The organism is Pseudomonas sp. LW8, from assembly GCF_041956865.1.
Taxonomy (GTDB): Bacteria; Pseudomonadota; Gammaproteobacteria; order Pseudomonadales; family Pseudomonadaceae; genus Aquipseudomonas; species Aquipseudomonas siliginis.
The window spans coordinates 3,190,447-3,419,520 of the sequence record NZ_CP168138.1; the positions used below are offsets into that span (position 1 = coordinate 3,190,447).

At 59.8% G+C, this 229,074-nt stretch carries 205 protein-coding genes, 6 pseudogenes and 1 riboswitch (2 of these 212 cut by a window edge); of the genes and pseudogenes, 107 read left to right on the top strand and 104 right to left on the bottom strand.

The features are described from left to right. The 4 genes in view from AB9L16_RS14395 to AB9L16_RS14410 are tightly spaced (each overlapping or abutting the next) and all read left to right on the top strand, a layout consistent with a single transcriptional unit that may run on beyond the window. Positions 1-459, top strand: partial view of a DUF4381 domain-containing protein gene (locus AB9L16_RS14395; RefSeq protein ID WP_065616204.1) — the 3' portion only. The gene continues 39 nt to the left of window position 1, outside the view; the window shows 459 of its 498 coding nt (coding positions 40-498); its start codon lies off the left edge, out of view; its stop codon occupies positions 457-459. Next, positions 452-1,531, top strand: a complete 1,080-nt coding sequence (locus AB9L16_RS14400; RefSeq protein ID WP_150635092.1) for a VWA domain-containing protein — start codon at positions 452-454, stop codon at positions 1,529-1,531. Before AB9L16_RS14395 ends, AB9L16_RS14400 begins: the two co-directional genes overlap by 8 nt. Next, a complete protein-coding gene (locus AB9L16_RS14405; protein WP_071172681.1) occupies positions 1,528-3,264 on the top strand; it encodes a tetratricopeptide repeat protein in 1,737 nt (578 codons plus the stop codon). Before AB9L16_RS14400 ends, AB9L16_RS14405 begins: the two co-directional genes overlap by 4 nt. Next, the gene (locus AB9L16_RS14410; protein WP_122610884.1) at positions 3,261-4,892 is read left to right on the top strand and encodes a BatD family protein; all 1,632 of its coding nucleotides are present in this window, start codon (positions 3,261-3,263) and stop codon (positions 4,890-4,892) included. Before AB9L16_RS14405 ends, AB9L16_RS14410 begins: the two co-directional genes overlap by 4 nt. A gap of 89 nt (positions 4,893-4,981) precedes the next feature. On the opposite strand, the gene AB9L16_RS14415 is transcribed toward AB9L16_RS14410, so the two are convergent. The 7 genes from AB9L16_RS14415 to AB9L16_RS14445 all read right to left on the bottom strand — a co-directional run bounded on the left by AB9L16_RS14415 (position 4,982) and on the right by AB9L16_RS14445 (position 8,281). Further along, positions 4,982-5,284 carry a hypothetical protein gene (locus tag AB9L16_RS14415; RefSeq protein WP_122087874.1) on the bottom strand — a complete coding sequence of 101 codons (303 nt, stop codon included), beginning with the start codon at positions 5,282-5,284 and terminating at the stop codon, positions 4,982-4,984. A gap of 81 nt (positions 5,285-5,365) precedes the next feature. Next, the gene (locus AB9L16_RS14420) at positions 5,366-5,785 is read right to left on the bottom strand and encodes a hypothetical protein (protein ID WP_163025627.1); all 420 of its coding nucleotides are present in this window, start codon (positions 5,783-5,785) and stop codon (positions 5,366-5,368) included. A gap of 119 nt (positions 5,786-5,904) precedes the next feature. Then, on the bottom strand, positions 5,905-6,246 hold the full coding sequence (locus AB9L16_RS14425) for a hypothetical protein (protein WP_236169866.1): 342 nt from the start codon (positions 6,244-6,246) through the stop codon (positions 5,905-5,907). A gap of 65 nt (positions 6,247-6,311) precedes the next feature. Next, positions 6,312-6,674 carry a ribonuclease toxin immunity protein CdiI gene (gene cdiI / locus AB9L16_RS14430; RefSeq protein ID WP_236169865.1) on the bottom strand — a complete coding sequence of 121 codons (363 nt, stop codon included), beginning with the start codon at positions 6,672-6,674 and terminating at the stop codon, positions 6,312-6,314. Between the two features lie 23 nt (positions 6,675-6,697). Next, entirely contained in the window at positions 6,698-6,934 is a 237-nt protein-coding gene (locus AB9L16_RS14435; RefSeq protein WP_375122292.1) for a hypothetical protein, read from the bottom strand. Positions 6,935-6,946: 12 nt separating this feature from the next. Next, positions 6,947-7,375: a hypothetical protein gene (locus AB9L16_RS14440; RefSeq protein ID WP_236169864.1), complete on the bottom strand. Its 429-nt coding sequence runs from the start codon at positions 7,373-7,375 to the stop codon at positions 6,947-6,949. 429 nt (positions 7,376-7,804) lie between these two features. Further along, complete coding sequence (locus AB9L16_RS14445) at positions 7,805-8,281, bottom strand: hypothetical protein (RefSeq protein ID WP_252886332.1); 477 nt, start codon at positions 8,279-8,281, stop codon at positions 7,805-7,807. Between the two features lie 724 nt (positions 8,282-9,005). Between AB9L16_RS14445 and AB9L16_RS14450 the strand changes: the two are divergent. The 7 genes and pseudogenes from AB9L16_RS14450 to AB9L16_RS14480 all read left to right on the top strand — a co-directional run. Then, positions 9,006-9,413 (top strand): annotated as a pseudogene (locus AB9L16_RS14450) (toxin VasX); the annotation flags it as partial. Between the two features lie 183 nt (positions 9,414-9,596). After that, positions 9,597-12,587 carry a hypothetical protein gene (locus AB9L16_RS14455; protein WP_375123786.1) on the top strand — a complete coding sequence of 997 codons (2,991 nt, stop codon included), beginning with the start codon at positions 9,597-9,599 and terminating at the stop codon, positions 12,585-12,587. Further along, entirely contained in the window at positions 12,577-13,692 is a 1,116-nt protein-coding gene (locus tag AB9L16_RS14460; protein ID WP_252886334.1) for a SoxR reducing system RseC family protein, read from the top strand. Before AB9L16_RS14455 ends, AB9L16_RS14460 begins: the two co-directional genes overlap by 11 nt. Before the next feature lie 201 nt (positions 13,693-13,893). Further along, complete coding sequence (locus AB9L16_RS14465) at positions 13,894-15,054, top strand: hypothetical protein (protein ID WP_315434762.1); 1,161 nt, start codon at positions 13,894-13,896, stop codon at positions 15,052-15,054. A 77-nt stretch (positions 15,055-15,131) separates the two neighbouring features. Then, entirely contained in the window at positions 15,132-16,376 is a 1,245-nt protein-coding gene (locus AB9L16_RS14470; RefSeq protein ID WP_056789434.1) for an exonuclease SbcCD subunit D C-terminal domain-containing protein, read from the top strand. Next, the gene (locus AB9L16_RS14475) at positions 16,373-20,014 is read left to right on the top strand and encodes an AAA family ATPase (RefSeq protein ID WP_375122293.1); all 3,642 of its coding nucleotides are present in this window, start codon (positions 16,373-16,375) and stop codon (positions 20,012-20,014) included. The genes AB9L16_RS14470 and AB9L16_RS14475 overlap by 4 nt, the downstream gene beginning before the upstream one ends. Continuing rightward, positions 20,011-20,607: a glutathione S-transferase gene (locus AB9L16_RS14480; RefSeq protein WP_252886338.1), complete on the top strand. Its 597-nt coding sequence runs from the start codon at positions 20,011-20,013 to the stop codon at positions 20,605-20,607. Before AB9L16_RS14475 ends, AB9L16_RS14480 begins: the two co-directional genes overlap by 4 nt. A gap of 119 nt (positions 20,608-20,726) precedes the next feature. Here AB9L16_RS14480 and AB9L16_RS14485 read toward each other — a convergent pair whose 3' ends face one another. From AB9L16_RS14485 to AB9L16_RS14520, 8 genes are all read right to left on the bottom strand, one after another. Continuing rightward, complete coding sequence (locus tag AB9L16_RS14485; protein ID WP_016775000.1) at positions 20,727-20,984, bottom strand: hypothetical protein; 258 nt, start codon at positions 20,982-20,984, stop codon at positions 20,727-20,729. Beyond that, a complete protein-coding gene (locus AB9L16_RS14490) occupies positions 20,981-21,193 on the bottom strand; it encodes a hypothetical protein (RefSeq protein WP_039763920.1) in 213 nt (70 codons plus the stop codon). Before AB9L16_RS14490 ends, AB9L16_RS14485 begins: the two co-directional genes overlap by 4 nt. A gap of 265 nt (positions 21,194-21,458) precedes the next feature. Beyond that, entirely contained in the window at positions 21,459-21,638 is a 180-nt protein-coding gene (locus AB9L16_RS14495) for a hypothetical protein (RefSeq protein WP_016775003.1), read from the bottom strand. A gap of 156 nt (positions 21,639-21,794) precedes the next feature. Continuing rightward, positions 21,795-22,970 (bottom strand): lactonase family protein, encoded by a 1,176-nt coding sequence (locus tag AB9L16_RS14500; protein WP_236169619.1) that lies wholly within the window; start codon positions 22,968-22,970, stop codon positions 21,795-21,797. Then, positions 22,957-23,268: a DUF5629 family protein gene (locus AB9L16_RS14505; protein ID WP_252884354.1), complete on the bottom strand. Its 312-nt coding sequence runs from the start codon at positions 23,266-23,268 to the stop codon at positions 22,957-22,959. Before AB9L16_RS14505 ends, AB9L16_RS14500 begins: the two co-directional genes overlap by 14 nt. A 180-nt stretch (positions 23,269-23,448) precedes the next feature. Then, positions 23,449-25,029 (bottom strand): aldehyde dehydrogenase (NADP(+)), encoded by a 1,581-nt coding sequence (locus tag AB9L16_RS14510; RefSeq protein ID WP_375122294.1) that lies wholly within the window; start codon positions 25,027-25,029, stop codon positions 23,449-23,451. A 9-nt stretch (positions 25,030-25,038) separates the two neighbouring features. Beyond that, positions 25,039-26,031 (bottom strand): AraD1 family protein, encoded by a 993-nt coding sequence (gene araD1 / locus AB9L16_RS14515; RefSeq protein WP_252886340.1) that lies wholly within the window; start codon positions 26,029-26,031, stop codon positions 25,039-25,041. A gap of 144 nt (positions 26,032-26,175) precedes the next feature. Further along, complete coding sequence (locus tag AB9L16_RS14520) at positions 26,176-27,498, bottom strand: MFS transporter (protein WP_056789414.1); 1,323 nt, start codon at positions 27,496-27,498, stop codon at positions 26,176-26,178. A gap of 192 nt (positions 27,499-27,690) precedes the next feature. Here AB9L16_RS14520 and AB9L16_RS14525 point away from each other — a divergent pair, with 192 nt between their 5' ends. Next, positions 27,691-29,427 carry an IlvD/Edd family dehydratase gene (locus AB9L16_RS14525; protein ID WP_041480068.1) on the top strand — a complete coding sequence of 579 codons (1,737 nt, stop codon included), beginning with the start codon at positions 27,691-27,693 and terminating at the stop codon, positions 29,425-29,427. 187 nt (positions 29,428-29,614) lie between these two features. Next, entirely contained in the window at positions 29,615-30,334 is a 720-nt protein-coding gene (locus AB9L16_RS14530) for a FadR/GntR family transcriptional regulator (RefSeq protein WP_024013185.1), read from the top strand. A 264-nt stretch (positions 30,335-30,598) separates the two neighbouring features. On the opposite strand, the gene AB9L16_RS14535 is transcribed toward AB9L16_RS14530, so the two are convergent. Both AB9L16_RS14535 and AB9L16_RS14540 read right to left on the bottom strand, forming a co-directional pair. Beyond that, positions 30,599-32,983, bottom strand: a complete 2,385-nt coding sequence (locus AB9L16_RS14535) for an RND family transporter (protein WP_042606775.1) — start codon at positions 32,981-32,983, stop codon at positions 30,599-30,601. Continuing rightward, positions 32,980-34,023: a YCF48-related protein gene (locus AB9L16_RS14540; protein WP_056789409.1), complete on the bottom strand. Its 1,044-nt coding sequence runs from the start codon at positions 34,021-34,023 to the stop codon at positions 32,980-32,982. Before AB9L16_RS14540 ends, AB9L16_RS14535 begins: the two co-directional genes overlap by 4 nt. A 462-nt stretch (positions 34,024-34,485) precedes the next feature. Here AB9L16_RS14540 and AB9L16_RS14545 point away from each other — a divergent pair, with 462 nt between their 5' ends. From AB9L16_RS14545 to AB9L16_RS14575, 7 genes are all read left to right on the top strand, one after another. Continuing rightward, the gene (locus AB9L16_RS14545; protein WP_056789406.1) at positions 34,486-35,076 is read left to right on the top strand and encodes an amino acid synthesis family protein; all 591 of its coding nucleotides are present in this window, start codon (positions 34,486-34,488) and stop codon (positions 35,074-35,076) included. A 32-nt stretch (positions 35,077-35,108) separates the two neighbouring features. After that, the gene (locus AB9L16_RS14550) at positions 35,109-35,942 is read left to right on the top strand and encodes an alpha/beta fold hydrolase (RefSeq protein ID WP_375122295.1); all 834 of its coding nucleotides are present in this window, start codon (positions 35,109-35,111) and stop codon (positions 35,940-35,942) included. After that, positions 35,939-37,420 carry an aldehyde dehydrogenase gene (locus AB9L16_RS14555; RefSeq protein WP_056789392.1) on the top strand — a complete coding sequence of 494 codons (1,482 nt, stop codon included), beginning with the start codon at positions 35,939-35,941 and terminating at the stop codon, positions 37,418-37,420. Before AB9L16_RS14550 ends, AB9L16_RS14555 begins: the two co-directional genes overlap by 4 nt. A gap of 12 nt (positions 37,421-37,432) precedes the next feature. Further along, complete coding sequence (locus tag AB9L16_RS14560) at positions 37,433-37,918, top strand: flavin reductase family protein (RefSeq protein ID WP_071172702.1); 486 nt, start codon at positions 37,433-37,435, stop codon at positions 37,916-37,918. A 136-nt stretch (positions 37,919-38,054) separates the two neighbouring features. Further along, complete coding sequence (locus tag AB9L16_RS14565) at positions 38,055-38,444, top strand: carboxymuconolactone decarboxylase family protein (protein ID WP_003225716.1); 390 nt, start codon at positions 38,055-38,057, stop codon at positions 38,442-38,444. 57 nt (positions 38,445-38,501) lie between these two features. After that, positions 38,502-39,266, top strand: a complete 765-nt coding sequence (locus tag AB9L16_RS14570; protein ID WP_016775014.1) for a GntR family transcriptional regulator — start codon at positions 38,502-38,504, stop codon at positions 39,264-39,266. A 1-nt stretch (position 39,267) separates the two neighbouring features. Beyond that, on the top strand, positions 39,268-39,831 hold the full coding sequence (locus AB9L16_RS14575) for an NUDIX hydrolase (RefSeq protein ID WP_375122296.1): 564 nt from the start codon (positions 39,268-39,270) through the stop codon (positions 39,829-39,831). A 123-nt stretch (positions 39,832-39,954) separates the two neighbouring features. Here the strand turns inward: AB9L16_RS14575 and AB9L16_RS14580 are convergent, their stop codons facing one another. After that, positions 39,955-40,251: a DUF1330 domain-containing protein gene (locus AB9L16_RS14580; protein WP_236169613.1), complete on the bottom strand. Its 297-nt coding sequence runs from the start codon at positions 40,249-40,251 to the stop codon at positions 39,955-39,957. A gap of 68 nt (positions 40,252-40,319) precedes the next feature. On the opposite strand from AB9L16_RS14580, the gene ribBA reads away from it, so the two are divergent. From ribBA to AB9L16_RS14605, 5 genes are all read left to right on the top strand, one after another. Continuing rightward, positions 40,320-41,429, top strand: a complete 1,110-nt coding sequence (gene ribBA / locus AB9L16_RS14585; RefSeq protein WP_375122297.1) for a bifunctional 3,4-dihydroxy-2-butanone-4-phosphate synthase/GTP cyclohydrolase II — start codon at positions 40,320-40,322, stop codon at positions 41,427-41,429. A 321-nt stretch (positions 41,430-41,750) separates the two neighbouring features. After that, entirely contained in the window at positions 41,751-42,776 is a 1,026-nt protein-coding gene (locus AB9L16_RS14590; protein ID WP_016775018.1) for an ABC transporter substrate-binding protein, read from the top strand. Continuing rightward, entirely contained in the window at positions 42,773-43,681 is a 909-nt protein-coding gene (locus AB9L16_RS14595; protein WP_056789380.1) for an ABC transporter permease, read from the top strand. Before AB9L16_RS14590 ends, AB9L16_RS14595 begins: the two co-directional genes overlap by 4 nt. A 6-nt stretch (positions 43,682-43,687) precedes the next feature. Continuing rightward, the gene (locus AB9L16_RS14600) at positions 43,688-44,497 is read left to right on the top strand and encodes an ABC transporter permease (RefSeq protein WP_007918021.1); all 810 of its coding nucleotides are present in this window, start codon (positions 43,688-43,690) and stop codon (positions 44,495-44,497) included. Between the two features lie 17 nt (positions 44,498-44,514). Beyond that, entirely contained in the window at positions 44,515-45,669 is a 1,155-nt protein-coding gene (locus AB9L16_RS14605) for an ABC transporter ATP-binding protein (protein ID WP_016775021.1), read from the top strand. Positions 45,670-45,872: 203 nt separating this feature from the next. Here AB9L16_RS14605 and map read toward each other — a convergent pair whose 3' ends face one another. Together map and AB9L16_RS14615 are read right to left on the bottom strand one after the other, a co-directional pair. After that, positions 45,873-46,664 (bottom strand): type I methionyl aminopeptidase, encoded by a 792-nt coding sequence (gene map / locus AB9L16_RS14610; RefSeq protein WP_375122298.1) that lies wholly within the window; start codon positions 46,662-46,664, stop codon positions 45,873-45,875. Then, positions 46,661-46,888, bottom strand: a complete 228-nt coding sequence (locus AB9L16_RS14615; protein WP_007918027.1) for a ParD-like family protein — start codon at positions 46,886-46,888, stop codon at positions 46,661-46,663. Before AB9L16_RS14615 ends, map begins: the two co-directional genes overlap by 4 nt. 120 nt (positions 46,889-47,008) lie before the next feature. Then, positions 47,009-47,203: riboswitch (cobalamin riboswitch) on the top strand. 138 nt (positions 47,204-47,341) lie between these two features. Between AB9L16_RS14615 and AB9L16_RS14620 the strand changes: the two genes are divergently transcribed. From AB9L16_RS14620 to AB9L16_RS14630, 3 genes are read left to right on the top strand one after another with little or no spacing between them, the layout of a single operon-like run. Beyond that, positions 47,342-48,355, top strand: a complete 1,014-nt coding sequence (locus AB9L16_RS14620) for an ABC transporter substrate-binding protein (RefSeq protein ID WP_095180205.1) — start codon at positions 47,342-47,344, stop codon at positions 48,353-48,355. Next, a complete protein-coding gene (locus AB9L16_RS14625; protein WP_375122299.1) occupies positions 48,352-49,368 on the top strand; it encodes a FecCD family ABC transporter permease in 1,017 nt (338 codons plus the stop codon). The genes AB9L16_RS14620 and AB9L16_RS14625 overlap by 4 nt, the downstream gene beginning before the upstream one ends. Continuing rightward, positions 49,365-50,129 (top strand): ABC transporter ATP-binding protein, encoded by a 765-nt coding sequence (locus tag AB9L16_RS14630; protein ID WP_375122300.1) that lies wholly within the window; start codon positions 49,365-49,367, stop codon positions 50,127-50,129. The genes AB9L16_RS14625 and AB9L16_RS14630 overlap by 4 nt, the downstream gene beginning before the upstream one ends. 209 nt (positions 50,130-50,338) lie before the next feature. Here the strand turns inward: AB9L16_RS14630 and metE are convergent, their stop codons facing one another. Further along, positions 50,339-52,627: a 5-methyltetrahydropteroyltriglutamate--homocysteine S-methyltransferase gene (gene metE, locus AB9L16_RS14635; RefSeq protein ID WP_375122301.1), complete on the bottom strand. Its 2,289-nt coding sequence runs from the start codon at positions 52,625-52,627 to the stop codon at positions 50,339-50,341. A gap of 364 nt (positions 52,628-52,991) precedes the next feature. On the opposite strand from metE, the gene AB9L16_RS14640 reads away from it, so the two are divergent. From AB9L16_RS14640 to AB9L16_RS14650, 3 genes are all read left to right on the top strand, one after another. Continuing rightward, positions 52,992-54,368, top strand: a complete 1,377-nt coding sequence (locus AB9L16_RS14640) for a pyridoxal-phosphate dependent enzyme (protein WP_236169607.1) — start codon at positions 52,992-52,994, stop codon at positions 54,366-54,368. Continuing rightward, a complete protein-coding gene (locus tag AB9L16_RS14645; protein WP_375122302.1) occupies positions 54,365-55,537 on the top strand; it encodes a cystathionine gamma-synthase in 1,173 nt (390 codons plus the stop codon). The genes AB9L16_RS14640 and AB9L16_RS14645 overlap by 4 nt, the downstream gene beginning before the upstream one ends. Before the next feature lie 250 nt (positions 55,538-55,787). Continuing rightward, the gene (locus tag AB9L16_RS14650) at positions 55,788-56,513 is read left to right on the top strand and encodes a hypothetical protein (RefSeq protein ID WP_375122303.1); all 726 of its coding nucleotides are present in this window, start codon (positions 55,788-55,790) and stop codon (positions 56,511-56,513) included. A 50-nt stretch (positions 56,514-56,563) separates the two neighbouring features. On the opposite strand, the gene AB9L16_RS14655 is transcribed toward AB9L16_RS14650, so the two are convergent. Next, positions 56,564-58,192: a hybrid sensor histidine kinase/response regulator gene (locus AB9L16_RS14655; RefSeq protein WP_375122304.1), complete on the bottom strand. Its 1,629-nt coding sequence runs from the start codon at positions 58,190-58,192 to the stop codon at positions 56,564-56,566. Positions 58,193-58,306: 114 nt separating this feature from the next. Here AB9L16_RS14655 and AB9L16_RS14660 point away from each other — a divergent pair, with 114 nt between their 5' ends. Next, positions 58,307-58,909, top strand: coding sequence for a response regulator transcription factor (locus AB9L16_RS14660; RefSeq protein WP_056789353.1), 603 nt, complete (start codon positions 58,307-58,309; stop codon positions 58,907-58,909). A 6-nt stretch (positions 58,910-58,915) separates the two neighbouring features. Here AB9L16_RS14660 and AB9L16_RS14665 read toward each other — a convergent pair whose 3' ends face one another. After that, on the bottom strand, positions 58,916-59,914 hold the full coding sequence (locus AB9L16_RS14665; protein ID WP_041480047.1) for a bile acid:sodium symporter family protein: 999 nt from the start codon (positions 59,912-59,914) through the stop codon (positions 58,916-58,918). An 82-nt stretch (positions 59,915-59,996) separates the two neighbouring features. On the opposite strand from AB9L16_RS14665, the gene AB9L16_RS14670 reads away from it, so the two are divergent. After that, on the top strand, positions 59,997-60,785 hold the full coding sequence (locus AB9L16_RS14670; protein WP_375123774.1) for a helix-turn-helix transcriptional regulator: 789 nt from the start codon (positions 59,997-59,999) through the stop codon (positions 60,783-60,785). 239 nt (positions 60,786-61,024) lie between these two features. Next, the gene (locus AB9L16_RS14675; RefSeq protein WP_375122305.1) at positions 61,025-61,999 is read left to right on the top strand and encodes a TerC family protein; all 975 of its coding nucleotides are present in this window, start codon (positions 61,025-61,027) and stop codon (positions 61,997-61,999) included. A 122-nt stretch (positions 62,000-62,121) separates the two neighbouring features. Here AB9L16_RS14675 and AB9L16_RS14680 read toward each other — a convergent pair whose 3' ends face one another. Continuing rightward, complete coding sequence (locus AB9L16_RS14680) at positions 62,122-63,222, bottom strand: polyamine ABC transporter substrate-binding protein (protein WP_016775035.1); 1,101 nt, start codon at positions 63,220-63,222, stop codon at positions 62,122-62,124. A 249-nt stretch (positions 63,223-63,471) separates the two neighbouring features. Continuing rightward, positions 63,472-64,878 (bottom strand): cytosine permease, encoded by a 1,407-nt coding sequence (locus AB9L16_RS14685; RefSeq protein WP_016775036.1) that lies wholly within the window; start codon positions 64,876-64,878, stop codon positions 63,472-63,474. Between the two features lie 323 nt (positions 64,879-65,201). Between AB9L16_RS14685 and AB9L16_RS14690 the strand changes: the two genes are divergently transcribed. Then, a complete protein-coding gene (locus tag AB9L16_RS14690) occupies positions 65,202-65,687 on the top strand; it encodes a flavin reductase family protein (RefSeq protein ID WP_016775037.1) in 486 nt (161 codons plus the stop codon). A 140-nt stretch (positions 65,688-65,827) separates the two neighbouring features. On the opposite strand, the gene AB9L16_RS14695 is transcribed toward AB9L16_RS14690, so the two are convergent. After that, complete coding sequence (locus tag AB9L16_RS14695; RefSeq protein ID WP_370593578.1) at positions 65,828-66,595, bottom strand: methyl-accepting chemotaxis protein; 768 nt, start codon at positions 66,593-66,595, stop codon at positions 65,828-65,830. Positions 66,596-66,733: 138 nt separating this feature from the next. Then, a pseudogene (locus AB9L16_RS14700) lies at positions 66,734-67,774 on the bottom strand (cache domain-containing protein); the annotation flags it as partial. Between the two features lie 203 nt (positions 67,775-67,977). On the opposite strand from AB9L16_RS14700, the gene AB9L16_RS14705 reads away from it, so the two are divergent. Beyond that, positions 67,978-69,021 (top strand): LLM class flavin-dependent oxidoreductase, encoded by a 1,044-nt coding sequence (locus AB9L16_RS14705; RefSeq protein WP_101155121.1) that lies wholly within the window; start codon positions 67,978-67,980, stop codon positions 69,019-69,021. 54 nt (positions 69,022-69,075) lie between these two features. On the opposite strand, the gene AB9L16_RS14710 is transcribed toward AB9L16_RS14705, so the two are convergent. Then, entirely contained in the window at positions 69,076-69,588 is a 513-nt protein-coding gene (locus AB9L16_RS14710; protein ID WP_371857529.1) for a hypothetical protein, read from the bottom strand. Positions 69,589-69,708: 120 nt separating this feature from the next. After that, positions 69,709-70,164, bottom strand: coding sequence for an Imm42 family immunity protein (locus AB9L16_RS14715; RefSeq protein WP_159894627.1), 456 nt, complete (start codon positions 70,162-70,164; stop codon positions 69,709-69,711). Positions 70,165-70,515: 351 nt separating this feature from the next. Here AB9L16_RS14715 and AB9L16_RS14720 point away from each other — a divergent pair, with 351 nt between their 5' ends. Then, the gene (locus AB9L16_RS14720; protein WP_095180219.1) at positions 70,516-70,935 is read left to right on the top strand and encodes a hypothetical protein; all 420 of its coding nucleotides are present in this window, start codon (positions 70,516-70,518) and stop codon (positions 70,933-70,935) included. Positions 70,936-71,516: 581 nt separating this feature from the next. On the opposite strand, the pseudogene AB9L16_RS14725 reads toward AB9L16_RS14720, so the two are convergent. From AB9L16_RS14725 to AB9L16_RS14750, 6 genes and pseudogenes are all read right to left on the bottom strand, one after another. Beyond that, positions 71,517-73,787: pseudogene (locus AB9L16_RS14725) on the bottom strand (DUF637 domain-containing protein); the annotation flags it as partial. Positions 73,788-73,902: 115 nt separating this feature from the next. After that, positions 73,903-74,385, bottom strand: a complete 483-nt coding sequence (locus AB9L16_RS14730) for a hypothetical protein (protein WP_237143779.1) — start codon at positions 74,383-74,385, stop codon at positions 73,903-73,905. Between the two features lie 104 nt (positions 74,386-74,489). After that, positions 74,490-77,060 (bottom strand): DUF637 domain-containing protein, encoded by a 2,571-nt coding sequence (locus AB9L16_RS14735; RefSeq protein WP_375122306.1) that lies wholly within the window; start codon positions 77,058-77,060, stop codon positions 74,490-74,492. A gap of 139 nt (positions 77,061-77,199) precedes the next feature. Next, positions 77,200-77,775 carry a hypothetical protein gene (locus AB9L16_RS14740; protein ID WP_375122307.1) on the bottom strand — a complete coding sequence of 192 codons (576 nt, stop codon included), beginning with the start codon at positions 77,773-77,775 and terminating at the stop codon, positions 77,200-77,202. Between the two features lie 40 nt (positions 77,776-77,815). Continuing rightward, complete coding sequence (locus AB9L16_RS14745) at positions 77,816-78,433, bottom strand: SMI1/KNR4 family protein (protein WP_224787207.1); 618 nt, start codon at positions 78,431-78,433, stop codon at positions 77,816-77,818. A 237-nt stretch (positions 78,434-78,670) separates the two neighbouring features. Beyond that, a complete protein-coding gene (locus tag AB9L16_RS14750) occupies positions 78,671-78,940 on the bottom strand; it encodes a hypothetical protein (RefSeq protein WP_016775048.1) in 270 nt (89 codons plus the stop codon). A gap of 218 nt (positions 78,941-79,158) precedes the next feature. On the opposite strand from AB9L16_RS14750, the gene AB9L16_RS14755 reads away from it, so the two are divergent. Further along, positions 79,159-79,458: a hypothetical protein gene (locus tag AB9L16_RS14755; RefSeq protein ID WP_130927882.1), complete on the top strand. Its 300-nt coding sequence runs from the start codon at positions 79,159-79,161 to the stop codon at positions 79,456-79,458. On the opposite strand, the gene AB9L16_RS14760 is transcribed toward AB9L16_RS14755, so the two are convergent. From AB9L16_RS14760 to AB9L16_RS14780, 5 genes and pseudogenes are all read right to left on the bottom strand, one after another. Further along, positions 79,439-79,873, bottom strand: coding sequence for a hypothetical protein (locus AB9L16_RS14760; RefSeq protein ID WP_016775049.1), 435 nt, complete (start codon positions 79,871-79,873; stop codon positions 79,439-79,441). The two genes, AB9L16_RS14755 and AB9L16_RS14760, sit on opposite strands and share 20 nt — an antisense overlap. Beyond that, positions 79,873-82,656, bottom strand: a pseudogene (locus AB9L16_RS14765) (DUF637 domain-containing protein); the annotation flags it as partial. The gene AB9L16_RS14760 and the pseudogene AB9L16_RS14765, both read right to left, overlap by 1 nt. A 301-nt stretch (positions 82,657-82,957) precedes the next feature. Continuing rightward, complete coding sequence (locus AB9L16_RS14770) at positions 82,958-83,542, bottom strand: hypothetical protein (RefSeq protein ID WP_150635066.1); 585 nt, start codon at positions 83,540-83,542, stop codon at positions 82,958-82,960. After that, on the bottom strand, positions 83,539-91,995 hold the full coding sequence (locus tag AB9L16_RS14775) for a DUF637 domain-containing protein (protein WP_375122308.1): 8,457 nt from the start codon (positions 91,993-91,995) through the stop codon (positions 83,539-83,541). The genes AB9L16_RS14770 and AB9L16_RS14775 overlap by 4 nt, the downstream gene beginning before the upstream one ends. Before the next feature lie 25 nt (positions 91,996-92,020). After that, complete coding sequence (locus AB9L16_RS14780; RefSeq protein ID WP_150635063.1) at positions 92,021-93,727, bottom strand: ShlB/FhaC/HecB family hemolysin secretion/activation protein; 1,707 nt, start codon at positions 93,725-93,727, stop codon at positions 92,021-92,023. A gap of 223 nt (positions 93,728-93,950) precedes the next feature. Between AB9L16_RS14780 and AB9L16_RS14785 the strand changes: the two genes are divergently transcribed. Both AB9L16_RS14785 and AB9L16_RS14790 read left to right on the top strand, forming a co-directional pair. Beyond that, positions 93,951-94,769 carry an alpha/beta fold hydrolase gene (locus AB9L16_RS14785; protein WP_375122309.1) on the top strand — a complete coding sequence of 273 codons (819 nt, stop codon included), beginning with the start codon at positions 93,951-93,953 and terminating at the stop codon, positions 94,767-94,769. Positions 94,770-94,884: 115 nt separating this feature from the next. Further along, positions 94,885-95,508: a glutathione S-transferase family protein gene (locus tag AB9L16_RS14790; RefSeq protein ID WP_375122310.1), complete on the top strand. Its 624-nt coding sequence runs from the start codon at positions 94,885-94,887 to the stop codon at positions 95,506-95,508. Positions 95,509-95,520: 12 nt separating this feature from the next. On the opposite strand, the gene AB9L16_RS14795 is transcribed toward AB9L16_RS14790, so the two are convergent. Then, positions 95,521-96,399 (bottom strand): LysR family transcriptional regulator, encoded by an 879-nt coding sequence (locus AB9L16_RS14795; protein WP_038862196.1) that lies wholly within the window; start codon positions 96,397-96,399, stop codon positions 95,521-95,523. Positions 96,400-96,502: 103 nt separating this feature from the next. Between AB9L16_RS14795 and AB9L16_RS14800 the strand changes: the two genes are divergently transcribed. Then, entirely contained in the window at positions 96,503-97,894 is a 1,392-nt protein-coding gene (locus tag AB9L16_RS14800; RefSeq protein WP_375122311.1) for an aldehyde dehydrogenase family protein, read from the top strand. Positions 97,895-98,146: 252 nt separating this feature from the next. On the opposite strand, the gene AB9L16_RS14805 is transcribed toward AB9L16_RS14800, so the two are convergent. After that, positions 98,147-99,316, bottom strand: coding sequence for a DUF1624 domain-containing protein (locus tag AB9L16_RS14805; protein WP_252867767.1), 1,170 nt, complete (start codon positions 99,314-99,316; stop codon positions 98,147-98,149). A gap of 182 nt (positions 99,317-99,498) precedes the next feature. Here AB9L16_RS14805 and AB9L16_RS14810 point away from each other — a divergent pair, with 182 nt between their 5' ends. Both AB9L16_RS14810 and AB9L16_RS14815 read left to right on the top strand, forming a co-directional pair. After that, positions 99,499-100,095, top strand: a complete 597-nt coding sequence (locus AB9L16_RS14810) for a paraquat-inducible protein A (RefSeq protein ID WP_041480769.1) — start codon at positions 99,499-99,501, stop codon at positions 100,093-100,095. Beyond that, positions 100,092-100,778: a paraquat-inducible protein A gene (locus AB9L16_RS14815; protein WP_256810071.1), complete on the top strand. Its 687-nt coding sequence runs from the start codon at positions 100,092-100,094 to the stop codon at positions 100,776-100,778. Before AB9L16_RS14810 ends, AB9L16_RS14815 begins: the two co-directional genes overlap by 4 nt. Here the strand turns inward: AB9L16_RS14815 and AB9L16_RS14820 are convergent. Beyond that, positions 100,711-103,737, bottom strand: a complete 3,027-nt coding sequence (locus AB9L16_RS14820) for an FAD-binding and (Fe-S)-binding domain-containing protein (protein ID WP_375123775.1) — start codon at positions 103,735-103,737, stop codon at positions 100,711-100,713. The two genes, AB9L16_RS14815 and AB9L16_RS14820, sit on opposite strands and share 68 nt — an antisense overlap. A 157-nt stretch (positions 103,738-103,894) precedes the next feature. Here AB9L16_RS14820 and AB9L16_RS14825 point away from each other — a divergent pair, with 157 nt between their 5' ends. Then, on the top strand, positions 103,895-104,779 hold the full coding sequence (locus AB9L16_RS14825) for a LysR substrate-binding domain-containing protein (protein ID WP_236168672.1): 885 nt from the start codon (positions 103,895-103,897) through the stop codon (positions 104,777-104,779). A 102-nt stretch (positions 104,780-104,881) separates the two neighbouring features. On the opposite strand, the gene AB9L16_RS14830 is transcribed toward AB9L16_RS14825, so the two are convergent. Both AB9L16_RS14830 and AB9L16_RS14835 read right to left on the bottom strand, forming a co-directional pair. Then, the gene (locus AB9L16_RS14830) at positions 104,882-106,156 is read right to left on the bottom strand and encodes a glucarate dehydratase family protein (RefSeq protein ID WP_056789296.1); all 1,275 of its coding nucleotides are present in this window, start codon (positions 106,154-106,156) and stop codon (positions 104,882-104,884) included. Between the two features lie 30 nt (positions 106,157-106,186). Continuing rightward, positions 106,187-107,554, bottom strand: a complete 1,368-nt coding sequence (locus AB9L16_RS14835; RefSeq protein ID WP_375122312.1) for an MFS transporter — start codon at positions 107,552-107,554, stop codon at positions 106,187-106,189. A 119-nt stretch (positions 107,555-107,673) separates the two neighbouring features. On the opposite strand from AB9L16_RS14835, the gene AB9L16_RS14840 reads away from it, so the two are divergent. Then, positions 107,674-108,573 (top strand): LysR family transcriptional regulator, encoded by a 900-nt coding sequence (locus AB9L16_RS14840; protein WP_056789291.1) that lies wholly within the window; start codon positions 107,674-107,676, stop codon positions 108,571-108,573. 104 nt (positions 108,574-108,677) lie between these two features. Here AB9L16_RS14840 and AB9L16_RS14845 read toward each other — a convergent pair whose 3' ends face one another. After that, on the bottom strand, positions 108,678-109,322 hold the full coding sequence (locus AB9L16_RS14845; protein ID WP_252878428.1) for a DUF6338 family protein: 645 nt from the start codon (positions 109,320-109,322) through the stop codon (positions 108,678-108,680). Positions 109,323-109,511: 189 nt separating this feature from the next. Next, complete coding sequence (locus AB9L16_RS14850; RefSeq protein ID WP_150635055.1) at positions 109,512-109,847, bottom strand: hypothetical protein; 336 nt, start codon at positions 109,845-109,847, stop codon at positions 109,512-109,514. Between the two features lie 184 nt (positions 109,848-110,031). Here AB9L16_RS14850 and AB9L16_RS14855 point away from each other — a divergent pair, with 184 nt between their 5' ends. Further along, complete coding sequence (locus AB9L16_RS14855; protein ID WP_041480783.1) at positions 110,032-110,271, top strand: hypothetical protein; 240 nt, start codon at positions 110,032-110,034, stop codon at positions 110,269-110,271. A 64-nt stretch (positions 110,272-110,335) separates the two neighbouring features. On the opposite strand, the gene AB9L16_RS14860 is transcribed toward AB9L16_RS14855, so the two are convergent. After that, positions 110,336-110,533, bottom strand: a complete 198-nt coding sequence (locus AB9L16_RS14860) for a DUF2188 domain-containing protein (RefSeq protein WP_252867771.1) — start codon at positions 110,531-110,533, stop codon at positions 110,336-110,338. A gap of 218 nt (positions 110,534-110,751) precedes the next feature. On the opposite strand from AB9L16_RS14860, the gene AB9L16_RS14865 reads away from it, so the two are divergent. Beyond that, positions 110,752-111,114, top strand: a complete 363-nt coding sequence (locus tag AB9L16_RS14865) for an NUDIX hydrolase (protein WP_256810114.1) — start codon at positions 110,752-110,754, stop codon at positions 111,112-111,114. A gap of 3 nt (positions 111,115-111,117) precedes the next feature. On the opposite strand, the gene AB9L16_RS14870 is transcribed toward AB9L16_RS14865, so the two are convergent. Both AB9L16_RS14870 and AB9L16_RS14875 read right to left on the bottom strand, forming a co-directional pair. Beyond that, positions 111,118-111,360: a DUF1652 domain-containing protein gene (locus AB9L16_RS14870; protein WP_016775073.1), complete on the bottom strand. Its 243-nt coding sequence runs from the start codon at positions 111,358-111,360 to the stop codon at positions 111,118-111,120. A gap of 105 nt (positions 111,361-111,465) precedes the next feature. Continuing rightward, positions 111,466-112,365 carry a polysaccharide deacetylase family protein gene (locus AB9L16_RS14875; RefSeq protein ID WP_375122313.1) on the bottom strand — a complete coding sequence of 300 codons (900 nt, stop codon included), beginning with the start codon at positions 112,363-112,365 and terminating at the stop codon, positions 111,466-111,468. A 198-nt stretch (positions 112,366-112,563) separates the two neighbouring features. On the opposite strand from AB9L16_RS14875, the gene AB9L16_RS14880 reads away from it, so the two are divergent. Beyond that, positions 112,564-113,244, top strand: a complete 681-nt coding sequence (locus tag AB9L16_RS14880) for an SOS response-associated peptidase (protein ID WP_252876474.1) — start codon at positions 112,564-112,566, stop codon at positions 113,242-113,244. A gap of 263 nt (positions 113,245-113,507) precedes the next feature. Further along, the gene (locus tag AB9L16_RS14885; protein ID WP_041480791.1) at positions 113,508-113,780 is read left to right on the top strand and encodes a hypothetical protein; all 273 of its coding nucleotides are present in this window, start codon (positions 113,508-113,510) and stop codon (positions 113,778-113,780) included. A 44-nt stretch (positions 113,781-113,824) separates the two neighbouring features. Here the strand turns inward: AB9L16_RS14885 and AB9L16_RS14890 are convergent, their stop codons facing one another. Beyond that, complete coding sequence (locus tag AB9L16_RS14890) at positions 113,825-113,968, bottom strand: hypothetical protein (RefSeq protein WP_164488351.1); 144 nt, start codon at positions 113,966-113,968, stop codon at positions 113,825-113,827. A gap of 129 nt (positions 113,969-114,097) precedes the next feature. Here AB9L16_RS14890 and AB9L16_RS14895 point away from each other — a divergent pair, with 129 nt between their 5' ends. Then, positions 114,098-114,484, top strand: a complete 387-nt coding sequence (locus AB9L16_RS14895; RefSeq protein WP_041480792.1) for a DUF2784 domain-containing protein — start codon at positions 114,098-114,100, stop codon at positions 114,482-114,484. Here AB9L16_RS14895 and AB9L16_RS14900 read toward each other — a convergent pair. After that, positions 114,481-115,008 (bottom strand): DUF3087 domain-containing protein, encoded by a 528-nt coding sequence (locus AB9L16_RS14900; RefSeq protein WP_095180232.1) that lies wholly within the window; start codon positions 115,006-115,008, stop codon positions 114,481-114,483. The genes AB9L16_RS14895 and AB9L16_RS14900 overlap by 4 nt on opposite strands. 222 nt (positions 115,009-115,230) lie before the next feature. Between AB9L16_RS14900 and ppnN the strand changes: the two genes are divergently transcribed. After that, positions 115,231-116,604, top strand: a complete 1,374-nt coding sequence (gene ppnN / locus AB9L16_RS14905; protein ID WP_056789275.1) for a nucleotide 5'-monophosphate nucleosidase PpnN — start codon at positions 115,231-115,233, stop codon at positions 116,602-116,604. 26 nt (positions 116,605-116,630) lie between these two features. Here ppnN and AB9L16_RS14910 read toward each other — a convergent pair. The 3 genes and pseudogenes from AB9L16_RS14910 to AB9L16_RS14920 form a co-directional block, all read right to left on the bottom strand. Continuing rightward, a pseudogene (locus AB9L16_RS14910) lies at positions 116,631-116,738 on the bottom strand (DUF4381 domain-containing protein); the annotation flags it as partial. A gap of 68 nt (positions 116,739-116,806) precedes the next feature. Further along, entirely contained in the window at positions 116,807-118,210 is a 1,404-nt protein-coding gene (locus AB9L16_RS14915) for an FAD/NAD(P)-binding protein (RefSeq protein WP_375122314.1), read from the bottom strand. After that, a complete protein-coding gene (locus AB9L16_RS14920) occupies positions 118,211-118,774 on the bottom strand; it encodes a helix-turn-helix domain-containing protein (RefSeq protein ID WP_041480799.1) in 564 nt (187 codons plus the stop codon). Between the two features lie 85 nt (positions 118,775-118,859). Here AB9L16_RS14920 and AB9L16_RS14925 point away from each other — a divergent pair, with 85 nt between their 5' ends. The 7 genes from AB9L16_RS14925 to AB9L16_RS14955 all read left to right on the top strand — a co-directional run bounded on the left by AB9L16_RS14925 (position 118,860) and on the right by AB9L16_RS14955 (position 126,024). Beyond that, the gene (locus tag AB9L16_RS14925; RefSeq protein ID WP_375122315.1) at positions 118,860-119,795 is read left to right on the top strand and encodes a DMT family transporter; all 936 of its coding nucleotides are present in this window, start codon (positions 118,860-118,862) and stop codon (positions 119,793-119,795) included. Positions 119,796-119,966: 171 nt separating this feature from the next. Further along, positions 119,967-122,885: a monovalent cation/H+ antiporter subunit A gene (locus AB9L16_RS14930; protein WP_305380967.1), complete on the top strand. Its 2,919-nt coding sequence runs from the start codon at positions 119,967-119,969 to the stop codon at positions 122,883-122,885. Next, on the top strand, positions 122,885-123,229 hold the full coding sequence (locus tag AB9L16_RS14935) for a Na+/H+ antiporter subunit C (protein WP_016775082.1): 345 nt from the start codon (positions 122,885-122,887) through the stop codon (positions 123,227-123,229). Before AB9L16_RS14930 ends, AB9L16_RS14935 begins: the two co-directional genes overlap by 1 nt. Continuing rightward, a complete protein-coding gene (locus AB9L16_RS14940; protein WP_095180236.1) occupies positions 123,226-124,905 on the top strand; it encodes a monovalent cation/H+ antiporter subunit D in 1,680 nt (559 codons plus the stop codon). Before AB9L16_RS14935 ends, AB9L16_RS14940 begins: the two co-directional genes overlap by 4 nt. Further along, the gene (locus AB9L16_RS14945; RefSeq protein WP_252867778.1) at positions 124,902-125,390 is read left to right on the top strand and encodes a Na+/H+ antiporter subunit E; all 489 of its coding nucleotides are present in this window, start codon (positions 124,902-124,904) and stop codon (positions 125,388-125,390) included. Before AB9L16_RS14940 ends, AB9L16_RS14945 begins: the two co-directional genes overlap by 4 nt. After that, positions 125,387-125,665, top strand: coding sequence for a K+/H+ antiporter subunit F (locus AB9L16_RS14950; protein ID WP_041480807.1), 279 nt, complete (start codon positions 125,387-125,389; stop codon positions 125,663-125,665). Before AB9L16_RS14945 ends, AB9L16_RS14950 begins: the two co-directional genes overlap by 4 nt. Beyond that, a complete protein-coding gene (locus tag AB9L16_RS14955) occupies positions 125,662-126,024 on the top strand; it encodes a Na+/H+ antiporter subunit G (protein ID WP_041480808.1) in 363 nt (120 codons plus the stop codon). Before AB9L16_RS14950 ends, AB9L16_RS14955 begins: the two co-directional genes overlap by 4 nt. 116 nt (positions 126,025-126,140) lie before the next feature. Here AB9L16_RS14955 and AB9L16_RS14960 read toward each other — a convergent pair whose 3' ends face one another. From AB9L16_RS14960 to AB9L16_RS14975, 4 genes are all read right to left on the bottom strand, one after another. Next, on the bottom strand, positions 126,141-126,581 hold the full coding sequence (locus AB9L16_RS14960; RefSeq protein WP_041480810.1) for a DUF3995 domain-containing protein: 441 nt from the start codon (positions 126,579-126,581) through the stop codon (positions 126,141-126,143). Between the two features lie 92 nt (positions 126,582-126,673). Further along, positions 126,674-127,690 (bottom strand): ABC transporter substrate-binding protein, encoded by a 1,017-nt coding sequence (locus tag AB9L16_RS14965; protein ID WP_375122316.1) that lies wholly within the window; start codon positions 127,688-127,690, stop codon positions 126,674-126,676. 125 nt (positions 127,691-127,815) lie between these two features. Beyond that, entirely contained in the window at positions 127,816-128,013 is a 198-nt protein-coding gene (locus tag AB9L16_RS14970) for a hypothetical protein (protein WP_076562405.1), read from the bottom strand. Continuing rightward, positions 128,010-128,480 carry a hypothetical protein gene (locus tag AB9L16_RS14975; protein WP_039763128.1) on the bottom strand — a complete coding sequence of 157 codons (471 nt, stop codon included), beginning with the start codon at positions 128,478-128,480 and terminating at the stop codon, positions 128,010-128,012. Before AB9L16_RS14975 ends, AB9L16_RS14970 begins: the two co-directional genes overlap by 4 nt. A 459-nt stretch (positions 128,481-128,939) precedes the next feature. Here AB9L16_RS14975 and AB9L16_RS14980 point away from each other — a divergent pair, with 459 nt between their 5' ends. Continuing rightward, positions 128,940-129,152 (top strand): hypothetical protein, encoded by a 213-nt coding sequence (locus AB9L16_RS14980; RefSeq protein ID WP_224787248.1) that lies wholly within the window; start codon positions 128,940-128,942, stop codon positions 129,150-129,152. A 49-nt stretch (positions 129,153-129,201) separates the two neighbouring features. Further along, positions 129,202-129,441, top strand: coding sequence for a DUF2789 family protein (locus AB9L16_RS14985; protein WP_056789253.1), 240 nt, complete (start codon positions 129,202-129,204; stop codon positions 129,439-129,441). A gap of 6 nt (positions 129,442-129,447) precedes the next feature. On the opposite strand, the gene AB9L16_RS14990 is transcribed toward AB9L16_RS14985, so the two are convergent. From AB9L16_RS14990 to AB9L16_RS15000, 3 genes are all read right to left on the bottom strand, one after another. Beyond that, complete coding sequence (locus AB9L16_RS14990) at positions 129,448-129,651, bottom strand: hypothetical protein (RefSeq protein WP_016775093.1); 204 nt, start codon at positions 129,649-129,651, stop codon at positions 129,448-129,450. Between the two features lie 109 nt (positions 129,652-129,760). Next, complete coding sequence (locus AB9L16_RS14995) at positions 129,761-131,365, bottom strand: methyl-accepting chemotaxis protein (RefSeq protein ID WP_375122317.1); 1,605 nt, start codon at positions 131,363-131,365, stop codon at positions 129,761-129,763. A gap of 227 nt (positions 131,366-131,592) precedes the next feature. Further along, on the bottom strand, positions 131,593-131,997 hold the full coding sequence (locus AB9L16_RS15000) for a TraR/DksA family transcriptional regulator (RefSeq protein WP_016775095.1): 405 nt from the start codon (positions 131,995-131,997) through the stop codon (positions 131,593-131,595). Between the two features lie 403 nt (positions 131,998-132,400). On the opposite strand from AB9L16_RS15000, the gene AB9L16_RS15005 reads away from it, so the two are divergent. From AB9L16_RS15005 to AB9L16_RS15015, 3 genes are all read left to right on the top strand, one after another. Continuing rightward, a complete protein-coding gene (locus AB9L16_RS15005; RefSeq protein WP_375122318.1) occupies positions 132,401-133,309 on the top strand; it encodes a MurR/RpiR family transcriptional regulator in 909 nt (302 codons plus the stop codon). A gap of 61 nt (positions 133,310-133,370) precedes the next feature. Beyond that, positions 133,371-133,976, top strand: a complete 606-nt coding sequence (locus tag AB9L16_RS15010; RefSeq protein WP_150635039.1) for a glutathione S-transferase — start codon at positions 133,371-133,373, stop codon at positions 133,974-133,976. Between the two features lie 2 nt (positions 133,977-133,978). After that, on the top strand, positions 133,979-135,082 hold the full coding sequence (locus AB9L16_RS15015) for a DNA alkylation repair protein (RefSeq protein ID WP_375122319.1): 1,104 nt from the start codon (positions 133,979-133,981) through the stop codon (positions 135,080-135,082). A gap of 102 nt (positions 135,083-135,184) precedes the next feature. Here AB9L16_RS15015 and AB9L16_RS15020 read toward each other — a convergent pair whose 3' ends face one another. Then, positions 135,185-135,664 (bottom strand): GNAT family N-acetyltransferase, encoded by a 480-nt coding sequence (locus AB9L16_RS15020; protein WP_056789243.1) that lies wholly within the window; start codon positions 135,662-135,664, stop codon positions 135,185-135,187. A gap of 34 nt (positions 135,665-135,698) precedes the next feature. Beyond that, positions 135,699-136,610 (bottom strand): LysR family transcriptional regulator, encoded by a 912-nt coding sequence (locus tag AB9L16_RS15025; protein WP_252867784.1) that lies wholly within the window; start codon positions 136,608-136,610, stop codon positions 135,699-135,701. A gap of 133 nt (positions 136,611-136,743) precedes the next feature. Here AB9L16_RS15025 and AB9L16_RS15030 point away from each other — a divergent pair, with 133 nt between their 5' ends. Together AB9L16_RS15030 and AB9L16_RS15035 are read left to right on the top strand one after the other, a co-directional pair. Beyond that, the gene (locus tag AB9L16_RS15030) at positions 136,744-138,405 is read left to right on the top strand and encodes a GMC family oxidoreductase (protein ID WP_236168655.1); all 1,662 of its coding nucleotides are present in this window, start codon (positions 136,744-136,746) and stop codon (positions 138,403-138,405) included. A 132-nt stretch (positions 138,406-138,537) separates the two neighbouring features. Further along, positions 138,538-140,160 carry an MFS transporter gene (locus AB9L16_RS15035; protein ID WP_024013261.1) on the top strand — a complete coding sequence of 541 codons (1,623 nt, stop codon included), beginning with the start codon at positions 138,538-138,540 and terminating at the stop codon, positions 140,158-140,160. A gap of 53 nt (positions 140,161-140,213) precedes the next feature. Here AB9L16_RS15035 and AB9L16_RS15040 read toward each other — a convergent pair whose 3' ends face one another. Then, positions 140,214-140,576 (bottom strand): DUF427 domain-containing protein, encoded by a 363-nt coding sequence (locus AB9L16_RS15040; RefSeq protein WP_056789235.1) that lies wholly within the window; start codon positions 140,574-140,576, stop codon positions 140,214-140,216. Between the two features lie 192 nt (positions 140,577-140,768). Between AB9L16_RS15040 and AB9L16_RS15045 the strand changes: the two genes are divergently transcribed. Both AB9L16_RS15045 and AB9L16_RS15050 read left to right on the top strand, forming a co-directional pair. After that, positions 140,769-142,712 carry a DNA topoisomerase III gene (locus tag AB9L16_RS15045; protein ID WP_375122320.1) on the top strand — a complete coding sequence of 648 codons (1,944 nt, stop codon included), beginning with the start codon at positions 140,769-140,771 and terminating at the stop codon, positions 142,710-142,712. 542 nt (positions 142,713-143,254) lie between these two features. Then, positions 143,255-143,584, top strand: coding sequence for a hypothetical protein (locus AB9L16_RS15050; RefSeq protein ID WP_056789230.1), 330 nt, complete (start codon positions 143,255-143,257; stop codon positions 143,582-143,584). A gap of 253 nt (positions 143,585-143,837) precedes the next feature. Here AB9L16_RS15050 and cynR read toward each other — a convergent pair whose 3' ends face one another. Continuing rightward, a complete protein-coding gene (gene cynR, locus AB9L16_RS15055) occupies positions 143,838-144,725 on the bottom strand; it encodes a transcriptional regulator CynR (protein ID WP_375122321.1) in 888 nt (295 codons plus the stop codon). 122 nt (positions 144,726-144,847) lie between these two features. Between cynR and cynS the strand changes: the two genes are divergently transcribed. Next, positions 144,848-145,315 carry a cyanase gene (gene cynS / locus AB9L16_RS15060; protein WP_041480833.1) on the top strand — a complete coding sequence of 156 codons (468 nt, stop codon included), beginning with the start codon at positions 144,848-144,850 and terminating at the stop codon, positions 145,313-145,315. A 57-nt stretch (positions 145,316-145,372) separates the two neighbouring features. Then, positions 145,373-146,032, top strand: coding sequence for a carbonic anhydrase (locus AB9L16_RS15065; RefSeq protein WP_073471183.1), 660 nt, complete (start codon positions 145,373-145,375; stop codon positions 146,030-146,032). Positions 146,033-146,080: 48 nt separating this feature from the next. Here the strand turns inward: AB9L16_RS15065 and AB9L16_RS15070 are convergent, their stop codons facing one another. Continuing rightward, positions 146,081-147,583, bottom strand: a complete 1,503-nt coding sequence (locus AB9L16_RS15070; RefSeq protein ID WP_375122322.1) for an aldehyde dehydrogenase family protein — start codon at positions 147,581-147,583, stop codon at positions 146,081-146,083. A gap of 196 nt (positions 147,584-147,779) precedes the next feature. Next, positions 147,780-148,688, bottom strand: coding sequence for a glutaminase B (gene glsB / locus AB9L16_RS15075; RefSeq protein WP_375122323.1), 909 nt, complete (start codon positions 148,686-148,688; stop codon positions 147,780-147,782). A 139-nt stretch (positions 148,689-148,827) separates the two neighbouring features. Here glsB and AB9L16_RS15080 point away from each other — a divergent pair, with 139 nt between their 5' ends. Continuing rightward, positions 148,828-149,316 (top strand): GFA family protein, encoded by a 489-nt coding sequence (locus AB9L16_RS15080; protein WP_137214906.1) that lies wholly within the window; start codon positions 148,828-148,830, stop codon positions 149,314-149,316. A 99-nt stretch (positions 149,317-149,415) separates the two neighbouring features. Here AB9L16_RS15080 and AB9L16_RS15085 read toward each other — a convergent pair whose 3' ends face one another. The 3 genes from AB9L16_RS15085 to AB9L16_RS15095 all read right to left on the bottom strand — a co-directional run bounded on the left by AB9L16_RS15085 (position 149,416) and on the right by AB9L16_RS15095 (position 152,281). Then, on the bottom strand, positions 149,416-150,702 hold the full coding sequence (locus AB9L16_RS15085; protein WP_375122324.1) for an ATP-binding protein: 1,287 nt from the start codon (positions 150,700-150,702) through the stop codon (positions 149,416-149,418). Further along, positions 150,703-151,410: a winged helix-turn-helix domain-containing protein gene (locus AB9L16_RS15090; protein WP_375122325.1), complete on the bottom strand. Its 708-nt coding sequence runs from the start codon at positions 151,408-151,410 to the stop codon at positions 150,703-150,705. It abuts the gene before it with no gap. A gap of 262 nt (positions 151,411-151,672) precedes the next feature. Then, on the bottom strand, positions 151,673-152,281 hold the full coding sequence (locus tag AB9L16_RS15095; protein ID WP_041480839.1) for a tRNA-(ms[2]io[6]A)-hydroxylase: 609 nt from the start codon (positions 152,279-152,281) through the stop codon (positions 151,673-151,675). A 159-nt stretch (positions 152,282-152,440) separates the two neighbouring features. Between AB9L16_RS15095 and AB9L16_RS15100 the strand changes: the two genes are divergently transcribed. Then, positions 152,441-153,304, top strand: a complete 864-nt coding sequence (locus AB9L16_RS15100) for a universal stress protein (protein WP_076562374.1) — start codon at positions 152,441-152,443, stop codon at positions 153,302-153,304. Positions 153,305-153,397: 93 nt separating this feature from the next. On the opposite strand, the gene AB9L16_RS15105 is transcribed toward AB9L16_RS15100, so the two are convergent. Continuing rightward, positions 153,398-153,868 (bottom strand): DUF1289 domain-containing protein, encoded by a 471-nt coding sequence (locus AB9L16_RS15105; RefSeq protein WP_375122326.1) that lies wholly within the window; start codon positions 153,866-153,868, stop codon positions 153,398-153,400. 467 nt (positions 153,869-154,335) lie between these two features. On the opposite strand from AB9L16_RS15105, the gene acnB reads away from it, so the two are divergent. Next, entirely contained in the window at positions 154,336-156,945 is a 2,610-nt protein-coding gene (acnB, locus tag AB9L16_RS15110; RefSeq protein ID WP_039763151.1) for a bifunctional aconitate hydratase 2/2-methylisocitrate dehydratase, read from the top strand. A 191-nt stretch (positions 156,946-157,136) separates the two neighbouring features. On the opposite strand, the gene AB9L16_RS15115 is transcribed toward acnB, so the two are convergent. From AB9L16_RS15115 to AB9L16_RS15125, 3 genes are all read right to left on the bottom strand, one after another. Continuing rightward, positions 157,137-158,417, bottom strand: coding sequence for an HAAAP family serine/threonine permease (locus AB9L16_RS15115; protein ID WP_095180251.1), 1,281 nt, complete (start codon positions 158,415-158,417; stop codon positions 157,137-157,139). 254 nt (positions 158,418-158,671) lie between these two features. Continuing rightward, complete coding sequence (locus AB9L16_RS15120; protein ID WP_163032915.1) at positions 158,672-158,842, bottom strand: hypothetical protein; 171 nt, start codon at positions 158,840-158,842, stop codon at positions 158,672-158,674. A 49-nt stretch (positions 158,843-158,891) separates the two neighbouring features. Continuing rightward, positions 158,892-159,086, bottom strand: coding sequence for a hypothetical protein (locus AB9L16_RS15125; protein ID WP_150635027.1), 195 nt, complete (start codon positions 159,084-159,086; stop codon positions 158,892-158,894). Positions 159,087-159,334: 248 nt separating this feature from the next. Here AB9L16_RS15125 and AB9L16_RS15130 point away from each other — a divergent pair, with 248 nt between their 5' ends. The 4 genes from AB9L16_RS15130 to AB9L16_RS15145 all read left to right on the top strand — a co-directional run bounded on the left by AB9L16_RS15130 (position 159,335) and on the right by AB9L16_RS15145 (position 162,878). Then, the gene (locus AB9L16_RS15130) at positions 159,335-159,718 is read left to right on the top strand and encodes a tautomerase family protein (protein WP_375122327.1); all 384 of its coding nucleotides are present in this window, start codon (positions 159,335-159,337) and stop codon (positions 159,716-159,718) included. A 155-nt stretch (positions 159,719-159,873) separates the two neighbouring features. Then, positions 159,874-160,842: a 2-hydroxyacid dehydrogenase gene (locus AB9L16_RS15135; protein ID WP_095180254.1), complete on the top strand. Its 969-nt coding sequence runs from the start codon at positions 159,874-159,876 to the stop codon at positions 160,840-160,842. Positions 160,843-161,005: 163 nt separating this feature from the next. Continuing rightward, entirely contained in the window at positions 161,006-162,073 is a 1,068-nt protein-coding gene (locus AB9L16_RS15140; RefSeq protein ID WP_095180255.1) for a phosphotransferase family protein, read from the top strand. A gap of 37 nt (positions 162,074-162,110) precedes the next feature. Next, positions 162,111-162,878 (top strand): SDR family oxidoreductase, encoded by a 768-nt coding sequence (locus AB9L16_RS15145; RefSeq protein WP_041480848.1) that lies wholly within the window; start codon positions 162,111-162,113, stop codon positions 162,876-162,878. A 1,081-nt stretch (positions 162,879-163,959) separates the two neighbouring features. Here AB9L16_RS15145 and AB9L16_RS15150 read toward each other — a convergent pair. The 4 genes from AB9L16_RS15150 to AB9L16_RS15165 all read right to left on the bottom strand — a co-directional run bounded on the left by AB9L16_RS15150 (position 163,960) and on the right by AB9L16_RS15165 (position 169,059). Next, entirely contained in the window at positions 163,960-164,217 is a 258-nt protein-coding gene (locus AB9L16_RS15150; RefSeq protein ID WP_024013284.1) for a DUF1652 domain-containing protein, read from the bottom strand. A gap of 140 nt (positions 164,218-164,357) precedes the next feature. Beyond that, positions 164,358-165,854 carry a helix-turn-helix transcriptional regulator gene (locus AB9L16_RS15155; protein WP_095180256.1) on the bottom strand — a complete coding sequence of 499 codons (1,497 nt, stop codon included), beginning with the start codon at positions 165,852-165,854 and terminating at the stop codon, positions 164,358-164,360. 201 nt (positions 165,855-166,055) lie between these two features. Further along, complete coding sequence (locus tag AB9L16_RS15160) at positions 166,056-167,339, bottom strand: Zn-dependent hydrolase (RefSeq protein WP_095180318.1); 1,284 nt, start codon at positions 167,337-167,339, stop codon at positions 166,056-166,058. Positions 167,340-167,574: 235 nt separating this feature from the next. Then, complete coding sequence (locus AB9L16_RS15165; RefSeq protein WP_305380982.1) at positions 167,575-169,059, bottom strand: NCS1 family nucleobase:cation symporter-1; 1,485 nt, start codon at positions 169,057-169,059, stop codon at positions 167,575-167,577. Positions 169,060-169,683: 624 nt separating this feature from the next. On the opposite strand from AB9L16_RS15165, the gene hydA reads away from it, so the two are divergent. The 3 genes from hydA (at position 169,684) to preA (ending at position 173,921) form a co-directional block, all read left to right on the top strand. Further along, positions 169,684-171,123, top strand: coding sequence for a dihydropyrimidinase (hydA, locus tag AB9L16_RS15170; protein ID WP_150635021.1), 1,440 nt, complete (start codon positions 169,684-169,686; stop codon positions 171,121-171,123). A 155-nt stretch (positions 171,124-171,278) separates the two neighbouring features. Continuing rightward, positions 171,279-172,646 (top strand): NAD(P)-dependent oxidoreductase, encoded by a 1,368-nt coding sequence (locus AB9L16_RS15175; protein WP_375122328.1) that lies wholly within the window; start codon positions 171,279-171,281, stop codon positions 172,644-172,646. Beyond that, complete coding sequence (gene preA, locus AB9L16_RS15180; protein WP_375122329.1) at positions 172,647-173,921, top strand: NAD-dependent dihydropyrimidine dehydrogenase subunit PreA; 1,275 nt, start codon at positions 172,647-172,649, stop codon at positions 173,919-173,921. A 202-nt stretch (positions 173,922-174,123) separates the two neighbouring features. Here the strand turns inward: preA and AB9L16_RS15185 are convergent, their stop codons facing one another. Both AB9L16_RS15185 and AB9L16_RS15190 read right to left on the bottom strand, forming a co-directional pair. Next, positions 174,124-174,744, bottom strand: a complete 621-nt coding sequence (locus tag AB9L16_RS15185) for a TetR/AcrR family transcriptional regulator (protein ID WP_024013291.1) — start codon at positions 174,742-174,744, stop codon at positions 174,124-174,126. 90 nt (positions 174,745-174,834) lie between these two features. Next, a complete protein-coding gene (locus AB9L16_RS15190) occupies positions 174,835-175,857 on the bottom strand; it encodes a hypothetical protein (RefSeq protein WP_375122330.1) in 1,023 nt (340 codons plus the stop codon). A gap of 280 nt (positions 175,858-176,137) precedes the next feature. Here AB9L16_RS15190 and AB9L16_RS15195 point away from each other — a divergent pair, with 280 nt between their 5' ends. Next, positions 176,138-176,419 (top strand): hypothetical protein, encoded by a 282-nt coding sequence (locus AB9L16_RS15195; RefSeq protein ID WP_236168640.1) that lies wholly within the window; start codon positions 176,138-176,140, stop codon positions 176,417-176,419. Positions 176,420-176,470: 51 nt separating this feature from the next. Here AB9L16_RS15195 and AB9L16_RS15200 read toward each other — a convergent pair whose 3' ends face one another. Further along, complete coding sequence (locus AB9L16_RS15200) at positions 176,471-176,677, bottom strand: hypothetical protein (protein WP_016775135.1); 207 nt, start codon at positions 176,675-176,677, stop codon at positions 176,471-176,473. A gap of 244 nt (positions 176,678-176,921) precedes the next feature. Between AB9L16_RS15200 and AB9L16_RS15205 the strand changes: the two genes are divergently transcribed. The 4 genes from AB9L16_RS15205 (at position 176,922) to paoC (ending at position 182,718) form a co-directional block, all read left to right on the top strand. After that, positions 176,922-178,676: an L-lactate permease gene (locus AB9L16_RS15205; RefSeq protein WP_056789178.1), complete on the top strand. Its 1,755-nt coding sequence runs from the start codon at positions 176,922-176,924 to the stop codon at positions 178,674-178,676. A 270-nt stretch (positions 178,677-178,946) separates the two neighbouring features. Beyond that, a complete protein-coding gene (paoA, locus tag AB9L16_RS15210; RefSeq protein ID WP_041480864.1) occupies positions 178,947-179,570 on the top strand; it encodes an aldehyde dehydrogenase iron-sulfur subunit PaoA in 624 nt (207 codons plus the stop codon). Next, positions 179,567-180,523: an FAD binding domain-containing protein gene (locus tag AB9L16_RS15215; protein WP_375122331.1), complete on the top strand. Its 957-nt coding sequence runs from the start codon at positions 179,567-179,569 to the stop codon at positions 180,521-180,523. The genes paoA and AB9L16_RS15215 overlap by 4 nt, the downstream gene beginning before the upstream one ends. After that, positions 180,520-182,718: an aldehyde oxidoreductase molybdenum-binding subunit PaoC gene (paoC, locus tag AB9L16_RS15220; protein WP_375122332.1), complete on the top strand. Its 2,199-nt coding sequence runs from the start codon at positions 180,520-180,522 to the stop codon at positions 182,716-182,718. Before AB9L16_RS15215 ends, paoC begins: the two co-directional genes overlap by 4 nt. Before the next feature lie 322 nt (positions 182,719-183,040). On the opposite strand, the gene AB9L16_RS15225 is transcribed toward paoC, so the two are convergent. Next, entirely contained in the window at positions 183,041-183,517 is a 477-nt protein-coding gene (locus AB9L16_RS15225) for a cupin domain-containing protein (RefSeq protein WP_375122333.1), read from the bottom strand. Between the two features lie 96 nt (positions 183,518-183,613). Between AB9L16_RS15225 and AB9L16_RS15230 the strand changes: the two genes are divergently transcribed. Then, positions 183,614-184,507: a LysR family transcriptional regulator gene (locus tag AB9L16_RS15230; RefSeq protein ID WP_375122334.1), complete on the top strand. Its 894-nt coding sequence runs from the start codon at positions 183,614-183,616 to the stop codon at positions 184,505-184,507. A 6-nt stretch (positions 184,508-184,513) separates the two neighbouring features. Here AB9L16_RS15230 and AB9L16_RS15235 read toward each other — a convergent pair whose 3' ends face one another. After that, positions 184,514-185,473, bottom strand: a complete 960-nt coding sequence (locus AB9L16_RS15235) for an aldo/keto reductase (protein WP_258706856.1) — start codon at positions 185,471-185,473, stop codon at positions 184,514-184,516. A gap of 111 nt (positions 185,474-185,584) precedes the next feature. Here AB9L16_RS15235 and AB9L16_RS15240 point away from each other — a divergent pair, with 111 nt between their 5' ends. Continuing rightward, complete coding sequence (locus AB9L16_RS15240) at positions 185,585-186,355, top strand: alpha/beta hydrolase (RefSeq protein ID WP_056789165.1); 771 nt, start codon at positions 185,585-185,587, stop codon at positions 186,353-186,355. A gap of 133 nt (positions 186,356-186,488) precedes the next feature. Here the strand turns inward: AB9L16_RS15240 and AB9L16_RS15245 are convergent, their stop codons facing one another. Further along, positions 186,489-187,298: an OBAP family protein gene (locus tag AB9L16_RS15245; protein WP_056789164.1), complete on the bottom strand. Its 810-nt coding sequence runs from the start codon at positions 187,296-187,298 to the stop codon at positions 186,489-186,491. Between the two features lie 439 nt (positions 187,299-187,737). On the opposite strand from AB9L16_RS15245, the gene AB9L16_RS15250 reads away from it, so the two are divergent. After that, positions 187,738-188,166, top strand: a complete 429-nt coding sequence (locus tag AB9L16_RS15250) for a nuclear transport factor 2 family protein (protein WP_095180270.1) — start codon at positions 187,738-187,740, stop codon at positions 188,164-188,166. Between the two features lie 97 nt (positions 188,167-188,263). Here AB9L16_RS15250 and mqo read toward each other — a convergent pair whose 3' ends face one another. Then, positions 188,264-189,910 carry a malate dehydrogenase (quinone) gene (gene mqo / locus AB9L16_RS15255; protein WP_252884404.1) on the bottom strand — a complete coding sequence of 549 codons (1,647 nt, stop codon included), beginning with the start codon at positions 189,908-189,910 and terminating at the stop codon, positions 188,264-188,266. A 529-nt stretch (positions 189,911-190,439) separates the two neighbouring features. Here mqo and AB9L16_RS15260 point away from each other — a divergent pair. After that, on the top strand, positions 190,440-190,871 hold the full coding sequence (locus tag AB9L16_RS15260; protein ID WP_236168635.1) for a nuclear transport factor 2 family protein: 432 nt from the start codon (positions 190,440-190,442) through the stop codon (positions 190,869-190,871). Positions 190,872-191,050: 179 nt separating this feature from the next. On the opposite strand, the gene AB9L16_RS15265 is transcribed toward AB9L16_RS15260, so the two are convergent. Next, the gene (locus AB9L16_RS15265; RefSeq protein ID WP_374046354.1) at positions 191,051-191,914 is read right to left on the bottom strand and encodes a methyl-accepting chemotaxis protein; all 864 of its coding nucleotides are present in this window, start codon (positions 191,912-191,914) and stop codon (positions 191,051-191,053) included. Further along, a pseudogene (locus AB9L16_RS15270) lies at positions 191,909-192,685 on the bottom strand (MCP four helix bundle domain-containing protein); the annotation flags it as partial. The gene AB9L16_RS15265 and the pseudogene AB9L16_RS15270, both read right to left, overlap by 6 nt. A gap of 222 nt (positions 192,686-192,907) precedes the next feature. On the opposite strand from AB9L16_RS15270, the gene sodC reads away from it, so the two are divergent. The 3 genes from sodC (at position 192,908) to AB9L16_RS15285 (ending at position 194,351) form a co-directional block, all read left to right on the top strand. Then, on the top strand, positions 192,908-193,429 hold the full coding sequence (gene sodC, locus AB9L16_RS15275) for a superoxide dismutase [Cu-Zn] SodC (protein ID WP_375122335.1): 522 nt from the start codon (positions 192,908-192,910) through the stop codon (positions 193,427-193,429). Between the two features lie 125 nt (positions 193,430-193,554). Next, a complete protein-coding gene (locus tag AB9L16_RS15280) occupies positions 193,555-193,869 on the top strand; it encodes a DUF2388 domain-containing protein (RefSeq protein WP_016775151.1) in 315 nt (104 codons plus the stop codon). A gap of 80 nt (positions 193,870-193,949) precedes the next feature. Continuing rightward, complete coding sequence (locus tag AB9L16_RS15285) at positions 193,950-194,351, top strand: hypothetical protein (protein WP_071172813.1); 402 nt, start codon at positions 193,950-193,952, stop codon at positions 194,349-194,351. Here the strand turns inward: AB9L16_RS15285 and ligD are convergent, their stop codons facing one another. Together ligD and AB9L16_RS15295 are read right to left on the bottom strand one after the other, a co-directional pair. Further along, complete coding sequence (gene ligD, locus AB9L16_RS15290) at positions 194,352-196,976, bottom strand: DNA ligase D (RefSeq protein ID WP_375122336.1); 2,625 nt, start codon at positions 196,974-196,976, stop codon at positions 194,352-194,354. A gap of 132 nt (positions 196,977-197,108) precedes the next feature. Continuing rightward, positions 197,109-197,846 carry a tellurite resistance TerB family protein gene (locus tag AB9L16_RS15295; protein WP_375122337.1) on the bottom strand — a complete coding sequence of 246 codons (738 nt, stop codon included), beginning with the start codon at positions 197,844-197,846 and terminating at the stop codon, positions 197,109-197,111. 260 nt (positions 197,847-198,106) lie between these two features. Here AB9L16_RS15295 and pcsA point away from each other — a divergent pair, with 260 nt between their 5' ends. Beyond that, a complete protein-coding gene (gene pcsA, locus AB9L16_RS15300) occupies positions 198,107-198,829 on the top strand; it encodes a phosphatidylcholine synthase (RefSeq protein ID WP_039762346.1) in 723 nt (240 codons plus the stop codon). A gap of 134 nt (positions 198,830-198,963) precedes the next feature. On the opposite strand, the gene AB9L16_RS15305 is transcribed toward pcsA, so the two are convergent. Further along, positions 198,964-199,776: a class I SAM-dependent methyltransferase gene (locus AB9L16_RS15305; protein ID WP_150635010.1), complete on the bottom strand. Its 813-nt coding sequence runs from the start codon at positions 199,774-199,776 to the stop codon at positions 198,964-198,966. Between the two features lie 230 nt (positions 199,777-200,006). Here AB9L16_RS15305 and AB9L16_RS15310 point away from each other — a divergent pair, with 230 nt between their 5' ends. After that, entirely contained in the window at positions 200,007-200,468 is a 462-nt protein-coding gene (locus AB9L16_RS15310) for a GNAT family N-acetyltransferase (RefSeq protein WP_375122338.1), read from the top strand. Positions 200,469-200,486: 18 nt separating this feature from the next. On the opposite strand, the gene AB9L16_RS15315 is transcribed toward AB9L16_RS15310, so the two are convergent. The 3 genes from AB9L16_RS15315 to AB9L16_RS15325 form a co-directional block, all read right to left on the bottom strand. After that, positions 200,487-201,698: a cytochrome c biogenesis protein DipZ gene (locus AB9L16_RS15315; protein WP_280038852.1), complete on the bottom strand. Its 1,212-nt coding sequence runs from the start codon at positions 201,696-201,698 to the stop codon at positions 200,487-200,489. Positions 201,699-201,786: 88 nt separating this feature from the next. Further along, positions 201,787-202,293 carry a hypothetical protein gene (locus AB9L16_RS15320; RefSeq protein WP_122700635.1) on the bottom strand — a complete coding sequence of 169 codons (507 nt, stop codon included), beginning with the start codon at positions 202,291-202,293 and terminating at the stop codon, positions 201,787-201,789. 33 nt (positions 202,294-202,326) lie between these two features. Continuing rightward, a complete protein-coding gene (locus AB9L16_RS15325) occupies positions 202,327-202,590 on the bottom strand; it encodes a DUF2790 domain-containing protein (RefSeq protein ID WP_016775158.1) in 264 nt (87 codons plus the stop codon). Between the two features lie 297 nt (positions 202,591-202,887). On the opposite strand from AB9L16_RS15325, the gene AB9L16_RS15330 reads away from it, so the two are divergent. From AB9L16_RS15330 to AB9L16_RS15345, 4 genes are all read left to right on the top strand, one after another. Further along, positions 202,888-203,628 (top strand): response regulator, encoded by a 741-nt coding sequence (locus AB9L16_RS15330; protein WP_024013314.1) that lies wholly within the window; start codon positions 202,888-202,890, stop codon positions 203,626-203,628. After that, positions 203,625-204,935, top strand: coding sequence for an ATP-binding protein (locus AB9L16_RS15335; protein ID WP_110645568.1), 1,311 nt, complete (start codon positions 203,625-203,627; stop codon positions 204,933-204,935). Before AB9L16_RS15330 ends, AB9L16_RS15335 begins: the two co-directional genes overlap by 4 nt. A gap of 150 nt (positions 204,936-205,085) precedes the next feature. Continuing rightward, positions 205,086-206,132 (top strand): class I SAM-dependent methyltransferase, encoded by a 1,047-nt coding sequence (locus AB9L16_RS15340; protein ID WP_056789123.1) that lies wholly within the window; start codon positions 205,086-205,088, stop codon positions 206,130-206,132. Positions 206,133-206,186: 54 nt separating this feature from the next. Continuing rightward, complete coding sequence (locus tag AB9L16_RS15345) at positions 206,187-207,029, top strand: NAD-dependent protein deacetylase (RefSeq protein WP_375122340.1); 843 nt, start codon at positions 206,187-206,189, stop codon at positions 207,027-207,029. 150 nt (positions 207,030-207,179) lie between these two features. Here the strand turns inward: AB9L16_RS15345 and AB9L16_RS15350 are convergent, their stop codons facing one another. After that, positions 207,180-208,796 (bottom strand): murein L,D-transpeptidase, encoded by a 1,617-nt coding sequence (locus AB9L16_RS15350; RefSeq protein WP_375122341.1) that lies wholly within the window; start codon positions 208,794-208,796, stop codon positions 207,180-207,182. A gap of 152 nt (positions 208,797-208,948) precedes the next feature. Here AB9L16_RS15350 and AB9L16_RS15355 point away from each other — a divergent pair, with 152 nt between their 5' ends. Continuing rightward, positions 208,949-209,662, top strand: a complete 714-nt coding sequence (locus AB9L16_RS15355; RefSeq protein ID WP_016775166.1) for a murein L,D-transpeptidase catalytic domain family protein — start codon at positions 208,949-208,951, stop codon at positions 209,660-209,662. Here the strand turns inward: AB9L16_RS15355 and AB9L16_RS15360 are convergent. Next, on the bottom strand, positions 209,659-210,279 hold the full coding sequence (locus AB9L16_RS15360) for a cell wall hydrolase (RefSeq protein ID WP_110600966.1): 621 nt from the start codon (positions 210,277-210,279) through the stop codon (positions 209,659-209,661). The two genes, AB9L16_RS15355 and AB9L16_RS15360, sit on opposite strands and share 4 nt — an antisense overlap. A 198-nt stretch (positions 210,280-210,477) precedes the next feature. Between AB9L16_RS15360 and AB9L16_RS15365 the strand changes: the two genes are divergently transcribed. The 5 genes from AB9L16_RS15365 to AB9L16_RS15385 all read left to right on the top strand — a co-directional run bounded on the left by AB9L16_RS15365 (position 210,478) and on the right by AB9L16_RS15385 (position 216,742). Continuing rightward, positions 210,478-211,329 carry a CAP domain-containing protein gene (locus AB9L16_RS15365; RefSeq protein ID WP_056789114.1) on the top strand — a complete coding sequence of 284 codons (852 nt, stop codon included), beginning with the start codon at positions 210,478-210,480 and terminating at the stop codon, positions 211,327-211,329. Positions 211,330-211,448: 119 nt separating this feature from the next. Further along, a complete protein-coding gene (gene moaA / locus AB9L16_RS15370; RefSeq protein WP_197891928.1) occupies positions 211,449-212,447 on the top strand; it encodes a GTP 3',8-cyclase MoaA in 999 nt (332 codons plus the stop codon). Positions 212,448-212,472: 25 nt separating this feature from the next. Then, positions 212,473-213,372, top strand: coding sequence for a bestrophin family protein (locus AB9L16_RS15375; RefSeq protein ID WP_375122342.1), 900 nt, complete (start codon positions 212,473-212,475; stop codon positions 213,370-213,372). 574 nt (positions 213,373-213,946) lie between these two features. Further along, entirely contained in the window at positions 213,947-215,311 is a 1,365-nt protein-coding gene (locus tag AB9L16_RS15380) for a glutamine synthetase family protein (RefSeq protein WP_375122343.1), read from the top strand. A gap of 147 nt (positions 215,312-215,458) precedes the next feature. Next, positions 215,459-216,742, top strand: coding sequence for an FAD-binding oxidoreductase (locus AB9L16_RS15385; RefSeq protein WP_056789876.1), 1,284 nt, complete (start codon positions 215,459-215,461; stop codon positions 216,740-216,742). Positions 216,743-216,854: 112 nt separating this feature from the next. Here the strand turns inward: AB9L16_RS15385 and AB9L16_RS15390 are convergent, their stop codons facing one another. The 3 genes from AB9L16_RS15390 to AB9L16_RS15400 form a co-directional block, all read right to left on the bottom strand. Then, complete coding sequence (locus AB9L16_RS15390) at positions 216,855-217,640, bottom strand: DeoR/GlpR family DNA-binding transcription regulator (RefSeq protein ID WP_252867820.1); 786 nt, start codon at positions 217,638-217,640, stop codon at positions 216,855-216,857. Between the two features lie 186 nt (positions 217,641-217,826). Beyond that, positions 217,827-218,882 (bottom strand): AbrB family transcriptional regulator, encoded by a 1,056-nt coding sequence (locus AB9L16_RS15395; RefSeq protein ID WP_252867821.1) that lies wholly within the window; start codon positions 218,880-218,882, stop codon positions 217,827-217,829. A gap of 147 nt (positions 218,883-219,029) precedes the next feature. Beyond that, positions 219,030-219,452, bottom strand: coding sequence for an HD domain-containing protein (locus tag AB9L16_RS15400; protein ID WP_258706870.1), 423 nt, complete (start codon positions 219,450-219,452; stop codon positions 219,030-219,032). Positions 219,453-219,611: 159 nt separating this feature from the next. Here AB9L16_RS15400 and AB9L16_RS15405 point away from each other — a divergent pair, with 159 nt between their 5' ends. Beyond that, positions 219,612-220,043 carry a hypothetical protein gene (locus tag AB9L16_RS15405; RefSeq protein WP_375122344.1) on the top strand — a complete coding sequence of 144 codons (432 nt, stop codon included), beginning with the start codon at positions 219,612-219,614 and terminating at the stop codon, positions 220,041-220,043. Positions 220,044-220,113: 70 nt separating this feature from the next. Here the strand turns inward: AB9L16_RS15405 and AB9L16_RS15410 are convergent, their stop codons facing one another. From AB9L16_RS15410 to AB9L16_RS15430, 5 genes are all read right to left on the bottom strand, one after another. Next, positions 220,114-220,398 (bottom strand): hypothetical protein, encoded by a 285-nt coding sequence (locus AB9L16_RS15410; protein WP_217849279.1) that lies wholly within the window; start codon positions 220,396-220,398, stop codon positions 220,114-220,116. A 142-nt stretch (positions 220,399-220,540) separates the two neighbouring features. After that, positions 220,541-221,089, bottom strand: a complete 549-nt coding sequence (locus AB9L16_RS15415; protein ID WP_011333561.1) for a cupin domain-containing protein — start codon at positions 221,087-221,089, stop codon at positions 220,541-220,543. A gap of 340 nt (positions 221,090-221,429) precedes the next feature. After that, the gene (locus tag AB9L16_RS15420; protein WP_122700620.1) at positions 221,430-222,713 is read right to left on the bottom strand and encodes an FAD-binding oxidoreductase; all 1,284 of its coding nucleotides are present in this window, start codon (positions 222,711-222,713) and stop codon (positions 221,430-221,432) included. Between the two features lie 49 nt (positions 222,714-222,762). Beyond that, positions 222,763-224,253 carry an aldehyde dehydrogenase gene (locus tag AB9L16_RS15425; protein ID WP_375122345.1) on the bottom strand — a complete coding sequence of 497 codons (1,491 nt, stop codon included), beginning with the start codon at positions 224,251-224,253 and terminating at the stop codon, positions 222,763-222,765. A 186-nt stretch (positions 224,254-224,439) separates the two neighbouring features. Beyond that, positions 224,440-225,816, bottom strand: coding sequence for a glutamine synthetase family protein (locus AB9L16_RS15430; RefSeq protein WP_007918694.1), 1,377 nt, complete (start codon positions 225,814-225,816; stop codon positions 224,440-224,442). A 282-nt stretch (positions 225,817-226,098) separates the two neighbouring features. Here AB9L16_RS15430 and AB9L16_RS15435 point away from each other — a divergent pair, with 282 nt between their 5' ends. The 3 genes from AB9L16_RS15435 to AB9L16_RS15445 all read left to right on the top strand — a co-directional run. Further along, positions 226,099-226,860, top strand: a complete 762-nt coding sequence (locus tag AB9L16_RS15435; protein ID WP_375122346.1) for a gamma-glutamyl-gamma-aminobutyrate hydrolase family protein — start codon at positions 226,099-226,101, stop codon at positions 226,858-226,860. A 369-nt stretch (positions 226,861-227,229) separates the two neighbouring features. Then, positions 227,230-228,372 (top strand): polyamine ABC transporter ATP-binding protein, encoded by a 1,143-nt coding sequence (gene potA, locus AB9L16_RS15440; protein WP_024013333.1) that lies wholly within the window; start codon positions 227,230-227,232, stop codon positions 228,370-228,372. Then, positions 228,369-229,074, top strand: the 5' portion of a protein-coding gene (locus AB9L16_RS15445) for an ABC transporter permease subunit (protein ID WP_024013334.1). Its footprint extends 209 nt past the window's final position; the window shows 706 of its 915 coding nt (coding positions 1-706); the start codon lies at positions 228,369-228,371; its stop codon lies off the right edge, out of view. Before potA ends, AB9L16_RS15445 begins: the two co-directional genes overlap by 4 nt.

The window sequence follows — 229,074 nt, forward strand, 5'->3', positions numbered from 1 at the left end:
CCGCCGATCGCCTTCTGGCCGCCGGCGCCCGGCTGGTGGCTGCTGCTTCTGCTGTTGCCGCTGCTGGGTTTTGCCGTGTGGAAGCTGCGCCGTTTCATTCCGATCAAGAAACGCCCGGTGGTGCGCGCCGAGCAGCCGCTGGACCCGGTACGCATCGCCGCGCTCGCCGAACTGGCGCAAATGCCCAAACCCTACGACGGTGCACCAGCCGGCGCTTGGCTGCAACAACTCAACGGCCTGCTCAAACGCCTGTGCCGCAACCACTATCCGTACAGCCAGAGCCACACCCTCAACGGCCGCAAATGGCTGGCCTTCCTCGATAACCGCTGCCCCGCTGCCGGCCTGACGCGCTGGATGGTGCTGGTTGAAGGCGCGTACAAACCGGAATGCAAACTCGACGACAAAGCCATCGCCGGCCTGACCCAAGCGGTCGACACGTGGATTCGCAAACATGTTTGAGTTCGCCTGGCCTTGGATCTTTGTGCTGTTGCCGCTGCCGTGGCTGATGCGCCTGATCCTGCCGGTGGCCGACAGCGGCGAGCCGGCATTGAAAGTCAGTTTCCTCGCCGACCTCGAAGGCCTCGCCCGCCGCCGCGCCCGCGCCAACTTGCCGGCGTGGCGGCAGCAGGCGCCGTTTATCTTGCTGTGGCTGATTCTGTTGACCGCCGCCGCCCGCCCGCAATGGCTCGGCGAGCCGCTGCCAATTGCCGCCAGTGGCCGTGATCTGCTGGTGGCGGTGGACGTGTCCGGTTCGATGGATTTTCCCGACATGCAGTGGCAGGACGAAGAAGTCAGTCGTCTGTCGCTGGTGCAGCACTTGCTCGGCGATTTCCTCGAAAGCCGCGACGGCGATCGCGTCGGTCTGATCCTGTTCGGCAGCCAGGCCTACCTGCAAGCGCCGCTGACCTTCGATCGGCGCACCGTTCGCATCTGGCTCGACGAAGCGCGGATCGGTATCGCCGGCAAGAACACCGCGATCGGCGATGCCATCGGTCTGGCCCTGAAACGCTTGCGCCTGCGCCCGGCGCAAAGTCGCGTGCTGATTCTGGTCACCGACGGCGCCAACAACGGCGGCGAAATCAATCCGCTGACCGCCGCAAAACTGGCCGCCAGCGAAGGCGTCAGAATCTATCCGATCGGCATCGGCGCCAATCCCGAGGACAGCGGCTCGACCGGCCTGCTCGGGGTCAATCCGAGCCTCGATCTGGATGAGCCGGCACTCAAGGCCATCGCCGAAATCACCGGCGGCCAGTATTTCCGCGCCCATGACGGCCTGGAGCTGCAAGCGATCAAGGACACCCTCGATCAGCTCGAACCGGTGACTCAGCAACCGACTCAGGCACGCCCGGCACAAGCCTTGTATCACTGGCCGCTGGCGTTGGCGCTGTGGTTGAGCCTGTTGCTGGTCGTCCGCGAACTGTGGCCGGACAATCCGCTGCAACGCCTGTTTACCAAACAACTGTATTTACAAAGTCCGCTGCCGGACTGGCGTGAGCGCTTGCAACGTTTGCGCCTGCGGAGGCGCCGATGATCGCGCTCTGGCCGCACTGGTTCCGCCCTTGGTGGCTGCTGCTGTTGCCGCTGCTCGGCTGGCTGCTCTGGCAACTCTGGCACCGACAGAAACGCGCCGGTCGCTGGCAGATGATTCTGCCGCCGGCATTTCACGCTGCGCTGCTCAGTGGCGGCAGCGGTCGCCAGAGCAAACTGCCGTGGATCGCCCTTGGTGTGGCGTGGTTGCTGACCATTCTGGCCTTGCTCGGGCCGAGCTGGGAGCGCGTCGAACAGACCAGCCAGAAACCCGCCGACCCACTGGTAGTCGTGCTCGAACTGACCCCGGAGATGCTCGCCACCGACTCTCCACCGACGCGTCTGGAACAGGCGCGGCGCAAGCTGTTCGACCTGTTGCAGGCGCGCAGCGATGCGCAGACCGCCATCGTCGTTTATGCCGGCAGCGCGCACACGCTGGTGCCGCTGTCGGATGATCTGGCGACCAGCCGCAATCTGCTCGACGCGCTGAAGCCGTCGCTGATGCCGGAAGCCGGCCACCGCGCCGATCTGGCCGTGGGCAAAGCATTGGCCTTGCTCAAGCAAGGTGCGCTGGGACAGGGACGGATTCTGTTGATCGGTTCGTCGCTCAATGAAGAGGAACGGCGCGGCATTCGCCGTGCGCTCAATGGCGAGTCGACGCAACTGCTGATGCTCGGCATTGGCACCGCTGAAGGTGCGCCGATTGCCCAGGAAGACGGCAGTTTCCTCAAGGACGAGCAAGGCGCGATCCGCGTGCCGCAACTCGACAGTCCTGGTCTGGCGACATTCCTCAACAGCGTCGGCGGCGAGTATCACCCGGCGCGACTCGACGAAGCCGATCTCGGTGCCCTTGGCCTGCTCAACGGCCCGCGCAGCCTGCGCGACGACGGCCAGACCGTGCGCCTCGATACGTGGGCCGATCAGGGCTATTGGCTGCTGTTGCCGCTGTTGTTGCTGGCTGCGTGTGCCGGGCGCCGTGGCTGGCTGTTCTGCCTGCCGCTGCTGTGGTGCCTGCCGCAACCGAGCTACGCTTTCGACTTCGAAGACTTGTGGCTGCGCCCCGACCAGCAAGGTTTGCACCTGCTCAAGCAGAAGCGCCCGGCCGAAGCCGCGCAGCATTTTGAAGATCATCAGTGGCAAGGGGTGGCGTTGTACGAGGCCGGCGACTACAGTGGCGCCGCTCAGCGTTTCGCCGAGGGCAGCGATGCCCGCGCCCACTACAATCGTGGCAACGCCCTGGCCAAAAGCGGTGAGCTGGAAGCAGCAATCGACGCCTATGAACAGGCGCTGGAACTGCAACCGGATCTGCGTCCGGCGCAGACCAACAAGGCGCTGGTGGAAAACCTGCTGAAGCAGAAAAACGCCCCGCCGCCGCCCGAACCGGACAACCAGCCCAACGAACAAAGTCTGCCCGGCGATGAGCCATCGCCCACTACCGCGCCCCCTCCGGCGGTGAGCAGTGAAACCCAGAGCGAGGCGCAACCGGCCGAGTCGGCCAGCGAACCGCCGCCGACCGCCCCGCCGCTGCCCGGCCCCAATGAAATCCCCGGCAGCAACGAGGAAGAGGAAACCGACACGGTGCCGACCCTGCGCCCGAGCGAGAACAACCTCGAAGGCGAGCAGCGTCAGGCGCTCGAACAATGGCTGGGCAAGATCCCGGACGACCCGGGCGAACTGCTCAGGCGCAAATTCTGGTACGAACAGCAACAACATCAGGATCAGGAAAACAATCGATGACCCGCTTCACCGCTCTCTTGCTGCCCCTGCTGATCTGCACGGCCACCGCTCAGGCGGCCGAGCTGACCGCCAGCGTGGATCGCAGTCGCCTGAACTCCGGCGAGACGGTCGAGCTCACCCTCGAAACTGACGACGTCACCCAGTTCGGCAAGCCCGATCTGTCGGCGCTGGAAGCGTTGTTCGAAGTGCGCGGCACGCGCCAGGTCAACCAGCTCAACACCCTCAACGGCGACAACCGCGCGACCACACGCTGGATCATCACCCTGCTGCCGAAAGAAAATGGCAGCGTAGTGATTCCGCCGCTGCAACTGGGCGAAGCGCAGAGCCAGCCGATCACCGTGCAGGTGATCGCCAGCGACAACCGCGAAGACAACAACAGCCTCGATCCGGTGTTCATCGAAGCCAGCCTCGACCAGACCAGCGTCTACGTGCAGGCCCAGGCCATCCTGACCCTGCGCATTTATCACTCGGTTTCGCTGTACGACGACAGCAGCCTGAGCCCGCTGCAAATCGCCGATGCGCGCATCGAGCAGCTCGGCGACACGCGCACCTATGAAAAAGACATCAATGGCCTGCGCCACGGCGTGATCGAGATGCGCTACGCGATCTATCCGCAACACAGCGGTCTGCTGACGATCGCCCCGCAGACGTTCAGCGCCACGCTGGTCGATACCGCACCATCAGCAGACGCCTCGGGGCCGAAGCCCGGCAAACTGATGCGCGTGAGCTCGGCGTCGATTCCGCTGACGGTCAAACCGAAACCGCTGACCTACCCGGTCGATGCACCATGGCTGCCGGCGCGCAACCTCAGCCTCAGCGAAAGCTGGAGCCCGGAACCGGACCACACCCAGGTCGGCGATTCCCTGACCCGCAGCCTGACGCTAAAAGTCGAAGGCCTCGCCAGTTCGCAACTGCCAGCCCTTCCCGCCACCGACGTCAACGGCCTGCGCCGCTACCCCGACCAACCGGTGCTGAGCAACCAGAGCAGCGATCGTGGCATCATCGGCAGCCGCGAAGAGCGCGAAGCCCTGGTGCCAAGCCGCAGCGGCGCGATCGACCTGCCAACCGTCGACGTGGTCTGGTGGAACACCTTCGAAGACCACCTCGAACACAGCAGCCTGCCCGCGCGCACCCTGCAAGTGGCGAACAACCCCAGCCTGCAAATCGACACCCCGGCCGGCACCCTGCAACCGAGCACGCCCGACAACGACACCCTGTGGTGGTGGAAACTCAGCACCCTGATCCTCGCCTGCACCACCCTGCTCGGCTTCGGCCTCTGGTGGCGCGCCCGCTGGCAACCGGCAATCCACCGCGCCGCCCAGACCGGCCCTAGCCCACGCACCCTGCTCGACGACATCAAACGCGCCAGCCAAGCCAACGACCCCCACGCCACCCGCCAGGCACTGGACGCCTGGGCGCGGCAGCAGCCGGAGACACTGGCAGACATGGCCGCGCGGTTTGTGCCGTTGTCGGACGCGTTGGATGGGCTGAACGGCGCGCTGTACAGCGAGACCGGGCAGCATTGGCAGGGTGAGGATTTGTGGCGGGCGATTCGAACGATTCCCGCCGCCGAGCGTGTGCAGGATCCGGTGGGTGAGAGTGGGTTGCCGCCGCTTTATCCGAAGTGAACAGCAAAAGATCGCAGCCTTTGGTAGCGCCTACGGATTGTGTTTAGGAGCTGCCGAAGGCTGCGATCTTTTGATCGGAAAGTCCGGAATCAATACTCGAATTTCGTTTTGACTTGTTCGCCTTCTCGATAGGAGAGGACGAATGACTTCCATGGCTCGCCACGCTTGACTGCGTTTTCCTGAAGCTGGTCGACCAAACGAAGGATAATCGCCCCGTTAATATCAGTTTCAGCGTTCCAGTCCTCGACGCCATCTTTCTCAACGCACAGCTCCGTCTCGATGTAGCCCTCCCCCAACTCCACGCCATAACGGAACGCGTCATAGCCATGGACGATGCCGGCTTCGACCACCTGGAAGATCTCTTGGACGATCTTTATGTCTTCGGTAATCACTGTAAAACCTCCAGATTGCGACTGAAGCTGAGTTCCTCTGAGATGTCCAATCCATAAGCTATTTGTTTCCCGCGCCTCTCCTCATGCGCCACCAACTTCTACATAGACAGCCTCAACGATGGCGTCGTTTTCCCCGAAATCAGGCACATAAAACCTTAAACCCACGCCAGTGACACTGAAGCCTGAATTATTGAAAACCAGAACCTCTCCTCGCTTGGCCAAAAACTGTCGAACCACAAGCGCATTCTCACCGACCAGTTTCTGGTTGTCCCAAACAAGCTCACTCCATTTCAAAAACTCAACGCCAAAGACCCGGTAGCGCTCATCAAAGTAAACGTGCACGCCTAAATCATCGTAAGCGTCGGTCGGTACTGTCGAATCTTCGGCTTTGTAAAACGCCTCAAACCGACCACCAAGCGCCTTCCTTGATTCCTCTCGGGACATGCCAGCGTGAATCAACCCGAGATCACCGCGACTTAAAAAACTAAATACCATTGTCATTTTTTCCGGGGATCTCCTGAACCAAGAAAGATGCGCGAGTCCTTCCAAGATGGTCAGGCTTGACGCCCGCGCCCCTTACTAAAGACCCGATGTCGTCGCATTCTGCACCTATGGATAACTCACTGGTGGTAGCCCTGATAATCAAATCCTTCTGGAATATCCGGCCAGACTGGCTTGCGCAGCAGTGCATCCAAATCGTCGAAAATATCCCTGAAAAAATTGGCGAGATCCATGAAGTCCGTTCGTGAATTCAGCAACGCGGCTTTCAACATGACATCATCTGTATTTTCTTTGGCGGATGCCGCTCTGGACATATTGTAGAAAGCGTTTGCTAGCCTTTCCGCTAACTCGTCTTCCCAGTTCAGCTTGTAATCAGCTTCCCAACTGCCACCATCAAAATCACCGGCTTTATCTTTCACCAATTGGATAATCAGTTTCTTTACTGACTCGAAATCTTTCATCTTTCAACTTTCTCTTGATCGGATAACTTTTGGCTGCGCTGAACAAATGGCACACTTTTTACTTATCAGACATGGCTCTCACTCAAGAGAACATCGACTTTCGCCTTATATTCAGGATGACGCTGTAGGTACTTATCACAAGCTAGCCGAAGGTATTCCATGCAGACCTCTTCACTGATAATAATTGTGTCTGCATCGCTAGAGGGATACCCATAAGAAAACTCCACTCCTTCGAAATGGCCCTCTTCAAATGAGCTATTTACATCAGGAAAGTTACAGTATGCTCCATCAACACTGAACCCCCAACGCCTCACAATATAGCCCGCAGCCTCGATGAAACGGCCATCATCATACATCCGGTCAAAATACCCTTTGACAATCCAATAAGGGTCTGACTGGCGGTATGGCTGACCGAACAACTCCTTCATAACAACCTCACTTCATTGCCGGATCATACACTGTCATTTCTTGAGTCTTCTGAACCGGAAACAATGTCCAACTCGTCCCACAGCATCGACAAGCCTATGCTTTCCATATAAGTCCCAAAGTCCAGAAAAGGCGCAACGCCGATCGCCTCAACTGAAAACCAGGTAGCGTCGCACTCTGGGCACATGAATAACTCTTTCCCAGTGGCCTTGACATGGGCACAGACAATGTAATTCTGCTGACATCTTGGGCAGATGATCATCTCTGGCTCCTGTTAGAGCACGATGCCGTTGAATGAATTTTCGCGGCGCAGATTGATATATAAAGTGGTGATCAAGTCGTCGTCATCGTCAACGTAAAACCCCATCCCCAACTCACCGACTTCAAATCCGTCATCGTCAATGACGGGGTCAATACCATGGCGACGAAACAAAGCCAACACGTCCGTGGATGTTTCGCCTACCAGCTTGTGCCCGCTCCAGGACACCGTGCTTCTTTCGAAAAACTCTACCCCTTTAACTATATCTCGCTCGTCGTAGTAGACATGAAGATCGAGCTGAATATAAGCATCGGTAGTATTCAAGGAGTCAGGTGTTTTCCAGAACACTTCGAAACCGGCTCCCAGAATTTCGCGCACTTGAGCTCTGGACAGTTTTCCATTCAGGGGGCCGACCAATCCGTATTCCGCAATTGAAAAGTCCATTTGAAGCCTCTTGCTGGCGAACAATCCAGTTTCTACTCTTTCCCCGCAACGCATGTGGGCGCGCCCTAACGTACTTCCTTGGTATAGGAAGAAAATTTACCGCCACCTTGATCAATATGTAGTCGTTCGCATTTATTGCATCGATAAACAGTAGTAGCACCCGCTCCTATCTGCTGATAGAACTCTTCCTCTGACAACCAACGATCTGCCAAGGCAGCACCTAGCTCATCTATCTTTCGCTCGGCAACCATCGAATATTCTGACTCGGACGTACCATGAGACAAATTGATTATCTGACCGCACACACAGGAAAATTTAGGCATTGTATTGGTGGCTCAACTCAAGAAAAGTAACTGCTCGCACACGGTCTTGAGACGGGCACATCAAGACAAAAAATCTTTTATCAGCGAGCGTTGGGAATGGGATCAATCATTGTTTCACCTGATAAAACGTAACCACCGGGCCGTAATCCTCATCCGAGTTCGACACCTCGACAGTGAATAATGTGTCCGGGAATTTCTCCTTCAGCACCATTCGCCAGGCAAACCCGATCATCTCGCACAGCTGAAGAAATATTCTGGGCGATACACCATTTCCGTATTGGCCAAAAAAATCATAAATCTTCACACAATTCATAAGCCGCTCAACCTCCGCCATGTCGCCAGCGGCCAGGTTCACGCAGCGCGCGAACGCTTCGTGTGAAAAATTTCGCTCGAGGAAGACGCCTCCCTCAGACACGATGAACGTCGGGAACAGCAACGTGGAAAACATCAATATCTGTTCCGGGTGGCATTGGTCGTTGATATACGAATGAATATCCAGGCCTTCCTGATTTGCCCATTGCTGCTTCCACGCGTCATAGGGTTCAGTGTCGATGACGAAGGGTAAAGAGTTGATCAGATGCATTGCATGGGCTCCAGACACGATTTTCCGCCGTAGGGGACCTGGGGGACAGATCTCTGTTTATCAGAACTTGGTTTGTCTCTGGTTCTGCTCCATTACCCGCACGATCCAGCGAGATACTGGGATTGGCAACGACGAGGCCATCGGCCTGCGCTCATAGTGGCTGCAAGACCATGATGTTTGCCAGCAGGAACGTTTGTCCGCGCTTGGGCATGCCAATGAACTGATGAGTTCGCCCACAGGGGCAGGAGACTGGTGCGCGAGGAATACGTACGACGAACGTCCATGTAGAAGATCCTGTAACGGGCAATAATCGATCTGATCAGGTGCCATGCTCGGCCGGACAGCGGCGCGGATGAGCGCAAAGAGTCGCTGGCGTCTCTACAATGGCGCATCATCCGGCATGATATTAAGTGGCCACTATTTTGGCGTCAATCAATGGATGGGTTGAACAATCGGTTTCGATGAGCGGTACAGCCCGTATCCTCGGGCAATGCGCCTGTTAAAGGCTCTGTTTGCCCTGCGTCGGTTGGCGACCGCGGGTACGCATTTCGAGCTACTCACGATTCATCCGAAGTAACCTCTGTAAGATTTCAGTCGATCCCTCGTAGGTTTCATCCCGAGTGTTCGATTCCTACGCAAAACACAGAAAGATCTGACTGCTGTCGTTTTTCAGATACACGCACATTTCTCCGTCACAAACAGACACAGGAAAATGTGCTCAATGATGCACCCCGCCAACCTCGCGGCAGCTGCCGCCTCGAAAGCGCCCATTGGTGCGCCAGCCGCCTGCCCCTTGCGCAACACCCACGTGCAACTGTTGCCCCTCGCGTACGGCCTGGTGGAAAAACCCTTCGACCCCAGCACCGAAATCACGCTGCCGTACACTCTGACCACGCGCCCCATGGGCATCCGCCGCCTGCGCGACGGCTGGCTGTACATCGCCGACAGTCTCAGCGGTGAGCTCTACGAATACCGCGTGCTGGAAGGTGTCATCAGCGCATTGCTGCATCGCGGCAAAAGCGTCAGTGAGGATCAGCGCAGCGCCATCGAAGAACGTCCGGCGTTGATCTTTTCGCGCAAAAGCACCCTTTACGTGACCTTCGCCGACGTGCAGTTGAGCGCGGCGAAGTGCCGACAGGTGCTGGACAGTGCGGAGGAACGCGAGCACTTCATGCAGGCGGTCGATCTCGGCCCGGTGCATTGTCTGATCGGCGGCGAGCATTTGCTCACCGTGGCTCAGGCGAAACAGTGGCTGGCGGAAGTGGCCTGCACAGCGAAACCGCTGGCCGAGGCCGACGCCACGCGGATGCCGGCGGTGCAGGTCAGCGACGCGCCGGAGCACGAGCGTGAACCCTATCTGTGGGAAAACCCGCGACGTTTTCGCGAGGCGCATATCGGCGAATTTCTCGGGCGGGTGCGCGGACCTTATCAGGACGACACGCTGTTTCTGCTGGTCAACGACGACCTCGGGGTGATGCGTGATCTGGCTGATTATCAGGACCTGGTGGTCGGCTGGATCGAGCAGTGGAGCAACACCGACAACAACGAGCGCGACTACCTGCTGGCCAGTTACATCGAGTCGCTGAGCCAGCTCGGATCTCAGGACTTCGACACTTTGGCCAAGGCCAGCGACGATCCGCGCGCCCAGGCATTGTTCGCTGAACTGGAGCAATTGCCCGAGCCTAATCGGGAAAATACCCGGCAGGCGCTGCTCGACTATCTGAACAAAGGTGGTGAGGTCGAGCCAGTTGCAGTCGAAGCCACGCCTGAGTTGCAACAGCTTCGCGAAAAGGCACTGGACGAGTCATTGGCGCTGAACCGCTTCGACGGCATTGCCCCGGATTTCACCGCGCACGCTCGCGTCACCGCCGAGGCAGATCGGCGCTTTTACACCCGCGAATATTTTGCTGAAGTGGCCCCGGCCGATTTCGTCGAGCGTCATCTGAACACACTGGTCGACCTCGGCAAGGATCAGAACCGACGCATGAGAGACGTGCTCGACGGCCCGTTGCTCAGCGGCAAACGCGGCATCAACGACCTGATCGACCGCCCGGCCATGGACGAGGTGCTGAACAATCATCGCGACAACCTCGGACGCTGGAATCGCCTGCTCGAACGCATCACCGCCGACCGCGCGCAATTGCTGTGCGCCGGGCGTTTCCATCGCTCGGCGTGGTATTTCGACGGGCAAGTGCAGATCGATCAGGCGCTCGCCAGCGAATACGCCTGCCTCAAGGACATCGGCCGCAGCGACGCGGCCAATGAGCAAATGCTCGGTTACCTCGAGCAACACCCGCAACTGACCCGCCCGCTGTTCTACACCTTGCCGCTGCGCTTGCAGACCGAACAGGCCGGGCAATATTCAACGCTGTTCAACGCCGGCATGGCGATGTTCAACAACCTGCCGGACTGGCTGGCCAAATTGCAGAGCATCGAGCATCCGCAGTTGCCGGCCCTCGACGATCTGCCGGCACACAGCCGCGTCCTCGCCGATGCGGTGCAGGACACCTACAGCCCGGCGCTGAACCTCGGCCTGAGCCGGGCGCTGGAAGGCTTTGATCTCGCCGGCGAGAAAATCCCCGACCTCGACGAACTGTTCCAGCGCCTGCCCAAAGCCCTGCGCCTGCGCGTCTTCGACGCCGCGCGAACCAGCGGCGTGACCTTCACCGTATCCACCCCGGCGGAACAAGCGGCGCTGCAAGCCACGATCAAGGAAGTGCTGCGCGAACGCGACTACCTGAAAACCCTCAACCGCGAACGCAACCAGCTCACCCACAATAAAAACCGCCAAGGCCACAAAACCGCCCGGGCGATGGAATTGCAGGAAGAAATCGTCCGCGTGCGCACGCAACTGGCCTTGTTCGAAGGCCGCCTTGCGGCAGCGCTAAGCCCGATTGACGAACTGCCGGATCGCTCGGCACGGCTGTATGGCGCCACCCCGGCGAAAGCGGGCGTGACGGTGGTGTTTCCGCCGGCGCAGCACGGGGAATTGCGAGGGTTGCTGGAGAACATTCGCGCGGGAGTGGCGGGGGTTTCGAAGGCGAGTCTGGTGCGGACGGAGGGGATGGGGTTGTTGGTGGTGATGGTGCAGGTGGTGAATTTGGTGGGGGTTTATCGGGAGCTGCGCAGGCAGGCTGTAAATGAAAGAGTGTGGACCTCGTTGATGAATTCAGTCGCTGCAACGGGAGCGGCGGGATTTAGTGCCGCACAAAGTCTTGCTGATACGGCGTTAAAAGTTCGCTGCGCTTCTCTAGTGGCAAGCGTTCAGCTCCATGCCTTGCAGACCGTGCACGTGCAGATGGGGAAATTGCATGTGGGATTGGGTTTTTTTACATATTTGTCAGGGTTGGCTTCTTCTACGAACAGTTTTGTCACGCAGCGCAAAAACTGGGAACAGGCGGTTCGCAGTGGAAATCATTCGGCGCAAAGCGCAGCTGCATTGGCGACGATGGGAGCTGGTGGCATGACATCAACTACTAGCTATGGTTTGACCAACACTGTCCACTCCACATTCAAGGTATTGAAGGCGTCAAGTAATGCCGCTCGAAGAGCTGCTTGGGCCGCTGCTGGCACACGTTTATCCACCGTCTTTTTCCGCTTCAATCTCGCTGGAGCACTTTTTACCGTTCTAGAGCTGGGCGGCAGCTGGCTGTACAGCCGCTACAACATCAGTGCTCACGATAAATGGTTGAAAATCACACCGTGGAGTAGGGATAGCGAGATGCGTGGCGACCACTCACTTGATGACTATCAAAGTTATCTGGCTTTTTTAATTCACGCACCTTACGCGCAGCTTGGCCCAAATCTGTACGACTCTTGGCTGAAGGATCTGTTATTCAAAGCCAAACCCAGCGATATTCACTTAGCATTGCCGACCCTAACGCTGAATGATCTGCTGCCTCCGTTTGGCGGCAACCCAACCTCCCGTTTAGGTATCGGCGCGCACCGCATTTCAATTCCGCTGCACAGTCGAGGAGCACCACGAGAGCAGCGAGATGTCATTAGTGACGAGATTTTAAGCAGCCTGCGCATCGTGAAGTCCAGCCCAGAAGGACTGATACTTTGTCTCCAGTATCCAGCGGGCCTCGGGTCGGAATTTGTTCCCGCGAAAGAAACGCTGGAATTGGCTGTGTGCGTTCAGACATTGAATGAAAAAGGTGAATGGGCATCTCGAACTCGCGTCATTCACCTAGATCCGCGTGGTGAGGGTCATTTTGGGGTTGTTACTCCTCAACAGGTCAAAGAAAAACCTCCAGTTTTGCTGGTTGAGGCTCACCTGTTAGAAAGAGCTGACCATGCTGAATAATCACGATGATCCATTAACAATTCGCCCGCTTCAACAGCCTAGAAAGGCCGGTGACATTGAGGCGTTTCCGAGCGGAAAAATTACCTATCTCGCGCCCTTGCCATTACCAACATCAATGCCAGCTTACGGTCGGCATATTGGTGAACTGAATGACGTTTATATGGATTTCGGTTTAGGGACACTGGAGGTTTTTTCTTGGCAAGTCATTTTAGGCGGACCATTCAGCGGCACATTAATGATCGCGTTCCTATATCCACTGATGGGAGGGTTTATAGGACTTCTGTTAGGTGATAGCTGGGAGTTCATTAAAGAAGTCATTGAGGGTATTTTTTTTGCCATTTACAAATTGGCTTTCTCAACGGGTTTAATTGCCTTGTTTATTGGCCTAGGCGTCTGGCACCACGTCCACAAAACCCGCGCCACCCTCATCCCAACCCGCTTCAACCGTCAACGCCGCGAAGTCTGCTTCATGCGCGAAGGCGCCACCGAACCTGTCTTCGTCCCATGGGAATCGCTGTCCGCCTGGATCATCGAAGCCAAGGGTGCCACCCAGTTCGGCATCCATCGCCAATACGGCATGGGCATCGGTTTCTACCAAGGTGAAACCCTCATAAGCCAGGAATTCCAATGCGCCGGCCTGGAGCTCGCGATCAGCCATTGGGAGGCGATTCGCGGTTACATGGAGTACGAAGTCAACGACCTCAAATCGATTCAGGACCTGCAAGACCTGCAAGGCCCGGACGACCCGCCCCACGAAGGCCTGCACACTTTTCGTAACGCCCGGGCGCGGATGCATCAGCAGATCCGTGAAGGCCGCCGCTCGCGGTTGTCGGGATTTTTTTGGTACCTGTATCACGTCATGACTTTATGGACGGTTCCCAACCGTTTGGTCGAATGGGAAGTGCGCCGACTCGAAAGAATCGGCAAGCAGGCGCTGCCGGAAGTCATGCGCGCCTGGTCCGAGCCGCTGCCTAAAGAGCAATGGGCCAAGCCCAGTGAAGAGCTGTTGCGACTAAGCGAACAAGTGCGGCAGATGCACAAGCGCCAGCCGCATCGGCCGATTACGCAGATTTTCGCTGAGGTTTGCAGGCGGGCTGTGGACTGATGCAGAGCAGTTTTGTGACCAGAGGGAGGGAGGTTTTTTGCCTGTTTGCGCGCCTTCGCGAGCAGGCTCGCTCCCACAGAGGACCGCGTTGGATGCGGATGTTTCGGTTGATGTTGGCCGAGGCGAGAGACCCTCGGGGTGACGGCCATTTCGCAGTTGTTGCTCCCGGCTCGTTCAAGGAAAACCCGATGGTTCTGCTGGTTGAAAATCAATACCTCGAAAGGGCTGACCATGCTGAATAATCACAATGAGCCTCTTGTTGATGCGCAATGTGAGGTGATCAGAAAAGCGGGCGATGTAGAGCCGTTTCCGAGTGGAAAAATTACCTATCTCGCGCCCTTGCCATTACCAACACAAACGCCACCCTACGGGCCTCATATAGGGGTACTAAACAGTGTTTACATGGACTTCGGGTTGGGAAACCCGCAGGTATTTATGTGGCAGATGACTTTAGGAGGACCGTTCAGTGGCACATTCATGATCGCGTTTCTATATCCACTGGTGGGAGGCTTTATTGGGCTCATGTTTGGAGATAACTGGGAGTTTATTCAGGAAATTATTGAGGGTGTTTTTCTTGCCCTTTACAAATTGGCGTTATTAACGGGTTTTATGGCCTTGGGTATCGGCCTGGGCGTCTGGCACCACGTCCACAAAAAACGCCTCTCCCTCATCCCAACCCGCTTCAACCGCCAACGCCGCGAAGTCTGCTTCATGCCCGAAGGCGCCACCGAGCCGGTTTTTGTCCCGTGGGAGTCGCTCAGCGCGTGGATCATCGAAGCCAAGGGCGCCACCCAGTTCGGGATCCATCGCCAATACGGTATGGGCATCGGTTTCTACCAAGGTGAAACCCTCATAAGCCAGGAATTCCAATGCGCCGGCCTGGAGCTCGCGATCAGCCATTGGGAAGCGATTCGCGGTTACATGGAGTACGAGGTCAACGACCTCAAATCGATTCAGGATTTGCAGGATCTGCAAGGCCCGGACGACCCACCCCACGAAGGCCTGCATACATTCCACAATGCCCGCGCGCGGATGCATCAGGAGATCCATGAAGGCCGCCGCTCGCGGTTGTCGGGGTTCTTCTGGTACCTGTATCACGTCATGACCCTATGGACGATTCCCAACCGTCTGCTCGAATGGGAAATTCGTCGGCTGGAAAGAATCGGCAAGCAGGCGGTGCCGGAAGTCATGCGCGAATGGTCCGAGCCATTGCCGAAAGAGCAATGGGCCAAGCCGAGCGAAGAGTTGTTGCGGATGAGCGAGCTGGTGCGGCAGATGCACAGACGCCACCCGCATCGGCCGATTACCGAAATATTCGCCGCTGCCGGTGCAAGCAGACACGCGACAAGGCAAGGGGCGTGATTTGCCAGTAAACTCCCCTCCTTTCGCCGCCCGTTCTTCTTCGCGGCCACCCTCTTGATCAAAATGCGGAGTCCACCTTGCGTCTGTTCCACACCTCCGACTGGCACCTTGGGCAAAACCTGCACGGCCAGGAGCGCGATTTCGAGCACGCGTGTTTTCTCGAATGGCTGCTGCGCCAGTTGCACTTGGCGCAGCCGGATGTGCTGCTGATTGCCGGCGATATCTTCGATACGGTCAATCCGCCGGTCAAAGCTCAGGAACGCCTTTACGACTTCATCGTCAGCGCTCACGAACAGCAGCCGTTGCTGACCATCGTGATGATCGCCGGCAACCATGATTCCGGCTCGCGGATCGAGCTGCCGGCGCCGTTGATGCGGCGTTTGCGCACTCACGCATTGGGTCGGGTGCTGTGGCTGGATGACGGGCAGCTCGACGCCGAACGTTTGTTGCTGCCGTTGCCGAATGCGCAGGGAGAAATCGCCGCGTGGTGTCTGGCGCTGCCGTTTTTGCGCCCGGCGGAAGTCACTGGCGCGCATCTGGGTGACAACTATCTGCGCGGCATCGGTCAGGTGCATGAATGGCTGATCGCGGCGGCGAATGCCAAGCGTCAGCCCGGGCAGGCGTTGATCGCTATCAGCCACGCGCACATGGCCGGGGGCTCGGTATCGGAGGATTCCGAGCGCAGCCTGATCATCGGCAATGCCGAAGCGCTGCCCGCCAGCCTGTTCGGCGAAAGCATCAGTTACGTCGCCCTCGGCCATTTGCACAAGCCGCAGAAGGTCAACGGCGAGGAACGCATCCGCTACAGCGGCTCGCCGATTCCGCTGTCGTTCTCCGAAATCGGTTATCAGCATCAGATTCTCGATGTGGTCCTGGACGGTGAAACTCTGGTCAGCGTCGAGCCGAAACTGATCCCGCGCTCGGTCAATCTGCAGCGCATCGGCCCGGCGCCGCTGGCCGAGATTCTGCTGCAACTGGCCGACCTGCCGAACATCGATCTGCTCGCCGAAACCCAGCGCCAGCCCTGGCTCGAAGTGCGCGTGCGCCTGGATGAGCCGCAGCCGGATCTGCGCCATCAAGTGGAAACCGCACTGCAAGGCAAAGCCGTGCGACTGGTGCGCATCGCCGCTGAATACGCCGGCAATCGTGGCGCCGATGGCAGCGATGACGGCAGCACGTTGATCGAACTCGACCAGCTCACCCCGCAGGAATTGTTCAGCCGCGCCTGGCTCGACAATTACGGCAGCGAGGTCGACGAGCAGACGCTCAAGGACTTCGCCGAACTGCTGCAGGACGTGCAACTGGAGGGCGAGCAGCCATGAAGATTCTCGCCATTCGTTTGAAGAACCTCGCCTCGCTGGCCGGTCCGTTCGAGATCGATTTCACCGCCGAACCGCTGGCCAGCGCTGGTCTTTTTGCGATCACCGGCCCCACAGGCGCTGGCAAGAGCACGTTGCTTGATGCGTTGTGTCTGGCGCTGTTCGGCGCCGTACCGCGCCTGAACAACACCGGTCGCGATGCCAAAGTCCCCGACGCTGACGGTGAAATCGCCACTGGTGACCCGCGCACCTTGCTGCGGCGTGGCACGGGTGAAGGCTATGCCGAAGTGGATTTTGTCGGCGTCGATGGCCGCCGCTATCGCGCGCGCTGGGAAGCCAATCGTGCTCGCGAGAAGGCTGGTGGCAAACTCCAGGCCAGTCGGCAGAGCCTGCGCGACATCGATCAGGATCAACTGCTCGCCAGCCAGAAAGGCGAATACAAAACCCAGCTGGAAGCCGCGCTGGGCCTGAACTTTGAACAGTTCACTCGCGCTGTGCTGCTGGCGCAGAGTGAGTTCAGCGCGTTCCTCAAGGCTGACGACAACGACCGCAGTGAACTGCTGGAAAAACTCACAGACACCGCGCTCTACACCCGCCTCGGCCGCCGCGCTTTCGACAAGACCAAAGAAGCCCGCGAAGCGCACAAGCTGTTGCAGGATCAGGCTACCGGGGTAACGCCTTTGGCGCCGGAAGCGCGCGCCGAACTCGACGAGCGTTTCAACACCGCGCAGCAACAGATGAAGGCGCAACAGGCGCAGCTCAAACAGCTTGAGCAACAACACGGTTGGCTGAAGGATTTGCGTCAGTTGCAGGACGCGCAAAAAGCCGCTAGCGAACAACTGCAAACCGCGCAACAGCAATGGCAGGCACTGGCCGGCGAGCGGGTGAAGCTGACGCGTCTGGAACAGCTTGGCCCGCAACGCCACCAGTTCGCGCGCAAGGCCGAGCTTGATGCGCTGCTGATGCCACTGACGACGCAGATTGCCGCGCACACCCAACAACACGCCGCGTTGGGCGAACGCCAGACGCAACTGGCGCAAAACCTCGATACAGCAAAAGTCGCCCTCAGCGAAGCACAACAACGCCAGAGCGAAAACGCGCCGTTGCTGCGTCAGGCATTCGAAGAGCAAAGCACCCTCGCCCGTCTGATCAAGGACACTGCCAGCAGCGCCGAAGCCCGACAAACCGCCGAGCAAGCGTTCAAGGATGGCCAGAGCGCGATTCAGACCTTGCAGGAAAAACAGGCTGAGGTCGCCGAGCGTTTGCAACGCATCGCCACCGAGCTTGAGCAGAGTGCGCATCTGGCGCCGTTGAGCGATGCCTGGAGCGCCTATCGCGACCGTCTGCAACAGCTGATGCTGATCGGCAACCGCATGATCAAGGGCCAGACCGAACTGTCGTCCCTCGAACAGAACGCCGCGCGCAGTGCTGAGCAACTAGCCTCGCACAAGCAGCAACTGGAAGTGCTGTTCAAAGAGGCTGGCGCAGAGCCGGACGCAGTCGCCGAACAGATCGGCCTGCTTGGCACCTTGCTGCAGGACAACCGCAAACAGCTGCGCGCAATCGAAGACCTGTCGCGCCTGTGGGCGTCTCAGCAGGATCTCGACAAGCGCAGCGCCGAGTTGCAACAACGTCAGCTCGACGCGCAGCAGCAACGTGAACGTCTGACCCAGGACGGTGTGAAAACCAAGGCCGAACTGACCGTCGCCGAGCAGACCCTCAATGTCACTCGCGAACTGCTCGAGCGTCAGCGGCTGGCGCGCAGTGCCAGTGTCGAAGAGTTGCGCGCGCAGTTGCAGGACGATCAGCCCTGCCCGGTCTGCGGCAGCAACGAGCATCCCTATCATCAGCCCGAAGCTCTGTTGCAAAGCCTTGGCCGTCACGATGAAAGCGAACAGGCCAACGCCCAGCAAGTGGTCGATCAGCTCAAGGAAAAACTGATTGAGCTGCGCGGCGAAGTCGGTGGCGTGATCGCGCAACAGAAAGAATTGCTCCAGCAACAGGAACAACTGGCGGCGCAACAACAAGCCCTGGCGCCGAGCCTCGACGCGCATCCGCTGGCCGCGCAACTGTTCAATCAGGACGCCGACAAACGCGACGCCTGGCTCAGCCGCCAGACCGAGCAGTTGAACCAGAGCATCACTCAAGACGAACAACGGCAAAGTGCCCTGCTCACCTTGCAACAGGACGCGGCGCGCTTGTCGCAACAATTGCGTCAGGCCGAAGTGGCGCATCAGCAAGCGACGCAACAGCTGAGCCATCAGCAGCATGAACTCAACAGCGACCGTCAGCGTCTTGAAGAAGAACTCAGCGCGTTCGGTCCGCTGCTGCCGGCTGACACCCTCGAAGCACTGCGCCTGGAGCCGGCGGCAACATTCATGCAGTTGGATCGGCAGATCGCCGAGCGTCTGGCCCAGCTTGAGCAGCAAAAGGAAGAGCTGAGCGAACAGCAGCAACGCCAGCAGACGTTGGAGAAAGAACAGGATCGCCAACAGCTGCGCACTCAGCAACTGCACAGCGCCGAGCAACAATTCACCGCGCTGACCGAGCAGCAGCAAAGCTGTCAGGAAAAGCTCGCGCAGTTACTTGGCGAGCACAGCAGCGCCGAGCATTGGCAGCAGCAGCTGGAACACGCGGTGGAACAGGCGCGCGTCGCCGAAACCAGCACCGCTGAGGAGCTGCAAAGCGTGCGCACGCAGCTGGTGCAGATCGCAGCCGAACTCAAGTCTCAGCAGGATCGCCTGCAAGCATTGGAGGCTGAAGAACAGGCACTCGCCGGCAAGATCGCCGATTGGCGCGCCAGCCACCCGGAACTGGATGACAGCGGCCTGGAAGACTTGCTGCGCTTCGACGACGCGCAAGTCGCCGACCTGCGTCAGACCCTTCAGCACAACGAAAAAGCCATCGAACAGGCCCAGGTCTTGTTGCAAGAGCGCGATCAGCGCCTGCTCGATCACCAGGCCCGGCAGGACGGCAATCTTGACGCCGAACAGCTGGACAGCGCCCTCGCCGAGCTGCAAAACCAGTTCGCCGTCAGCGAACAGCAGTGCGCCGAACTGCGCGCCGAACAGGCGGAAGACCAGCGCCGACAGAACGCCAATCAGACGTTGGCCCTGCAGATCGCTGACGCCTACGCCGAGTATCAACGCTGGGCGCGACTCAGTGCCTTGATCGGCTCGGCCACCGGTGACACCTTCCGCAAGATCGCCCAGGCGTACAACCTCGACCTGCTGGTGCATCACGCCAACGCGCAGCTGCGCCAACTGGTCAAACGCTATCGCCTCAAACGTGGCGGCAGCATGCTCGGCCTGCTGGTGATGGACACGGAAATGGGCGACGAACTGCGCTCGGTGCATTCGCTTTCCGGCGGCGAGACGTTCCTCGTATCACTGGCGTTGGCGCTGGGTCTGGCTTCGATGGCGTCGAGCACGCTGAAAATCGAATCGCTGTTTATCGATGAAGGCTTTGGCAGCCTTGATCCGGAATCCTTGCAACTGGCCATGGACGCGCTCGATGGCTTGCAGGCGCAGGGACGCAAGGTGGCGGTGATTTCCCACGTGCAGGAAATGCACGAACGGATTCCTGTGCAGATTCAGGTGCGGCGCCAGGGCAATGGTTTGAGCACGCTGGAGGTGAAATGAACACGCTGTATTCCTTCCGCCGCTGCCCTTACGCGATGCGTGCGCGAATGGCGCTGCGTTATGCGGGCGTGCCGGTGGAGATTGTCGAAGTCAGTCTCAAGGACAAACCGGCGCAGATGCTGGCGCTCTCGCCCAAGGGCACGGTGCCGGTGCTGAATGCCGATGGCGTGGTGATCGATGAGAGTCTGCAGATCATGCGCTGGGCGTTGGCGCAGAATGATCCGGATGATTGGTTGCTGGCCGGTGATTCGTTCGCGGCGCTGTGGATGGAGAAACTGATTGAAGGCAATGATCAGATTTTCAAATCGGCTTTGAATCGCTACAAGTACGCCGAGCGTTACCCTGAGCAGCCGATGGAAGCTTATCGAGCTGAAGGTGCGTTATTTCTGCAGAAACTGGATGAGCTGCTTGAAGGACGTGACTACTTGCTGGCCGATCATCCGAGCCTCGCCGACATCGCCCTGCTGCCCTTCGTCCGGCAGTTCGCTCACGTTGATCGAGAGTGGTTCGCGCAGACGCCTTATGTTCGCTTGCAGGCCTGGTTGCAGCGCTTGCTCGAATCCGAACTGTTCACCTCGATCATGAAGAAGTAACTCTCTCTCTCTTGATCGTTCCCACGCTCCGCGTGGGAACGCAGCCGGGGACGCTCCGCGTCCCATTGGAATGCGGAGCGTCCCTTGAGGCATTCCCACGCAGAGCGTGGGAACGATCATTAGGCCAGTGCTTGGCACATGCCCAGCGCCATGCAATCCACTTCAAACGGCCCGAGAAAATCCACCGCAACCTTGACCGGTGGATTGCCGGCCATCAGGCCCAGCGTGTTGGCTCGTTCAATGTTGTGCGCGATGTTGTGGTTGGCCTCTATGGCCCGGGCCAAACCGCCCACCGAGCCTTGGCCAAACCCCAAGAGTGAGGCGCCGTTGGTCATCAGCGCGAGGCTGGCGATGACCCAGAGTCTGTAGCCTTTCATGCGCCGCCGACTCCTGCGAGTTCGGCCCTGTCGACCATCGCGCTTTGCGAGCGCAGTTCGAACTGGATGCCGGGGTGGGCGACGTCGATCGGGGCGTCGAAGCTGTGTTCCATTTGCGCGCCGATGCTGACAAATAGCACCACGGCCAGGTACAGACCGATGGCCAGGTAGGCGCCGCGTTTGGCGGAAGTGAGGATTGCGCTGGCCATGGTGTTCTCCGTGGGCAAAGGTTTCGATGGCCACAGAATCAATCAAAAAAGCCGAAGCAACCACTCAGGGTTTGCAATGGTGAATATCAGCTTCGTTGATTATTTAGCGGCTCTATTTGCCGGCGAGAGAAAACCTATGAGTGGAGAACGCGTACGCGCGTAGGAGCTGCCGAAGGCTGCGATCTCTTGTTTGATCATTCCCACGCAGAGCATGGGAACGATCAAGATCGCAGCCTTCGGCAGCTCCTACAGGAGAACGGTGCGCTCAGGCTTGGGTTTTGTGATCCAGCGCGGCGTAGAAGTTGGCGCTTTGTTGCAGGTATTTCTGGGTGTAGCTCTGGGTGTGGGATTTTTTGCTGGCGATTTCGACGTTGGCACCGGCTGGCAATACCACGGTGGCAGAAATGGCGGAAGCGGCGATGACGGAGAAGAGATTGAAATTCATGGCGGTAACCCTCGTGTTCGTTTGCTTGGTTTGCCCGGTCGGGCTGTGAAACAAACGTAACGCTCGAGGGTTGCTCGCTTGAAATCTTTTGTAGCATTAGCCGATATCAGTGCAATTAATACAACGATGCAGGCCCCGCAGAACGGGGCCTGTGGCTTATTGTCGCACTACAAACTTCAGATCGCTTGGCGCGTCCATCGGCAGTTTTTGCACGGTTTTGCCGAGCAGACCGGTCTTGGTATCGCGTTCGACGACGACAATCTGGTTGCTCTTCTGGTTGGCGATCAAGACGAATTTACCGCTCGGATCGAGAGCAAACTCGCGCGGGTGATCACCCTCGACCGAGCGCTTTTGCAGCTCTTTGAGCTGACCGGTCGCAGGATCAATGCCGAACACTACGAGTTGATTGGCCGTGCCGCGATTGCTCACGTAGAGAAACTTGCCGTCAGCCGAAGCATGCAGCGCCGCGCCGGCTTTGTCCGAGGTTGGCTGGCCCGCTGCAAGATCGACCAGTTGCGTCTGGGTCAGCACGCCGTCGTTGTAGTCGAACACCGCAACCTGCGCGCTCATCTCCATGGTCAGCCAAGCGTGTTTGCCATCAGCGCTGAACAGCAGATGACGCGGGCCACTGCCGGCCGGCAAGGCTACCGAGGCGGTTTTTGCCGGGGTCAGCGGCAGGTGTGGATTGGCCTTCGGGTCGTACTGATAGATGAAAACCTTGTCCGCTCCCAAATCATTGGAGAACACATAGCGCCCGTCCGGCGACGACACCGTCGAGTGCACATGATTGGAAGCCTGACGCTCAGGGTTGACCCGACTGGCCGGGTGGCCGCTCATCTGCACCACCGGTTTCAGCTGGCCGTCGGCATCGACCGGCAATACCGCCAGGGTGCCGCCCGGATCTTCCATCACTGAGTAGTTGCTGACGAACAGGTGTCTGGCATCAGCGCTGAGGCTGGAATGGGTCGGCTCGTTGCCCAGGCTCTGCACTTGATTGATCAGGCTCAGCGCATGGGTCTTCGGGTCAATGGCGAAGCTGCTGACGCGGCCGACCGGATCGGTCTGGCCCGGGCCGTTTTCGTTGACCACGAACAGGCGTTTCTGGTCTTTCGAGAGGGTCAGCCAGGACGGGTTTTCGGTCTTGACCACTTGCAGCGGCTTGGCGTCGATCTGGCCGGTGGCGCTGTCGAACTGCATGCGGTAGATGCCCTGGCTGGAACCGGCGGTGTACGAGCCGACCAGCAACTGCAAGGTGTCGGCGCTGGCGCTGGAAAGCCCCATCGCGCCGACGCTGCCGGCCATCAGCAAAGGCCAGAAATTACGCATCTTCATTATTGTCATCCTCATCGTCGCTGCTGCTGACTACGTCGGCGAGGCACACCAGACGATGCTCGCCCGTGGTCTTGGTGTCGCTGGCGTAACCGACGATCAGCCAGCTCTGCAGCGTCTCATCGAACGTCGCTTGCGCGACCTGCGCCGGGGTGAATTCCCAGTGCTTGGCTGCACGGCCATCAATGCATTCGATGTGCAGGTTATCGTCCTCGTCGAGGGCGAATTCGAAGGCGTGCAGGCCATCGATTTCGACCATACCGCAGTGTTCGAGGGCGTTGAGAAGGGTTTGGGCAGTCATGGCAAACAGTCTTTCTAGGGGGGAAAGGGCCAATGATAGCCCAATGTGATCCAGAGGCCCCTGCTGGAACCTCTGTGGGAGCGAGCCTGCTCGCGAAGACGGTGTGCCAGCTAACAAATAACTGGCTGATATTCCGCGTTCGCGAGCAGGCTCGCTCCCACAGGGGACATCGGCTTGGCGTTAGATCGCCTCACGCGATGGCTTGCCATCCACCAAACGCTGAATCCTCAGCGGGTTGGCGTTTTTCAGTGGTTCGGGCAGCAAGCTGTCCGGGTAGTTCTGGAAGCACACCGGGCGCAGGAAGCGATCGATCGCCAGCGTGCCCACTGACGTGCCGCGCGCATCGGACGTCGCCGGGTACGGGCCGCCATGCACCATCGAATCGCACACTTCGACACCGGTTGGATAACCATTGAGCAGGATGCGCCCGACTTTCTGTTCCAGCAGCGGCGTCAGTTCGGCGAATTGCTCGAAGTCAGACGGCTCACCAATGATCGTCGCGGTCAGTTGACCGTGCAGGCCGTGCAGCGCTGCGCTCAGTTGTGCCTGATCGGCCACTTCGACGATTACTGTGGTCGGACCGAACACTTCTTCCTGTAGCACTTCGTCACCGTTGATCAACAGGCTGACATCGGCCTTGAACAACTGCGGCTGCGCTTGGTTGCCCTGCTGCGGATTGCCGGCCAGATGCTCGATGCCGCTGTGCGCCAGGAGCTTTTCCAGGCCTTTGCTATAGCTGCCGAGGGTGCCGGCGTTGAGCATGGTTTGCGCCGGTTGATCGCCGATTGCAGCGGCGACTTGCTCTACAAACGCGCTGAACTGCGGTGAGCGAATACCGATCACCAGACCTGGATTGGTGCAGAACTGACCGCAACCCTGCACCACCGAAGCGGTGAGGTCGCGCGCGACGGTTTCCGAACGCGTGGCCAGGGCCTGCGGCAAGACGATCACCGGGTTGATGCTCGACATCTCGGCGAACACCGGGATCGGTTGCGGACGTGCAGCGGCCATGTCGCACAAAGCGCGACCGCCCTTCAGCGAGCCAGTGAAACCTACTGCCTGAATTGCCGGATGCTTGACCAGCCATTCGCCGACGCCGCCACCGTAAATCATGTTGAACACGCCAGCGGGCATACCGGTTTTTTCTGCGGCACGAATGATCGCGTCGGCGACCAGTTCAGCGGTGGCCATGTGGCCGCTGTGGGCCTTGAATACCACCGGGCAACCGGCTGCCAGTGCTGCTGCGGTATCGCCACCGGCAGTGGAGAATGCCAGCGGGAAGTTGCTGGCACCAAACACCGCAACCGGGCCGAGGCCGATGCGGTACTGGCGCAGATCCGGACGTGGCAGCGGCTGACGATCCGGCAGTGCCAGATCGATGCGCGCGCCGTAGAAATCACCGCGACGCAGGACTTTGGCGAACAGACGCATCTGCCCGCTGGTGCGACCGCGCTCGCCCTGAATGCGTCCGGCGGGCAGCGCGGTTTCGCGGCAGACCACGGCGACGAAATCGTCGCCAAGCGCATCCAGTTCATCCGCGACCGCATCGAGGAACTGCGCGCGACGTTCGGCGCTGAGGCTGCGATAGGTCGGGTAAGCCGCAGCGGCAGCCTTGGCGGCGGCATCGACCTCTTCGGCCGTGGCCTGGATGAAATCATGCGGCAGGGCATCGCCAGTGCTGGCGTCGACCGAGTGCAGTTTGACGCTGCCGGCGGCGCTGCGCTGACCGCCGATGTAGTTGTGACCGAGAATCTGAGTCATGGGATCTCCTTAAAGGGTGCCGATGCTGTCCGGTTCAAAAGCCGCCTGAACCGGTGCGATACCGTTGACCAGCGCAGCGCCGAAGTCGGCCTGGCTGATCTCGAACGTGTCGCCCGGCTGGGTACGGATGCCGTCGGCAAACGACAGGGTCGCAGTGCCGAAAAAGTGAATATGCACGTCGCCCGGACGCAGGAACTGACTGTATTTGAAGTGGTGGTACTCGAGGTTCGCCAGGCTGTGGCACATGTTGGCCTCGCCACTGAGGAACTCGTTCTGCCAGAGCACTTCGCCGTCACGCAGGATTCGGCTGGTGCCGGCAAGGTGTTGAGGCAATTCACCGGTACGAAGTTCCGGGCCATAACTGCAACTGCGCAATTTCGAGTGCGCCAGGTACAGGTAATTCTTGCGTTCCATGACGTGATCGGAGAACTCGTTACCGACGGCGAAACCGAGGCGATACGGCTTGCCGTCGTTGCCGATGACGTACAGGCCGGCCATCTCTGGCTCTTCACCGGCGTCTTCGGCGAACGGCGGCAGCGGGAACGCCTGCCCCGGACGCACGACAATGCTGCCGTCGCCCTTGTAGAACCACTCCGGTTGCACACCGGCCTGCCCCGCCGCCGGTTTGCCACCCTCCACGCCCCATTTGAAAATGCGCATGGTGTCGGTCATTGCCGCTTCATCGCCGGCCTGCTGGTGCATCTTGTCGCGGGCCGAAGCACTGCCGAGATGGGTCAGACCAGTACCGCTGACCAGCATGTGTGCCGGGTCCGGGTGATCCAGTGGCGGCAGGATGCGCAAGTCTTTGAGCAACTGCCCATAGTCGTGACTGGCGCCGAGGCCGAGGCTTTGTACTTGCTGCTCAAGCGAGTTGCCGGCCTCGATTGCCGCCAGGGCCAGATCACGGACACTGCGGGCGTCCTCGACTTCGCGGACCTGACCGTTGTCGACCACGCCGACCCGGCGCTCGCCGTTGGGTAATTCGAATTGAACCAGATGCATGATTTTCTCCTGTTCCATCAAAAACGCCGCTATCCCCTGTGGGAGCGAGCCTGCTCGCGAAAGCGGTGTACCGGTCACCAGCAGTGTTGAATGTGATGGCCTCTTCGCGAGCAGGCTCGCTCCCACAGGGGCCAGTGTTGTCAGTCAGATGCGGGTCGCGCCACGGGCGCTGGCTGCGAACTGGTCGACGGGCAGCACGTGCTTGCGCTCCAGCACGCGATAAACAATGCCGGTCAGAATCAGCCCGAACACCATCACGCCCGAGAGGAAGTACAGTCCGGACGCCAGATTGCCGGTGTATTCCTTCAAAGCGCCGATCACGAACGGCCCGATATACCCGCCCAGATTGCCCACCGAGTTGATCAAGGCAATCCCCGCCGCGGCACTCGCGCCAGCAAAGAAACGCCCCGGCAAGGTCCAGAACACCGCGGTGCATGAGAACAGCGCGAACGCCACCAGACACAGCGCCGCCAGTTGCGCCACCGGTAGCGACAGCCAGGCACTGAGGAACAGGCCCAGCGCACCGAGCACATAGAGCACCGCCAAGTGGCCGTAGCGATCATTCAAGCGGTCGGAACTGCGCGGAATGATCAGCAGGCCGATGATCCCGAAAATGTATGGCACCGAAGAGACGAAACCGGTGACCAGATCGCTGCCGCCGAACTGTTTGATCAACGTCGGCAGCCACAGGCCCAGACCATAAATGCTCAGGGTCACCGGCAGATAGAACAGCGCCAGCAACAACACGCGTTTGTCTTTCAACGCATGCAGCGGATTGCCGTGACGGGTCTGGCCGTACTCCTGCAAATCCTTTTTCAGTTCGCCGGTCAGCCAGTCTTTTTCCGCCTGATCCATCCACTTCACTTGCTGCGGGCCGTCCGGCAGCCAGCGCAGCACCGGCCAGGTCAGCAGGATCGCCGGGGTGCCGATGACGATGAACAGCCACTGCCAGCCGTGCAGGCCGAGGATGCCGTCCATGCCCAGCAAACCACCGGACACGGGACCGGTGATCATCATCGCGATGGGTTGCGAGAGGATGAACAGGCCGAGGATCTTGCCGCGATGGCGCACCGGGAACCATTGGGTGATGTAGTACAGCACACCGGGGAAGAAGCCCGCCTCGGCCGCGCCGAGCAGAAAGCGCATCACGTAGAAGCTGTGCGGCCCTTGCACGAAGGCCATGCCGATGGTGATCGCGCCCCAGGTGATCATGATCCGCGCGAACCAGCGCCGCGCGCCGAAGCGTTCGAGCATCAGGTTGCTGGGAATCTCGAGAAGAAAATAGCCGATGAAGAACAGCCCGGCACCGAGGCCATAGGCGGCGTCGCCGATACCGATGTCCGCGCCCATGTGCAGCTTGGCGAAGCCGACGGCGGAGCGATCCACATAGGCGATCAGGTACAGCAGGATCAGGAAGGGAATCAGTTTCAGTGTGATGCGCCGGACAAGCCGCAATTCCTGGCTCATGAGATCGGTCTCCGATTGTTGTTTTTATAGAACCTCGGGGGACGCCTCTCGCCAAAACAGCCAGGGCCATCCCTCCGTCGAAAACGACTATATAGTAATACTAATTACCCAACAACACTTCCAAAGCGCGGATTTTGAGCTTAGATTAAGCGTCAGCTCGCAAACAATAGTCTTACAATAAGAGAATCGATCATGTCTGATAAGAAACCCACCCTGCGCTCCGCCCAATGGTTTGGCACGGCCGACAAGAACGGCTTCATGTACCGCAGCTGGATGAAGAATCAGGGCATCGCCGACCATCAGTTCCACGGCAAGCCGATCATCGGCATCTGCAACACCTGGTCGGAACTGACCCCGTGCAACGCGCACTTCCGCCAGATCGCGGAGCACGTCAAACGCGGGGTGATCGAGGCCGGTGGTTTTCCGGTGGAGTTTCCGGTGTTCTCCAACGGCGAATCGAACCTGCGCCCGACCGCCATGCTCACCCGCAACCTGGCGAGCATGGACGTTGAAGAAGCGATTCGCGGCAACCCGATCGACGGCGTCGTGCTGCTCACCGGTTGCGACAAAACCACTCCAGCACTGTTGATGGGCGCGGCCAGTTGCGACGTGCCGGCCATCGTCGTCACCGGCGGGCCGATGCTCAACGGCAAGCACAAAGGCAAGGACATCGGTTCCGGCACCGTGGTCTGGCAGCTCAGCGAACAGGTCAAGGCCGGCACCATCACCATCGATGACTTCCTCGCAGCCGAGGGCGGCATGTCGCGTTCGGCGGGCACCTGCAACACCATGGGCACCGCGTCGACCATGGCCTGCATGGCCGAAGCGCTGGGCACTTCGCTGCCGCACAACGCCGCGATTCCGGCCGTAGATGCGCGCCGTTATGTGCTGGCGCACATGTCCGGCATGCGTGCGGTGGAGATGGTGCGTGAAGACCTGAAGCTGTCGAAGATCCTCACCAAGGAAGCCTTTGAAAACGCCATTCGCGTCAACGCCGCCATCGGTGGTTCGACCAACGCCGTGATCCACTTGAAAGCTATCGCCGGGCGCATCGGCGTCGAGCTGGACCTGGACGACTGGACGCGCATCGGTCGCGGCATGCCGACCATCGTCGACCTGCAACCGTCCGGGCGTTTCCTGATGGAAGAGTTCTACTACGCCGGTGGTTTGCCAGCGGTGCTGCGTCGCCTCGGCGAAGCCAATCTGATCCCCAACCCGAACGCACTGACCGTCAATGGCAAGTCCATCGGCGAGAACACCAAGGACGCGCCGATCTACGGCGAAGACCAAGTGATCCGCACCCTCGACAATCCGATTCGCGCTGACGGTGGCATCTGCGTGTTGCGCGGCAATCTGGCGCCGCTGGGCGCGGTACTCAAGCCGTCCGCCGCTAGCGCTGAACTGATGCAGCATCGCGGTCGCGCGGTGGTGTTCGAGAACTTCGACATGTACAAGGCGCGGATCAACGATCCGGAGCTGGACGTCGATAAGGATTCGATTCTGGTGATGAAGAACTGCGGGCCGAAGGGTTATCCGGGCATGGCTGAAGTCGGCAACATGGGCCTGCCGGCCAAGCTGTTGGCGCAAGGCGTGACGGACATGGTGCGCATTTCCGATGCACGGATGAGCGGCACCGCTTACGGCACGGTGGTTCTGCACGTTGCCCCGGAAGCGGCAGCGGGCGGGCCTTTGGCGGCAGTAAAGGAAGGCGACTGGATCGAACTCGATTGCGCCAGCGGCCGTCTGCATCTGGACATTCCGGATGCTGAACTGGCCGCACGCATGGCCGATCTGCAAGCGCCGCAACAGTTGTTGGTGGGCGGTTATCGTCAGCTGTACATCGATCACGTGCTGCAGGCGGATCAGGGTTGCGACTTTGACTTCCTGGTTGGTTGCCGAGGTGCCGAGGTTCCGCGCCACTCTCACTAACAGCGCAATTCCCCTGTGGGAGCGAGCCTGCTCGCGAAGAGGGAGTGTCAGTCGACATCTATTTGACTGATATGCCGCCTTCGCGAGCAGGCTCGCTCCCACAGTTGCTTTTGCGTATCGCCTCAAATCTGTGCCGTGCCTGCTATGATGCGCGGCATCTCCATCGCTCAGGATCGCGCCACTCCCCATGGATTACCGCAAACCTTCCGACCGTAAAAGCATGCACTCGCGCATCGTCCAGGAACTGGGCATGCAGATCGTCTCCGGACGCTTTTTGCCCGACGACAAACTGCCCGCCGAAGCCCTGCTTTGCGAGGAGTACGCGGTCAGTCGCCCGGTATTGCGCGAAGCCACGCGGGTGCTGGTGGCCAAGGGTCTGGTGTATTCCAAACCGCGCGTCGGCACCGTGGTCAAGGCTCGCCGCGAATGGCACATGCTCGACCCGGACGTGCTGCACTGGCTGATGCAGAGCAGCCCGCAGAATGAATTCTTCAACGTGCTGACCAGCGTGCGCAGCATCATCGAGCCGGCAGCGGCCGCCCTCGCCGCTCAGCATGCAACCGATGCCGACATCGCCGCGATCAACGAAGCCTACCAACGCATGGAAGCCGCGCCGACTCCGGAAGCGCTGTTGCAGCCGGACCTGGACTTCCACAGCCGCATCGCCGATGCCACGCACAACGACCTGCTGGCGAACCTGTGCAACATGTTGGCGGTAGCGATTGCCGAGGCGTTGAAGCATTCCAATCAACGGCCGAATCTGCATGAACTGGCGTTGCCGCGGCACAAGGCGATCCTGACCGCCATCGAGAATCGTGATGCGCTGGGTGCCCGACATGCGACGCTGGTGCAGCTGGATGATGCGCGCAGTGCGTTGAGTGTGGTGCTTGGCGCTGAGCTTTCTTAGGGCTTGAGACCGCTTGCCCTCACCCTAGCCCTCTCCCAGAGGTAGAGGGGACCGATTGGGGAATATTTGAGATTTACGCCGACTTGAACGTTCTGCTGTGAATCCATAACCGACTCGGTATTTCAGGTCGATATATCTAGCCGCACCCCTCGGTCAGTCCCCTCTCCCTCCGGGAGAGGGCTAGGGTGAGGGGCTCTTGATGTTGATTCACAAAAAAAGCCGCAACCCCTCAAGGTTGCGGCTTTGTCGTTTCAGCCTGTCAGATCAGTGGGCAAACAGCGAATTGCCCTTCTGCCCCGCCAGCTTCTCAGGCTTGATCAGGAACTTGGCCAGCGCCGGCAGCAGCCACAGCGCGCCGAACATGTTCCACAGCAGCATGAAGGTCAGCATCAGGCCCATGTCAGCCTGGAACTTGATCGCCGAGAAGATCCAGGTGCACACGCCGATCGCCAGGCACAGGCCGGTGAACAGCACCGCTTTACCGGTGGACTTCAGGGTCTGGTAATAGGCTTCCTGCAACGGCAGCCCGGCACGCAGGAAACTTTCCAGGCGGCTGTAGATGTAGATGCCGTAATCCACGCCAATCCCCACGCCCAACGCCACCACCGGCAGCGTCGCAACTTTCACGCCGATGCCCATGAACGCCATCAGCGCGTTGCCGAGTACCGAGGTCAGCACCAGCGGCAGGACGATGCACAGGGTTGCCGCCCAAGAGCGGAAGGTGATCATGCACATCACCGCCACGCAGATGTACACCAGAATCAGAATGGTCAGCTCAGCCTGTTTGATGACTTCGTTGGTGGCCGCTTCGATCCCGGCGTTACCGGCAGCAAGGATGAATTCCAGACCGTCCTTATTGTTTTCCTTGGCGAACTCCTGCACCGCTTGCACCGCACGGTCGAGGGTTTCGGCCTTGTGGTCGTTGAGGAACACCAGTACCGGTGCCAGCGAGCAGCTGTTGTTGTACAGGCCATCGGCGCGGGCGATCGAGTTGTTCAGTACGTCCGGGTTGCGCGACAGGGTTTCCCATTTCAGGTTGCCCTCGTTCATGCCCTTGATCATCTGCTTGGACACGGTCACCAGCGAGATCGCCGACTGCACGCCCTCGGTGTTCTGCATCTTCCACATCAGCTGATCGATCGGCGCCATGGCTTCGTAGCGCGAGCAGCCTTCAGCTTTGGTCTTGACCATCACCACCAGCACGTCGGAGCTGGTCGAGTAGTTGCTGATGATGAAGTTGTTGTCCTTGTTATAGCGCGAGTCCGGACGCAGTTCCGGCGCGCCCTGGTCGAGGTCGCCGATCTTCAGGTTCTGGCTGTACCAGAGGCCGCCACCGAAGGCGATCAGCGCCAGCGCTACCGAAATCGGCGCGACTTTCGGGCTGGCGAAGTTCGACAGCAGACGCCAGAACGGGTGCTCGCGGTTGGCGTCCTTCTTGCTCTTGGCAATCGCGCGCTTGCTGATGCCGACATAGGAAATCGCCACCGGCAGCAGGATCAGGTTGGTGAACACGATCACCGCAACGCCGATGGAGGCGCCGATAGCCAGTTCACGGATCACGCCGATGTCGATGATCAGCAGAGTGATGAAGCCCACCGCATCGGCGAGAATCGCGATCATCCCCGGCAGGAACAACTGGCGGAAGGTGCGCCGCGCAGCGGTCAGGGCGTTATCGGCCTCGCTGGATTGCAGGGCGATACCGTTGATTTTCTGCACGCCGTGGGAAATGCCGATGGCGAAAATCAGGAACGGCACCAGCATCGAATACGGGTCGAGGCCGAAGCCGAAGAAGTGCATCAACCCGAGTTGCCAGACCACCGCCACCAGCGTCGTACTCAACACAGCGATGGTGCTGCGCAGGCAGTTGGTGAACCACAGCAGCAGAATCAGGGTGATGACGAAGGCGACACCGAAGAACAGCACCACCATCACCAGACCGTCGATCAGGTCACCGACCTTCTTGGCGAAACCGACGATGTGGATCTTGATGTTGGGGTTCTGCGCTTCGAACTTGTTGCGGATCTTGTCTTCGAGTTCATGGGAGAACTGGCGATAGTCCAGCGCCAGCAGCTTGCCCTGATCCTGGGGGTCCGGATAGGCCTCCAGCAGAGGGATGTCGACGATGCTCGACTTGAAATCGTTGGCCACCAGACGCCCGACCTGGCCGGACTTGAGCACGTTGTTGCGCAGCAGATCGAGGCTGTCCTGGGAACCGTTGTAGCTCTGCGGAATCACTTCACCGCCGGCGAAACCCTCTTCGGTCACTTCGGTCCAGCGTACGCTCGGGCTCCATAGCGATTTGAGGCCGGAACGATCGACGCCGGAAATGTAGAACACTTCGTCGTTGATCTGACGCAGGGTCTCCATGTACTCCTTGGAGAAAATGTCGCCGTCGGTGGCTTCCACCGAAATACGCACGGTGTTGCCGAGGTTCGCGAGATCGTTGCGGTGCTCCATCATCTTTTCGATGAAGGGATGCTGCAGCGGGATCATTTTTTCAAAACTGGTCGACGGCCGGATCAGCGTGGCCTGCCAGAACAGGAAAATGCTCACCACCAGGCAGATCAGGATCACGGCCGGACGGTTGTTGAAGATCAGGCGCTCGAGAACCGTCGCCTTTTCCTGCTGAGGAGTGATCAAGGAAGTCATAGCCCCGCCTTCTTGTTATTGGTCTCGGCACCGTTTGGCTGGGTGATGTGCAAACCACCCTGCCCGGTCAGAATCAGGTTGCCGTTGCCAGCGGCGGTAACCGACGACAGCGAAATGCGATCCGGACGGTTGAACACGCTGAAGGTTTCGCCGTTGTCGCTGCTGCTGATCACCGAACCGCCGTTACCGACGATCACGATCGAGCCGTCTTCGAGCAGCGTGCCGCCAGACAGACCGAACTCCAGCGCACCGCGTGCAGCTTTGAGTTCGACCTGCTCCCAGGTGCTGCCGAAATCAGTGGAGCGATAAAGATTGCCGCGCAAGCCGTACGCCAGCAGGGTCTGCGGCTGCGCCGTGCCGATCACGCCGAACAGCGAACCTTCGTACGGGCCTTCGAGCTTTTCCCAGGTCTGGCCGTCATCGGCGGAGCGGAACATGCTGCCGGACTCGCCGACGATGAACAGCCCGGCGTCTTTCACGGCGGCGATGGCGTTGAGGTGGAACTGGTCTTCGTTGTCGAGGCGATCGCTGACGTCTTCCCAGTGCTTGCCGCCGTCGGAGGTTTCCAGCAGCGTGCCGTAGGCGCCCACGGCAAAGCCGCTGCTGGCGTCCTTGAACCAGACGTCGAGCAGCGGCGATTCGCGTGCGAGGTCTTCGAATTGTTTGGTCCAGGTCAGACCGCCGTCTGCGCTGGCGAGAATCTGTGCGTCGTGGCCCACGGCCCAGCCGTTTTTGTCATCGACGAAATACACGGCAGTGAGCAGTTGCCGGGTCGGCACCTTGGCCTGGGTCCAGGTTTTGCCCTGGTCATCGGAATAGACGATGTGCCCGCGATCGCCGACCGCGACAAGACGCGCGCCAGCGTGGACGACATCAAGAATCAGGCTTTTTGCGGCCTTGGCCGATTCGGTGGCATAGACCACGTCAGCCGGGGCCTCGGCGGCAATCACAGGTGCCGATAACGTGGCAAAGCCCAGCAGCGAGAGTGCTGTGGCCAGCAACGCGGTGTTGCGTAACGCCGGCGGGCGGCAACGACTCATAGACCTTCCCCTATTTATTATTGTTGGGCCATCGGGCCTTCAAGGGCGCCGCAAGGGTGCTCGGCTACTGGCGTTTCAGAAGCATAGTCCTGAAACCCGCAATCCAGAGCCCCTTCGGAAGCTGGCTCATCCTATCGGGCTTTGCAAATGTCTGACAATCGGCGCCGCGTTATCTTTTGTTAACCGAAAGCGGCTCTCTGTAACCCATCATTTTCCCTGTGGGAGCGAGCCTGCTCGCGAATGCGGTGTATCAGTCACCCTGTTTATTGGCTGACCCACCGCTTTCGCGAGCAGGCTCGCTCCCACAGGGTTTGTAGTGATGGTTGGTTTTGCGACAAAGGGTGAATGCGCAGCCATTCGTAGGATGGATGACGCAATTGTTGCGGAGGGGACTTGCAGGATCGGTATTATGGTATACCATCAGACGCACAGACACTCTCAATCCCCCAAACGGAGCAGCTCATGAGTTTCGAAATTCGCAAGATCGTCAGCTATGTCGAAGAAACCTTCATCGAAGGCGGCAAGTCCACTGACAAGCCGGTGACCATGGTCGGCCTCGCCGTGGTGATGAAGAACCCGTGGGTGGGCCACGGTTTTGTCGAAGACCTCAAGCCGCAGATCCGCGCCAACTGCTCCGACCTCGGCGCCATGATGGTCGAGCGCCTGGTGGGCATCATTGGTGGCGCCGAGAAGATCGAGGCTTACGGCAAAGCCGCCGTGGTCGGCGCTGACGGCGAGATCGAACACGCCTCCGCCGTGATCCATACGCTGCGCTTCGGCAACCACTATCGCGAAGCGGTGAAAGCCAAGAGCTACCTGAGCTTTACCAACAAGCGCGGCGGTCCGGGCACGTCGATTCAGATCCCGATGATGCACAAGGACGACGAAGGCCTGCGTTCGCACTACATCACCCTGGAAATGCAGATCGAAGACGCGCCGCGTGCCGACGAAATCGTCGTCGTGCTGGGTTGCGCCGACGGTGGCCGCCTGCACCCGCGTATCGGCAACCGCTACATCGATCTGGAAGAACTGGCCGCCGAAAAAGCCCAGTAATCACAACAAGAAAGGCATTGCAGGAGCGCTCCATGATTCGGCTCACCGCTGAACTCACCCCGGCTGGCACCAGTTACCTGGCGACCGGCCAAGGCCAGCCCGTGGTCTTGATCCACGGCGTGGGCCTGAACAAAGAAATGTGGGGCGGGCAGATTGTCGGCCTCGCCAGCCAATATCAGGTGATCGCCTACGACATGCTCGGCCACGGCGCCAGCCCGCGCCCGGCCAGCGGCACCGACCTGCTCGGTTACGCCGATCAGTTGCTCGAGCTGCTCGATCACCTGAATCTGCCCCAGGCAGCGGTGATCGGTTTCTCCATGGGCGGCCTGGTCGCGCGGGCCTTCGCCCTGCATTACCCGGAGCGCCTGCAAAGCCTGGTGGTGTTGAACAGCGTGTTCAACCGCAGCGAAGAACAGCGTGCCGGCGTGATTGCCCGCACTGCCCAGGCTGCCGAACACGGCCCGGACGCCAATGCCGAAGCGGCGTTGTCGCGCTGGTTCAGCCGTGAATATCAGGCGGCCAACCCGGCGCAGATCGCCGCGTTGCGCCAGACTCTGGCCAACAACGATCCGCAGGGCTATCTGACCACCTACGAATTGTTCGCCACCCAGGACATGTACCGCGCCGACGACCTGAACAGCATTCAGGCGCCGACGCTGATCGCCACCGGCGAACTCGACCCCGGCTCGACGCCGGAAATGGCCGAGCAACTGGCCCGACGCATCCCCGCTGCGAAGGTTGCCGTGCTGCCCGAGCAACGGCATATGATGCCGGTAGAGTCGCCACGTCTGGTTAATCAGATGCTGCTGGAATTTCTTCAATTCGCACACGCCCGACAAAACCATATAAAGGGGATCGTTGCATGACACTCGCACGCTTCCAGATGTGCATCGGCGGAGACTGGGTCGACGCCCTCTCCGGCAAGACCTTCGAAAGCCTCAACCCGGCCTCCGCGCAAGCCTGGGCGCAATTGCCCGACGCCGATGAAGCGGACGTCGAACGCGCCGTGCAAGCGGCGCAAACGGCCTTCGACAGCCCGGCGTGGCGTGGTCTGACCGCCACTGCGCGCGGCAAACTGCTGCGCCGCCTCGGTGATCTGATCGCAGAAAACAAGGAACACCTGGCGCAGCTGGAAAGCCGCGACAACGGTAAGCTGATCCGCGAAACCCGTGGCCAGGTCAGCTATCTGCCGGAGTTCTTCCACTACACCGCAGGCCTCGCCGACAAGCTTGAAGGCGGCACCCTGCCGTTGGACAAGCCCGACCTGTTTGCCTACACCGTGCACGAAGCCATGGGTGTGGTCGCCGCGATCATTCCATGGAACAGCCCGCTGTACCTGACGGCGATCAAACTGGCCCCGGCCCTCGCCGCCGGCAACACGATTGTGATCAAGCCGTCCGAGCACGCCTCGGCGACCATTCTTGAGCTGGCACGCTTGGCCCTCGAAGCCGGGATTCCGCCGGGCGTGGTCAACGTCGTCACCGGTTACGGCCCGAGCACCGGCGCCGCCCTCACCCGCCATCCACTGATCCGCAAGATCGCCTTCACCGGCGGCGCGGCGACGGCACGGCATGTGGTGCGCAGCAGCGCCGAGAATTTCGCCAAGCTGTCGCTGGAACTGGGCGGCAAGTCGCCGAATATCATCTTCGCCGACGCCGACCTGGACAGCGCGATCAACGGCGCGATTGCCGGGATCTACGCAGCGTCCGGGCAGAGTTGCGTGTCTGGTTCGCGCTTGCTGGTGCAGGATGAAATCTACGACGAATTCGTCAATCGTCTGGTCGAGCGCGCCCAGCGCATCCGCATCGGCAACCCACAGGAAGACAACAGTGAAATGGGGCCGATGGCCACCGCGCAGCAACTGGCGGTGGTCGAAGGTCTGGTCGCCGATGCGATCGCCGAAGGCGCGCGTTTGCGCACCGGTGGCAAGCGTCCGGCGGATCTCGGTGAAGGCTGGTTCTACGAGCCGACGCTATTCGAGTGCGACCGCAATTCGATGAAGATCATGCAGGAAGAAGTCTTCGGCCCGGTGGCTTCGGTGATTCGTTTCAAAGACGAAGCCGAAGCGCTGGCGATCGCCAACGACTCGCAGTTCGGCCTCGCCGCCGGCATCTGGACTCGCGATCTCGGTCGCGCCCATCGTCTGGCCCGCGATGTGCGCTCGGGGATTATCTGGGTCAACACTTACCGCGCAGTGTCGGCGATGGCGCCGATCGGCGGCTTCAAGAACAGTGGCTATGGACGCGAAAGCGGCATCGACTCGGTGCTGGCCTACACCGAACTGAAAACGGTGTGGATCAACCTCTCCCAGGCGCCGATGCCTGATCCGTTTGTGATGCGCTAGGAGTCCTGCGAAATGATCGAACCCGGCATTTACAAAGACGTCATGAGCTCGTTCCCGTCCGGCGTCACGGTGGTCACCACCCTCGACCCGGACGGCGGCATCGTCGGTATCACCGCCAGCGCGTTCAGCGCGCTGTCGATCGACCCGGCGCTGGTGCTGTTCTGCCCCAACTACGCCTCCGACACCTACCCGGTACTGCGCGACAGCAAGAAATTCGCCATCCATTTGCTCTCCGCCGAGCAGACCGCCGAAGCCTACGCGTTCGCCGGCAAGGGCAAGGAAAAGGCCAAGGGCATCGAGTGGCATTTGAGCGATTTGGGCAACCCGATTCTGGCCAAGGCCACGGCGATCATCGAGTGCGAGTTGTGGCGTGAATACGACGGCGGTGATCACGCGATCATTGTCGGCGCAGTGAAGAACCTGATCCTGCCCGAGCAACCGGTGACGCCGATGATTTATCACAAAGGCAAGCTCGGCCCGTTGCCGACTCTGGCCTGACAGCCAGACACGATTGCCAATGTGGGAGCGAGCCTGCTCGCGAAAGCGGTCGATCATTCAACATTTGCATCGACTGACACGACGCCTTCGCGAGCAGGCTCGCTCCCACAGGAAACACCTGTGGATTGGAGGAATGATGAGTAACGATAAGTATGAAAAAGGCCTGAAAATCCGCACCCAGGTATTGGGCGAAGCCTATGTTCAGCGCTCGATCGAGAACGCCGACGACTTCACCCGCCCGCTGCAGGAAATGGTCACCGAATACTGCTGGGGCCATGTCTGGGGGCGTGAGGGTCTGTCGCTCAAGGAGCGCAGCATGATCAACCTGGCGATGATCTCGGCGCTCAACCGCCCGCATGAACTCAAGCTGCATGTGCGTGGCGCCTTGCGTAACGGCCTGAGTCGTGAGCAAATACGCGAAATTCTGCTTCAGGTCGGCATTTATTGCGGCGTTCCGGCGGCCGTGGACAGTTTCCGGCTGGCCCGTGAAGCCTTTGCCGAAGCCGACGCCGAGGCCTCCAGTTAACCCTCGGCTGTTTTGATGCCCGTCTGGCATGGACAGCCAAGCTCAAGAGCGGACCCCATGAAACGCCAGCCACTCGACGACAGCTTCAAGGTCAATCGCAACCCCGTTACCCTGCGCGAAATCGTGCTGGACAAACTGCGTAGCGCGATCATGAATTTCCAGCTCATGCCAGGCGATCGTCTGGTCGAACGCGACCTCTGTGATCGCCTCGGCGTCAGCCGCACTTCGGTGCGCGAAGCCTTGCGTCACCTTGAATCAGAAGGTCTCGTCGAATTCGCCGACGCCAAAGGCCCGCGCGTAGCCATCATCACCCTCGACGACGCCGTCGATATCTACGAATTGCGTTGCGTGCTCGAAGGCTTGATCGTGCAGTTGTTCACCCTGCGTGCCAAAGCCAAGGACATCAAGGCCCTGGAAAAAGCCCTCGATGACAACCGCAAGGCGTTGAAGGACGGCGAGCTGCAACAGGTGATCGACTCGGTGCAGGGTTTCTACGACGTGCTGCTCGAAGGCTCGGGCAACCATGTCGCCGCCACGCAATTGCGTCAGTTGCAGGCGCGCATCAGCTATCTGCGCGCGACCTCGGTCTCCCAGGAAAACCGACGCGGCGCGAGTAATCACGAGATGGAAAAAATGGTCGAGGCGATCAAGAGCGGCGATCCGCTGGCGGCGCATCAGGCGTGTGTCGATCACGTCCGCGCGGCCGCCGCCGTGGCCCTCGATTACCTCAAGCGCAAGCAGGAAGAAACCGGCGTCGCCGTCAAAGGCACCCCGGCGATCACCCTGCCGATCGCGCTGAAAGAACCCCGCATAGGTCAATGACATGTTCAGCCCGAGCTTTTGCCCGAAATGCGGTGGCCCTGACCTCGGTCAGCAGACGCCGCCGGGCGATACGCACGAGCGCCTGATGTGTCGCGGCTGCGGCTATATCCACTACGTCAATCCGAAGATCATTGCCGGCTGCATCATCGAGCAGGACGGCAAATACCTCTTGTGCCAACGGGCGATTCCCCCGCGCCCCGGCACCTGGACGCTGCCGGCCGGTTTCATGGAAAGCGGTGAAACCACCGAGCAGGCGGCGCTGCGCGAAGTCTGGGAAGAAAGCGGCGTGCGCGCGGAAATCGTCTCGCCGTATTCGATTTTCAGCGTGCCGAAGATCAGCGAGGTGTACATCATCTTCCGCGCCATCGCCCTGGAAATCACCGGGCAGTACGGGCCGGAGACCATGGATTACAAGTTCTTCGCCCCTGAAGAGATTCCGTGGGAGCAGATTTATTACCCGGCGATCCGGCAGATTCTCGAGCGCTATATCGAAGAGCGCCAGGCTGGGATTTACGGGATTTACATGGGTAATGATGACAGCGGCAAGATCCATTTCATGCGCTGATCACCACCTATACCCCTGTGGGAGCGAGCCTGCTCGCGAAGGCGTCGTGTCAGTCGATACAAATGTTGAATGATCGAACGCATTCGCGAGCAGGCTCGCTCCCACATAGTTTGGTGGTGTGGCTCAGTTCGGGGCGATGCCTTCTACGATGATGATCTCCGCCCTCGCCCATTCTTCGCGGTAACTTTTCGCCTCCTGATACGCCGCCGAGCGATAGCACGCCACGGCCTGTTCGTAGCTGTCGAACTCGATGATCACCGTGCGCTGTGGCGTCTGCCGCCCTTCCAGCGCTTCACTGCGCCCGCCTCTGGCGAGAAACTTGCCGCCGAATGCGGCAATCGCCTGCGGGGTGCGCTGGGTGTATTGGCTGTAGTGCTCGGCATCGGCTATATCCACATGTGCAATCCAGTACGCCTTCATAGTGACCTCTTTGTTGATTTTGTATTATGGTATACCAATATATTTCCAACGAACCCTGAGAGTCCAGCATGGCCTTCAACAGCATCGAAGAAATCATCGAAGATTATCGCCTCGGCAAAATGGTCCTGCTGGTCGATGACGAAGACCGCGAGAACGAAGGCGACCTGCTGCTGGCCGCCGACCGTTGCACGCCGGAGGCTATCAGCTTCATGGCCCGCGAAGCACGCGGGCTGATCTGCCTGACCCTCACCGACGAACATTGCCAGCGTCTGGGCCTGGAGCAAATGGTACCCGCCAACGGCAGTGTGTTCAGCACTGCATTTACCGTGTCGATCGAAGCGGCGGTCGGCGTGACCACCGGCATCTCCGCGGCGGATCGTGCCTGCACCGTGGCCGCCGCCGTCGCGCCGAATGCCCGTGCCGAAGACCTGGTGCAGCCCGGTCACATCTTCCCGTTGCGCGCCAAGGAAGGTGGCGTGCTGACCCGCGCCGGGCACACCGAAGCCGGCTGCGACCTGGCGCGTCTGGCCGGTTTCACCCCCGCCTCGGTGATTGTCGAAGTGATGAACGACGACGGCACCATGGCCCGCCGCCCGGATCTGGAGCAGTTCGCGCGCAAGCACGGGATCAAGATCGGCACCATTGCCGACCTGATCCACTACCGCCTGAGCACCGAGCACACCATTGAACGCATCGGCGAACGTGAGCTGCCGACGGTGCATGGCACGTTCCGTTTGATCACCTTCGAAGATCGCATCGAAGGTGGCGTGCACATGGCGATGGTCATGGGCGACCTGCGCCGCGATGAGCCGACGCTGGTGCGCGTGCATGTGATCGATCCGCTGCGCGATCTGGTCGGCGCCGAGTACAGCGGGCCGGCGAACTGGACCCTCTGGGCAGCGTTGCAACGGGTCGCGGCGGAAGGTCATGGAGTTGTGATGGTGCTGGCCAACCATGAATCGTCGCAGGCGTTGCTCGAGCGCGTGCCGCAGTTGACCCAGCCGCCACGGCAGTTCAGCCGTTCGCAATCGCGGATTTATTCCGAGGTCGGGACGGGGGCGCAGATTCTGCAGAATCTCGGGGTTGGCAAGCTGCGGCACCTCGGGCCACCGCTGAAGTATGCGGGGTTGACCGGGTATGACCTTGAGGTGGTTGAGAGCATTCCGTTCACCGAATAACCCGAGCCCAGCACAAACCCCATGTGGGAGCGAGCCTGCTCGCGAAAGCGATGTGTCAGTCGACTTGAATGTTGAATGATCCACCGCTTCGCGAGCAGGCTCGCTCCCACAAGGGTTTTGCATTTCAAATCCATTGTCCTGAACTCATCAAAAAACAGATCCGCCAGATAACCGGTAAGGCAAAGTGCTTGCACAAAGTTTGGAATACCATAATATGATATTCCATAGACCGGACGACGTGAAAAAGCGTCCAGCTACTGCTCCCGACAGGCGGGCAACAACGCAAGGCCCGCTCAAAAACACAACAATGAGGGCGTGAACATGGTGTTGAACAAAGCTGCAACCGCGATCTTTTTCGCGGGACTGCTCAGCGTTACCGGCCAGGCTGCAATGGCTGCCGAAAGCGTGAATTTTGTCAGCTGGGGCGGTAGCACCCAGGATGCGCAGAAACAGGCCTGGGCCGATCCGTTCAGCAAGGCCAGCGGCATCACCGTCGTCCAGGACGGCCCCACCGACTACGGCAAACTCAAAGCCATGGTCGAAAGCGGCAACGTGCAGTGGGACGTGGTCGATGTCGAAGCCGACTTCGCTCTGCGCGCCGCTGCCGAAGGCCTGCTCGAACCCCTCGATTTCAAAGTGATCCAGCGCGACAGGATCGACCCGCGCTTTGTCAGCGATCACGGCGTCGGTTCATTCTTCTTCTCCTTTGTCCTCGGCTACAACGAAGGCAAGCTCGGCGCCAACAAGCCGCAGGACTGGAGCGCGCTGTTCGACACCAAGACCTACCCGGGCAAGCGCGCCCTGTACAAATGGCCAAGCCCCGGCGTGCTCGAACTGGCGCTACTGGCCGACGGCGTTGCGGCTGACAAGCTCTACCCGCTGGATCTGGATCGCGCCTTCAAGAAACTCGACACCATCAAGAAAGACATCGTCTGGTGGGGCGGCGGCGCGCAGTCGCAGCAACTGCTGGCGTCCGGCGAAGCGAGCATGGGCCAGTTCTGGAACGGTCGGGTGCACGCCCTGCAGGAAGACGGCGCACCGGTCGGCGTGAGCTGGAAGCAGAACCTGGTCATGGCCGACATTCTGGTCATCCCCAAAGGCTCGAAAAACAAAGATGCGGCGATGAAGTTCCTCGCCAATGCCAGCAGCGCCAAAGGCCAGGCCGACTTCTCCAACCTGACCGCCTACGCGCCGGTCAACCTCGACAGTGTGGAGCGTCTGGATTCGACGCTGGCCCCCAACCTGCCGACGGCTTACGCCAAGGATCAGATCACCCTTGATTTCGCTTACTGGGCCAAGAACGGTCCGGCTATCGCGACACGGTGGAACGAATGGCTGGTCAAATGAAAATCGCGGCCACTGCGCCTCGTCCTTCCACTGCCACCGGGAGCGCCGCCGGCGCTGCCGGTTCGGCCTTCAAGCAACGCTGGCGCGGCGCCGGCAACCTCGTCCCGGCGCTGCTGTTCCTCGGCCTGTTCTTTCTCGCGCCGTTGATTGGCCTGCTGTTGCGCGGTGTGCTGGAACCTGTGCCGGGTCTCGGCAACTACGAACAGTTGTTCGCCAACTCGGCCTATGCGCGAGTGCTGCTCAACACCTTTTCGGTGGCCGGGCTGGTGACGCTGTTCAGCCTGCTCTTGGGCTTTCCGCTGGCCTGGGCGATCACCCTGGTGCCGCGCGGCTGGGGGCGCTGGATCCTCAACATCGTGCTGCTGTCGATGTGGACCAGCCTGCTCGCCCGCACCTATTCTTGGCTGGTTTTGCTGCAAGCCTCGGGCGTGATCAACAAGACCTTGATGGCCATGGGCATCATCGATCAACCGCTGGAGATGGTGCACAACCTCACCGGCGTGGTGATCGGCATGAGCTACATCATGATCCCGTTCATCGTGCTGCCGTTGCAGGCAACCATGCAGGCCATCGACCCGATGATCCTGCAGGCCGGCTCGATCTGCGGCGCCAGTCCGTGGACCAACTTCTTCCGGGTGTTCCTGCCGCTGTGCCGGCCGGGTCTGGCCTCCGGCGGTTTGATGGTGTTCGTGATGTCGCTCGGTTACTACGTCACCCCGGCACTGCTCGGCGGGGCGCAGAACATGATGCTGCCGGAGTTCATCATTCAGCAGGTGCAATCGTTCCTCAACTGGGGCCTGGCCAGTGCCGGCGCCGCGTTGCTGATCGCAATCACCCTGGTGCTGTTCTACTTCTACCTGAAGCTTCAACCGGAATCCCCGGTTGGCGCCAGTAACGCGAGGTAAGCCGACATGCTCCTGACCCCCAATGCCATGAGCCGGCGCATGCGTTTCGGCCTCTACGCCACTACCGGGCTGATCGGTCTGTTCTTGCTGTTGCCGATCGTGTTCATCGTGCTGCTGTCGTTCGGCTCCTCGCAGTGGCTGGTGTTCCCGCCACCGGGCTGGACGCTGAAATGGTACGGCCAGTTCTTCTCCAATCCCGACTGGATGAACGCCGCTGCCGCCAGCCTCAAGGTCGCCGTGCTGACCACCATCTGCGCTGTGGCGCTCGGTTTGCCGACCGCGTTTGCGCTGGTGCGCGGACGCTTTCCCGGCCGCGAGATGCTCTACGGCCTGTTCACCCTGCCGATGATCGTGCCGCTGGTGATCATTGCCGTGGCGGTGTACGCGCTGTTTCTCAAGCTCGGCTACACCGGAACGATGTTCGCCTTCGTCGTCAGCCATGTGATCGTCGCGCTGCCGTTCACCATCATCTCGATCATCAACTCGCTGAAGCTGTTCGATCAGTCGATTGAAGACGCGGCGGTGATCTGCGGTGCCTCGCGCTTGCAAGCGGTGTTCAAAGTGACGTTCCCGGCGATTCGTCCGGGCATGGTCGCCGGCGCCCTCTTCGCCTTCCTCGTTTCGTGGGACGAAGTGGTGCTCAGCGTGATGATGGCAAGCCCGACTCTGCAAACCCTTCCCGTGAAAATGTGGACCACCCTGCGCCAGGACCTGACCCCGGTGATCGCCGTCGCTTCGACGCTGCTGATCGGCCTGTCAGTGTTGGTCATGGTGATCGCCGCCGCCCTGCGCCGGCGCAACGAAATCAGCGCCTGAGCGCCCAGGAGTACGACATGAGTGCCGTGATCAAAGACGCATCCCAGCAGAGCGACAAACCCCTGGTCAGCCTGCGCAACCTGAACAAGCACTACGGCGATTTTGCTGCCGTCGACAATATCTCGCTGGACATCAAGGACGGTGAATTCCTCACGTTCCTGGGCTCCAGCGGCTCGGGCAAAAGCACCACGCTGTCGATGCTCGCCGGTTTTGAAACACCGAGCAGCGGCGAGATCCTCGTCAATGGCCAGTCGCTGGTCAACGTGCCGCCGCACAAGCGCGACATCGGCATGGTCTTTCAGCGTTACTCGCTGTTCCCGCATCTGTCGGTGCGCGACAACATCGCCTTCCCTTTGGCGATTCGCAAACTGGCTGCCGCCGAGCGTGAAAAACGCGTCGATGCGATGTTGAAGCTGGTGCAGCTCGAACAGTTCGCCCATCGCCGCCCTTCGCAGTTGTCTGGCGGCCAGCAACAACGTGTCGCCATCGCCCGGGCGCTGGTTTACGAGCCGCGCATCCTGCTGATGGACGAACCGCTGGGCGCGCTGGACAAGAAGCTGCGCGAGGACTTGCAGGATGAACTGCGCCAGCTGCACCGGCGCCTGGGCATCACCATCGTGTACGTGACCCACGACCAGGAAGAAGCCATGCGTCTGTCGCAACGCATCGCGATTTTCAGCCACGGCAAAATCGTTGGTCTGGGCAGTGGTTATGACCTTTACCAGAATCCGCCGAATGCATTTGTCGCGTCGTTCCTGGGCAATTCGAACTTCCTCAAGCTCAAGGCGCAAGGCAATGCGGCAGCGAGTTTCGAGGGCCAGTCGTTGTCGATTCGGCTGACGTCCGGGTTGCACACTGATCAGGACGTGCTGCTGATGGTGCGTCCGGAAAAGGCCTTGGCGCTGAGCACGCAGCAGGCGCTGGATGAGCCGCTGGCGGCGGGCTGGAATGAGGTGTCGGCGAACGTTGTAGAGGTGCTGTTTCTGGGCGAGAGCCAGACGTGCAGCGTGGTGACTGCGGGCGGGACGTCGATGACGGTGAAAGCGCTATCGGCAGCGGGCATGCCGCTCAAGGCCGGCGATCCGGTCCGGGTGCGCTGGGCGACGGCGGATGCTTGTGTTTATACCGAGTGGACCGAGAGCGATTTGAACAAGGCAGCAGGTGCTCACTGATTGCGCTGAGTCAGTTGGATCTACCCCCTCACCCCAGCCCTCTCCCCCACGGGGGGCGAGGGGGAAAGGGAGCCGATCTTCATGCTGTTCAAAATGTAAGTTCGACTCGGTATCGCACGTCGGCGTATCTCGCAACAACACCTCGGTCAGTCCCCTCTCCCATTGGGAGAGGGCTAGGGTGAGGGCAAGCAGGCGACACGGTATTAGCCAATGGCCCGGTACCCGTCAATCTCATCCGGCCACGCCGTCAGCACTTCAAACCCGCTCTCCGTCACCGCGACCATATGCTCCCACTGCGCCGACAACGAGCCATCCTTGGTCAATACGGTCCAGCCATCAGGCATGTTCTTCACATGGCGTTTGCCGGCATTGAGCATCGGTTCTACGGTGAAAATCATCCCGGCCTTGAGCTTCAGCCCTTGATTGGGAAAGCCGTAATGCAGGATTTGCGGTTCGTCGTGATAGACCTTGCCGATGCCATGGCCGCAGTACTCGCGCACCACGCTGAAGCCCTCCGCCTCCGCCAGGCTTTGGATCGCGTAACCGATATCGCCCAGCGTTGCGCCCGGTTTCACTGCGCGAATACCTGCGCACATGGCTTCGTAGGTGGTCTTGATCAGGTGCTGCGCTTCGGGAGTCGCCTCGCCCACCACATACATGCGACTGGTATCGCCGAACCAGCCGTCCTTGATCACCGCGATGTCGAGGTTGACGATGTCGCCGTCTTTCAATGGAGTACCCGATGGAATGCCGTGGCACACCACATCGTTGACCGACGCGCAGACGGTTTTCGGAAAGCCGTGATAACCGACATTGGCTGGCACCGCCTTCTGCACATTGACGATGTAATCGTTGCACAGTCGATCCAGCTCATCGGTGGTCACACCGGCCTTCACATGCGGCACCAGCATTGCCAGCACTTCGGCGGCGAGTTTGCCGGCGGCGCGGGATTTTTCGATGTCGGCCGGGGTGTTGATCTTGATCTGGTTTCTCATGCGCTGACGGCTTCCTGAGTCAGTTGTTGCAGATCCAGCCCACCATTCTGTTCGGCGCGGATCAGCAGGCGGCAAATGGCGCTGTGGTCGAGATTGGGATGCAGCTCGGCGAGCATGCCGATGCGCATCCAGTGCTCGGCCTGCGCGTTGATCGAGCGGCTGAGGGCGTTGCTGGAGATGCGCAGATTCTCGTGCATGTCCTCTGAAATCTTTACGATGCCCATATATGAATCCTATACGATGTGTATATGGATCGTATATTAGCCAGGACATATGACAGATTGCAATGCCAACGGCAAAATCGACGCTGTGGCAGATTCGCCTCCCCCTCCACCGTGCAAATCGACTACCATGCCGCCGCCGGTTTCCACACGGAATTAATAGGGAATCCGAAATGCTTGCACAGCATCAATCGGAACTGCCCCCGCAACTGTAGGTGCCGAGCCTGCTCCTTGACTGCCACTGGGTGAATCCCGGGAAGGCCGGAGCATGGCAATGACGCATCAGTCAGGAGACCTGCCGGCACAGTGACTGACCAACCGGCGGGGTGTCCGGGAAGGACATCGTGCCATGCGCATTTTCCCCGTGCCGGCCTTGCGCAGTTTCCACGACCGCGCCCGAGGTGTGTTTCCAACCGTACCCGCCCGCTCCCGTACGGTTCCCTTGGAGACTGCCCCATGCTGCTGCCCCGCGTTGCCACCCTGCTCACCACTCTGAGTCTTTGCCCCCTGGCGCAAGCGGCGCCGACTGCGTATCCGCTGACCGTCGAAAACTGTGGCAGCAGCCTGACCTTTCAACACGCACCTGCGCGCACGGTGACCATCGGCCAGGCCGGCACCGAAATGCTCTACGCCTTGGGTCTGGGCGACAAAGTCGTCGGCACTTCGCTGTGGTTCAACGATGTGCTGGGCACATACAAAGCGCAGAACGACAGGATCGAGCGCCTCGCCGATAACGAGCCGAGTTTCGAAGCGGTGATCGCTAAACGCCCGGAGCTGGTTGCCGTCGAGCTGGAATGGATGGTCGGCCCGCAAGGCGCGGTCGGCACCCGCGAGCAGTTTCATGAACTGAAGATTCCTACCTATCTGCTGCCCTCCGATTGCGAAGCCAAGGACAACCTCGTCGGTTCGGACGGGACGCGGCTGGCACCGTTTCGCATCGACAGCATCTACAAAAGCGTGAGCCAACTGGCGGCGATTTTCGATGTGCAGGCGCGTGGCGAGCAGCTCAATGAGCAGCTCAAAGCCAGCCTCGCGCAGTCGATCGCCACGGCGAAAAACCAGCAGCGCAAAGACGTCAGCGCCCTGGTGTGGTTCTCCAGCGCCGAGATGGACATCGAGCCTTTCGTGGCCGGGCACAAAGGCGTTCCCGATTTCATGCTCAGCACCCTCGGCGTGCGCAACGTCGTCGAGTCGGATGAAGAATGGCCAACCGTCGGCTGGGAAACCATCGCCAAGGCCAACCCGACGTTTCTGGTGATCGCGCGCATGGATCGTCGACGTTTCCCGGCGGACGACTATCAGAAGAAACTCGCCTTCCTGCGCAGTGATCCGGTGACGCGCAACATGGACGCGGTCAAGCACAACCGCATCATCATCCTAGACGCCATGGCCATGCAGGCCAGCCTGCGCACCTTCGACGGCCTCGAACAACTGGCCAGCGCCATCAACGGCTACGACCTGTCGCAATGAGCAGACGCCTGATCCGTTTGCTGCTGGTGCTATTAACGCTGTCGGTCGCGCTGATTGGCGGCGTGGCCATTGGCGAGACTTCGATCGAGCCGAGCGTGGTGTTGCAGGTGCTGGCCAACAAGCTGTGGGGCGCCGGTTATGCGCTCGACCCGATCGACGAAGGTATCGTCTGGAACTATCGCCTGACCCGCGCGCTGGTCGCGGCGGCCTGCGGCGCCGGTCTGGCGACCTGTGGCGTAATCCTGCAGTCGCTGCTGCGCAATCCGTTGGCCGATCCGTATCTGCTGGGGATTTCCGCGGGTGCCTCGACTGGCGCGGTGATGGTCGCCCTGCTTGGCGTCGGCGCCGGGGCGATTTCACTGTCGGTCGGTGCTTTTGCCGGCGCGGTGACCGCTTTCGTACTGGTGATCCTGTTGGCGCGAGTCAGCGGCTCGGCCAGCGGCACCGGGCAGATCATTCTGGCCGGGATTGCCGGCTCGCAGCTGTTCAACGCCCTCACCGCTTTTCTGATCACCCGCTCGGCCAGCTCGGAACAGGCGCGCGGGATCATGTTCTGGCTGTTGGGCAATCTCGGCGGCGTGCGCTGGCCGTCGGTGGGGCTGGCGGTGCCGGTGGCCTTGCTCGGGCTGGTCGTTTGCCTGTGGCACCGGCGGGCGCTGGATGCCTTCACCTTTGGCGCGGACTCGGCGGCGTCTCTCGGCATTCCAGTGCGACGTGTGCAGATTCTGTTGATTGGCTGCGCCGCGCTGGTGACGGCGGTGATGGTGTCGATTGTCGGCTCGATCGGCTTTGTCGGTCTGGTGATTCCCCATGCCGCGCGGTTGTTGCTCGGCACCGGCCATGCCCGTCTGCTGCCGGCCAGTGCGTTGGGCGGCGCAGTGTTTCTGATCGCCGCCGATGTGCTGTCACGCACCCTGATCAAGGGTCAGGTGATCCCGGTCGGCGTGATCACTGCGCTGGTCGGCGCGCCGGTGTTCGCGCTGATTCTGGTGGGCCGGAGATCGGCGCGATGAACACGGTTTTGAGTTGTGCTGATGTGGGCTTCAAAGTGCGCGGTGCCGAATTGCTCAACGGTGTCAGCCTCGATGTTCAGCGCGGCGAGACCCTGGGCATTGTCGGGCCGAACGGATCGGGGAAATCCACTCTGCTGAAACTGCTCGCTGGCCTGCGCGAACCGAGCGCAGGTCAGGTGCAGCTCGACGGTCGGACGCTGGGCAAGATGTCGCGGCGCACTATCGCGCAGACGCTCGCGGTGGTTGAGCAACAGGCCGATACCGACGATGGCATTCGCGTGTTCGACGCGGTGGCGCTGGGGCGGACGCCGTGGTTGTCGGCGCTGCAACCGTGGTCGCCGGCCGATGACGCCATCGTCGAGCAAGCGCTGGTCGACGTCGACGCCGTGCACCTGCGCAACCGCCTCTGGCGCAGCCTCTCCGGCGGGGAACGCCAACGCGTGCACATCGCCCGCGCACTGGCGCAGCGCCCGCAGATCCTGCTGCTCGACGAGCCGGCCAACCACCTCGACATCCAGCATCAGATGAGCATTCTGCAAGTGGTGCGCGCACTGCCGGTGACTACGCTGATCGCCCTGCACGATCTCAATCAGGCGCTCAAGTGCGATCGCCTGGCGGTGCTGGAGCGCGGGCGTCTGGTGGCACTGGGCGAGCCGCTGCAAGTGCTGACGCCGGAGCGGTTACAGACGACTTTCGGGGTCAGGGCGCACTATCTGACAGACCCGTTCGATGGTGCGCCGATATTGCGCTTCCTTGCCTGATGCATGGGTGGCTGACACACCGCTTTCGCGAGCAGGCTCGCTCCCACAAAGGATTTGTGTGTTGCCGTGAATGACGGGGAGAACGCGAGTTCTGTGGGAGCGAGCCTGCTCGCGAAGGCGTCAGGTCATCCAACATGGTGTCGATTGACACACCGCTTTCGCGAGCAGGCTCGCTCCCACAGGGTTATGTATTCCAGGGCGGTAAAGGGTCAGGCCCACTCTTTGCGCAGTTGCCGCGCGGCGCTGACCATGTGCACCAACGCCGCCTCGGTCTCTGGCCAGCCTCGGGTTTTCAACCCGCAATCCGGATTGACCCACAGCCGCTCCACCGGAATACGCTGCGCCGCCTTGCGCAGCAAGCCGACCATTTGCGTCACATCGGGAATCCGTGGCGAGTGAATGTCGTACACGCCGGGGCCGATGTCGTTCGGGTAGGCAAACGCTTCAAACGCTTCGAGCAGTTCCATGTCCGAACGCGAGGTTTCGATGGTGATGACATCGGCGTCCATCGCCGCGATCGACTCGATCACATCGTTGAACTCGCTGTAGCACATGTGCGTGTGGATCTGCGTTTCGTCGCGCACGCCGGAGGCGCACAGGCGGAATGCTTCGCTCGCCCAGTGCAGATACGCCGGCCACTGCGCCCGGCGTAACGGCAAGCCTTCACGGAACGCCGCTTCGTCGATCTGCACGATTTTGATTCCCGCCGCTTCCAGGTCATTCACCTCGTCACGAATGGCCAGCGCCAGTTGTTGAGCCTGCACCTCGCGGCTGACGTCTTCGCGCGGGAACGACCACATCAGCATGGTCACCGGGCCGGTCAGCATGCCTTTCAAGACCTTGACGGTGAGGCCTTGGGCGTAACGGATCCACTCGACCGTCATCGCTTGCGGGCGGCTGAGGTCGCCGAAAATCACCGCCGGTTTGACGCAGCGCGAACCGTAGCTCTGCACCCAGCCAAAGCGGGTGAAGGCATAGCCGTCGAGCTGTTCGGCGAAGTATTCGACCATGTCGTTGCGCTCGGCCTCACCGTGCACCAGCACATCCAGGCCGAGGCGCTCTTGAATTTCCACCGCGTGGCGAATCTCCGTGTGCATCGCATCGGTGTAATCGGCCGCGCTGAGCTTGCCTTGCTTGTAGGCCTGACGCGCCAGACGGATCGCCGCCGTTTGCGGAAACGAGCCAATGGTGGTGGTCGGGAATAACGGCAGGTCGAGCTTGCCGCGCTGTTTGGCAATACGCTGGGCAAACGGCGATTGGCGTTGCGCATCCTTGGCAGTGATCGCCGCGACCCGCGCTTGTACCGCCGGTTTGTGAATACGCGGCGAGGCAGCGCGGCTGGTCTGCACCGAACGGCTTTGCGCGAGGGCACGCAGTACCTTCGGCGCTTCCGGTTCGCTGACCGCTTGAGCGAGCACGGCGACCTCTTCGCACTTCTGCACGGCGAACGCCAGCCAGCTTTTCAGTTCGGCATCGAGCTGGTCTTCGCGGCCCAGATCAACCGGGCTGTGCAGCAACGAGCAGGACGGCGCTACCCACAAACGATCACCCAGACGCTCATGAGCATGGCGCAGCGTCGCCAGCGCGTTTTGCAAATCGCAGCGCCAGACGTTCCGACCGTTGACCACACCCAACGACAGCACCTTATAAGCCGGCAGACGATCCAGAATGGTCGGGTATTGATCCGGTGCGCGCACCAGATCGATGTGCAAGCCATCGACCGGCAGGTTCGCCGCCAGACCGAGGTTTTCTTCCAGGCCACCGAAGTACGTGGCGAGCAGTTTTTTCAGCGGATCGCGCTGGATCTGGTTGTAGGCGCGCTCGAAGGCATTCTTCCAGTCCTGCGGCAGATCGAGCACCAGAATCGGCTCGTCGATCTGCACCCACTCCACACCCAACGCCGCCAGCCGCGCGAAGATCTGGCCGTACAGCGGTAGCAGGCGATCAAGCAAATCGAGCTTGTCGAAATCGGTGCCTTTGGTTTTGCCCAGCCACAGATAGGTCAGCGGACCGATGATCACCGGTTTGACGTTGTGCCCCAGCACACGGGCCTCTTCGGCTTCCTCAAACAACTGCTCCCAACCCAGCTGAAATTGTTGATCGACGCTGAATTCCGGTACGAGGTAGTGATAGTTGGTGTCGAACCACTTGGTCATTTCCTGAGCGTGGCCTTCGCCGCAGCAAGTATTGCTGACGCCTCGGGCCATGCTGAACAAGGTTTGCAGCGTAGCTTTGCCGTCATGCGGGCGGAAGCGCTCGGGGATCACGCCGAACATCAGCGAGTGGGTCAGCACTTGGTCGTACCAGGCGAAATCGCCAACCGGCAGCAAGTCGATGCCGGCGTTTTTCTGCAAGCCCCAATGGACCTTGCGCAGCTCACGCCCGACGTCACGCAGGCCCGCCTCGTTCAGTTCTCCTTTCCAGAACGCCTCTTGCGCTTTCTTCAGTTCGCGGTCGCGACCGATGCGCGGAAATCCAAGGGAATGGGCCAGTGCCATGACAAACAACTCCAGATGCTTATTCGATGGCGGGTATTGTCGGGAACCGGACTTGATGAAACAAACTCAATAAATTCTAGATCATCACAAGTTCTACTCATGCACAGGCGCCCCGTGGGAGCTGCCGAAGGCTGGGATCTTCTGGCCGTAGGGACGCAGAGCGTCCAAGGCTGCATTCCCACGCGGAGCGTGGGAACGATCAGAACACGTCAGGGCAACATGCAGGTTTTCGTTCTATCGTTAGATCCAAATGGCTGGATTTTCCAAGGATTAGAGGTTGCGAGAGAGGATGTCTGCGCCTAAGTTGCACGCGAGTCTTTTCCCCGCGATTGGAACGCGATCAACACCATAAAGAGGTGAAGAAATGTCAAAGGAATCACGCCCTGCCGTGCTTGGGCTGATAGGCAATACTCCGCTGGTGCAGGTCACCCGCTTCGATACCGGACCGTGCACGCTGTTTCTCAAACTCGAATCGCAGAACCCTGGCGGCTCAATCAAGGACCGTATCGGTCTGGCGATGATCGACGCTGCGGAACGTGACGGTCGCCTGCAACCGGGCGGCACGATTGTCGAGGCCACTGCCGGCAATACCGGTCTGGGTCTGGCGCTGGTCGGTCGCGCCAAAGGCTATCGCGTAGTGCTGGTGGTACCGGACAAGATGTCCACCGAGAAAGTCCTGCACTTGAAGGCCATGGGCGCCGAAGTGCACATCACTCGTTCTGACGTCGGCAAGGGCCATCCCGAGTATTACCAGGACGTCGCCGCCCGCTTGGCCAAGGACATTCCCGGCGCGTTTTTCGCCGACCAATTCAACAATCCCGCCAACCCGCTGGCCCATGAATGCAGCACCGCGCCGGAAATCTGGGCGCAGACCGAACATGATCTGGACGCCATCGTCGTCGGCGTCGGATCGGCCGGCACGCTGACCGGGCTGAGTCGTTTCTTCAAGCGCGTGCAGCCGGATCTGGAAATGGTCCTCGCCGATCCGATCGGCTCGGTGATGGCGCAATACAGCCGCGACGGCACCTTGCCGACGCCCGGTTCGTGGGCGGTCGAGGGTATCGGCGAAGACTTCATTCCGTCGATCACCGACCTCTCCAGCGTGCGTCACGCCTACTCGATCAGCGACGCGGAAAGCTTCGATCACGCGCGCCAGTTGCTCAAGGCCGAGGGCATTCTCGGTGGTTCATCGACCGGCACCCTGTTCGCCGCCGCGCTGCGTTATTGCCGCGAGCAGACCGAGCCGAAACGCGTGGTCAGTTTCGTCTGCGACACCGGCACGCGCTACCTGTCGAAGGTCTACAACGACCAGTGGATGACCGATCAAGGCCTGTTGCAGCGCAAGGGCTACGGCGATCTGCGCGATTTGATCGCACGGCGTTTCGAGGACGGCCGGGTGATCAGCGTCGGCCCGGACGACACCCTGCTCACTGCGTTTCAGCGCATGCGTCTGGCGGATGTTTCGCAACTGCCGGTGCTGGTCGAAGGCAAGCAACTGGTGGGTGTGATCGACGAGTCCGACATCCTCCTCGGCGTCCACGAAGATGCCGCGCGCTTCAGCCAGTCGGTGTCCAGCGTGATGACCGACAAACTGCAAACCCTCGCCCCGGCTGCGAGCCTGGCCGAGCTGGAAGCGGTGCTCAGCCGTGGCCTCGTCGCGATCATCGCTGACGGTTCCAGCTTCCATGGCCTGATTACCCGCACCGACATGCTCAACCAATTACGGAGATCCCTTGCATGAGTCAGCACGACGATAAATCCCAAGGCTTCGCCACCCGGGTGATCCACGCCGGGCAGGAGCCGGACCCGACCACCGGCGCGCTGATGCCGCCGATCTATGCCAACTCGACTTATCTGCAAGACAGCCCCGGCGTGCACAAGGGGTTCGACTACGGCCGCTCGCACAACCCGACGCGTTTCGCCCTGGAGCGCTGCATTGCGGACCTTGAAGGCGGCACCCGAGCGTTCGCCTTCGCCTCAGGGCTGGCGGCGATTTCCACGGTGTTGGAACTGCTCGACGCAGGCTCGCACATCGTTTCCGGCAATGACTTGTACGGCGGCACCTTCCGCCTGTTCGACAAGGTTCGCCAGCGCAGCGCCGGGCACCGTTTCAGCTTCGTCGACCTGACCGATCTGTCGGCGTTCGAAGCCTCGCTGCAGGACGACACGCGCATGGTCATGGTCGAAACTCCGACCAACCCGCTGCTGAGCCTGTCGGATCTGGCCGCCATTGCGCGCATCTGCCGCGCGCGCGGGATCATCTGCGTCGCCGACAACACCTTCGCCAGCCCGTACATCCAGCGCCCGCTGGAGCTGGGCTTCGACATCGTCCTGCACTCGACCACCAAATACCTCAACGGCCACTCCGACGTGATCGGCGGCATTGCCGTGGTCGGGCAGAACGCCGAGCTGGCGGAAAAACTCGGTTTCCTGCAAAACGCCGTCGGCGCGATTTCCGGGCCGTTCGATGCATTCCTCACCCTGCGCGGGGTGAAGACTTTGGCGCTGCGCATGGAACGTCATTGCAGCAACGCCCTGGATCTGGCGCAGTGGCTGGAACAGCAACCGCAGGTCAAGCGCGTCTACTATCCGGGCCTTGAGTCGCACCCGCAGCACGAACTGGCCAAGCGGCAGATGCGCGGTTTTGGCGGGATGATTTCCGTGGATCTGAACAGCGACCTGGCCGGCGCACGGCGGTTTTTGGAGAATGTGAAGATCTTTGCGTTGGCGGAAAGTCTGGGCGGTGTGGAGAGCCTGATCGAACATCCGGCGATCATGACCCACGCGACCATCCCGCCGGAAACTCGCGCGAAGCTGGGGATTGGCGATGGGCTGGTGCGGTTGTCGGTGGGGGTCGAAGACATTGAAGACCTGCGCGCCGATCTGGCTCAGGCACTGGCAAGAATGTAAACAGCTCCACACAAAGAAGCCCGCGCAATGCGGGCTTCGTCTTTTTTTGTCCGTCGATCTCCCCGCCGTGGCAGTTCCCGAGGCCGATCCTATACTCAATCGGTTCGATCAAAATTATCTCGACACCCGCACGCCGTTCGGTGTGCCCGTGCCTTTCGCCAACCAGGTAAAACCCAAGCCAGTGAGTCGTGGCGTCTGTATGCATCGCGCGCGATTGATCGCTGTTTGGCAACGGGTCGTGGAGAAAACCATGAAATACAAGTTGTTGTCAGGCGTGCTTCTTGCGGTAGCGGCCAGCGTTGTGGTGCCGAATGTCTTGGCGGCGCAACCGCAGGCGTTGGCTTCGGATGGGGCTGATCATGTTGGCGCCGGCGCGGTGGCTGCCGATGGTGCTGATCGCGTCGGTGCAGGCGCGGTGGCTGCCGATGGCGCTGATCGCGTCGGCGCCGGCGCGGTGGCCGCCGATGGCGCTGATCGTGTCGGCGCCGGCGCGGTGGCCGCCGATGGCGCTGATCGTGTCGGTGCCGGCGCGGTGGCTGCCGATGGCGCCGATCGTGTCGGCGCAGGCGCGGTGGCTGCCGATGGCGCTGATCGTGTCGGCGCCGGCGCGGTGGCTGCCGATGGCGCTGATCGTGTCGGTGCCGGCGCGGTGGCTGCCGATGGCGCTGATCGCGTCGGCGCGGGCGCGGTGGCTGCCGATGGCGCTGATCGCGTCGGCGCGGGCGCGGTGGCTGCCGATGGCGCTGATCGCGTCGGCGCGGGCGCGGTGGCTGCCGATGGCGCTGATCGCGTCGGCGCGGGCGCGGTGGCTGCCGATGGCGCTGATCGCGTCGGTGCCGGAGCATTGGCAGCGGATGGGGCCGACCGCACCGGCGTCAACCGAGTGGCCTACTCCCGGGTCGGAGTCGGTTCTGATCGCGTGGCATCGGCGCTGATGACCGGCAGCTATTCCGACCAGTTCAACAGCCCACAATAATCGCCGCGAAATAACGGGCGAGCTCCTGAGCCGCCCGTTTACATCGGCCTTTACAGCATCTGTTCAACCGCTGCGCCTTGTCGATCACGCAGGGCGCGCAACGTCGCGCGTAACTCGGCCGGGCGCACAGGTTTCGACAGAATCGCAATCTGCCGGTCATGCAAGGCAGCCTGAATCTTCTCGACGTCATGCCCGGTGATGATCATCGCCGGCACTGCCCAACCGCTCCGCCTGCGCACTTCGTCAATGCATTCGATGCCAGTGGCGTGAGTGCCCAGGTCATAGTCGGCGACGATGATGTCGCAGTCGGTGACCAGGCCTTCAGCCGACCACTCGGCCTGCACCACGCAGCCCCAGCGTTCGAGCAACGCCGAAGTCGCGAGCAACACGTTGCGGTCATCCTCGACCAGACACACCTTCAGCCCGGTCAACAAACCTGCCTGCCGCGCTTCACTGCGAACCACCGGTGACTGCGGCGCCGCCACGATCGGCAACCCCGCAAGCGTCACAGCGGTGCCGCGCCCCAACTGTGAACGCAGAGCAACGTGCACATCGATCAGTTCACCAAGACGCTTGATGATCGACAGGCCCAGCCCGACGCCCTCGACATCTTTGTCGCGCACTTGCCGTACCCGATAAAACTCCTCGAAGACCTTGTGCAGATGTTCTTCGGCAATGCCGTTGCCACGGTCATGGATGACGATGGCCAGCCCTGCCCCACGTTTACGCACGCCGATCAGCACGGGTCGTTGCGCGCCGTATTTGAAACAGTTGGAGAGCACGTTCTGCACCATGGTCGCGAGCAGCGCCGGGTCGGTTCTGACCCAGTGGTTGCACGGCCGCAGCCGCAGCTCGACGCCCGCCCAACGTGCCGCTTCCTGGTGTTGGCGTATCAGATCCGCAAGCCATTCACCAAGATTCAGCGTTTGCATTTTCGCTTCGATCCGACCGTTATCGAGGGTGTAGAGGTCGAGAATCGAGCGGAACAATTGCGAAACGTTAAGCAGCGAGCGGTCGATGTTGTCGACCAGCCGCCGCTCGTCATCGCCCAGGCGCGACTCTCGCAGACACGCGGTAAACAGACCGATGGAATGAATCGGCTGACGCAAGTCATGACTGGCCTGCGCCAGAAACCGCGACTTTTCCAGATTAGCCGCCAGCGCTTCTTCCGACGCCTTGCGCGTACGCTCAAGCAGCAAGTGCGCATAAAACGGAATCACCGTGCTGGTGATCAGCAGCATCAGCACCATGAACGGCTGCGCCTGCCAATACGGCGTCAGGCGATAGACCACCAGCAGCGCCACCAATGCAAGGCCGGTGGCGATTGCCAGATAGCGCGAGCCGTAGCGCATGCCGTTGCCGAGATTGACCCAGACCATCACCGCATACAACGGCAGCGCCGCTTCGCCGCCGATCACCAGTCCAAAACAGGTGCCGGTGTAATCGTGGACCATGGCAAAAATCCGCCGCGCCGGATAATGCCCGGGCCAACGCGCAATGGCTTGGCGGAGCGCGATCGAAGCCAGCAGAAACAAGACAATGTAAGTGATGACCGGCAGGTAGGTATCGAAGCGCTGGCCCGGCAGAAAACCCAGCACGACCATGTAAACCACCGCAATGGCAGCGATGATGATGCGTAGGTTGGCCTGGTCGAGTTCGATATTTTTTTCGAACTTCATGGTAAACGTCCTTGTGCAGCAATCGTTAGTTTCGGAAGCAGCCTACAGGCAACCTTCGCGTCCAGTGCTAAGGTGCAGGCCTTGAATCACGCCTGACCCAGGGAGGGTCGCGTCATGACGTGCCGGATCATCATAGCCGACGATCACCCGCTGTTTCGCGAGGCGATGCTGCGCACCGTGCAGCGCTTGCTGCCCGATGCCGATACCTGCGAGGCTGGCGACTTCGACGCGGTGCTCAAGCTGCTGCCACAGGGCGACGAGCCGGACACGCTGATGCTCGATCTGCGTTTTCCCGGACTGACCTGCATCACTCAACTCGCCGACTTGCGCCAACGATTGCCGCGCACCACGCTGATCGTGGTGTCGATGGTTGACGATCAGACGCTGATCAGTGAAGTCATGGCGGCGGGCATTGACGGTTTTATCGGCAAGAACATTGCGCCGGATGAAATCGGCCAGGCAATTCTGGCGATCCGTGAAGGTGAGGTGCTGGTGAAGTCGGCGCCGTCCGGCTTGTTGCCGCTGGAAACTACGACGGCGCTGACGCCGCGTCAGCAGGACGTGCTGCGGTTGATTGCGCAAGGCAAGACCAACAAGGAAATTGCCCGTGAACTGGATATTTCGCCGTTCACGGTACGCATCCATGTGTCTTCGTTGCTGCGCACGCTGGACGTGCCGACGCGGGCGGCAGCGGCGGTCAAGTATTCGGGTCTGTGAACCCTTTTATGGATCAACCTGCGCCATCAGATCCGGCACCGACTCCGGCCGTTTCGCATAGCGCTGCGCCAGCACCGCGCAGACCATCAGCTGAATCTGGTGGAACAGCATCAGCGGCAGAATCAGCACGCCGATGGTGCTGCCGGCGAACAACACCTGCGCCATCGGCACGCCGGTGGCCAGGCTCTTTTTCGAGCCGCAGAACAGGATGGTGATGCGGTCTTCCTGATTGAAGCCGAAGGCTTTGCTCAACAGAATTGATGCCACCAGAACCAACGTCAGCAGGATGCAGCAGACCACCACCAGGCCGAGCAACTCGAACAACGGAATCTGCTGCCAGATGCCTTCGTTGACGGCTTCGCTGAATGCGCCGTACACCACCAGCAGAATCGAACCCTGATCAACGAATTTCAGCCAGTTCTTGTTGCGCCCTACCCACGCGCCGATCCAGCGGCGGGCGATCTGCCCGGCAATGAACGGCAGCAGCAATTGCACGCTGATCTTCACTATCGCATCGAGGGTCGAGCCGCCGTCGCCGTGGACGTTGAGCAGCAACGTCACCAGCAGCGGCGTCAGAAAAATCCCGAACAGGCTGGACGCCGCCGCACTGCAGATCGCCGCCGGAATATTGCCTCGCGCCAGCGAAGTGAACGCGATCGCCGACTGCACGGTGGCCGGTAATGCGCACAGATAGAGCATGCCCATGTACAGCTGATCACCGATCAGCGGTGACAACAGCGGTTTCAGCGCCAGACCGAGAATCGGGAAGAGCACGAAGGTCAGGCCGAACACCAGCAGATGCAGACGCCAGTGGCCAGCGCCGGCGATGATCGATTCGCGCGACAGCTTGGCGCCATGCAGGAAAAACAGCAGGGCGATGGCGATGTTGGTCAGCCAGCCGAAGCCGACCGCGACTTGACCGCTGGCGGGCAGGAAGCTGGCCAGCAGAACCACGCCGATCAAAGTCAGGGTGAAGTTATCGGGCAGAAAACGTGGGCGCGTCATGAGATTCATCCGGGGGTTGCCAGTGCGTGCCGACGACTCTAACGTGACTGGCAATTACCGACTAACGCCGAAGAGCCGCAAGATGCCGCCTAAAGGACATGCCAACAGCGTTCGCCGCAGCGTTCCCGGGCTACCCAGCCTGCCGCGCCCGGTGTATGGACGCACCGAATCGCTGCCCAACCGCGCCCTCACCCGCCGTCACAGTCATCCGTGGGTGCAGTTGTCCTACGCGATTCAGGGCGTGCTCGAAGTGCAGACCAGCGTCGGCCGTTTCGTCGCGCCGCCGGAGCGTGCGGTGTGGATTCCGGCCGGCGAGCCGCACCGGGTGTTCAGCGCACCGCATACGGAAATGCGCAGCCTGTACATCGATAGCAGCGTCACCGGTTGGGCGGCTGAGCATTGCCATGTGCTCGGCGTCAGCGCGCTGCTCAGGGAATTGATTCGCGCCTTCAGTCAGGTCCCGGTGGAATACGACGAGAGTGGCCCTGACGGACGCTTGGCCGAGGTGATCCTCGATCAACTCGCCGACGCACCGACCATCGACCTGATGCTGCCGCTGCCGCAAGACCCGCGCCTGAAGCAGATCTATCAGAGCCTGGAGCAACACCCGGAGCAGCAGACCACGCTGAGCCACTGGAGCGAAAAATTCGGTGTCACCGAAAAGACTCTGACGCGCCTGTTTTTGCGCGACACCGGCCTGACCTTCCGCGCCTGGCGCCAGCGCCTGCGCTTGCTTGGTGCCCTGACCCCGCTGGAAAAAGGCGAGCGTGTGACCGATGTTGCGCTGGCTTGTGGATACGACTCGACCTCGGCGTTTATCGCCGCGTTTCGTCAGCAGTTCGGCGAAACGCCGGGAGAGTTTTTCCGCTGATACTTCGTTTTTGCCGAACTGTCAGTCAGAAATAAACGATTTTTCTTTGCTCCAGATCCGTCGCTAGCATGGCCCCGTCTGACTTTGATCGAGAAGAGAAGATGATCCCTGTGGGAGCGAGCCTGCTCGCGAACGCGGTGGGTCAGCAACCTCAACTTCGCTGTTCCATCGCATTCGCGAGCAGGCTCGCTCCCACAGGAGATGTGCTTGCTGCAAATAAAAAGACAGGGGAGCGTGCCATGCCTGCCACGAACATCAACATCGGCGAACCCTGGATGTGGGGTGCCTTCATCATCTTCGTTCTGGCCATGCTGGCCCTGGACCTGTTTGTCTTCGGTGGGCGCAAGGCGCACCGGGTGTCGGTGCGGGAAGCGTCGGCCTGGGTGGTTGCCTGGTGCCTGTTGGCGCTGAGTTTTGCCGGGTTGCTCTGGTGGTATCTGCACGGTGAATTCGGCGGTGAAATCGCCCGGCAGAAAACCTTGGAATTCCTCACCGGCTATCTGATCGAGCAGTCGCTGTCGATCGACAACATGTTCATCTTCGTGATGATCTTCAGCTACTTCGCCGTGCCACCGGAATTGCAACGACGAGTGCTGCTGTACGGCGTGCTCGGCGCGATTGTCATGCGCGCGATCATGATTTTCGCCGGTGTGTGGCTGGTGTCGCAGTTCGAATGGCTGCTGTATGCCTTCGGTGTGTTCCTGATCATCACCGGGATCAAGATGCTGGTGTTCGCTGATCATCAACCGGATCTGGAAAAGAATCCGTTATTGCGCTGGGTGCGCGGGCATATGCGCATCACCAGCGGCTTTCATGGCGAGAAGTTTTTCATCCTGCAGAACGGCGTGCGCTGGGCGACGCCGATGTTTCTGGTGCTGGTGCTGATCGAGGCCAGCGACCTGATGTTCGCGGTCGACAGCATTCCGGCGATCTTCGCCGTGACCACTGACCCGTTCATTGTTTTCACCTCGAACATCTTCGCGATCATGGGCCTGCGCGCGCTGTACTTCCTGCTGGCGGACATGGCTGACCGTTTTCACCTGCTCAAGTATGGCTTGGCGATCGTGCTGGTGTTCATCGGCGGCAAGATGGTGCTGATGCCGTGGTTCCACATGCCGGTGGAATGGTCGCTGGCAATCGTCGGATCGGTGATTCTGGGGTCGGTGTTGTTGAGCCTGGTGACCAGCCGCGAGGCAGAACGCCGCACCGAATGACACAACACAACCCACCTGTGGGAGCAGCCTGCTCGCGAATACGCCGGTTCATTCAACATAGGAGTTGAATGACACACCGCTTTCGCGAGCAGGCTCGCTCCCACATTTGAAGTGCGATGCTCTTATTTATCGGATTTGATACTGGTCCACACCCGAGTGCGCACCCGCTCCATTTTCTGCGGCAACGGTTGCACCACATACAGGGTTTTCAGCGCTTCGCTGGTGGGGGTCAGGTTGGGGTTGTCGGTGATGTCCTTGTTGACCAGCGGCATCGAGTCCTTGTTGGCATTCGGGTAACCGAGGAAATCGCTGATCGGTGCGATCACTTTCGGGTCGAGCAAGTGGTTGAGGAATTCGTGGGCCTCGGCGACGTTCTTCGCGCTCTTCGGAATGGCGAACGTGTCGAACCAGATCGGCGCGCCCTCCTTCGGCAAACGCCAGTCGACCACCACGCCATTGCCCGCCTCTTTGGCGCGATTGCCGAATTGGTAGAAGCTGCCGGAATAACCGATCGCCACGCAGATGTCGCCGTTGGCGATGTCGGTCATGTACTTGGCCGAGTTGAAGTAGGTCACGTACGGGCGAATCTTCATCATCAAGGCCTTGGCCTTTTCATAGTCCGCCGGGTTCTGGCTGTTCGGATCGAGGCCGAGGTAATGCAGGGCCAGCGGCAGGATCTCCGACGGCGAATCGAGCATCGCCACGCCACAGGCCTTGAGCTTTTCCATGTTCTCGGGCTTGAACACCAGATCCCAACTGTCCACCGGCGCGTTGTCGCCCAGGGCGGCCTTGACCTTCGCCGGGTTGAAGCCGATCAGCACGGTGCCGTACATGTATGGCACGCCGTACTGGTTGCCGGGGTCGTTGGCGTCGAGCAATTTGAGCAGGGCCGGATCCTGGTGCTGCCAGTTCGGCAGTTTCGACTTGTCGAGTTTCTGGAACACGCCGGCCTTGATCTGGGTTTCGATGAACTGATTGGACGGCACCACCAGGTCGTAACCGGAGTTGCCGGTGAGCAGTTTCGCTTCCAGGGATTCGTTGGTGTCGAAGGTGTCCCAGGTCACTTTGATCTTGCTTTGCTCGGCGAAGTCCTTGGGCACTGACGGCAGGATGTAATCCGCCCAGTTGTACACCCGCAGTTCGCGCTGCTCGGCCTGGACGGCGCTGGCCAGCAGCGTCAAGCCACACACGGTGGCGCCCAGAATGCGTTTGATCGTGACCATGGTTGTTTCCCCGAATGCGACGTGAGATCGATGGTTTTTATGTTCTGTACACGGCAGTGGCTGTAACGATAGCCAAGGGCAAAAAAGGTCGAGCCTGTTGTTATGGTTTCGATTCTTGCTGACAGCGTAGCGCGATGACAGTAGGCGGCAGGCCAAAAGGGGATCGATATGGCCAATTTGCTTGACCGCCGAGATACGCACACAAAAATGCCCGGCACTGGGCCGGGCATTGCTGTGTTGCCGTTGGGATCAGTCGGTATAGCCGAGCCTGGCCGCCCTGCTCTGCTGCGCCTGACCACGGGTTGCGAGGCAGTAATACAGCGGCACCGTTACCACCAGACCGACCAGCCAGGACAGGTCGGCACCTTCCACCAGATTGGCGTACGGCCCCACGTACAGCGAGGTGTTGGCAAACGGCAGCTGCACGATGATGCCGATGAAATAGGCAATGATCGCGTGCAGGTTGAAGCGCCCGTAAATCCCGCCGTCAGCGCGGAAGATCGAGGCGATGTCGTAGTTACCGCGCTTGATCAGATAGAAATCGATCAGGTTGATCGACGCCCACGGCACCAGCACCAGCAACAACGCGAGAATCAGTCCGATGAATTCGGAAATGAAATCCGCCGAGGCACCGAGGGCGACCACGCAGCATCCGGCCAGGATCACGCTCGAGAGCACCACGCGCACCTTGATGCTCGGCGTCCACTGGCTGGCGAAGGTCTGAATCGAGGTGATGATCGACAACACCGCGCCATACAGATTCAGCGCGTTGTGGCTGATGATGTTGAGCAGAAACAGCACCATCAGAATCGGCCCCAGCCAGCCGGTGGACTGCTTGACCGCTGCCATCGCTTCAGTGCCTTCCGGCGTCGCCAGTACCGCCACCGCGCCAAAACTGAACGACAGAATCGTGCCCAGCGTCGCGCCCAAGTAAGTCGCCCAAAACGGTTTGGCGATACCGATGTCTGCTGGCAGATATCGCGAATAGTCGGAGACGTACGGCGAGAAGCTGATCTGCCAGATGATCCCTAGCGACACCGTCGCCAGCCAGCCTGAGAGATTGAAACTGCCGCGCGTCAGGAAGTCTGCCGGCAAGTCATGGGCGAAGATGTAGATGAACCCCGCGAGCAACGCGCCGCCCATCACCCAGGTGCCGATGCGGTTGAGGGTGTGGATGAAGTTGTAGCCGATCACACCGATCGCGGTAGCGGCCAGCGCGCCGATCAGAATGCTCAGCGGTGCCGGCACTGACGGCGCAATGCCGACGATGGATTTGCCGGCAAGCACGATGTTGGAAATGAAGAAACCAATGTAGATGAGCGCTGCGAAGAACACGATCAGCAGCGCGCCATAGCGGCCGAACTGACCGCGACTCTGGACCATTTGCGGAATGCCCATGCGCGGACCCTGCGCCGAGGCCAGCGCAATCACCACGCCGCCGATCATGTGCCCCAGCGCAATCGCCAGCAGCCCCCAGAACAGATTCAGATGGAACACCTGAACCACCATGGCGCCGGTGACGATGGGCAGTGGCGCGATGTTGGTGCTGAACCAAAGAGTGAACAGATCGCGGGCCTTCCCGTGGCGTTCCGCGAGTGGGACGTAATCGACCGTATGATTCTCGATCAACGGATCTTGCCGGGACATCTGGGACATATGCATGAACTCGAGTTTGTCTGTTTTTATCTTTGTATGAAGCCAAACCGGGAGGACTCTTGGGTCGCCCCTCAGATGCAGACCATATTATGGTATTCCAAACTTTGCACAAGACTGATCCGCTGATTCTGTCGCTGTCTGATCCGCTATCCTCGCTGATCCCGCCCCTGCACGGCTAGCTGAACTCCCCGTAAACATTGAGTTTCCGACGAAAGTGGCGCGTTTATCGGTTCACCAGAAAAGCTCTTGCAAGATATGTATTACGGTATACCATCAGACCTACAAACCATAAAAACCGCGTCACACCACCCGAGGACCACCCAATGATCGATGCTGCCATTTACAAACAAGTCATGGGCTCGTTCCCGTCCGGCGTCACCGTCATCACCACGCTGGACGACGACGGCCAGATCGTCGGCCTGACCGCCAGCGCGTTCAGCTCACTGTCGATGGACCCGGCGCTGGTGCTGTTCTGCCCCAACTACAGCTCCGACTCCTATCCCGTGCTGATCAAGAACAAACGCTTTGCGATTCACCTGTTGTCCAGCGTGCAGCAAAGCGAGGCCTATGCCTTCGCGCGCAAAGGCAAGGACAAGGCGCAGGGTATCGAGTGGACGTTGAGCGAACTGGGCAACCCGATCCTCGCCAATGCGACGGCGGTGATCGAGTGCGAGTTGTGGCGTGAATACGAAGGTGGCGACCACGCGATCATGGTCGGCGCGGTGAAGAACCTGATCGTCCCCGAGCAGGTCGCCGGACCGCTGGTGTATTGCCACGGCAAGATGGGTGCGTTGCCGGTTGTGGCGTGATTTCACCAGATCTTGGATATCCCATGTGGGAGCGAGCCTGCTCGCGAATGCGATGGGTCAGTTGTTACATTTTTGACTGACCCGACGCCTTCGCGAGCAGGCTCGCTCCCACAGGTTTTGGTGTTGCCTGGGCGACCGTGTCAGGTCCTAAACCGGCTCACCAGCTGATTCAACGTCTGCGACAACGCCGTCAGGTTCTGCGCATCCTGGCGAGTTGAATCCGCCAGGCTCGCCACCAACTGCGCATCGCCATGAATCTGGCTGATGTGCCGATTGATGTCTTCCGCCACTTGATGCTGTTCCTCCGCCGCTGTGGCGATCTGCGTGTTCATGTCGCGGATCACGTCGACCGATTCACGAATCAATTCAAAACTCGCCCGCGCCTCGTTGATCGACACCACGGTTTCCTGCGATACCTCGAGGCTGGCGTGCATCTGCTTGCCCATCTGATGGGTGCGCCGCGCCAGATTGCCGAGCAATGCGTCAATCTCACCGGTGGAGTCGGAAGTGCGTTTGGCCAGCGCGCGAACTTCATCAGCGACCACGGCAAAGCCCCTGCCCTGTTCACCGGCGCGCGCGGCTTCGATGGCGGCGTTGAGCGCGAGCAGATTGGTCTGCTCGGCAATCGAACGGATCGTGCCGAGGATCGACTGAATGTCGTTGCTGTCCTGTTCCAGTTGCTGCATCGACTCGGCACTGTGGCCGATCTCCTGGCTCAAGCGCCCGACGTTGCTCACCGCCGCATCGATCTGCTGCTGCCCGGTGTGTGCCTGACGCTGACCGTTGTCTGCTGAATCGGCCGCTTGGCTGCACGAGCGTGCGACCTCGTTGGAAGTGGCGACCATTTCGTGAAACGCCGTAGAAACCATGTCCACCGCCTCACGCTGACGCGAAGCCACGTCGGCCATTTCCGCCGAGACCTCGGTGGCGCTGCCGGAGCTGCTGTGAATCTGCCCGGCTGCCTGGCCGATGCGTTGAATCAACGTGCGAATCGCTTCCAGAAACTGGTTGAACCAGCCCGCCAGTTGCGCGGTTTCATCCTGCCCACGGACTTCCAGTCGCGCAGTCAGATCGCCCTCGCCTTGTGCAATGCCTTCGAGTCCGCTGGCGACACCACGAATCGGCTTGACCATCAGTCCGGCAAACCACGCGCCGGCCATCGCGAACAACAATGCGCAAACCACAGCGATAGCGCCGATCAGCCAGGTCAAACGCGTCGCCCCGGCCATAACTTCGCTGGCCTTCACCAGCCCGACAAACCGCCAGCCCAACGCCTGCGACGGCCAGACCAGCGCCATGTAATCCTCGCCGGCCAATTGCACCTCGACCAGGCCTTTGCCCGCCTCGGCCAGTTGCTGATAACCGTCGCCGAGATCGCTGAGTTTCTTGAAGTTGTGCGCCGGATCACTCGGGTCGACCAGCACGGTGTTGTTGGCTTCCATCAGCATCAGATAACCGCTCTCACCGAGGCGGATCTGCTTGACCAGGTCGGTCAATTGCTTGAGCGACACATCGATGTTGACCACGCCGGCATTGCTGCCCAACTGGTTGTTGAAGCTGCGCACAGTGCTCACCAGCACCACGTCATCCGCCGCCCAGTAATAGGCCTCGGTGCGCAGGGTTTTGCCGGGATTGGCCATCGCGGTTTTGTACCAGGGCCGGGTGCGCGGATCGTAGTTCGCCAACTTCGCATCGCCCGGCCAGAACAGATAACCACCCTGCTCGGTGCCGACAGATAGATAGGTGTAAGCCGGGTGCGCCTTGGCCAGACCGTCGAACAGCTTGAACAGCTGTTGATCCTGCGGCCCCAGAGGCACTTGCGCGGCGTCGCTGCTCAGGTAGCGTTTGAGGCTGGTGTCGATGCTCTGCAGTTGCGGATGCTCGGCCAGGTAAGCAACGTTCTGGCTGATGCCCTCGAAAAACAGCTGCATCGCGTTTTCCACCTGACGCACTTCGCGCCCGGTGCTGTCGGTAAAGGTGTCGCGCGCGCCATCGCGGACATTGAGGATGATCAGCGCTGCCACCAGTAACACCGGCAGGCTGGCGATTACCGCAAACGCCAAAGTCAGTTTTTGTTTTATGTTCATTGCTTGCGCCTTCCTTGTTCGAAGTGTCGGTCAGAAATATTTTGCGGATAATCCGTATTATGGTATACCAATATTCAATCAACCGAACAGCCGTCCTCGAAGGCGTGCTTGAATGGTGAGAAGACTCGCGAGCGCGCAGCGTTCACGTCAGTTCGACAGGCCCGCACACGACCGGCCAATTACAAAAGACTCGAGGTAGCGTCATGAAATTTTCCCTGTTCGTACACATGGAACGCTGGGACGAAAGCGTCAGCCACCGCCAACTGTTCGAAGACCTGACCGAACTGACCCTGATGGCCGAGGCTGGGGGTTTCAGCACCGTGTGGATCGGCGAACACCACGCCATGGAATACACCATCTCCCCAAGCCCGATGCCGCTGCTGGCCTACCTCGCGGCGAAAACCACCACCATCCACCTCGGCGCCGGCACCATCATCGCGCCGTTCTGGCACCCGCTGCGCGTCGCCGGCGAATGCGCCCTGCTCGACGTGATCAGCAACGGCCGCATGGAAGTCGGTCTGGCGCGCGGCGCCTATCAAGTCGAATTCGACCGCATGGCCGGCGGCATGCCCGCCTCCAGCGGCGGCCAGGCCCTGCGCGAAATGGTCCCGGTGGTCCGCGCCCTGTGGCAAGGCGACTACGCCCACGACGGCGACATCTGGAAATTCCCCACCTCCACCAGCGTGCCGAAACCGATCCAGAAGCCAAACCCGCCAATGTGGATCGCCGCCCGCGACCCCGACTCGCACAACTTCGCCGTGGCCAACGGCTGCAACGTCATGGTCACGCCATTGATGAAAGGCGACGAAGAAGTCCTCGACCTGAAGAACAAATTCCAGACTGCACTGGACAACAACCCAGACGTACCGCGCCCACAATTGATGGTGCTGCGCCACACCCACGTGCACACCGCTGATGACCCGGACGGCTGGCAAGTTGGCGCCAAAGCCATCTCACGTTTCTACCGCACGTTCGATGCCTGGTTCGGCAACAAGCAAACCCCGGTCAATGGCTTCCTCGCGCCGAGTCCTGAAGAGAAGTTTGCCGGGCGTCCTGAGTTTGAACTGGAGAGCCTGCACAAGACCGCAATGATCGGCACGCCGGAAGAGATCATTCCGCGGATCAAGTATTACCAGGAATTGGGGGTGGATGAGTTTAGTTTCTGGTGCGACAACAGCTTGCCGCATGAAGAGAAGAAGAAGTCGCTGGAGTTGTTTATCAAGCATGTGGTGCCGGCGTTTCGTTGATTACTCGGCGGACGGTCTCTGACCCACTAAAAGGCCCCGGACTTGTCCGGGGCTTTAGTTTTTAGAGATCACGGGAATGCGCTGGCCCGGCTGGGTGACATCGTAAACACGCTGCTCGCAACCCCGCCCAACAAACTGAAACTCCACCAGGTAGACCTTGCTTCGCTCCGGCGTAAAGGTACTGCTCAGCGGCCCGCAGCTATAAGTGTTGCCGGTGCCCATGCCGTTGGAACGCCCCGACACTTCGAAGGGTTCGTCGGCATTGGCTTGCGCTTCCAACTGAGGGAAGTGCTTGAACGTGGCGCTATTGGCCGCTTCGTTAAGCTTGGCGATCCAGCCGAATACCTTACCCCGCTCGGAATCGACCACAGTACCCATCACTTCCATTCGCCGATCAGGATCTGTAGCACGGCGAACCGAGCACTCGACAGGATATGTGTAGCCTGTCGATTTCATGATGACTTTGGCGTGTTGTGCATCTGGCGTTGCCGTTCTTTGCTGAAGTTGGACACCATCCTTCAATAGACTGGGGGAAGAGTCTCTGACGTTGGAATGGCAGCCTGCCATCAGGACAATAAAAAGCAGCAAAAGTCCGGCTTTAATCAACTCTTTCTTACCTTTTCAAAGAGTAGCGGCCAGATTCTTCGAGTTCAACAAACCTGCATCGCTACAACTACCACAAAACATCTACAACTCTTCAATACTTTCAATTACGCCAACCACTGCCCCCCGAGGCAGCAACGCCTCATGGACAAGGTTGCCAAAGTCCTTACTCCAGACCAGTCTGTCTGCATGCGCTGTTTTTTGAAAAAAAATAAACAGACCGGCGTCTCCCAAAAAGGTGCACGTTATATCTTGCACGCCTTCTAAAATGGCGGACTCTCCTTTGAAGAAATAACGATGCGCGGAAGCAAATAATTCTTTTGCAGAAATCGCCGAATCGCCCTCCTCTACATTTTCGAACTCCATTTTTGCGTAGAAGTTCACGGCAGTTTTAAGCTCGACTACATCCACCACATCAAGGAGCCTTTCCCCACAAACAAACAACGAAAACAAGCCATTTGCCCAGAAACAACTTGAATCATTCCAATCCCTCACGACATCAAACTGAATTGAGAATATAAAAGGATCACCGTAAATCACTTCAATCTTACTCCTAGCGTTTTTTGCACCGCCGCCGGTATATAACTAGCCGACAATTGGTTGCCGGCGTCACCCGTACTACCGTTCCAGTGAAACCCACCATTCGTCCCTTCAAATCGGTGGACGTTGCCAATTTGAAAACGGGGGACAGACCACGTTTTACTCCTCCATGTCGCATAGGGTATGGTCCTTGTTCTGCGCGGCCAGCAGGTTCAGGTCATTGCCGGTGTAGACGTCGTTGCCTGCGCAGATCTTACCCGCGATCAAAGTGATGTCACGGCCCGAGCTGGGTTTTACGTCGCCGCCAGCGATTAATTCAACAGCTTTTTAAACGGTGTGGTTGTACTGCTCATGGAGGCGTTTCTTGCCGTCCTCGCTATGGGTTTCGACGTTGTGCTTATCACCGGCCGAGGACATGTTGATGTCGCGCTTGGCCTCGGCGGTAAGGTTGCCGGTAGCTTCGGCGATGGCGACGACGCTGATGTCGCGACCGGCATCGAGCTTCAGGTCACCATCGCGTTATACGCTCGACGCGAATTGAAAGGTGATCTGTCCCCGTTTATCTCCAGGACAATGTTGCCTATGGAAATCATCTGGGTCTGTCGCAGGGTTTCGTCGGTGTTGCCCCAGACCTTTGGCCGAGACCCACGCGGCGTTGTTATTGGTTTTGGTGTGACTCTCGTCATGCAGATCCTCCACCCCTTCGAAGGTGATGGCGCCGCCGCTATCGAGGACGAAGCCCTTGTCGCTGTCGAGTTTGGCCACCGGTAATGCTGGTCGCCCTAGCTGATCAGCGACAGGTTGCCACCGGTCTCGATTTCGCTGCCGACCATTCCCGAAAGAAGCCACACACCGCACTTCTAGATACGCTGAGCTTTCGACTGCCGAACCTGCCAACTCTTTAGTCAGAGGTAGATTCCAGCTCTTTCAAGCTCGCAGAAAAAAAACCTCATACCTTCTCGTATATTATCTGTGTCCTTTCTTAGAACCACGTTACTTTGCGAAGAGGCATTTAGAACAAAAGTATAAATATCGGACTTCCTTTCACCGTCGATTTTAAATATAAAGAATCCTTCGCATTTTTTTGCTACCAGCTCCATAATCTGAATGAAATCATCCAGATGCACACTATTCATATCTAAAAACCCAAAACGAGCAGCATATTTATCAGAAGGATCACAAGACATCAATCCAGACCTCTCAATGCGTTAGAAATATCTTTAACATCTGTTAATTTCCCTGTAGCAACCTTATCTACGACATTCCATATCACCTGCTTTGGCGGACCATCGACACCGTTTCTTATAATTAGCCGCTCCACAACCTCAACAGCCGTTCGTTTATTCCCATTATCAAACAGATGCCCCCCCTGCGATATCTCTTATAATTGAACCAGCCTTATTAAAGAATCCATCATAATTGCTGGCGTTTGCAATAGCCGTATCCACGCTTCGAAACGATATTGAACCATCAAATTTTGAATTGATGGCGTTTATTTCACCCGCGCTTAGTCCAAATTTGAAACCACCAAGTCCTGCTCCCGATGGAATGCTAGGTGACGAGAGTAGGCCTGGTGTCGAACCTAAGCCGGGAAGAGCTACGTCGTCTACGGCTCCGATATCCGCCGCACCTTTTGCACCAACCAGAACCTCCTCGGTTTTGCCAACCAATTTGCTCCCAGCCCCGATCCCTCCAGTCAGAATCGTCCCAGCGATTTCCGCATGATCACCCAGCATCGTTTTATGGTGAGAGTTCAGCTCGTCCGTGTGGTTCGAGTCTTGGAAGTCCTGAACAATCGCTCGCTCTTCAGCACTTAACCCGCCATTTGCATCGTAGTTTTCAAGCGCCAGGGTCCCTCCTTCAGCGGCGTTCGTCTGACCATTACACTGATCGAAACCCTCGCACTTGAACAGTTCGGATCCACTGGTTTTCGCGCTCAGTTTCGCATAGGTATCCTTCACTTTCTCTCGACAGGCTGCTGGATTTTCGCTAGCTCTACAGCCCTTCAACTCTGTGACGAGATCGTCTACTTGCTGATGATTCAGGAAGTTGTACTGTGTCGCGTTGTTGGCAACCCAAGAAGCGTTTTCCAATGACTCTTGATCAGTATTGCCCAGCGCAGTTGCGGAGAGCACCCCCACTATCTGCGACCCCATGAGCAACAACTCGGGATTGCCCTTGAACCATTTGTTCATCTCACCAACAAGCGCTTCATTCGCACCAGCCGCCAACGCGCCTGTCGCAAAATCCCCACCGGTCATCTCCGACAACAGCCCACCCACCGCCGCATGAATGATGATTTTGCCCGCTGAGCCATCATCCAGAACGCCCTGCGTGAGATCGCCCACCATGTTGAAGCTGAACGCCGCGACGGTATTGAACAGAGCCGTCTTCAGAACGTCACCGGCACTTGCATCGCCGCCGACTGCCTTGGTGATCAGCGCGGAAGTGCCACCCTGGATGATTTGGCTTCCAGCAAATCTGCCGACGTCCTCCCACGTGGCTAACGACGGGCCGAGCAGCTTTCCGGTATTCGGATCGTATTTCATACCCGTCAGCTGGTTCAGGTATTCGGCCATCAATCCGGCTGTCACTCCGGAAATCACATAGCCCTTCAGTGCATCGGATGAAGTAACGTCCGCGAAAACCGCTCCAAGGTTTCCTCCGTTATTGATAAAACTGGTCGTGGCATTTGTGGCTGCACCTGTTGCCACAGCGGCGAGGCCTGCGGCCCAGGCTGTGCCCATGCTCGCGCTTAGCGAAGCGAACGCAGCAGGCCCGACAAAGGCAGCCATCACGATCGCAATAATCATCTGCGAAGCCGGGCCAAGCCCCGAGTTGCTGTATTTAAACGACTCGTGAATCTCCTTCACGCGCCGCCAATCAACATCTCCCCGAGCCTCCGCATCCTTCAACCACGCCAGTTGCGGATCAGCCTTGACCATCGCATCAATGGTCTGGCTGACGGACTCCTGACTCACATCCTTGATGTCAATTTTCAGCCCATCGACCGCTTTCAGGACGATGTTGCCCTTGGCGATCATCTGCGTCTGGCGCAGGGTTTCGTCGGTGTTGCCGCGACCCTTGGCCGAGACCCATGCGGCGTTGTTGTTGGTTTTGGTATGGCTCTCGTCATGCAGATCCTTCACCCCTTCGAAGGTGATGGCGCCGCCGCTGTCGAGGAGGATGTCCTTGCCGCTGTCGAGTTTGGCCACCTGGTAATGCTGGTCGCCCAGGCTGACCAGAGACAGGTTGCCGCCGGTCTTGATTTCGCTGCCGACGTGGGTGACCTGGGTGACTTCGTCGCGCTGGAGTTTCAGGTTGCCGAAACCGCCCTTCTCCTTCATGTCGTAGAGCGTGTGGTCCTTGTTCTGCGCGGCCAGCAAATTGAGGTCGTTACGGGCGTAGACGTAGGCTTCATTGCCTGCGCTGATTTTGCTCGCGACCAGTGTGGTGTCACGGCCGGAACTGGTTTTTACGTCGCCGCCGGCGATGAACTCAGCTGCTTTCTGAACAGTGTGGTCATCCTGTTCATGGACGCGTTTCTTGCCGTCCTTGCTATGGGTTTCGACGTTGTATTCATCTCCGGCCGAGGACAAATAGATGTTGCGACGGCATCGAGCTGCAGGTCACCGCCGCTTTTACGCTCGACGCGAATTTGAAGGTGGCCTGTCCCCGTTTGTCTCTCGAAAGGTGGTCTGTCCCCATTTATCCGGTCCCCATTTATCCGCTTTTCTTTCAATCGTCGGGAATCTCGATATGAAACGAATCTGCATCAATTTTCAAAGACATCCATCCTGGCCCAGGCAAAACGTTTATTTCACCCTCAAGAAAATACTCACTTGCCGACTTATCGACTTTAGGCCCACTAATAAACTCCTCGACAAACTCATTACCTGAGGAACTCTTTCGATCGAGAGAATATTCATAGATAACTTTTCTCAACACACTCACACCCGAAAAGACCAGCCAGCAGTCACCCACATATTCATGCATTGCGTGCAAACCTTCACTCTTGCTCTCGTATCTGACCCATTCACCACCCTCGCTTCGAGCGTGTAACAAACCATTTACAAGACTCCATTCAACATACTCCACATCTCTAGCGGGATCGTAAATGTAATGAACAGGAAAAATACTTTCGCCCTTAGGACACTCATCTTCATCACACTGTACGATCCGAGCGCCATCCGCCGCTGTTACCAACTTCGTCTTTTTCAAGGCTAGGCCTCTTTCGACATAAAGGCGAACTACTCCATTTTCGAGCTCAAAGCCTCCATATACGCAGTCAAATGTGACGAGGGAATCAAACATCGCTGAAACTATCATTTTATTTTCTCTAGAACGATGGTTTTCATACTATGGAGATCAGTAATCTTACTACCGTCTGTGCGTAGGAACGTGTGCCCCGAGAATCGAGCATCTAGACCTCCATCCTGGATAACCCTGACGCCAACCGACTCAAGATCGGCTGCACTTGGTAGTTTTCCATACGGATTTGCCGAGTTAGTGTTTATGAATATTTTCCCACCGGGCTCAACCACCCGTGTCGCCTCAGGCAAAAAGTCCATCATGGAGAAAGTGCCCCCTGCACCTTTAGGTATGAATGGGTTACTGGCCACGATTTCTCGCACGGAGTTATCTCTGAGAGGTAAGTTCCTGGCGTCGGCACGGACGCCTGATTCGATACTGCCACTAATATCAATATTAAGCGCACCTGGAGTTTGAGCGCTCTTACCTCCAAATAGCTCAATAGTTGGTTTAGGTTGATCAATTGGAGCAACCCATTTGCCACCGACCCACTCGACAGCTTTCCCACCAATGTGAGCAGTCAAGAGTCCGGTAACAGCGTCAAAAGCCATACCACCCAATTCCTGGGCGGAGGCAGTCGCTACTTTATCAAATTCTTTTTCCAGCGTATGCGACGGGATCGGACTGGTAATCCAATCCTTAAACCCCAGAGCTAGCCCGCCAATACCGTTTGCGATTGCACCAATCGTGTCAAAAGGTGATGAGACGGCATTCCAGAAGGATTCCGCTGTTTTGACTGCTCCACCTGGCCATGCAGCAACTATTTCACGAACGCTAGTACCCCCTTCTCTGGCCAGAAATCCCGGATCCAGCGAAGGAGGGTAAACAGTCGTAAGCTCTTTTGGGTCAATGCCTGCAAAATAATTGGCCTTGGCGGCATTGTATTGCTCAAGCGTCCATCCTTCTTGTAGTGCTTGTAGCTGAATCTTGCGCCCGAACTCCTCCATATCACGTTGTCTTTCGGCATCCAATGCCGCTGTTGCCCGGGTGATATTGTCCCGGCACCCTTGAGCGCCCTCTCCCGAACCACAAGCTGCTCGAGCTCTGTCCGCCGCGACAACGTCTCTATGTAACAGCCAGTTGTACTGAGTGGCATTCTTCGCAATATTTGCACCCTGCTGCAGATCACCATCCACCGCTGCGGCAGCAACGAGCCCGGTTAGCTGCGACATCATCAAGTGCAACTGATCATTGCCACCAGCGAACTTCACAAGGACATTCATCGCCGCTTCGTTCAACCCGGCAGCCGCCGCACCAGTAGCAAAATCCCCACCCATCGCCTCGGAAAGCAAGCCCCCCATCAGCGCATGCGCGACAACTTTTACTACGCCACCTTCCGGGAACTTGATCGTTTGATCGCCAACAAAATTGAACCCGGTCGCCATCGCGACACTGCCCGCTTCTCCCAGCAACGCGGAACCAAAGTTGTCACCAAAGCTACCGCCACCAATGGTGGTAGAGATGCCACTGGAAATGACCGCGCGACCCGCAGTTCGGATCGCTACGTCGGTAAAATTACTGCTGGTCAGAATACTTGCGGCTTTGCTGCCCCCCGCTGCAAACCAATTGGCATCGGCATAATCAAGCATGCCTGCGGTGAAGCCAGCGATAGCTGCGTTCTTGAGACTGTCGGCGCTGAATGTTTCCTTGAAAGCAGCGCCGAGGTTCCCTTTGTTGCTGATCGTGCTTGTCACGCCCGTCGTAGCGAGGGTTGTGGCGAATGCGCCGCCGAAGCCACCGCCGACCAAGCCCAGTCCTGCCGGCCCCATCACAAAAGACATCATGATGGCGATGGCAATTTGCGCCGCTGGCCCGACGCCCGAATTCTCGTATTTAAACGACTCGTGAATCTCCTTCACGCGCCGCCAATCAACATCTCCCCGAGCCTCCGCATCCTTCAACCACGCCAGTTGCGGATCAGCCTTGACCATCGCATCAATGGTCTGGCTGACGGACTCCTGACTCACATCCTTGATATCAATCTTCAGCCCATCGACCGCTTTCAGGACGATGTTGCCCTTGGCAATCATCTGCGTCTGGCGCAGGGTTTCGTCGGTGTTGCCGCGACCCTTGGCCGAGACCCATGCGGCGTTGTTGTTGGTTTTGGTATGGCTCTCGTCATGCAGATCCTTCACCCCTTCGAAGGTGATGGCGCCGCCGCTGTCGAGGAGGATGTCCTTGCCGCTGTCGAGTTTGGCCACCTGGTAATGCTGGTCGCCCAGGCTGACCAGAGACAGGTTGCCGCCGGTCTTGATTTCGCTGCCGACGTGGGTGACCTGGGTGACTTCGTCGCGCTGGAGTTTCAGGTTGCCGAAACCGCCCTTCTCCTTCATGTCGTAGAGCGTGTGGTCCTTGTTCTGCGCGGCCAGCAGATTGAGGTCGTTACCGGCGTAGACGTAGGCTTCATTGCCTGCGCTGATTTTGCTCGCGACCAGTGTGGTGTCACGCCCGGAACTGGTTTTTACGTCGCCGCCGGCGATGAACTCGGCGGCTTTCTGAACAGTGTGGTCGTCCTGTTCATGGACACGTTTCTTGCCGTCCTTGCTATGGGTTTCGACGTTGTATTCATCTCCGGCCGAGGACAAATAGATGTTGCGACGGCATCGAGCTGCAGGTCACCGCCGCTTTTACGCTCGACGCGAATTTGAAGGTGGCCTGTCCCCGTTTGTCTCTCGAAAGGTGGTCTTTCCCCATTTATCCGGTCCCCATTTATCCGCTTTTCTTTCAATCGTCGGGAATCTCGATATGAAACGAATCTGCATCAATTTTCAAAGACATCCATCCTGGCCCAGGCAAAACGTTTATTTCACCCTCAAGAAAATACTCACTTGCAGACTTATCGACTTTAGGCCCACTAATAAACTCCTCGACAAACTCATTACCTGAGGAACTCTTTCGATCGAGAGAATATTCATAGATAACTTTTCTCAACACACTCACACCCGAAAAGACCAGCCAGCAGTCACCCACATATTCATGCATTGCGTGCAAACCTTCACTCTTGCTATCGTATTTGACCCATTCACCACCCTCGCTTCGAGCGTGTAACAAACCATTTACAAGACTCCATTCAACATACTCCACATCTCTAGCGGGATCGTAAATATAATGAACAGGAAAAATACTTTCGCCCTTAGGACACTCATCTTCATCACACTGTACGATCCGAGCGCCATCCGCCGCTGTTACCAACTTCGTTTTTTTCAAGGCTAGGCCTCTTTCGACATAAAGGCGAACTACTCCATTTTCGAGCTCAAAGCCTCCATATACGCAGTCAAATGTGACGAGGGAATCAAACATCGCTGAAACTATCATTTGTCTCCTGTCAGTCCAGACTGAATTAAACCTGAGTACCGTCTGGTAAATTTTTAATCTTATCGGCTATATCGGCTCTGAGCCGCATGCCTTCTACAGCATCGGCAACATATAAATTATCCAAGGAAAAATCACCACCCATTACAAAAGGCACTTTGGGCAGCAAACGCATCCCAGCACGAACTGGACCATTGCGCTTTTGCCACTGATGAGCCAACGGATAGCCTGTCAATACTTCATAGTCGTGCAGAACTACTTCAGCCCAGCTTTCAACATCCGCAGCCAAGTACTCTAACGAGCCAGTTTCCGGATCAAAAATGTAGATACTGCCATCCTTGATACAGAACTGCCCACCAAAGATATCTTCAGCAAAAAAGACACCATTATCGGCTAGACCTTTGTAGCTAGTGCGCCACAGGTCAGCATGATTCCAATCAGATATGCCCATTTCACTTTGGCTGGAGTTGCTTGGAAAAATATGCAGCGCGCCTTCAAAAGCATAGAAGCCATTGCGCTGACGCAGCACATTAAAAAGTTGTTCCGCCGAAGTCCCTGCCATGTTGCGTATTGGCCCAGACAGTTCTGGTTCACGCTCACTCAAGGACGAACTTGCAATCGATAACAACTTATCCAAATTATTCACAATCTAATCTATCACCTCTATTCTAACCTTCGTCCCGTTAGGCAACTCTCTGCATTGAGCGCCAATACAAGCGCCTGGTCAACGTGTCAGGCTTTCCTGCCCCGATGGCATCTTCAATATGTTGCGCCGACTCGGGGAAACGGGGACAGATCACGTTTTGGAATGCGTTTTAAACATGGTCTGTCCCCGTTTATCTGGGTGCTAGGCCGGTGTCAGATCACATCTAGGCCTCTACAATTAACAAGAGACATTCAAACCACAAGCAGAGATAAAATCACGTATCGGTATATCAAGAACGCTACTTTCTCCAGCGGAGAGTACATCTTGCAATGTGACGATGCCTTTTTCAAAGTCTAAAGAAACGTCAAAGCAATTAAACTCGAACGCCCTGAACAGAATGCTCTCTGAGCAAACCCGCTCATCAAAGGCGTTTTTCAAAATAGAGCGAACGCTGTCGTCCAACTCTTGGGCCACAAATCGTTCTATTATCGTGCCGCCACTGCTCATAACCATTCCTAACCAGTACGAGAACGCAGTCTGGATCACACCATCCCGAACATTTATTTTGATTGTCGAGATCGGAGCGCATCAGACGTTTGTTCCAATCACCTTACTTGGGAAAACGGCGGACAGACACGTTTTACTCCTTCATGTCGTAGAGGGTGCGGCCCTTGTTTTGCGCGGCCAGCAGGTTCAGATCATTACCGGCGTAGACGTAGGCTTCGTTGCCTGTGCAGATCTTCCCCGCGACCAGTGTGGTGTCGAGGTCCGGGCTGGTATTTGCGTCGCCGCTGGCGATGAATCAGCAGCTTCCTGAAAAGAGTGGTCGTCCTCTTCATGGACGCGTTTCTTGCCGTGCCTGCTGTGGATTTCGACGTTGTGTTCATCACCGGCCGAGACAGGGAGATATCGCGCTTGGCCTCGGCGGTAAGGTTGCCGGTAGCTTCGGCGATGGCGACAACGTTGATGTCGCGACCGGCATTGAGCTTCAGGTCGCCACCGCTTTTACGCTGGACGAGAATTGAAAGGTGGTCTGTCCCCGTTTATCTCCTCCATTTGTTGTGAATAACGCTTTTCTAATCTTTCAGCAGACCTTTGAACTCCATCGCGTTCATCTGGAAAGTAAGCAGAATAAACATCAGCTGCAATTTTCATCAGAGAAACGTAGTCAGCCACAGGTATGCTAGAAGTTAACGCTTCCCCCAAGAAGAAACTTACCTCATTGAATTCTTCTGGATCGTCCCAATCCTGATCAAGCGAGTAAAAAAAACCTTCAGCCACTGAGAACCCATGTCCCTGCGAAGCGTCGTAGATAAACGCAGGAAAATTAGTCCTCCCTCTTACGATAGAAGCCTCAATTAACTCGTAAAGACCCTCATAATCTGCGTCAGTTGAAGAAAATGATTCCTTGAGAACCTCTAACCAAACCAAATCAGCCATTATTTCGTCCTCGGCGGCATAGTAATAAATGAGTTTGTTATATCTCCAGTTTTGCTATCACGCGTCACTTGAAAGTAATAACCATCAACTTTGATACTGGCCTCCCTCATGGCTGGATTAGCTCTGAACAAAGAGCCAGCTTCGACTGCCGCCCTGCTCGACATATCAGCCACCTTGATATCTGACAGAATTTTCGAATCATAAGTTGTTTTGGTGGATTTGGACTTGTATCCACCGACCAACTCGCCCCGAGTGTTAGTTTTAGGCAACTGATAACTATACTCCACAAGGCCAGGATAACGGACATCCGTAGTTTTATTGGAGATTTTTGCCCCAGTTTTTTCAACCGACTCCAAGAAGGCATCGCTGTTATGAGCACCAGAAATCGTCCCCGCCTTACTATTACGCACGCCAATCTGGGTGTTATGACTAAGAACTTTCTCGCCAAAATCTTTCAAAAATGTAGAGGTTGCCTGACCTCCAACGGTGGCTGCCCCCTCTGAACCTATCGCTGCCGGCCTAACGACTGCCGCAATCTGCTCAGCCGTTAGCTTAGCCCCAGTTTTCGCTTCGATCTCCATCAAACCGCGGAGATCACTCAGTTCCTTGGCTGCGGCCCCACCTGCTGTGGCCCCTAACCCCACGGGAAGTGCCTCCGACATTCCTGCCTCAGCGGTCCAGATCGCGACTTCGTTCGCGCACAGCACTGGGTTTGCTGCACAAGTAGCTGCACCTCTCGTGGCCAACTGTCCAAGCAAACCAATCGCTTCCGGCGCAAGAGCAATAATTCCCGCTGCAGCCAACAATTTCACCGCATTAGCCGGATCCCCTTTCGGAAGGTGGTCGAGGACCGCTCGCGTCCTAGCGTTGGTCGAGTCGGCGATATTGCTATGAAGGAATTGATCTGTGATCCCCGAATCGTCATTTTCCCAAAGTTTATTTAATGCAAGAGAGCCTTCATCAATCTCAGCCTTGATCTGCGCGCAATCGCCGGTCGCCCAACAGTTATTGAGCCGCGCCGTGTTATCCGCATCACGCTTGGCAAACTCAGCTCGAACAGCATCACAGTTGTCTTTACACTCCTTAAGCGCTTTCTCGAGGTCTTTTACATCCTGGTGATTCAGGAAGTTGTACTGTGTCGCGTTGTTGGCAACCCAAGAAGCGTTTTCCAATGACTCTTGATCAGTATTGCCCAGCGCAGTTGCGGAGAGCACCCCCACTATCTGCGACCCCATGAGCAACAACTCGGGATTGCCCTTGAACCATTTGTTCATCTCACCAACAAGCGCTTCATTCGCACCAGCCGCCAACGCGCCTGTCGCAAAATCCCCACCGGTCATCTCCGACAACAGCCCACCCACCGCCGCATGAATGATGATTTTGCCCGCTGAGCCATCATCCAGAACGCCCTGCGTGAGATCGCCCACCATGTTGAAGCTGAACGCCGCGACGGTATTGAACAGAGCCGTCTTCAGAACGTCACCGGCACTTGCATCGCCGCCGACTGCCTTGGTGATCAGCGCGGAAGTGCCACCCTGGATGATTTGGCTTCCAGCAAATCTGCCGACGCCCTCCCACGTGGCTAACGACGGGCCGAGCAACTTTCCGGTATTCGGATCGTATTTCATACCCGTCAGCTGGTTCAGGTATTCGGCCATCAATCCGGCTGTCACTCCGGAAATCACATAGCCCTTCAGTGCATCGGATGAAGTAACGTCCGCGAAAACCGCTCCAAGGTTTCCGCCGTTATTGATAAAACTGGTCGTGGCATTTGTGGCTGCACCTGTTGCCACAGCGGCGAGGCCTGCGGCCCAGGCGGTGCCCATGCTCGCGCTTAGCGAAGCGAACGCAGCAGGCCCGACAAAGGCAGCCATCACGATCGCAATAATCATCTGCGAAGCCGGGCCAAGCCCCGAGTTGCTGTATTTAAACGACTCGTGAATCTCCTTCACGCGCCGCCAATCAACATCTCCCCGAGCCTCCGCATCCTTCAACCACGCCAGTTGCGGATCAGCCTTGACCATCGCATCAATGGTCTGGCTGACGGACTCCTGACTCACATCCTTGATGTCAATTTTCAGCCCATCGACCGCTTTCAGGACGATGTTGCCCTTGGCGATCATCTGCGTCTGGCGCAGGGTTTCGTCGGTGTTGCCGCGACCCTTGGCCGAGACCCATGCGGCGTTGTTGTTGGTTTTGGTATGGCTCTCGTCATGCAGATCCTTCACCCCTTCGAAGGTGATGGCGCCGCCGCTGTCGAGGAGGATGTCCTTGCCGCTGTCGAGTTTGGCCACCTGGTAATGCTGGTCGCCCAGGCTGACCAGAGACAGGTTGCCGCCGGTCTTGATTTCGCTGCCGACGTGGGTGACCTGGGTGACTTCGTCGCGCTGGAGTTTCAGGTTGCCGAAACCGCCCTTCTCCTTCATGTCGTAGAGCGTGTGGTCCTTGTTCTGCGCGGCCAGCAAATTGAGGTCGTTACCGGCGTAGACGTAGGCTTCATTGCCTGCGCTGATTTTGCTCGCGACCAGTGTGGTGTCACGGCCGGAACTGGTTTTTACGTCGCCGCCGGCGATGAACTCAGCTGCTTTCTGAACAGTGTGGTCGTCCTGTTCATGGACACGTTTCTTGCCGTCCTTGCTATGGGTTTCGACGTTGTGTTCATCACCGGCCGAGGACATGTTGATGTCGCGCTTGGCCTCCGCAGTGAGTTTGCCGGTGGCTTCGGCGGTGCTGGCGACGACGTTGATGTCGCGACCGGCATCGAGCTTCAGGTCACCATCGCTTTATAAGCTCGACGCGAATTGAAAGGTGGTCTGTCCCCGTTTATCCTTAAACATTGCTCAATGGTTGATCCTCGTGTGCTTTAAGCTCCAGATATTGCAGCCGGCAACCTGCCCTGAATTTGATTCACACCTTATTATCGGCAGCATTCATCAGAATGCGTACAGCTCCTTATAACTGATTATCTGACGCACCGTTCACCTATCCGACACTTCGGTAATATCAAATTGACAAAAAAAGGCAAAAAAGAGGTAGCCCGTAAAGAATGGGACAGTCCACATATGTTAAAGATCAGCACTTAGTTTATAAAAAACGAACTTTCCAAAAATCCTTACCTGCATCCACCCAATACTTTTCTCGTGACGGAATCAAGTAGCTGAAATCGCCAGATTCAGCAACCCAGTCCGAATGCACATACTCCTCATGAAATCGACCGTCATCCATGTGCATGAAAATCTTTCGATCAAAATTCACGTAAAACAGTGGAAGCCTCGAGCGTATGACATTTGCATTTTTGAACAGCTCCGAATCCAGACCTTCGCCTGTGAGATAGTAGTTTTCAATTTTTTCAAAAACATTCGGCTTAGCCCCAATAAAGCCTTGCAATTCGGAAGACGACAAAATCTTTACACTTGGCCCATGAAGATACGAAGGAAAGTTCTCGGCAGTCATCTTCAGGATACCATTTCTGAATTTCAGGCAGGATCGTTCGTATTGCTCTTGCGTGATAGTTCCGTTACTCAATGACGCTCTAAGACTCTTGTCTACGTCAAGAGTAAAATTACGCTTCTCGTCAACAATCCAGTAACACTGAGCTGACTGAACAAAAAAACCGATACTTCTTTCGCCGTCCCACAGGTCATCAAAAACGTCTTGATCAATGGTCATTTCTTAAACTCTTTTAAAAATTCGTCTTGCGTATAGACACGAGCATTACTCGCACTGTTTTCGAGTAGCGACTCCCATATCTTCGGCAACTCCAGGGAGTAACCTGGTTGGCCCTCGTCGACTCTCTTGGGTGCATCACGGTCCCTTGGGCCATCGCCGTGCTGAGGTATCACTCTGTCCATAATTTCCTTATGAGTCTTGGCATCGATATCGAAGACCACTACGGAGCCATCAGGACGCTTGTTCGTCAAGTAGTAGGTTGCGTGGTCAGCATTGCCAACACTGACACACAGCTGGCCCGTACACCCAGGATTAATGGTAATGCTCCCGTCGTCATTGGCGGTAATTCGATTCTGGCTCGTCTTAAACCCTGTTCCCCCACCTTCTACCCGGAAATAGGTTACGTTTTCCGCCGAGTCGCTTTTGGTATTTCCTGCGTTGCCTTTCGGAGCAGTGGATTCGGCCTCCTCTGTCGATCCAGCAGGCCCTCCCTTGGGTTTATTCTTACCGCCTCCTGCGGTCTTAATCGTCGGAGCCATCCCAGACACTGACATCGCCAAGCCTTCAACAGCAGCCATCGCCATTTCGTGGCTGATGCCAAGCGTTTGGACCAGTGTGTCCGCAATCGCAGCGACTGAATGTCCAGCGGTGATGCCCGCCAGCATATTCTGGAACCCGTGATTTTCCGCGATCAGCAGATCGAACATCTTGGCTGCTTCGGGCGATGCCGAGGCTGCCAGGTCTTTCAATTTTTGAGTTTTTGCCTCGGCCTCTGCAACAATCCTTGAAAGGCCTTCGCAGCTACCAGAATTAGCCGCACATTGAGCAACTGCCTCGATGTCTTGCTTCTGGCTCAGAGCGTGATATTCGGCGTACTTCGTATTCGCGCATGCAGCGTCATTGCCACAGGCGGACAAATCGTGTGCCGCTCGCTCGAGGTCAGAATGCGAGAGGTAATTGTATTGGGTCGCAGTAGCCGCGATATTTGCTGCTATGTTTGGGTCTGTGTCGGCAATCACGGCGGAGAGCACTGCGATCAGTTGCGACATCGCCAATAGATTAGCTTTGGCCTGATCGGCTCCCGGCATGTTTGGGTCGTAATTTTCCGGCAGTATCAGGTCCGCAAGATACTGAACCAGTGCTTCGTTGGCGCCTCCAGCCAACGCGCCTGTCTTGAAGTCCCCGCCCAAGGCCATGGACTTCAATCCGCCCACCAATGCATGGGCTGCAATCTTCGTTGGACTGCCTTCCACCAGGTTAAGGTTACCAACCTTATTGGCGGCGATAGCTCCGCCAATATCGATTACAGCTCCTAATAGATTGTTGACGAAATTGTCGCCCAGGCTTCCGCCCTGCAATGCGGTTTGAGCCAACGTATCAGCGCTGGTTTTGAGAATCACTTGGCCTGCACTATTCCAGTCAAAACCAAGTTCTGTCGGGTTATAACCCAGGCCATTCCCAATGCCGCCCAACATCCCGGAGAGCACATACCCCTGAAGATTTTCGCTGCTGAAAACGTCCTTGAGAACTGAGCCCAGATCGCCTTTATTGCTGATGGCGCTGTTTGCAGCGGTAGTTTCGACTGCGATCAACACAGCGTTGGCGAAGCCCGCAGAGAACGTGCCAGCAGTTGCGCCTATCAATCCTGCGCCTGCCCCCCCGGTGACTGCAGCTAGCAGGATAGCCAGGGCCAATTGTGCGGCGACACCAAGTCCAGATGTCGAGTATTTGAAACTCTTGTGTATTTCTTCGACACGACGCCAGTCAACATCGCCACGTAACTCAGCTTCCTTTAGCCAAGCCAACTGCGGATCAGCCTTGACCATCGCATCAATGGTCTGGCTGACGGACTCCTGACTCACATCCTTGATATCAATCTTCAGCCCATCGACCGCTTTCAGGACGATGTTGCCCTTGGCAATCATCTGCGTCTGGCGCAGGGTTTCGTCGGTGTTGCCGCGACCCTTGGCCGAGACCCATGCGGCGTTGTTGTTGGTTTTGGTATGGCTCTCGTCATGCAGATCCTTCACCCCTTCGAAGGTGATGGCGCCGCCGCTGTCGAGGAGGATGTCCTTGCCGCTGTCGAGTTTGGCCACCTGGTAATGCTGGTCGCCCAGGCTGACCAGAGACAGGTTGCCGCCGGTCTTGATTTCGCTGCCGACGTGGGTGACCTGGGTGACTTCGTCGCGCTGGAGTTTCAGGTTGCCGAAACCGCCCTTCTCCTTCATGTCGTAGAGCGTGTGGTCCTTGTTCTGCGCGGCCAGCAGATTGAGGTCGTTACCGGCGTAGACGTAGGCTTCATTGCCTGCGCTGATTTTGCTCGAGATCAGTGTGGTGTCACGGCCGGAACTGGTTTTTACGTCGCCGCCGGCGATGAACTCAGCTGCTTTCTGAACAGTGTGGTCATCCTGTTCATGGACACGTTTCTTGCCGTCCTTGCTATGGGTTTCGACGTTGTGTTCATCACCGGCCGAGGACAGGTAGATGTCGCGCTTGGCCTCGGCGGTGAGGTTGCCGGTGGCTTCGGCTGTGCTGGCGATGACGTTGATGTCGCGACCGGCATCGAGCTTCAGGTCGCCGCCGGTTTTCACTGTCGACGCGAGGTTTTCCACGGTGGTGGTAATGACTGAGCGATGGCCGCCATCGAACGATTCGTGGAGTTCGTCTTCGTCGCGTGTCGCCAACAGGTTGATGTCGCGCGCTGCACTCAGGCTGGCGTCACCGCCGCTGCTGATGGCAGACGCGTTGGTCAGATCCTGTCCGGACTTGATGGTCAGGCTGTCGCGGGCGCTGATGATGCCGCCGTCGTCGACGAGGGTGCGCATGCCGTTGCCATCACGCACCGCGATGGCGGTGCGATCGTTGACGATATCGCCCTTGAGTGTCGTCAGTTCGACCTGATTGCCACGGATTTCGCCGGCTAGGGCGTTGCGGATGCTGTCGGTGGCCATGAGTTTGATGCGCTCATCGGCTTCGACCAGACCGCCCTGATAGAGGCTGCCCTTGACGTCGACGGACACGTCGTTGCTGGCCTTCAATGTGCCGACGTTGACCAGATCGCTACCGGCCAGCATTTCCAGATCTCGGCCCTGAATCAGGCTGCCACCGCGCACGTTGCGCGACTCGGCCTGCGCCAGATACAACACCGGCACCAGCACTTTCTGGCCGTCGACGATGCGCTCTTCCATCCAGACAATGTCGTGGGTCAGCGCAGCGACCTGCGCCGAGGTCAGGCTGACGCCGACTGAGAGGTTCAGTTGATTTTTGCTGGCGAGCGCGTTATCCATCAGATAACGAAATTGCTCGTAGTCGTTCTCCAGGCCACCGGCGAGAAAACGCTGGCCGGTCTGGGCCATGACGGCGTCGCTGATCAGCCGCGATTCATAGCGACCGTCACCGAGGCGACGCGCCGCTTCATCGGCGCTGAAGTCGAGCTTGCCGAGCAGGTAGTCGGAGCTCATGAACGCCGTCGTCTGAGTCAGCTCTGGGTTGGTTTCGATCAGATAACGGCTCTGCGGATTCGTGCTTTGCACGAACATGCCGTACGGGCCTTTCGGCAACCGGAAGGTCGAGGAAGCCGTCGGGTCGACGGCGGCGAACGGCACACCTTTGAAGTCCACCGGTGTGAAGCTGATCTGCTTCACGCCATCGGCGTCGACATGCTCGATACGGGTAACGGATCTGGAGGTTTGGGCGACAGCGTCGGTGCTATGTTTGCCCAGGTTGATGTTGATGCCGCCGACCGCGTCAGTCTGGTCGCTGGCCAGAGAACCTGTCAGTTGGCCATAAGTGTTGTCGTATAGCGTGCCGTTCTGGATGCTGTTGGTGACGTCGAGCTTGACCTTGCCGCCGGCCTGCATCACCGCAGCGTAAACGGCGTTGCCGTTTGCGTTCCAGGTGGTGACGTCACTCATCAAAGAGAATCGCGAATCACTGGAGCGACTGATCAGTTCATCGAACCGCACCTGATCGAAGTTGCCGGCCGCGGTAGCCGCGTTGAACGCCGGAACATCGACGAACTCCATCTTGTCCCAGAGGCTGTTGTCGATACGCCCAGGGGTGCCCCTTTTCACCACGCGCGTCCCCGAACGCGACTCCCCGCCCTGGTTCAGCAGGCTGTCAGCCGTCACGGTCAGGTTGCCGTTGGCGGCCAGCAGGCTGTAACGGTTTTCAACCTGGTTGGCGTGGATGGTGAAGTTCTTGCCTGCCACGAATCGCGCCGCGCGCGAGTCCTTGAGCACCTCGTCGTTGAATTGGGTAGTGATGGTGATGGTGCCGCGCTTCCAGCCATCACCACCATCGCAGTGCTGACCGCACACCCAGCTCAAACTGCCGGACGACTGACCGGAAGTCAGCTCGAACTCGGCTTTGGCGTTTTCGAAGGAAACCGCGTTGATATCGACGTCACCCTCGCCTTCGATGGTGCCCGACAAGTTGCTGAACAACGCCGCGCGCCCGCCATCGACAGCGTCGAAGCTCATGTTGCCGCGGCTGTAAATATCGCCGTAATAGTTATTCAGGCTGTTGCCGTGCAGCTTCATCGTGCCGCCGCTGAACAGCAGCGTGTCGGCATCGTTGTAGAGACCGTTGGCGGCGGTGAGTTCGAGATTGCCTTGGGCGCCGAGGGTGCCTTTGTTATTGATCCGTGCCGCCGTCACCGTGAGGTTCTGGTTGGCGATCAGGCGACCGAGATTGTCCAGTGTGCCGCGCAAGGTCATCACGGTGTCGCCGCCGCCAACCAGTCGCCCGTCCTGCTGGATCACGTCGTTGGCGCTGATCGTGAGTTTCTGCTGCGCGGAGACTTTGCCGCTGTTGAGCAGATTGCCGCCGAGGGTCAGCGCCAGATCGCCGCCGCTGAGCAATTGTCCGGCATTGTTCAGGTTGGCCACGTTGAGGCTGAGCGCCGAAGCACTGGCGATCCGTTCGCCAGCATTGAGCGTCAGGTTCTGCGCACTGGTGTAGGTCAGCCCGCCGTTCAGTTGCCAGGTACCAACACCGTTGACCGAGCCGACATCCCATACACCATTGCCCAGCCCGGTGAGACTGCCCTGGTTGTTGGCCAGTTGGCTCACATCCAGGTCGAAAAGGCCCTGCGCCGCGTGGCGCACATTGCCGCTGAAGTTATTGATTTCGGCACCCGACAGCAGCAGGTCCTGACTGCCGATTTCGATCACGCCGCTCTGGTTGTTCAGATTGCCGGTCAGCTTGATCTGACTCGCAGCGCCACCGAGGGCGCGGAGCTGGCCACCGGCGCTGTTATCCAAGCCGTCGGCAGTCAGCTTGAGGCTGTTTGCCGATTCGATCAGGCCGCCCTGATTGAGGACCTGCCCGACGGCTTCGAGCCCCAGCTGATTACCGCTGATCTCGCCGCTGGTGTTGTCCAGGCTGGTACCAGTGAAGATCACCTGATCCTTGCCGAACATTTTGCCGGCGCGGTTAGCCAGGCGCGTCACGGTCAGCGTCAAGTCATCAATCAGGCTGGAAATCAGCCCGGCCTTGCCGCTGGCTGCACTGTTGTCGAGGTCGGCACTGGTGATGCTCACCGAGTCGGCTTGCAGCGTGCCGCCCTGGTTTTGCAAATTGCCGTTGTTCAGCGCCAGTTCGGCATGGCTGCCGTTGGCCAGAATCACACCTTGCTGATTGAGCAGTGTTTTGCCAGTAATCTTCAGGCCGTCGCTGCCAGCGATGATCTGCCCGGCAGCGTTGTTGTTGATCCAGGCGCTATTGATGTCCAGGCGCTTGCCTTGCAGGGTGCCGCCCCGGTTATCCAGCGAGGTCAGTTGATCAAGGAGCAAGCGCTGTGCGCCAGCATCGACCAGACCGGTGACGTTGCTGAAAACTCCGGCAATGTTGAGGACGACATCGCCGCCATTACCGACGATGCCGCCCTTGTCGTTGTTGCCAAGTTGTTTGGCATTGATGTCGATAGCGTTGCCGAGCAGGACACCGGCGCTGTTGTCGATCTCGTCACCGTCGATGTGCAACTGACCTTCGCTCTGAATCCGGCCCTGTTGATTCAGCAGTTGCGACTGGCTTGGTGCAGTTTGCTTGAGGATCAACCGCGCGCCATCGGCACCTGCGGCCAACAACCCGTTGGCACGGTTATCAAGGCTGGCCGCGTGCAACTCCAGGCCGTCGGCGATCATCCGCCCGCCACGGTTGTCGACGTATCCGTCCTTGGCCACCACCAGCAATTGCCGGGCGGCGACTACACCGCCACGGTTATCGATAGAGCTGGCACGCAGTTCCACATCGCCTTTGATGGATTGCAGACGGCCCAATGCGTTGTTCAAGTGCTGCTGGACGAGGAGCGTCAGTTGCCCGGTTTCGGCGCTGAGCGTGCCGTCGTTGTTGCCGATCAGATTGCGCAGGTTTGCGTCGACGATGCCGCCCAAAAGTTGGCCGCTGGCGTTTTGCAGATCTTGCGCGGTCAGGCTCAGGCGATCGGTCCCCTGGATCAGGCCAAGGCTGTTATCCAGGTCTGCACTGGAAACCACGCTGTCATCGGACGAAATCGTGCCTTGCGTATTATCCAGCGTGCCGCGACTGGCCACCTCGAGGGTTTTGCCCGTCAGACTTGCGTTGCGGTTGTTGATGCTCTGCGCAGTGACGGTCAAGCGATCCGAAGTCTGCACCTTGCCGTCGTGGTTATCGAAATCCTGCATCAGCGTCAGATCAGCAGCACCGTTTTCCGCGCTGATCACACCCTTGGCGCTGTTATCGAGGCGAGTGGCCGTGACGAGAATGTCGTCGGCTGCCAGCGTCCCCCCCTGATTGAGCAACTCCCCTCCCGACAGTGCCAGTGTGGTTTTCGCCTGGATCTTGCCCGCGCCGTTATTCAGACGTTCGCGGGCGACAACCTTGGCCTCACCGTCGCTGGCGCCGATCAGGCCGCCGCTGTTGTCCAGTTGACGGGCGTCCACGTCGAGGCGACCGGCGATCACTTTGCCGCCGGTGTTTTTTACCTCCTGAGCATTGAGCTTGAGGCTGCCGCCGGCGATTTCGATACGACCCTGACGGTTGTCGATGCTGTCGACCACCAGTGTTGCCGCTTGCCCATCGGCGAAGCGAATCAGGCCGCTGAGGTTGACGATGGCCGGCGCGCTCACGACCAGACGGGTTTCACCATAAACACGCGCATTCACACCTTGGTTGACCAGGCGCGCCGCGTTCAGAGTGAGGTCTTGAGCCTGCACGGTACCGTTCTGGTTCTCGAACGTGTCGGCTGCGCTGGCGTGCAATGTGCGGCTGGCCAGAACGCTGCCACTGTTACTTACCGAAGCACTGTTGATCGACAGATGACCATTGGTGTTGCGGCTGTTGTCTGCGTTTACCCCGGCTTCAATCACACCGGTATTGGTCAGCCTGCCGCCGCTGCTCAGGCTGACGCTGTCACGGGCAGCGAGGCTTTGGCGATTGATCAGGTCTTCGGCGGTTTGTACGGTGACCTGCGTACCGGCATAAACCGCGCCCTGGGCATCGAGACTTTTGGCCTTTACATCGACGGCATTACCCGCCGTGACTTTAGCCAGGGTCAGCTGGCCATTGGCGTCGATCCGGATGTCACCGGCGCTGGCGGCAAGATCCCCCGCCAGCTTCACACCAACGCCCTGCTCGGTGCCGACCAGTTTGATTGCACCGGCATACATGCCGCCGAGCGCCGAGGAGTCGATGGCCAGTTGTGGTCTGGCGCTGCCGTCATCGGCACGGGCGGTGGCACTGAGCGTGTCGGCGTTGACGTCGTTGCGGCCGGTGGTGATGTTCAGGTTTTTTGCGTGGATCTGTGCATTGATCTGCGCACTGCGAGTAATGATTTCGAAACTGTCGACGTTGCTCGCATCAAGACCGACGCCGTCAATCGACACGCTTCCCTGATCAACCTGAAAGCGCTCCAGGCGACCATTGTCGAGCACCGGCTTACCGGTGGTCAGCGTGACACGTGGCGTGTTGATGAAACCGCAACCGTTGCAACTGATGCCGTAAGGATTGGAAACGATCACCCGTGCCGATTGCCCTGCGACTTCGGTGTAGCCGCGCAACTGGCTCGGGCTGCCGCCATTGACTTCGTTGAGGATGGTTTGTGCCGCTGCGCCACGCAGGTTCGGGTTGCCGAGAATGATCCCGCCCAGTTGCGTCTGTTGCATGCGGTCGGTGGCGTTGTTGAGGATGACGCCTTGCGCACCGACGTTGTAGTCGTGGAACTGGTTATGCGACAGGCCACTGCCATTGGGCGCTGCGATGTTGACGATTGGCACGCCATTGCCGGCGCGATCCAGACTGGTGCCGGGTGCACTGACAACGATGCCGTCCGCCTGCGCCCACACCGGTTGCCAGAACATGACGTTCGCCAGCAAAAAGGCCAGACCACGCTTGGGCATGCCGCAGAATTGCTCGCGCTTTTTTACGGCCGCAGAAGGTTGGCTAGCCAGGAAGGCCAGGTGGCGAATGTCCATATCAGAATCTCGAAGCGGGCAAAAATTAAATGAAGAAATCCAGGCGGAAATAGATCGGCGCTTCACGCTCGGTCAGCGCGTCCGGTCGTTCCAGGGAATGCGCGAAAGTCACGCTGGCGGCCACATGCTGACCACGTGCGAACAGCTCCAGCGAGTTGCTCGACATGCGTCCGTGCTGATCGCCGTTGTAGCGATCGCCGCGAATTACGCCTTGGTCGTAACCGAGGCTGGTGCCGTACTCGGCGAACACCGGTTGCAGCCATTCGGCAGTCACCGGGCGGCTCCAGCGCAGGTCGTTGCGCCAGTAACCACCGCTGTCGCCAGACAGCGATTGATCCTTGTAGCCACGGATCGACGCCGAGCCGCCGAGGCTGGTGCGTTGTGGGCTGAACAGCACATCTTCGCTGCGCTGGCCGGTCATCAGGCTGCTGAAGCTGAAGGATTCACCGAGCAATTTGAACGGCTGCAAATAGCTCAGGGTTGCGGTGTATTTGCGATAGCGTGCGTCCGGTTCGCCGGGGCCGGGATCGTGACTGCCCTGCGCATCGAAAGCGCCGATGCCCTCCTGCATGCCAGCGTCGAAGTTGACGAACGCGCTGCCGACACGACGGCCGTGGTTGAAGCCGAATTGGGCTTCGCTGATGCGATTGCTGCTCAGTTTGAGTTTGCTGTCTTCGATGAAGTTGTTGCTGCGCAGGTACGAAAGTCCCGCGCTGAGGGAGGTCTTGCTGACCGCGTCGCGATGGATCACGCGTTCGGCGCGCAACTGATGGTTTTCGCTGTCGCCGGTCTGCTTGAAGTTGTAGCCGTTGGCGGCAATCTGCGAGCGGTACTCGCTCTGGCTGTAGGTGTAACTGAACGTCCACCAGCCCCACGGCAGACTGTAATTGAGCATGGCGTTGTTGGAGGTGTGCTGGTGATCGGTCATCGCATCGTGACCGCCGCGCAGGCTCAGCTGGTCGGCCAGACCCAGCGGGCTGTCCCAGTCGAACGACGTGCCCCACTGCTGCTCGCCGGTGCTGCGCTGGCCATCGTTGCTGCGCGACAGGCCGGCGCGCCATGGCTTCTGCGGCGTGTTGGTCACGCGCACCTCGCTGCCGCCGACATTCTGCCCCGGCGCCAGCTCCATTTTGGCCTGGTTGGACGGCAGGCGATTGAGCTGGTCGACCATCTGCTCGATCTTGCGCAGGTTGACCAGTTCACCGCTTTTGCCGGGAAAGGCCATGGCCAGTTCGCGATCCGAGAGCCGGCTGTTTTCTGCGCCTTTCATGCCTTCGAGTTTGCCTTCGACCACGAGCACTTTCAGGTGCCCGGCGGACAGATCCTGTTGCGGCAGATAAGCGCGGCTGGTGACCAGACCTTTGTCGATGTAGTGATCGGTGATGACTTTGAGCAGCTCGTTGAGCTGCGGCACGCCGAGGCATTCGCCGATATAAGGCTTGAGCAGCCGCGCCTTGTCGCGCTCCGAGAGGCTGTCGGCGCCCTTGAGCTCGATGTCCTTGATGGTGAAGCAGCGCGTATCGGCGGGTGCTGTCGGTTGCGCCGGTTTGGCGTCTTTGCCGGGCAGATCCTTGAGTTCTTCGAGGCGCCGCTGCTGCTCTTCGAGCAAACGGTTCTGACGTTCGCGGATCAGGTCGGTTTCACCAGGAGTGGGCGCGGCCCAGGCAGATTCAAGCGGAGAAAGGCAGAGCAGCGCCAGGCACAACCGCGCCGTGAAGGCGGGTGAAAACATGTTCGATCCCTCGACATAAAAAGTGACATCAAAATAGTGGCGCGATATTAGAGGGCCATCATTTTGACGTCAAACTTAAGTTTGTTCCGCTCATCGGGATTTGCCGCGCTTTCATACGGGTGAAACCAGCACCTGCGTACAAGTGGCGGGCGCGTTTTGCGCGGATAGTGGCCGTTGCCCATTCGGCATCTATTCTTGCCACACACGATCACAAGGAGTTTGCATGAGCACCTTCAAAACCCAAGACGGCACCGAGATCTATTACAAGGACTGGGGCAGCGGCAAGCCCGTGCTGTTCAGCCACGGCTGGCCGCTGGATGCCGACATGTGGGAATACCAGATGGAGTACCTGAGCAGTCGCGGCTACCGCACCATCGCCTTCGACCGCCGTGGTTTCGGTCGCTCGGAGCAGCCGTGGACCGGCTACGACTACGACACCTTCGCCGATGACATCGCCGGTTTGATCAACCATCTGGACTTGCGCGACGTAACCCTGGTCGGCTTCTCCATGGGTGGCGGCGACGTCAGCCGCTACATCGCCCGCCACGGCAGCGAGCGTGTTGCCGGCCTGGTATTGCTCGGCGCGGTCACGCCGCTGTTCGGCAAGAAAGCCGACTTCGCCGACGGCGTCGACAAATCGGTGTTCGACGGCATCAAGGCCGGCCTGCTGAAGGATCGTGCGCAATTCATCGCTGATTTCAACGCGCCGTTCTACGGCGCCAATCAGGGCCAGAAAGTCTCTGACGGCGTGCTCACGCAAACCCTGAACATCGCGCTGATGGCCTCGCTCAAGGGCACCGTCGATTGCGTGACCGCGTTCTCGGAAACCGACTTCCGCCCGGACATGGCCAAGATCGACGTGCCGACCCTTGTGATCCATGGTGACGGCGACCAGATCGTGCCGTTCGAAACCACCGGCAAGCAGGCCGCCGCACAAATCAAAGGCGCCGAGTTGAAGGTTTACGCGGGCGCGCCGCACGGGTTTGCCGTGACCCATGCGCAGGCGTTGAATGAGGATCTGCTGGCGTTCCTCAACCGGTAATCCCGCCCGGCAAAAGCCGTAGTCAGATGTTGATGAACCAAGGCCCGCGCAATGCGGGCCTTGTGTTTTGCGCTATGGTATTTTTCTGCGTCCACTACCCGGAAAAGGAAATCCCATGCTGCGAATACTCGGCAAAGCCTCATCGATCAACGTGCGCAAAGTGCTGTGGACCTGTGCTGAACTGGACATCCAATTCGAGCGCGAAGACTGGGGTTCGGGCTTCAAGTCGCCGAACACGCCGGAGTTTCTCGCGCTGAATCCCTGCGCCATGGTGCCGGTGATTCAGGACGGCGATTTCACTCTCTGGGAATCCAACACCATCATTCGTTATCTGGCGACGCGTTACGGCGGTGCGCATTTATATCCGGTTGAGCCCATCGCCCGCGCGCGGGTCGATCAGTGGATCGATTGGCAGGCCTCGGAGCTGAATCGCTCGTGGTCGTATCCGCTGATGGCGCTGGTGCGCAAGTCGCCCGACTATCAGGACCGCGATGCCCTGGCCGCCGGCTGCCGGGACTGGACGCGCAACATGCAAATCCTCAATCGCCAACTGGAGAAGACCGATGCTTACGTCAGTGGCGAGCAATTTTCCCTGGCGGACATCCCGATCGGGCTGTCGGTCAATCGCTGGTTCGAAACGCCGCTCGATCACGGAGATCTGGCTGCGGTGCGCGCCTATTACGATCGCTTGAATCAGCGCGACGGTTATCGTTTGTACGGGCGCAACGGCACGCCATAAAGACGTGCTCGATCAGGCTTGCTCACGCACCACGCCCCGCTCTTCAAGCAAGCGCACGAACATGCTCAGACTGCGCGACACTGTGCCCCGGCGCCACACCAGCCAAGTGGTCAGATAGCGGAAGTCCGCGGTCAGCGGCCAGACGCTGACCGTCGCGCTGCCGGGCATGCTTTGCAGCATTTTTCGCGGCATCAGTGCCAGGCCGGCACCGGCGCTGACGCAGGCGAGCATGCCGTGGTAGGACTCCATTTCGAAGATCTTGCCCGGTACGGCAGCGTCAGTGCTGAACCATTTTTCGAAATGATGCCGGTAAGAACAGTTGGAACGGAAGGCGTAGATGTTTTCGCCATTCACGTCCGCCGCACGTTCGACCGGTGAATGATTGAGCGGCGCGATGATGACCATTTCCTCCTCGAACGCCGGCACCCCTTCCAGCGCCGGATGCAGCACCGGGCCGTCGACGAATGCAGCGGCGAGCCGCCCGGACAGCACGCCGTCGATCATCGTCCCCGATGGCCCGGTGGACAGGTCAAGGTCGACCTTCGGGTGTTGCTGGTTGTACGCCGCCAGCAGTTCGGGAATACGCACCGCTGCGGTACTTTCCAGCGAACCCAAGGGGAACGCGCCCTGGGGTTCCTCCCCCGCCACCGTGGCTCGGGCTTCCTGCACCAAATCGAGAATGCGCCGCGTGTATTCGAGAAAACTCCACCCGGCCGGCGACAGGCGCAATCGGCTTTTCTCACGGATGAACAGATCGACGCCGAGATCCTGCTCAAGCTGTTTGATCCGTGTGGTCAGGTTCGACGGCACGCGGTGGATCTGCGTGGCGGCGGCGCTGATGCTGCCGTGCTCGGCCACGGCCTTGAAGATTTCCAGTTGCACCAGATCCACAGTCATTCTCCAATCGTGAAGGAAACGCTCTTTATTATTCAGTTTCCAGAAAACTAACGCCACCCTACTCTAGGCCCATCCGACGAACCTACAGGACAACGTCATGAGCCAGATTTCCAGCCAGACCCACGCCATCTCGATCAACCCCGCCACCGGTGAGCGGATCGGTCACTACGCGTTTGAATCCGCCGCCGCCCTTGATTCGGCGCTGACTCGCGCTGCCTTCGCTTTTGGCAAGTGGAAGCGCAAGCCGCTGCAGGATCGTTCGCGCCTTTTGACCGCCCTCGCCGGCGCGCTGCGTGAAACCTCAGAAGCGATGGCAACCATGATCACCCAGGAAATGGGCAAGCCGATCGCCCAGGCCCGTGGCGAAATCGAGAAATGCGCCAAGCTCTGCGAGTGGTACGCCGAACACGGCCCAGCCATGCTCGACGCCGAGGCGACTCAGGTGGAAGGCGGCAAGGCGCGCATCGAGTACCGCCCGCTGGGGCCGATTCTGGCGGTAATGCCGTGGAATTTCCCGATCTGGCAAGTGCTGCGCGGCGCGGTGCCGACGCTGATCGCTGGCAACACCTACGTACTGAAGCACGCGCCAAACGTGATGGGCAGCGCTTATCTGTTGCGCGATGCGTTTGTTCGTGCCGGTTTCCCGGATGGCGTGTTTGAGGTGATCAACGTCACCCCGGAAGGCGTTTCCAGCGCCATCGCCGATTCGCGCATCGCCGCTGTGACGCTGACCGGCAGCGTCCGCGCCGGCATGGCCATCGGCGCTCAGGCCGGTGCGGCGTTGAAAAAATGCGTGCTGGAGCTCGGCGGCTCCGATCCGTTCATCGTGCTCAACGATGCTGATCTGAATGAGGCGGTGCACGCGGCGGTGGTCGGTCGTTATCAGAACTCCGGCCAGGTCTGCGCTGCTGCCAAACGTCTGATCATCGAACAAGGTGTGGTCGAGGAATTTACCCGTAAGTTCGTCGAAGCTACACGCCAGTTGAAAATGGGCGATCCGCTGAACGCCGACACTTACATCGGGCCGATGGCGCGGTTCGATCTGCGTGATGAACTGGATCAGCAAGTGCGCGACACGTTGGAGGAAGGCGCGACGCTGTTGCTGGGGGGCGGCAAGGTTGAGGGTTCGGGCAACTACTATGAGCCGACGGTACTGGCCGATGTCACCGACCGCATGACCTCGTTCAAGCAAGAGCTGTTCGGCCCGGTCGCTTCGATCATCACCGCCCGCGATTGCGCACACGCCGTGGCCTTGGCCAACGACAGCGATTTCGGCCTGACCGCGACTATCTACACCGCGAACGTGGCGCTGGCTGAGCAACTGACCAGTGAACTGGAAACCGGCGGCGTGTTCATCAACGGCTACTCCGCCAGCGATCCGCGTGTGACCTTCGGCGGCGTGAAAAAAAGCGGCTTCGGTCGTGAGCTGTCGCACTTTGGCGTACGGGAATTCTGCAACGCGCAGACCGTGTGGCTGGATCGTAAATAAGCCTGGTGCTGTAAAACCTGTGGGAGCGAGCCTGCTCGCGAAAGCGGTGTATCAAGCGATGAAGATGCCGAATCCACCGGCGCCATCGCTGGCAAGCCAGCTCCCACAAATACTGCGGTGGAAACTGATACAGCAAACACCATAGAACCCTGTGGGAGCTGGCTTGCCAGCGATGGCGGTGCATCAGCCAGCATTTATACCGGCTGATTCACCGCTTTCGTGAGCAAGCTCACTCCCACAAGTCCACGCAATTTACAGATATTTCAACCAGCTGATGTCCCGCCGCCGCGCTTTCAATACAGAGAACCAGCGCACTGCCGGGAACAGCACCACGGCAAGAATCACTGCCGCCAGCCACACCGCCGTCACCGTCGAAAAGCCGAAATAGCTGCCCTGATTCAGGCCGAACAGCGCCACGCCGATCAGGTACAACACCTTCAACACATACAAGTGCAGCAGATAGAAAAACATCGGTGCCGAGCCGAACACCGTCAGCCAGCCAATCCAGCGGCGACTCTGCACGCGCTCAAAGGCGAGCAACAGCAACAGCCCCACGCTCACAGTCAGCGCGATGAACAGCAGCGACGGCGGATATTTGGTGATATTGAAAAAGCTCATCTGCGTCTGCACCAGCGAATCGTTGATCGCCCACGGTTTTTCGCCGTAGCCGTTAATCAAGCGCAGCACCATAAATCCCAGCAATCCAGCGACCCCGGCAATCAGCAAACGACGCTGACGCACCGCCGCGTCCATGCCCCGAGCAAACCACGGCCCCAGCGCATAGCCCAGGCCGATTACACCAATCCACGGCAGCAGCGGGTACGAGGTGCGCAGGCGCAGGGTGTCGCTGATCTCGATCCAGCCTCGATCATGCAGAATCGCCCAAGGCGCATGCAGCGCCGACTCGACCGGGAAATGCAGCGTATCAAGCAAGTTGTGCCCGGCGATGATCGCCAGGCTCAGCGTCAGCAGCACCGCACGTGGCAACCAGACCAGCAGCGCCAGCGCGATCATGCTCAGGCCGATCGCCCAGATCACTTGCAGGTAGATCACGCTGGGCGGCAACTGGAAGGTCCAGGCGAAGTTGACCAAGGTGAACTCCAGCGCCACGAGGAACAATCCGCGCTTGAACAGAAACGCGCTGACATCGGCTTTGCCGGCGTATTTTTCGCCGTAGAGCCATGCCGACAAACCGGTCAGCAAGACGAACACTGGCGCACACAGATGCGCCAGAGTGCGGCTGAAAAACAGCGCCGGCTCGGTGCTGGCGATGTCCATCGGATCGGAGACCTGGCGATGCAGCAGGAAGGTTTCGCGCAGGTGATCGAGCAGCATGAACAGGATCACCAGGCCTCGGAGCGCATCAATGGACAGCAGCCGGCCAGTCGTCAAGGGGGCAGAACGGGGAAGCACAGGGGTCATGGATCTTTCGCAATCGAGAGGGATAACACCGGACGGCCGCAACGCCGCCCGCAAATCCTCGTTACATTATAACATCTAAAAAGCAAAACCCAAACAAGTCAGGATCAAGGTTGCCCATCGGCCCCGGCCTTCTATAGTGAACAGGTCTGCCCTGCCGTCGCGGCCCTCCTCGAGCGTTGTCCATGGTCAACACCGAACACCTGATCATTTGCGAGCACTGTGATTGTGTGTACGAGAAAGTCGTGCTCGCCCAACACCAGAAAACCCTGTGCGTGCGCTGCGGTGGCGTGCTGCAGCGCTTCAACGGCCTGACAATCGAGCAGCGTCTGGCACTGACGTTTACGGCGGCGATGCTGTGGCTGTTCGCCAATTTCTACCCGGTGATGAGCATCAGCCTCAAAGGCATGAAAAACAGCGCGACCCTATGGGATTCGGTGCTCGCGCTGAGCCAGGGGCCGATCACCTTTATCGCCATGGTCGCGGCGATCGCGATCATCATCGCCCCGGCATTTCAGCTGGTGTTGCTGGTCTGGGTGTTGAGTTTTGCCCTCGGCCTGCGTCGGGCACCGGGATTCAACCTGTGCATGCGCTGGCTGGAAACCCTGCGCCCGTGGAGCATGCTCGAAGTGTGTCTGCTGGGGGCGATGGTCGCCGTGTTCAAACTTGCCGGCCTGCTCGATGTACTGCCCGGGATCGGCCTGTTCGCCCTGGCGGTGCTGAGCCTGATGATGATCCGCATTGCCGGCCGGGACATTCGCGAACTGTGGGACATTTTATGAAGCGTCCACCGACCGCCAGCGAACTCAACCTGTGCCTGTGCCACAGCTGTGGCCTGGCCTGTGACATGACCGACGAGCCACACCAGTGCCCGCGCTGTGATGCGCCGTTGCACCGGCGCAAGACCAATTCGCTGGCGCGCACTTGGGCGTACATGCTCGCCGCGCTGGCGTTTTATGTTCCCGCCAATCTGCTGCCGGTAATGAATACGGTGATGCTTGGCAACGGTGCCGACAGCACGATCATGAGTGGCGTGCTGGAGTTCTGGGAAGCCGGGGCGTGGGACATTGCCCTGATCATTTTCATCGCCAGCATCGCGGTGCCGGGGGTCAAATTCGTCGCCCTGACCTTGCTGCTCGTCACCGTGCAGCGCAACAGCGACTGGGCGCGCAAGGAGCGTTCCAAGCTGTATCGCTTCGTCGAGCTGATCGGTTACTGGTCGATGCTCGATGTGCTGGTGGTCGCGCTGGTCGCGGCGCTGGTGAAATTCCAGGCGCTGGGCGATATCGAGCCACGACCGGGCATCCTGTTCTTCGGCCTGGTCGTGGTCTTCACCATGCTCGCGGCGATGAGTTTCGACCCGCGCCTGATCTGGGACAAGGACACCAGCGACACGGTCAGCGACGCAGGGTCTGGAGCAGCACCTGCAACGGATGGCGCAGCGCCTGATCCGACTGGCGCTTGACCTGGCTGCGGCAGGAATAGCCGGTCGCCAACGCCTCGCCCTGCTCCGCCGAAGCCTGCACCTGACGCGCCCACGATTGCTCATAAATGACTGCCGAGGTCTGCCGATTACGCGCTTCGTGGCCGTAGGTACCGGACATGCCGCAGCAACCGGTGGCTTGTGTGGCCAGCTTCAGTCCGGCACGTTCGAAGACCTGTTCCCACTGGCGGGTCGCGGCCGGCGCGTTGGTTTTCTCCGTACAATGGGCGAGCAGACGGAACGCTTTCGGCTGAGCATCAGGCGTCCGTTCTGGCATGACCTTGAGCAACCATTCCTGCACCAGCGCCACTTCAGGACATTCATTCAGGCCCGGTACTTTCAGGTATTCCTGGCGATAGACCAGGGTCATCGCCGGATCGAGCCCCAACAACGGCACGCCGGTCTGCGCCAGGGCCTGCAACTGCTCAGCGTTACGCAACGCCGCGCGATTGAACGCCGAGAGAAAGCCCTGCACATGCAGCGGTTTGCCATTGGCGCTGAACGGCGCGAGATAGACCTGATAACCCAGGCGTGAAATCAGCTCGACCAGATCCGCCAACAACGGGGCTTCGAAGTAGCGGGTGAAGGCGTCCTGCACGATGACCACGCTGCGTTCGCGTTGCTCTGGGCTCAGCGCCGACAGCGTTGCGACGGTTGCCGGCTGCACCTGCCAACGGCGCATCGCCGCGTAGAAATCGAAACGGCTGAGCAACGGCACATCGACCATGCCACCGATCCGCGCCAGTGCGCCACGCACCCAGCCAGCGCCCATCACACCGTTGTACAGCGTCGGAATCCGCGCCATATAGGGAATGGTGTATTCCAGCGAGGCAATCAGATAGTCCCGTGCCGGACGCAGATAACGACTGTGATACAGCTCGAGAAAACGCGAGCGAAACTCCGGCACGTTGACCTTGACCGGGCACTGCCCCGCGCAGGATTTACAGGCCAGGCAACCGACCATGGCGTCATACACTTCATGAGAGAAGTCTGCCGACGGATCGCGGCTGTTGCGCCAGCGCTGCCACAGCGTGGGGAAAAACGCCGGTTTGCGAATCGCATCCGAGAGCACATCGACACCTGCCTCGCCCTGCAACCGCAGCCATTCGCGAATCAATGACGCGCGGCCCTTGGGCGACTGCGCGCGTTCGCGGGTGGCTTTCCACGACGGGCACATGGCGTCATCAGGATCGAAGTTGTAGCAGGCGCCGTTGCCATTGCAGTGCATGGCCGCGCCGTAGCTTTGCCAGACTTTCTCGTCGATCTGTCGATCCAGCTCGCCGCGCAGGGTCACTTCGTCGATCTTCAGCAGTGCTGCGCCGCTGTTGGCCGGCGTGGCGATTTTGCCGGGGTTGAACTGGTTGAACGGGTCGAACGCGGCTTTCAAGGCTTGCAGCGCCGGGTACAACTCGCCGAAGAATGCCGGCGCGTACTCCGAACGCAGGCCCTTTCCATGCTCGCCCCAGAGCAGGCCGCCGTAGCGCTGGGTCAACGCGGCGACGCCATCGGACACCGGGCGTACCAGCGCCGCTTGCTGCGGGTCTTTCATGTCGAGAATCGGCCGCACGTGCAGTACGCCGGCGTCGACATGGCCGAACATACCGTACTGCAAACCGTGGCTGTCGAGCAGCTCGCGCAGCTCGGCGATGTATTCGGCCAAATGCTGCGGCGGCACTGCGGTGTCTTCGACGAAAGGCTGCGGGCGGGCTTCGCCGGCGACGTTGCCGAGCAGGCCCACCGCCCGTTTGCGCATGCCGTAAACCTTGTTCACCGCTGCCTGACCGACCGCCAGCGTATGCCCGAGGCGCTCCACCGTGCGGTCGCTTTGCAGATGTTCGAGGAACGCTTCGACGCGGCGCTGCAGGTCTTCGGGATCGTCACCGCAGAACTCGACCAGGTTGATGCCCAGAGTCGGCCGCTCAGCATTTTCAGGAAAATATTCGGCAACGCCGTGCCAGACGATGTCCTGCATCGCCAGCAGCAAAACCTTGGAATCGACGGTTTCGATCGACAACGGCTTGAGCGCCATCAACGCCCGTGCATCGCGCAAGGCATCCATGAACCCGGCGTAGCGGATATTCACCAGCATCGTGTGCTTGGGAATCGGCAGCACGTTGAGCCGCGCTTCGACGACGAAGCCCAGCGAGCCCTCCGCGCCACACAGCACGCTGTTGAGGTTGAAGCGCTGATCGGCCTCACGCAGGTGCGCTAGGTCATAACCGGTCAGGCAGCGGTTGAGATCCGGAAAGCGTGCCTTGATCAGCTCGCCCTGTTCATCAATGATCTGCCGCGCACAACGATAGACTTCGCCGACCCGATCGTCGCGGGCGCACTGCGTTTCAAGCTCGTCCTCCGTCAGCGGCAGACCGTGCAGACGCTCGCCGCCGCGCAGGATCATCTCCAGTTCCAGCACATGGTCGCGGGTCTTGCCGTAGGTGCAACTGCCTTGGCCACTGGCGTCGGTATTGATCATGCCGCCGACCGTGGCGCGGTTCGAGGTCGACAGTTCCGGAGCAAAAAACAGCCCGGCGGATTTCAGCGCGGCGTTGAGCTGATCCTTGACCACCCCGGCCTGCACCCGCACCCAGCGCTGTTCAACGTTGATTTCCAGAATGCGATTCATGTGCCGGGACAGGTCGACGACGATGCCGTCCGTCAGCGATTGGCCGTTGGTGCCGGTGCCACCGCCACGCGGGGTGATCACCACTTTCTCGTACGCCGGTTCGGCAATCAGCCGCGCCACACGTGCAACGTCTTCGGCGTCCAGCGGAAACACAGCGGCTTGCGGCAGGCGTTGGTAGATCGAGTTGTCGGTCGCGAGCACCACGCGACTGGCGTAATCAGCGCTGATTTCCCCGCGAAAGCCGCTGTCTTTCAGGGCGGCGAGGAATTGTTGGTAATCGCCGGTCAGGGCTTTGGCAGGCGACAGCTGGGCAATCATCGGTCGGGTCATCTCGGTCAAATCGGGCTGTGTGGCGGTGAACAGTTGTGCGCAAGGAATGATTGCGTCAGGCTCCGCCATCTGATTGCGCCCATGTTCATTGCTGGCCAGCCATGGAACAAGCGTAATTTCGACCCGCTATCGATGAGTTTTACGAATGAATCCGCGCACCCTCACACCGTCCATGTCGCTGCTGCTGGCTTTCGAGGCCGCCGCTCGCCACGAGAGCTACACCCGCGCCGCACATGAGCTGTCACTGACGCAGAGCGCGGTCAGCCGCCAGGTGCAGATTCTCGAGAAGATGCTCGGCATGCGCCTGTTCAGCCGCGAAGGCCGGCAGGTGGTTCTGACGGATGTCGGGCGCATGTATCAGCGCGAGCTCAGCGAAGCCCTCGGACAGATTCGCAGCGCAACCTTGCAGGCAATGGCGTTTGGTTCGGGCATCCATAGCCTGCGCCTGGCGACGCTGCCGACCTTCGGCTCGAAATGGCTGCTGCCACGGTTGAAGGATTTCTACACGGCGCACCCGGGCATGACCGTGCACCTGCACTCGCGGATCGAAACCATCGACTTCGATACCAGCGAAATCGACGCCGCCATCTGCGTCGGCGGCGGAGAATGGCCAGGCCTGACCGCCCTGCCCCTGCACACCGAAGAACTGGTGGCCATTGCCAGCGCGCAGTTGTCGGCAACGGAACGCGAGGAGGCCGAACGGCACATTGCCGGGCAGTTGCTGCTCAACGTCAGCAGCAATGCCCAGGCATGGGCGGAATGGTTCAGCCATCACCAACTTGCGCATCGCAGCATGCGGATCGGACCGAGCTTTGAAATGACCTCGCACTTGATCCAGGCGGTACGCGCCAATATCGGTGTTGGCCTGGTGCCGCGAATTCTGGTCGAAGACGAATTGCTCAAGGGCGAATTGCTGCAACTGGGCGAGCCGATTACCAGCCGACGCAGCTATTACCTCGTGTATCCGCCGCGTAATGAGAATCTGCCTTCGTTGAAGGCGTTCAGGGATTGGCTGATTGATACCCTCTGAAGGATCGAGTCGCGGCCATTCGCGAGCAGGCTCGCTCCCACAGGGAAACGTATGTCAAGTGTGGGAGCGAGCCTGCTCGCGAAGAAGCCAGTCGCAACGAACTTAAAACCTCGGCTTGACCGCCCGCCAATCTGCCTTGTACCGCTGCATCTGCCGCACATCATCCCTCTGGCGAATCCCGCACGTCAGGTACTGGTCATGCAGCTTGGCCAGTTGCTCATGGTCCAGTTCCAGCCCCAACCCCGGCGCACGGCTGATCTTCACACAGCCATCGACAATCGGCAGCTTGCCGCCCTTGATCACTTCCTCGTCCGGCTCCTGCCACGGGTAGTGGGTGTCGCAGGCGTAATCCAGATTCGGCACCGCCGCCGCAACGTGCGCCATGGCCATCAGGCTGATGCCCAGGTGCGAGTTGGAATGCATCGACACGCCGAGGCCAAACACATCGCACATTTTCGCCAGCGTCTGCGTATCCCGCAGGCCACCCCAATAATGGTGGTCGGCGAGGACGATTTGCACGCTGTTCTGCGCAACGCTGCGGCGGAACTCGTCGAAATCGGTGACGACCATATTGGTCGCCAAGGGCAGACCGGTGCGCTTGTGCAGTTCGGCCATGCCATCAAGGCCCGGGGTCGGGTCTTCGTAATACTGCAGATCATCGCCGAGCAGTTCGGCCATGCGAATCGCCGTCTCCAGCGACCAGTTGCCGTTCGGATCGATGCGAAGCGGAAATCCCGGAAAGGCTTTCTTCAGTGCCTTGATGCATGCCACCTCATGCTCCGGCGGCAAGGTGCCGGCCTTGAGCTTGATGCTCTTGAAACCGTACGCCTCGATCATCCGCGCTGCCTGCGCGACGATCTGTTGCTCGCTCAGCGCCTCGCCCCAGTTGTCCGGCTTGTAGGGGGACTCGATATGTTCGGCGTATTTGAAAAACAGGTAGGCGCTGAACGGCACTTCATCGCGGATCGCTCCGCCGAGCAGGTCCACCAGCGGCACGTTCAGGTAGTGCGCCTGCAAATCGAGAAACGCCACTTCGAATGCCGAGTAGGCATTGCTCACCGCTTTGCTGGCGTGGGAACCGGGGGCCAGTTCGGCACCAGCGACGCCGGCGGGTTTATTCGCCGCCACGGTGGCCTGCACGATCGCGCGCAATTGATTGAGGTTGAACGGATCGAGGCCGATCAACTGGCTCTGCAATTGTTGCTGGATCGCCAGCGCCGGGGCATCGCCGTAGCTTTCGCCGAGGCCGATGTAGCCGTTGTCACTTTCAATCTCGATGATCGAACGCAGAGCAAAGGGTTCGTGGATGCCGCTGGCGTTTAGCAGTGGCGGATCGCGAAAGGCAATCGGGGTGACGCTGACACGGGTGATTTTCAAGATAACGCTCCTGACAGATCAACAATCGATTCAGTGGCTCGCAGCCGGACGAGCCGGCGCCACAACGGCGGCTTCGTCACTTGGCTTTGCCGGGGTTTTATCTTTGGCGCCAGGCGCCGTGCGGGCGAAGAAGATCACCACGGCAGCGATCAGCGATGTCGCCGCCAGGCCATACAGGCCGCCCTCGATGGAGCCGGTGGTTTGTTCAAGGATGCCGAACGCGGTCGGCGCGACGAAGCCGCCAAGGTTGCCGATGGAGTTGATCAGCGCGATCACCGCCGCAGCAATGCGCGCATCCAGATAGCTCTGCGGAATCGGCCAGAACAGCGCCGACGCCGCTTTGAAACCGATGGCGGCGAAGCAGATCGCGACAAAGGCAAACACCGGCCCGCCGGTGGTCGACATGAACATACCGATGGCGGCGATCACCAGGGTCAGCGCGACCCAGGCCTGCTGGAATTTCCACTTGCCGGCCAGCGCCGCGAAGCCGTACATGGCGACAATCGAAATGATCCACGGAATGGAGTTGAGCAGCCCGACCTGGAAATCACCGAGGTTGCCCATCTTCTTGATCATGCTCGGTAGCCAGAAGGTTGCGCCGTAGATGGTCAGGGCAATGGAAAAGTAGATGAAGCAGAACAGCGCGATCTGCCGGTCGGCCAACAGCTTGAACATCGACGGCTTGGCGACTTGTACCGCTTCGCGAGCGCGCTGCTCCTCGGCAATCGCCGCGACCAGCGCTTCACGCTCCTCCTCGCTCAGCCACTTGGCTTGCCGCGGATGCGATTGCAGCCAGAACCAAACGAATGCGCACAACACCACCGAGGCTGCGCCTTCGATCAGAAACATCCACTGCCAGCCGTGCATGCCAAACCCGCTGATATGCAACAGCGCACCGGACACCGGGCCGGAAATGACCGAGGCAATCGCTGAGCCGCTAAGGAACACCGCCATGGTTTTGCCGCGCTCGGACGCTGGCAGCCATTGGGTGAAGTAGTAAATGATCCCCGGGAAGAACCCGGCCTCAGCCGCGCCAAGAATAAAGCGCAGTACGTAGAAACTGGTTTCGCCCTGAACAAAGGCCATGGCCATGGCCGCAGCGCCCCAGGTAAACATGATCCGCGTCAGCCAGACCCGCGCGCCGTAGCACTGCAACAGCATGTTCGACGGCACTTCGAACAGTGCGTAACCGATGAAAAACAATCCGGCGCCAAGTCCATAAGCTGCTGCGCCAATACCCAGATCGGTCTCCAGATGACTGCGCACGAAACCGATATTGACCCGGTCGATGTAGTTGACGATGAACATCACCACGAACAGCGGCAGCACATGGCGTTTGACCTTGGCGGCGGCGCGGGCGAGCACCGTGATGTCCGGCGGACTCTGGAGGGTTTTCAAGGGGCGACTCCCGATCTTGTTTTTTTAGGGATGACTTGAAGCAATGAGCCGATCATGGACGTCGTGCATTGATCCCGTCTAATCTAAACAGGCATTCGATTGATACCTGGATTAGATCAATGTTCGAACTCACCCAACTGCGCTGCTTTACCACGGTCGCCACCGAACTCAACTTCCGCCGCGCCGCCGAGCGTCTGAACATGACGCAGCCGCCGCTGAGTCGGCAGATCCAGTTGCTGGAGCATCACCTTGGCGTCGAGCTGTTCACCCGCAGCACACGCAGCGTTGCGCTGACGGCGGCAGGCCGGGCATTTTTCGTTGAAGCGCAGAATCTGCTGGAGCGCGCCCAGCAAGCAGCGATCACCGCACGCCGGTTTGCCGAGGGCGATATTGGTTCGGTAAACATCGCGTTTGTCGGCAGCGCGGTGTATGAGTTTTTGCCCAAGGTGATCGCCGAAGCGCGACTTAAACAGCCCCAGGTGAAAATCGATCTGGCAGAGATGAACACCTATCAACAGCACGAGGCGTTGCGAGCTCGCCGTATCGACCTGGGCATCGCACGGGCGCCATTGCAGGAACCGGGCTATGCCACCGAATGCCTGGTGCGCGAACCATTTGTGCTGGCAGTGCCCAGCGGGCACAAGTTGGCAAACGCGACTGAAGTGTCTGTCGCCGATCTGGATAAACAACCGTTCCTGATGTACTCCCATGAAGCCTATCCGCCGTTCAACGAACTGTTGACCGGCACGCTACGCTCAGCGCGGGTGGCGCCGGATTACGTGCAGTGGCTGGGCTCGTCGCTGACGATTCTGGCGCTGGTCAACGCTGGCATGGGTCTGGCGCTGGTACCGCGTTGCGCTACCAGCGTGGTGTTCAGGAATGTGGTGTTTCGCGAGATCGATCTGGGCGAAGGGGTGCAAAGCGAACTGCATCTGATCTGGCGGGAGAACAATGACAACCCGGCGTTCGCGATGTTGCTGGAGGCGATTCGCCGGGCGGTGGTGCAGGGTTGGGGCTGAAGAAGTTTATCGTCTAGACCGTGGTTTCAGAGGCGGCGGCGCACTGGGTCCCTTGATCAAGGGCACGTCGAGCATTTTTCCGTCCGGCCCGACAAAGAGTCGCTCTAAATGCTTTGGCATGGGTTGTGGTGCTCTGGCAGTTGGCATGTTGATCCCTCTGATACTGGGCTGAACTCGACCCATTTGACTTTCGCGGAATCTATCAACAAAAACTCCGCGCCAATAGATGCAGGTTGGCCATCATCCGTGAGCCAACGCGGATATTTCATGACAAACTGACCATTTGATGATTCCCGTGGCCACTCGACCGGCCAGCCAAATACGCGCCTTTCGTCGCTTAAATGCAGGGTTATAAAGCGCTCATGTTGGGCAAAGGCGCAGAACCATTCACTGGGGAAAGAAGATTGTTTCGTGACGTTTCGCTTACGTAACCAGCCGTGCAATTTGTCACTCGTTGCCAGGTAACAGGCAAACAATCCCAGCATCAGCGAAAACATAAATGCCCAGAGCGTTTGCGCCCGATCATCCCAGTTTCCTAATGAAAAACCCTTCGAGCCAATCCACAAACAGAGGTTGCCCACCGCCAACACCGCGCCCTGAATCACAAATGTGAATATCAGCGCCTGCACGATCTGGCCGAACGTATCCGGTCGCTTGAATGCCGTAAGTGAATAGAAGATCCAGGTCGATAGAAAACCTGGGATTAGATACTGCAACAGCGGAATGATGTCCTTGACCAGATCATCCATGATCCGAGGCTCCTTTCAGTCATGCCGAACCCGTCACGGGCCGACATTCAAAGCCTAGTCAAGGATTCGGCAGCGCCTCGCGGGCAACTGTCACAGCTCATTGCGAGCGTTTGGCTGGAGTCTCCATCCGATGAAAAAAGGCAGACATCGAACTTCGGTGTCTGCCTTTTTTGAGATCCGGGCGCCCGGTTACAGGCAATCACGCACCGATTGGCGCAGCGATCCGGACTTGGCCCACGGCGGCCCCTGGTAGAGGGACACCTTGCTGCCGTCCTTGTATTTGACGATATCGAGAATCTCATCCGCCGTGATAATGCTCGGCGCGGTAATCCGGTAGCCGTTGGAAATCGACGTCTGCGAGGTCCTGGCAACATCCTTCTGCCACAACGGTAACAAACACGCAGCATATTCCTTGGGTGGCTTGTCACTGGTCTTGCTGAGGTTTGGCTCGCCCGGCACCAGCGACGCCGGTAACGAGCACCCCGTCAACAGAGCAAGTGCCAGACTGCCGATCCATACGCGCATGTTGTTTACCTGTGCGGAAAAAAGCTGAATGTACCGTTTAACTGCTTGCACATCCATCGTGGCAACCCGCCGTTACCGGCGTTTGGACAATTTTTCACATCGGTTCAGCCGGGCGTCAGATGACTTGGCCGCATCCGGGAAAATGCGACTACTCTTTTCTACCGAGAACGTTCAGGAGGTGATCATGCGGCTCAATGAATACGAACACGAACTTCAACGGGATTTGCAAAGCGTGGCGTCAGACCTGAGGTGGTCGGCGGTCGACCTCAAACGCATTGCCGAACAATTGCGCAAATCAGGTAACGAAGCAGACGCCCAGACCGTGCTGCGCTCCTGCGAAATCCTGCAAAGCGACGAAGAGAGATTGCAGATCTATGCCAAGGAGGTAAAAGCCCGGACCATCAGCCGAATCAAGGTGCACTGACAAGCGTTCCAAAGCCACAAATAAGAAGCCCCGGTCGAAACCGGGGCTCTTTCGTTATAACGCATCAACTGACGTTCTGGCTTTGCACCCGTTTGGGGCGTTGCTTGTAACCAGGAAGCGCCGCCGCATAGGCCATCGCTTCCTCCCTGCTGGTGAATGACGCCAACCGGTCGCCCTGGGTGCAGACCCGCCACGGGCCGCTGTTCACACTGAGCACATCGTAACCATTCATGTGCAGCTTGTTCAGCATTGGAATGCTCATAAGCACCTCCCTTTTGCCAACGGTGTTTTCGGTGTACGGGCTTACCTTACACCCGCTCCCCGCTGCGGTGTGAACCGGATTCACCCTGGCACCTGTCAATTCACTGGCACTTTTTGCTATGTAAATGGCTCCGAATCAAGAAGGAACCTTTAAAACCGCCTGCGGCTCGAATATTGCAGTTTGATTACCGATTTATGACAAGCATCGACAGGGCAATCATGAAAGTACGCGCCACCGTCATTTGCGAACAGGATCGCCATATCCTCCTGGTCCGCAAACCCCGCCATCACTGGTCATTGCCCGGCGGCAAGGTCGAACCCGGGGAAACCCGTGCGGCGGCAGCCGTGCGCGAGTTGCAGGAGGAAACCGGGCTCAATGCTGATGAAGTCCTGTACTTGATGGATCTGCAGGCAGGCAGTACGCGACATCATGTTTATGAGGCTTCGGTGATCAATATCGACGATGTGCGCCCTCAGAACGAAATCGTCGATTGCATCTGGCATCCACTTGATGCCGTGCACAATCTTGAAACCAATGACGCGACACGGCGCATCGTGCAGGCCTTTCAACGGCGTTTATAACGATCAGCCGGCGAACGCCCGGCGACCGGCGCTGATTTCCGTGCGCAACTCACCGATGAAATTGGAAATATCGCGAATCGTCACCAGATGTTCGGGAGAAACGCCGTCAAGCAACAACTCGACACGCCCACTGCCCGGCTCATACACCTTGATCCGCAACAGACCTTGTCCGGTCGGTGTGCAATCACACTTGAACGTGGGGAAGCCTGACTCGACGATCCGGCAAATATCGGCAATGGCAAGCATGGACGGGCGCCTCGCAGGCGGAGAATCGATCCATCGAGCATAGACCTACGGTCTGTTAATTGCCCGCTCGGGAATGCCAAGCCGATCACAACTCACTCACGCCATTCAATGCGCGTCGTGATCCCAGACCCAGTTCCACATACCGGGCAGATTCACCGGCTCAGCGCTTTGCTGAACCGTACGCGCCAACGCGGCTTTTTGCAGTGCGGCCTGATCGTCGTAGAACGGCTCGTCCGCCAGTCTGACCCCGCTCGCCGCCGCGCTATCGAGCAGAATCTGCAGATATTCGCGAGTGTGGCGCGCGGTGTAGCGATTGAGATCATGGAACGTCACCACGACCGGAATCACGCCATCCACGGTCGGCAATTGACCCACCGCGATGCGCTCGCGCACTTCCGATAACTGCCGCAGCATGTTCGCCCGACGCCGAGGGCTGGCGTTGAAGCCCCAGATCTTGCCGTCGTTGGCACTCAGGTCCGTGAGCAAGACGTGCAAGCCGTGTTTTTGATAGGCCGCAAATGTGCGCTTGTCGTAGTTCCAGAACGGTGGGCGCAACAGCTTGGGCGGCGCTCCGGTGATGGCGGCAATGTCAGCGCTGCCATCGGTCAGCGATTGCTCCAGCTCTTGCGGATCGAGCGAGCGATGGTTGGTGTGCCAGTGGGTTGCGGTGTGAAAGGCGAGAATATGCCCCTCGGCGTGTTCACGACGCATCAGGCTGCGACCGATCTCGCTGTTGCCTGCTCTCGGTGCTCGGGTCTGCACGAAAAACACGGCTTTGATGTTTGCCTGCAGCGGATTGCTTTTGAGGCTGTCGAGCACCGTCGCCGTGGGATTCCACCATCCTGAAGCGCTGGGGCCATCGTCAAACGTCAGCAGAAAACGTACGGGGGCCTGAGCCTTCAGGCGCGTTTCGGTTTGCGTGGTCATTTCAATCGGCGCGGCGATGCAACCGGCCAGACCGAGCGCGATGAGCGCAACACAAAGAAGTTTGCATCCGGATGTCATGTCTTGCCCCGAGGCCGCGGCCGTGGTGTTGTCGAATGGCAAACCTCCCTCGCCTTTGTCCATCCCTGCGCGGCTATCCGCGAGCGCAGGTTGGATAAGGTACACAGGGTTTGGTTCCGGTGCTGGTTTCAGTGCGTCATCGGCCAGGCACATCGGCATGTCCGACTAGACTCAAATTTCCTCAAGGAGATTTCAGCCATGTGCGGAAGACTCACGCAGTACCGTGGGATTCACGATTTCGTCGCGGTGCTCAGCATCCCCGATGCGTTGATCAATCACGTTGGCGATGCGCCGCTCAATCGCTACAACGCAGCGCCCACCACTGCGCTGGCGGTTCTGCACCAGCACGAACAGGCCATTCATGCCGACAATCTGCGCTGGGGCTGGCGGCCGCATTGGGCCAAGGATCGTGCCGCGCCCATCAACGCACGGGTGGAAAAAGTCGCCCACGGCGCGTTCTTCCGGGCGATCTGGCGGCAGCGGCTGATTGTGCCGGTCGACAACTGGTTTGAGTGGGTTGATACCGGGGAAAAATCCCGCCAGCCCTGGTTGATTCGTCGGGCGGATCAGGCTCCGGTTTTCTGTGCTGGTATCGGCCAGTTTCCGGCACCGGGGGTTGCGCCGAGGGAGGACGACGGGTTCGTCATCATCACCGCTGACAGCCTGGGCGGCCTCCTCGATATTCACGATCGCCGCCCGGTGGTCTTCGATTCGACGCGGGCTCGGGAATGGCTTGATCCGGCTACGCCACTGGAGCGCGCCGAGCAGATGCTGCTGTTTGAAGGCGAGCCCAGTGATGCCTTCGAATGGTACAAAGTCGGCAAAGCGGTCGGTAATACGCGTAATCAAGGTGAGCAATTGATAGAACGAGTCGACTAAATAATTACTTCACTGCTGCGTTAATCAAGCGAGCCCGTCACTGAATCCCGCGCGTTACAATAAGTGTTTCAACCGCGATACAACCCCCATAAAACAGCCGTTTGAGCGAATCAACCGCCTGTCAGACATTTCGACAGTCATACATACATTTCCCCGCGCTGCGGATAGCATGCGCGCCGCCTTTCCGATTGGTATACCAGTTGACCAAAGAGTCAAAGAAATCAGGAATCCATCAACAACTTTCAAGCCTTGCAGAGAAATAAGTGAGCGACGATTTTGCAATCAAACAGGTCAGCGGCCTGAAGTGTGTCCATCTGTCCAAGACAGAACGCCTGGAACTCGACTGTTTTATCGGCCATTACATCAAGACCCGAAACCTGCACAGCGTGCCCGATATCGAACGCACCCTGCGCAGCACCCTCGAGGGTTATCCCGGCCATCCGCCGGTGATGGTCAATGAGCTCAATGCGTGGATCGATCGAACGTTGGGGTATCGAGCGACCTACCCGGATTTCACGCAGCTGGAAGACTTCTGAAACGCGAAGAGCCCCGCTGCTGCGGGGCTCTTCGTATGCGCTGTTCAAGGTTTCAGAGGACGCTCCTGATCGCGGTCCGATAGCTCGCGGCTGTCATCATGCTTCCAGGTTTTTTCCTGCCTCTTCTGCTGCTCGATTTCTTCTTCCGTTGGCTCATCATCTTCCGCGCGCGTTTGCTCAGTTGCCATGTGCACCTCACCTCAGAACAGTTGATGATCGTTAAAGGGTAGAACACTTTTGCGCGCCCAGATTCACCAACGCATTTTGTCCCGCGCGGCGTACCATAGCGCCATCTCCCCTTACGTCAGGAAGACGCCATGCTGTACCGAATCGCCGCCGACGGGCTGGTGCTGTTTCACTTGTGTTTCATCTTGTTCGTACTGTTCGGCGGGCTGCTGGTGCTGCGCTGGCCACGGTTGATGTGGCTGCACCTGCCGGCGGCTGCCTGGGGCGTAGCGGTCGAGGTGTTGCACCTGACCTGTCCGTTGACCTACTGGGAAAATCTCATGCGCCACGCGGCCGGGCAGACCGAATACGCCGGCGGTTTCATTGAGCATTACATCTGGCCGATCATCTACCCGGCCGGTCTGACGCCGCAGATTCAACTGGCACTTGGCAGCGTGGTGCTGGCGGTCAACCTGTTGGTGTACGCACGACTGCTGCGCTCGTGGAAACTGCGCCGGGCCCGGCGCATTCCGTTTTAACGCGAGGCCGGTTTCAACGTTTCCAGCCACTGCGGATCGAAGCGTGGCTGGTCAGGATCAAGGCCCAGCGCCTGCATCCGCGCCTTGTGCTGTGCGACTTCGTCACGCAGTTGTCCATGATCGCTGGAGTTGCCGTCCAGCTCATGCATCTGCAGCAATCCCAAGTGGTAGAAACGCAACACCTTCATCGCCGTCGGATCGTTGTTCTGCGCCGCCGCTGTTACCTGATGCATCACATTGGTGATGCTCATCAGATTGCGCTTGAGGCGCCAGCTGTACACCGCCGGGGCCATCCAGGTCTGATGCCAGAAACGTCCGCGCAACAGCGCCGCCGTCAGCAGAAACGCCACAAATACCCCGCCCACGTTGAATCGCAGATTATCCCCATCGGGCTCGCCAAATACCGCCACCGCGACAGACGAAAACAGCATGGCCAGCAGCAGAAACAGCACGGCGATGATGATCGTGCTGCGGCGGGTCTGCTGACGAAAGGTAGCGGGGTCCATCGGCTGAATCTCGAACATCGAAAATGACTTCCTTGAGTGACAAAACGCGCAACGGAAAAAACTCGCCGGCGCATTATCGCATCGCACCGGGTTTTAGCTATGCTGGGGCTCCTTTTCATCTTTTCAAAGTCCAACGGGACATGGCGGTATAGCGCAGATCGTGCCATCTTCATTCATGGATACACACTATTCGGATGCCATCCGCTGCGTTGTGGATGACATCGTTTTAAGGATCACTGCATGACCCAACGACACGTAATCAATGCCTCGGTCAGCCCGAAAGGCAGTCTGGAAACCCTTTCTCAACGTGAAGTCCAGCAACTGAGCGAAGCCGGATCCGGCAGCACTTATACCCTCTTCCGCCAGTGCGCCCTGGCCATCCTCAACACCGGCGCGCATGTCGACAATGCCAAGACCATCCTCGAAGCCTACAAGGACTTCGAAATCCGTATTCACCAACAGGATCGCGGCGTACGCCTAGAGCTGCTGAACGCTCCGGCCGACGCGTTCGTCGACGGCGAGATGATCGCCAGCACCCGCGAAATGCTCTTCAGCGCCCTGCGCGACATCGTCTACACCGAGAACGAACTCGACAGCCAGCGCATCGACCTGAGCAATTCCCAAGGCATCAGCGACTACGTGTTCCACCTGCTGCGCAACGCGCGCACCCTGCGCCCGGGCGTCGAGCCGAAGATCGTGGTGTGCTGGGGCGGCCACTCGATCAATACCGAAGAATACAAATACACCAAGAAAGTCGGCCACGAACTGGGCCTGCGCAGCCTCGACATCTGCACTGGTTGCGGCCCTGGCGTGATGAAAGGCCCGATGAAGGGCGCGACCATTGCCCATGCCAAACAACGCATTCACGGCGGTCGCTACCTCGGCCTGACCGAGCCAGGCATCATCGCCGCCGAAGCGCCGAACCCGATCGTCAATGAGCTGGTGATCCTGCCGGACATCGAAAAACGTCTGGAAGCCTTCGTCCGTGTTGGCCACGGCATCATCATTTTCCCGGGCGGCGCCGGTACGGCCGAAGAGTTCCTGTACCTGCTCGGCATCCTGATGCACCCGGACAATGAAGGTCTGCCGTTCCCGGTGATCCTCACCGGGCCGAAGCATGCCGCGCCGTATCTGGAACAGCTGGATGCGTTTGTCATCGCGACCCTCGGCGAAGAAGCCAAACAGCATTACGAGATCATCATCGATGATCCGGCCGAAGTAGCGCGGCAGATGACTCAAGGCTTGAAAGCGGTGAAGCAGTTCCGCCGCGAGCGTAACGATGCGTTTCATTTCAACTGGCTGTTGAAGATCGATGAGGGCTTCCAGCGTCCGTTCGATCCGACCCACGAAAACATGGCCAACCTGAAACTGCACCGCGACCAGCCACCGCATGAACTGGCGGCCAATCTGCGTCGGGCGTTTTCCGGGATCGTCGCCGGTAACGTCAAGGACAAGGGCATTCGTCTGATCGAAGAGCACGGGCCGTATCAGATCCGTGGCGATGCGGCGATCATGCAGCCGCTTGATGCACTGCTCAAAGCCTTCGTCGCCCAGCACCGGATGAAACTTCCGGGTGGCGCGGCGTATGTGCCTTGCTACCGGGTAGTCGCATAATCTCAAGCCGTCACAAAAGCCCAATGTGGGAGCTGGCTTGCCAGCGATAGCGGTCTTTCATTCAACAGAGACGTTGAATCAGATGACGCTTTCGCGAGCAAGCTCGCTCCCACAGGATTTATGGTGTGCCGCAAATTGTAGTAACAACCTGAATCCCATTGTGGGAGCGAGCCTGCTCGCGAAGAGGCCCAAGAAAAACACATCAGTCTCTCAGGCTATCCACCAACCGCCGAGCCAACGCTTTAGCCTGCGCAGCGACGTCCGTCACTGCCGTACTCTCCCACCACATCCCGCGCAACGGCGGGCCCATGGCAAACAGCTGACTACTCACCCGCCCTTCGGCACCCACCACTGCGCCGTCCTTTGCCGAGATCCCCAGCGCCAACGGCCCCGGCCGCACCAGCCCCCGCGCCAGCAACTGCTGTGGCAACGGTCGTGCGACTCGCCGCCACTCGTATTCAATACCGCTGGAGTTGATCAGCGCCGCACCACTTACAGTAGATGTTTCAGCCTCACCCCGAGGACGGATGCGAATGGTCACAGCATCGCCAGCGCCGGGCTCAATGCCCTTGAATGACGCGGCGTGAATGCGCAAGCGTCCTTCCCTGTGCAGCCGTTCGATCAACTCGGCACTCAGTGGCGGCGAACGATGGTGGTGACTCTCCCACCATGGCCGTACATGCCGTACGAATTGTCGACGCTGCACGTCAGTCGCCTGACTCCACAACCGCGCGATATGCGCGCGAACCGTATCCAGCGGCGCCTGCCAGTCGATGCCTTGGGCGATTGCGTCGCGACAATGTCGGCGCAATTCGCGCACCAACTGGCGTGGCGTGCGGATGCTGTGATCTGCTGCGAGAAAATCCACCCAGGCCGGCGGTTGACGGCGCACGTGCGGCAGCAGGCCATGCCGGGAGAATACCTCGATCGGCCCACGGTGCCCGGCCTGCTCCAGCGACACCACGGCATCGACCATGGTCAGACCGGAGCCGATGATCACCACGGTGGACTGCGGGTCGAGTTCGCGCATGGCCGCCACATCCCAGGGATCAAGCGCTGCGGCGTTAAGGCCACTGGATTGCGTCTGCGGCGTGCGAGCGGCGGGAAACATGCCGGTGGCCAGCACCGCCTGCGATCCACGCAAAATCCGGCCATCGCTCAAGGTGAGCTGCATTGAGCCGGAATCGCTTTGCAGGTCGACGGCTTCAGCACAAATATGTTCAACGGTCGAACCTTGCAGCGCGCCCACCGCCCGGGCCTCAGCCAGACGCTGTTGCACATAGACCCCGAACAGGCCGCGCGGCGGAAACAGCTCACTGACCGGCACGTCCTGCTCGGCAGATTCCGGCCAGCCGCCGCCGGCAATATGCGCGGTCAGCCACTGCGTCAGATCATCAGGATTATCCGGATCGACGCTCATCCGCGCCGCGTTGCCGTTCAGCGTATGCCCCAACTCGACTGCGCTGTAAGCCTCACCACGTCCCAGTTCAGCGCGAGGCTCGATGATGAGAATCTTTCGTTGCCCCGGCAACCGGAGCAATTGCACTGCCAGCATCGTGCCGCTAAGGCCGCCGCCGATGATCAGAATGTCCGCAGGCTGCTCCATTCAGATCACCACATTACGCACGAACCGCGCAGCCACATCGCCATCGTTGCGGTAGGCATGCGGTTGATTGCTGGCGAACATGAAAAACTCTCCTTTATTGATGTGCTGCGCCTGATCGCCGAGCATCAGCGTCAGGCAACCCTCAAATACGTAGATCTGCTCGCTCCAGCCATCGGCGTCCGGTTGCGACGGATAAACCTCGCCCGGTTGCAGGCACCACTCCCATTGCTCGACTTCGCGGCTCGCGGTGGCTTTGGACAGTAGCACGGCTCTGCTGCCGGGAATCGTGCCCGCCCAGGCAACCTCATTGATCCGGCTCGGGTCGCGCGCATCGTGCGCTTGGATCAGATCACTGAACGCAACGTCGAGCGCTTCGGCGACGCGATCAAGCGTGGTCAGGCTGACATTCTTTTCGCCTGCCTCGATCGCCACCAGCATCCGTCGGCTCACCCCGGACTTTTCCGCCAGTGCGGTCTGGCTCATATCCGCCGCATGGCGCAGGCGTCGAACGTTCTGGCTGACGTGTTGCAGGACGGAGGCTCGCTGGGTCGAATCTTTGTGCACTATATTGCTCACTCGGTGGGGTTGGGCAGTATACTGCGCAACGTTGGCGGCATTGTGCGGCCTCCCTTTTAATGTGCGCAAGGTCATGATGTCGCCAAACAATTCTGCGTCCCGAATCCGCTTTTCCCGCTTCAGCAAAGCCGAGTGCGTGCTGGTGCTGATCACCATGATCTGGGGCGGCACGTTTCTGATTGTGCAACATGCCATGACGGTCAGTGGCCCGATGTTTTTTGTCGGCCTGCGCTTTGCCGCCGCGGCGGCGATCGTGGCGATGTTCTCCTGGCGTCATCTGCGCGAACTGACCTTGTTCGAAGTGAAGGCCGGGTCGTTCATCGGCGTGGCGATCATGCTCGGTTACGGCCTGCAGACGGTCGGATTGCAAAGTATTCCGAGCAGTCAGTCGGCGTTCATTACCGCGCTATATGTACCGTTTGTGCCGCTGCTGCAATGGCTGGTGCTGGGACGGCGTCCGGGGTTGATGCCAAGTATCGGGATCATGCTGGCGTTTGCCGGACTGATGTTGTTGTCCGGCCCCTCGGGGGCGGCGTTGAATTTCAGTCCCGGAGAAATCGCGACATTGATCAGCGCCGTTGCGATTGCTGCTGAAATCATTTTGATCAGCACTTTCGCCGGGCAGGTTGATGTGCGGCGGGTGACGGTGGTGCAACTGGCGGTGACGGCGGTGTTGTCGTTCTTGCTGGTGGTCCCGACCGGTGAAGTGATTCCGGAATTTTCCTGGTTGTTGCTGGTGACCGCTTTGGGTCTGGGCGCAGCAAGTGCGGCGATTCAGGTGGCGATGAACTGGGCGCAGAAGAGTGTTTCGCCGACTCGGGCGACGTTGATCTATGCCGGTGAACCGGTGTGGGCCGGGATTGTCGGACGGATTGCCGGAGAGCGCTTGCCGGCGATTGCACTGGTGGGCGCCGGGCTGATTGTGGCGGCGGTGATTGTCAGTGAGTTGAAGACCAAGGGAAGGTCCACCGAGGCAGAAGCTGAGCTGGAGCGGGAAACGCAGGCGTGACCCGCAATCTTTTTCTGGCTGCTCGCGAAAGCGCCGCACCATTGTTGCCCCTGAAACAACGCCAAACACAAAATTCCGGACTACTTTGTAGGATTCTGAGACATCCTCGCGTTTGGTGATCAGGGAGCTGGCACGTATGATGCTTCACAAACTTCCGCAGATTAGAAGCCTATGTCCCTGATAGTTCTACTGCTTCTGCCGTTCATCGGCAGCTGTCTGGCAGCGGTGCTGCCGCACAATGCGCGCAATGCCGAATCGCTGCTGGCGGGTCTGGTCGCTTTGATCGGCACCGTTCAGGTCGCGATGCTGTACCCGCAAATCGCCCACGGTGGCGTGATCCGCGAAGAATTCATGTGGTTGCCCAGCCTCGGGCTGAACTTCATTTTGCGCATGGACGGCTTCGCCTGGCTGTTCTCGATGCTGGTGCTCGGCATCGGCACACTTGTCTCCTTATATGCCCGTTATTACATGTCGCCGGACGATCCGGTGCCGCGTTTTTTCGCGTTTTTTCTCGCGTTCATGGGCGCCATGCTTGGCCTGGTGATCTCCGGCAACCTGATTCAGATCGTGTTCTTCTGGGAGCTGACCAGCCTCTTTTCGTTTCTGCTGATCGGCTACTGGCACCACCGCGCCGATGCGCGGCGCGGGGCTTATATGGCGCTGATGGTCACCGGTGCCGGCGGGTTATGTCTGCTGGCGGGGGTCATGATTCTCGGCCATGTCGTCGGCAGCTATGACCTGGACAAGGTCCTGGCCGCCGGCGATCTGATTCGTGCACATGCCCTCTACCCTGTTCTTTTGCCACTCATCCTGATCGGCGCGCTGAGCAAAAGCGCGCAATTCCCGTTTCACTTCTGGCTGCCCCACGCGATGGCGGCACCGACGCCCGTCTCGGCCTATCTGCACTCGGCGACCATGGTCAAGGCCGGGGTTTTCCTTTTGGCACGTCTGTGGCCGTCGCTGTCCGGCAGTGAGGAATGGTTCTACATCGTCAGCGGAGCGGGCGCCTGTACACTGTTGCTTGGCGCGTACTGCGCGATGTTCCAGAACGATCTCAAAGGTTTGCTGGCCTATTCGACCATCAGCCATCTCGGTCTGATCACTTTGCTCCTGGGCCTCAATAGTTCACTGGCCGCAGTGGCAGCAGTTTTTCACATTCTCAACCACGCGACGTTCAAAGCTTCGCTGTTCATGGCCGCCGGCATCATCGACCACGAAAGCGGCACCCGTGATATCCGCAAGCTCAGCGGTCTGATCAAACTGATTCCCTATACGGCGACGCTGGCCATGGTCGCCAGTGCCTCAATGGCCGGCGTGCCGCTGCTCAACGGTTTCCTGTCGAAAGAAATGTTCTTCGCCGAAACCGTGTTCATCAACGCCACCGCGTGGGTCGAGACCAGTCTGCCAATCGTCGCGACCATCGCCGGCATGTTCAGCGTTGCCTATTCCCTGCGTTTCACCGTCGACGTGTTCTTCGGCCCCACCGCCACTGACCTGCCGCATACGCCGCACGAGCCGCCACGCTGGATGCGCGCCCCGGTCGAGTTGCTGGTCTTCACTTGCCTGCTGGTGGGGATTTTTCCGGCGCAGATCGTCGGGCCATTACTCGCCGCTGCGGCATTGCCGGTGGTCGGTGGTGAGTTGCCGGAATACAGCCTGGCCATTTGGCACGGTTTGAACGCACCGATGATCATGAGCCTGATCGCCATGTCCGGCGGCATCATCCTCTATCTGCTGCTGCGCAAGCAGTTCAGGCTCGGCCATTTCAAGTATCCGCCGCTGGTGGGGCGCTTCAACGGCAAGCGTTTGTTCGAGCGCAGTCTGGTCGTGATGATGCGCATCGCCCGGCGCGTCGAGCGGCGCCTCGGCACCAAGCGTTTGCAGATGCAACTGTTCCTGATGGTTTCGGCCGCCGTGCTCGCCGGTCTGATCCCGATGCTGCACAGCACGCTGACCTGGGGCGACCGGCCGAAAATTCCCGGTTCCATCGTCTTCGTGACCCTGTGGCTGCTGGCGATCACCTGTGCGCTTGGCGCCGCATGGCAGGCCAAATATCACCGTCTCGCTGCACTGACCATGGTCAGCGTCTGTGGCCTGATGACCTGCGTGACCTTCGTCTGGTTCTCCGCGCCTGATCTGGCGCTGACGCAACTGGCGGTCGAAGTGGTGACCACGGTGTTGATCCTGCTTGGTCTGCGCTGGTTGCCACGACGCATCGAAGAGGTCTCACCACTGCCAGGCAGCCTGCGCAAGGCGCGTATCCGTCGTCTGCGCGACTTGCTGCTGTCGATTGCGGTCGGTGCGGGGATGGCGCTGTTGTCCTACGCCATGCTCACCCGGCAGACGCCGAACCATATTTCCTCTTTCTACCTCAGTCGCGCCCTGCCCGAGGGCGGCGGCAGCAACGTCGTCAACGTGATGCTGGTGGACTTCCGTGGCTTCGACACCCTCGGTGAAATCACCGTGCTGGTCGCCGTGGCGCTCACCGTGTTCGCCCTGCTGCGCCGCTTCCGCCCGCCGAAGGAAAGCCTGCAATTGCCGGCGCAGCAACGTCTGCTGGCACCGGACGTGGTCACTGATCTGGTCAACCCGCGTTCGGCCAGCGACACCGCGCTCGGCTTCATGATGGTGCCGGCAGTGCTGGTGCGCCTGCTGCTGCCTGTCGCACTGGTGGTGTCGTTCTATCTGTTCATGCGTGGGCACAATCAGCCGGGCGGCGGTTTTGTCGCCGGGCTGGTGATGTCGGTGGCCTTTATCCTGCAATACATGGTTGCCGGCACGCAGTGGGTCGAGGCGCAAATGAGCCTGCGTCCATTGCGCTGGATGGGCACCGGTCTGCTGTTCGCCACCGCCACCGGCCTCGGTGCGATGCTGGTCGGCTATCCGTTCCTCACCACTCACACCTGGCACATCAGCGTGCCGGTGCTGGGCGACATCCATATCGCCAGTGCGCTGTTCTTCGACATTGGCGTGTACGCCGTGGTGGTCGGGTCGACGCTGCTGATTCTCACCGCCCTCGCCCACCAATCGGTGCGCGGCCACAAGACGGCCTCGCTGCCCAAGTCAGTCGCCAGCAAAGGAGCCGTCTGATGGAAGAAGTCATCGCAATCGCCATCGGCATTCTCGCCGCCTCCGGGGTCTGGCTGATCCTGCGCCCGCGTACCTTTCAGGTGGTCATGGGCCTGTGTCTATTGTCGTATGCGGTCAACCTGTTCATTTTCAGCATGGGCAGCCTGTTCATCGGCAAGGAGCCGGTGATCAAGGACGGCGTGACCCAGGACTTGCTGCATTACACCGACCCGCTGCCCCAGGCGCTGGTGCTGACGGCGATCGTCATCAGCTTCGCCATGACCGCACTGTTCCTCGTCGTATTGCTCGCCTCGCGCGGCTTGACCGGCACCGACCATGTCGACGGCCGGGAGCCTAAAGAATGATGGCGATGACTCACCTGATCGCTGCACCGATCCTGCTGCCGCTGCTGACCGCCGCAATCATGCTGATGCTCGGCGAGAAACACCGGCCGCTGAAGGCGAAAATCAACCTGTTCTCCAGCCTCCTCGGCCTGTTCATTTCAGTGATGCTACTGCAATGGACGCAGACCACCGGCGTGCCCGGCTCCATCGGTGTGTACCTGCCGGGCAACTGGCAGGCACCGTTTGGCATCGTTCTGGTGGTTGATCGCCTGTCGGCACTGATGCTGGTGCTGACCGGCGTTATCGGCGTCAGCGCGTTGCTGTTTGCCATGGCCCGCTGGGACGGCGCCGGCTCAAGCTTTCACGCTCTGTTCCAGATCCAGCTGATGGGCCTGTATGGCGCGTTCCTGACGGCGGATCTGTTCAACCTGTTCGTATTCTTCGAAGTGTTGCTCGCGGCATCCTACGGTTTGTTGCTGCACGGCTCGGGCCGGGCGCGGGTGTCGTCGGGGTTGCATTACATTTCGATCAACCTGTTGGCATCGTCACTGTTTTTGATCGGCGCTGCATTGATCTACGGGGTGACCGGCACGCTGAACATGGCTGATCTGGCGATGAAGATTCCGCTGGTGCCGGAAGCCGATCGTGGTTTGCTGCATGCTGGCGCGGGGATTCTTGCGGTAGCGTTTCTGGCCAAGGCTGGGATGTGGCCGCTGAACTTCTGGCTGGTGCCGGCTTATTCATCCGCCAGCGCGCCGGTGGCGGCAATGTTCGCGATCATGACCAAGGTCGGCGTCTACACCCTGCTGCGCTTGTGGACCCTGTTGTTTTCCGGTCAGGCCGGCGCCTCGGCATTCTTCGGCGGCGACTGGCTCATCTACGGCGGCATGGCGACCATGGCTTGCGCAGGGCTGGCGATTATCGCCGCGCAACGCCTGGAGCGCATGGCCAGCCTGAGCATTCTGGTGTCGGCGGGGATCCTGCTCTCGGCGATCGGCTTCGCCCAGCCGAACCTGATCGGCGCTGCGCTGTTCTATCTGGTCAGCTCGACCCTGGCGCTGAGCGCGCTGTTCCTCTTGGCCGAACTGATCGAGCGCTCGCGCTCGGCCAACGAGATTCCCCTCGAGGACGAAAGCGAACTGCTGCCGCGCCCGCAGGAATCGCTGCAACCGCCCAAGGGCATCAACCTCGACGACGAACAGAAAGCCGTGGTCGGTCAGGTCATCCCGTGGACCATGGCCTTTCTCGGTTTGAGCTTCATTGCCTGCGCGCTGTTGATTATCGGCATGCCACCGCTCTCCGGATTTATCGGCAAGCTCAGCCTGATCGGGGCATTGCTCAACCCGTCGGGACTTGGCACTGCGGCGCCGCTGCCTCCCGGCGCATGGGGATTGCTGGCCCTGTTGATCCTGACCGGCCTGGCCTCCCTCATGGCCTTCTCTCGCCTGGGTATCCAGCGCTTCTGGACGCCGGAGGAGCGCCCGTCACCACTGCTGCGCAAACTCGAATGCGCGCCGATTTTTCTGCTGCTCGGGCTGAGCATTGTTCTGACGTTCAAGGCTGAACCGCTGTTGCGCTACACCCAGGCTACGGCCGATGCGCTGAACAATCCGCAGCAATATGTGCTCGCAGTTCTCGGTACACGTGCGGTGCCGAGTCCGCAAGCCAGAGCTGACATGCTCGAGGTGCAGCCATGAATCGACTGTTTCCGGCTCCGTGGTTATCGCTGGCGCTGTGGGTCTTGTGGCTGACCCTGAACCTGTCCGTCAGCCCGGGCAATCTGCTGCTCGGTGCCGCGCTGGGCTTCGCCGCGCCGCTGATGATGCGCAAATTGCGGCCGAAACGTGCGCGCATTCGCAATCCGATGGCCGTGCTGCGCCTGTTTCTCCTGGTCGGTCGTGACGTGATCATGTCCAACCTGATCGTCGCCTGGGGCGTACTCAACGCCGGACGGCGCCCGCCCAGCTCATGCTTTATCAAGGTGCCGCTCGATCTGCGCGATGCTCATGGTCTGGCGGCACTGGCGATGATCTGCACCGTGGTGCCCGGCACCGTATGGTCGGAACTGGCACTGGACCGCAGCGTTCTGTTGCTGCACGTTTGGGATCTGCACGACGAAGCGCAGTTCATCGAGCACTTCAAAAGCACTTACGAGCGACCGTTGATGGAGATTTTCGAATGAGCCCATTGCTGTCGAATGCGATTCTGCTGACGTTGTTTCTGTACTGCGTGGCGATGACGCTGACCCTGGTGCGCTTGTTCAAAGGCCCGTCAGCGCAGGATCGGGTACTGGCGCTGGATTACCTGTATATCGTCGCCATGCTGATGATGCTGACCCTGGGCATTCGCTACGCCAGTGATACCTACTTTGAAGCGGCGCTGCTGATTGCGCTGTTCGGCTTCGTCGGCTCGTTTGCCCTGGCGAAATTCCTGCTGCGTGGCGAGGTGATCGAATGAATGCCGAATTGTCTTTGTGGGTCGAGATTCCGGTGGCGGTCCTGCTGGTGCTCAGCGGCGTGTTTACCCTGCTGGGCGCAACCGGATTGCTGCGCATGAAGGATTACTTCCAGCGTATGCATCCGCCAGCGCTGGCGTCGACAATCGGTGCCTGGTGTGTGGCACTGGCGTCGATCATCTGCTTTTCAGCGCTGAAGTCCGGGCCAGTGGTGCATGCCTGGCTGATTCCGGTTCTGTTGGCCATCACCGTGCCAGTGACCACCCTGCTGCTGGCGCGGGCGGCGTTGTTCCGCAAGCGGATGGCCGGGGATGATGTGCCGGCTGAGGTGAGCAGTCGTCAGACTGAAAGTGGTAACTGATGATCATGTGGCGCCTGTGATGGCGCCATCGCTACACCAGAAATCCGCTCTCCCATGTGTGGGAGCGAGCCTGCTCGCGAAGCGGCCAGTCGGGGCGTCGCCAATTCCGGATCAGCTCAAACCCAAGCCACCGCCAACAACCCCGCCCCCAGCAGCGCACACAACGGCGAATACACCCAGGTATCCAGCCGCGCAAATCGCGAACCTTTCACTTCCTTGAAAAATCCGACCAGATTCGAGTCACCGATCGCTCGGGCGAACATCAGCAACGCAATCGCGCTGATTACCCATTGTAGTGCCTTGTGCTGCACCGCCGGCATGCCCCAGCCGACCCGCATACAAACCAGCGCCGCAATGACCAGCAACGCAGCGGCGACTGCCAGCGTCAGCCAGCCTGAGGGCTTGAAGGCCGGGCGTACCGAGGCCACGAAGCCCGACACCGGCACCTGCGGCACCACCACCGCAGCCGCCCATTGCCCACCCAACGCCCAATACACGTGCATCAGGCCGATTGCCGCGAACACAGTCACCAGCCATTGAGCCAACACAAAGGTCATGGTTGAAATCCTTCAAAGGGATTTGAACAAACCATCCTAGTCGGATTTTTTGCCCCTGCACGACCGGTCGGCGGTGCGCTGCGTTGACCGCGTTATTTCAGATCAGCCGTCACCTTGTCAGCCACATCCTTGGGTAACCAGGCGTGCCACACGTCCGGATGCGCTTTCATGAACGCGACCGCCGCCTCACGAGGTGCGGTGTGCTTGTCACTCATCTCCGCCAATGCCTTGTTCAGTGGCTCGATGGGAAAATCGACCTTGCTGAAGAATTCGGCAATTTGCGGGTTCTGCTTTTGAAACGGCGTAGACACGCCAATCGACAGCTTCGATGCCAGCGAGCGGGTTGGTTTCGGATTGGGATTATCGGCATCTGTCAGCGTCTTCCACGCCTCGGCATCGAACGGCGGCTCTTCCAGCTGCACCAGTTTGAATTTGCCAAGCAGCGGCGTCGGCGACCAGTAATAGAACAACACCGGTTTGCCGCGACGAATCGAAGAGCTGATCTCGGCATCCAGCGCAGCGCCGGAGCCGCTGCGGAAGTTGGTGTAGTCGTCCTGCAAGCCATACGCCGTGAGCTTCTGCTTGTTGACCACTTCCGAAGTCCAGCCGATCGGGCTGTTGAGGAAACGCCCTTTGCCCGGGCTTTCCGGGTCTTTGAACACGTCCTTGTATTTCTTCAGATCAGTGACACTGCGCAGATCCGGCGCCAGCGGCTTGATGCCTTTGGCCGGATCGCCCTTGATCACGTACTCCGGCACCCACCAGCCTTCAGTGGCGCCTTTTACCGTATCGCCCAGGCCGACCACTTTGCCCTCGGCTTCGGCCTTGACCCAGACCGGACTGCGTCCGGCCCACTCCTCGCCAATCACCTGGATGTCATTGTTGGCCAGCGCGGTCTCAAGCGTGATGGTGGTCCCGGGCAAAGTGTCGGTCGGCAGGCCATAGCCTTTCTCGACGATAACCCGCAGCACCTCGGTAATCAGGCTGCCGCTTTCCCAGTTCAGGTCGGCAAAGTGCACCGGCGCCTGTGCCGCCTGCAGCGATTGCGCTGACGTCAGCAAACCAAAGGTGGCCACGCTGGCGGCCAGTAACCGTCGAAATCCGTTCATGCATCGCACCTCGTGCTGTTCACAGCAATGGCAGTTGGCCTGACAGAAACGCAAGCCTCTGAATGACTCAGTCAACTGACTTTAGCCGAGGTTCCTGCTTTTTCCGGGGTCCGCTGCGTGCGAGGTTACGTTTCAGACTTTTCCTGCAGGCTTTGCAGCTCACGTCTGACCATGCTGGCGTATGCCGCCGGTTGCAATGCATAGAGCTGCGACGCTACCCAACTCAGCCAGGCACCTTGCAGTTCGGCCTTGCGGGCGAACAAGCGCTGAGCTTCTTCGCGTGCGCTGTCGAGATTTTGCGCATGGAAATCCGCGCGCTTCACTCGCTGGCCTTGAAGGTCACCAGCTCGCCCTTGCGCCATTTGGCGGCTTTGGCAGTGACGGCTTTGAGGGTTTTGGTCAAACCTTCCTGCAGCTGCTCATTGGCGGCGAACACGGTGACGACGCTATGGCCTTCCTTGAACAGGATCGCGTGACCGTCGGCCGTGCTGACAAAGGCGTAATCGCCCAGGCCGTAGACCGTCAGTTTGATGTCGCGAAAACGAATGTCCATCTTGCCGCCTTCACGGCTGGGCAAAACTGACGCGATGAAATGGTCGCCAACCTTGAGTTTGAGTCCCGGTTTGTCATCGACTACCAATGCACTTTCGGTGTCGATTTCGGCGATGTAAATGCCTTCGGCGTTTTGCTCGGTGATGTAAACAAAACGTGATTGGAATTGCTTGACCAGCTTTGCACGCAAATCACCCAGCACGAACAAAGCATGCATATCGAGGTTACTGACTGCCAAAGAAACATCCCCACATTTGAAAAACCGCGCAGCGAAAAACGCCCACGGCAAAGAAACGGCCAGGCCGATGAAAACTGCAAAAACATTCAAACACCCGAAGCGAGCAAAGCACTCTTGAATCGCGAGGTTCGTAGACTACTGGATTGTCATTAGTGAAACCTGCTCTGAAATCGCCAAAGCTTGAAGGAAAACGCCTCAAGTGCGACTAGAGCAATTCTGACTACGAACTTCAGGGAAATTTCTCACGAAAAAAAGCACTTTTCCGACATATCGCTGGCGAAAAATTGCTTTAGATAAGCCCGGTCGTCAACAGGTACTGGCGATTCTAGAGCAGCGATGCTCATTACGACTACCCGCAACGGCCGTTAAATCCCGGCCGACTGATGAAAAGGACTTCATATGTGCACTTTGACTCATTTTGCCACGTCGGCTGACGCGCGAATCACCCCATCTCTGACGATGAAGGTTGCCGAACTCGACAACCTTCCGACATCTTCTAACAATCATCGAACCCCGCACTTTCAAGTGGTGCCGGCAGGTATTGCGTTCTTTCACATCAAGGAGATATCCACGGGACGTGTCAGAGGTTTCCGCGGCAATCACAACGAAGCCTGCGCCCTCGCCCGCTCGCTTGAATCAAAAATCGAACTCCGCGCCAGCGCCTGCCTCTGATAAGGGAGTGAACGAACAAGCCGTACCGGCACCAACCCAGGAGTAGATGATGGAACTGCCAACCGAGCTTAACCTGACCACCCTTTTCGAACAGCTGGGCCTACCAGCCGATGAAGCGTCGATCAATAATTTTGTCGAAGCCCACCCTTTGAAATCTGATATCAAATTGATCGATGCCGATTTCTGGACGCCCCAACAGGCGCAACTACTAAAAGAGTGGCTGCGTGAGGACGGCGAAGAAGCGATAACTGTCGATGAGCTGAACGTGCGCCTGCATCGCGGTAAATAAGGGCGATCAGTGCAGGCTGTCGCCGGGCTCGATGTTCAGTTGTTCGAGCCAGGCAGCCTTGCACTCCTCCGCTTCATCGCGACTGGCGAAGGCTGTGCCGCGTCGCTCCCCGTTGAGCAAAACCACCCAGCACACACTGCGCCCCATCGCGCGTAAGCCGGCCGGAACGCCGCTGCCGATCATTACTGCCACATCCACCCTGCACTGCATGTGCCCTCCGAAATAATTAGCTACCTAACTAAGTCGTCAGATTAAAGCTTTCCTTCGGGAGGAAACAGCAACCGCCGTGCACAGATTCATTGCGTCAACGGTAACAATCTCAGTGTGGGTTCTCAGGTTTATAGCCCAGCCGCAATCCGCCCCAATGCCGGCCCTTGATCATGATCGGCACCGAAAGATCATGCATCAGCTCACCCGTATCGCGCGTGTAAGTCTGCAGCAAAACTGGTTGTTGATGGCTGCCGCAACGGATGCCCGTGCGGTCAGCGAATTTGCGTTTGGTGCGGTTATTTACCGTGTCGACCTGCACATCACCGGTCAACGGCTGGCTGAATGCCTGGTTATGCGTCGGCACATAACCCTGCTGCGTGCAGGCGATCGCGAAAACCAAACCTTCATGACGCGCTAACAGAGGCTCTTGAATCGCGGGCAAGACCTGATCTGTGTACTGATCAAACCTGGTCTGAAATTTGGCTGGTTCGGTACCCGGAATCGGCTGGTAGCTGCGATCGAACAAATCATCCAGGCTGATCCGCCCCTGCTCGACATCAGCTTCGAAGCGCGGTGCGATCAGGCTCGCACCTTCGCGCGCCAGGTCATAAATGCGCTGGTGATAGTCGTCCAGACCGACTTCGGCCAAGCGTTCGCTGATGGTTTCCGCCTGCCCTTCCATCTGCACCGCCGCCTCGGCGAGGCGGCGGGTCTGCTGATCGCTGATCGCCAGATCGCTACGCATTTGCTCAATCGCGCTGAACAGCGCATCAAGCTGCTCGCGATTGGTTTGCGCGCCACGGGCGATTTCGCTGACCTGGGTTTCCACTCCGGCGGCAAGTCGCGCGATGTTCTCCAGATGCTGACCGGTGTGCTCGACCTGTTCGACGCCGGTATGCAGATCACTCGACAACTCGCGAATCTGCGCCACCACTTGCGCGGTGCGCTGCTGAATGTCTGCAACCATCTCACCGACTTCGCCCGTGGCCGCCGCCGTCCGTGCCGCCAATCCGCGTACTTCATCGGCGACCACGGCGAAACCGCGACCATGTTCGCCCGCCCTGGCCGCTTCAATAGCTGCGTTCAAGGCCAGCAGATTGGTCTGGCTGGCGATCGACTGAATCACCAGCGTCACCCGCTGAATGTCGTCGCTGCGCACACTCAGGGCCTCGATCAGCTCGCGACTGGCGTTGGCGCGTTGACTGAGTTGCTGCATGCGCGAAATCGAGTCGAGCAGTTCGCTGCGCCCCGCCGCGCTGCTGTGATGCGCTTGGCTGGCGGCGTCCAGCGCGTCGCGACTGAGCTGTGAAGTCGCCTGCTCGGTGGCGATCATCACTTCGGCGTTGCTGACGATCTGCGCCGCCGCGTCGAGTTGCGATTCAAGTTTGCTGGCGAGCGCTTTGACCGAAAACGCCACGCCGGCGGCAGACAGTGCGTTGTGACTGGTGGTGTAGGAGAGATCGCGAGTCAGTGCGGACAATGCGCTCGCACTATCGACCGGGACAGCAGCTGGAACGTTGCGCGAACGCAGGCGCGGCAGCCAGACAATCAGCACCGCCAGCGGCATGCCGAGGTAAAGCGACCATTCGGCCAGAGCCATGCCGGCCAGCAACAGCATCAGAGCGATGCTTTGCAGGGTCGGCGCGATCCAGCGATTTTTCGGCAAAAGCACTGGTGCAGGCAGCGCCGCAACCAGAGATCCATCTCTCGTCATCTTGATCACCCCACGTTTGTTCTCATTGTTGTGACTGCATTAAACGCCACTACAACGCCATTATCCATGGTCCGTTAGTCGTGGGGTCTGTGGCAGGTCAAGGGAACGATGGGGAAATATCGCAGACGAGCAAAAACAAAGATCGCAGCCTCGCGCAACTCCGTGTAGAAGCTGCCGAAGGCTGCGATCTTTTGCAGGCGCCCCCTATTCAAGGGGCCGCCATGGAATCAGGCCTGACGCTGGTGCTTGTCGATCTGCTCGTGACGCTCTTGAGCTTCGATGCAGTACTTGGTGGTCGGGCTGATCAGCAGACGCTTCAGGCCGATGGCCTCGCCGCTGTCGTCGCACCAGCCAAAGCTGTCGTCCTTGATGCGCTCAAGGGCTTGTTCCAGTTGCGGCAGCATGCGCTGGTCGCGATCGATCGCGTTGACCAGCCAGGTGCGCTCTTCTTCAACCGAAGCCGCGTCCGCCGGGTCAGCCGGGGTGTCCAGGCTTTCGATGGCGATACGGTTTTGCTCAATGCGCTCGTGGGTTTCGACTTTCATGTTCTGCAACAGCTCAGTGAAGAAAGCGTGTTGCTCTGCATTCATGTAGTCATCTGCCGGCATAGCCAGCAACTTGTCCTTTGTCATTGATATCTCTATAAAAAAACGTGCATTAAGGCGAATAAGGGAGCGTTTCGGCGAACCGTGTCGGCCGTCGAAAAGGCATCGTTTTATTGCAAACGCCACCCGGCACTCAATTTACGAGGGGCGGCAGTCTAAGGCCCGATCAAGGCCTCAGCAACTGTAAATACAGGGAATTTGTCCGACAGGACCAGGAAATTGCTCTGACACAGGCTTCACACGGCCATCGGAGTGCGTTTATAGCAAGAAATTCACTCCAGCGGCTGTATATAGAAGACAAACGGCTAACCATGCCGCCATCGACAGCGGAAATTATTCTCGCAAGGTGCATCGTTTCAGCCCGGCAGAGCACTCGCAGCCCTTCTATGATCAGGCTTACCGCGTGATCAACCCGCCCGAAGGATGTCCTATGCCCCGCCCCGATCTGCCGGCCGCCGACGAACTTACGCTCGCCAGCCCCCCGATCACTGCCGAGCGTCTGCTGCAAACGATTAGCGACGAATATGACGCCCTTCCGCGTCAGCTTAAACGTATCGCCAGTTACATTAGCCAGCAGAGCGAGCGAATCATGGTCGACCGCATCAGCGACATCGCTCGTGAATGCGAGGTGCATCCGTCCGCCATCGTGCGTTTTTCGCAGCGCTTCGGGTTCAGCGGCTTCAGCGAAATGCAGGCGCTGTTCCGCCAGGCCTGGACGCACAAGGCCACGCCGGCGCAGAACTATCAACAACGCATCCGCAGCCTGATCGCCAGCAAATCGCAGACCGCCAACAGCGGTGAGCTTGTCCGCGAGTGCATCGACGCAACGCTATCGGGCATCGAACGTTTGGGCCGCGAACTGGATGGGGCTGCGTTCGACAAAGCTGTCGATCTCATCGTCAATGCCGACGACATCTATGTGGTCGGGGTCCGCCGCTCGTTCGCCGTTGCCGACTATCTGGTTTACAACCTGCAGCACACGCAGAAGCGCATTCATCTCGTCTCCGGCATCGGCGGCAGCTATCGCGAGCAAATGCGCAGCGTGCGCGCCAACGACCTGGTCATCGCCATCAGTTTTGTGCCCTACGCCAAGGAAACCCAGCACTGCCTGCGATTCGCGCAGCGTCAGGACGCCAATACCCTGATCATCACCGACAGCCCTCTGTCGCCACTGGCGAAACTTGCCAATAGCGTGTTGCTGGTCAATGAAGGCAGTGCGCTGGCCTTTCGTTCGCTAAGCGCGACACTGTGTTTATGTCAGGCGCTGTTTGTGGCGGTGGCCTATCGGCTGGAACTGAATGTCGATGAGATTCACGAACAACCCGGATTCGACGACTGACAATTGTCTCAGGCTCGGCTAGGTTATGCGTTCCCACCGGTTCGACTTGAAGGAACGCGTCATGAAACTGATCGGCATGCTCGACTCTCCCTACGTGCGCCGCGTAGCAATCTCCGCCAAATGCCTGGGGATTGACCTCGAACACGAGTCGGTCTCGGTGTTCCGCCACTTCGAGCAATTCCAGCAGATCAACCCGGTGGTCAAGGCGCCCACGCTGATCCTCGACGACGGCGTGGTCCTGATGGACTCGACCCTCATCCTCGACTACCTCGAAGCCAGTTCCGGCAAGAGCCTGCTGCCCAGCGATCTCACACAACGCGCCCACGCCCTGCGTCTGATCGGCCTCAGCCTCGCCGCTTGCGAAAAAGCCGTGCAGCTGTATTACGAACGCAACTTGCGCCCGGCCGACATTCAGTATCAACCTTGGGTTGAACGCGTTGAAGGCCAACTCGCCGCCGCGTTTACCGCCCTGGAAAAAGAACTTGAGCACAGTGACTTGCCGGTCGACGGCTCCCTCGCCCAGACCGGCATCAGCCTGGCGGTTGCCTGGAGCTTCACCAACCTCGTCGTGCCCGATCAGGTCGACTCCGCGCGCTATGCGCGCATCGCCGAATACACCGCCTACGCAGAAGGCACCGACGCGTTCATCAGCACACCGATGACCTGACCATGAGCACCACCGACACCGCCGCCCCGGCGCTAAAGGAAATCTTCAACGCCGAGCGCTTGCAGCACATCGCTGACGAAATGAGCGCGGTGTACCCGGCATTCAAGGCCAAGGCGTTTCTCAAACACGCCCAGGACGGACTCGCTGAATTATCAGTGATGCAACGCATGGCGCGTGTCAGCGAAAGCCTGCACGCCGTGCTGCCGCTGGACTACGAAGATTCCCTCGAAGTGCTGTTCGAACTCGCGCCACGGCTGAACAGCGGGTTCGTCAGCATGTGCCTGCCGCATTACGTCGCGAGCTATGGCGGGCACGCCTTCGATACCTCCATGGATGCCCTGAAATACTTCACCACTTTCGGCTCCTCCGAATTCGCCATCCGTTACTTTCTGCGCAGCGACCTCGAGCGCTCGCTGGAACGAATGCATGACTGGACCCGCGAAGAAAACCATCACGTCCGCCGACTAGCCAGCGAAGGCAGCCGCCCTCGCCTGCCGTGGTCCTTTCGGTTGGAAGCGGTACAAGCGGATCCGCTGCTGGCCGCCGGGATACTGAATCGGTTGAAGGCGGATGAGAGCTTGTACGTGCGCAAGTCCGTGGCGAATCATTTGAATGATGTGACGAAAGTGCATCCGGAGTGGGTGTTGGACACGATTGAAGGTTGGTCGCTGGATAACAAGCACACCGCCTGGATTGCCAAGCATGCGCTGCGCAGCTTGATCAAACAGGGCAACGTGCGCGCGCTGACGGTGATTGGCGCGGGGGCGAAGGCTGAGGTTGAGTTGTCGGATGCCCGGGTTGAGCCGGCGATGGTGAGTTTGGGGGACGCGATTACGTTGTCGTTTACGGTGAAGTCGACGGTGGCGCATGAACAGCGGCTGGTGATCGACTATGCGATTGAGTATGTGAAGGCGAATGGCGGGGTTTCGAGGAAGGTATTCAAGTTGAAGACGGTGGAATTGCCGGGGTTTGGGGTGGCGCTTGTGCAGCGCAGACAGGTCATCAAGGATTTCACGACACGCAAGCATTTTGCCGGCCGGCATGGAGTGCAGGTGATGATTAACGGAAAGGTGGTGGGTAGTGCAGGGTTTGAGGTTTTGATTTGAGAAATGAGTCATTGATTGGTCTTGAAGACCGGTCGCGAATCAGTGCACTGGCAGCCGTGCATCGATAATGAGCGCGGCAGCACAATGGACAAACTCCCGCCTTCAGTAGTTACCAACTTCCGTATGGGACGCCGAATTAAGCCCTGAGGGAGCACCCGTTGTCACAAGCACTTTCAACAGCGTATGGCGACTCCACGGGCCGCAGTACTCAGGCACGTGCGCGATCAATCGGTATCCGCAGCGGGTGTACCAACGGGCGACGTCGTCATCCAGTGTTTCGATCAACGCATCTACGCATGCTCTTTCAACCGCTAATGCCTCAAGCTTGTGCAACACCTGAGTACCCAGCCTGGTTCCACGCCATTGCGCGTTGATCCACAGGTAATTGACAAACAGACGCCTGAATTCGGTTCTACCGGAAGCGCCGCCGATTAGTGCCCCGTTCTCCATCAGCGAACAGGCGATGGCCTCAGCTTGTCCGCCGCGAGCCTCGGACAAGGCTCGGCCATGCTGTAAGACGCCGTCACTGATGGCCTTCATGGTGTCCGGATTGATGTCGCGAACGGTAAGCCATTCCCTCATTGCTGCTATCCATTGCTAAAAGTCCTTGGCGCTTTCAAGCAAAAGAGGAGCCAACCTGAGATCTTCCCAGCAACAACCCCTGCTCCGCCTCACACAACCCCACCACATAATCCCAGACCACCCGCAGCCGCACCGATTTGTGCAACTCCCGCCGCGTGCTGATCCAGTAGCTGCGTTCGATGCTTTCATCCGGCAGCAGCGCCACCAGATCCGGGTCGGACGCGGCCATGTAACACGGCAGCACGGCGATGCCCAACCCCGAGCGCGCCGCTTCCTGCTGGGCGATGACGCTGGTGCTGTGAAAGACCACGCGCGGGCTGCGGCAGAAGCTGTTGAGGAACATCAGTTCCTGACTGAACAGCAGGTCGTCAACGTAACCGATCCACGCATGTCGGCCCAGGTCTTCGCGGCTATGCAGCGGTGGCGCTTTGTCGAGGTAGGTCTGGCTGGCGTAAAGCGCGAGCCGATAGTCAGTGAGCTTGCGCGTGACCAGCATGTCGGCGGATGGCCGTTCGAGGTGGATGCTGATCTCCGCTTCGCGGTTGAGGATGCTGACGAAGCGCGGCACGGCGACCAGTTCCACCTCCAATCCCGGATAACGCTCGAACAAGCCAATCATGCGACTGGCGAGAAATTTGATGCCAAGGCCTTCGGTGACGCCGACGCGGATCTTGCCCAGCGGCGCGGTGGACTGGGTGATTTCTTCCTGCGCCAGCAGCGCGACGTTTTCCATCGCTTCGGCGTGCTTGAGCAGCGCCTCCCCCGCCGGGGTCATCTCATAGCCCTGGGCGTGCTGGACGAACAGCGCAGTGCCGAGGCTTTTCTCGATCGATTCAATATGCCGCGCCACTGTCGCGTGGGTGGTGTTGAGCCGGCGCGCGGCAGTGAGCAGGCGGCCGCTGCGTTGCAGCTCGAGAAAAAAGCGCAGGTCGTTCCAGTCGAACATGGCGGGTCCTTGTCGGCTATCGTCGTTGCACGCTGTTTGAAAACGCACAGCGGCTGCGCAAAAACTAACATTCTTTTAACGAAAGCTAACAACTAGAGTGTCCGACAATAAAAACAAAAAGCGAGGTCAGGGCATGCAGACGTCCCTGGATGAATTCGACTACATCGTGGTCGGCGCCGGCCCCGCCGGTTGCTTGCTGGCCAACCGGCTCTCTGCGGATCCACAGCAGCGGGTGTTGCTGCTCGAAGCCGGCGGACGCGACAACTACGCCTGGATTCACATTCCTGTGGGTTACCTGTTCTGCATCGGTAACCCGCGCACCGACTGGTGCTTCAAAACAGAACAACAACCGGGCCTCAATGGCCGCGCGCTGAGTTATCCGCGCGGCAAGGTGCTGGGCGGCTGTTCGTCGATCAACGGCATGATCTACATGCGCGGCCAGGCCGGCGACTATGACGGCTGGGCGGCCGCAGGCAATCCGGGCTGGGCCTGGAAGGATGTGCTGCCGCTGTTCAAACAGAGCGAAAACCACTTTGCCGGCGGCGCTGAATTTCATGGCGATCAGGGTGAATGGCGGGTCGAACAGCAGCGCCTGTCGTGGCCGATTCTGGATGCCTTTCGCAGCGCCGCCGAGCAGAGCGGCATCGCCAGCATCAATGACTTCAACCAGGGCGACAACGAAGGCTGCGGTTACTTTCAGGTCAACCAGAAAGCCGGGGTGCGCTGGAACGCGGCCAAGGCCTTTTTGAAACCGCTGCGCAGCCGGGCGAACCTGACCGTGCTGACCGGCGTCGAGGTTGATCGTGTGTTGCTGGAGAACGGCCGCGCGGCGAAAGTCAGCGCGCAGCATGAAGGTCAGATCAAACAGTTCAAGGCGCGCAAGGAGATTGTTTTGTGCGCCGGTTCAGTCGGCTCGCCGAGCATTCTGCAGCGCTCCGGCATCGGTCCGCGGCCGCTGCTCGAACGCGTAGGGATAGGCGTGATTCATGAGCTGCCGGGGGTCGGCGGCAACCTGCAGGATCACCTGCAACTGCGCCTGATCTACAAGCTGGAAAACGCCCGCACCCTGAACCAGATCGCCGGCAGCGTGTGGGGCAAGATGGGCATGGGCCTGCGCTATCTGTATGACCGCAGCGGGCCGCTGTCGATGGCGCCGAGTCAGTTGGGCGCATTCGCCCGCTCCGGTCCCGAGCAAACCTCGGCGAACCTGCAATATCACGTGCAACCGCTGTCGCTGGAGCGCTTTGGCGAGCCGCTGCACAGCTTCCCGGCGTTCACCGCCTCGGTGTGCGACCTGCGCCCGCAGAGCCGTGGACGCATCGAGATTCGCTCGGCCGATCCGCAAGCAGCGCCGCTGATCCAGCCCGATTACCTCAGCCATCCAGAAGATCTGCGCGTCGCCGCCGATGCGATTCGCCTGACCCGGCGCATCGTCAGCGCCCCTGCCCTGCAAGCGTTCAAACCGGTCGAATACCTGCCCGGCGACAGCTTGCAAAGCGAAGAACAATTGCATGAAGCGGCGGCGAAGATCGGCACGACGATTTTCCATCCGGTCGGCACCTGCCGCATGGGCAATGACGGTGACGCGGTGGTCGATGCGCAATTGCGCGTGCATGGTGTGCCGGGTCTGCGCGTTGCCGATGCGTCGATCATGCCGCGCATCACCTCGGGCAACACCTGTTCGCCTACGCTGATGATTGCCGAGAAGGCGGCACAACTGATTTTGTCCAGATCTGCAGATATCTCCCCAGTGGGAGCGAGCCTGCTCGCGAATGCGGTAGCTCACTCAGCCTAGGAGTTAACTGACAAAAAGCTTTCGCGAGCAGGCTCGCTCCCACAGCAATCATCACCAGACTCAGGCATCGCGCATTACCGGACACGCAACACCAGTGGAACAACAAAAACAATCACTGTGAGGGATACCGATATGTCAGAACACGTTCAGCCGCTGGACGCTGCGGGCAGCGCCGAGACCAGCAACGCCACGCAGAAAGTCATCTTCGCTTCATCACTCGGGACGGTGTTCGAGTGGTATGACTTCTTCCTCTACGGCGCCCTCGCGGCGGTGATCAGCAAGCAGTTTTTTGCCGGGGTCAATGACACCACGGCGTTCATCTTCGCGCTCATGGCGTTCGCCGCCGGCTTCATCGTACGGCCGTTCGGTGCGTTGGTATTCGGCCGTCTGGGTGACATGATCGGGCGCAAATACACCTTTCTGGCGACGATCATTCTGATGGGCGTGGCGACGTTCTGCGTCGGCCTGCTGCCGACCTACGCCAGCATCGGCATCGCCGCGCCGATCATTCTGGTGGTGCTGCGCATGCTTCAGGGCCTGGCGCTCGGTGGCGAATACGGCGGTGCGGCGACATACGTGGCCGAACATGCGCCTATCGGCAAACGTGGCTTCCACACCAGCTGGATTCAATCCACCGCGACCCTCGGCCTGTTGCTCTCGCTGCTGGTAGTGCTCGGTTGCCGCTACTTCACCGGCGACCAGTTTGAAGTCTGGGGCTGGCGCATTCCGTTCCTGCTGTCGATCGTCCTGTTGGGCATTTCCACCTGGATTCGCCTGAGCCTGCACGAGTCGCCGGCCTACCTGAAAATGAAGGAAGAAGGCAAAACCTCGAAGGCGCCGATCCGCGAATCCTTCGGCAAATGGGAAAACCTCAAAGTCGTGCTGATCGCGCTGTTCAGCATCAACGCCGGGCAAGCGGTGACCTTTTACGCTGCGCAGTTCTATGTGCTGTTCTTCCTCACCCAGTTCCTGAAAATGGACCCGGCGGTGGCCAACAGCCTGTTGATCATCAGCGTGGTGATCGGCGCGCCATTCTTCATCTTTTTCGGCTGGCTGTCGGACAAGGTCGGGCGCAAACCGGTGCTGATGCTCGGTCTGTTGCTGGCGACCGCGCTGTACTTCCCGATCTTCAAATCCCTGGCCCACTACGCCAACCCGGCGATCGATCAGGCCAGCCGTCAGGCACCGATCACCGTCCTCGCCGATCCCGCCACTTGCACGTTCCAGTTCGATCCGGTGGGTAAGGCCAAATTCGACAGCCCGTGCGACAAGGTCAAGACCTTCCTGGTCAAGCAAGGCCTGCCCTACTCCAGCGTCGCTGCACCTGCGGGCAGCGCTGTGCAAGTGAGTGTCGGCGACGTGAAGCTGGATGGTTTCGATGAGGCGGCACTGCGCGGCGCGATCACCCTCGCCGGCTACCCGCAACAAGCCGATATGCAGCAGATCAACAAACCGATGATCGTCGCCCTGATCGTCGCGCTGATCATCATCTCGGCCATGTGCTACGGCCCGCTGGCCGCGTTGATGGTCGAACTGTTCCCGACCCGCATTCGCTACACCTCTATGTCGCTGCCCTATCACATCGGCAACGGCTGGTTCGGCGGATTCCTGCCCACCGTGTCGTTTGCGCTGGTGGTGTACACCGGGGATATTTTCTACGGGCTGTGGTATCCGGTGCTGATCACCGGGGTGAGCCTGGTGGTGGGGATGATCTGTCTGCGTGAGACGAAGAATATCGATCTCGATAAAAACTGAAAAACCCGCTGACAACAATGGCGAGGGAAGCGATTCTCTCGCCATTTTTTGCTTCAGGCGTCCGCTTTGATCACTTCGAATTTCACCTGGTCCGGATAAAACGCCACATAGTTGCGGATCGGTTCAACCGAGATCTTGGGTTTTTCGTAAGTCCACACCGCATTGGCGCCCTCATGCCCCGGCACTTGCAGGCTGAAGTAATTGGCGTCGCCCTTGTACGGGCAATAGCTGGTGTGGTCGGTGCGGGCGAAGTATTTTTCGTCGATGTCTTCGCGCGGGATGTAGTACACCGGCGGATAGTTGGCTTCGTTGAGGATCATCGCGTGAGAGGACGCGGCGACCTGGATGCCGTGGAACTTCACCAGCAGACAGCCGGCAAGTTGTTCCAGGCTGATCACGGGACTGGGGCTTTTCATGAGGTTCTCCTGAGCACAGCGAAGAGACCGGTTCAGGTATAGCTGATGGTTGCGCAGCTCGACTGGATTACGGCCGAACGGCTAAACCTCCTGCAACGCTTTTATCTGTATATCCATACAGATAAAAGTTGCTCCCGCCGCGAACTCCCGCCATCCTGTGCCCTCTCCACACACTAACCAGCGATGGTAGCTATGCGGCTGTACCTCTGTGAAAAACCTTCCCAGGCCAAAGACATTGCGGCCGTACTCGGCGCCAAGCGTCGCGGCGACGGCTGCTGGTTGGGGACGGACGTCACAGTGACCTGGTGCATCGGCCATTTGCTTGAAACCGCGCCGCCGGACGCCTACGACGCGCGCTACAAACGCTGGGTGCTGGCCGATCTGCCGATCATTCCGGACAAGTGGAAAATGACCGTCAAGCCGCGCACTGCCAGCCAGTACAAAGCGGTAAAGCGCCTGCTCGGCGATGCCAGCGAACTGATCATCGCCACCGATGCCGACCGTGAGGGCGAGATGATCGCCCGGGAACTGGTCGAGCACTGCCGCTATCGCGGGCCGATCCGCCGCTTGTGGCTGTCGGCACTGGACGAGGCATCGATTCGCAAGGCGCTGGCAGCGCTGAAACCGGGCGCAGAGACGTTCAGCCTGTATCACTCGGCGCTGGGCCGTTCGCGGGCGGACTGGTTGATCGGCATGAACATGAGTCGACTGTTCACCTTGCTGGGCCGGCAGTCGGGTTATCAGGGCGTGTTGCCGGTAGGACGAGTACAAACGCCCACCCTGCGACTGGTGGTCGACCGCGACCGCAGCATCGCCGATTTCGTCCCCGTACCGTTCTGGGCAATCGACGTGGATTTGCTGCACAACGGAACGGCGTTTACCGCGCAATGGCGCGCGCCGTCGGACATTTGTGATGATCAGGATCGCTGCCTTAATCAGCCGTTGGCGCAACAAGCGGCGGCGGCGATCAGCAGTGCTGACAGCGCACGGGTGATCAAGCTGAAGACCGAGCGCATGCGCGAAGTGGCGCCGCTGCCCTTCGATCTTGGCACCTTGCAGGAAGTCTGCTCGAAAAAGCTTGGCCTTGGCGCGCAGGAAACCCTCGACATCGCCCAGGCCCTTTACGAAACCTACAAAGTCATCACCTATCCGCGCAGTGATTGCGGCTTTCTGCCCTTGAGCCAACACAGTGAGGCGCCATCGATCCTCACAGCGTTGCGCCAGGCCGATCCGAGCCTTGAAGCCTTGCAGGGTTATCTCGAACCGCAACGGCGCTCGCGGGCGTGGAATGACGCCAAGGTCAGCGCTCACCACGGCATCATTCCCACCATCGCCGCGAAGAATCTTGAACGTCTGACCGGCAAACATCGCGCGGTGTACACGCTGATTCGCGCGCGCTACCTGGCGCAGTTCCTGCCCAACCACGAATACGATCGCACCCAGGCCGATTTCGATTGCAACGGGCAGGCATTGCGCGCGGTGGGCAAGCAAATCATCGAAGCGGGCTGGAAGCGCGCATTGCCCGAAGCACTGGCACCGGCCAGGGGCCGCGAAGCACCAGCACCGCAAACCTTGCCGACCCTCAGCCAAGGCGTCGAATGCGCTGTGGCGAAAGTGAGTCTCAAGGACCTGTGGACGCAACCGCCAAAACCCTACACCGAAGGCGATCTGATCAAGGCGATGAGGAACGTCGCCAAACTGGTCGAGGATCCGCTGCTCAAACAGAAACTCAAGGACACCACCGGCATCGGCACCGAAGCCACCCGCGCGTCGATCATTCAGGGTTTGCTTGATCGCGGTTATCTGGTCAAGAACGGCAAGGCACTGGCGGCGACACCTGCCGCGTTCAGCCTGATCGACGCAGTGCCTCGCGCGATCGCCGACCCTGGCACCACGGCGATCTGGGAACAGGCCCTGGACATGGTGCAGAGCGGCGAGATGAGTCTGGAAGAATTCGTTACCAAACAGGCCGCGTGGATGAGCAAGCAGGTCACCCGCTGCTCCGCCCTCAGCCTGACCATCAGCGGCCCGCCGCCTGCGGGCAAAGCTGCAGCGCCGTGGAAGAAAAAGCGTAAGTCGACGCCCAGCAAAACCGCCGGTACGCGCAAACGCACGGCGCGTCCGACGACTCGCTGAATCCCTCGCGGTTCCCTTCTCGACGTTGTCGAAACGGATCTTTTCTCATTCCAAAACAGCTTTGTCCGACAATATGTAGTGCTTGAAAATAATCACTACAAAACCGTTGACGGCATCGTTTTGCTTTTGCATGATGAAGACGTTCCCCGATCGGGAACACTGGTAACACGCTTGAGCAAACTCGTCTGACCGCCGAGTTGTTTTTTCCGGATACACGCTGCCCACAAGGCAGATTGAAGAAGCTGACCTGGCCTGAACGTCCAGTACAAGGACGAGAAGCGCTGGCGAAAATTCTCAAGACGCTTGTGGCCGACACTGGATTGTCGTCAAGGAGCCTCCCGGTTTTCGCTGCTTCTCCTCGTTGTGACGCTATTGCGTAGCAGTTATTCAACACGACTACATGCAACAGATGCACGACCCCGTACTTCACACGGGCGAACGCTGACGTCCTGGTTTCGGTGCCAGGGATCAACTAACCGATGGGCTACCTGTATTAGCGAATCAACTTTGAAAGATCACCAGACTGGTCAAGGGGCATAACAATGAATCTGAACAATCAACCCACCATCGAAGAACTGGCGCGTATGTTCGCGGCGCAGAAAGACAGCCACGACAGCCATATTCTCTGGATCAGCAAGTCGGGGCAGGTACACATTGACTGCCTGTCGCCTCACGCTGGCGAAGAAGAATTCGACCGCAACCACCAGAACCTGCTGGCCCGCCTGAAGATGTACCGCCGCGGCCACGGTTATGTCGGCAAGAAAGCCGCGGCCGACAAGGACTTCATTGGGAACGTGCTGCAGACGCTGAAACAGGCGTGGGATTCGATGCAGAACAAAAATGAAGTTCGGGTGATTGATCGGTTTTATTGAGTTGTAGATTATTTGACTAAGGGCCTGCTTCCGATTGGGAGCAGGCCCTTTGTTGTTCTTTTGAGTTATGCGGCGTGAGTGCCCCCGTCGCCCCTCACCCCAGCCCTCTCCCGAGGGAGAGGGGGCCGACCGAGTTGCCTCAGCTCAACCGTAGACCTGAATGACCTTGGCGATTATGAGTCAACGAAGCTCGTTCAGGTCGGCGTAACTTGACCAAACACCTCGGTCAGTCCCCTCTCCCGCTGGGAGAGGGTTAGGGTGAGGGGCTTTTCATGCCGAGCACCAGTTCCACAAACGCCAACGCCGCCGCGCTGTGATAATTATTCCTGCGCCGCAACAACGCCGCTCCCCGCTGCGGCGCCTCCCCTTCAACACGCAAGCGGCGCAACGCGCGGTCTTCGCTGGCAATCGCCTCGGGCAGCATGGTCGCCAGCGGCGCATGCCGCACCACTTCCAGCAACGTACTCACCGAATTCACTTCAATCCGCACCTGCGGCGTAATCCCGTGCTCACGGAAATACTCATCCACCGACAACCGCGTAATGAAGCCCGGCGTCAGCAAGGCGAAATCCAGGGAAACAACCTCCGCCGGCGTCAACACCGAAGGGCTGCCATAGAGCGGATGCCCAGGGCCGACCATGATCCCCAGCGTCTCGGTAAACGCCGGTATGCATTCGATATCGGCATTACGCACCGGCGTAAACGCGATCGCGACATCCAGCGAATCATCCGCCAGCCCGGCCTCGATGTCGTCCATCGACAACTCGAAGATTTCCAGATGAATCCCGGGAAACCGTGCCCTGTAATCACGCACCAACGGCCCGACCAGATACGCCATGAACGTCGGCGTCATCGCCAGGCGCAGGGTTCCGCGCGACAAATCCTTCACATCGTGCAAGGCGCGCTGTCCGGCCTCCAGCTCCACCAGCACGCGCCGTGCGCATTCAATGTATGCCGCGCCGGCATCGGTCGGTTTCACCGTGCGGGAGGTGCGATCGAACAGGCTGACGCCGAGGGTTTCTTCCAGCTGCCGGATCTGCTGCGACAACGTCGGCTGCGACACATGCAGCGCTTCGGCGGCGCGGGTGAAGCCACCGTGATCGGCAACGGCGAGCAAATAACGCAAATGTCGCAACAGCATGAGTACACCATCTATAGGCAGGGCTTATGCGCAGCATTGTATATCGGTCTTGGACGCTATGAATCGACCGGCGCAACATTGCTTCCACACACAGCAAGCCAACCCCTGAAAGGAGTGACACCATGCAACAGTCCCACGCCTACAACGACAACAGCCTGGCCCTGACTACCCGCGTTCTCGACGCCAAGGCGAAAAAAGATCTGTCGTGGCAGGATCTCGCTGACGGCACCGGCCTCAGCCTGGCTTATGTCACCGCCGCCCTGCTCGGCCAGCATCCGTTGCCGGAAAACGCTGCTCAAGTGGTCGGCGACAAGCTTGACCTCAGCGCAGATGACGTCGCCGCACTGCAGATCATTCCTTTGCGTGGCAGCCTCAGCGGCGTGCCGACCGATCCGACCATCTACCGCTTTTATGAAATGATCCAGATCTACGGCACCACGCTGAAAGCGCTGGTTCATGAACAGTTCGGTGACGGCATCATCAGTGCGATCAACTTCAAACTGGACATCAAAAAAGTCGAAGACCCGGAAGGCGGCTCCCGCGCCGTGGTGACCCTCGACGGCAAGTTCCTGCCGCTGCGTCCGTTCTGATACGCCCGGCCCGCACCCTGCGTGCGGGCCATCTCATTTCTGTCACGAGGACATGCCATGAAAGCCCTGATCGACGGCTTCCTGAAATTCCAGAACGAAGCCTTCCCGCAACGCAGCGAACTGTTCAAACATCTGGCCACGACTCAGCAACCCGGCACGCTGTTCATCACCTGTTCCGACAGTCGCGTGGTGCCTGAGCTGCTGACCCAGCAAGAGCCCGGCGAACTGTTCGTGATCCGTAACGCCGGCAATATCGTGCCCTCCTACAGCCCGCATCCGGGCGGGGTGTCGGCGACGGTGGAGTATGCGGTGGCGGTACTGGGGGTGACCGATATCGTGATTTGCGGCCACTCCGATTGCGGCGCGATGACCGCGATTGCCCAGTGCAAATGCATGGATCACCTGCCCGCTGTCAGTGGCTGGCTGCAGCATGCCGAGTCGGCGAAGGTGATGAACGAAGCGCGCGTGCATGGCAGCGACGCGGCGAAATTGAGCTCGATGGTGCGCGAGAACGTGATTGCGCAACTGGCGAATATTCAGACCCACCCGAGTGTGCGCCTGGCGCAGGAGCAAGGCCGGTTGAATCTGCATGGCTGGGTGTATGACATCGAGACCGGCTCGATCGATGCGCTGTCGGCCGACCGCCGCACGTTTGTGCCGCTGGCCGAGCAACCTGAGACTTGCGCGATCAGCGCGCAAGCCAGCCACGCTGCCTGATTCCCCACCGTGATCGTTCCCACGCTCTGCGTGGGAACGATCAACAGATCAGCGTTTCACCCTGAGATCAACCTGAGTCATCCGGCTACGCACGGTAAACACGCCATCACCGGAAAGAATCGCACTGCGCGCGAACAGGCGCCCGCTCTCCCAATTGGAAAGGCCCAGTTCCGGCTTGTTCAACGCGTACTGACCATCGACCCAACGGGTGATGCCGTTGCCTACGAACGGCGCATTCACCGCGTTGTAGAAGCGTTCCTGAACCGCCGCATCCTCGCTGATCAACGACACGGTGAATTGCGGGCTGTGACGATTGAACAGCGCAATCGCCTGCTCCAGATCGTCGACAATCATCAGGCTGACTTCCGGGGTTTCTTCCCATTCCCACTCGCGGCCCAGCTCCGACTCGGGCAAAGACTCGGCCAGCGCTTCGGTCTGGTAACCCTCGGCGCGATAAACCTCGACCGTTGCGTTCTGCCATTCGCTTGGCAGGCAATTTTCACTGCCCGCGACGATGTGCAATTTGCAGCCTTGGCCGCGCGCAGTACCGGCGTCTTTCAAGGCATCGAGGAACAGCCGCACCAGCTCATCGGCGCGTTCGCGCTGAATCAGGCAGACGTTCAGGGTGTTGCAGACCTTGCGGTCCAGCGAGTTGCGCACCACTGCCGCGAAGCGAGTGGCGTCGGCGTCACGGTCGGCGATCAGCCACGCGCCGCCGGTGCCGTGCAGGCTGACGGCAGTGCCGGCCTGCTGAGCAATGCTGCCCAACTGACTGACCGCACGGCCCGAGCCGCGCGCCACCGCCAGCGACAGACGCCGATCGGCGAACATCGCCCAACCGGCGGCGTGATTGACACTTTCGACCAACGACACTGCGCCAACCGGCAAGCCGGCTTCGGCCAGTGCTGGATTCAGCGCGTGAGTGACAATGGCTTGCGCAGTGCCCAACGCATCGCTGCCGATGCGCAGCACAGCCGTATTACCGGTGCGCAACACCCCGGCGGCGTCGGCAAATACGTTGGGTCGGCCTTCGAAGACAAACGCGACGATGCCCAGCGGCGAGACGACTTGCTCAACCTTCCAGCCATCGTGCTCGACACTGCTGATCACTTTGCCACGCGTGGGCGGCGCATCGCGCCAGGCGCGCAGCCCGGCGATCATGTCGCGGCGCATGCGTTCATCGGCGAGCAAGCGTGTGGTCGAGCGACCGCGCGCCTTGGCCCGTTCGATGTCGGCGCGGTTGGCGGCTTCGATCTGCGTCCAGCATTCAGGGTTTTCCAGGCGCTGAGCGAAAAGATCGAAAAATCGGCTGATGGCTTCATCGGACACGGCCGACAACGCTGTGAATGCCGCAGCCGCACGCTCGATTGCCACCGAGGCGGCCTGTTGATCGGCCACGGGGATCAGCAACAACTCGCCACTGACCTGCTCGACCAGCAGATGGTCACCGGGCTGAAACCGCGCGGCCAGTTCGGGGCTGACCACGGTGACGCGGTTACCAGCGAAAGGGATCGGCGTGCCAGCGACTAGACGTTCGAGCGCAAGAGACATGAAGCGGATTCACCATGCAGAGGGCGGCCGGAAAATGTAGCGGATTACTGGCTGAAATACACCTCCTCAAACACTAAAGAAACCTGTGGGAGCTGGCTTGCCAGCGATAGCGGTGGTTCAGGCAAATTTATAGTGACTGACAGGGCCTCATCGCTGGCAAGCCAGCTCCCACAGGGTCATGTGGTGTTCAGGTGGGTCAGAACACCGACCAGCCAATCCTTGAGCTCAGCAACTCCAGCGCCGCCATCCCCGCCAGCGAGTTGCCGGCGGCATTCAGCTCGGGCGACCACACGCACACGCTGAACTGCCCCGGCACTACCGCAACGATGCCGCCGCCGACCCCGCTCTTGCCTGGCAGGCCGACGCGATAGGCGAAATTACCCGCCTCGTCGTACAAACCGCTGGTGGCCATGATCGAATTGACCTGCTGGGTCTGGCGGCGCGTCAGGATCTGCTCGCCGCTGTGCTTGCAGAACCCGTCATTGGCCAGAAAGCAGAACGCCCGGGCCAGATCGATGCAATTCATGCGCAGTGCGCAATGGCTGAAATAGCTGCGCAACACCGCTTCGACATCGTTGTGAAAGTTGCCGAAAGACTGCATCAGATAGGCCATCGCGGCATTGCGCGCGCGATGCTGGTATTCGGAGTCGGCGACCTTGCCGTCGATCATGATCTGCGGGTTGCCCGACAGGCGTCGGACGAAGTCGCGCATCGACAATGTCGGCGCGGCGAAGCGCGACTGGTTGATGTCGCAGATCACCAGCGCCCCAGCATTGATGAACGGATTGCGCGGGCGGCCGCGCTCGAATTCCAGTTGCACCAGCGAGTTGAACGGCTGGCCGGACGGCTCGTGGCCGAGCCGCTCCCAGATCGCTTCGCCGGAGTGATCGATGGCCTGCACCAGGCTGGATACCTTGGAAATACTCTGCACCGAGAACGGCGTTTCAGCGTCGCCGGCGCAATACATTTCGCCGTCGTTACTGTACACGGCGATGCCCAACTGGTTGGCCGGCACCGTGCCGAGGGCGGGAATATAGTCAGCAACTTTGCCCTGCCCGATCAGGGGCCGGACGGCGTCAAGGATCTCGTTCAACAGCGCTTGCATGCCGGGTTCCGAAAGTCTCGCCCCATGGGATCGCGGGGACACTGGGGCTAGACGCTGCGCCCGCCGGTCGCATCACACCGGCAAGCATCCAGCAGAATGTTCTAGGCTGAAGCGGACCATTCAGACACAGGAGAGCACCATGCACCTCGAAGGCTCCTGCCATTGCGGCGAAGTCACGTTCAGCCTCGACAGCGCCCATCCTTATCCCTATCAACGCTGCTATTGCTCGATTTGCCGCAAGACCCAGGGCGGCGGCGGTTATGCGATCAACCTTGGCGGCGACGCGACCACTCTCAAGGTTCGCGGACGCAAAAACATCAGCATCTATCACGCGAAGATGAAAGCTGACGGCGATAAGCGCGCCCATCGCAGCAGCGCCGAGCGTCACTTCTGCTCGCTGTGCGGCAGCGGCCTGTGGCTGTTCAGCCCGGAGTGGCCGGAGCTGATTCATCCATTCGCCTCGGCGATCGACACGCCACTTCCGGTGCCGCCGGAACACACGCACCTGATGCTTGGCTCGAAAGCGCCGTGGGTTGAGGTGGAGGCCAAGCCGAAGGATCAGCAGTTTGATGAATATCCTGAAGAGTCTATTGCTCAGTGGCATGAGCGACTGGGTGTGACCCGCTGAACACCGCGCCCTTCGCGAGCAGGCTCGCTCCCACATTTGGATTGCGATCACCTGTGGGAGCGAGCCTGCTCGCGAAGGGGCCGGGTCAGGCAATATCAATCAGTCCAGATGCGCCCAGGTCATCCTGAACAACGCCCCGCCCCACACCGAGTCGCCAACCTCAATCTGCCCGCCATGGGACTGCGACACCCGCCGCACCAGCGCCAGGCCCAGTCCGAAACCACCGGTGCGCCGGTCGCGGCTGGCATCCAGTCGCGAAAACGGTTCGAAGATTTTTTCCCGTCCCTCCAGCGGCACACCCGGCCCGTCATCGCTGACCCGCACTTCATAGTCATTGCCGTTGCGCAGCAGCGACACCTCAACGCGCTGCTCGGCATAGCGAATGGCGTTGCGCAGAAGGTTGATCACCGCGCGCGCCATGAAGCGCGGTTCGATGCTTACAGTGTCGACCTGGCAATCGGTGATCGACAGCTGCACGCCCACTGCTTCGGCCTCAAGCGCCACACTGCCGACGACGCTGTCGAGCCAGTCGGCCGCATGAATATTCTCCCGTTTGATCACTGTCGCGCCGTGCTCGAGGCTGGCGTAGGTCAGCAATTCCGAGACCATCTCCTCCAGCTCACCAAGGTCGGCATACATGTCGGCGATCAGCTCGCGATTCTGGCTCGCGTCCGGTTGCTGTTTGAGCTGATCGAGCTCAAAAGAAAGCCGCGCAATCGGTGTGCGCAATTCGTGCGACACCGCATTGGTCAGCTCACGCTGATTGGCGATCAAGCCCTCGATGCGCGCCGCCATCAGATTGAAGTGCTCGGCCAGATCGCGGATGTTCGAGCGCCGCGACAACTGGATGCGCACCGACAGATCGTTGTCGCCGAAACGCTCGGCCGCCAGCCGCAGCTTTTCCAGGTCGCGCCAGTGCGGGCGCACCCAGAAAAACAGAACGATGCCGATCAGCACTGCGAGCATCATGTACGCCGCGGTGATGTAGAACGGCATCAGGCTCGGCTCCGGCGGCAGCTTGATGCTGAGCAATTGCGAGCCGCCATCGATGTTGCTGATGAACTGCGTGTAATCGTCGCGGATCACCAACAGGTTCCGCGCGAGCTCGGCTTTTTCCTGCGGTGTCAGGGCCAGTTGATCGGCCTCGACCAGACTCAGCGACAGACCATAGTGCGCGCGCAATGAATCGAGTTTCTGTTCACGCTCGGCCCCTTGGCGGCCTTGCAGATGATCGACCAGCGACCACGCCTGACCGCGCACGGCTTCACGGTTGTAATCCTGCGTCTGGCTGTCGAGCAAGGCGTTGAAGGTGTGCTCGACCGTCTGCAACGCCAGCACCAGCCCTACCGTCATCACCAGAAACAGCCCGAGGAACAAACGCAGCATCTACAGCTCCCACGCGAACGGATTGAACAGATAGCCCTTGCCCCACACGGTCTTGATGCACACCGGCTCGCGGGGATTGTCCTTGAGTTTGTTGCGCAGTTTGCTGATGTAGACGTCGACGCTGCGGTTGAGGCCGTCGAAAGCGATGCCGCGCATGCGATTGAGAATGTCATCGCGGGAAAGAATTTTGCCTGCCGCGCTGGCGAGCAACCAGAGCAATTCGAACTCCATGGTGGTCAGCTCGATCAGCTCACCGGCCAGGCGCACTTCACGGCAACTGCGGTCGATGCTCAATTGCCCGAACTCAAGAAAACTCACCACGCTGGTGTCCGGCGTCTGCCGCCGTTGCAGCGCACGCAGCCGCGCGAGCAGTACCGGCGGTTTGATCGGTTTGATCACGTAATCGTCAGCGCCGGACTCCAGACCGAGGATGTGATCTAGATCGTCTTCCTTGGCGGTGAGGATCACGATCGGCGTGTCCGAGACACTGCGAATTTCCCGACAGACCTGCAAACCGCTCTGCCCCGGCAACATCAGGTCGAGCACCAGCACTTTCGGCTTGAATTCCAGGAATGCAGCCACGGCGAGATCGCCGCGATGCAACGTGCGCACCTCGTAGCCGTGTTGTTCAAGAAAGTGTGCGATCAGTGCGGCGAGACGCTCATCGTCTTCGACCAGCAGGACTTTGCCAAAACCCAGGTTATCCATAACGATCGTTGCCAAGCCAAACGTGGAAGGGCCGATATTATGCTGGCATTCATCGCACAGGCGATTACGGCAGACAGCAAAAACCGGCCACTTGGGCCGGTTTTCGGTGATGTTTCATACTTTTAAGATTTTTTTACAATCCGACAATGATGTTCGATTGAATTGCGGACCTCTGTAGGAGCTGCCGAAGGCTGCGATATTTTGATTTTCGATTTGTAACAACAAGATCAAAAGATCGCAGCCTGCGGCAGCTCCTACCCGATCATGCAGCGACCGGCACACCGCTGTGGAAGCGGAATTCTTCGTCCGGCGACTCGATCAGTTCCTGCTCGGCCGCACGGACGCGCTCGATCACCTGCGCGACATCCTTGGCATCACCATACTGATAGGCCAGTTTCAGATAACCCTGAAAATGCCGCGCCTCGCTTTTCAGCAAACCGAAATAAAACTTGCCCAGCTCTTCGTCCAGATGCGGCACCAGTGCTTCGAAACGTTCACAGCTGCGCGCTTCGATGAAGGCACCAACCACCAGCGTATCCACCAGTTTCACCGGTTCGTGGCTGCGCACCACTTTGCGCAGGCCGGAGGCGTAGCGGCCGGCGTGCAGCTGACGCAACTCGATCTTGCGCCGTTTCATGATGCGCATGACTTGCTCGTGGTGCACCAGTTCTTCCCGGGCCAGGCGCGACATCATGTTGATCAGGTCGACGTGGGCGTGGTACTTGGCAATCAGGCTCAGCGCCGTGCTGGCAGCCTTGAACTCGCAGTTCTTGTGGTCGATCAGCAGGGTTTCCTGGTCGGCCAATGCCGCCTGGACCCAGGCGTCGGGGGTGCGGCAGCCAAGGAATTCGTGGATTTCGGGAAGGATCATGGGGCTCACGGTAAAAGGTGTTCGAGCGAAGGGCGCCGATTATACCGGCCTGCCCGCAGACCACCAGCGGCGGCTGTTGATATGCATCAAGTCGCAGACGTTCGGGTAGCAACTATAGTTGTGCAACGCCGTGCCTTTTCTTTGCTGGAGACTCCGCTCATGCAAGCCATTCGCAGCATTCTGGTGGTCATCGAACCTGAACATGCAGAAAGCCTGGCGCTCAAACGCGCAAAGCTGATCGCCGGTGTCACTCAGGCCCATCTGCATCTTCTGGTGTGCGACAAGAAGCATGACCACGCCGGCCTGCTCAGTGTGCTCAAGGCGGCGTTGCTTGCCGAAGGGTACAGCGTGACCACCGAACAGGCATGGAACGAGAGCCTGCACGAAACCATCATCGATGTGCAGCAGGCCGAGGGTTGCGGCCTGGTGATCAAACAGCACTTCCCCGACAGCTCGCTGAAAAAAGCCCTGCTGACCCCGGCGGACTGGAAGTTGCTGCGCCACTGCCCTACCCCGGTGCTACTGGTGAAAACCGCCGGTTCGTGGAAGGACAAAGTGATTCTGGCCGCGGTCGATGTCGGCAATGCCGACGGTGAGCATCGGCATTTGCACAGCACCATCATCGATCACGGCTACGACATCGCCAGTCTGGCCAAGGCGCATCTGCATGTGATCACCGCGCATCCGTCGCCGATGCTCTCGGCGGCAGACCCGACGTTTCAGCTGAAATCGACCATAGAAGCCAAATACCGCGAGCAGTGTCGAGCGTTTCAGGCGGAGTTCGATGTCGATGACGAGCACCTGCACATAGAGGAAGGCCCGGCGGATGTGCTGATCCCGTTCATGGCGCACAAGCTCCAGGCGGCGGTGACGGTGATTGGCACCGTGGCGCGCAGTGGTTTGTCAGGCGCGTTGATCGGCAATACGGCGGAAGCGGTGCTGGATACCCTGGAAAGCGATGTGCTGGTGCTCAAGCCGCAGGAGGTTGAGGATCATCTGGTGGAACTGACGGCAAAACACTGAGGATTGCCATGTCTGACTGGCGCTTTCGCGAGCAGGCTCGCTCCCACATCTCGAATGCATTTCCCTGTGGGAGCGAGCCTGCTCGCGAAGCTTCTAGGCGCCGAAGGCGTCTTTCAGAAAGCCCGGGGCAATGTAACGCTGATAATGCGCTTCCGACAGCAGGAAGAATTCCCGATCAATGGCATCACGCAGTTCCGGCAGGTTCCAGTCGCGGAATTCCGGCAGCAACACCATCCCGTACGCCTCGAGATTAATGATCACCCGCGCCCCCCGGGCGATCAGCTGATAGGCCCAGCAATATTCCGACTGATGCGGTACGAAGCGGATCTTGCGCTGTTCGAGCTGCTCGCGCAGGCGCGCCGGATCGAAGATCTCGACTTTGCTCGCCATCACTTGTGACAGCAATTGCTCCAGACGCAGCCACACCGAACGTTTTTCCTCCTCGTTGTATCCGTTCCAATGGATCACTTCGTGATGGAAACGCTTGCAGCCACGGCACACCAGGTCACCGTAAACGGTGGAGCAGAGGCCGACGCAGGGGGTCTTGATGGTCTGATTGGGCATAAATGGGCAGAACACTGAAACGCGGAACAGGCCGGCATGTTAGCCCTTTGTCGGGCATTGATCACCCCTCAAACAACAGGGTCTCGCCAGCGTCGCAGGTTTGCTCCGGCCGCGCTGATTGCCACGAAAGTCCAATAGAGCGCGACTTACCTTTAAATTTTTTTTGCCGTAGAATCAGCCAGCCTTTTAAGGCGCCAATGTCCGTTAGAAGCTGTTTTCAAAGCGTCACGAGCACAGTCGTTCCTTCAGAGCGGTGTTGGCGAAGGGTTTTTCCAGCGGGGAAAAGCCCAACGCCAACCCTCATCAGCTCCCCGTTCTGCAGGCGTAAAACTTTGAAAGCAGCTTCTGTAAGGAATTGCCGGTAATTCTGGCCGAACGACCCACAACGTCGTGAGGCGCATGAGTACGGCAATTTCGGGATGAGCGTCCCGGACACCCATTTGGGACCACTGATGAGGGTAATAACTGTGCTTGAAGCCTACCGCAAACATATCGAAGAGCGTGCAGCCCTGGGTATCGTTCCCCAGCCGCTTAACGCCGAACAAACAGCAGGCCTGATCGAGCTGCTGAAGAACCCTCCGGCTGGCGAAGAAGCTTTCCTCGTTGACCTGATCACCAATCGCGTACCGCCTGGAGTGGACGAAGCCGCTTACGTCAAGGCCGGTTTCCTGTCTGCCCTGGCCAAAGGCGAAGCCACCTCCCCTCTGCTGGACAAGAAACGCGCTGTAGAACTGCTCGGCACCATGCAGGGCGGCTACAACATCGTCACCCTCGTTGAACTGCTGGACGACGCCGAGCTGGCGCCAGTCGCCGCCGAAGAACTCAAGCACACCCTGCTGATGTTCGACGCCTTCCACGACGTCGCCGAAAAAGCCAAGAACGGCAACGTTCACGCCAAGGCCGTGCTGCAATCCTGGGCTGACGGCGAGTGGTTCAAGAAGCGCCCGGTGCTGGCCGACAAGATCAGCCTGCGCGTATTCAAGGTCACCGGCGAAACCAACACCGACGACCTCTCCCCTGCGCCAGACGCCTGGTCGCGTCCAGATATCCCGCTGCACGCCCTGGCCATGCTGAAAATGGCCCGTGACGGCATCGTTCCGGACGAGCAAGGCAAGACCGGCCCGATGAAGCAGATCGAAGAAATGCGCGGCCAGGGCTTCCCGATCGCCTACGTCGGTGACGTGGTCGGTACCGGTTCCTCGCGTAAATCGGCCACCAACTCCGTGCTGTGGTTCTTCGGCGACGACATCCCGTACGTGCCGAACAAGCGCGCTGGCGGTTTCTGCTTCGGCAGCAAGATCGCTCCGATCTTCTACAACACCATGGAAGATGCCGGCGCCCTGCCGATCGAGTTCGACGTGTCGAACATGAACATGGGCGACGTGATCGACCTGTACCCGCACGCTGGCAAAGTCTGCAAGCACGGTACCGACGAAGTCATCACCACTTTCGAAATGAAAACCCCGGTGCTGCTTGACGAAGTCCGTGCCGGCGGTCGTATCCCGCTGATCATCGGCCGTGGCCTGACCGAGAAGGCTCGCGCCGAGCTGGGTCTGCCTCCGTTCGACCTGTTCAAGAAGCCTGAAGCTCCGGCTGAAAGCACCAAGGGTTTCACCCTGGCGCAGAAAATGGTCGGCAAGGCCTGCGGTCTGGCAGAAGGCCAGGGCGTGCGTCCTGGCACCTACTGCGAACCGAAGATGACCACCGTGGGTTCTCAGGACACCACCGGTCCAATGACCCGTGACGAACTGAAAGACCTGGCGTGCCTGGGCTTCTCCGCTGATCTGGTGATGCAGTCGTTCTGCCACACCGCGGCTTATCCAAAGCCGATCGACGTGACCACCCACCACACCCTGCCTGACTTCATCATGACCCGCGGCGGCGTTTCCCTGCGTCCGGGCGACGGGATCATCCACTCGTGGCTGAACCGCATGCTGCTGCCGGACACCGTCGGTACCGGTGGTGACTCGCACACCCGTTTCCCGATGGGCATCTCGTTCCCGGCCGGTTCCGGTCTGGTCGCGTTCGCCGCTGCCACTGGCGTCATGCCGCTGGACATGCCGGAATCGATCCTGGTGCGCTTCAAGGGCAAGATGAAACCTGGCATCACCCTGCGTGACCTGGTTCATGCCATTCCGTACTTCGCTATCCAGAACGGTCTGCTGACCGTCGAGAAGAAAGGCAAGAAAAACGCCTTCTCCGGCCGCATCCTGGAAATCGAAGGTCTGGAAGGTCTGACCCTGGAGCAGGCGTTCGAACTGTCCGACGCCTCGGCCGAACGTTCGGCTGCCGGTTGCACCATCAAGCTGTCGAAAGAGTCGATCACCGAGTACCTGCAGTCCAACATCACCCTGCTGCGCTGGATGATCGGCGAAGGCTACGGCGATGCGCGTACCCTGGAACGTCGTGCTCAAGCGATGGAAGCCTGGATCGCCAATCCTGAGCTGATGGAAGCCGATGCCGACGCCGAATACGCCGAAGTCATCGAAATCGATCTGGCCGAAATCAACGAGCCTGTGCTGTGTGCGCCGAACGATCCGGACGACGCCCGTCTGCTGTCCAGCGTTGCTGGCGAGAAAATCGACGAAGTGTTCATCGGTTCGTGCATGACCAACATCGGTCACTTCCGCGCTGCCGGTAAACTGCTGGATCAGGTCAAGGGTCAGCTGCCAACCCGTCTGTGGCTGTCGCCGCCGACCAAGATGGACGCTCACCAACTGACCGAAGAAGGCTACTACGGCATCTACGGCAAGGCCGGCGCACGCATGGAAATGCCAGGCTGCTCGCTGTGCATGGGTAACCAGGCACGCGTTGAGCCGAACAGCACCGTGGTCTCGACGTCGACCCGTAACTTCCCGAACCGTCTGGGCGACGGCGCGAACGTCTACCTGGCCTCGGCCGAGCTGGCGTCCGTTGCTTCGATCCTGGGTCGCCTGCCGACCGTCGAGGAGTACATGGAATACGCTGGCAAGATCGACAGCATGGCGGCCGATGTCTACCGCTACCTGTCCTTCGACCAGATCGCCGAGTTCCGTGAAGCTGCTGCGAACGCCAAGATCCCGGTCGTTCAAGCCTAACGCTGCAAGGCCATAAAAAACGCCGCCCATCGTGAGATGAGCGGCGTTTTTTTATGCCTGCCGGGCAAGCATTCTGATCGTTCCCACGCTCTGCGTTGGAACGCAGCCCCGGACGCTCTGCGTCCCCAAGCGTGACGCAGAGCGTCACAAGAGGCATTCCCACGCAGAGCGTGGGAACGATCAGTGACAGGTCAGACAGCCAGCTTGTAAACCAGCGCCGAAATCGCCACCAGTCCCACCGCGGTAACAAACACGTTCGACGCCTGACCGCGATAGCGCGCCATCGCTGGCACCTTGCGAATCGCGTACATCGGCATCAGGAACAGAATCGCCGCAATCACCGGCCCACCGACCGTTTCGATCATGCCCAGGATGCTCGGATCAAGCGTTGCGACGATCCAGCAGATCACCAGCATGAACGCCGCCACGATGCGATCCAGCGCCTTGGCGCCCGGACGTTTGCCGCTCTTGACGATCAGGCCCTTGAGGCCTTCGCTGGCCCCGATGTAATGACCGAGGAACGACTTGGAGATCGCCACAAACGCAATCAACGGCGCCGCAAACTCGATGGTCGGGTTGCTGAAGTGGTTGGCCAGGTACGACAGGATCGACAGATTCTGCTCTTTTGCCTCAGCCAGTTGCTCTGGCGACAGGGTCAGCACGCAACTGAATACGAAGAACAGCACCAAAATGACCATCAATGCATGAGCGCGCGCGAGGATCTGCGAGCTGCGCTCGTCAGCATGCACACCGTAACGACGCTTCTGATCCATCGCGAACGCCGAGATGATCGGCGAATGATTGAAGGAGAACACCATCACCGTAATCGCCAGCCACAGCGTGTGCAGCAGTGCTGACGGCGCCGGCACTTGCGCGGCGGTGGCGAGGATGCCGCCGTTCCAGTGCGGAATCAGGTACACGGCAAGGAACAGCAGCGCAACGATGAACGGATAGACCATCAGGCTCATGGCCTTGACGATCGCCTGCTCACCGCAACGAACCACAGCCAGCAGGCCGAGAATCAGCACGAACGACAGCAATGCGCGCGGTGGCGGCGTGATGTGCAGTTGGTGTTCGAGGAAACTGGCGACCGTGTTGGTCAGGCCGACGCTGTAGATCAGCAGGATCGGGAAGATGGCAAAGAAGTACAGCAGCGTGATCAAGGCACCGGCCTTGATACCGAAATGCTGCTCGACCACTTCGGTAATATCGGCGCCTTCGCGACCGGACAGGACAAAACGGGTCAGGCCACGGTGCGCGTAAAACGTCATCGGGAAGGCCAGCAGCGCGAGGATCACCAGCGGCCAGAAGCCACCCAATCCTGCGTTGATCGGCAAAAACAGGGTGCCGGCGCCAATGGCCGTCCCAAACAGTCCCAGCATCCAGGTGGTGTCCTGGCGATTCCAGCTCGAAAGTTCAGCGGGTGCTGCTGCGTCGAAGCGCTTTTCGAGGCTATTGGCCTGATCATTCATCCGGTCGGATCTCCGCATTCCGGTCACTTGCCACTCGGTCAGGACGCGTCGGAAAAAACCGACAGACATGCTCCGGCCGAAACAGGGGCGCGATTCTCCGTGATAAATCAATGCAAGCAAAGACTTAGCTGAGGAATGGTTGTGCGGAGCAGATCCAAGGATGGTCGTTTATAGAAAAAACAAGGTCGTTTATGGATACGTCGGATGCCGCAAACGGATACGTTTTGCACCCACCCATGCGTCATCGAATGCGCCTAGAGCGATATGCCGAGCATGAAACCCAATAAAACGCAGTACAGCCCGAAGCCGAAAAGCAACCAGAGCTTGCCATTTTCGCGCTTGTCTCTATTGCGCACCGCTTCGTCATATTCTGCGAACTCTCGCTCAATTTGCTCCAGTCGTGCCTTACGGTCATATGTGCTCATACTGATTAACCTTTGAATAATGCGCCTGACGGTCGTGAAGCATGAAGACTCACAACTTGAAGAAAAACCCTGCCACTGCGGTGATTGCAGTCAAGACTCCACCAAACACTGCAATTGGATAGAGCGTCGTCTCCCTTGATAACTTTTTCTCTTCAGCCTGAAGCTTTTTCCATTCAGCCACGAGTTTCCTTGATTCGTTTTCCAGCCTGTCTAGCTCCAGATTTTCGCGATCGTTATGGAACATTTGCCCTCCTTGGCTGCTGGCGGATCGGTGTCAGCATTCGCATGCACATCGACGGCTATCGTCATGCCCTTATCATCAAACTGTTCCATTCACGCTGACCAGCAGACGCATCTGCCATCCCCGTAGGCAAAATCCGCGATTCACGTAAGCCTCCTCATACGAGTGATCCGCAATATTCCAGACCAACTACCTGCCAGAACTCCGCCATTGATCTAGCGTGTGAGAAGCCATAACCCAAGGAGCCTCCCATGCCACTGGTCCGCGTCGACATCCAGCAAAACCCAGACCCCACTTTCGCCAGGCGCATCGGCGAACAGATCTACTCCGCCTTGCGCAGCTGTATCGATGTGCCCGAGCACGACAACTTCCAGATTCTCAATGAGCACGATGGTCAGCACTTCGTGTACGACCCGCAATACCTCGGCATCCAGCGCAGCGACGGCGTGGTGTTCATCCAGATCACCATCAGCGAAGGGCGCAGCGTGGAAAAGAAGCAGTTGCTGTTCAAAACCATTGCCGAAAGCCTGCATGCGCAACTGGGTATTCGCCTGGAGGATGTATTCATCAATCTGCTGGAGGTAAAGAAAGAGAACTGGTCGTTTGGCAACGGCATTGCGCAATACGTCAGCTGATTCGCAGCGCCCATGCCTGCGTGCTTGCTTGTTCCACGAACCCGTCCAGAATCAAAGCACCACTGCGCGAATGCAACGATTGCCAAGCCGCTGCGGATTCAGCACTCTGAGTCGACTTTCGCGACCCACCCGCCGCCAATCACAGGAGCCGCGCAATGCCCGCAACCGTTCTGGTACTGGTTGAAACGATCAATGACTATCTGCCGATTCTTGAGCATCAGGGATTCCACCTGATCCTCGCACCAACGCCAGCCGAACGTGCGCAAGCCATCGCCACCCATGGCAGCCGCATTGATGCCGTGCTCACTCGCGGCCCGCTGGGTCTGACCGCGCAAGAGATCAGCGCCCTGCCCGCGTTGAAAATCATCACGGTGATCGGCGCGGGTTATGAACAGGTCGATCTGCAAGCGGCCAGTGACCGTGGGATCACCGTCACCAATGGCGCCGGAGTCAACGCCTCGTCAGTGGCCGATCATGCGATGGCATTGCTGCTGGCATTGGTCCGCGACATCCCGCGCTGCGATGCCGCCGTGCGCCGCGGTGAATGGCCGAAAATCATGCGCCCGTCGCTGGCCGGCAAGCGTCTGGGCATCCTCGGGCTGGGCGCCGTGGGCATGGCGATTGCCAAACGTGCGGAGCTGGGTTTCGACATGCAGATCAGCTACCACAGCCGCCAGGTGCGCAGCGAAGTCGCTTATGCGTTCTGCTCGACACCCACCGATCTGGCGCGAGCCTCGGACTTTCTGGTCGTTGCCACGCCCGGTGGCATTGCTACTCAACATCTGGTGACGCGAGCTGTGCTCGATGCGCTCGGCCCCAAGGGTTTTATCGTCAACATCGCCCGCGCCAGCGTTATCGCAACGGCAGACCTGATCACCGCACTTGAGCAACGTCGTATCGCCGGCGCTGCACTGGACGTGTTCGATCACGAACCGGAAGTGCCTGATGCCCTGAAACACCTCAGCAACGTTGTGCTGACTCCCCACGTCGCTGGGCTTTCCCCCGAAGCCACGCAAGGCACCGTTGAACTGGTGGGGAAAAACCTGATGGCGTTTTTCTCCGGGCAACCGGTGCTGACTCCCGTCGCCCTGCCGCCCAAGTTGAACAACCAGCGCGTGCATTAACGCGCGTGGCATCGTCGAACCGCGCCGATCTTTGCCCCATTCTCAAAGTTGATCATCCAGCAACACGCGAACCTATAAGACCGACCCGCACTTGTGAGTACCCGAGCGCGCCATTAGATTAGCCAATGATGTCTGGCCTCCAAAATAAGCAGAAGGGATAAGCATGGCGCTTACTGACCAGTCCACCCGGATCCGCGCGGGCGAAGAACTCGATGCCAGCCTGATCGATCCGTACCTCAAGGCGCACATTCCCGGCCTGACCGGCACGCCGCAGATCAGCCAGTTTCCTGGCGGCGCGTCGAACCTGACCTACCTGCTGGAATACCCCGAGCAAGAATTCGTTCTGCGCCGTCCGCCGTTCGGCCACAAAGCCAAATCCGCCCACGACATGGGCCGTGAGTTCCGCATTCTCAACCAATTGCGCGACGGCTTTCCGTATTGCCCGAAGGCCTACGTGCATTGCACCGACGAAGCCGTTATCGGCGCCGAGTTCTATGTGATGGAACGGGTCAAAGGCATCATCCTGCGCGCCGAACTGCCGCCGGAGCTGGGCCTCGATTCGGCGAAAACCGAAGCGCTGTGCAAAAGCTTCATCGACCGTTTCGTCGAACTGCATCGGGTCGATTACAACGCCTGCGGCCTCGGCGATCTGGGCAAGCCTGAAGGCTACGTCGCCCGGCAGATCAAGGGCTGGAGCGAGCGTTACGAAAAAGCCCTGACCCCGGACGCGCCGCACTGGGAAGCGGTCAAAGCCTGGCTCAACGACAAGATGCCGGCCGACCACCCGACGTCGAGCATCGTCCACAACGACTACCGCTTCGACAACGTCATTCTCGACCCGGCCAATCCGATGCAGATCATCGGCGTGCTCGACTGGGAACTGACCACCCTCGGCGACCCGCTGATGGACCTGGGCAACACCCTCGCCTACTGGATCGAAGCCGGTGACCCGGCACCGGTGCAACTGATGCGCCGCCAGCCAAGCCACGCGCCGGGCATGCTGACCCGCCGCGAATTCGTCGACTACTACGCCGAGCGCTCGGGCATCCGCATCGACAATTTCGACTTCTACTACACCTACGGCCTGTTCCGCCTGGCCGGCATCGTGCAGCAGATCTACTACCGCTTCTACCATGGCCAGACGCAGGACAAACGCTTCGCGCAGTTCATTCACATGAACAAACTGCTGGAGCAGATGAGCCTGCAGGTCATTCAGAAATCCAGCCTCTGATCCGGGCCAATAACAAGACTTTCAACAAGGGAAACCCATGTCCAAGACTCAGTTGTTCGACCTCGACGGCAAAATCGCTTTCGTCTCCGGCGCCAGCCGTGGCATCGGTGAAGCCATCGCCAAACTGCTGGCCCAGCAAGGCGCCCACGTGATCGTCTCGAGCCGCAAGCTCGAAGGCTGCCAACACGTCGCCGACGCCATCATCGCCGCCGGCGGCAAGGCGACAGCCGTGGCCTGCCACATCGGTGAGATGGAGCAGATCAGCCAGGTCTTCGCCGGGATCAAGGAACAATTCGGCCGCCTCGACATCCTGGTCAACAACGCCGCGACCAACCCGCAATTCTGCAACGTGCTCGACACCGATCTGGGGGCGTTCCAGAAGACCGTCGATGTGAACATTCGCGGCTACTTCTTCATGTCGGTCGAAGCCGGCAAGCTCATGCGCGAAAACGGTGGCGGCAGCATCATCAACGTCGCGTCGATCAACGGCATCTCGCCGGGCATCTTCCAAGGCATCTATTCGGTAACCAAAGCGGCGGTCATCAACATGACCAAAGTCTTCGCCAAGGAATGCGCGCAATTCGGCATCCGCTGCAACGCCCTGCTCCCCGGCCTGACCGACACCAAATTCGCCTCGGCGCTGGTCAAGAACGACGCGATTCTGAAACAGGCACTGACCCAGATCCCGCTCAAACGCGTAGCCGATCCAAGCGAAATGGCCGGCGCGGTGCTGTACCTGGCCAGCGATGCGTCGAGCTACACCACTGGCGTGGCGCTGAATGTGGATGGCGGGTTCCTGTCCTGATATCCAAGGCAAATTGCTAACCCGTGTGGGAGCGAGCCTGCTCGCGAAGGCGTTGTGTCAGTCAGCTATGTTTTGACTGATACCACGCATTCGCGAGCAGGCTCGCTCCCACAGGGGCGGTGCCGAAATCCAGAACTCCTGCATCCGCGGGATTGGCCGGCTTATTGGGTTATGCAACGCGTAGTGGTGATGTGGCGCGTCACCTGCCCATCCACATACACATCCCCGGCAACCTCAGTATTTTCCAGCACCTCACACCGACGTTCCGGCGGTGGCGGCGGCGCGACAGGCGCAGGGGGTGGAGGACTGGCACAACCGGCCAACAGCACAGCAAGAAAAGCCAACGGCAATACGCGTTTCCCAGGATTATTCATAGGACGACCCGCGGTAAAGAGAGACAAACTCCCGCAACCCAACCGGCCGCGGAAGACCTGACCACTCATTCTTTATAGCTGAGCGCCTTGTTAGCGCCAGTGGATTGGGGAGATTGGCTAGTTCGGGCTGTCGGTTTTGCGCAGATTTTCCAGCAGAAGCCTGGATTGGGATTATGGTCGTCGGCGAGGGCCTCATCGCGAGCAGGCTCACTCCTACAGTTTTGATCGAGTGAGTTCAGTAACAATCAGGTCGGCTGTCAGGCCGCCTTCGCGAGCAGGCTCGCTCCCACAGAAAATCAAAATCAAAATCAAAAGATCGCAGCCTTCGGCAGCTCCTACACACGATGAGCGTTAGCTCGAGTACCGCTTTTGATCTTGATCTTGGAGCCCGTCGGCAGGCTGAGTGGAGGGATTGATCCGGGCGTGGGAGCGCAGCGACCGTACGACGCAGTCGTACACAGCGAGTGTAGGTGCAGCGAAGCAAACCGGAGCCGCTGCGCCAGGATCGATCCCGGAGCGAAGGAACCCCGAGCCTAAGCGAGCGGGCCGAACGTCAGGGCGAAGACCTTTTGGTTCCTTTTGGGGCGTTTGCCAAAAGGGACTCGCCGTAAGGGCGAAACCGCCAGCCGCAACACCCAAAAAAACGGATATACACCCAAAATCCCCAGAGCATGGCCGGCCCAAAGGCCGCCAAGACCAAAGCGCGCTTAAGCCAAATCCGGATCCCGCGAAGAACGCAAGGAATTGCTCTCAAGCTCATACCTCAACTCATCCACCAACGCCTCAACCGCCCCAGGCGTACGCAGCGAAGCCAGATCCAGCCCGCTGATCACCAGATCCACCTGCCCCGAATCCCGGTGATACAACTTGACCGTCAGCGAATGATCACCATCCACCGAACACTCACAAGCCAGCGGCGCAAAACTGTGCTCGAGCCGAGCGCGCAACTGCGCAAGATTCATCATTGACGTTGTTCCTATGACTGTTTCAAAAGGGGCACGATCGCAGGCCCGAAATGGCCCACACCGCACCCCACCAGCCTAAGAACACAACGTCTTGGCCAATACATGAATTTGCACCCTTGTAACTAGTGCATTTGCACCCCTCAGCGCTGGCCTTTGGTGCCCCACTCTCCCGAAAACAAACCGCGCTCTCGAGCCCAGACGATCGCCTCGCTGCGGCTATGCACATCGATTTTCGAGTACACGGTGGCCACATGATTGCGCACGGTATTGGGCGCCAGTTTCAACCGCGCGGCGATCTCCTTGTCCGCCAGACCTTCACAGATCAAACCCAGCACATCACGCTCACGGGCCGTCAGGTCGGTGAACGAGGCGCTGGGCAGCTGCGGCGAGTTGATCTTCTTCACGTTGGCCAGCTTCTCGATCAGCGTTCGGCTGAACCACGATGCATCCTTCATCACCTCTTCAATCGCCGCGACCAGCTCAAGCTCAGTGCGCTTGCGCTCGGTCATATCCATCAACACCAGCAGATAGCAGGACGTGTCGTGAATGTTCACGGTGTCAGCCGAGACCGCACACTCCAGCAACTCCTCGTCCTTCTTGCGCACGGGCACGTCGACCCGATCGACCCGACCGTTCTTCGCCAGCGCCGACAGCAGGCGCGTGCGCGCGCTGTCATCGTGGATGAAGCTCAGCTGCGTCACGGTTTTGCCGAGTACGTCATCGCTGTCATAGGCCAGGGTATCGAGGAACGCCTGATTGACGTCGATGACCTCCTGCTTGTCAGCGGTGCAGATCAAAATCGGTACCGGCGTCAGACGAAAAGCCTTGGCAAAGCGCTCCTCGCTCTGACGCAAGGCCACTTCGACCCGGCGCCGAGGCTCCATGTCGACGAAGGAGAACAGCATGCAATTCTCGTCATTGAGCAGCAGCGGCTGACCGGCAACGATCACCTGTTTACTGCCACCGTCCGGGAGGCGCAGTTCTGCCTGCATCTGCGGAATGGTCGCGACATCGCGCAAGCGCTGGACAGCCAGATCGCGCTGATCCGCCTGCTCGAAGATATCGATTTCGTAGGCCGAAGTGCCGATCACCTGATCGCGGGTATAGCCGGTCATTTCCAGAAAGCCCGGGTTGACCTTGATGTAGCGCAAATCGCTGAGTCGGCAGATCACTGCCGGTGCAGGGTTGGCATTGAAGGTTTTTTCGAAACGCAGCTCAGCGTTGGCCCAATCGGTGACGTCGCTCATGATCAGCACCAGCGACTCGGGCTGGCCGACGCGGTCGGTCAGGACCATGCTGCGCACGCTGTGCACCCAGACCCGCTCCGGGTCGTCCACGGACGAAACTTCGATCAGCACATCATTGAACGCCTCGCAGCGGGCGACGCGGCTGATCGGGTAGTTGTCCGGCGGCAAGACATGATTATTGCGATAGCGCAGCGTGAAGCGTCTGGCGTACTCGTCGGCGTTACTGCCCAGATCACCGATGGTGCTGACACCGTGCATGGTCAGCGCCGCTTCGTTGGCCCAGAGAATGCTTTTGTCGAGTTCCAGCAGAATCACCCCGTCCGACAGCCCGGCAATGATCTGCTGCAACTGGCGACGGTTGGTTTCGGTGGTCAGGACTTCCTGGCTCATTGGATCTCCACACTGTGATGCGGCTAGGTGAAGAGTACGACCGCGGCGGCTCGGGATCGTGCCACAACCCCAAAATCGCCAAAAAACCCCTGTGGGAGCGAGCCTGCTCGCGAAAGCGCTGGGTCAGACAGACCATTCGGTGACTGACCCGGCGCATTCGCGAGCACGCTCGCTCCCACAGGTTTACTGGGTGTGTTTACCTTAGGCGGCACGCTCGCTGGCCGCCACCATCGCCGACGCCGCGAGCATCGCCCGCAACAACACCGCGCACCCCGCTGCCAGATCATCCGGCGCGGCATTCTCGATTTCGTTGTGGCTGATCCCGCCCTCGCATGGCACAAAAATCATTCCCGCCGGGCCGAGCTCGGCGAGGAAAATCGCGTCATGCCCGGCACCACTGACGATGTCCATGTGCGACAGACCCAGCCCTTTCGCAGCACCGCGCACCGCTTCCACGCAGCCTTTTTCGAAGTACAGCGGCGGGAAGTCGGCGGTCGGGGTCAGTTCGTAGGTAAGGCCGTGCTCTTCGCAGGTCGCCTCGATCACTTGTTTCACTTCGGCAATCATCGAATCCAGCCGCGCCGGCTCCAGGTGGCGAAAATCCAGAGTCATGCGCACTTCGCCGGGAATCACGTTGCGCGAGCCGGGATAGGCTTGCAGGCAGCCGACCGTGCCACAGGCGTGGGGCTGATGGCCGAGGGCGGCGCGGTTGACGGCGCCGACGATCACCGAGGCACCGACCAAGGCGTCCTTGCGCAGGTGCATCGGCGTCGGGCCGGCGTGGGCTTCGACGCCGCGCAATTTCAGGTCGAACCACTTCTGCCCGAGCGCGCCGAGTACCACGCCGATGGTTTTCTCTTCGTCCTCGAGAATCGGGCCTTGTTCGATGTGCGCTTCGAAATACGCGCCAACCGCGTGCCCGCTAACCTTGCGCGGACCGGCATAGCCGATCGCATTCAGTGCTTCGCCGACCGTGACGCCGTCGGCATCGACCTTGGCGAGGGTTTCTTCGAGGGTGAATTTCTCGGCGAAGACCCCTGAGCCCATCATGCACGGGGCGAAGCGTGAGCCCTCTTCGTTGGTCCAGACCACCACTTCCAGCGGCGCTTCGGTTTCCACGCCGAGGTCGTTGAGGGTGCGCAGCACTTCGACGCCGGCGAGCACGCCGAAGCAGCCGTCGAACTTGCCGCCGGTGGGCTGGGTGTCGATGTGGCTGCCGGTCATCACTGGCGGCAGGCTCGGGTTGCGCCCGGCGCGCCGGGCGAAAATGTTGCCGACGGCATCGACCGTGACGCTGCAACCGGCGTCCTTGCACCACTGCACGAACAGGTCGCGCGCCTGGCGGTCGAGGTCGGTCAGGGCCAGGCGACAGACGCCGCCCTTGACCGTGGCGCCGAGTTTCGCCAGTTCCATGAGCGAGGCCCAGAGGCGATCGCGGTTGATGTGCTGATGGGTGGATTGCAGAACGTCGACGGCTGCGTTCATGGGGATCTCCTCAATGCTGATGCCGATAGTGCCCATGCTCTGCGTGGGCATTCATCCATGGACGCTCTGCGTCCGCTGTTGGGACGCGGAGCGTCCCGGGCTGCATTCCCACGCAGAGCGTGGGAACGATCAGTTTCGGCGGTGTATGGAGCATCGCCTTCGCGAGCAGGCTCGCTCCCACAGTGAGAATGCATTTCCAATGTGGGAGCGAGCCTGCTCGCGAAAAGGCCCTTGCTCACACCGCTGTTTTCACGGCAGAAGGCTGCGCCCGCATCACGCACAGCCCGTAATAAATCACCCCGCCCAACGCCGAGCCGGTGAACCAGCCATAGCTGTAGAACCAGCTGAACGCGTCGCTGCCCAGCGACAGCAGGGTCAGCGCCACCGGCACGCCAAAGGCGAGAAAACCGGCCCAGTTCCACGCCGGATACACGTCATCGCGGTACAGCCCGGCGAGGTCCAGTCGCTGTTTCTTGATCAGGAAATAATCCACCACCATGATCCCGGCGATCGGCCCGAGCAGGCTCGAGTAGCCCAGCAGCCAGTTTGAGTACACGGTTTCCAGGCTGATGTCGGAAACGATCAGGCCAAGCTTTTTCAGCAGTTCATGGCCCATCAGCACCAGCCCGACCAGACCGGTGAGCAACACCGCTTTGGTGCGGTTGATCACCTTCGGCGCGATGTTCTGAAAGTCATTGGTCGGCGAGACGATATTCGCGGCGGTGTTGGTCGACAGTGTGGCAACGATGATCAGCGCCATGGCCACCGCCACCCACACCGGGCTCTGGATATGCCCGATCAGCGTGACCGGATCGGACACGGTGACGCCGACCAGTTTCACCGATGCGGCGGTCATCACCACCCCTAGCGCGGCGAAGAGGAACATGGTCAGCGGCAGACCGAAAATCTGCCCGAGGATCTGATCCTTCTGGCTCTTGGCGTAGCGACTGAAGTCGGGAATGTTCAGCGACAGCGTGGCCCAGAAGCCGACCATTGCCGTCAGCCCTGCCGCGAAATAACTGACCACGCTGGCGCCTTCCGGACGCTTGGGCGGGATCGCCAGCAATTCAGTCATCGACACATTGGGCATCGCCCACACCAGCAGGCCGATGCCCACCGCCACCAACAACGGTGCCGACAAGGTTTCCAGCCATTTGATCGACTCGGCGCCGCGAATCACCACCCACAGATTCAGCGCCCAGAACACCATGAAACCGATCACCTCGCCGGTTCCGCCGAGGGATTTCCAGCCCTCGAACACCGAGCCGAGGAACAGGTGAATCGCCAGTCCGCCGAACATGGTCTGGATGCCGAACCAGCCACACGCCACCAACGCGCGAATCAGGCACGGCACGTTGGAACCGAGAATGCCGAACGACGAGCGCAGCAGCACCGGAAACGGAATGCCGTACTTGGTGCCCGGGAAGGCGTTGAGGGTCAGTGGAATCAACACAATGACGTTGGCAAACAGAATCGCCAGCAGCGCTTCGCCGACGCTCAAGCCGAAATACGCGGTGAGCACGCCGCCGAGGGTGTAGGTCGGCACGCAAATCGACATCCCGACCCACAGCGCGGTGATGTGCCATTTGTTCCAGGTGCGTTCGCGCACCTTGGTCGGTGCCATGTCGTGGTTGTAACGGGGGCTGTCGAGGACGTCGTTGCCGGCTTCGAGCTCGAACAAGCCGTCGCGCTCGGTCACTTGTGATCTGGTCTGTTGCATGGCCGCTCCACTGTTCTTCTGATTATTTTTTGCTCATCAGGCGGCGAGCGCATACGGCGCCAGCCGGACGATGGCCGGAGGAACTGACAACTTTCACGCACCGGCCATGGTGTCAGCGGCGGCATCAATAAACGTGCCGGGTCTGGCGCTGAACGCTTGGGCGGTGCACTGCACGCTTTGCAACTTTCTGATATTCATCAGTTTTAATTGAATATTCGCTGAGTCCGGGAAAACTTGTCTGAACGCTCAGGCTAAACGTCGGGCAAGTTGTCCGAAGTGTCAGGACTCAAACTGGTGCACTGCATTTATTTTTGTCGGTGAACCCGCAACCGCAGCACAACTTCAAGCGGCTGATTTCACATAGGAAATCTTGCTCATATTTCCATCCTGTCAAGTGCGTCAAAATGGTGAGCGCCCTACCCATTTTGGTGATTTCTCGTTTTTACCTTTATTTATCAATAGCTTGAAACAGCTATAAGCTTATAAAAAATATTCTTGATCATTCTTGAAATCGCGACTAGTTTCTATTCCTGACAGCGATGACAGGAATACGAACTGCGCCGCTGTACTTCAATAAAACATTTAGAACCGGCACAAGTCGGTCATGCCTGCGAGGAATCCGGAATGTCTCTGTTGATCCGTGGCGCCACCGTTGTTACCCATGATGAAAGTTACCGCGCCGACGTCTATTGCGCTGACGGCGTGATCAAAGCCATTGGTGAAAACCTCGACATTCCCGCCGGCGCAGAAGTGCTCGACGGCAGTGGCCAGTACCTGATGCCCGGCGGCATCGATCCGCATACGCACATGCAGTTGCCGTTCATGGGCACCGTTGCCAGCGAAGATTTCTACAGCGGCACCGCTGCCGGTCTGGCCGGCGGCACTACCTCGATCATTGACTTCGTCATTCCCAATCCGCAGCAATCGCTGATGGAAGCGTTTCATCAGTGGCGCGGCTGGGCACAAAAGTCCGCGTCGGACTATGGCTTCCACGTCGCAATCACCTGGTGGAGCGAGCAGGTGCGCGAGGAAATGGCCGAGTTGGTCAGCCACCACGGCATCAACAGCTTCAAGCATTTCATGGCCTACAAGAACGCGATCATGGCCGCCGACGACACTCTGGTGGCGAGTTTCGAGCGCTGCCTGGAACTCGGTGCGGTGCCGACCGTGCACGCGGAAAATGGCGAGCTGGTCTATCACCTGCAACGCAAGCTGATGGCTCAGGGCATTACCGGGCCGGAAGCGCATCCGCTGTCGCGACCTTCGCAGGTCGAAGGTGAAGCCGCGAGCCGGGCGATCCGTATCGCCGAAACCATCGGCACGCCGTTGTACCTGGTGCACGTTTCCACCAAGGAAGCCCTCGACGAAATCACCTACGCACGCAGCAAGGGCCAGCCGGTTTACGGCGAGGTGCTGGCCGGGCACTTGCTGCTCGACGACAGCGTCTATCAACACCCGGACTGGCAGACCGCTGCCGGCTACGTGATGAGCCCGCCGTTTCGTCCGCGCGGCCATCAGGAGGCGCTGTGGCACGGGCTGCAGAACGGCAATCTGCACACCACCGCCACCGACCACTGCTGCTTTTGCGCCGAGCAGAAAGCCGCCGGGCGCGACGACTTCAGCAAGATTCCCAACGGCACCGCCGGCATCGAAGACCGCATGGCAGTGTTGTGGGATGAAGGCGTCAACTCCGGACGATTGTCGATGCAGGATTTCGTCGCGCTGACCTCCACCAACACCGCGAAGATTTTCAATCTCTATCCACGCAAAGGTGCGATCCGCGTGGGCGCCGATGCCGATTTGGTGCTGTGGGATCCGCAAGGCACACGGACCATTTCCGCCAAGACCCACCATCAGCAGGTGGACTTCAACATCTTCGAAGGCAAGACCGTGCGCGGCGTGCCGAGCCACACCGTCAGCCAGGGCCGCGTGGTCTGGGCCGACGGCGACCTGCGCGCCGAACGCGGCGCCGGACGCTACATCGAACGGCCGGCCTATCCGGCGGTGTTTGATTTGTTGAGCAAGCGGGCGGAGTTGCACAGGCCGACGGCGGTGAAACGCTGACAGCCAGGCCTTCGGCCTTCGCGAGCAGGCTCGCTCCCACAGGTGAGCGCATAGCAAATGTGGGAGCGAGCCTGCTCGCGAAGAGGCCCTCCCTGACGCCATAAAACCACTGCCCACCAGAGGCAGCACCTCAATTAGCCATGAGGCCATGAACCGTGATCGAGACCCTGAACCACCTTCCCCACCCGCACGAAAGCGCGGCCGCCCTCGCCGGCCATTTCACTGATCTGGCGCCGCCGCTCAATACCCGGCAGGCGCATCTGGAAGCCTCGCGCTGCCTGTATTGCTACGACGCGCCTTGCGTCAATGCATGCCCCAGCGAAATCGACATTCCGTCGTTCATCCGCAATATCCATCAGGACAACGTACAGGGCGCGGCGCAAAAGATCCTTTCGGCAAACATCCTCGGCGGCAGTTGCGCGCGGGTCTGTCCAACGGAAATCCTCTGCCAGCAGGCCTGCGTGCGCAACAACGCGCAGGAATGCGCGCCGGTGCTGATTGGTTTGCTGCAACGCTATGCCGTGGACAACGCGCATTTCGCCGAACACCCGTTCCAGCGCGCCCCGGCCACGGGCAAACGGATCGCCGTGGTGGGCGCCGGGCCGGCCGGGTTGTCTTGCGCTCATCGCAGCGCAATGCACGGGCATGACGTGGTGATTTTCGAAGCACGGGAAAAGGCCGGCGGGCTCAACGAGTACGGCATCGCCAAGTACAAACTGGTCGACGATTACGCGCAGAAGGAGCTGGACTTTCTCCTGCAGATTGGCGGGATAGAAATCCGCCACGGCCAGAAACTCGGTGCAAACCTGACCCTGAGCGAACTGCATCAGCAGTTTGACGCGGTATTCCTCGGCCTCGGCCTGAATGCCAGCAAGCAACTCGGTCTGGCCCACGAAGACGCGCCGGGCCTGCTCGCCGCCACCGATTACATCCGCGAACTGCGCCAGGCCGATGACCTCACGCAGTTGCCCTTGGCCGAACGCTGCATCGTTCTCGGCGCCGGAAACACGGCGATCGACATGGCGGTGCAAATGGCCCGCCTCGGCGCGCGCGACGTCAATCTGGTGTATCGCCGTGGTGCGGCAGACATGGGCGCCACCCACCATGAGCAGGACATCGCCAAAGCCAACCAGGTGCGGTTGCTGACCTGGGCGCAGCCGGAGCAAGTGTTGCTCGATGATCAGGGCCGCGTGCGCGGCATGCGTTTCGCCCGCACCGATCTGGTTGAAGGGCGTCTACAAACCACCGGAGAAACCTTTGAGCTGGCTGCCGATGCGATCTTCAAAGCGATCGGCCAGAGCTTCGATGACAGCGCTCTCAGCGATCCGTTGGCGCGCGAACTCAAGCGTCAGGGCGAACGCATCGCGGTCGATGAAAACCTGCGCACCAGCGTCCCCGGCGTGTATGCCGGCGGCGACTGCACCAGCCTCGATCAGGACCTCACCGTGCAAGCAGTGCAGCACGGCAAACGCGCCGCCGAGGCGATCAACGCTCAACTGATGCTCAACGTGGAGGCTGCGTAAATGGCCGATCTCTCGATAGTCTTCGCCGGTATCAAAGCGCCCAACCCGTTCTGGCTGGCTTCCGCGCCGCCCACCGACAAGGCCTACAACGTGGTCCGCGCCTTCGAAGCGGGCTGGGGTGGCGTGGTCTGGAAAACCCTGGGTGAGGATCCGGCGGCGGTCAACGTTTCCTCGCGTTATTCGGCGCATTACGGTGCCAATCGCGAAGTGCTGGGCATCAACAACATCGAACTGATCACCGACCGCTCGCTGGAAATCAACCTGCGCGAAATCACCCAGGTGAAGAAGGACTGGCCGGATCGCGCGCTGATCGTGTCGCTGATGGTGCCGTGTGTCGAGGAGTCGTGGAAACACATTCTGCCGCTGGTCGAAGCCACCGGCGCCGACGGCATCGAACTCAACTTCGGCTGCCCCCACGGCATGCCCGAACGCGGCATGGGCGCGGCGGTCGGCCAGGTGCCGGAGTATGTCGAACAGGTGACGCGCTGGTGCAAGACGTACTGCTCGCTGCCGGTGATCGTCAAACTCACCCCGAACATCACCGACATCCGCGTCGCTGCCCGGGCGGCGCATCGTGGTGGCGCCGATGCGGTGTCGCTGATCAACACGATCAACTCGATCACCAGCGTCGACCTGGACCACATGGTCGCCCTGCCCACCGTCGGCAGCAAAAGCACCCACGGCGGTTATTGCGGTTCGGCGGTCAAGCCAATTGCGCTGAACATGGTCGCGGAAATCGCCCGTGATCCGCAGACCCAGGGCTTGCCGATCTGCGGCATCGGCGGCATCGGCAGCTGGCGCGACGCGGCGGAGTTCATGGCGCTGGGCAGCGGCGCGGTGCAGGTGTGCACGGCGGCGATGCTGCATGGTTTTCGCATTGTCGACGAGATGAAGGACGGCTTGTCGCGGTGGATGGACAGCCAGGGTTACGCCAATATCGCCGAGTTTTCCGGGCGCGCCGTGGGCAACACCACGGATTGGAAGTACCTCGATATCAACTACCAGGTGATCGCGAAGATCGACCAAGAGGCGTGCATCGGTTGCGGGCGTTGCCACATTGCTTGCGAAGACACGTCACACCAGGCGATCGACAGTTTGAAACAGGCCGACGGTACGCATAAATATGAAGTGATCGATGAGGAATGTGTGGGCTGCAATCTGTGCCAGATCACCTGCCCCGTGGCCGACTGCATCGAGATGGTACCGATGGAAACGGGCAAGCCGTTTCTGGACTGGAATCATGATCCGCGCAACCCCTATCACGTTGCAGTCTGAAAAAACCCCTCACCCTAGCCCTCTCCCAAAGGGAGAGGGGACTGATTGGGGGATGCTGACAAACTTCGCCGACCTGAAAGAGTTGTTGTGAATCCATAATCGACACGGTCTTTCAGGTCGATGTACCTCTCAATACACCTCGGTCGGCCCCCTCTCCCTCTGGGAGAGGGCTGGGGTGAGGGTAAGCCCTTGATGGTGCTCTTCAAGGCTCCAGCCCGATCCCGCGCAAAATCACACCTGTCACGGTCTGCACCGCCCGCTCGAACTGCATATCCGACAACGGCTGGTGATCATTGAGAATGTTCACCTGATGATCAAAGTCGGCGTAATGCTGGGTCGACGCCCAGATCATGTACAGCAAACCCGACGGCTCCACCGGCAGGATCCGCTTGTCCTCGACCCACTGGCGAATCTTCGCCTCCTTCATCTTCGCCCAGTCATACAGGCTCGCATCCAGCGCTTCGCCCAGGGTCGGCGCGCCGTGGATGATCTCGTTGGCCCAGACTTTCGAGCCATAGGGCCGGCTGCGCGAATGATTCATCTTGGCGCGGATGTAACTGCTCAGCACCACGCGCGGGTCGTCGAACATCTCGAAGCACAGCGCGTCCTGCTTCCACACTTCCAGCAGATCGAACAGCACTGCGCTGTACAGCTCGCTCTTGGTGCTGAAGTAGTAATGCAGATTGGAACGCGGCAACTGCACTTCGGCAGCGATGTCCGCCATGGCGGTGCTGCCGAAGCCTTTTTCGGCGAAAACCTTTTCCGCCGCCAGCAGGATTTTCTCGACGTTACTGCGGCGAATTTCGATCTTGTGATTGCCCATGTGGGCTCCCTGACAACAGCGTTGCGCAAGACTAGCATCCGCTCTGATCCGGGCGCGACCGCCGCCAACAAAACTTCGCAGGTACAAGCGCTATGGCGCAGCGCTCACACCGATAGGCGTTGGTTCACTCACGCCCAGATTACCTTCAACCTGCCCGGCCATGTGCAGCGTGCCGGCCATCACCCCAGTGGTCGGGTTCTGCAGCAGCTTCTGCCAGGCTTTGTCGAAGGTATTGCCGAGGCTGCTGCGAATCAGCGCTTCGCTGTCGGGGCGGTCGTTGGCCTGGATGATTGCGCGTATGCCGGCCACGCCGACCGAAATCATCGCTCCGGCGAGCTTGCCTGCTGCTGCCGCCACTGCACTGGCGGCGCCGCGCGGGGCCATTTCTGCTTCGATGCGCTGGCTGGCGCGCTTGGCCACCGGGGCCATCGCCGCGTCGGTGGAGGAAATGCCCTTGGCGCCGCCGTCGGTGTGGATCTTGTCGATCAGTGCGGCGTACGCCGGGAGGGTGTTGAGCGGCTCGGTGCTGATGACTTTGAACAGCGAAGCATCCCGCGCAGGCGGCGGGCCGAGGGCGATGGCCGGGATCTTCTGCAAGCGTCCGTTGAGCTGCGCAATCGGCACACCGTGACGCTGGGCGATGAGCGGCATCTGCTGCGCCATCAACTGTGCATAGAACGCCGTGGCCTGCGCCAGAATCGCATCCGGATCGATCTCCACGGCGACCGGCGCGAGGACTTTTTCCTGATATTGCTCAAGCAGATACGCCGCCAGCCGTTTCGCCGAAGCGTCCTGCTCGCCGCCGGCGCTGATCGTGTACCAACTGACCTTCATCGACAGCCATTCCTGGGTCCAGTAGCTGCTGAACCAAGGGATGAAATTTTCTTCAGTTTGCTGATAGACCCGAGTGCGCCAATGTTCCATCGAGCCACGGGCGAACAGCTTGACCTGCTCGGTGGCCTGCTGCGATGCGCTGAGGATCTCGCGGTCGATCTGCTGCCAGGTTTGCGCCGACACCACCACCGCCTGCGGCGCACTCACTGGCGCCCGGGCCGAAGTGGCGCAGCCGGCCAGCAGAAACAGTGCGGCAACGACCAGCGTGCGCGGATTCACGGTGGCGGTGTCCTTTGGCTTGGGGAGGTGCAGGTTTGAGTATAGGTGGGTCAGTCGATTTCGATGCTGAAGGTTCCGGCCTCTTCGCGAGCAGGCTCGCTCCCACATTTGAAATGTGTTGCACCTGTGGGAGCGAGCCTGCTCGCGAAGGCGCCATCAGCAGCACCGCAAACCTCAACCATCACCACCATCGATATCCACCATCGCCACGATTGCCTTCCGCCCTCCCATGATGAAAGGCACGATTGACTCATCCGAAACACAACGAGGCGTTCACATCATGATCCACACCCAAGTCACCCTCTCCGTGAGTTTCCCGGTGTTCGGCAGCAACTACTACCAACAGCACGTCGTGCCGCGCAAGGCGCAGACACTGGTGTTCAACGAAGATTTCGACGATCTGCTGATGCCCGCCGCCAGCAATCATTTCAGCAATGAAGTGGTCGGCCTCAACGATCAGTTCCGTTTTCTGAGCGACATACTCGCCACCCATCTGCTCGATCACGAGGCCCCGGTGCCTGCGCGATCCCGCGTCCAGGCGAACGCTCGTTTTTTCAACTGAAGGCTGATGCACAGAGGGCGTTCCCTTAACGGGAACGCCCTCTGCTTTCAATCAGTCATCATCGCGATCACGGTGATAACGACGGCCATCGCGGCGGTCGTCATCGCGGTCGTCCCAGCGCCGGTCATGGTCGTAATAGCGGCCGTGGTCGCGGTCGTAGTGCCGGCCATGGCGGTGGTCATCATCAAAATCCGCAATACAGCCGCTCAGCAATACGGCGGCGGTCACAGTGAGCAGCATCGTTGTCGCTTGCTTCATTCAACACTTCCCTAAAACCCAAGGTCTTGACGACGGAAATCGCCACGCTGCCCGCGTCTTCGGGACGCAGTGCGCGCAGCCGCAGATACGACCGGGCAAAAGCACGTTGATTCAGTGGCCACTATCGACCGTTGGTCGGCCCGTTCGCCATGCCCGAACGGCGGCGGAATGCCACCTATACTGCTTGCAACCAACCCCCATGCAATGGATCTGCGCCCTCAATAACAATAAGCAGAGGTGGACCATGGTCTGGCAGCAAATCTACGACCCGTTCGGCAACCCGGTGCTCTCCACGCTGATGGCCGCGGTGCCGGTGGTGGTGATGCTCGCGGCGCTGGCGTTCTTTCACGTCAAGGCACATCTGGCAGCCTTGCTGGCGCTCGCGTCCGCCCTGCTGATCTCGATCTTCGCCTTCGACATGCCAGCGGGCATGGCCGGTTCGGCGGCGCTGTTCGGCGCGGCGAATGGCTTACTGCCGATTGGCTGGATTGTGCTCAACATCATCTTTCTGCATCGCCTGACCACGGAGAATGGTTCGTTCAAAGTGCTGCAGGATTCCCTCGCGCGCATCACCGATGATCGACGTCTGCAATTGCTGCTGATCGCCTTCTGTTTCGGTGCGTTCTTCGAAGGCGCGGCAGGCTTTGGCACGCCGGTGGCAGTGACCGGTGCGATTCTGATCGGCCTGGGTTTTTCGCCATTGGCCGCATCGGGCCTGGCGCTGATCGCCAACACTGCGCCAGTGGCTTTCGGTGCGCTGGGCACGCCGATCATCACCCTGGCCAAGGTCACCGGGCTGGACGAGATGGAGCTGTCGATGATGGTCGGGCGGCAGTTGCCGTTCTTCTCGGTGCTGGTGCCGTTCTGGTTGATCTGGGCGTTTGCCGGGTGGCGCAAGATGCTCGAGGTGTGGCCGGCGATTCTGGTGGCCGGGGTGAGTTTCGCCATCCCGCAATTTCTCGTGTCCAACTACCACGGGCCGATGCTGGTGGACGTCATCGCTGCGCTGATTTCCATGGCCTGTCTGACGCTGTTCCTCAAGGTGTGGAAACCGGCGACGATCCATACCTCGGCGGCGCTGTCCGGGCGCGTCGACAACTCCAAGGTCGACGAAGAAACAGTCACCGCCAGCGCCGCGTTCAGCGATCAGGCGCGCCCGGCAGTGATGCGTGCGTGGATGCCGTGGATCATTCTCACGGTGTTCGTGTTTGCCTGGGGCACCCAGGGCTTCAAGAACATGTTCGATACGCGCCCAGTGATCGACCCGGTCACGCAATCGGCCAAGCTCGACCCGCAAGGCAAACCGGTACGCGAGGCCAATCCGATCTTCGCCCCGGCGGTGACCTTCACCGGTCTGCACCTGCAAATCGAGAAAGTACCGCCGGTTGTCGCAGCGCCGAAAGCCGAGGAAGCGATTTACAAGTTCACTTGGCTGACCGCGACCGGCAGCGGGATCTTGCTGGCGGCGATTGTTGGAGGCTTGCTGATGGGTTATTCGATCCCGCAATTGATCAAGCAGTACCTGCGCACATTGTGGGTGGTGCGGTTTTCGCTGATCACGATTGCGGCGATGCTCGCGCTGGGCTTCCTCACCCGCTATTCGGGACTGGATGCGACCATGGGCCTGGCGTTTGCGGCGACGGGGATTTTCTACCCGATGTTCGGCACGCTGCTCGGCTGGCTGGGGGTGGCGCTGACTGGTTCCGATACCGCGTCAAACGTGCTGTTTGGCGGATTGCAACGGGTAACGTCGGAACAGCTGGGTATCAGTCCGGTGCTGATGGCGGCAGCGAACAGTTCCGGTGGGGTGATGGGCAAAATGGTCGACGCGCAGTCGATCGTCGTCGCCTCCACCGCGACCCGTTGGTACGGGCATGAGGGCGAGATCCTGCGTTACGTGTTCTTCCACTCGATCGTGCTGGCGATCCTGGTCGGCGGGCTGGTGACGTTGCAGGCGTATGTCGCACCGTTTACCTCGATGGTGGTGGGTGGGCCATAACTGAAAAACACATCTCCACTGTGGGAGCGAGCCTGCTCGCGAAGAGGTCGGCAGATCCAGCAGCGGCTGGGTCTGACCCGACGCTTTCGCGAGCAGGCTCGCTCCCACAGGCCAATTGATGAGTTCAGCACATAACTCTATAGCGCAAATCCGACAAAACCTTTTCCCCTCTCCGGCGGTCACTCCTTTTACGAGACTGGCATGCATGCCGGCGCGCCCGTTTGGGCCTTTTGCAATCCTGCCGCCCGATGAGAGAAAAGGAATCGAACCATGCCGATTTCCCGACGCAATTTCATGATCCTCGGCGCCGTAACCGCGACGGCGTTCGCTATGCCCCCCTTTATCAGCCTCAAGGCCTACGCGGCCAGTCTGGAGCAACCGGCCATGAGTCAAGTTACCCTGCAAGTCAACGGTAAACCGCAAACCCTCGAAGTCGACACCCGCACCACCCTGCTCGACGCCCTGCGCGAACACCTGCACCTGACCGGCACCAAGAAAGGCTGCGACCACGGCCAGTGCGGCGCCTGCACGGTGATCGCCGACGGTCGGCGGATCAACTCCTGTCTGACCCTGGCGGTGATGCACGACGGCAGTGAGGTGACCACCATCGAAGGCCTCGGCATGCCGGACAAGCTGCACCCGATGCAGGCCGCGTTCATCAAGCACGACGGTTATCAGTGTGGCTACTGCACGCCGGGGCAGATCTGCTCGGCGGTCGCTGTGCTCAAAGAGATCCGCGACGGCATTCCCAGCCACGTCAGCCCGAGCCTGACCGAGCCGCCGAAGCTGATCGCCGCCGAACTGCAGGAGCGCATGAGCGGCAATATCTGCCGTTGCGGCGCTTACTCGAACATCATCGAAGCCATCACTGAAGTTGCGGAGGTGCCGGCATGAGAGCCTTCAATTACAGCCGCGCCGACTCACCTGCGGCAGCCGCTTCCCAGGCTGCGCACGTCGAAGGCGCCAAGTTCATCGCCGGCGGCACCAACCTGCTCGACCTGATGAAACTCGACATCGAAACCCCAGTCCACCTGATCGACATCAACCACCTCGGCCTGGACCAGATCGAAGCCACACCCGAAGGCGGACTGCGCATCGGCGCGCTGGTGCGCAACACCGATCTGGCCGCCGACGCGCGCGTGCGCAAGGACTACGCCCTGCTCTCCCGCGCCTTGCTCGCCGGGGCTTCCGGACAGTTGCGCAACATGGCGACCACCGCCGGCAACCTGCTGCAACGCACCCGCTGCCCGTACTTCTACGACACCCACCAGGCCTGCAACAAACGCAATCCGGGCAGCGGCTGCGCGGCGATCGGCGGGGTCACCCGGCAGCTGGGGATCATCGGCGTCAGCGACGCTTGCATCGCCACCCACCCGAGCGACATGGCCATCGCCATGCGCGCGCTGGATGCGCAGATCGAAACGGTCAAGCCTGACGGCAGCACGCGCAGCATTGCCATGGCCGATTTCCATCAGTTGCCGGGCGGCACGCCGCACATCGAAACCAGTCTCACGCCCGGCGAATTCATTACCGCCGTGACCCTGCCGGCGCCGGTTGGCGGCACGCACATTTATCACAAGGTGCGGGATCGCTCGTCTTACGCGTTTGCCCTGGTCTCGGTCGGTCTGATCCTGCAAAAGGACGGCACCGGCCGCGTCGCCGTCGGCGGCATTGCGCCGAAACCGTGGCGGGTCGAAGCCGCTGAAGCGTTGCTGCCCAAGGGTGCCAAAGCAGTCAGTGAACGCCTGCTTGAAGGCGCGACGCCCACCGATGACAACCAATTCAAACTGACACTGGTCGAGCGCACGCTGGCCTCGGTGTTGGCGCAAGCGAGGGAAACCGCATGAAATTCGACACGCCCGCCACCACCAATCCCATCGACCGCCTGAAGGTCGTCGGCCAGCCCACCGAGCGCGTCGAAGGCCCGCTGAAAACCAGCGGCCAGGCCACTTACGCCTACGAACAACATGAAGCGGCGGCCAATCAGGCCTACGGCTTCATGGTCGATTCGGCGATCGCCAAAGGGCGGATCAAAGCCATTCATCTGGGCGAGGCCAAAGCGGCGCCCGGCGTGCTCGCGATCGTTACTGCCGAGAATGCCGGCAAGCTCGACAAGGGTGATTACAACGCTGCGCATCTGCTCGCTGGTCCCGAAGTGCAGCATTACCAGCAAGCCGTTGCATTGGTGGTTGCCGAGACCTTCGAACAGGCGCGCGCCGCCGCGCAATTGGTCAAGGTCGATTACGAAACCACCGAGGGCAAGTTCGATCTGGCCAGCGTCAAAGACCTCGGCGTCGAGCCGAAAGACGAGCTGCCCGACGTCAATCACGGCGACTTCGACAAGGCCTTCACCGCCGCACCGGTGCAGTTCGATCAGACCTACACCACGCCAGACCAGTCCCACGCGATGATGGAACCGCACGCCACACTGGCCGCGTGGAAAGGCGATCAACTGACCGTGTGGACATCGAACCAGATGGTCGCCTGGAGTGTCGGTGACATTGCGAAAACCCTCGGCCTGCCGAAGGAAAAAGTCCGCTTGATCTCGCCGTACATCGGCGGTGGTTTCGGCGGCAAACTGTTTATTCGCGCCGACGTGATCCTCGCCGCTCTCGGCGCGCGCATGGCGGGGCGGCCGGTGAAAGTCGCCCTCGCCCGCCCGCAAATGGCCAACAACACCACCCATCGCCCGGCAACGATTCAGCGCATCCGCATGGCCGCCACGGCGGACGGCAAGCTGACCGCCATCGCCCATGAAGGCTGGTCAGGCAACCTTGCTGACGGCAAGGTTGAACTGGCCGCGCAACCGAGCCAGTTGCTCTACGCCGCAGAAAACCGCCGCGTCAGCATGCGCCTCGCCCCGCTCGACCTGCCCGAAGGCAACGCCATGCGCGCGCCGGGTGAAGCGCCGGGGCTGATGGTGCTGGAAATTGCCATGGACGAAATGGCCGAACAGCTGAAGATGGACCCGGTGCTGTTCCGCATCGCTAACGACACTCAAGTCGACCCGGTGAAAACCGAGCGGCCGTTCTCCCAGCGTCAACTGGTCAAATGCCTGCAGATCGGCGCGGAGAAATTCGGCTGGGATCAGCGCAAGGCGCAACCGGGCAGCCGTCGTGAAGGCCGTTGGCTGATCGGCATGGGCGTGGCGGCGGCGTTTCGCAACAACCTGCTGGTCAAGTCCGGAGCCCGTGTGCGCCTGGAGCGTGGCGGCAAAGTCGTTGTCGAAACCGACATGACCGATATCGGCACCGGCAGCTACACGATCATCGCGCAGACCGCTGCCGAGATGATGGGCGTTGGTCTCGATGATGTAGTCGTGCGTCTGGGTGATTCGGACTTCCCGGTTTCGGCTGGTTCTGGCGGTCAGTTCGGCGGCAACTGCTCGACCGCCGGGGTCTACGCTGCGTGCGTGAAATTGCGCGAAGCGGTGGCGCAGAAGCTGGGACTGGCGGCGGATCAGGCTGAATTTGTCGACGGCCAGGTGCGCGTCGGCAGCAAGAGCCTGCCGCTGCGCAACGCGGCTGAAGGCGGCGCATTGGTCGGCGAAGACAGCATCGAGTTCGGTGATCTGGCCGAGAAGTATCAGCAATCGACCTTCGGCGCGCATTTCGTCGAAGTCGCGGTCGATGCTGCCACTGGCGAAGTTCGCGTACGGCGCATGTTGGCGGTGTGCGCTGCGGGGCGGATCCTCAACCCGACGTCGGCGCGCAGTCAGGTCATCGGCGCGATGACCATGGGCGTCGGCGCGGCATTGATGGAAGAACTGGCGGTGGACAAGCGCCTGGGCTTTTTCGTCAACCATGACCTCGCCGGGTATGAGGTGCCGGTTCACGCCGACATTCCACATCAGGAAGTGATTTTCCTCGAAGAAACCGACCCGATTTCATCGCCGATGAAGGCCAAAGGCGTGGGTGAATTGGGGATTTGCGGCGTGAGTGCGGCGGTGGCGAATGCAATCTACAACGCCACCGGCGCGAGGGTGCGGGAGTATCCGATTACGCTGGACAAGATTCTTGATTCGTTGCCGGAGATGATCTGAAGCGAAAAGCCCCTCACCCTAGCCCTCTCCCAAGGGAGAGGGGACCGATCCGGGTATATTCAGGATGTGCAGCGACGTGAAAGTCTTTCTGTGTATCCATAATCGCAACGGCAAGTTCAGGTCGATGCACATCGCAAGACACCTCGGTCGGCTCCCACTCCCCCGGGAGACGCCTGGGGTGAGTCGTATGCTGTTAGCGCACCTGCATGGGGTGCCAGGGGTCGAGTGGATTCACCACCACGCTTGCAGAATGCCGAACGTCTCGAGCATCCCCAATCGGCTCCCTCTCCCTCGGGAGAGGGCTGGGGTGAGGGGCGCGGTTTCACTCGGTCTTCGGATATTGCTCATCACCGACCTGCTCCATCCAGTCCACCACCTTGCCATCCAGCACTTCGGCAATCGCGATATGACTCATCGCCGTCGTCGGTGCTGCGCCGTGCCAATGCTTGGCGCCCGGAGCAATCCACACGGTATCGCCCGGCCGGATTTCCCGCACTGGCTGCCCCCACTCCTGCACGAACCCTGCCCCCGAGATGACGATCAATGTCTGCCCCAGCGGATGGGTATGCCACGCCGTTCGCGCGCCAGGCTCAAACGTTACGGTCGCACCACTGACCCGCGCCTCGTCGGTACCTTTGAACGGCGCATCCACCCGCACCGTGCCGGTAAACCAGTCAGCCGGGCCTTTGGCCGACGGTTGCGAGCCATTCGGTGTGACCGTGACACGCGGATTTTCAGTGGCATACACCTCGCCAGCCAGCAGCGAGAGCGTCAGCGCAGAAGCAGCAATCGGGTTCATGGCATTTCCTCCAATAGATGATGCAACCACTGTAGCGATCCGCACTCTTTGGATAATCGACTAGAATCCGAAAAAACTTATGCAGGACGATCATCAATGCTCCGGGAAAACGCCACCGACCTGCTCGCCTTTCTCGCCGTCGCCCGTGAACGCAGTTTCACCAAGGCCGCAGCCAAACTCGGCGTGTCGCAATCGGCGCTCAGCCACACCATTCGCAGTCTCGAGGCGCGACTCGGCCTGCGCCTGCTGACCCGCACCACGCGCAGCGTTTCGCCGACCGAGGCCGGCGAACACTTGCTGCAAACCATCGGCCCGCGCTTCGAGGAAATCGAGGTGGAACTGGCCGCCCTGAGCAACCTGCGCGAAACCCCGGCGGGAAAGATCCGCATCAGCGCCACCGACCATTCGCTGAACTGGATCCTGCGTCCGGTGTTGCAGGATTTCCTGCCGCAGTACCCGGATGTGTCCGTCGAGGTTTGCTGTGACTATGGCTTCGTCGACATCGCCGGCCAAGGCTTCGATGCCGGTGTGCGCCTGGGCGAAGACGTCGCCCAAGGCATGATCGCCACTCGCATTGGCCCGGACATGCGCATGGCGGTGGTAGGCTCCCCCGCCTACTTCGCCCGGCGCCCTGCACCGCAAACCCCGCGCGACCTGACCGACCACGCCTGTAACAACCTGCGCCTGCCAACCAATGGCGGACTGTATTCGTGGGAGTTCGAAAAGGACGGTGAAAGCCTGAAAGTGCGCGTATCCGGCCAGGTCACCCTGAATGGCGTGTACCCATTGCTCGACGCCGCGCTGGACGGTTTCGGGCTGAGCTACATCCCGGAAAACGTCGTTGCGCCGTTTCTGGCGGACGGTCGCCTGGTCCAGGTGCTGGGAGACTGGTGCCCGGCATTTTCCGGTTATCACCTGTACTACCCGAGCCGACGCCAGGCAGCGCCGGCGTTTGCGTTGTTGCTGGAGGCGTTGCGCTATCGCGGTTGACCCGGCTCAGCCCAGCAACGCAATCAACTGATGCCGTTGCGCATCGGTCAACATCGGCCCAAAACCGGCTCCGGCGTTGTCAACCATGTAGCGCGGATTGCTGGTCCCGGGAATCACACAGGTCACCGCCGGGTGCGCCAGGAGAAATTTCAGTGCCAGTTGCGGCCAGCTGTTGACCTGTACATCCGAGACCCACGCCGGCAGCGGCTTGCCCTTGAGCCGGGCGAGCAGATCGCCGCCGCCAAACGGCCGATTACAAATCACCGCCACCCCACGCTCACGGCACAGCGGCAGGATGCGTTTCTCGACCGCGCGATCATCCAGGGCGTAGTTGATCTGCAGAAAATCCAGCTTTTCGGCTTTCAGCACGGCCTCGACCTCGTCATAGGCCGACGAGGTGTAATGGGTGATGCCGATGTAGCGAATCCGCCCCTGCTCCTGCCATTCGCGCAGGGTCGGCAAGTGGGTTTGCCAGTCGAGCAGATTGTGAATCTGCATCAGGTCGATGCGTTCGGTTTGCAGCAGACTGAAGGACTGCTCCATCTGCGCGATACCCTCCTTGCGCCCGCGCGTCCACACCTTGGTGGCGAGAAAAGCCGGCGAACGTGGTTCGTGGATCGACAGCAGTTCACCGGTGGTCTGCTCGGCGCGGCCGTACATGGGCGAGCTGTCGATCAGCGTGCCGCCCTTTCTGAACAGCGCTTCGAGGACGGCGGGCAACTGCCGGTAAACCGGATCGCCCGGCGCGACGTCGAAACCGCGATAGGTGCCCAATCCGACCATGGGCAGTGCCTCGGAGCTCGAAGGGATGGCGCGGGTCTGCATGGTCTGGTCTCCTGCCGTGGGCGGCGCAATGACGGTCGGCGCTACGCTGCTGGCCAACGCCCGATCAATGGTGAACAGCGCCGCAGCCTGGGCAGCCAGGGTGAGCAAGCGGCGGCGGGAATAACCCTCAGTGTGGCGCATGCGTGTCCTCCTGCTGCGCGGATCTGTTGCATGGTGTGTGCGCAGGCTGTCAGGCGCAGGCGCTGAACTACACTGCCACAGCCAACCTCTCACCCCGTTAAAAGTAGCCGAATGTCCCGAACCCTGATGTCACTCGTCGTTTTCATCGTTGCCGTGTACCTGGTGCTGTGCGCCGCGCTGTTCGTGTTTCAGCGCTCGCTGATCTGGTTTCCCCAGCCTGCCGCCGTGGTTGCAGCGGATTCGCGCTTGAAACTGTCGATGCCGGATGCCGAGGTCTGGGTGACTGACCGAGAGCGCAGCGGAACGCGGGCGCTGATCTATTTCGGGGGCAATGCCGAGGACGTCTCGCGAAATCTGCCGGAATTCGCCGAGGCGTTTCCCGACTACGCGCTGTATTTCCTGCACTATCGGGGCTTTGGTGGCAGCACCGGCTCGCCATCGGAAGCCGCGATTGCCGAAGATGCGCTGGCGCTGTTCGATCAGGTCTATGCCAGCCACCCGCAGATTGCTGTCATCGGACGCAGCCTCGGTTCGGGGGTGGCGGTGCGCCTGGCCAGTCAGCGGCCGGTGCAGAATCTGATCCTGGTGACGCCGTTCAACAGCCTTGAGGAAATCGCCGAACGGCAATACCCGTGGGTGCCGGTGAAGTGGTTGCTCAAGGATCGTTTCGAATCAGGCAAATACGCGGCGCATATTCGCGCACCGACGTTGCTCTTGGCGGCCAGTGATGACGAAGTGATTGGGCGCAGCAGTACGCAGCGGCTGTTCGAGCGTTTTCCTGCGGGCGTGGCGACGCTGAAGGTGGTGCCGGACTCGGGGCATAACTCGATTTCCGAGCGCGAGCAATATTTGCAGTGGATTGTGGATGTGTTGAATCGCTGAAGGATGTAGCGATCAGACGGACGCCATCGCGAGCAGGCTCACTCCTACAGGGGGAACGCATTTCAAATGTAGGAGTGAGCCTGCTCGCGATGACGCCGGTACAGACAACACCATTTCCAGCTACTGTCCAAAGCTAAGGCTGACTGCCGCTCCGGGCATTTTCATCGCCAGAGGTGGCCGAGCGCGGCGTGACGTGCTGATGCCCGGTCGGGTCGTTGAGCTGCACGGCGTTGCCCTTCTGCCACGCATCAGCCCCCGTTGCGACAGGCGCCGGTTTGATCCCGGCACGAGCCTTTTTCTTTTCGGCACTGTCGATGCCCAGACGCTGATCGCGCTGGCGGACCATTTGTGCATCGGCCTGACCGTCAGCGGTAAAGCCCATCATCAACTGCGGCACGCCCAGCGGCAGTTGCTTGTCCTGATCGGTGTGCCAGGTGTGCCAAGTCTTGCCGTAAGTATTGGCGAGTTTTTCCATCAGGCGCTTTTCCGCCACTTGCGGGATGCCCGGCGCGACCAACTGGCCAGAAGTCACCTCGTGAGCATGGCTGTGCCACAAGGCTTTTTCTTTTGCCGGCAATTGCGTAAACAGGCGCTGACTGATGATGTATTCCACGCCCATCAACTTCGCTTCAGCCGTGTTGCCGTCGTAGATCACGCACTGGAACACTTCCTCATTGAGCGCCGAGCAGTAATGGTGCGCTTCCATCTGCGCGCCGGGATGACCGTTGTAAAAATGAAAGCCATCAAGGTACATGTTCAACGCGCGGATCGGCGGTTTGTCCTGCAACCACTGCGCGCCGACTTCGAGCATTTCAGTATCGGAGGCCTTGGCCTGACCCGGTGTCTGCACCGGTGACTCGGTGTTGCTCATCGCGCAACCAGTCAGCGCGGCGACCATCAAACCAATGGGAACCCAACGTCCCTGCGAGGTTGTCGTACGCATGTTTCACTCCTCGAACTTCTGTAACGGGCGCATGCTGGCCCTGTTCTGCAACTGAAAGCAGGAGAACGGCGGAGTTCGAAAAAATGCGCGCGGATCAGACTGGAGAGATCGTCGCCAGCACGCCGATCAGAATGGTCAAGGTCAGAAAGCCGCCGAGAAAAATTGCCATCTTGTACATGTCGCGCTCCTTGATGCGGGGTGTGCGGTGCACCGGACGCTTCGGGATGAGGTCGGAGGGTGATTGGCCGCACTGCCGGGGCATTCTGAGCCTGTGGCTGTACTGAATACAGAGGCAGATGAAACAGAAAAATACGGATCAGATGCGCATCTGATCCGCTTCGGGCATGAACAGGTATTCAGCCTGAGACTTGGGGATTCACTTTCGGCCCGGTTGATCTACAGTCATTGCCGACCGACAACAATAAAAACCGGAGTGACCATGCCCGACCTTGCCTTGCAACCCAACGTCGCCGCATCCCTCGCGCGCTGGCACGAGATGATCCGCAGCGGCAATCTCAAAGCCCTGCCTGAACTGCTTGATCCGCAAGCTGTGTTCCGCTCGCCCATGGCCCACACGCCCTACCCCGGCGCGCCGGTGGTGGCGATGATCCTCAACACCGTGTTCGAAGTCTTTGAAGATTTCGCCTATCACCGCGAATTGGCGACGGCGGATGGCCTGAATGTGATTCTCGAATTCAGCGCCAGGGTCGGCAGCAAGGAACTCAAAGGCATCGACATGATTCGCTTCGATGAACACGGCAAAATTGTCGAGTTTGAAGTGATGGTGCGGCCGCTGAGCGGGTTGCAGGCACTGGGCGAAGAAATGGGTCGGCGCCTGGGGGCCTACCTGGCGAACGCGAAAGCCTGACCCTACCGAATGCACTCGTCAGCTCCTACAGGTCCGGCGTATAAAAAAACCCACTGACCGTCGCCGGTTCAGTGGGTTTTGTGTGTCAGGGTTCTGCTTACAGAGCCATGTCACGTGCAGCGTTTTCCTTCGGCGCTACGGCTTTGTCAGCCGCAGGTGCCGCCGGAGCAGCTACCTGACCGATCACTGGAGGCGTCGGCAGTTCGAGGATTTTCGCGGTGTAAGCCCACTCAGCAGCCACTTTGGCCGGATCGCTGTTCAGCTGGGTGCCGTAGCTTGGCACGATCTGGTGCAGCTTGGTCTGCCACTCAGGGGTTGCGACTTTGTCTTTGAAGACTTTCTGCAGCACGCTCAGCATGATCGGTGCAGCAGTCGACGCGCCTGGCGATGCGCCCAGCAGGCCAGCGATCGAGCCGTCTTGCGAAGCAACGATCTCGGTGCCCAGTTTCAGCACGCCGCCAGCGGCTTCATCACGCTTGATGATTTGCACGCGCTGGCCGGCTTGCCACAGGCGCCAGTCTTCGGCTTTGGCGTTCGGGAAGTATTCCTTCAGCGCGTTCAGACGGTCTTCATCCGACAGCATCAACTGACCGGCAAGGTACTCGACCAGCGGGTATTCCTTGATGCCGACCTTGGTCATTGGCCAGATGTTGTGGGTGGTGGTACTGGTCAGCAGGTCGAAGTACGAACCTTCCTTGAGGAACTTGGTGCTGAAGGTCGCGAACGGGCCAAACAGAATGACGCGCTTGCCGTCCAGGACACGGGTGTCCAGGTGCGGAACGGACATCGGTGGCGCGCCAACCGAAGCCTTGCCGTAGGCCTTGGCCAGGTGCTGCTCGGCAATCGTCGGGTTCTCGGTCACCAGGAACGAGCCGCCAACCGGGAAGCCTGCGTATTCCTTGGCTTCAGGAATGCCCGACTTCTGCAGCAGGTGCAGAGCACCGCCGCCAGCGCCGATGAACACGAACTTGGCGTCGGTTTCGGTCTTGGTACCGTCCTTGAGGTTTTTGTAGCTCACACGCCAGGTGCCATCGGCGTTCTTGGTGATGTCTTCAACTTCGCTCGACAGTTTCAGATCGAAGTTGGGTTTGGTTTGCAGGTGAGCGGCGAACTGGCGGGTGATTTCGCCGAAGTTCATGTCCGTACCCAGCGGGCTCCAGGTGGCCGCGATTTTCTGGTTCGGGTCACGCCCTTCCATCATCAGCGGTACCCACTTCTTGATCACAGCCGGATCTTCGGAATACTGCATGCCAGCGAACAGCGGGCTCGCCTGCAGCGCTTCGTAGCGCTTTTTCAGGAACTTGATGTTGTCATCGCCCCACACGAAGCTCATGTGCGGAGTGGTGTTGATGAACGAGCGAGGGTTCTTCAGCACGCCCTGCTGAACCTGCCACGCCCAGAACTGACGGGAAACCTGGAACGCTTCGTTGATCTCGACGGCTTTCGGGATCGTCACGTTGCCCTTGTCGTCTTCCGGGGTGTAGTTCAGCTCGGCGAGGGCGGAGTGACCGGTACCGGCGTTGTTCCAGCCGTTGGAGCTTTCCAGGGCGACGCCATCGAGGCGCTCGACCATTTCCATCGACCAGGTCGGTTCCAGCTCATTGATCCACACACCCAGGGTGGTGCTCATGATGCCGCCGCCGATCAGCAGGACATCAACTTTCTTGGCTTCGGCAGCATTGGCAGACGACATCCCCATCGCCAAAGCCAGACCGAGCAAGGCTGTGTTCACTTTCTTAAACATCTGTTGCACCTATGATAAAACGCCTTCCGCCCGTCGTTGTTATCAGTCTGCGTTGCGCTTTGTTGACGCTCAGGCTGGCGTCGCGCAATCCGGCACACTTCAATATTGACGGGTGGGCACACAAGGCCGACATGTGGCATCGACCTCAGTTAATGTCCCTTCTGAACTGACTTCTTATCGTTATTGGCTTCAGCTGCTTGAGCGACAGGGATCCCGTCGGCCCGCCTGAAAGGCCAGCCAACCGAATTAAGTCAAAGCAAATTTGGCGCGGAGAATATCACGTCAGGGCGAACCCGCGCGTCTGTTCCCGACTTGAAAGTCTTTTTCCGCTCTGGGGCTTATCGGCCATGGGCCACCAAACATGACCGTGATCAGGCATTGGCCTGCAAAGTTTTTTGCGCGATACACATCGCAACTTGATAAATCATTGCGAACGGCTCGTTGTTCAAGCAGAAAATAACCTGCTACGTTGTACGATGACTGACAAACTAAGCCAGTCATTCCGACCCAATAACAACAAGGAAACAACATGACCAAATCCCGCCTCCTCATCGGTTTGTTCTGCGCCTTCAGCGCCTGCGCCATGGCCGCCCCTGCCCCGGCGGAAAAGCAAGTGGCCCAAGCGGTGGATCACCTGACCCAGGCGATGCTGCACAAAGACATCGCCGAACTGAACGCTCTGACCGCGCCGAACCTGACCTACGGCCACTCCAGCGGCAAGATTCAGGACAAGCAGGAATTCATCGCCGACATCGAAACCGGCCGCAGCGCATTCAAGACCCTGGAGATGCAGAAGCAGACCATCACGATGTCCGGCGATACCGCATTGGTGCGCCACCACTTCTCCGCGCAGGCGTTGAAGGGGACTGAGGTGATTCCGACCGAGATCGAAAATTTCCAGATCTGGCAGAAACAGGGCGGGAAATGGTTGTTGGTGGGGCGGCAGGCATTCAGATTCTGATTAAGGGCACATAGGTTTGATTCAGTGTTGCCCGAGCTGGCCTAATCGCGGGCAAGCCCGCTCCCACAGTGGATGATGGTGTGCACACCGTTGCATTCACAACATCAGACCCTGTGGGAGCTGGCTTGCCAGCGATAAGGCCGTGATAGACACCAGAAATGTAATGGGTCCTACCGCTATCACAACCGAAACCGATCCACCGACCGCGCCAGCTGCCCCGCCAGATTCGACAATTCATCGGTGGTCGTCGCGGTCTGCCCGATCACCCGACTGTTGCCTTCGCTCATCCCGGCAATCATCTCCACCTGATGGGCGATCTCGTTACTGGCCTGGCTCTGTTCGCCAATCGTGCGGGTGATGTCGTTGACCAGTTGCGTGGTGTTCAGCGTGGCGTCGAGGATCTCGCGAATTGCCCGCTCGACTTCCGCGGTCACCGCCATGCCCTTGTCGACCTGCGCCACGCCGGCCTCCATGCTGTTGACCGCCTCGCGCGTGCTGCTCTGGATGCGCGCGACCATTGCGGCAATTTCCTGGGTCGAGGCGCTGGTGCGTGCGGCCAGACTGCGCACTTCATCCGCGACCACGGCAAAGCCACGGCCCTGCTCACCTGCCCGCGCCGCCTCGATCGCGGCGTTGAGGGCCAGCAGGTTGGTCTGGTCGGCGATGCTCTTGATCACCTGAATGATGTTGAAGATCGCCTCGGATTCCTGATCCAGCGTGCGGATCACCTGCGCCGACTGCTGTGCCGAGCGGGCGATGTCGTCCATGTCGCTGACCACTTGATGAATCACCCCGCCGCCCTCCTTCGCTAGAGTTTCCGCCTGATTGGCCATGCTCAGGGCACGTTCGGCGTGGCGGGTGATTTCCTCGATGCTGGCGGTCATCTGACTGGCGGCGGCCGCCATGGTCCCGGCGGCAACGCTTTGCTGCTGGCTGCTGTCGGCGACCTGATGGCAGCCCTGACTGAGCTGCTCGCTCATGCCGCTGACACCGTGGGCGTTGCGCCGGACCACGTCGATCATGTTGCGCAAGTCACGTTGCATGGTCGCCAATGTGCGGATCAGCACACTGGCTTCGTCCTTGCCGGCGGGTTCGACAATCGGTTCGCTGAGATTGCCATGGGCAATGCTTTCAGCGATGCGGCTGGCGGATTTGAGCGGCCCCATGATACTCAGGATCACCCAGCGCCCCTGAATCAGCAGCAGCAACAGACTGGCGATCAGCACCACACCAAGGGCCAGATTGGCATTGCTAATGGCCGCTTCGGTGCCTTCGCTGGTTTGCCGAGTGTTGCTTTCAATCAATTCGCTGAGCGTCGCCATTTGCTCTTCGAGCTGGCTGAACGCGGCATTGAACGTGCCGAGCTGCTGCTGGGCGGCATCCGGATTGTCCAGCGCCACGCCGACGATCTGCTCGGCGGATTTGATGTAGGTGTCGAGGCTCGGCTTGATCTGCTCCAGCGCCGTGCGCAGCTGCGGGTTGATCGGCAGTTTCAGGTTGTCATCCAGCACTTCACGAAAATGCCCTGCGTGCTCGGCCAGCGAGTCGCGCACTTCTGTGGCGGTGGCGGTGCTTTTGCCCAGGCCGACCAGCATCGCCGAATAGACATCGGCGCGCAGGGCGTCGTGCATCATGTCCGCTTCCATGTGATTGCGCAGCGCGCTCATGCTCACCGTGTTATCGCCTACCGCCGTGGCCATCCGCAGATTGCCGACGTAACTGACCAGGCTCACGATCAGCGCCGTCAGCAGGCTGGTCGCAATCAGCAACACCAAACGCAGTTTGATCGACACCGTGGAATCTCCCGTGGGCACGCTGGATTGCGCTTGTCGGATTTCAGTTAAGCCTATGTGCAGGGAACTGCCGACACAGAGCGTATCGGCTGATGTCAGGGGCGACTTGAATCCGGCAAAACTTTTCAAGCGTGAACCCGGTCACACCTTGCAGCGCCGATGGATAACGCCTTCATCGCTGGTTAACCCCGGCAGGCTATCAATCCATGGCTACGAACATTCATGCAGCTGAAGGAAACGCTTATGAAACGCGCACTGTGGTTTGGTCTGCTCGGCACGTTGGCAATCGGCACCGCACAGGCAGCAACGGAGAAAGTCGCAATCAATCTGGTCAGCGCCAACGGTGCGCCGCAGGCGATCGGCTCTGTCACTGTCAGCGAAACGCCGTACGGCCTGCTGTTCACACCCGAGCTGAAATCATTGCCGGCCGGCATTCACGGTTTCCATGTCCATGAAAACGGCAGCTGCGAAGCGGGCATGAAGGATGGCGTCAAAGGCGCAGCACTGGCCGCTGGCGGACACTTCGATCCGGCGAAAACCGGCAAGCATCTCGGCCCTTACGCCGATGGGCATCTGGGTGATCTGCCAGCGGTGTATGTGACGGCTGACGGGGTCGCCAACTATCCGGTGCTGGCACCGCGCCTGAAGAAGATTTCCGAGATCAAGGGCCACGCCCTGATGATTCACGCCGGCGGCGATAACCATTCCGACATGCCCAAGCCACTGGGCGGTGGCGGTGATCGCATGGCCTGTGGGGTGATCTGAACCGACTGAGCGGTGAAAACTCTGACTCACGGCTTTTCACCGCTCACGGAACTCCCGCGCGCCGTTCACCTCTGACGTTATGTAGTCCCTTCCCTTTTTGCTTAGCGCTTGTGGAGGAACACGTCATGCGCAAGTTAGTCCTGATTTCTTCTTTAATGCTTTGCCTGCCGGTCGGTTCGGCGCTGGCCCGCGTTGACGCGGGTGACGTCGCCACCTCGGCAGGTGTCTCCGCGTCGCTGTACTCGACCTTCAAGGACGACAAAATGGTGATTCCGGCCCGTGACGACGTGTCTGCGTTCGTTGCAAGCGGCGGGGCCATTCGTGGGGTTTATCTTGAGTCGGTACTGCAACAGGTGCGCCAGGCCAACCCTGGCTTGAACGCCAGTGATGAAGACCTGGCCAACGCCATTCTGGTGCAATACGAAGGCGTGCAGCAGTAGTCACGAGGGAAGCAGCGGCCGATGGACGGCCGCTGAGTGCACATAGGCAAACATGTCCGACGGCCTCTATGATGGAGGCCATGACGACGACCGTGCCCTTACGCTCACCCTGCCCACCCGGCGCCTGCATCTGCGGGCGCGATCCTTTGCTGGAAACGCCCGGAGCCGATCTGCGCATCCTGCGCTTGACCCGCGCTGAGGAAAAAATTCTTCTGGCGCGCCTGGAACAACTCAAAGACCTCGCCGACCTCAAACGCCTGCAACAGCGTATGTACGAGCAACTCGGCATCCGTGTCGACGTCGCCCCCGGTTTCAATGAAGTGCGCACCATGCGCGGCATTGCCATTCAGATCGACGAGCTGCCAGGCCTGTGTCGCAAGACTCGCGCGGCAATCCCGGCGGCGATTCGCAAGGGCCTGGAAAACCACCCGCAAATCGCCTTCGAACTGCTCAACGCCCACGACTTGCTGCGCGACACCTGATCACTTTTTCATGCCGACGCGTTTGCGCATCTCGGCGGTGATGGTCTGACGGGTTTTCTTCATGTCCGCCCAAGGCTCATCGCCGACTTCGGTCAGACGCTCGTGAACGTTGTAGATGTTCCAGTGATTACCACCCTTGATTTCAGCGACTTCCTCTCGGTACAGCGGCACCGACACCGGCATGCCTTCCCGCGCACGTGCGGCGTAGGCGCAAATGGTGGTGGCACCGAGGCCGTTGCGCAGGTAATCGATGAAGATCCGCCCGACGCGGTTTTTCGGCCCGGACACCGCTGAAATCCGGTCCGGCAGCAACTTGGCCATGTGGCTGACGATGGCGTGGCTGAAGTCCTTCACTTCGTCCCAGCCATGCTTGCGCGTCAACGGCACCACCAGGTGAATGCCTTTGCCGCCGCTGGTTTTCAGGAAGGCTTTGAGGCCCAGCTCATCGAGCACAGTGAGGGTCAGCGCGGTGGCTTCAACCATGCTTTTCCATGGCAACGCAGGATCCGGGTCGAGGTCGAGGACGAAGCGATCGGGCTTGTCCAGATCCACGGTTGTGGCGTTCCAGGTGTGCAGCTCCACCGTGCTCATCTGCACCGCACCGACCAGCGCTTCGGGATTGTTGATCATCATCACTGGCTGGCCGGTGACGTCCTTGTCCAGGGCGGTGATGCCGGGAATGGCCAGGCGATCGGCGTTCTTCTGGAAGAACAGTTCGCCGGCGATGCCGTCCGGTGCACGCACTAAGGCCACGGGACGATCCTTGAGTTGCGGCAGGATGTGTTCGGCAACGCTGGCGTAATACTGCGCCAGTTGCATCTTGGTTGTGCCGCTGACCGCATCGATCACTCGATCGGGGTGAGTGATGCGTACCTTGCCGCCGGCCAGACCTGCTTGCGAAGGCGCGGTTTCGGCTTTTTTGCTGGCGGCGGTTTTCTTTGCCGGCTGCTTTTCGGCGGTTTTGGTCTTTTCGGTTTTTTCGGTTTTTTCGGACTTGGCAGCTTTCACAGGCTTCGCTCGCTCCTCGGTAATGTCCTTGGCCGGTTTGTCATCGCGCAAACCATGGAACACGGCATGCCGCACCGAGCCGTCCTTGGTCATCTCGGCGAATGCCACTTCGGCCAGCAGTTTGGGTTTCAGCCAGTGCACGCCTTTGGCCTCGAAACCGCTGGGCGGATTGACCACTGCGGCGGCTTTGGTCTGCAACGGCTTAAGTTGGGCGAGGATGCTTTTCAACGTGGTTTCGTTGAACCCGGTGCCGACCTTGCCGGCGTAGCGCAACTCGCCGCTGTCACGGTCGTGCAGGCCGAGCAGCAAGGCACCGAAAGCACTGCGCGCACCTTTCGGATCGGTGTAGCCGACGATGACGAATTCCTGGCGATGCTTGCATTTGAGCTTGATCCAGTCGCCGCTGCGCCGCGATACATATGGCGAACCGAGGCGTTTGCCGATCAGGCCTTCCATCTGCATCTGGCAGGCGCTGTTGAGCAGCGCATCGGGGGTTTCTTCGAAGGCTTCGGAGAAGCGCAGCGTTGACGATTCTTTCTGCGCGCCGAGGATGGTGCTCAACGCGGCGCGGCGTTCTTCGACCGGCACGTCGCGCAGGTCGACGCCATTCAGATACGGCACGTCGAACAGGTAATAAACAATATTGCCGCTGCGCCCGGCATCGAAGGCATTCTGCAGCGCTTGAAAATCCGGCACCCCTTGCTCGTTGGCCACGACCATTTCGCCATCGAGCCAGGCCGATTCCAGACCCAGCGCCGCCAGCGCTTTGGCCTGCTGCGGCAGTTTGTGCGTCCAGTCATGGCCGTTGCGGGTGAACAGCTGCACCTCATCGTGATCGATCCGCGCCATGATCCGGTAGCCGTCAAACTTGATCTCGTAGCTCCACTGCCCTTCGGGCGCGCTGTCGACCAGCGTCGCCAGTTCCGGCTTGATCAGCGCTGGGAGCTTGGCCTTGCGTGCGCCGGTAAGCTGCCCGGACGCCTGCTTGCGCGGTTTGGCCGGGGCCTTCTTTACCGGTTTGGCCTTATCGGCGGCAGCCGCCGGTTTACCGACAATCGTGCGCTCGCTGAGCACGCTGTCGGGCTCGGCGACCAGCACGTCGAAATCATCCTGCGGGCGCGCGGCGTTGTCCTGATGCTTGATCAGGAACCATTGTTCCTTCTTGCCCGGCATGTGCGTGCGCACCAGATTCCACACGCCGCCGAGCTTCTCGCCTTGCAACTCGAACTTCAGCCGGCCCTTGGCATAGGCCTTGTGCGGATCTTCCAGCGGAATCCACACACCGCGATCCCAGACGATCACATCACCGGCACCGTAATGCCCCTCGGGAATGCTGCCTTCGAACGTCGCGTAATCGAGCGGATGATCCTCGACATGAATCGCCAGACGCTTGACCGACGGGTCCAGCGACGGCCCCTTCGGCACCGCCCAGCTTTTCAGCGCGCCGTCGAGTTCAAGGCGAAAGTCGTAATGCAGGTGCGAAGCGTCGTGCTTCTGGATGCAGAACTGCAAGGCATGATCCTTGGCCGACTTACGGCCCGAGCGCTTGACTGCGGCCGGTTCCGACGTCGCGGAAAAATCACGCATGCGGTTGTAATCGTCGAGGTACCTGTTCATGAGCACACCGATGGCAGACGGGTTCTGTTATGCAGAAGAGCGACACGGCGGCGGAAAAATTCAATCGAGGTAAAAAAGCCCCGGACGGATGGAACGGCCGGGGCTGGCAGTGTCAGGGATTTTTACAGCGGGTCAGGCTTGCCCTTTCGCCTGCTGTTCCAGATGCACCTGCAAGTCGGGATCGATGTTCAAGGCCGCGGCCAGCTCATCGAGATAGCTGCGTTCGGCGTCCTGTTGATCGTCTACCAGCATGACGCTGGCCAGGTACATTTCGGCGGCTACGGCCGGATCGCCGTCAGCGGATTGCGCCACTTCGCGGGCATCCAGCGGCTTGGCGACTTCGGCGTCGAACCATTGCTGCAACTGCGGGTCGGCGGTGTGTTTGCCGATTTCGCTGCTGATGAGATGCTTTTCTGCGTCGTCGATGCGGCCGTCAGCCTTGGCGGCGGCGATAAGGGCGCGCAGTACCGCGTGGCTGTGGGTTTCGATTTGCGGGCCGGCGAGCAGGTCGGCGGTTTGTGGCAGCTCCTGCGGCGCGGTGCTGGCCTGGCTGCGTTGCCAGGCTTGATACGCTTGGTAAGCCATCATGCCCAGCGATGCGAGCGCCGCGTAACTGGTCCCGCCGGTACGGCTTCTGCTACCGCCACCGAGGGCGCTTCCCAAGCCACCGCCGCCGAGCAAGCCACCGAGCAAACCACCCAGGCCGCCGAGGCCACCCGAAGCAGCCGCGCCACCCGCTCCGGACTGACTGCCGCCGCCCAACAGTCCACCAAGTAAACCGCCCAGGCCGTCACCGGCCGAAGCTCCGCGTTGTTGTCCCGCCGAGGCCTGGCCTCGGAGCAGTTGTTCAAGCAAATCGCTGGTGTTCATGACGTTATCCTCCGAGGCCACGGCCCGATCGCGTCAGGCAACGATAGACCGACGCAGCCATAGCGCCAGCACCGTTGGGCTGACGCCCGATCACCGTTGAATCGCCACGCGAGAAAATTTTCGCCAGCCAGCTAAGATTCAGGGGTGGTGAACCTTATCCCGGCTAAACCGGTCGATAGCTGCAACCCGACCCGGTTTGCCGACGCCCTTTCTGATGATGGGCGATAACCGGCTTGCTTCACTTTCTGGAGAACGCCCTCGTGATATCAACCGTACACATCGCCAGGCTGAAAGCATGGGGCGCCCATGGTTTTACCGCGACTGGCGTGGTCACCGCCTTCCTCGCCACACTCGCCCTGCTGGAAAACCAGCCGATCCATTGCCTGATGTGGCTGGGCGTTGCGCTGATCGTCGACGGCCTGGACGGCGCACTGGCGCGCAAGGTCAATGTGCAATCGGTGCTGCCGAGTTTCGACGGTTCGATCCTCGATCTGGTGATCGATTACCTGACTTATGTATTCATCCCGGCACTGTTTATCTACCGCTACATTCCCCTGCCCGATTACACCCTGTTGCTGACGGTGTCGGTGATTCTGGTGTCGTCGCTGTTCTGCTTCTGCAACGTCAACATGAAGAGCAAGGACAACTATTTTGTCGGCTTCCCGGCGGCCTGGAACGTGGTAGCGCTGTGCCTGTACATCATTGGCCCGGGGCCGTGGATTACCTTTCTCACCGTGATCGGGCTGGCGCTGCTGACGGTGACGCGGATGAAGTTCCTGCACCCGTTTCGCGTGCGGCGTTTCATGCCAATCAATATTGCGGTGACGGCGATCTGGCTGTTGTGCAGCCTGTCGCTGGTGCTCAATCACCCGGTGATCAACCCGCTGGTGATGGGCTTGTGGCTGCTGATGTCGGCTTATTTCCTGGGGATCTGCATCTGGCGCACGGCGCTGGAGTGGTTTGATCGCGGCCATTTGAAATAAGCACATCCCCCTGTGGGAGTGAGCCTGCTCGCGAATGCGGTGGTTCCATCAACATCAAGGTTGGCTGGCACACCGCTTTCGCAAGCAAGCTCGCTCCCACAGAGATCTTCATCGATCAGGAGATCCGATGGGGACTAGCGCTTGGTAATAACCACCTCCAGATACTCACTCGGCACCACCAGCGACGCCTCCCCGGCGCGATTCGATCGGTTGAGCAACTCGGTCAGATCATCCTCCAGCGCCTGCCCGGCCTCCGCCGGCAACACCGCAAAAGCCTTGTGCACCGGCCCATACCAGTGCCGAAAGATGTCAATGAAATGCGCCGCCGAGCGGTAGCGGAAGTTGAAGTGGCTGCGGGTCACGCGCACGACAAAATCGCGGTCATCGAAATGCTTGTGCAGCCACGCATCCGAGCCCCAGTTCGATGGAGGCTGTGCAACCGCTGGCGGTGGCAGATGCTGGCCGAGAGTCTTGAACATCTGGCCGACGAAGCCCTCCGGCGTCCAGTTCGCCATACCGATCCGTCCGCCGCGACGACAGACCCGCCCCAGTTCAGCAGCGGCGGTGACCTGGTCAGGCGCGAACATCACGCCGAACGTCGACAACACGGCGTCGTAGCTTTCATCGGGAAAAGGCAAAGCCTCGGCATCGGCCACCTGAAAAATCACCTCCAGATGCTCGGCCCGGGCGCGATCCTGACCACGCTCCAGCAATGCCGCCACATAATCGGTCGAAGTCACTACACACCCGCGCCGCGCCGCTGCCAGGGTTGCATTGCCGTTGCCGGCAGCGACATCCAACACCTGTTCATCACAGCGCAGATCGCAGGCCTCGGCGAGGCTTTCACCGACGATCTGCAAAGTCGTGCCGATCACGGCGTAGTCGCCACTGGCCCAAGCGACTTTCTGACGTTCCTTCAGGGCAGTGAGATCAATCGAGGTACTCATGACAGCGAGCTCCGTGGCAGAGAGAAAGCACAGGCTGCGACGCGGACCGTGCTTGCTCACTATCGCGCCGAGGCTGCCCGGCGTCCCTGTCAATCGTCCGCCAGCCCCATAAACCCGGCACTTTGCCGATGAGTGGCGCAAATCTGTCAAGCACCTGATACACCTTGCGCATTGTCAGCGTCGCGGGATTGGTTTCTGATGCGGGCTCGCCCACGCAAAGGACTCGACCGATGTCACTGCACCTCGACTGGCTCGCCGCGCACATGCAACACAGCGATCGCTACGCGGCGTGGATTCACCAACAATTCCACTACGAATACGCCGACCAGCCCCTGGCTCAATGGCAGCGCGAATTTGCCGAGGGCCAAAGCAATGGTGAATGGTCGTGCCTGATTGCCATGGACGGTGAACGCCTGCTCGGTGGTGCCGCACTGGCCCGCAACGACTTGGCTGATCGCGCCGATCTCGGCCCATGGCTCGCCTGCGTATTCGTTGACCCCGAGGCGCGCGGGCGAGGCTTGGCGGAGCAGCTGATTGAAGGGATTTGCGAGGCAGCAAAGCAGCGTGGGGTGTCGCGGTTGTACTTGCACACGCAAGACAAACACGACTACTACGGTAAACGCGGCTGGCAGCTTCTGGAGCGTTTCCAGGCGTGGGAGAAAACACAATGGCTCATGGTCCGCGACCTCTGAGCCATTGCGTTGTTTTGATCAGGCTGCCGGTGCCTTGGCCTCCTCCAGCAACTGCTTGATCATCTGCTCCTGCTCCGCATAGCGACCTTCGCCAAAGTGGCTGTAACGCATCTGGCCCTTGGCGTCGATCAGGTAATGCGCCGGCCAGTATTGATTGTCGAAGTTGCGCCAGATTGCGTAGTCGTTGTCGATCGCCACCGGGTAGGTGATACCGAGTTTTTTCACCTGATCCTTGACGTTGTTGATGATGCGTTCGTAGCCGTATTCAGGGGTGTGCACGCCGATCACCACCAGGCCGTCCTTCTCGTATTTCTTCGCCCAGTCTTTGACGTACGGCAGGGTGTGCTGGCAGTTGATGCAGTCGTAGGTCCAGAAGTCCACCAGCACCACTTTGCCGCGCAGGGATTCGGCACTGAGCTCTGGTGAATTGAGCCATTGCACAGCGCCCGACAGCGACGGCATCGCGCCCCGCGCCTCGTCCATCATCGAATCGGCGCGGACCTTGCTGACAAAGTAGTCGACCACTTTCGGCACGTTTTCCAGGACGTTTTTCTCGACGCTGGCCACGCCTTCGGAAGAGGTGTTGGCAAGCAGAGTCTTATCGGCGCCCGTGGAAATCACCGCGACTGTCGCAAGCACCGCAACCCCGGCACCACGACGCAACCAGCCGCTGAACGGGATCGACGGTTTCAGCCGATTGACCAGACCGCGCCCGGCGAAGATCAACGTGCCCAGCGACAAGGCACTGCCGACGCCGTAAGCCAGCAGCAACAGGCTGGTCTGGGCATTGGCGCCTTGCAACATTGCGCCGGTCAGAATCACCCCAAGGATCGGCCCGGCACAGGGCGCCCACAACAGGCCGGTGGCGACGCCGAGCATGATCGAGCCCATCGGTCCGGCTCGTTTACGCGTGTCCTGATCGAGACGATTGCCCAGGGCGACGAAGGGCCTGGTCAGCCAGTCACCGACGCGGGCCGAGATCAGCGACAGGGCGAACAGCGCCATGACGAACAAGGCAACGTGGCGGCCGGTGTTGCTGGCCTGAATCACCCACTCGCTGCTGACCACGGCAAGGCTGGAGATCAGCGCAAAGGTCAGCGCCATGCCGGCGAGAGTCAGGAAGATCGAGGAACGGGTACGGTTGGCGCCAGCGAACAGAAACGGCACCACCGGCAGGATGCACGGACTGAGAACGGTCAGCAGACCGCCGAGAAATGCAATGAGGTACATAAGGGGTCACCTTGGAATGGGGGCTGGGCACACAACCGGGCAGCGAGGGAAACGTCCCCTCGCTAGCTCGCTTTATTTACGCCGTGGCTCATGCAGTCTGGCCGTCGAGCAACTGCCCTTGAGGCGTACGACTGGCACCGTTTTCCGCGACCAGTTGGCCTTGCGGTGTACGGCTGGAACCATCAGCGGCGACCATCTGGCCTTGCGGCGTGCGGCTCGATCCGTCAGCGGCGACCATCTGGCCCTGCGGTGTGCGGCTCGATCCATCAGCGGCAACCATCTGCCCCTGCGGTGTGCGGCTGGAGCCGTCAGCGGCGACCATCTGCCCCTGCGGTGTGCGGCTGGAGCCGTCAGCGGCGACCATCTGCCCCTGCGGTGTGCGGCTGGAGCCGTCAGCGGCGACCATCTGCCCCTGCGGTGTGCGGCTGGAGCCGTCAGCGGCGATCAAGGCATCGCTGCCCTCCTTCGCCACGGTGGTCAGCTGGAAGCAGGTGCTGCTGGCGCAACTGCTCTGCTCCACAGCACTGTTGGCGTGGGCGGCGGCACCGGTGAAGGCGAAGGCTGCTGCGGTCAGAAAGCGCGAGACGTTGTTCATGGCAAAACTCCTTGCAGAAAAAGTAGGGATGACTCAGTTCTGGTTGTTGCAGCCGTCAGCGAATTTGCTGTAATCCAACTCGCGGGTTTTGCCGGCGGAATCGAGGTAGGTCATGCGCGCCTCGGTGATGCCGCAGGTCACCGAGGTGTCTTCGGTCATCGACAGCACTTTCTGGATATCCAGATGGGTGCCGTAGGTGTAGGTTTGCCGGCTGACGTCAGCTTCGGCGTGGGCCGACAGGGTGCAGATGTTCAGAGCGGCGAACAGGCAGGCGGCGAATACGGATTTGTTGTTCATGGTGTAGTCCTCAAGGCTTCAGTGGGTTTGAGCCGAGGCGGTCTGTGTGTGCCTCGATGGAGCCTATTTGAGGCCTTCGAGGTATCGCGTCTGTGTCAGGAAAGGACGAGAATCACTCGTTGTGTATCCCTGCAGCGTGTAGATACAGAGCGATACAAAACCCCGAAAAAATCGTGATTTTGCGTCGGTGTGTATCCGCCGCTGCGGCAGATACACTGCAATACAAAGGCAGGCAGGCGTGCGGTCTACGGCGCTATAGACTGCACGGCATTCCCCCTTTGACAGAGGCTTGAACCGATGGAACATGTCGATCACATTCTCATCGTCGACGACGACCGCGAGATCCGTGAACTGGTAGGCAACTACCTGAAGAAGAACGGCCTGCGCACAACAGTGGTCGCCGATGGCCGGCAGATGCGCAGCTTCCTTGATGCCAACACCGTCGACCTGATCGTGCTCGACATCATGATGCCCGGCGACGATGGCCTGCAGCTGTGCCGCGAATTGCGCGTGGGCAAACACAAGGCGACGCCGGTGCTGATGCTCACCGCGCGCAACGATGAGACCGACCGCATCATCGGTCTGGAAATGGGCGCCGACGATTACCTGAGCAAACCTTTCGCCGCCCGCGAGCTGCTGGCGCGGATCAACGCCGTGTTGCGCCGCACACGCATGTTGCCGCCGAATCTGGTGGTCACCGAAGCCGGACGCCTGCTGGCGTTCGGTCGTTGGCAGCTGGACACCTCGGCCCGGCACCTGCTCGACAGCGACGGCACCATGGTTGCCCTCAGCGGCGCCGAATACCGCCTGCTGCGGGTGTTCCTCGACCATCCGCAACGGGTGCTCAGCCGCGATCAACTGCTCAACCTGACCCAGGGCCGCGAGGCCGATCTGTTCGACCGCTCCATCGATCTGCTGGTCAGTCGCCTGCGTCAACGCCTGCTGGACGATGCTCGCGAGCCGGCTTATATCAAGACCGTGCGCAGTGAAGGTTATGTGTTCTCGCTGCCGGTCGAACTGCTTGGGGCTTCGGCATGAAACTCAAGCTGCAATGGCCGCGCACTCTCGCCTCGCGCCTGTCGCTGATTTTCCTGATCGGACTGATTCTGGCGCAGGGCCTGTCGTTCGGCGCGCAGTATTACGAGCGTTACCAGAGCGCGAAAAGCACCATGCTCGGCAACCTCGAAACCGACGTCTCGACTTCGATGGCGATCCTCGATCGCCTGCCCGCCGCCGAACGCGAGGCCTGGCTGCCGCGACTGGCCCGGCGCAATTACGGCTACCTGCTCAACGAGGGCGAACCGGGCATGCCGGTGACCTCGGCTGAAAAGTCCGTCGCGATCGCCTCGATTACGGCGGCCATCGGCGACACTTATCCAATCGTGTTTACCGAAGTTCCCGGCGGTCCGAGACAACACTTCCAGGGCCACCTGCGCCTGAGCGACGGCAGCCCGGTGACCATCGATATCCGTCCGGCGATGGTGCCGCTGTCACCGTGGTTGCCGGTGGTGCTGCTGGGCCAACTGGCATTGCTGATCCTCTGCACCTGGCTCGCCGTGCGCATCGCCATTCGCCCCCTCACCCGCCTCGCCAATGCGGTGGAAACCCTCGACCCCAACGCCCATCCGATCAAACTCGACGAGCAAGGGCCGACCGAAGTGGTCCACGCCGCGCGGGCGTTCAACGCCATGCAAACGCGCATCGCCGCCTACCTGAAAGAACGCATGCAACTGCTCGCGGCGATTTCCCACGACCTGCAAACGCCGATCACCCGGATGAAATTGCGCGCAGAGTTCATGGACGACTCGGTCGAAAAAGACAAACTGAGCAGCGATCTCGGCGAAATCGAGCATCTGGTGCGCGAAGGCGTGGCCTACGCCCGCAGCGTTCACGGCGCCACCGAAGAAAGCCGGCGTACCGATCTCGACTCGTTCCTCGACAGCCTGGTCTTCGACTATCAGGACATGGGCAAGGACGTGCAGCTCGGCGGCAAGAGCAAGGCGGTAATCGAAACCCGCCCGCAGGCCCTGCGCCGGGTCCTGGTGAACCTGACCGACAACGCCCTGAAATTCGCCGGCGCCGCGCAATTGCAGGTCGAAGCGCAGGGCAACAGCCTGTCGGTGAAAGTCCTCGATCGCGGCCCGGGCATCGCCGAGGCCGAGTTGGCGCAGGTGCTGGAACCATTCTACCGCGTAGAAAATTCGCGCAACCGCGACACCGGCGGCACCGGGCTCGGGCTGGCGATCGCCCAGCAATTGGCGATGGCGCTGGGAGGCTCGCTGCTGTTGAGCAATCGTGAAGGTGGCGGGTTGTGCGCTGAACTGAAGTTGCCGCTGCCACGCTGAGAAAAACACCGGCTAGACTCATTCATTACCCAGTCGAGGGGGCCGCAGGACGTCTGCTGTGCCCTGCCCCAATCCGTGACCACCGCCCGGTGGCGCCTGCCTCGACATTCAACGCCGCCGGACGGTGATCCTGTTTCAGGAGCACACGTGATGAATGAGGCGAAGCTCAACGAATTCATGGGCAAACTGGTCAACGACATGGGCGGCGCGGCGATGCTGGCCAATGTCATTGTCGGCGAAGAACTCGGTCTGTACCGGGCAATGGCCGACAGCCAACCGATCAGCCCCGAAGCCCTCGCAGCAAAAACCACCTGCAATCCGCGCCTGGTACGCGAATGGCTCAGCGCCCATGCCGCGTCCGGTTACATGGAACACTCTGACGGTCAGTTTCGTTTGCCCGAAGAGCAAGCCTTGGCGCTGGCCGTGGAGGAATCGCCCGTGTACGTCGCCGGCGGTCTCGGCGTGGTGGCGTCGTTTTTCCATGACAAGGACAAACTGGTCAAGGCCATGCGCGGCAATGGCGCCTTGTCTTGGGGCGATCACCATCCGTGCATGTTCAGCGGCACTGAACGCTTCTTCCGCCCCGGGTACAAAGGTCACCTGATTGCCGAATGGCTTCCGGCCCTGGACGGTGTGGTGGCCAAACTCGAACGCGGCGCCAAGGTTGCCGACATCGGCTGCGGTCACGGCGCCTCGACGGTGATCATGGCCCAGGCGTTTCCCAAATCGCAGTTTGTCGGCTTCGACTTCCATGCGCCGTCAGTCACCGTCGCGACGCAACGGGCCGAAGAAGGCGGTGTGGGCAATCGCGCCAGATTCTTCGAGGGGACGGCGAAAAACTATCCCGGCGGCGACTACGACCTGATCTGCTTTTTCGACTGCCTGCACGACATGGGCGACCCGGTCGGCGCCGCTCGCCACGCTTATGAGTCGCTGAAAGACGACGGCACGGTGTTGCTGGTCGAACCGTTCGCCAACGACAAACTGGACGACAATCTCAACGCGGTCGGGCGCCTGTTCTACGCCGCCTCGACGTTTATCTGCACGCCCAATTCGCTGTCCCAGGAAGTCGGCCTCGGGCTCGGTGCGCAGGCCGGGGAAATGCGCCTGCGCAAAGTCTTTGTCGAGGCCGGGTTCAAGCAGTTCCGTCGCGCCACGCAGACGCCTTTCAACCTGATACTGGAGGCGCGCAAGTAACCCGAGCGGATCGCATGCTAACCTGCGGGCACTGCCCATTCTGGAGTGCTGAGCATGCTCGATAGCCCGATCCGCGAACATCTCGATACGCTGTTGCAGGCCATGGCCGACGATAAATTCCTGATATTGACCGGCGCCGGCATCAGCACGCCATCGGGCATTCCGGACTATCGCGACAGCGACGGCGTGCGTCGCGGGCGGCAGCCGATGATGTATCAGGAATTTCTCGCCGCCCCGGAATCACGCCGGCGGTATTGGGCGCGGGCCATGCTCGGTTGGCCGCGCGTCCGTCAGGCCCGACCGAATGCGGCGCATGAGGCGCTGGCGACGTTGCAGCAGCGCGGCCGGATCAGCGATTTGATCACGCAGAATGTCGATACCTTGCACGATCAGGCCGGCAGCCACGATGTGATCGAACTGCACGGCAGCCTGCATCGGGTGCTGTGCCTGGATTGCGGGCAACGCAGCGAGCGCGATGCGATCCAGCAGCAGATGGAGGCACAGAATCCCTACCTGAGTGGTGTTGATGCGGTGCAGGCGCCGGATGGCGATACCTTGCTGGATCCGGCGTTTGAAGCGCGGTTTCAAGTGCCCCGGTGCCCGCATTGCGCGGGTGAGCGGATGAAACCGGATGTGGTGTTTTTCGGCGAGAACGTGGCGCCGACGACAGCAGCACGCGCGCTGGCCGCCGCCGAGAATGCGGCGGGGTTGCTGGTGGTGGGATCTTCGTTGATGGCGTATTCGGCGTTTCGCTTGTGTCGGGTGATCGCCGAGCGTGGCAAGCCGTTGATGGCGATCAATCTGGGCAAGACCCGGGCGGATGATTTGCTGGATTTGAAGATTGAAGGCTCGTGTGAGGAGCTTTTGCCGTGGTTGGTGGAAGAGCTGAGGCGGTGAGATTTTGAGTAATGGGTTCGGCTTGAAATCGGCCCCTCACCCTAGCCCTCTCCCGAGGGAGAGGGGACTGACCGAGGTGTTTGTACGGGATTCGTCGACCTGAAATCACTCATCGAACTCAGATCTTTGACTGCCGTGCTGGTGCCGGACTCAATGCGCCCGATCCAGCCCCGCCAGCAATGCGCTGTCGTGGCTGTAGATGTCCGGCGCATAACGCACATGGCCGCTGCTGTCGACTTGCGCCGTCCAGTAGGTCATCAGGATCGGCACCGGCGCCGACAGGCGAAATTCATGGGTGGTGCCGGTCGCCAGCAAAGTATCGGTACGGGCTTTTTCTGCCGGGGACAGCAGCAGATCGCGCAGTTGCAGCGGGTGCTCGACCCGCACGCAACCGGAGCTGAACGCCCGTGGGCCTTTTTCAAACAGCGCCTTGCTCGGCGTGTCGTGCAGGTACACCGAGAACGGGTTGGGGAAACGGATGACCATTTGCCCCAGCGGATTGCGCGGGCCGGCGTCTTGGCGCAGGAGGATGTTGCCGGGGTTGTCCCAGTCGATATCCGCCGCCGCCAGAGGCTGGCCGTTGGCGTCGAGCACTTGCAGATTCTGGCGGCTGAGGAAGGTCTGGTCCTTGCGGATTTCCGGCAGCTTGTCTTCCTTCCAGATAGTCGGCGGAACGGTCCAGGTCGGGTTCAGCGTCAGCCGGGTGACGCGGGATTTGAGCAGTGGAGTCTGGCGCTCGGCGCGGCCGACCTGGGTGCGGGTCTGCCACACCGGTTGACCGCCCTGATACAGCGTCAGCTCAGCGGCCGCGACATTGACCACCAGACCACTGGGCTCCATGTCCTGGGCCATCCAGCGGAAACGTTCGAGATTGACGCGCAGCTGATCGCGGCGGGTCAGCGGACTGATGTTCAGCTCGGCAATGGTGCCCGGCCCGACCACGCCGTCAGCCTGCAACGAATGGCTGGCCTGAAAGTGCTTCACTGCCTCCACCAGCACGTCATCGTAGGCGTTGTCCGGTGTCACCAGTGCGTGTGCCAGATAACCTTCGCTGTACAAGCGTCGGGCCAGTTCCGGCACGCGCGGGTCTTCCATCGCCGGGCGCAGCAACGGGCCGCTGCCGACCGGCTGCCATTGCGGCAAGGCTTGCAAGCGTTGCGCGGCATACAGCTGACGCAGGCTCTGATATTGCGGCAGATGCGGACGCGCCAGGTTGAACGCCGCAGCGATATCGTTCATGCCCGGCACGGCAATGCTGAGCAATTGCGCCTGACGATCGGTCGGCGAGCCGTCGACACGCCACAGCGGTTCGAAATGCGACTGCAACAGACGGCCGTAATGCAGATCCTGCAAGGCCTGCAAGTAGTTGCGGCTGATGTCGATGTCGGCGCACAACTCGCCGTCCTGCGGCGGCGTAGTGGCCACGGCGTAGCGATTCGGATTCAACCCATCATCGGCCAACAGCTGCAATTGCGCGCGCAATGCCGGCAAGCGTGCGGACTCACTCGCCCACACCGGCATCCAGTCCTGCTGTTCATAAAACGCCTGCAACTGGCTCAACGCCGGGCCATTGAGGCGCGGAGCGATCGCCGGGCACGACTGCGCCAGGCTGATCAAAACTGCCTGCAACGGGCTGCGCGGCTCGACCGGCAATTGCATTTCAGGCGTCGGCAGGGTTTCGAGCGGGGGCAGCGGCTCATCGGCGCAAGCGACAAACGGCGCAGCGAGCAAACAAATGCTCAAGTAGCATGCGTACTTTTTGAACAACTGCTTTACTCCAATCCATGGCCGTCCAGATGACGGTCAACCTTACATCAGGTGCGCTGAACAGTCAGGCTCGAACCGCGAGCCTGCGGGTATTGACTGGGAGTCAGGAGCCAAAGTGCCGTTTATGTAGCAAGTTGAGGACACTTTATAAAATGTTGACGTTTTTGCGCCGACTTCTGTTGAGCACCGCGACCCTTGTCGCCGTGACCAGCCCAGTATTTGCCGCCGGCAAGCCATCGCCGGTTCTCTACAACAGCCTCGCCCACGCCGCGCCGGAACTCAATCCCCAAGCGCTCAAAGGTGCATTGAACGCCATGCAATGCGCGGTCAACAACGGCGCGAAACCCTCGCGACATCTGGCGATCATCGATTATTCGCAACCGTCCACCGAACGCCGCCTGTGGATCTTCGACCTGAGCAAAAAGAAGCTGGTGCTGCGCGATCTGGTTGCCCACGGTTCGAACTCCGGGGAAAACTTCGCCACGCAGTTTTCCAACCGCGAAGGCAGTTACCAGTCCAGTCTCGGCCTGTTCCGGACCCAGGAAAGCTACGAAGGCACCCACGGCTACTCGCTGCGCATGGATGGTCTGGAACCCGGTTTCAATGATCTGGCCCGCGATCGCGCGATCGTGATTCATGCCGCCAGTTACGTGAACCCGCTGTGGAGCAAGCGTCAGGGGCGAATCGGCCGCAGTCAGGGTTGCCCCGCCGTGCGGCCGCAGATTGCCAAACAGGTGATCGATCGCCTGAAGAACGGCCAGTTCATGTTTTCCTGGTATCCGGATCAACGCTGGCTGCAAAAATCACCGTACCTGAACTGCCAGCCGCAGCAGGTGGCGAGCATTCTCAACACCCACGCCAGTTAACGCGCGTCGCCTCCGGCGGGTTTGTAGAACAGGAACCTGCCGGTCTGCGCCGTGTTGCGATAGGCCTTGGCCCAACTCGGGTGCACGCCGCGATCATGAAAATACAGGGCACCGCGCGTGCGGTCCTTGAGCTGACGGTTCAACGCCTTGCCGGCAATTTCCTTGGCCAACGCGTATTCGGCGTCTTCCTTGACCTGATCGGGCCTGCCATCGCACCACCAGGAAAACTGGCAATTGCCGCTTTCCGAACCTTGCTTGACCACCGCGCATACCGTGTCGGGGAAGCCGTCATGGCCGAGGCGATTCATCACCACGCTGGCGACGGCTTCCATTTCCGGGGTGTCCTTGCCCTTGGCTTCCCAGTAAATACTGCGCGCCAGACAGGTCAGCGGATCGTCCAGCGGCGCGGCACCGGCCGGGTCCACCGCCTGCGCTTCGGTGGGGGTGATGGCCTCGGATTTCGGCGCCGGAGCAGCGCTGACTTTATCCGCTGCTTTCTCTTCGAGCACCTCGGCTTTCTGTTCGGCCTTGGCCTCGATCGGCGCCTGCGCCCCGGCCCATGCTGCGCCGGTCAAAAAGATCCACAACAAACCGCCCGCCAAGCCTTTCAATCCCATGTCGGTTCTTCCGTCAGCGCCCGCCCGGGGCAAGATGTTACGTCGGTGAGACGCCCGGTTTGCGGGGTCTTCGCAGAGTGTAGCGAGCAAATGCGCGGGCACACCAGCGCAGAAAAAAATCCGCCGCAAAGAAAAACACATTCACTCACCGGGGGCCTTTCGCGCATCATGGGCGCATTCAGCTCAAGGGAGATTTCCATGCGCTTCATGCCGTCCGTTTTGCGTTGTGCCGCACTGTCGCTGGGCGTGGTGTTCGCCACCTCGGCGCTGGCCGCCGATGAACTGCAATTGATCGAGTCGATCAACAGCTATCGCAGCCAGCCCCAGCGTTGCGGCACGCAGGCGTCAAACGAGTTGCCACCGCTGTCGGCCGATCCACGGCTGCGCCTGCCGGCCAGCGGCGCGGTTGATCTGCAGCAGGCCATGACCAGCGCCCACTACCCGATGGTCAACGTGCAGGCGATCACCCTCAACGGCCCGCGCGATGCGGCGTCAGCAATGAAGGCGATTCAGGAAAGCTTCTGTCAGGTGGTGCTTGATCCGCAGTTTGTCGATATCGGTGTCAACCGCGTTGACCGCGACTGGCGCATCGTTCTCGCGCGGCCGTTGCTGACGGCGAAACTCGGCGATGCACAAAGCGAAGGGCAAAAGCTGCTGGCGCAACTCAATACCGCGCGCAGCCAGGCGCGCCAGTGCGGCGGCCAGTCCTTCGCGGCGGCAGCACCGCTGGCGTGGAATGCCACGCTGGGCACTGTCGCTCAGGATCACAGCCGCGACATGGCCAACAACAATTACCTCGACCACAAGGACCGCGACGGCCGCACGCCGGGCGACCGCGCCGAACTGTCCGGTTACAGCGGGCAACTGGTCGGTGAAAACATCGCCGCCGGGCAAGACACCGTCGGCAAGGTCGTTGACGGCTGGCTCGCCAGCCCAGGCCATTGCGCCAATCTGATGAATCCGCAATATCAGGAACTGGGCGCCGCTTACGCGACCGATCCGAAAAGCAACGCCGGCATTTACTGGACGGCAATGTTTGGCGCACCGTAAGGCATCATCGACGCCGTCAATCACTCGGTCAGCCAGAGTGATTGGACGGCGTGGCGAGCGCAGCCTACCCTGCGCGATCTGCGCCCGCTGACGGCGCTCCACATCCACGAGGCGAGCCCATGACACAGCGTGAATTGATCGATGGTCACAACCGCCGCGTGGATTATCTGCGCTTGTCGGTGACCGACCGCTGCGATTTTCGCTGCGTCTATTGCATGGCCGAGGACATGCAGTTCCTGCCGCGCCAGCAGATCCTCACCCTCGAAGAGCTGTTCCAGGTGGCGCAAAGCTTCGTCGCCCTCGGCACGCGCAAGATCCGCCTCACGGGTGGCGAACCGCTGATCCGCCCCGGCGTTGTGCAACTCTGCGAACAGATCGCCGCCCTGCCCGGCCTGCGCGAGCTGTGCCTGACCACCAACGGCTCGCAATTGGGCCGACTGGCCAAGCCGCTGTTCGACGCCGGGGTCAAGCGCCTCAACATCAGCCTCGACAGCCTCGATCCGCAGCGCTTCAAAGAGCTGACCCGTACCGGCGATCTGGCGCAGGTCATCGACGGCATCGATGCCGCCCGTGCCGCCGGTTTCACCCGCACCAAACTCAATTGCGTGGTGATGCAGGGCCGCAACGATCACGAGATCAACGATCTGGTCAGTTTCGCCATCGAGCGTGATCTGGATATTTCCTTCATCGAAGAGATGCCGCTGGGCGCGATCGCCGAACACAGCCGCGCCGAATCCTTCTACTCCAGCGCGCAAGTACGCGAACGCATCGCCGAACGTTTTACCCTGATCGACTCGACCGAATCGACGCAAGGGCCGTCGCGCTACTGGCGCGTGGCCGAAGCGCCGAACATTCGCCTGGGCTTCATTTCACCGCACAGCCATAACTTCTGCGGTACCTGCAACCGCGTGCGCCTGACCGTCGAAGGTCGCTTGCTGCTGTGCCTGGGCAACGAGCATTCGATGGACCTCAAAGCGGTGTTGCGCGCCCATCCGGGCCACCCGGAACGTCTGGAAAACGCGATCATCGAGGCGATGAAACTCAAGCCGTATCGACACAATTTCGAAGTCAACGACGACGTGCAAGTGGTGCGTTTCATGAACATGACCGGCGGCTGATTCGCCGCGCAACCGGGACCGCGAGATGATCGTCAGACCGAGACCCAATCAGTTCGCCGTGCTGTTCACCCTTAGAGGCTCGATCGCCAAACGCATCGCCGTGCGCACCTTGATGCTGACACTGCTGGCGGCGGCGATTGTGCTGATCGAACTTCTGGTGCCGAGCTACTTCGCCCAGATCAATTCGACGCCGTTCACCCTGCTCGGCCTGTCGCTGTCGATTTTCCTGAGCTTTCGCAACAACGCTTGTTACGACCGTTGGTACGAGGGGCGCAAGGCCTGGGGCGAGGTGCTGTTGCGGGTGCGCGCGGTGATGCGCGAAACCCAAGGCCTCGATGACACCCGCCTGCGTGGACAACTGTTGCGCAACCTGTGCGGTTTCGCCCACGCGTTGAATGCACGGCTGCGTGGAGACAGCGAGGAGCAGGCCAGCACCGACTGGGTCAGCCCACCGATCGATGGGGCGGCGCCGGATCACTGCGGACAGATCCTTCATCAGCTCGGGCGCCAGTGTTCCGAGCTGGAAAGGGCCGGTGTGCTGTCGCCATGGCGTTATCAATTGCTGGCCAATCACCTGACCTGTCTGAGCCAGGCCCAAGCGGTGTGCGACCGGATCAAGAACACACCACTGCCCTTCCCTTACACCCTGCTGCTGCACCGCACCATCTACCTGTTCTGCCTGCTGCTGCCGTTCGCCATGGCGCAATCGCTGGGTTGGTTGACGCCGCTGTTCACGGCAATTGTCAGCTACACCTTCTTCGGCTTCGACGCGATTGCCGATGAACTCGAAGACCCGTTCGGGCGCGATGAAAACGATCTGCCGACCGATGCACTGGTGCGCACCCTGGAGCGCGATGTGCTGTACGAACTGGGCGTCTCGCCATTGCCCCCCGCGCCGGAGCCGGACGACTACGTGCTGCGCTGAATGGCTCAGCGGCAAACAACGAGATGGCCCGGCGCGTCCGCTCGGGACCGAGATGCGGCCATTCGCGAGCAGGCTCGCTCCCACAGTTGAAATGCATTCTCCTGTGGGAGCGAGCCTGCTCGCGAAAAAGGCAACTCGGTCAATCAGCCCAAACGCCGGAAAGCGCCACCGACGAATCTTCCGTTTACACGCGCGCGAATTCCCCCTTACTATCCGGGCACACCGGTCGCCGGGCCTGCCCTGCCGCCGACGCTTTCCGCCAACGGAAACACGCGTTATGAGTACGTCACCACAACAACCCCAAAGGTTGCACGTCTCTGCTGTACGCGCCCACTGCAACAGGGGCCGCGTATGAACCGCATCGTCAATCTGCCCATGGCCCTGCGCCGCTCCAAGCTGCGTCACTCCGCACGCCCGCCGGATATCGCCGTTCCCGTCTGATCGCGTGAGCTGAAACCGCGACAGTCAATTTCCCGATTTTCCTGATATCCCTGCCGGGACACTTACGCCATTTTGTCGCGTCGTGTCCGGCCGAATCTGCGCGCCTGTGCGGCGCCACCGTGAGTGATTTGCCATGAAATTCGCAGCCATCGAAGACGCACGCCTGTTCCTCGAACAGAACCCCGATATCGACATGATCGAACTGTTCATCCTCGACGCCAACGGCGTGCCGCGCGGCAAGCTGTTGCATCGCGAAGAACTGCTCGCCGTGTACGAAAGCGGCCGACCGCTGCCGAGCACCATCCTTGGTCTGACTGTACAAGGCGAGGACGTCGAGAACTCCGGGCTGGTGTGGGACGTCGGCGACATCGACTGCCGCGCCTATCCGCTGCAAGGCAGTCTGGTGCGCCTGCCGTGGCGACAGATTCCAACCGCTGCGGTGCAGGTCAGCATGCACCCGAGCGAGGGCATGCCGGCGAGCATCGCTGACCCTCGGCACCTGCTGATCAAGGTGATCGACGGGCTCAAGGCCGAGGGTTATCACCCGATCATGGCCTGCGAGCTGGAGTTCTATCTGCTCGACGCCAAACGCGATCACAACGGCCGCCCGCAACCGGCGCGGGACGCTGACGGCGGGCGACCGCGACACACGCAAGTCTACGGTTTGCGCGAGCTGGAACAGATCGAGCCGTTTCTCGCCGACCTTTACAGCGCGTGCAAACTGCACGGCATTCCGGCGCGCACGGCGATCTCCGAATACGCCCCGGGGCAAGTGGAAATCACCATAGAACACGGCGATGCGCTGGAGGCGATGGATCAGGCGGTGCGCTACAAACGTCTGGTCAAAGGCGTGGCGCACAAGCACGGCATGCAGGCGACGTTCATGGCCAAGCCGTTCGATGATCTGGCCGGCACCGGCATGCACATGCACGTCAGCCTGGCCGATGCCGAGGGGCGTAATTTGTTCGCTTCTGAAGACCCGGCCGGCACACCACTGTTGCGCACGGCGATTGGCGGCATGCTTGCCTCGCTGCTCGATTCGCTGCTGCTGTTCTGCCCCAACGCCAACTCCTACCGGCGTTTCCAGGCCAACAGCTACGCGCCACTGGCGCCGACCTGGGGCGTCGACAACCGCACGGTCAGCCTGCGCGTTCCCGGCGGCCCGGCTCCTACGCGACACATCGAACACCGCATCTGCGGCGCCGACGCCAACCCGTATCTGGCAGCGGCAGCGATCCTCGCCGGCATTCATCGTGGCATTCGTGAAGAGCTGGATCCGGGGGCACCGGTCGAGGGCAATGGTTATGCCCAAGCGAAAGAACTACTGCCGACCGATTGGCTGACGTCGTTGCAGGCGCTGGAAAATTCCACGTGGGCACGGGAGGCATTGGGGCAGGAATTCCTTGGGGTGTATCTGGCGGTAAAGCGTGCCGAGTATCGGCAGTTCATGGCTGAAGTGGGTGAGCAGGATTGGCGGTGGTACCTGACCGAGGCTTAACGATCCGACACCGAACCTGTGGGAGCGAGCCTGCTCGCGAAGGCGTCATCACATTCAACATTTTGGGTGACTGACACACCGCTTTCGCGAGCAGGCTCGCTCCCACAGGGAATGCACTTCGAACCTGAATTTTTTGTGGACCCTGACATGACCATTCGCTGCAATTCCTACTACACCGCCACCCTCAACCAGGACACCGACTACCCGACCCTGCAAGGTCGGCACAAGGTCGATGTGGTGATCATCGGCGGCGGTTTCACTGGCGTCGCCACTGCCGTCGAGCTGGCGGAAAAAGGCCTGAAAGTCGCCATCGTCGAAAGCCACAAGATCGGCTGGGGCGCCACCGGGCGCAATGGCGGGCAAGTCACCGGCAGCCTTTCCGGCGACGGCGCGATGCGCAAACAGATGCGCGCGAAACTTGGCGATGATGTGGACGATTTCATCTGGCATCTGCGCTGGCGCGGGCATGAAATCATCCGCCAGCGCGTCGACAAATACGCGATCCAGTGCGACCTCAAACACGGCCACTTGCACGCGGCGTACAAGCCGAGCCACATGGTCGATCTGCGCAAGGATTACGACGAAGCCGTGCGTCGCGGATTGGGCGATGAAGTGAGCCTGCTCGACCGCAGCCAGGTTCGCGACCTGCTGCAAAGCGAGCTCTACCACGGCGCCATCAAGAACACCCGCAACATGCACCTGCACCCGCTCAACCTGTGCATTGGCGAAGCACGCGCAGCCGAAAGCCTGGGCGCGCAGATCTTCGAAAACAGTGAAGTGCTGGAGATCATTCACGGCGACACACCTGGCGTGCGCACCGCTCACGGTCAGATCGACGCCAATCAGGTGATGCTCGCCGGTGACGTCTATCACAAGCTCGAACCGGGCCAGCTCAAGGGCAAGATTTTCCCGGCCATGGGCGGTATCGTTACCACCGCGCCGCTCGGTGATCTGGCGCAACAGATCAACCCCGAAGACCTCGCCGTGTACGACTGCCGCTTCGTCCTCGATTACTACCGGCTCACCGCCGACGGCCGTTTGCTGTTCGGCGGCGGCGCCAACTACAGCGGCAAGGATTCGCGCGACATCGCTGCGGAACTGCGCCCGTGTATCGAACGCACGTTCCCGGCGCTAAAAGGCGTGCCGATCGATTACCAGTGGAGCTGCGCGATGGGCATCGTCATCAACCGCATCCCGCAACTGGGCAAGCTCTCGGACAACGTCTGGTATTGCCAGGGCTACTCGGGACATGGCATCGCCACCACGCACATCATGGGCGAGATCATGAGCCGCGCGATCACCGGGCAAATGGAGCAATTCGACACCTTCGCCGCGTGCCAGCACATCCGCGTGCCAATGGGCGACCTGCTGGGCAATCCGTTGCTGGCGGCGGGGATGTGGTATTACCAGATGCTTGAGCGGTTGCGCTGAATTCACTGGCCCTATCGCGAGCAGGCTCGCTCCCACATTGGATTTGTGCACGACACAACACCCTGTGGGAGCGAGCCTGCTCGCGAAGAGGCCCTCAAACCCCACACAAAATTCAATCCGGCAACTGCTCCACCACAATCCCCAACCGCCGATAATCCTCGACATTCCCCGACCCGGGATGCCGCTCGGTAATCAACCTATGCAGGCGCGTGCACGGCGCGACCACAAACGGCTCCACCGCACCCAGCTTGTCTGCCGTAGTCACTGCAATCACCCGCGCTGCACTGTCTAGCATCGCCTGTTTGATCGGCACTTCATCGAAATGCAGCGAGGTAATCCCGACCTCGGGATGAATCGCACACACCCCGGTAATCGCCAGATCCGCCTTGATTCCGGCCAACAGTCGCAGCGCTTCCTGACCACTGGCCGACATCGAATGCGGATTCAATTCACCACCCGCCAGAATCACTTTCACACCTTTATATTCGGACAAGGCAATCGCCGTCAGTGGGGAAGCGGTCACGGCGGTGATGCGGATGTTGGCGGGTAGCGCGCGCGCCACCTGCAAGGTGGTCGAGCCGGAATCGAACAGCACAATCTGCCCGTCCTCGATGTGCTGCGCCGCCAATTGCGCCAGGCGCACCTTGACCTCGTCGGTCTCATCCAGACGCGTGAAGTAATCCTTGCCCGAGTCCTTCGGTCGCGGCAACGCCCCGCCATGCACGCGCTGCACCAGCCCGGCGTTGTCCAGTTCGGCAAGGTCGCGGCGGATAGTATCTTCGGACACCGCGAAATGCTGGCTCAGCTCGGAAGCCATGACCTTGCCGTCACGTTCGAGAAGCAAAAGGATTTTCTGCCGACGCAGGGACGGCAATTCAGCGATGGAGTGATCGTGCATGGTTGTGCCTGTTTGTGCTTGTAGTTGCAGGTTTCAGCGACACTAGCGAAAGTCTCGGGCAAATACAAACGCAGCGGCTATCAATGCTTTCGATCATTGGAATCAACACGGCGAATTTTTTCTTTGCGTTGCGCCTGTTCACAATGGCCCCACTCTCAAAAGCTCAGGATGAACAGCCCATGAATCTCAATTTCGCCTTCGCCTGCATGATCGTCGTGTCGTTCGCGATTGCCTTGGGCCACGCCTGACCTGCACCAACAACGCCGGGGCAAAATGCAGCAGCACCATCCGGCTCAGATGATGCGTCAGGATAAACACCACATTCAGCCCGCCGCCAAACGCGACAATCGCAATCGTCTCGATCGCGCCCGGCATGTACGCCAGCCAAAGGGACAGCGGATCACCGCCCAGCCAGCGCGCAGCCACCTCGGCAAACACCGCTGCAACGACGATCATCAAACCCACCGAGACCAACGCCGTGCGCCCATGCCGCGCCAGCTCTGCGATGCCGAGTCCCTGAAAACGTGAGCCGATGCGCACGCCGAGAATCAGTGCGGCCAGGTTCAGGCTCCACTCCGGCATGTGAAAACCGTGCAGCCATCCCGACTTCACAAATACAGCGGTTATGAGAATCGCGGTAAGCATGAATGGTGCCGGGACGCCGACCAGCAACAACAGGCGGCCGAGCAATACGCTCAAAGCGATGACTGAGCACGCGGTCAGCGCCATGCCTGTGGTCAACGGATCGCTGGCCACTTCAGCCACCGCTGCTTGCCCGGGAATGAGCAAACTCACCAGTACGGTGATCAACAGCAGCCGCATCAGATGCACGATGATGACTTTGCTCGAAGCCTTTTCCGACTCAAGCAAATCGAACACTGCGGCCAATGCGCCGGGATACACCGCCAGCAGTGCATTGGTGCGATTCCATCCGGCACCGCGTGTCAGCCACCATCCGGCGAGTGCAATTTGTACGGTCAGGCAGATCAGCAACACGCCAAGGCTGGGCAGCATCGTCGTCGCCGTTTCGCTGTCCCATGCTTCGAACATCAGCCCGGTGGCGATGCCCAGCGTGACCTGGATGTAGCCCAAGCCATAAGGAGTTGCCGGGGCGATGCCGGTTTTGCTGGCAAACAACGCGGTAACGACAATCGAGCCCAGCAGCAAGCCGTGGGGTACGCCTTCAAACTGCAACAACGCGCCAAAACCAGCCGCAATCAACAAGCACACAATGGATTTCATGGTTCGCCTTCCTGGCTATTTATCTGACACACCACCATTCCACTTGTGGGAGCGAGCCTGCTCGCGAAAGCGTCCTGCCAGTCACAGATAAATAACTGATCTATCGCCTTCGCGAGCAGGCTCGCTCCCACAAGAATCCAATACGTCTTACATACGCAAGCGTGCAATCGCCCGCCGATATTTCTCGATCCGCTCCAGATCCTCCCAACTCGGCGAGGCGATCCGCGAGATATCGCTGTTCTCTTCCAGATCCGCCAGCTTCACCACCCGGCCGATCGGGTTTTGCGCGGCGCGGTCGACAAAATCCTCGTAGGACTCGCCGGGCACTTTGGTCACCGCCGCAATCGCCGCCAGCACCTCTTCGCTGAAACCTTCCCCGCGTAAGTCATCCAGACTTACCCCGCAATCCTCGACCACATCGTGCAGCACAGCGACGATGCGCTCCTCCAGCGTGTGCATGCGCAACATGACTTTCAGTGGATGCAGAATGTACGGCGCCCCGCCCTTGTCCACCTGCCCGCTGTGGGCCGTGGCGGCAATGGCGATAGCGCGTTCGAGGGTTTGGGCCATGGGAATCGAATCCTGCGCTTTATGTTTCTGATTGTTGCGCAGTGTACGCGAAGATCGCGCAGCGCAAAGCCGATTGAACCTTGCCCGCCCTCGCCGCCTCGAAACCAGACAAGCGCCAAATCACCGATCAGACGCGGCGCCATTGGAGAGGAATTGCCGATGAAAACCCGACTGCTGCTCCTGATCGCCACGTTCGCCATCATCCCCACCTGCGTCATGGCCGAAGGCTGCGACGTGCAGACCCGCTCCTCCAGCGCCTCGGTGCCGGCGGTGGAAACCCACAGCTGCTACGAGTACGAAGGCATGCCGGTGGACTCCATCAACTGGTCCTGCAGCAACGAAACCAAGGACACCCTCAACGCCACCAAGAAAAAAGTCGATCGCTGCGACGACCACTACCAGGCCACCTGCACCGCCCGCCTCACCCAGGAATCCCTCGCCAACCCGCACTCGACCAGCAAAGACAAAAGCGCCAAACCGCTGAACATGCCCGACAACGCCAAAGTCACCACGTATTACTACAACGGTGAGCACTTGGCGCAGGCGAAGATTGATTGCGAAAACAGTGGCGGGAACTGGAAGGCTAAATAGTCTCGGTTATCGAGGATTGCCTGACAGAGAGCCCGGCTTGATGCCGGGCTTGCTGCATCTGCAAACAGCTTCAACCTTCACCTGCACCGCTGCTCGTGCCGCTGTCGTTCGATTGCTTCGAACCACTGGGCTTGGAACCCGAAGGTGTAGAGCCGTCATTGTTGGTGGTGTTGCCCTGCGTGCCTTTGGGCACGGTGGCGCCATTGGAATGAATGTCTTCCGGCGCACTCGGATTGGTCTGGCTATTGCCGTCGTTAGCGGTGGGTGCCGGGGTATCGCTGGCGGCTGTTGCATAGAGCGAAGTGGCGGATAACAGCGTGGCCAAGGTGAATGCTGCGAGACTGGATTTATGCATGTCGGCGGTTCCTCTGCGGGGGTGAGTTATGCATTGGAAGCGCGTGCGCGGGGAAAATGCGGAAGGGGTGACGAATGGCAGGAACAAACAACCCGACACCCCCTAAAAGATGCCGGGTCAACAAACAATATGCGTTATCCGATCAGAAATTCGCCGGCGTATTCGCACTGATTATCTCCGCCTCATCCGCGCCGATATTCCGGAATTTATGCGGCAGCGTCGTCGGAAAGTAATACCCATCCCCCGCACTCAACACACTCACCTGCCCGTCCACGGTCAGTTCTACCGTGCCGCGCGTGACCAGCCCGCACTCTTCGCCTTCGGCATGCACGATCGGCTCTTCGCCGGAGCTGGCGCCGGGGGCATATTGTTCGCGGAGCAGGCGCATCTGCCGGCTAGGGACGGAGGCGCCGATGAGCAGCAGACGCAGGCCGTGGCGGCCGAGGTCGGGTTGTTCGTTGGCGCGGAACACGTATTGGTGTTCGCGCGGGGGCTGGTCGAAGGTGAAGAAGTCGGCCAGGGACATCGGTATGCCTTCGAGCAGCTTTTTCAGCGAGCTGACGGAGGGGCTGACGCGGTTCTGTTCGATCAGCGAGATGGTCGCGTTGGTCACGCCGCTACGCCGGGCGAGCTCGCGCTGGGAGAGTTTGTAGCTTTCGCGTACTAGTTTGAGTCGAGAACCCGTATCCATGACTGCCTTATGTAAAAGGGGCGATGGGGGTGGGTGGCGGGTGACGCGCAGGTCGCGCGGATCACGTTGCTCCCGTGTCCCGGAACCGTGAAAGGCGGCTATTAAATCACGTTTGCCGGTGTTGCTCAGCAGGTTCGATGGATGGTGCGGCAAAAGTCCTGTTGGCCTTGGCAATACAGCCACTGTGGGAGCGAGCCTGCTCGCGAAAGCGTAGTGTCTGGCGAATCGATGTCGCCTGATATGGCCTCTTCGCGAGCAGGCTCGCTCCCACAGTGGACATCAGTGGTTTTGCATAAGTGAAAAACCGGCGAGGTCTTTCGGACCGCCGCCGGGAGGTAAGTCAGACGCCGAAGCGGTCGCGCAGGGAGTAGTAGACGGCACCCAGAGCGGTGAGCGGTGCGGAGAAGGTGCGACCGCCGAGCATCGGCATGTGCGGCAAGGAGGCAAAGGCGTTGAAGCGTTCGGCGTCGCCGCGGATCATTTCCGAGATCAGTTTGCCGGCCAGGTGCGAGCAGGTGACGCCGTGGCCGCTGTAGCCCTGCATGTAGTAGGCGTTCTTTTCGATACGGCCGAATTGCGGCATGCGCGACATGGTCAGCAGGAAGTTGCCGGTCCAGCGGTAGTCGATCTTCACGTCCTTGAGCTGCGGGAAGGTCTTGAGAATCTTCGGCCGGATCAGTTGCTCGATATCGTCCGGCTCCCGCGCGCCATACACCACACCACCACCGTAAAGCAGGCGGTTGTCAGCGGTGAGGCGGTAGTAATCCAGCAGGTAGTTGCAGTCTTCGACGCAATAGTTGTTGGTGATCAGGCTGCGCGCCTGCTGCTCGGTCAGCGGTTCGGTGACGACGATCTGCGAACCACACGGCATGCTTTTCGCGGTGACGCGATTGTCGAGGCCTTGCGGCAGATAAGCGTTGCCGGCGATCAGCAAATATTTGGCGCGGACCAGACCTTTGGCGGTGCGCACGCTGATCGGCTCGCCGTAGGTGATTTCCACCGCCGCCGATTGCTCGTAGATTTTGCCGCCCAAACGCACGATGGCGGAGGCCTCCCCTAGCGCCAGATTCAATGGATGAACGTGGCCACCCTGCATGTCCAGCAAGCCGCCAACGTAGGCGTCGGAGCCGACTTCGCGACGAATATCCGCTGCATCGAGCATCTTCAGATTGCGGTTGCCGTAGCGTTCCCAGTTGCGCTTCTGCTCTGCCAGGCCATTGAGTTGTTTCTTGTTCATCGCCGCGAAGATGCCGCCCGGGCGATAGTCGCACTTGATGTCGTAATCCTTGATGCGGGAACGGATGATATCGGCGCCTTCAAAGATCATGCTGCCGAGGATTTCGGCAGTCTTGTCGCCGTAACGCTCTTCGATGACATCGACGTCGCGGCTATAGGAATTGACCAGTTGCCCGCCATTGCGACCGCTGGCGCCGTAGCCGACTTTCGCCGCTTCCAGCACGGTGACTTTGTAGCCGGCTTCGCTGAGGAACAGTGCCGAGGACAGGCCTGTGTAGCCGGCGCCGATGATGCAGACGTCGCAGTCCAGCGCTTCTTCGAGAATCGGGAAGTCGATGACTTCGTTGCGAGTGGCGGCGTAGTAGCTGTTTACGTGTTGCTGTTTCATAGGTTTCTCCGAAGGCCGCCAACCAGGGGCGGCCGCCGCTGTATAAGAGTCAGAGCTTGATCCAGGTCGCTTTCAGTTCGGTGTACTTGTCGAACGCGTGCAGCGATTTGTCGCGGCCGTTGCCCGATTGCTTGAAGCCACCGAATGGCGCAGTCATGTCGCCACCGTCGTACTGGTTGACCCAGACGCTACCGGCGCGCAGGCCGCGGGCGAAGGTGTGTGCCTTGCTCAGGTTGCTGGTCCACACCCCGGCGGCGAGGCCGAAGATGCTGTCGTTGGCGATCTGCAGGGCTTCTTCGGCAGTGTCGAAGGTGATCAGCGACAGCACCGGGCCGAAGATTTCTTCCTGAGCGATGGTCATCGCATTGGTCACGCCGTCGAAAATCGCTGGCTGCACGTAGAGGCCACCGGTTTCTTCGAGGGTGCGTTGACCGCCGGCTATCAACTCGGCGCCCTGCTCGCGGCCGATGCTGATGTAGCGCAGCACGTTATCGAGCTGACGCTGGTCGACCACGGCGCCGACGGTGGTCGCCGGATCCAGTGCGTGCCCCGGTTTCCAGGCTTGCAGCGCCTCTACCAGCAACGGAATGAACTGTTCGCGAATCGAGCGCTCGACTAGCAGACGCGAGCCGGCAGTGCAGACTTCGCCCTGGTTGAAGGCGATGGCACTGGCCGCCGCTTGAGCAGCTGCGCGCAGATCCGGTGCGTCGGCGAACACCACGTTCGGGCTTTTGCCGCCGGCCTCAAGCCAGACGCGTTTCATGTTGCTTTGGCCCGCGTAGATCATCAGTTGCTTGGCGATCGCCGTGGAGCCGGTGAAGGCCAGCACGTCGACGTCCAGGTGCAACGCCAGTGCCTTGCCGACGGTGTGGCCGTAGCCCGGCAGCACGTTGAACACGCCCTTTGGAATGCCCGCCTCCAGCGCCAGTTGCGCGATGCGGATGGCGGTCAGCGGTGATTTTTCCGAAGGTTTGAGGATGAACGAGTTACCCGCCGCCAGCGCCGGGGCGAACTTCCAGCTGGCCATGATCAGCGGGAAATTCCACGGCACGATCGCCGCGACCACACCCGAGGGCTCACGGGTGACGAGGCCAAGTTGGTCGTGCGGGGTGGCGGCGACTTCGTCGTAAATCTTGTCGATGGCCTCGGCGCTCCAGCGGATCGCGTTGGCGGTCGCCGGGATGTCGATGCTCATCGAATCGCTGATCGGTTTGCCCATGTCGAGGGTTTCCAGCAGTGCCAGTTCTTCCTGGTGCTGCAGGATCAGATCGGCGAAGCGGATCAGCACGCGCTTGCGCTCGGCCGGGGCTTTTTTCGCCCAGATGCCGGAGTTGAAGGACTGGCGCGCGACTTCGACGGCCAGGTTGGCGTCGGCTTCATCGGTGCTGGCGACGGCAGCAAGAAAGCGGCCGTCGACCGGGCTCAGGCATTCGAAGGTGTCGCCACTGATTGCCGGGCGATATTCACCGTTAATGAAGGCGCGGGATTCGATGGACAGAGACTGGAAGCGTTGTTCCCAGTCGTTGCGGGTTGTGGTCATTGTTTTGAGCTCGACAAGGGCGGATTGGGCGACGGCGGGTGATCACCCACTCATCCAAATTGATAACCCGATCCCCTGTGGGAGCGAGCCTGCTCGCGAAAGCGTCGTGTCAGGCAACAATATTCTGGCTGACATACCGCATTCGCGAGCAGGCTCGCTCCCACATTGGATCGGTGGTGTCTGTGATCACACCGTATGCAGATACCAGTTGTACTCAAGGTCAGAAATCGAGTTCTCGAACTCGGCCAGCTCGCTTTCCTTGCACGCAACGAACACGTCGATGTACATCGGGTCGATGTAGCGCGCCATGACTTCGCTGTCGTCGAGCTCGCGCAAGGCGTCGCGCAGGTTGTTCGGCAGACTCTGCTCGTTCTGCTCGTAGCTGTTGCCTTCGACCGGCGCGCCGGGCTCGATCTGGTTGGTAAGCCCGTGGTGGATACCGGCCAGCACCGACGCCATCAGCAGGTACGGGTTGGCATCGGCACCGGCGACGCGGTGCTCGATGCGCACGGCGTCCGCTGAACCGGTCGGCACGCGCACGGCCACGGTGCGGTTGTCGATGCCCCAGCTCGGCGAGTTCGGCACATAGAATTGCGCGCCGAAGCGGCGGTACGAGTTGACGTTCGGGCAGAGGAACGCCATTTGCGCCGGCAGGGTCTCGAGCACACCGCCGATCGCGTGACGCAGTGCGGCGTTCTGCTCGGGATCCTCGCTGGCGAAGATGTTGTTGCCTTCTTTGTCCAGAATCGAAATGTGCACGTGCAAACCATTGCCGGCCTGGCCCGGATAAGGCTTGGCCATGAAAGTCGTGTCCATCTCGTGGTCGTAGGCGATGTTCTTCACCAGACGCTTGAGCAGGACCGCGTAATCACAGGCCTTGATCGGGTCGGAGACGTGATGCAGGTTGACTTCGAACTGCGCCGGGGCGCTTTCCTTGACGATGGCATCCGCCGGGATGCCCTGCTCTTTCGCGCCTTCAAGGATGTCTTGCAGGCAATCGACGTATTCGTCGAGATCGTCGATCAGGTAAACCTGGGTCGACACCGGACGCTTACCGGATACCGGTGAACGTGGCGATTGCGGACGGCCATTCACGTTGTCCTGGTCGATCAGGTAGAACTCGAGTTCGAACGCCGCGCAGATGGTCAGGCCGAGGTCGTCGAATTTGCGCACAACGTTGGCCAGTACTTCACGCGGGTCGGCGAAGAACGGCTGACCTTCGATCTCGTGCATGGTCATCAGCAGTTGAGCGGTCGGGCGTTTTTGCCACGGCTCGATGCTCAGGGTGCCGGGGATCGGGTAGCAGATGCGATCGGCATCGCCGATATCCAGGCCCAGACCGGTGCTTTCCACCGTCGAGCCGTTGATGTCCAGCGCAAAGAGCGACGCCGGCAGGTTGATGCCTTTTTCGTACACCTTATGAAGACTGGTGCGTTCGATGCGCTTGCCGCGCACCACACCGTTCATATCCGCAATCAGAAGGTCGACGTACAAAACCTCAGGATATTTCTTAAGGAATGCGTTGGCTTCGTTGAGTTGAACGGTACGCAGAGGGACCGACATGATGCACCTATTTAGCTGTTAATTATTATGTTCACCACCGTGTTGCGCAGCCAGTCAATCCGAAAGGCAAAGTGAAGTCAATAGCGAACACCCTGCCCTGCAGCCTTTATTTTTCGGGCTTTTCTTAACACTCTCGAGCCATATCCGCCGGAAAACCCCGGTAAACCTAAGCGATTTGATGAACGGCGTTTAGAATTTTTTACATGACAGTTGTTAATTAAAATCAACGAGGCTAAGCTCCGGAAAAGCTCGTTCAAGTGACAGACTTCGAGGTGAATAAAAATGGCATTCAAGCCATTGATCGGCGTTACTGCGTGCGTCAAACAGATTGGCCTGCACCCCTATCACATCAGCGGCGACAAGTACGTACGTGCTGTCAGCGTTGGCGCTGAAGGGTTGCCAGTGGTCATTCCTTCCCTCGGCAACTTGACTGAAATCGAAGACCTGCTCGGTCAACTCGACGGTTTTTTGCTTACCGGCTCGCCCTCGAACGTGGAGCCCTTCCACTATCAAGGCCCGGCCAGCGCCCCCGGCACGGATCACGATCCGGCCCGCGACGCCACCACCCTTCCTTTATTGCGTGCAGCCATCGCGGCGGGCGTTCCGGTGCTCGGCATCTGCCGTGGTTTCCAGGAGATGAATGTGGCGTTCGGCGGCAGCCTTCATCAAAAGGTGCATGAGCTGCCCGGCATGCTCGACCACCGCGAAGCCGACAGCCCGGATGTGGCCGTGCAATATGCACCGGCCCATGCGGTCAGCGTGATCGCTGGCGGCGTGTTCGAAGCGTTGGGGCTGCCCGACAAATTTCAGGTCAATTCGATTCACAGCCAAGGCATCGACCGCCTCGCTCCCGGCCTGCGTGCTGAAGCCGTGGCGCCGGACGGTTTGATCGAGGCGATCTCGGTCGAGCACAGCCCGACCTTCGCCCTCGGCGTGCAATGGCACCCGGAATGGCAAGTGCTGGACAACCCGAACTACCTGAAGATTTTCCAGACGTTCGGCGCAGCGTGCCGGCAACGGGCGGCGAAGCGCAACCAACGCTGACTCAACCCAAGAATCCATAACGATTTACTGCCCCCACGGACGTCGGGTGTGCCTGCGCACATCCGTCATTCGTGAACAGCGACACCCGTAATAACAACAAGTACGACCCAGGCAGCCAGGACGGCGGCGCCGAACAAGCCGGATCGGTACGGACAAAGGCCACTCAGGTCAACGCATATCCCCTGTGGGAGCGAGCCTGCTCGCGAAAGCGGTGTATCAGCAAACGATGATGTCGACTGACACTCCGTATTCGCGAGCAGGCTCGCTCCCACAGGTTCTGCGCCAGCTGACAGGCATTCCGGACCGTTCCGCAATCCACTTAAGCCCGGCCACATTGGCCAGGCACACGACACCTGTTGGGAGTTTCACATGGCAAACGCCTCCAGCACTTACCGCAAGGCACTCGAAGGTCAGCAGCAACCGAAAAAGGTGCTGGTGAAAGTCGATCGTGTCACCAAGAAGTTCGACGAAACCGTGGCCGTGGACGATGTGTCCCTGGAGATCCATCAGGGCGAAATCTTCGCGCTGCTGGGCGGTTCCGGTTCGGGAAAATCGACTCTGCTGCGCATGCTCGCCGGTTTCGAGCGGCCGACCGAGGGGCGGATTCTGCTCGATGGCGTGGACATCACCGACATGCCGCCGTACGAGCGGCCGATCAACATGATGTTCCAGTCCTACGCGCTGTTCCCGCACATGACCGTGGCGCAGAACATTGCCTTCGGCCTCAAGCAGGATCGTTTGCCGGCCAGCGAAATCGATGCCCGCGTCGAAGAAATGCTGCGTCTGGTGCACATGACCCAATACGCCAAACGCCGCCCGCACCAGTTGTCTGGCGGCCAGCGGCAGCGCGTGGCCCTCGCCCGCTCGTTGGCCAAACGGCCAAAACTGTTGCTGCTCGACGAGCCGATGGGCGCGCTGGATAAAAAGCTGCGTTCGCAGATGCAGCTTGAGCTGGTGGAAATCATCGAGCGCGTTGGCGTGACCTGCGTCATGGTCACCCACGACCAGGAAGAAGCCATGACCATGGCCCAGCGCATTGCGATCATGCACTTGGGCTGGATCGCGCAGATCGGCAGCCCGGTGGACATTTATGAAGCGCCGGTCAGCCGCATGGTCTGCGAATTCATCGGCAACGTGAACGCCTTCGACGGCACCGTGGTGGAAGATCTGGAAGGCCACGCGATCATTCACAGCCCCGACTTGCAGCAGAAGATCTATGTCGGTCACGGCGTCAGCACGTCGGTGCAGGACAAGTCGATCACTTACGCCATTCGCCCGGAAAAAATGCTCGTCAGCACCACCCAACCGGAGTTCCGCTACAACTGGTCCGAAGGCAAGGTCCACGACATCGCCTACCTCGGCGGCCATTCGGTGTTCTACGTCGAGCTGCCCGGCGGCAAGATCGTCCAGTCGTTCATGGCCAATGCCGAGCGGCGTGGCGCGCGGCCGACCTGGGACGACAAAGTCTACGTCTGGTGGGAAGACGACAGCGGCGTGGTGCTGCGCTCATGAGAACTTTCAATCAGCAATTCTTGCGGCTGGTGCCCAGCGGACGAAAACTGGTGATCGGCATTCCGTTCATCTGGCTGTTCCTGTTCTTCATGCTGCCGTTCTTTCTGGTGATGAAGATCAGCTTCTCGGAAGCCGCGCTGTCGATCCCGCCGTACTCGGAGATCTACACCTTCGCCGAACAGAAATTCCAGCTGCTGCTGAACATCGGCAACTACACCCTGCTCGGCGAAGACGAGCTGTACCTGTCGGCGTACCTCGGCTCGCTGAAAGTCGCGGCATTGAGCACGCTGATGTGCCTGGTGATCGGTTTTCCGATGGCTTACGCGATCACCAAGACCGGCAAGGAAACGCAAAACGTCCTGCTGCTGTTGATCATGATGCCGACCTGGACGGCGATCCTGATCCGCGTGTATGCGTGGATGGGCATCCTCAGCAACAACGGTCTGCTCAACGGGTTCCTGATGTGGACCGGGCTCACCGACCACCCGATCGAGATCCTCAACACCAACACTGCCGTCTATATCGGTGTGGTTTACGCGTATCTGCCGTTCATGGTTCTGCCGCTCTATGCCAACCTGGTCAAGCACGACAACAGCCTGCTGGAAGCCGCGCAGGATCTGGGTTCGAGCAACTTCAACAACTTCTGGAAGATCACCGTGCCGCTGGCCAAGAACGGCATCATTGCCGGCTGCATGCTGGTGT

What these genes read in the sequence shown, in the direction of transcription:
- AB9L16_RS14815 (WP_256810071.1), top strand. Translation starts at nt 100,092, where the DNA reads ATGAAGCGTCCACCGACCGCCAGCGAACTCAACCTGTGCCTGTGCCAC.
- AB9L16_RS14655 (WP_375122304.1), bottom strand. Translation starts at nt 58,192, where the DNA reads ATGAAGTTCGAAAAAAATATCGAACTCGACCAGGCCAACCTACGCATC.
- AB9L16_RS14805 (WP_252867767.1), bottom strand. Translation starts at nt 99,316, where the DNA reads ATGACCCCTGTGCTTCCCCGTTCTGCCCCCTTGACGACTGGCCGGCTG.
- AB9L16_RS15020 (WP_056789243.1), bottom strand. Translation starts at nt 135,664, where the DNA reads ATGAGGGAATGGCTTACCGTTCGCGACATCAATCCGGACACCATGAAG.
- AB9L16_RS14670 (WP_375123774.1), top strand. Translation starts at nt 59,997, where the DNA reads ATGCCGCCTAAAGGACATGCCAACAGCGTTCGCCGCAGCGTTCCCGGG.
- AB9L16_RS14595 (WP_056789380.1), top strand. Translation starts at nt 42,773, where the DNA reads ATGAAAATCGCGGCCACTGCGCCTCGTCCTTCCACTGCCACCGGGAGC.
- AB9L16_RS14790 (WP_375122310.1), top strand. Translation starts at nt 94,885, where the DNA reads ATGCTGCGAATACTCGGCAAAGCCTCATCGATCAACGTGCGCAAAGTG.
- AB9L16_RS14440 (WP_236169864.1), bottom strand. Translation starts at nt 7,375, where the DNA reads ATGGACTTTTCAATTGCGGAATACGGATTGGTCGGCCCCCTGAATGGA.
- AB9L16_RS14540 (WP_056789409.1), bottom strand. Translation starts at nt 34,023, where the DNA reads ATGAGTCGTTGCCGCCCGCCGGCGTTACGCAACACCGCGTTGCTGGCC.
- AB9L16_RS14980 (WP_224787248.1), top strand. Translation starts at nt 128,940, where the DNA reads ATGAAGGTTGCCGAACTCGACAACCTTCCGACATCTTCTAACAATCAT.
- AB9L16_RS14555 (WP_056789392.1), top strand. Translation starts at nt 35,939, where the DNA reads ATGACACTCGCACGCTTCCAGATGTGCATCGGCGGAGACTGGGTCGAC.
- AB9L16_RS15050 (WP_056789230.1), top strand. Translation starts at nt 143,255, where the DNA reads ATGAATCTGAACAATCAACCCACCATCGAAGAACTGGCGCGTATGTTC.
- AB9L16_RS15335 (WP_110645568.1), top strand. Translation starts at nt 203,625, where the DNA reads ATGAAACTCAAGCTGCAATGGCCGCGCACTCTCGCCTCGCGCCTGTCG.
- AB9L16_RS15230 (WP_375122334.1), top strand. Translation starts at nt 183,614, where the DNA reads ATGCTCCGGGAAAACGCCACCGACCTGCTCGCCTTTCTCGCCGTCGCC.
- AB9L16_RS15215 (WP_375122331.1), top strand. Translation starts at nt 179,567, where the DNA reads ATGAGAGCCTTCAATTACAGCCGCGCCGACTCACCTGCGGCAGCCGCT.
- AB9L16_RS14510 (WP_375122294.1), bottom strand. Translation starts at nt 25,029, where the DNA reads ATGACTCAGATTCTCGGTCACAACTACATCGGCGGTCAGCGCAGCGCC.
- AB9L16_RS14775 (WP_375122308.1), bottom strand. Translation starts at nt 91,995, where the DNA reads ATGGACATTCGCCACCTGGCCTTCCTGGCTAGCCAACCTTCTGCGGCC.
- AB9L16_RS15340 (WP_056789123.1), top strand. Translation starts at nt 205,086, where the DNA reads ATGAATGAGGCGAAGCTCAACGAATTCATGGGCAAACTGGTCAACGAC.
- AB9L16_RS15380 (WP_375122343.1), top strand. Translation starts at nt 213,947, where the DNA reads ATGAAATTCGCAGCCATCGAAGACGCACGCCTGTTCCTCGAACAGAAC.
- mqo (WP_252884404.1), bottom strand. Translation starts at nt 189,910, where the DNA reads ATGTTTAAGAAAGTGAACACAGCCTTGCTCGGTCTGGCTTTGGCGATG.
- AB9L16_RS14740 (WP_375122307.1), bottom strand. Translation starts at nt 77,775, where the DNA reads ATGTTTGATTCCCTCGTCACATTTGACTGCGTATATGGAGGCTTTGAG.
- AB9L16_RS15420 (WP_122700620.1), bottom strand. Translation starts at nt 222,713, where the DNA reads ATGAAACAGCAACACGTAAACAGCTACTACGCCGCCACTCGCAACGAA.
- AB9L16_RS15410 (WP_217849279.1), bottom strand. Translation starts at nt 220,398, where the DNA reads ATGCATAAATCCAGTCTCGCAGCATTCACCTTGGCCACGCTGTTATCC.
- sodC (WP_375122335.1), top strand. Translation starts at nt 192,908, where the DNA reads ATGAAACGCGCACTGTGGTTTGGTCTGCTCGGCACGTTGGCAATCGGC.
- AB9L16_RS14960 (WP_041480810.1), bottom strand. Translation starts at nt 126,581, where the DNA reads ATGACCTTTGTGTTGGCTCAATGGCTGGTGACTGTGTTCGCGGCAATC.
- AB9L16_RS14925 (WP_375122315.1), top strand. Translation starts at nt 118,860, where the DNA reads ATGATGTCGCCAAACAATTCTGCGTCCCGAATCCGCTTTTCCCGCTTC.
- AB9L16_RS14955 (WP_041480808.1), top strand. Translation starts at nt 125,662, where the DNA reads ATGAATGCCGAATTGTCTTTGTGGGTCGAGATTCCGGTGGCGGTCCTG.
- AB9L16_RS14860 (WP_252867771.1), bottom strand. Translation starts at nt 110,533, where the DNA reads ATGAGCATTCCAATGCTGAACAAGCTGCACATGAATGGTTACGATGTG.
- AB9L16_RS15200 (WP_016775135.1), bottom strand. Translation starts at nt 176,677, where the DNA reads ATGAAGCAAGCGACAACGATGCTGCTCACTGTGACCGCCGCCGTATTG.
- AB9L16_RS14525 (WP_041480068.1), top strand. Translation starts at nt 27,691, where the DNA reads ATGTCTGATAAGAAACCCACCCTGCGCTCCGCCCAATGGTTTGGCACG.
- metE (WP_375122301.1), bottom strand. Translation starts at nt 52,627, where the DNA reads ATGGCACTGGCCCATTCCCTTGGATTTCCGCGCATCGGTCGCGACCGC.
- AB9L16_RS14985 (WP_056789253.1), top strand. Translation starts at nt 129,202, where the DNA reads ATGGAACTGCCAACCGAGCTTAACCTGACCACCCTTTTCGAACAGCTG.
- AB9L16_RS14880 (WP_252876474.1), top strand. Translation starts at nt 112,564, where the DNA reads ATGTGCGGAAGACTCACGCAGTACCGTGGGATTCACGATTTCGTCGCG.
- AB9L16_RS14445 (WP_252886332.1), bottom strand. Translation starts at nt 8,281, where the DNA reads ATGCATCTGATCAACTCTTTACCCTTCGTCATCGACACTGAACCCTAT.
- AB9L16_RS15265 (WP_374046354.1), bottom strand. Translation starts at nt 191,914, where the DNA reads ATGCAACGTGACTTGCGCAACATGATCGACGTGGTCCGGCGCAACGCC.
- AB9L16_RS15390 (WP_252867820.1), bottom strand. Translation starts at nt 217,640, where the DNA reads ATGCACGATCACTCCATCGCTGAATTGCCGTCCCTGCGTCGGCAGAAA.
- AB9L16_RS15415 (WP_011333561.1), bottom strand. Translation starts at nt 221,089, where the DNA reads ATGGATACGGGTTCTCGACTCAAACTAGTACGCGAAAGCTACAAACTC.
- paoA (WP_041480864.1), top strand. Translation starts at nt 178,947, where the DNA reads ATGCCGATTTCCCGACGCAATTTCATGATCCTCGGCGCCGTAACCGCG.
- AB9L16_RS14965 (WP_375122316.1), bottom strand. Translation starts at nt 127,690, where the DNA reads ATGAACGGATTTCGACGGTTACTGGCCGCCAGCGTGGCCACCTTTGGT.
- AB9L16_RS14435 (WP_375122292.1), bottom strand. Translation starts at nt 6,934, where the DNA reads ATGATCATCTGCCCAAGATGTCAGCAGAATTACATTGTCTGTGCCCAT.
- AB9L16_RS15125 (WP_150635027.1), bottom strand. Translation starts at nt 159,086, where the DNA reads ATGTTCCATAACGATCGCGAAAATCTGGAGCTAGACAGGCTGGAAAAC.
- AB9L16_RS14995 (WP_375122317.1), bottom strand. Translation starts at nt 131,365, where the DNA reads ATGACGAGAGATGGATCTCTGGTTGCGGCGCTGCCTGCACCAGTGCTT.
- AB9L16_RS15375 (WP_375122342.1), top strand. Translation starts at nt 212,473, where the DNA reads ATGATCGTCAGACCGAGACCCAATCAGTTCGCCGTGCTGTTCACCCTT.
- AB9L16_RS14710 (WP_371857529.1), bottom strand. Translation starts at nt 69,588, where the DNA reads ATGGCAGGCTGCCATTCCAACGTCAGAGACTCTTCCCCCAGTCTATTG.
- AB9L16_RS15285 (WP_071172813.1), top strand. Translation starts at nt 193,950, where the DNA reads ATGACGACGACCGTGCCCTTACGCTCACCCTGCCCACCCGGCGCCTGC.
- ppnN (WP_056789275.1), top strand. Translation starts at nt 115,231, where the DNA reads ATGACCCAACGACACGTAATCAATGCCTCGGTCAGCCCGAAAGGCAGT.
- AB9L16_RS14820 (WP_375123775.1), bottom strand. Translation starts at nt 103,737, where the DNA reads ATGATTGCCCAGCTGTCGCCTGCCAAAGCCCTGACCGGCGATTACCAA.
- AB9L16_RS15295 (WP_375122337.1), bottom strand. Translation starts at nt 197,846, where the DNA reads ATGAACACCAGCGATTTGCTTGAACAACTGCTCCGAGGCCAGGCCTCG.
- AB9L16_RS14800 (WP_375122311.1), top strand. Translation starts at nt 96,503, where the DNA reads ATGAGCCAGATTTCCAGCCAGACCCACGCCATCTCGATCAACCCCGCC.
- AB9L16_RS14495 (WP_016775003.1), bottom strand. Translation starts at nt 21,638, where the DNA reads ATGAATTTCAATCTCTTCTCCGTCATCGCCGCTTCCGCCATTTCTGCC.
- AB9L16_RS15155 (WP_095180256.1), bottom strand. Translation starts at nt 165,854, where the DNA reads ATGAGCCAGGAAGTCCTGACCACCGAAACCAACCGTCGCCAGTTGCAG.
- AB9L16_RS14490 (WP_039763920.1), bottom strand. Translation starts at nt 21,193, where the DNA reads ATGGCCAGCGCAATCCTCACTTCCGCCAAACGCGGCGCCTACCTGGCC.
- AB9L16_RS15400 (WP_258706870.1), bottom strand. Translation starts at nt 219,452, where the DNA reads ATGGCCCAAACCCTCGAACGCGCTATCGCCATTGCCGCCACGGCCCAC.
- AB9L16_RS14930 (WP_305380967.1), top strand. Translation starts at nt 119,967, where the DNA reads ATGTCCCTGATAGTTCTACTGCTTCTGCCGTTCATCGGCAGCTGTCTG.
- AB9L16_RS15225 (WP_375122333.1), bottom strand. Translation starts at nt 183,517, where the DNA reads ATGAACCCGATTGCTGCTTCTGCGCTGACGCTCTCGCTGCTGGCTGGC.
- AB9L16_RS15095 (WP_041480839.1), bottom strand. Translation starts at nt 152,281, where the DNA reads ATGATCCTTCCCGAAATCCACGAATTCCTTGGCTGCCGCACCCCCGAC.
- AB9L16_RS15395 (WP_252867821.1), bottom strand. Translation starts at nt 218,882, where the DNA reads ATGAAATCCATTGTGTGCTTGTTGATTGCGGCTGGTTTTGGCGCGTTG.
- AB9L16_RS14530 (WP_024013185.1), top strand. Translation starts at nt 29,615, where the DNA reads ATGGATTACCGCAAACCTTCCGACCGTAAAAGCATGCACTCGCGCATC.
- AB9L16_RS14760 (WP_016775049.1), bottom strand. Translation starts at nt 79,873, where the DNA reads ATGGCTGATTTGGTTTGGTTAGAGGTTCTCAAGGAATCATTTTCTTCA.
- AB9L16_RS14580 (WP_236169613.1), bottom strand. Translation starts at nt 40,251, where the DNA reads ATGAAGGCGTACTGGATTGCACATGTGGATATAGCCGATGCCGAGCAC.
- AB9L16_RS15435 (WP_375122346.1), top strand. Translation starts at nt 226,099, where the DNA reads ATGGCATTCAAGCCATTGATCGGCGTTACTGCGTGCGTCAAACAGATT.
- AB9L16_RS14545 (WP_056789406.1), top strand. Translation starts at nt 34,486, where the DNA reads ATGAGTTTCGAAATTCGCAAGATCGTCAGCTATGTCGAAGAAACCTTC.
- AB9L16_RS14500 (WP_236169619.1), bottom strand. Translation starts at nt 22,970, where the DNA reads ATGAAGATGCGTAATTTCTGGCCTTTGCTGATGGCCGGCAGCGTCGGC.
- AB9L16_RS15120 (WP_163032915.1), bottom strand. Translation starts at nt 158,842, where the DNA reads ATGAGCACATATGACCGTAAGGCACGACTGGAGCAAATTGAGCGAGAG.
- AB9L16_RS15360 (WP_110600966.1), bottom strand. Translation starts at nt 210,279, where the DNA reads ATGGGATTGAAAGGCTTGGCGGGCGGTTTGTTGTGGATCTTTTTGACC.
- AB9L16_RS14630 (WP_375122300.1), top strand. Translation starts at nt 49,365, where the DNA reads ATGAACACGGTTTTGAGTTGTGCTGATGTGGGCTTCAAAGTGCGCGGT.
- AB9L16_RS14645 (WP_375122302.1), top strand. Translation starts at nt 54,365, where the DNA reads ATGAGTCAGCACGACGATAAATCCCAAGGCTTCGCCACCCGGGTGATC.
- ligD (WP_375122336.1), bottom strand. Translation starts at nt 196,976, where the DNA reads ATGAACAGGTACCTCGACGATTACAACCGCATGCGTGATTTTTCCGCG.
- AB9L16_RS14940 (WP_095180236.1), top strand. Translation starts at nt 123,226, where the DNA reads ATGATGGCGATGACTCACCTGATCGCTGCACCGATCCTGCTGCCGCTG.
- AB9L16_RS14770 (WP_150635066.1), bottom strand. Translation starts at nt 83,542, where the DNA reads ATGACCATTGATCAAGACGTTTTTGATGACCTGTGGGACGGCGAAAGA.
- AB9L16_RS14485 (WP_016775000.1), bottom strand. Translation starts at nt 20,984, where the DNA reads ATGAAAGGCTACAGACTCTGGGTCATCGCCAGCCTCGCGCTGATGACC.
- AB9L16_RS15310 (WP_375122338.1), top strand. Translation starts at nt 200,007, where the DNA reads ATGTCACTGCACCTCGACTGGCTCGCCGCGCACATGCAACACAGCGAT.
- AB9L16_RS15070 (WP_375122322.1), bottom strand. Translation starts at nt 147,583, where the DNA reads ATGTCTCTTGCGCTCGAACGTCTAGTCGCTGGCACGCCGATCCCTTTC.
- AB9L16_RS14665 (WP_041480047.1), bottom strand. Translation starts at nt 59,914, where the DNA reads ATGACGCGCCCACGTTTTCTGCCCGATAACTTCACCCTGACTTTGATC.
- AB9L16_RS14615 (WP_007918027.1), bottom strand. Translation starts at nt 46,888, where the DNA reads ATGGGCATCGTAAAGATTTCAGAGGACATGCACGAGAATCTGCGCATC.
- AB9L16_RS14890 (WP_164488351.1), bottom strand. Translation starts at nt 113,968, where the DNA reads ATGGCAACTGAGCAAACGCGCGCGGAAGATGATGAGCCAACGGAAGAA.
- AB9L16_RS14550 (WP_375122295.1), top strand. Translation starts at nt 35,109, where the DNA reads ATGATTCGGCTCACCGCTGAACTCACCCCGGCTGGCACCAGTTACCTG.
- AB9L16_RS15105 (WP_375122326.1), bottom strand. Translation starts at nt 153,868, where the DNA reads ATGCCCAATCAGACCATCAAGACCCCCTGCGTCGGCCTCTGCTCCACC.
- AB9L16_RS14845 (WP_252878428.1), bottom strand. Translation starts at nt 109,322, where the DNA reads ATGGATGATCTGGTCAAGGACATCATTCCGCTGTTGCAGTATCTAATC.
- moaA (WP_197891928.1), top strand. Translation starts at nt 211,449, where the DNA reads ATGACACAGCGTGAATTGATCGATGGTCACAACCGCCGCGTGGATTAT.
- hydA (WP_150635021.1), top strand. Translation starts at nt 169,684, where the DNA reads ATGTCTCTGTTGATCCGTGGCGCCACCGTTGTTACCCATGATGAAAGT.
- AB9L16_RS15305 (WP_150635010.1), bottom strand. Translation starts at nt 199,776, where the DNA reads ATGAGTACCTCGATTGATCTCACTGCCCTGAAGGAACGTCAGAAAGTC.
- AB9L16_RS14840 (WP_056789291.1), top strand. Translation starts at nt 107,674, where the DNA reads ATGTTCGAACTCACCCAACTGCGCTGCTTTACCACGGTCGCCACCGAA.
- map (WP_375122298.1), bottom strand. Translation starts at nt 46,664, where the DNA reads ATGAGAAACCAGATCAAGATCAACACCCCGGCCGACATCGAAAAATCC.
- AB9L16_RS14705 (WP_101155121.1), top strand. Translation starts at nt 67,978, where the DNA reads ATGAAATTTTCCCTGTTCGTACACATGGAACGCTGGGACGAAAGCGTC.
- AB9L16_RS15145 (WP_041480848.1), top strand. Translation starts at nt 162,111, where the DNA reads ATGTCCAAGACTCAGTTGTTCGACCTCGACGGCAAAATCGCTTTCGTC.
- AB9L16_RS14575 (WP_375122296.1), top strand. Translation starts at nt 39,268, where the DNA reads ATGTTCAGCCCGAGCTTTTGCCCGAAATGCGGTGGCCCTGACCTCGGT.
- AB9L16_RS14695 (WP_370593578.1), bottom strand. Translation starts at nt 66,595, where the DNA reads ATGGCCGACGTGGCTTCGCGTCAGCGTGAGGCGGTGGACATGGTTTCT.
- AB9L16_RS14605 (WP_016775021.1), top strand. Translation starts at nt 44,515, where the DNA reads ATGAGTGCCGTGATCAAAGACGCATCCCAGCAGAGCGACAAACCCCTG.
- AB9L16_RS15385 (WP_056789876.1), top strand. Translation starts at nt 215,459, where the DNA reads ATGACCATTCGCTGCAATTCCTACTACACCGCCACCCTCAACCAGGAC.
- AB9L16_RS15425 (WP_375122345.1), bottom strand. Translation starts at nt 224,253, where the DNA reads ATGACCACAACCCGCAACGACTGGGAACAACGCTTCCAGTCTCTGTCC.
- AB9L16_RS15040 (WP_056789235.1), bottom strand. Translation starts at nt 140,576, where the DNA reads ATGAAAAGCCCCAGTCCCGTGATCAGCCTGGAACAACTTGCCGGCTGT.
- AB9L16_RS14825 (WP_236168672.1), top strand. Translation starts at nt 103,895, where the DNA reads ATGAATCCGCGCACCCTCACACCGTCCATGTCGCTGCTGCTGGCTTTC.
- AB9L16_RS15250 (WP_095180270.1), top strand. Translation starts at nt 187,738, where the DNA reads ATGCCCGACCTTGCCTTGCAACCCAACGTCGCCGCATCCCTCGCGCGC.
- AB9L16_RS15045 (WP_375122320.1), top strand. Translation starts at nt 140,769, where the DNA reads ATGCGGCTGTACCTCTGTGAAAAACCTTCCCAGGCCAAAGACATTGCG.
- AB9L16_RS14405 (WP_071172681.1), top strand. Translation starts at nt 1,528, where the DNA reads ATGATCGCGCTCTGGCCGCACTGGTTCCGCCCTTGGTGGCTGCTGCTG.
- AB9L16_RS14865 (WP_256810114.1), top strand. Translation starts at nt 110,752, where the DNA reads ATGAAAGTACGCGCCACCGTCATTTGCGAACAGGATCGCCATATCCTC.
- AB9L16_RS14875 (WP_375122313.1), bottom strand. Translation starts at nt 112,365, where the DNA reads ATGACATCCGGATGCAAACTTCTTTGTGTTGCGCTCATCGCGCTCGGT.
- AB9L16_RS14915 (WP_375122314.1), bottom strand. Translation starts at nt 118,210, where the DNA reads ATGGAGCAGCCTGCGGACATTCTGATCATCGGCGGCGGCCTTAGCGGC.
- AB9L16_RS15195 (WP_236168640.1), top strand. Translation starts at nt 176,138, where the DNA reads ATGATCCACACCCAAGTCACCCTCTCCGTGAGTTTCCCGGTGTTCGGC.
- AB9L16_RS14785 (WP_375122309.1), top strand. Translation starts at nt 93,951, where the DNA reads ATGAGCACCTTCAAAACCCAAGACGGCACCGAGATCTATTACAAGGAC.
- AB9L16_RS14850 (WP_150635055.1), bottom strand. Translation starts at nt 109,847, where the DNA reads ATGCGCGTATGGATCGGCAGTCTGGCACTTGCTCTGTTGACGGGGTGC.
- AB9L16_RS15150 (WP_024013284.1), bottom strand. Translation starts at nt 164,217, where the DNA reads ATGATGAATCTTGCGCAGTTGCGCGCTCGGCTCGAGCACAGTTTTGCG.
- AB9L16_RS14895 (WP_041480792.1), top strand. Translation starts at nt 114,098, where the DNA reads ATGCTGTACCGAATCGCCGCCGACGGGCTGGTGCTGTTTCACTTGTGT.
- AB9L16_RS14870 (WP_016775073.1), bottom strand. Translation starts at nt 111,360, where the DNA reads ATGCTTGCCATTGCCGATATTTGCCGGATCGTCGAGTCAGGCTTCCCC.
- AB9L16_RS14535 (WP_042606775.1), bottom strand. Translation starts at nt 32,983, where the DNA reads ATGACTTCCTTGATCACTCCTCAGCAGGAAAAGGCGACGGTTCTCGAG.
- potA (WP_024013333.1), top strand. Translation starts at nt 227,230, where the DNA reads ATGGCAAACGCCTCCAGCACTTACCGCAAGGCACTCGAAGGTCAGCAG.
- AB9L16_RS15330 (WP_024013314.1), top strand. Translation starts at nt 202,888, where the DNA reads ATGGAACATGTCGATCACATTCTCATCGTCGACGACGACCGCGAGATC.
- AB9L16_RS14950 (WP_041480807.1), top strand. Translation starts at nt 125,387, where the DNA reads ATGAGCCCATTGCTGTCGAATGCGATTCTGCTGACGTTGTTTCTGTAC.
- AB9L16_RS14990 (WP_016775093.1), bottom strand. Translation starts at nt 129,651, where the DNA reads ATGCAGTGCAGGGTGGATGTGGCAGTAATGATCGGCAGCGGCGTTCCG.
- AB9L16_RS14560 (WP_071172702.1), top strand. Translation starts at nt 37,433, where the DNA reads ATGATCGAACCCGGCATTTACAAAGACGTCATGAGCTCGTTCCCGTCC.
- AB9L16_RS14660 (WP_056789353.1), top strand. Translation starts at nt 58,307, where the DNA reads ATGACGTGCCGGATCATCATAGCCGACGATCACCCGCTGTTTCGCGAG.
- AB9L16_RS14685 (WP_016775036.1), bottom strand. Translation starts at nt 64,878, where the DNA reads ATGTCCCAGATGTCCCGGCAAGATCCGTTGATCGAGAATCATACGGTC.
- AB9L16_RS14475 (WP_375122293.1), top strand. Translation starts at nt 16,373, where the DNA reads ATGAAGATTCTCGCCATTCGTTTGAAGAACCTCGCCTCGCTGGCCGGT.
- AB9L16_RS14935 (WP_016775082.1), top strand. Translation starts at nt 122,885, where the DNA reads ATGGAAGAAGTCATCGCAATCGCCATCGGCATTCTCGCCGCCTCCGGG.
- AB9L16_RS14620 (WP_095180205.1), top strand. Translation starts at nt 47,342, where the DNA reads ATGCTGCTGCCCCGCGTTGCCACCCTGCTCACCACTCTGAGTCTTTGC.
- AB9L16_RS14900 (WP_095180232.1), bottom strand. Translation starts at nt 115,008, where the DNA reads ATGTTCGAGATTCAGCCGATGGACCCCGCTACCTTTCGTCAGCAGACC.
- AB9L16_RS15260 (WP_236168635.1), top strand. Translation starts at nt 190,440, where the DNA reads ATGACCAAATCCCGCCTCCTCATCGGTTTGTTCTGCGCCTTCAGCGCC.
- cynR (WP_375122321.1), bottom strand. Translation starts at nt 144,725, where the DNA reads ATGCTGTTGCGACATTTGCGTTATTTGCTCGCCGTTGCCGATCACGGT.
- glsB (WP_375122323.1), bottom strand. Translation starts at nt 148,688, where the DNA reads ATGCAAGCGCTGTTGAACGAGATCCTTGACGCCGTCCGGCCCCTGATC.
- AB9L16_RS14400 (WP_150635092.1), top strand. Translation starts at nt 452, where the DNA reads ATGTTTGAGTTCGCCTGGCCTTGGATCTTTGTGCTGTTGCCGCTGCCG.
- AB9L16_RS14650 (WP_375122303.1), top strand. Translation starts at nt 55,788, where the DNA reads ATGAAATACAAGTTGTTGTCAGGCGTGCTTCTTGCGGTAGCGGCCAGC.
- AB9L16_RS14675 (WP_375122305.1), top strand. Translation starts at nt 61,025, where the DNA reads ATGCCTGCCACGAACATCAACATCGGCGAACCCTGGATGTGGGGTGCC.
- AB9L16_RS14520 (WP_056789414.1), bottom strand. Translation starts at nt 27,498, where the DNA reads ATGAGCCAGGAATTGCGGCTTGTCCGGCGCATCACACTGAAACTGATT.
- AB9L16_RS14460 (WP_252886334.1), top strand. Translation starts at nt 12,577, where the DNA reads ATGCTGAATAATCACGATGATCCATTAACAATTCGCCCGCTTCAACAG.
- AB9L16_RS15030 (WP_236168655.1), top strand. Translation starts at nt 136,744, where the DNA reads ATGCAGACGTCCCTGGATGAATTCGACTACATCGTGGTCGGCGCCGGC.
- AB9L16_RS15245 (WP_056789164.1), bottom strand. Translation starts at nt 187,298, where the DNA reads ATGCGTACGACAACCTCGCAGGGACGTTGGGTTCCCATTGGTTTGATG.
- AB9L16_RS15160 (WP_095180318.1), bottom strand. Translation starts at nt 167,339, where the DNA reads ATGAACGCAGCCGTCGACGTTCTGCAATCCACCCATCAGCACATCAAC.
- AB9L16_RS14425 (WP_236169866.1), bottom strand. Translation starts at nt 6,246, where the DNA reads ATGAAAGATTTCGAGTCAGTAAAGAAACTGATTATCCAATTGGTGAAA.
- ribBA (WP_375122297.1), top strand. Translation starts at nt 40,320, where the DNA reads ATGGCCTTCAACAGCATCGAAGAAATCATCGAAGATTATCGCCTCGGC.
- AB9L16_RS14690 (WP_016775037.1), top strand. Translation starts at nt 65,202, where the DNA reads ATGATCGATGCTGCCATTTACAAACAAGTCATGGGCTCGTTCCCGTCC.
- AB9L16_RS15085 (WP_375122324.1), bottom strand. Translation starts at nt 150,702, where the DNA reads ATGCTGCGTTTGTTCCTCGGGCTGTTTCTGGTGATGACGGTAGGGCTG.
- AB9L16_RS14780 (WP_150635063.1), bottom strand. Translation starts at nt 93,727, where the DNA reads ATGTTTTCACCCGCCTTCACGGCGCGGTTGTGCCTGGCGCTGCTCTGC.
- AB9L16_RS15315 (WP_280038852.1), bottom strand. Translation starts at nt 201,698, where the DNA reads ATGTACCTCATTGCATTTCTCGGCGGTCTGCTGACCGTTCTCAGTCCG.
- AB9L16_RS15005 (WP_375122318.1), top strand. Translation starts at nt 132,401, where the DNA reads ATGCCCCGCCCCGATCTGCCGGCCGCCGACGAACTTACGCTCGCCAGC.
- cdiI (WP_236169865.1), bottom strand. Translation starts at nt 6,674, where the DNA reads ATGAAGGAGTTGTTCGGTCAGCCATACCGCCAGTCAGACCCTTATTGG.
- AB9L16_RS15405 (WP_375122344.1), top strand. Translation starts at nt 219,612, where the DNA reads ATGAAAACCCGACTGCTGCTCCTGATCGCCACGTTCGCCATCATCCCC.
- AB9L16_RS15130 (WP_375122327.1), top strand. Translation starts at nt 159,335, where the DNA reads ATGCCACTGGTCCGCGTCGACATCCAGCAAAACCCAGACCCCACTTTC.
- AB9L16_RS14640 (WP_236169607.1), top strand. Translation starts at nt 52,992, where the DNA reads ATGTCAAAGGAATCACGCCCTGCCGTGCTTGGGCTGATAGGCAATACT.
- AB9L16_RS15355 (WP_016775166.1), top strand. Translation starts at nt 208,949, where the DNA reads ATGTTGACGTTTTTGCGCCGACTTCTGTTGAGCACCGCGACCCTTGTC.
- AB9L16_RS15205 (WP_056789178.1), top strand. Translation starts at nt 176,922, where the DNA reads ATGGTCTGGCAGCAAATCTACGACCCGTTCGGCAACCCGGTGCTCTCC.
- AB9L16_RS14750 (WP_016775048.1), bottom strand. Translation starts at nt 78,940, where the DNA reads ATGAGCAGTGGCGGCACGATAATAGAACGATTTGTGGCCCAAGAGTTG.
- AB9L16_RS15115 (WP_095180251.1), bottom strand. Translation starts at nt 158,417, where the DNA reads ATGAATGATCAGGCCAATAGCCTCGAAAAGCGCTTCGACGCAGCAGCA.
- AB9L16_RS15000 (WP_016775095.1), bottom strand. Translation starts at nt 131,997, where the DNA reads ATGACAAAGGACAAGTTGCTGGCTATGCCGGCAGATGACTACATGAAT.
- AB9L16_RS14680 (WP_016775035.1), bottom strand. Translation starts at nt 63,222, where the DNA reads ATGGTCACGATCAAACGCATTCTGGGCGCCACCGTGTGTGGCTTGACG.
- AB9L16_RS14570 (WP_016775014.1), top strand. Translation starts at nt 38,502, where the DNA reads ATGAAACGCCAGCCACTCGACGACAGCTTCAAGGTCAATCGCAACCCC.
- AB9L16_RS14420 (WP_163025627.1), bottom strand. Translation starts at nt 5,785, where the DNA reads ATGACAATGGTATTTAGTTTTTTAAGTCGCGGTGATCTCGGGTTGATT.
- AB9L16_RS15010 (WP_150635039.1), top strand. Translation starts at nt 133,371, where the DNA reads ATGAAACTGATCGGCATGCTCGACTCTCCCTACGTGCGCCGCGTAGCA.
- AB9L16_RS14410 (WP_122610884.1), top strand. Translation starts at nt 3,261, where the DNA reads ATGACCCGCTTCACCGCTCTCTTGCTGCCCCTGCTGATCTGCACGGCC.
- AB9L16_RS15235 (WP_258706856.1), bottom strand. Translation starts at nt 185,473, where the DNA reads ATGCGCCACACTGAGGGTTATTCCCGCCGCCGCTTGCTCACCCTGGCT.
- AB9L16_RS15080 (WP_137214906.1), top strand. Translation starts at nt 148,828, where the DNA reads ATGCACCTCGAAGGCTCCTGCCATTGCGGCGAAGTCACGTTCAGCCTC.
- araD1 (WP_252886340.1), bottom strand. Translation starts at nt 26,031, where the DNA reads ATGCATCTGGTTCAATTCGAATTACCCAACGGCGAGCGCCGGGTCGGC.
- AB9L16_RS15140 (WP_095180255.1), top strand. Translation starts at nt 161,006, where the DNA reads ATGGCGCTTACTGACCAGTCCACCCGGATCCGCGCGGGCGAAGAACTC.
- AB9L16_RS15240 (WP_056789165.1), top strand. Translation starts at nt 185,585, where the DNA reads ATGTCCCGAACCCTGATGTCACTCGTCGTTTTCATCGTTGCCGTGTAC.
- AB9L16_RS15185 (WP_024013291.1), bottom strand. Translation starts at nt 174,744, where the DNA reads ATGGGCAATCACAAGATCGAAATTCGCCGCAGTAACGTCGAGAAAATC.
- AB9L16_RS14600 (WP_007918021.1), top strand. Translation starts at nt 43,688, where the DNA reads ATGCTCCTGACCCCCAATGCCATGAGCCGGCGCATGCGTTTCGGCCTC.
- AB9L16_RS14855 (WP_041480783.1), top strand. Translation starts at nt 110,032, where the DNA reads ATGCGGCTCAATGAATACGAACACGAACTTCAACGGGATTTGCAAAGC.
- AB9L16_RS15025 (WP_252867784.1), bottom strand. Translation starts at nt 136,610, where the DNA reads ATGTTCGACTGGAACGACCTGCGCTTTTTTCTCGAGCTGCAACGCAGC.
- AB9L16_RS15100 (WP_076562374.1), top strand. Translation starts at nt 152,441, where the DNA reads ATGCAAGCCATTCGCAGCATTCTGGTGGTCATCGAACCTGAACATGCA.
- AB9L16_RS15345 (WP_375122340.1), top strand. Translation starts at nt 206,187, where the DNA reads ATGCTCGATAGCCCGATCCGCGAACATCTCGATACGCTGTTGCAGGCC.
- AB9L16_RS14505 (WP_252884354.1), bottom strand. Translation starts at nt 23,268, where the DNA reads ATGACTGCCCAAACCCTTCTCAACGCCCTCGAACACTGCGGTATGGTC.
- AB9L16_RS14480 (WP_252886338.1), top strand. Translation starts at nt 20,011, where the DNA reads ATGAACACGCTGTATTCCTTCCGCCGCTGCCCTTACGCGATGCGTGCG.
- AB9L16_RS15365 (WP_056789114.1), top strand. Translation starts at nt 210,478, where the DNA reads ATGCGCTTCATGCCGTCCGTTTTGCGTTGTGCCGCACTGTCGCTGGGC.
- AB9L16_RS15280 (WP_016775151.1), top strand. Translation starts at nt 193,555, where the DNA reads ATGCGCAAGTTAGTCCTGATTTCTTCTTTAATGCTTTGCCTGCCGGTC.
- AB9L16_RS15035 (WP_024013261.1), top strand. Translation starts at nt 138,538, where the DNA reads ATGTCAGAACACGTTCAGCCGCTGGACGCTGCGGGCAGCGCCGAGACC.
- AB9L16_RS15065 (WP_073471183.1), top strand. Translation starts at nt 145,373, where the DNA reads ATGAAAGCCCTGATCGACGGCTTCCTGAAATTCCAGAACGAAGCCTTC.
- AB9L16_RS14720 (WP_095180219.1), top strand. Translation starts at nt 70,516, where the DNA reads ATGGAGGCGTTTCTTGCCGTCCTCGCTATGGGTTTCGACGTTGTGCTT.
- AB9L16_RS15430 (WP_007918694.1), bottom strand. Translation starts at nt 225,816, where the DNA reads ATGTCGGTCCCTCTGCGTACCGTTCAACTCAACGAAGCCAACGCATTC.
- AB9L16_RS15325 (WP_016775158.1), bottom strand. Translation starts at nt 202,590, where the DNA reads ATGAACAACAAATCCGTATTCGCCGCCTGCCTGTTCGCCGCTCTGAAC.
- AB9L16_RS14590 (WP_016775018.1), top strand. Translation starts at nt 41,751, where the DNA reads ATGGTGTTGAACAAAGCTGCAACCGCGATCTTTTTCGCGGGACTGCTC.
- AB9L16_RS14565 (WP_003225716.1), top strand. Translation starts at nt 38,055, where the DNA reads ATGAGTAACGATAAGTATGAAAAAGGCCTGAAAATCCGCACCCAGGTA.
- preA (WP_375122329.1), top strand. Translation starts at nt 172,647, where the DNA reads ATGGCCGATCTCTCGATAGTCTTCGCCGGTATCAAAGCGCCCAACCCG.
- AB9L16_RS15320 (WP_122700635.1), bottom strand. Translation starts at nt 202,293, where the DNA reads ATGAACAACGTCTCGCGCTTTCTGACCGCAGCAGCCTTCGCCTTCACC.
- AB9L16_RS14945 (WP_252867778.1), top strand. Translation starts at nt 124,902, where the DNA reads ATGAATCGACTGTTTCCGGCTCCGTGGTTATCGCTGGCGCTGTGGGTC.
- cynS (WP_041480833.1), top strand. Translation starts at nt 144,848, where the DNA reads ATGCAACAGTCCCACGCCTACAACGACAACAGCCTGGCCCTGACTACC.
- AB9L16_RS15015 (WP_375122319.1), top strand. Translation starts at nt 133,979, where the DNA reads ATGAGCACCACCGACACCGCCGCCCCGGCGCTAAAGGAAATCTTCAAC.
- AB9L16_RS15135 (WP_095180254.1), top strand. Translation starts at nt 159,874, where the DNA reads ATGCCCGCAACCGTTCTGGTACTGGTTGAAACGATCAATGACTATCTG.
- paoC (WP_375122332.1), top strand. Translation starts at nt 180,520, where the DNA reads ATGAAATTCGACACGCCCGCCACCACCAATCCCATCGACCGCCTGAAG.
- AB9L16_RS15165 (WP_305380982.1), bottom strand. Translation starts at nt 169,059, where the DNA reads ATGCAACAGACCAGATCACAAGTGACCGAGCGCGACGGCTTGTTCGAG.
- AB9L16_RS14625 (WP_375122299.1), top strand. Translation starts at nt 48,352, where the DNA reads ATGAGCAGACGCCTGATCCGTTTGCTGCTGGTGCTATTAACGCTGTCG.
- AB9L16_RS15090 (WP_375122325.1), bottom strand. Translation starts at nt 151,410, where the DNA reads ATGGATAACCTGGGTTTTGGCAAAGTCCTGCTGGTCGAAGACGATGAG.
- AB9L16_RS14810 (WP_041480769.1), top strand. Translation starts at nt 99,499, where the DNA reads ATGGTCAACACCGAACACCTGATCATTTGCGAGCACTGTGATTGTGTG.